This is a genomic window from Paenibacillus sp. J22P277 (assembly GCF_059383675.1).
Map to the genome: position 1 here is coordinate 403,352 of NZ_JBXENS010000005.1, position 230,686 is coordinate 634,037.

Genomic DNA, 230,686 nt, shown 5'->3' on the forward strand with positions numbered 1-230,686 from the left:
TGTTCCATCGTCCTGACCGTCATCCCGGCGGCCATCGTCATGGGAGGCTGGCTGGAAGGGAATGCGAAAATCGCGGCGTTGATGGCGGCCGGCGTCTTGCAACTGCTCGTGCAGCTCTTGTTCTTCATGCATCTGCGGGAAGAGAAGAAGCCGCGCTATAAATTGCTTGCCCTGCTGCTCGGGCTGGTGATCCTGATCGTGATCGTGGCCGGATCGATGTGGATCATGATGTACAACAAGGTGGCAATGTGAGCAAGAAGAGCCAAGGTCCCCCGGCGGGGAATCTTGGCTCTTCTTGGCATGCGGCCGTTTATTTCGCTTCCAGCAGCGTCTGGGTCAGGGTATCGATCTGGCCGAGAACGGAGACCGGATCGAAGTAGAAATACGTTTTGTAATCGAGCGGAATCAGATGGCCCTGCTTGACGGCGGGCAGGCTTTTCCATACGCTGCTTTCGGTCAGCGCTTTCAGCTGCGCTTCCGTCGTCTCGGTGTACGTGGAGAGGAAGATATAGTCCGCATTCGCGATCTCGCCAAGTTTCTCCATGGAAATCTCCTGATATTGCACGCCGTTGTCGATGACGTTCTTCTGCACCCAATCCGGCGCTTTGAATCGAAGAGCGTTGTAGATGACTTCGCCGCCGCGCCCGTAGTTGTCGCCCATGACCGCGAGCGTCTTGCCGTCGGCTTCGAGCAGCACGGCCGTCATGCCCGGCTTCACCTTGTCCTTCAGCCTTTCACGGGCCTGCTCGGCCTTGCTGCCGTACTCCGCTTCCCAGGCTTCCGCCTCCTTGGTGCGGTTCATCAGCGTCCCGAATTGCTTGACTTCGTCATGGATGTTCTTGATGGAGTCGTACGCGATGAACATCGTCGGCGCGATCTTGGCGAGATTGTCGTATTCTTCGGAGAGCGTATCGTTGATGAGGATGAGATCGGGCTTTAGCGCCAATACCTTCTCGGCGGAGGCCGGCGAGCCGATGTCGGCGATCGAAGCTTCCTGCTTCGTCAGGAAAGGGCTGCCCATCCACCATTCCTTGCTGCCGCCGACCGGCTGAATGCCGAGCGCCAGCAGCGTGCCGGAGTAGTAACCGGCGACGATCCGCTGCGGGTTGGCCGGAATCTCGATCTCGCCTTTGGCGGTCTTGACGGTGCGGGTGGCGGCAGCGTCCGCTTGGCCGGCATCGGCGCCGTCGGAACCGTTCGAAGCTTCGTTTGCCGATTTATCGGCGTCATTCGCGGGTTGCGGCGTATTGGCCGCATTCGCCGCGGAGGACGTCGGAGCATCGGTGTTCGCATTGCCGGCGCAGGCGCTGACGACGGTCATGACGGAGAGCAGCGAGACGGCAAGGATGGTGCAGCGGGCGGTGCGGTCGAATAAACGCATGAGTCAAATCCCCTTTGATATTGAGAATCATTATTGATTGAATGATAACAATTATCATTGCGGAAGTCCAGAATATCATGGTAAAGCAAAATCGCGGCATGCATCGTCTCCATGTCGTGCGGCGGGGCTGTACGTGGGCGCGAAGTCGCGATGCCGATAGACCCGAACAGGGAGGATAGTTCGATCGTGTCGCGAATATACCAAAGTAGCCGCGGCACGAAGCACGCAGCCCGGACGGCAGCGGGGAAGCTAACGGAATCGATGGAGGTATCCGAGATGGACAACATGCCGCGTTGGAAGGATTATCTGCTGAAAACGAAGATGTTCCTCGCGTTCTCCGCGGCGTCCCTGTTTATCGTCGCGCTGACATGCCTGATTTTTTACCATCGAAATGTAAGCGATTTCAGAACACAAACGGTCGCGCTGTCGGACACGATCACCCGTCAGTTCAGCCGCACCTTCGAGCTGTACGTCCAGGACATCGAGAAGCTGTCCGTCTCCATTATCGGCGATCCCGTCATCCAGCAAAGCCTCATCGACCATTACAAGTCCACCGACGACGTGGAACAAAACCGGATCGAGCTCCAGGTCAACAACCGCTTGTTCACGCATCTTCAGCCGCGTCCGCAGCTTCAGAGCATCTATATCTTCTCGCTGGACGATTTCGCGTATTACGTCTCCAAGGCGAACGGACCCAAAACGAGCTTCAACCTGCAGAACGAATCGTGGTACGCGGACCGGGACGCCGTCGTGCGGAACAAATTCCTGCTCCTGCCCGTTGCCGAGGAAGAGACGGGCGGCGGCCGCAAAGCCCAGGTGATCTCTTTCGTCCGCAATATCAACCGGATCCCTTTCCGCGAAGTATCCGCTTATATGAAGATCAACATCAACGTCAACATCCTCAAGAACATGCTCGTCAATTCCGACTCCAACGAAGTGGAGCGGAACATGCGGGTGTTCATCGCGACGGACGACGGCAGTATCGTCTACGACGGCCGAAGCGAGCTGACGGGGCGCATGGACGCGGGTCTGGCGCTGTCCGCGTTCGGTCAGCCGGGACGTTCCGGCGACCTGGTCTGGCTGGGCCGTCACTATCTGTACACGCTGGAGAAATCGGCGTACACGAAGTGGAATACGGTCATCCTCATCCCGAACGAATTCCTGCTCTCGAAGCAAAAGAAGGCGCAGTACATCCTGCTGCTCGTCGGCATGCTTGCCATGCTGCTCATCGCCGCCGTCTCGTATCTGCTGTCGCATCAGATCACGCTGCCGCTACGTTCCATGATGACGAAGATGTCGCGCGTCGAGCTCGGCGACCTGAGCCAGCGCATGACCGTCGAGGGACGGGATGAAATCGGCCGCCTGAGCCGAATCTACAACAGCATGCTGGACAGCATTACCCGGCTCATCTCCGAGGTGTACGAGTCGAAGCTGGCGGAGAAGAACGCGCAATTGTCGGCGCTGCAGGCGCAGATCAATCCGCATTTCCTCTATAATACGCTGAACATCATGAAGTCCATCAGCCGCATCCGTGGCATCGAGGAGGTCGCGGAGATGTCGGAGTCGCTGGCCGAGTTGTTCCAGTACAGCATGAAGAACCTGCAGCATCCCGTGCCGCTGCGGGACGAGCTGGACCATATCCGGAATTACATGAACATTCAACAGCATCGGTTCAGCAATCGGTTCGAGCTGTTCATCGACGTCCCGGACGAGCTGCTGGACGCGTCCGTGCTGAAGCTGACGATCCAGCCGCTCGTCGAGAATGCCGTCATCCACGGGCTCGGCAAAGTAAAGGCGGGCGGATGCATCGGGATTCGCGCGAGTCGGCGGGGGCCGGCGCTGATCGTGGAGGTATCCGACAACGGAGCCGGCATGGACGGAAACCGGCTGCACGAGCTGCGGTACGCGCTTCGGCATTCCGGCCGGCCGGGCGAACGCCGGGAGGAGACGCACGGCATCGGACTCCGGAACATCGGGCAGCGGATTCAACTGCTGTACGGAGAAGATTGCGGCATCGAGCTCGCCGGCAATCCGGGAGGGGGCTTGACGGTGCGGCTGGCCTTCCCGTACCGGCGGCATGATCATGAGGAAGGAGGGACGGACGATGAATATCTACCTCGTCGAGGATGAGCGGTGGGCGCTCGCGGAGCTGGTCGAATTGTTCAAGCGTTATCAGCCCGCGCATCGCGTGCATGCGTTCGACAACGGGGAGGACGCGCTGCATGCCGCGGCGACGGATCCTCCGCAGCTGGTGCTGACCGATATCAACATGCCGGGCATGGACGGACTGGAGCTGATCGAGGAGCTGATCGCCCGGTATTCCGACGTGAAAGGCATCGTGCTGAGCGTGCACGATCAGTTCGCGTACGCCCAGCGCGGCATGAAGCTCGGCGTGATCGACTATTTGCTGAAGCCGGTCAAGAAAGACGTGCTTTACAAGGCGATCGACAAAGCGATTCAAGGCATCGCGGACGACGGCAGGAGCAAGGACGACCGCGCCAATTGGTCGCTCATGCAGCAGCTGATCGCCGCCGAAGCGCCGGATGCAGGGGCGGCCGCGCCGCTGGCGTATCGGCGCTGCGGGCTGGCGCTGCTTCAGATCGACAACAAGCCCTGCCCGGCCGGCCCCGGCGACGACGCATGCGCGGGTAGCCGCGCAGCCGCGCTGAAGTCGCATTTCCGTCATCCCCGCCTGCGGGGACAAGAGCTTCGCTGCCTCACGATCGACGCGAAACGCAAGGTATTCCTGGCGCCCGTACCGGACGACTGTCTGGCGGAGGCTTTCCGATCCGGCCTGTCGGCGATGCACGGGAGCTTACTGCGCGAAGGGATGCAGGCGCATATCGCTTACGTCTTCAAGGAGGAACAGGAGCGTCTGAATCATAGCTACGAAGGGCTGCTTAGACGCTTCGAGGCTCAGGTGTTGTTCGGACAATCCACATGGATCGAGCCGCCGGTCCGGAACGAGAAGATCCGGCAGCCCGACCTCGCCTCCGTGTGGGAGAAGGTCCGCGTCCTGCAGACGCATCTCAAGCAGGGGGACGTGCGGAAGGGTAGGGAGACGATCCGGAAGATCGGCGACGAGCTCCGCATGAAAGCCGTGACCATGAAGCAGCTGACGCTGTTCGTGAACGATCTCTTCTACTCGCTGAAATACAACCTCGAGGCCTCGGCGCGCAGCGAGATCAACATGAGCAAGCTGCAGGAAGACATCGGCATCGTGAACGAGTTCGCGACCTACGAGCAGTTGACCGGCTGGTTGGCCGATCGGGCGTTCTCCCTCGTCGGCGAGCGCGAGCCGAACGACCAGAATCCGAAGGGTCTCGTCCCCGTGCTGATGAGTTGGATTCATGCGAATTATTCGCATGCCCTGTCGCTGCAGCAGTTCGCGTCCGACAATCACGTCAGCTTGGGCTATCTGTCGCGATTGTTCAAGTCCCAGACCGGACTCACGTTCTCCGAGTATGTAATCCGCTACCGCATCGCCAAGGCGAAGGAGCTGCTCGACGAAGGCGACGCGCGGTTGTCCGACGTATGCAGCCTGGTCGGGTACGAGGACGCGAAGCATTTCAGCGAACTGTTCAAAAAATTCGTCGGCGAGCGGCCCCATGCGTACGCGAAGCGAAAAAAGGAAAATTCACCCCCTCCTTTCTGACAAATGCGCAGGTGTTCGGTCAAGAAGGTTCCTTCTACAATGATGGTATAGGGAACCCGGGCCCTTGGCGGTAAACTCGACATGCAAGCGCATACATCCATTCGATCGCGAAGTCGTGGGGTCAAAGCGAAGCGGTTGTAGCCGTTCTTCGGCGGCACGGCGCGCTTCATTCCGGCGGGATCCAAGCCGGCGACCGCGGCGCAACGCGCGCTTGCCGGGATTTCGGGGAACGGACCGACTAAGGAGGGTGTTCAGGAATGAGAAGAACAAAACGCCATACGCTTGCCGCGGTCACGAGCATACTGCTGGTCATCGCCCTGCTTTCGGGCTGCGGCGGGAGCGGCGGCAATAACGCCGGCGCGAACGAGCCGGCAACGACGGACAACGCGGGTTCGGGCGGCACGAACGACCGGGCGGGCGCGGACGACGCGAACAAGCCTGCCGAGAAGCAGACGCTGACGCTGATGGTCGGCAATACGGGCACGACGCTGGAAGCGCTCAAGAACGTCGCCGCCGAGGCCGAGAAGAAACTGAACATCGCCATCGAATTCGATATCAAGCCGGACGGCACGGAAGGCGACAACCTCGTCAAGACGCGCCTCGCGACCGGCGACATGGACGACCTGCTCGTATACAACACGGGTTCCCTGCTGCAGGCGCTCAATCCGGCCGACAATTTCCTCGACCTGGCGAACGAACCGTTCATGACGGACGTGATGGACGCATTTAAGACCGTCGTGACCATCGACGGCAAGGTGTTCGGCGCGCCGGTCGGTTCTTCCTCGGCCGGGGCGATCCTGTACAACAAGAAGGTCTACGCGGAGCTCGGCCTGAAGGTGCCGACGACGTGGACCGAATTCATGGACAACAACGCGAAGATCAAAGCGGCGGGCAAGACCGCGGTCATCGCGTCCTACAAGGAAACGTGGACCTCGCAGCTGTTCGTGCTCGGCGACTACTACAACGTCGCGACGCAGGTGCCGAGCTTCGCGGCGGACTATACGGCGAACAAGGCGAAGTATGCGACGACGCCGGAGGCGCTGCGCGGCTTCGAGAAGACGGCCGAGGTATTCAAAGCGGGCTACATGAACAAGGATTTCCTCGCGACGACCTACGACGTGGCGCTCAAGATGCTCGCCGACGGAACCGGCGTCCATTATCCGATGCTGACGGGCGGCCTCGATACGATCATGCAGAACAGCCCGGACAAGATCGGCGACATCGGGGTGTTCCCGATACCGAGCGACAAGGCGGAGGTCAACGGCCTGACGGTCTGGATGCCGAGCGGCATGTATATCAACAAGAACAGCAAGAAGATCGAGGCTGCCAAGCAATGGGTCGCCTACTTCGTCTCCAAGGAAGGGCAGACGGCGTTCTCGTCCAAGGTGAAGGCGGCGGGTCCTTACGTCATCAAGGGCATCGATCTGCCCGCGGATTCGTACGAAGGCGTTAAGGAAATGCAGCCGTACTTCGACGCGGGCAAGACGGCGCCGGCGCTCGAATTCGTCTCGCCCGTCAAGGGGCCGAACCTGGAGAATATCACGGTCGCGGTCGGCAGCGGGATCAGCGACGCCTTGAAGGGCGCGAAGGATTACGACAAGGACATCGAGAAGCAAGCGCAGCAGCTGGATCTCCCGGGCTGGTAAACGTTCGAAGCCGCACGGGCGACGGCTTGATTCCGGGATCGGGCCCTGCGGCGTTCATGCAGGGCCTCTTTCCCTACGAAAGAGGAGAGGACCTATGACCAAAGCGTCCATGCGGACGTATTCCTATCTGTTCCTTCTGCCGGCGGGCATTATCTATTTCGTCTTCTACCTGCTGCCGACCGTCTTGTCTTTCTTCTTCAGCATGACGAGATGGACGTTGACCAAATGGGATTTTATCGGCTTCCAGAACTACGCGACCTTCTTCTCGGAGACGTCGCTCAGCATCGGCTTCAAGAACACGGTGATCTACGCCGTCGTGACCTGCGGCCTGAAGGTCGTCTTCGGTCTCCTGCTCGGCGCGTTCCTGACCTCGCGCGTCATGTTCAGGAATTATTTGCGGTCGGTCGTCTTCTTTCCGACGCTTCTCAGCACGATCGCGGTCGGCATCGCCTTCTCCACCATGATGCATCCCTCGCACGGCGTATTCAACGCGGCGCTTTCTTTCATCGGCGTGAGCGGGCCGGACTGGCTCGGCAATACGAAGCTTGCCTTGTTGTCCGTCGCGTTCGTCGACGTCTGGAAGGGCGTGGGCATCGCCACGGTTATCTTCATCGCCGGCATCACGGCCATTCCGCAGGAATATTACGAAGCGCTCAAGATTGACGGCGGCAGCAACTGGTCCGCCTTTCGCCACATCACGGTGCCGCTCAGCCGGCCGGCCATGAATTCGGTCATCATATTGGCGTTCATCGGCGGTCTCCGTTCGTTCGACCTGATATGGGCCATGACCAAGGGGGGACCGGGCTTTACCACCGACCTGATCGCCTCGATCATATACAAGCAGTACCAGGCCGGTTTCTACGGTCTTGCGACCGCCGGCAACGTGATCCTCTTCGTCTGCGTGTCGGTGCTGGCGTTCCCGCTGTATAAGTTTCTGACGAAAAGCGAGGTGGACCTATGAGCAAGGGGATAAGCAGTCCGATAAGCGGGCGTTTGGGCCGCGGCGCGGACGCCGCGGGGAGCCGGTCGACGGGCAAGGGCGGCCGGCGCCTCGCGCTGGGCGTGGTCGCGCTTTTCTTCAGCACCCTGATCTTCTGGGTCCCGTTCTACTTCGTCATCATCAATTCGCTCAAGAGCCAGACGCAGTCGGCGGATCTGTCCATGGCGTGGCCGACGAGCTTTCATCTCGTCGCGAATTACAAAGCGGTGCTGACCGCATCCGAGCATATGCTCGTGCGCGCTTTCCTGAACAGCGCTTTGCTGACGGTACTCTCGATCGGCATCCTCGTCCTCGTCGCCGCGATGGCGGGCTTCGTCCTGCAGCGCAGGGAAGGAGGGCGGGCCTCGTCCTTCATCAATTTCCTGGTGCTGGCCGGACTGATGATTCCGCCGGCGATCGTGCCGACGATCTGGGTGCTGGACGGCATCCATCTGTTCAAGACGCTCGCCGGCATCACCCTTGTCGAGGTGTCGCTGCATTTCCCGTTCGCCGCGATCCTGTACAAAGCGTTCGTTGCTTCGCTCCCGAGGGAAATCGACGAGAGCGCGATGATCGACGGCTGCGGCGGCGGTCGCTTGTTTTTCGGCATTATCTTTCCGCTGCTCAAGCCGGTGACGTCGACGATCATCGTCCTTACCTCCATTAACGTGTTCAACGACTTCGTCAATCCGCTCTACTTCTTCCCCGGCGCGGCCAACGCGACCGTGCAGCTCACGCTGTACAACTTCATGAGCCGGTTCACGACCTCTTGGAACCTGCTGTTCGCCGACATCGTCCTCATCTCGATTCCGATGCTGATCCTGTTCATCTTCTTCAACAAGAAGATCGTGGCGGGCATGACGGCAGGCGCGGTGAAGGGCTGAGCGAATCCGATGCCTGCCGGGACGGATTACTATTTTCCCATCGTAAACGGATGATCCGCATGCTATTATGGAAGCGTTAAGCATAGGATGGCCAAATCGAGAGGGACAGCTGTGGACCCGTATAGGAGTGAAGTTCATGAGGATGGGCGTTTACGAGGCACCGGGCGGTGTCGGACGATGATGACAGGCGGTAGAAAGCCATTTTCCGCCGAGGTTGAGCTGATTTTGAAAGCGGTTGCGGACCGCATGGTGCCGGGGGACGCGTGGCCGTCGGCGACCGATGCAGGCGCATTGACCTACATGGAGCGACGCGCCGGCGAGGATCCCGCGCATTGGACGACCGTCATCGAGCCTGGGCTGCTCGCGTTGAATGCGGAGGCAGCGGCCCGCCATGGCCGGTCATTCGCCGAATTGCCGGCCGGCGAGCAGGACGTTCTGCTGGACGACGTCCAGCACGAGCGCGTCCGCGACTGGCCGGTTCCGCAGAGGCCGTTTTTTGACGCGTTATTGAGCCTCGTCGTCGATGGTTATTACGGAACTCCCGAAGCAGGCGGAAATATCGGCGGCCGATCATGGGACATGATCGGTTTCCGTCCGGGACCGCTGCCCGGAATCCCGTATCCGGCCCCGGAAACCGATCTGCCGCAGCGGTCGTTCGACGAGCTGCGGGACCGGTACGACGCCGTCGTGATCGGAGCGGGGGCGGGTGGTTCGACCGCCGCGGCCGTGCTCGCCGAATCGGGCCTGCAGGTGCTGGTCGTCGAGCGCGGAAGTTGGCTGCGCTACGGCGAGGTCGGCAGCGATCACCTGCGGAACCATCGTTTGAGCAAATACGGGCACAACACCGGCCCTTCCCTGGAAGGCAATCCGCGGACGATGCTCATGCCGGACGGGGAAGAGCGGATTACGGCACCGCACGAAGGCGACTATCATAATAACGCGATGACGGCGGGCGGCGGAACGAGGGTGTACGGCGCGCAGGCATGGCGGTTTCATCCGGAGGACTTTCGCATGGCGACGCGCTACGGCATTCCGGACGGCAGCTCCTTAAGCGACTGGCCGATCGGTTATACGGATCTCGCGCCTTATTACGAGCGCGCCGAGTGGGAAGTCGGCGTCTCGGGCGACGGGGATGCGCATCCCGGACGCGGCCGGCGGGAGCGGCCTTACCCGATGCCGGCGTTGTCGGGAACGAGGGAAACGGAGGTACTCGGCAAGGCGGCGGCGAAGCTGGGCTGGACGGCCGGACCGGTGCCGCTGCTCATCAATTCCGTCGAACGCGACGGAAGGCCGGCCTGCGGGCGATGCGGCCAGTGCGTCGGGTTCGCCTGTCCGACCAACAGCAAGAACGGCGGCCATAACACGATGCTGGCGAGAGCGCTCGCCACCGGCAATTGCGACTTGATCTGCGATACCATCGTGGAACGCATCGATACGGAAGGGGGCACGCATGCCGCCGGCGTTCGCCTCGCGCGGGAAACCGAAGGCGCGATCCTTCGCCGGCAGGTCCGGGCGGGACAGGTGGTCGTCGCGGCCGGCGCCATCGAAAGCGCGCGCCTGCTGCTCAACTCGGCCAGCGACGCGGAACCGGACGGGATCGGCAACCGGTTCGGTCAAGTCGGCAGGAATCTGCAAGGCCATCTCTATGCCGGCGCCTACGGCGTGTTCGACGAACCGGTTCAGGACGGACTCGGGCCGGGCGTGAGCATCGCCACTTTCCGCTTCGACCACAGCGGCGAAGCCGGCGTGATCGGGGGCGGCTTGCTGGCGAACGATTTCACCCGGCTGCCGCTCGTTCATTGGTACCGCGCGCTTGCGCCGGATGCGGCCCGCTGGGGAAGCGCGGGCAAGGAAACGATGCGCGACAGCTTCTTGCGGACGAGCCAGATTCAAGGCCCGATTCAGGAAATCCCGACTGCCGGGTCGAGAGTTCGGCTCTCGGCCGTGAAGGACCGCTTCGGTCTTCCCGTCGTTCAGCTCTCCGGGAGCGTCCATCCGGAGTCGCTCCGGGCTTCGGCGATGCTCGCGGAGCAAGCGGAGAAGTGGCTGTGGACCGCCGGCGCGCGACAGGTATGGCGCACGCGAGCAGGCACGGGGCTAAGCGGCGGCCAGCATCAGGCGGGAACGCTGCGCATGGGCAACGACCCGGCGACGTCCGTCACCGATCCCATGGGCCGCGTGCACGGATACGACAATCTCTGGGTGAGCGACGGCTCCGTGCACGTGACCAACGGCGGCGTGAATCCGGTGCTGACCATTCTCGCCCTCGCATTCCGTACAGCGGATAACATCGTGAAAACAGGGGTGATCGCATGATCTACGTCGAGACGGCGAGATTGCGCTTGCGCGATTGGCAAGATTCCGACTTGGAGCCGTTCAGCCGACTGAATGCGGACGAAGACGTGATGGCGTATTTTCCCAAGACGCTGTCGGCCGAAGAAACGGCGGCGTTCCATCGCGCGATTCAAGCTGAGTTCGATGCGTGCGGTTACGGGTTATACGCCGTGGAAACGAAGGAAAACAATGCCTTTATCGGTTTTATAGGGTTCCATCGGGCGACGTTCGAGGCTGATTTTACGCCGTGCGTGGAGATCGGATGGCGGTTGTCCAAGAGCGCGTGGGGAAAAGGCTATGCCACCGAAGGCGCGGAAGCTTGTTTGCGTTACGGATTTAACGAATTGGGTTTCGCCGACGTATATAGCTTTACGGCCGAGGCGAATGCTCCTTCCAAGAATGTCATGCGCAAAATCGGCATGCGCTTCGTCAAGCGCTTCAATCACCCGAAAGTCGAGGCGGAGAGTCCGTTAAGCGAACACGTCTTATATCATGCCCGGCAAGTTGACGCGAACGATAGACGTTAAACAAAGAAAACCGCCCTTTTAACGGGCGGTTTTCTTTTTGCCATTCGCGCTTATTGGCTCGTCCGCCCCAGTCCGGGTCAGCTTCGTCCCATCCCGGTCGGGCGTTCATCGCGTCTGCAAGGCGATGTCCTGCAATAAACTTGCGCTGCTCATCTCCAGCTTCATGGGGAACAGCTCCGTTTTGTCGGGGAGCATTTTCTTCAGTTCCGGGAATACGGCGGCCGAGGCATATATTTTGTCGAAGGTATCGACCGCGCCGCTCAGATAGTCGCGTTCGTCCATTCCCAACGTTTCCACCCGGAGGGCGGTGATCCCCGCTTCGCGAATGCGGTTCGCCATCCATTCGCCGCCGGTTTTCCCCAGGCACACGAAAGCAACATGGCTGCCCTGCTTCAGCGATGCAATCTCAAGCAACAGCGACGCGTCGACGGTCGCCCCGATCACGACGACCTTCTTGTCGAAGCGGGAACAGAGCGCCTTGGCCTCGTCGGCATGATTCAAAGTCGTGACGATGATATCGGAACGCAGGATCGCCTCTCTCGCGGCATCCTCGTTGCCGGCAGCGTCATCGAGAAAGAACGTTTCAATCCCGCCGTGGGTGGCTTGTTCGATCTGCTGGCGATAGAAAGGATGATCATGGCCGTTGCATTCCATCAACAAAATGCGCGGCTTGCCGGCAGGGTGGGGCGGCTGAAGCAGCGTATAGGCAAGCCCCGCCAGGAAAAAGGATTTCAAATCGAATCCCGCGGCCTCGGCTTCGCGCACGGTGCTGTCGATCAGCTGCTGCATCGGTTTCCGTTCTTCCGCGAGCAGCTTGGTCTGGTTCCCGCCGGTAATCTGCGTGCCGCGGCCCTTCTGCATGATCACGAGCCCTTCGTCGCGCAATTGGCTGTATACCCAGTTGATCGTGTTGCGATTGAGCTCGAGCTCGTCAGCCAATTGACTGGTGGAAGGGAGCAGGTCGCCGGCTTCCATCTGACCGATGCCGATGAGCCATTTCAATTGTTCTTTTATCTGCGTATTCACGTTGAACGTCAAATGGGGATCGACTTGCAGGAGAAATTTTTTCTCTTCGATCATAGACACCTCATTTCATGGTTGACTAGTTCTATTATAACGCTGTTTGCCGCATATTCCAACTTGGCGAACAAATAATAAGAAAATAAAAGTTGACATTCTGAACAATAAATTATATAACTAGGTAACTAGTTCATTAATTTTATGGTGGTGGATGCGTGGATAACAAGGACGATACGCAAACGAAGTACTGGCTGAAGATGAGCGGGCGAGGAAGGAGTCCTTTGAAGGTCGTCCCAAGGAATGCGCTGATCGGCGCGATCGGCGGATTTACCGTTATCGGTCTGTTGGCACTGCTTTGCGACCTGACGCCGTGCATCTGGATGATGGCTCCGTTCGGCGCGACATGCGTGCTCGCATTCGGCGTGTGGGACGCGCCGTTGTCCCAGCCGCGCAATATCGTCGGCGGTCATCTCATCTCGACGCTCGTGGGGTTGACCTGTTGCCATCTGTTCGGTCAAAGCAATTGGGTATTGGCGGTAGCCGTCGGTCTGGCAATCGGTCTCATGATGCTGACCAAGACCACGCATCCGCCTGCCGGGGCCGATCCGTTGGTCGTGATTCTAAGCGGCAGCGGCTGGAGCTTCCTGGTCGCGCCGGTATTGATCGGGTCCGTGCTGATCGTCTTGGTTGCCGTGATTCTTAACAATCTGGACAAGAACCGCAGGTATCCGACATTCTGGTTCTGATGGGGAGGAAAACAAGATGCAGGATGTCTATCATGAAGGCGAATTGATGGTTCAGAACCGTTCCGGGGAAGGCGCGATCGCCGCTCAGCACGCGAAGATGATCAGCAGCCGCTTCTCGAACGGAATCATGAATTTTCTCAAAACGCAGCAGTTCGCGGTACTATCGTCCACGGACGGCAAAGGGAACGTATGGACGACGTTTCTGACCGGGGAGCCGGGTTTCGTCGAGGTGCTCGATGAACAACGGGCATTGATCCGGGCGGAATTGATCGCGGGTGACCCGCTTGCTTCCATGTCGAGCGAACGGAAGCAAATCGGGCTGCTCATCATCGATACGAAGCGGCGGATCAGACTGCGAATCAACGGAACGGCCGCGATGGAACAGGAAGAATTCATCGTGACCGCGCATCAGATTTACGGCAACTGTCCCAAATATATTCAGAAGCGAACGCTTCGTCCGGAGCAGGACGTCCGCAGGCTGCTGAAGTCCGAACGGCGCGGCAAGGAATTGAATCCGCTGCAGACGGAATGGGTCGCGCAGGCAGACACTTTCTATATCGGCAGCGTGAATGAGCGGGGAGAAATGGATGCCTCGCACCGGGGAGGAAATCCGGGGTTTGTTCGGGTCGAGGATGCGCATACGCTGCTGTTTCCCGATTATTTCGGCAATTCGATGTTCAACACCTTGGGAAACATTCAATCGAATCCTTTGTCGGGCCTGTTATTCATCGACTATGATCATGGACATTCGCTTCATCTGACCGGCACGGCCGAAATCATCTGGGACGAGGCGGCGATCGCGGCTTTTCCCGGCGCGGGCCGGGTCGTGCGATTCGAGATCAAGGGCGTTGTCCAGTTGGACAATGCGACTGAAATGCGGTGGGAGGATACGGAGATGTCGCCATTTAATCCGCAGGGTTGAAGGGGACGCTTTAAGGGAGGTGATGCTTACGGCCGATAGCGCGGGTTGGCGGCAAGGGTTAGGTTCAAAAGCTCGATCATCATGAAATTATTCAATGGGAGGAAATACGCATGAGCACGAATAAATATTTGATCATCATTCAAGCGAATCAGCAGGATATGGGGAAAGCCATGCACGGATTGCTTTACGGCCAAGAGCTGCACGAAGCGGGCATGGAAGTGGAAATCTATTTCGACGGCGAAGGCACGAAGTGGCCGAACGAATTCGTGAAAGCAGACCACATACTTAATCCGTTGTACAAACAAGTCATGAAGACCGGCATCTTGAAAGGCGGCTGTTCGGCATGCGCCCAAGCCTTCGACGTCGTCGAAGACGTGCAGGAAGCGGGAGTCGCGCTGGTCGGGAACGAGGCGGGCAGCGGGCATCTGGCGTTTGCGCAATTCATCAAGGACGGATTCACGCCGATCATTCTGTAAAACGGTCGCAAGCCGAGCCGCTCCTTTGGAGGTTGGCGCCATTCATCCGGGAGAGCGGCGCTTATCGCGGCAGTTGGCTTGGACCGCATCGGACGATCGCTAAGAAGGAGCTTTTATATGAATATGGCTGGTTCGAATAGGGGCAAGCTAATCTCGTATCTTGCCGCCTTTGCATTGATAATCGCGATGATCGCCACTTCGGCGTTACTATATAACTACGAAATTATTTTGCCGGAAATCGCGGCGATGGCCGTCGCCATGTGGGTGTATAAAGAGGCGGGATGGATCAGGCAACCCTCGAAGATTTTCCTTCTCCCGTCCGCCACGGCCGTGATCGGCTTCATGGTCAATCAATCAAGCGCGGCCTACTTAGAAAAAATAATGCTCGCCTTGGTGCTGGTCATGATCTTCCTGCGAATCACGCAATCGAATTTCGCGCCTGCCATCGCTACCGGGCTGCTGCCGGTGGTGGTGAACGCGGACGAATGGTCGTTTATTCTTGCGGTGGCGATCTTGACCTTCTTGTTGATGCTCGGGGTGCTCTTGCTGGAGTTGAATCAAGGACTCGCGAAAAAAACGAACATAAAGTACACCTACATGCTCGTGTTCTTAGTGCTCGTATTCGCGTGGATCGGCGTATGCCGGATCGCCGGCTACCCGCATATGGCCGTTATTCCGCCCATACTCGTCGTCGTGTACGAGTCGCTGCAGAAGCCGATGTATAACGGAAAAATGGCCGTCAAGCAGGGACTGCTGTTAACCATGTCCGCGACGGTCGGAACGATGCTATACTTTGCTATCGATTCGATGGTAGCGGCAGCGCTGCTGGATCTGGTCGCGATGTTTCTGCTGCTGAGCGCCGCGGGCATGCGGCTTCCGGCCGCGTATGCGTTCCCGCTGCTTCCGTTCGTCTTTCCTCCGGATAGCGTGGCTATGCTGCCGTTCAGTTCGCTTATCGCCTCCGTATTCCTGTTCGGATCGGTATGGGTGTATAAGAAGCTTGAGATGAAGCCGAGAGGACGCCGAACAGAGGCGCGATTGGAGTAAATCATCATCAGGTATCAGGTACAAGGAGACAACCTCGAATTCATCCATTGAATTCGAGGTTGTCTTTATTAGCGTTGGCGCCCAGTTCCTCGGAAACGTCGTGGCGGCGACGCGAAAAAGGAGAGGACGATTGTCGTCCTCTCCCGGCATGCGTTATAGGGATACGAATTCGATTATGCTTTTACGAGCTCGTGAACGCGGTTGACCATGGCCTTCGCATCCTCGCGGGTCAGTCCGTTCTTGGGATTGAAGTTGCCGTTCGCGTCCAACGCGACGATCTTCAAGGCGATCGCCGTCTGAATGGCGCCTTGGTGCACGGCATCGATCTTGTCGCCGTCCTTGATATCCGCCGGAACGAGGTTCAGCATCGGCAGTTGGCCGCTCGTTTGAAGCGTATGGATCAGCAGGTACGTGAACGATTCGCGGGTCACGCTGGCGTTCGGATCGATCTTGATTTGCAGGTTCGCTTTCGGGCCGGCGGCATCCTTGATCAACTGCACGGCTTCTACCGCCGTGATCGTCTCGTTATGCGGCGCGGACGGCGCTTGGTGAGCCTTCAGGTATTGCGTGGCTTGGTTCGCGATCGCGGTCGCATCGGCAAGGGTGATGCCGGATTTCGGATTGAAGTTGCCGGCTTGATCCAATTTCACGAAGCCGAGGGCAATCGCCGTTTGGATCGCGCCTTGGTGGTCGACAGCGATGTTATTGCCGTCTTTGATATCCGCCGGAACCAAGTTCAGCCGCGGCAGTTGGCCGCTCGTTTGAAGCGTATTGACGAGCAGGTACGTGAACGACTCGCGGGTCACGACGGCGTTCGGATCGATCTTGATTTGCAGGTTCGCTTTCGGACCGACGACTTGCTTGATCAGCTGCACGGCTTGTTCGCCCGTGATCGTCTCGTTATGCGGCGCGGACGGCGCTTGGTGAGCCTTCAGGTATTGCGTGGCTTGGTTCGCGATCGCGGTCGCATCGGCAAGCGAGATGCCGGATTTCGGATTGAAGTTGCCGGCTTGATCCAATTTCACGAAGCCGAGGGCAATCGCCGTTTGGATCGCGCCTTGGTGGTCGACGGCGATGTTATTGCCGTCTTTGATATCCGCCGGAACCAAGTTCAGCCGCGGCAGTTGGCCGCTCGTTTGAAGCGTATTGACGAGCAGGTACGTGAACGACTCGCGGGTCACGCTGGCGTTCGGATCGATCTTGATTTGCAGGTTCGCTTTCGGGCCGACGACTTGCTTGATCAGCTGCACGGCTTGTTCGCCCGTGATCGTCTCGTTATGCGGCGCGGACGGCGCTTGGTGAGCCTTCAGGTATTGCATGGCTTGGTTCGCGATCGCGGTCGCATCGGCAACGGTGAGACCGGCTTTCGGATTGAAGTTGCCGGATTGATCCAATTTCACGAAGCCGAGGGCAAGCGCCGTTTGGATCGCGCCTTGGTGGTCGACGGCGATGTTATTGCCGTCTTTGATATCCGCCGGAACCAGGTTCAGCCTTGGCAGCTGGCCGCTTGTCTGAAGCGTATTGACGAGCAGGTACGTGAACGACTCGCGGGTCACGACGGCGTTCGGATCGATCTTGATTTGCAGGTTCGCTTTCGGACCGACGACCTGCTTGATCAGCTTCACGGCTTGTTCGCCCGTGATCGTCTCGTTATGCGGCGCGGACGGGGCTGTCGGCGCATGGTGAGCCTTCAAGTAGGCCAGCGCGTTGCTGATCTCGACGGCCGCTTCGGCCCGGGAAACTTCGCGCTTGGGATTGAACTTCCCGTGGTTGTCCAGGTGCACGACGCCGTAGCTCAAAGCGCGCTGGATCGTACCGGAGTAGCTGGAGGCAATGCGGTCCTGGTCTTTGATCTTCACGACGACCGGCTTCACCGCAGGCAGTTGGCCATTGGCTTCGATTGCATGAATGAGTTGGTACGTGAATGCTTCGCGAGTCAGCTTCTTGCCTGGCAGCAGATTCTTGGGCAGGTCCATGCCGTTGACTTGCGCCACGATGAATGCGTTCGAGTACCATGCGTTATTGCTGACGTTCGTAAAGTAGTCGGAAGCTTTCGGCGGATGTGCGAAGCGCACCAGATCCAGATTCAGTCCCAGCGCATTGATGATCAGCGTAACGCCTTCGGCTTGCGTGATCGTTCTATACGGTGCAAACAGGTAAGGGCTGATGCCGTTGATCAGGCCGCTATGCTGCAGGGCAATGATTTTGTCTTTGCCCGGAACGTTGGCGATATCTTTGAACGATGCTGCGGAAGCCATCGATTGGCCTGCGAAGCTGAGCGCGATTACGGCGGCGGCGGAGAGTGCAATCATTTTGAACGGTTTCTTCATTTTCTGTCACCTCGTGGAGTAGTGTGTTTGTTCATTTCGACATCATTGACGGGTCGTCCGCGAAAAAGGTTCCACTATTTAACGAGATGTCATGAATTGGCAGAAACGAAAGGCGGTCGGCTTCCATTCGCATAAGCGGAAAATCGTGCAAATCAAGCTTCGCGCCCGAAAAATAATTTTCCAATATTTCGCAACTATTACAAGGAGTGTATCGTCTTACTTACCATTGTAGCCAGTGAAGTGCTGCCGACAGACGCGTTCCCCGCGTTGGGGGCAAATAGAGAGAGCAGAGGAGACGTAGCATGAAATTGTCAAAATGGTTGTTGGTCGTATCGTTGTTATTGATGTCTATCGGGTCCGTCGCAGCTGATCCAGCTTCGACTTCGGCCGAAGGCCTTGCGCCGCTCGAGCCGGCGGCGGCCACGGATAGGCTCGACTTGACCATGGGGAGCGCCAAGATGATCCATAACGGCGTAACTTATCAATCCGCGCAGCCCGTCGCCGCCAAAGAGGGCAGAACTTATATTCCATTCAGCTCCATCGCGGCCCGATACGGCTACAAGATCTCGTACGACGCCGTGAAGAAAGAATCCATCGCGGCAAACGACAAGCATCGGCTCGTCTTCAAGATCGGCAGCGGTTTCGCTACCCGCGACGGCGTCCAGACCAAGCTTGCGGGCGCGGCGTATATCTCGAACGGCTACCTCATGGTACCGCTTCGTTCCTGGGGGGAGATGGCGGACAGCACGATCGCGGTCGTGGGCAAACAGATCACGCTGAAATGGTCGACGGCGGTCATCCCGCCGAAGCCGACGGCGGATTTCGAAGTGCAGCCTGCCGAGATCTATGCGGGGCAAACGATGGTCACCTACGTGGACCATGCGACTAACGCGACGGGCTTGCCGTTCATGGACGAACGCTGGACCGGCCGGATGGACGTGTTTCCCGATGCCGGCATCTATATCGTCACGAGAGAAGTGGAAGACAGCAACGGCGTCTGGAGCGATCCGTACTCCGTCACCGTAACGGTCAAACCGCCAAACCTGCCGCCGGTCGCGGATTTCGCCACGGATAAGCCGCAGTACCGGATCGGCGAGACCGTGACGTACACGGATCTGAGCACCGACGACGAGAACGCCATCGTCCGCAGCGCGTTCGCGGGCAACGACAAGGCGTTCTTCGAGCCAGGGGACAAAGCCGTCACGCTGACCGTCGAAGACAAAAACGGCCTGATATCCACGGTGACGAAGACGGTCACGGTCACGAGCGAAGTGCTGTACACGAAGGACGAATACGACCGGCTGTTCACGGCGACGGGGGATATCTACGCGGTCGACGGTCAAGCGGTGCTGAACTTCCCTTCGTACAAATATACGATCGTGTCGGAACCGTCCCAAATGATTCGCAGCAACAGCCCGGAGACGCTCGTTCAAGAAGGCATCGAGTACCACGCCCAGATGACCGGGAAAGTCAGGTTCATGTTCCACAACGTCAATAAGATCGGGTACCCCGTCACGATTCATCTGCTGGCGACCAACATGGGGAATTCCTCGGTCAACTACAACAAGAGCGCCGCGGGCATGGGCGGTCCGACGGCATCGCCCGAGCTGGCAGGCAAGCTGTCCACGTCTCGCTATCTGACCTCGCTGGCCAGCAATCCCGCGCCGCAATGGTCGACGATCCGTCCCGGCGAGACGATCGAAATTCTGCCCGAGATCGCCAAGACGCCGATCAAGCCGGGCGAATCGCTCAGCTCCTACGTGGATGCGTATTCCGATAAAGAGCTGCTGTACAACATCGTCGTCACCGCCGCGGGCAAGGATCCGAAGGCAGAGCTTCTGAACCTGCCGGTGATGCCGCGGGACGGCGTCCATGTCAGAGGCACGTTCTACAACGCCGACCGCTCCATCGCTATCGAAGACGAGCTCGGCGCAACCCCGCAGCGCGTCATGTTCGGCGAAAAAGGGGGAATCGATACGATCCTGGACGGCATCGACGAGACGACGGGGCAGCTGGAGTACAATCGCGGCAATTACGGGGTGCTCTACCGCCTGCACCTGGCGCATGTCGCGCCGCGCACCATGATCTCGCTGAATGCGCGAGGCGGGTTGTACACGGGCGCGTTCCTCGTCAATAATCAGCTCGTGACGGTCGCGAACAACCAGGCGCTGCGAAGCAGCGACCAGGCGGCCGTCATGTACCGCACCGGCCTGCTCGAGGAGGACGTCGACATCGTGTTCACCATCGCATCGGGCAGCAACCTGCCGATCGCGATGACTTTCACGCCGCTGCCGCCGCTTCGCCAATAACCGAATCGCCGCGGGATACTTTCCCGGCGCAGCCTTGTCCCGCTCCTGAAGCGGGCCAAGGCTGTTTCGTTTATTGGCCAGCTTTCGGGTTAGGTTACCTGGAAGTAAGTAACTGAATTCCATTTCAGTTCTTATTGTTAGGCGCGATTTCTTTTATAATGGATATCATATCCGCCGGGAAAGCCGCGACATCCATGAGGCGCTTGATCGCAATCGCCTAGCGGCGCGCAATCGCTAAAGCGCTTTCTCGGAGTAGACAAGCACGCCGCGCATGGAAATCGATCGCCAGGGAGCTGAAGCAATGGACCCGACAGACGGAAAGGGCAACGCCGGAACGATCCGATGGGACGTATTGACGATCGGGCACCTTAGCCGCAACAAGTTTTGGGGCGAATCGTCCGATACGGCATACCGGTCGCCCCGCTGCACCTGCACCTTGATCAGACTGAACGAAAGAACGATCATCGTCGACCCGAGCTGTCCGCCCGAAGAAATGGTCCGCGTCTTGGACCAGCGGACAGGCTTGAAGCCGGAGCGCATCACCGACGTGTTCCTCACGCATTTTCACGGCGATCACCGGTACGGCATCGAAGCGTTTCCGGAAGCAAGGCGGTTCATGCCCCGTCGCGAGATCGAACACTGCCGCGGGCAGCTGCCGCCGGACAGCCCCGAAAGCCTGCTGTTGGATCAATTGATTCCGGCGGATCAAAGCTTGACGCCCGAAATTCAAATCGTGCATACGCCCGGACATTCGGAGGGACACAGCTCGCTTGTGTTCGCGAGCGAGGGCCAGACCGTGGTCGTGGCCGGCGATGCGGCGATGACCCGGGATTTCTTCCGCGCGCGCGACTATTATTTCAATACGACCGATCCGGAAGCGGCCGTACGATCCATCGACCGCATCGCGGCAATCGCGGATATCGTGATTCCCGGGCACGACAATTATTTCATGAATCAGCGCTCATAAACGAATCGGAGGCGAACTGACGGATGGAACAGCAGACGGAAACGAAAGCCGAACAAAAGTCGACGCGAACGGGAATCATCGATTGCGACGTGCATCCTTACCCTCGCAACACGGAGGAGATCCGCTCGTACATGAAGCAGCCTTGGCGCGACCGTTATAACGGAGGCGGACGCGGCTTTTTCGGGAATCCCGTGCAAGGCGACCGGGTGGACGCCAGACCGCCGCAGGGAGGGCCGTCCGGCTCCGATCCGGACCTCCTGCGCAAGCAGCTCATCGACGAGTACGGCCATGCTTACGCGATCCTGATGCCGCGCGCTTTCTGCAACCTGCATCCCGATCCCGATTTCGGGACCGCCATCGCGGCCGCCTTTAACGACTGGCTCGCGGACACGTGGCTCAGCAAATACAACGCCGACGGCGTATTCAAAGGATCCATCACGGTGAACACGCAGGATCCGCAAGCCGCCGCGCGCGAGATCGAGCGGTGGGCGGGACATCCGCACTTCGTGCAGGTCATGACCGATTCCGGCGCCCGCGCCCCGTTCGGACAGCGGCAATACTATCCCATCTACGAGGCTTGCGAGAAATTCGGACTGCCCTTCGCCATTCACCCCGGTACCGACGGGATGGGTATCAACGTGCAGCCGTCGCCGGGATTTCCGACCCATTACATCGAATGGCATACCTGCCTGTCCCTCGGCTTCCAATCTCATCTGGTAAGCTTTATCACGGAGGGCGTCTTCGAGCGCTTTCCGGGCTTCAAGATCGCCTTGGTCGAGGGCGGCGTCTCTTGGCTGGCGCCGCTGATGTGGCGGCTCGACGCGGAGTATAAAGCGCTCCGGTCCGAGGTCCCCTGGTTGAAGCGCAAACCGAGCGAATATTTGCGCGATCACGTGCGGATCACTTCGCAACCGTTGGAGAGACCGGATAACGACAACCATCTGCTGCAAATCTTCGACATGATGGACGCCGAGCATATCCTGATGTTTTCCAGCGACTATCCGCATTGGGATTTCGATTCGCCGACCCGCGCTTTCCCCAAGCTGCCGGACTCGCTGCGCCGTCGGATCTTTTACGAGAACGCGCTCGAATTTTACAAGCTATAGCTCAAGGAGGCGCTTGGCATGGGAAAGCACGTGATTGGAGCAGTCGCCGATTTTCCGGCGGGAACGAGAAAAACGCTGGTCCTGGAAGGACGGCCGATCGGCGTATTCAACGTGAACGATACGTATTACGCGCTCAAGAACAGCTGCCCGCATCAAGGCGCGCCGCTGTGCGTCGGCACCGTAACCGGCATGACCTTGCCCTCGGCGCCGGGAGAATACGCCTACGGCCGGCAAGGCGAGATCCTGATCTGCCCGTGGCATGGCTGGGAGTTCGACCTTACCACCGGCAAGTCCATCTTCGACCCGCATAAATGCTTGGTCAAGACCTACGACGTGACGGTCGAAGCCCTGGAATCCCCGGGCGTGGACACGTATCCCGTCACGGTGGAAGCCGGTTCCATCGTCGTGCACGTATAGAGGGGGACTGGAGAATGAAATACGCGGTACTGGGGAAAACAGGACTGAACGCAAGCCGTCTCGCGGTCGGCGGGTACGTGTTCGCGGGGGTCAACAAAGCGAGGGGCTGGGACCCCTACAGCGCGGAGGGCAGGCAGACGGCGATCGGCACGATCCATGCCGCGCTCGATGCGGGCATCAATTACATCGACACGGCCCCGAGCTACGGAAACGGCCATAGCGAATCGATTATCGGCGACGTCATGCGCACCCGGCGGGACGAATGCTTTTTGGCCACGAAGGTGGCCGGGCACGGTCAAGACAAGGCTGCCGTCATCCGGAGCGTCGAAGAGAGTCTGAAGCGGCTGCGGAGCGATTATGTCGACGTCATTCAGTTTCATGGCGGCACCTATTCCGGCGCGGATACGCATCATATCCTGAACGAGGGACCCCTTGAGGCGCTGTTGAGCCTTCGGGAACAAGGAAAGGTGCGCTGGCTCGGTTTGACGACGGAGGATGCTTATTCGGCGCTGGATTTGGTGGATTCGGGTCAGTTCGGTCTCGTACAGGTCAACTACAGCCTGATTCATCAGTCCGCTTCGCTGCATTTGTTGGACCGCGCCGTCCGAAAGAACGTCGGGGTCGCCGTGATGCGGCCCATGACGTCCGGAATCTTGCAGCGGCTGCTCGAACGGCTGGAGCCGAGCTGGCTCGAAGCGGCGGATCCGTATGAAGTGTGCTTGAAATTCCTATTGTCCGATTCGAGAGTGGGCGTCATCAACGTCGGCATGCGCTGGCCGAGCGAAGTGCAGCGCAACGTCGCGCTGGTCGACCGGTACGAGCCGTCCTTCGACATCGCGGAGCTCCCGCGCTTGACCGCGAAGATCTATGAAACGGACGATGCGTCGAACGGGTTCTGAACCGGATCTCCTCAGAGCCCTGGCCGGCGGATTGCGATGATGCCGGAAGCCGAGTTGCTATAGGTTCGACTGAAGAGGTACTACTTCGCGTAGTACCTCCGTTCGGCATGCGGCTATAAAAGTTGGCACTGCGCAGCGGCGGCCGCCGGGACTACAATGACGGTAGAAGAAGGAGGGATGCCGTCATGAAACGAACGAAATCCGGCACGAAAGAACGCATCGTCATCCTGATCGACGGAGATTGCCCGCTGTGTCATCGTATAGCCCGGTTCGTCTGCAAGCGCGACGCGGCGGGGAGGTTCCGGTTTGCCGCTCTTCGCTCGGCGGCCGGGAAACGGCTGCTGGCGGAAGGAAGGCGCGACGAAGGAATTGGGACCGCAGCCGGACAAGCCGGGAGCGTCCCGATAGCCGGCCGCGCGGGGATTTCCGAGCCGGAGCGGGGAGGGACGAACGGGGAGTATGCCGACAGCTTCGTCATGATCGAGGAGGGGAAGCATTACGTCAAATCCATGGCCGCGCTTCGCGTGCTGCGAAAGCTCGACGGACCATGGCCGTTGATGTATGGGGCCGTCGTACTGCCTGCCGTCCTCCGGGACGGCGTCTACGATCTGATCGCGCGCTGGCGCTACCGGCTCGCCGGCCGCGGACCAAGCTTATGCACGCTGCATGCCGACGGGGAGATGCGCGGCAGGCTGATCGAAGACGGGGAGGGTGACGGACCATGACGGCATCGGCGCTCGGGGTAGAGGGATGGATCAAGATCGCCGGCGTGCTGCAGCTCGGCGTGGCCGTCGGCAGTCTCGCGGTTCCGCGGCTGCTGCGGTGGAAGGAGCAGCTAACTTGCCTTCGTCCGCTGCTCGGGCAGATCTTCTGGACGTATGCGGCGTACATATTCGGCACCAACCTGTTCTTTGCGGGACTGTCCCTCGCGCTGGCTTCAAGCTTGGCGGACGGTTCGCGGTTGTCGACGGCGATCTGCGGCTTCATCGCGTGCTACTGGGCCGGTCGGCTGGGCATCCAGTTTTTATATTTCGACAAGCAGGGCCTGCCGACCGGCGGGATCTATCGGTACGGGGAATGGCTGCTGGTTGCGAGCTTCGCTTTAATCGCCGTCGTATACGGCGGGGTCGCGTTTGCCGGCTTCGCGGGGCTGCTGCGATGATCGCCGTTATCTTATTGCTGCTGGCGTTGTTGCCCTTGGCGGGCTTTCTGGTTGCCGGGCTGCGCTCCCTCGGGCTCAAGCGCCTGCTGGCTTGGACGGCCGCGATACTCGCCGTAGCGTTCGCGGACATGGCCGCGGCCGGTTATCCCGCAGCCGTCCGCATGCTGGCTATCATCGGCGTGCTGCTGTATGGCATGAAATCGATCGTCTACGTCGAGTGGACGAGCCGCGGCGGCCGATATTTGTCTTCGCGGCGATGGATCGCCTTTCATCTCTGGTTCGGCATGAGACCGGAGTCGTTCGCCCGCAGGGCGGCAGCGCCTTACGGCGACTCGGTCAGCTATATCGGGAGCGGAGCCAGGCGGTTTGCCGCCGGACTCGTTCTGACCGTGCTGGCCGCGCAGCCGTGGATCCCGTTGGCGGGGGGACACGGAGCCGCGTGGAACCTTGGCCTGACGGGGGCGGTGCTGCCGCTGCTTGCGGGACTAAGCCTCATGCTGCACTTCGGCCTCTTTACGATCGTGGCGGGATTATGGCGCCTGGCCGGCTTCGACTGCCGGCGGCAGTTCCGCAATCCATTCTTATCCGGCAGCCTGGGCGAGTTTTGGAGCCGCCGGTGGAACCTGGCCTTCTCGGACATGACGGCGATCGGCGCGTACCGTCCGCTATCGCTGGTATGGGGCCGAACCGCCGCCCGCATAGCGGCCTTCGTTTTCTCGGGCATCCTGCACGAGCTGGCGATCAGCCTGCCCGTTCGGCAGGGCTTCGGCGGGCCGACGGCGTATTTCCTGCTGCATGGCGCGGCCGTCTCGTTCGAAGGCCTGCTGGAACGGAGCGGGAAGCCGCTGTCGGCCGTACCGGGATTGGGCCAGGCGTGGACGCTGATATGGCTGATCCTGCCGCTGCCGCTGCTGTTCCACCCCGCCTTCCTGCAGGAAATCATCCTGCCGCTGGTTGAACGGTTCAGATAACGGGGGGAGATTCGCTTGCGCCGGAGGTTGTGCTGCCGGATTGCAGCCTTGATCTGCCGAACACCGCGGCGGTCGTCACGGCGGCTGCGGCAATGGAGGCAGCGGCTATCCAGGTGACGGCATGCAGCGAGCTATGGTCGATGACGATGCCTCCGATTCCGGCACCCGCCGCCATCGCCAACTGCAGGACGGAGGTGTTAAGGCCGAGCATGGTGCCGGACGCTTCCGGAGCCAGCGTCATGAGGTAATACTGCTGGGTCGGGGCGGACGACCAAGAGAAGAACGACCAGAGCATCAGCAGCGGAAAGACGAGGAAGAAGGCCGTGCCCGCCGCTGCCGACAACAGGATCAGCATGGCCATGTTCAGCAGCATGCCTCCGGTTAGCGTGCGTGCGACGCCCCACCGATCGGTGGCGTAACCGCCTGCCTTGGAACCGATGAGACTGGCGATGCCGTAGGCGAAGAGAGCCGAGCTTACCCACCGCTCGCTCATCCCGGCGACTTCAAGCAGATAAGGAGACAAATAAGTGAAGGCGATGGCATAGCCCAATATCCAAAAAAAAGTGATGCCCAGGGCGATCGCGATGCGAGGGCGTCTAATCATCGTCAGCTGCCGGGCCAAGGAGACCGGCGCGTCGCCGTTCATCCGCGGAATCGACCGCGCCACGGCGGGCATCGCAAGTACGGCGAGCAGCCCGATTCCGCCGAAGATCAGCTTCCAGTCGTAGGAAGCGGCGATGATCCGGCCGAGGGGCACGCCTAGGATGAGCGAAGCGCTGATTCCCATGAGGACGGCCGCGATTGCGCTGCCCTGCTTGTTCGAAGGGGCCAATCTGGCGGCTACGGTAAGCGAAGTCACGACGAAAACGCCGGTGCCGAGCGCCATGATAACCCTGGCCAGCAGCAGAAAGCCATAGCCCGGCAGCAGGACAACAAGCGCATTGCCGACTACGATCAGACCCAGCGCGTACAGCAGCAGGTCCCGGCGATTGAGCCGTGACGTGACCGCCATCAGTATTGGGGTGCCGACGGCGTAGGCAAGCGAGAAGGCCGTTATGAGCTGGCCGGCTGCGGCGAGCGTTACGCCGATATCGGCGGCGACTTTATCTAAAATGCCCGCGATCATGTATTCGGATGTCCCGACCAGAAAGCTGACCGCGGCAAGCATGTATATTTTCCAGGTTGTTCCCATGGTTGATCTCCCTCGGTTCGTAGTAGGATTGCGCAATATGCGGAAAGAGAAGGCGACGGCTATCCGGCACGCGGCATTCGTGCGCGATCCCGACGACCGTCGCCTTCGATGATGGAGTTGCGTTAGCGGACTAACATGAGGTCAGCGGTTTACCAAGGCAATTCTTCGCCCAAATGAATGAACTTTCCCGTCGGTCCGTCCGCGGGCAAAGTGGCCAATCGGACGCTTGTCCGGCCGCCTTCGCGCACGTCCGTGTCGGCGTATTTGCCGCCAAGCTCCGTTTTCACCCAACCCGGGTGCGCGGAATTGACTTTGATCGGCGTCTCCCGGAGTTCATGGGCGAGGTGAATCGTAAAGGCGTTCATGGCCGCTTTCGAAGCGTCGTAGGCCAGCAGCTTCAGACCGTAGATCGGAGAAGCGGGATCCGCTTGGAGCGTAAGCGAACCGAGTATGCTGGATAGATTGACGATCCTGGCCGCCGGCGCATTGCGCAGCAGCGGGAGCAGGAGCTGCGTCAGCTCGACCTGGCTGAAGAAGTTGGCGTCGAACGATCGGCGCAGCACTTCCGGCGACACGCTCGTCGCATTATTCATCGGCGCCAGATGCTCGACCTCGAGTTGGACGCCGGCGTTATTGACGAGCATGTCGAGTTTTCCGTAACGTTGGTCAAAATAAGCATAGGCGTCAAGGCGGTCCTCCGAGCGCGTGATATCGAGCGCAAGCACGTCCGCTTGAATGCCTTCGGAACGAAGCGCGACGGCGGCAGCTTCCCCTTTTGCTCGATCTCGCGCGCCGATGACCACCGCAGCGCCAAGCTTGCCCAATTCGCGCGCCGTCTCCAGCCCGATGCCCCGGTTGCCTCCCGTAATGAAAGCTACCTTGCCTTCCAGTTTCGTTTCGTTTTGATTCATGTCGATCTCTCCTCTCGTCTTAGGTGCATGAACATCATACGGCGCGCATTCGGATGGCGGCAGTACCGCGTTTATGGTGCAATTGCCGATGCTGCAAGTGCTGAGCCTAGTACTGGGACTACCACCTTAACCGATCCGGATGATCGCGTCGCTCGCCGGCCGACTTGCTTTTTGCCGGGAAATAAGGAGAATAGGAAGACGACGATAAATGGACATCACGCAAGAGAAGGATACTAACCAGAGCATGACGCAAGGGGGAAGCGCGATGAGCGAAGATATTCGGCGCAGGGAATTAGCGGATTTTCTGAAAAACCGCCGTCAACGATTGACGCCGGAGGAAGTTGGACTGACCGCCATGGCCGGCGTCCGCCGCCGCGCCGCGGGGCTTCGCCGCGAGGAAGTGGCGGCACTGGCCGGGATCTCGCTGCATTGGTACACGGCGATGGAGCAGGGCAGGGATATCCGCGTGTCGGACAGCGTTCTTGAAAGCTTGGCCCGAACGCTTCGGCTTCAGCCGGACGAACGGGTCCATTTGTACTGGCTGGCGAATCGCAACGTACCGCTCGAGACGGGGAGCGAAGCGCACCGACCGATGACATCCGATCCGGAGCTGGAGCTCATCGTCAACCAATTCGGCCAGATGCCCGTATACGCGATCGACGGCAATTGGAACCTGCTTTCGTGGAATCGCGCCGCTGACGAGATGTTCGGCGGATTCAAGCTATCCTGCAAGGAAGACGGCACCAAGAACCTGATGTGGCTGTTGTTTACCGATATTGCGTTCAGGTCCAGGTTCGCGGATTGGGAGACGTCGGCCGCCAAGCTGGTCGCGGCGTTTCGCACGGCCTATGCCCGCCGCATGGAAGATCCCTGCGTGAGCGAGATCGTCGAGGAGCTGGGAAAGGCAAGCGCCGAATTCGTGGCGATGTGGGAGCGCCACGATGTGCGTTGCCTGCACGAGAATCAATTTCGGATGATTCATCCGGCATCCGGCGAGATCGATCTGCGATCCAATGCCTTCTATGCCGCCGAGCGGGAGGCGATCACGCTGGTCGTGTACGCGCCGGGCAGCGCTGCCGATAGCGAGAGACTGTCTTCCATGCTGAAGGCAAGCGGCCAAGAATCGCAGACGGCGCGCGGATGAGCAGCATAACGGCGATATCCGGCATGATCGCCATGTATACGGGAGCGGCATGAATCCAAAGATAAGCAGAGCAAATGACGCCTCTGCCTGCGTTTGCGAAACTACGAACAAGGAGTTCACGCTATGACCCTTATCGCAATGGACGCGCGCGTCCTGACGTTCATCAATGTCTTCACGGTCGATCCCGCGAATCAGGATCGTCTCGTCGGGCTGCTGACGAGCGCGACGGAAGTCTCCGTCCGTCATGCGCCGGGCTTTGTGTCCTGCAGTCTTCATCGAAGCTTGGACGGAACGAAAGTAACGATGTACGCGCAGTGGAGAAGCGAGGAAGATTACCAAGCGATGAGAAGCGACCCGAAGCCGCTGCCGTACCTGCAGGAGGCCCTGACGATCGCGACGTTCGAACCGGGCATGTACGAAGTCGTCCGTACCTTCGAACCGTCGCAAGCATAGCTGGACATGGAAGAAAAGTCCGCTGCGCATCGCCTGGAAAGGCGAACGCAGCGGACTTTTCTTCAAGCCCGGAATGGACTTGCGAATGCGAAATTGACTTCGGGTTTATTTTGAGTATCCCGCAATCGATACCTGCGTCATGCCCAGAAGGTCTTCGCTGAGGTTCCAAAGCGATTCGGCCGCCGCCGGATCGATGGCCCATGAACGTACGCCCGTGAGGAGCTTGCTGTCCGCGGGAACGATCGCGGCGATGTCGCAGTTCTCGCAGTACACGCCGCCTTTGCCCTCCAGCAGCGGGCTGACCGCGCACCATACGGACGTGGCCGCGCCTTGCTCGGGGGTTTTGAAGCCCGCAGGAGCGATGAATGCGCCGTTCTCGTCGCGGCGAACGCCCCAGGCGGCCAATTCCTCGTCGCTCAGGTGGCGCGTCAAGCCGGTGAGAATCGCGCCGGGGTTGACGGCGAACGCGCGAATGCCGTGTGCTTGGCCCCGTTTATCAAGCGCGACCGCGAAGAGCGAGCAGGCGGTCTTCGATGCGCCGTAGGAAAGGTCCTTGTCGTACGGTCTCCGGGAATAATTCACGTCGTCCATGTCGATCGGCCCCAGCATGTGGCCGATGGAAGAAAGCGTGATGACGCGGGCATGGCCGGACCGGATCAAGGCTTCCCACAGCCTTGCCGTCAGTTGAAAATGACCTAAATGATTCGTCGCGAACTGGGTATCGAAGCCGCGGGCGTCCCGGATCTCCGGCGGATTCGCGACCCCGGCGTTATTGATCAACAGATCCAGCGCCCGGTGGGACGCCAGGACTTCGACGGCGAACTGGTCAATGGACCGGGGATCGGCAAGGTCGAGTCGCAGAACTTCGACGCCGTTCAAGGCCGAGAGCGCGTCCTGCGCCTTCTTGACGTCGCGCGCGCCGACGATGACGGTGGCGCCCGCGTTGGCAAGAACGCGCGTCGTTTCCAATCCGATGCCGCCGTGACCGCCTGTCACGATCGCGATCTTTCCTTGAAGGTCGCGTCCCGCAAGCGCTTCTTGCGCCGTCGTTTGCGCGCCGAACCCCGAATGTAAAGGTTGTTGTGCCGTAGTCATGGATAAGTCTCCTTTATTTCATTTAGACGCAGCGCATTTTGTTTGCCCGCAAGAATAGGATGCCACCCGTTACAACCATTTACGCAGCGGGAAGAGTTCCCGAGGCAGATGCATGCGATTAATCAGACCGACGTTGCATATAGAACGAGCGCGCAGATCCGCTGCGCCTCTACGTTGCTGCAGACGAAAAAGCCGCGTGAGGATCACGCGGCTTTTCGGCGTAGCGGAAATCGGCGGCAGGCGCTATTTCTCGGCTTTTTCTTTCGTCGTATCGTCTTGCTCGACCAGTTCCTTGGTGCCGGTGCGAAATTCCCGAATGGTGGTTCCGATCGCTTTGCCGAGCTGCGGCAGCTTGGAAGGGCCGAATAACAGCAGCGCAAGCAGGGCAATCAATACAAATCCGGTAATACCGATATTCATAGGCATTAACATGACCTCCTCGTTAGTTCACTAAGATCGCCGTCGCGTACATGATCGCCACGCCGAGCGTAAGACCCATAAAATTCGACCAGGAGACGGCGGGGGAGCCCGATTTGCCTGCTTCCCTCAGCATCATCTTGCTTATGACGTACACGACCTGCAGGATCGCGCCGGCGCCGATGCCGAAGAACAAAGCCGAAAGCGTCGGGTTAAACAGGAAGCCTCCCGTCCAAGTGCCCAGGATGGCGGGGCCGCCGGCAAGCACGGCCAAGGCGAGAAAGGTCTTCCAGCCGGGGCGGTCCTTCAGCATCGGAGCGGCGATGCCGACGCCTTCCGTGATATTGTGCAGGGTGAAGCCGATGATCAGGAAGGTGCCGAGCGCGGCATTGCCGGCCGCGAACGCGGCTCCGATCGCCAAGCCTTCTCCCAGGTTATGAAGACCGATCCCTCCCGCGATTTTGTAAGCCGCGGTCCTGCCCGATACCATGCCCTTCTTGTTGTTCGACTGATCCACGGCAAGCAGGAACAGGAAGCTCAGCAGCGCCGCGAGCCACACCAGACTCGTGCCCTGGAAGATCCCCGGAGACGCCGCCCCGAGCTCGAAGCCTTCCTGGAAGGTGTCGATCGCGAGGAAGAGCAGCAGCCCGACCGTCAGCGCCAGCACGGCTTGAATCCCACGATCGGAGAACCGCCGCATGAACGGAAACCACAGCAAACCCAGTCCGATCGGCACGACGCCGACATAGATGCCGATCAGCCCGTATTGCAGGAACCGGTTCGGGTCAAGCTCGGGCGTCATGACCGCGAGCGGGACTTCGCCCGTGAACAGCAACCCGTTGGTCGTGATCAGCGCGATGGTATAGGGATCCGCTTCCACCCAGCCGTAAGGAATCCGGATCTCGGTCTCGCCGAACCTGCCGACGGTCGGGCCCGGATGGAAATCGGCGTTCCAAAACGCATCGTTCACCACCACCTGCGCGATCGTCACGGCTTCCGGCCCCGTGTTCAGCACCTTCAACGTAAATCCTTCTTCGGTCAAGATAATGCGCTGAATGTCCAGCGCTTCGATCGGCGCCACGGCTTTATCCTTGATGCCGGTGCCCAGGTTCGAGAGAAGAGCGATGATGCCGACGAGCAGAACGAAGGGGACGATGCCCCATAACCAGACGACGGTCTTTGATTTCTTCGGCTTTGCTTGCACGGGTTCGACTTCCGCGTTCACTGTTGCCTCGCCTCCATTCCTTAAACTTTCGCCTCGAAGAATCCCATCCATCCCAGCTCGGCGAACTCGCTTTGGTGCGCGTGGAACATGTATTTGCCCGGCTCCGGGAAGACGATCTCGAGAATGCCGCGCTGTCCCTGGCACTGCATGATCGTATCCGTGATGACGGGCCGCGCGTCCGGGTCCGCGCCGACTTCGTAATACTTGAAAATATTGGCGTGCAGATGGAAGGAATTGATAAGATCGAACTCCGTCAGATTGCTTAAGTAAACCCGGACCAGCTCCCCGACTTTAACCGCGATGGGATGCGCTTGAAAGGCGAACGCGTAGCCGTTCACCGTATAGACCTCGTTCGCGCCGTCCAAGTCCAGGTCGTAGCCGTTCATCACCATGTTCAACTCCCTGGCCGGCTTCCGGGGCGTCTTCGGGTCGATGATCAGATTGCCGTAAAGCCCTTTGTGGATATGCTTCGCGAGCGGAGGGATGTGACAGTGGTATACGTGCATGCCGGCCGGCTTGGCTTCGAACTCGTAGATGAATTCCGTGCCGGATTGGACGGGCTCCAGACCGTCCATCTTCGGGGAATGGATGCCGTGGAAATGAATGGAGTGCGGATGCGTCGAACCGTTCCAGAACTTGACCCGGACGATATCGCCTTCCGTGCACCGGATCGTCGGACCGGGGATGATGCCGTTGTAAGCCCAGCCCGGGAATTTGATGCCCTTGGCGATCTCGACTTCGGTATCCATCGCGACAAGCTGATAGTCCCGCACCGTTTTTCCGTCCGCCCGCGTACTCGTCTTGCCGTAATCGAATGCCGTGAGCGCCTTGATCGCTTGCTTCAATCCGTCCGTCAGCTCGGTCCCCGGATCGTATCCGTGCGCCATCCGTTCATGTTCTTTCCCCTGTTTGCCCGAATGCGCAGCATGATCCTGCGCGGCGCTGGCGAACTTCGAAAACAACGATGCGGGGTTAAGCATGGAACTGCCGATAACGCCAAGGGCGCTGGCAGCCCCCCATTTCAAAACTTGCCGTCTGGAAACCGGACGCTTTGGATCGAACGCCATTAGTAGCACACCGCCTTCTTGTATGAGGGAAATTTAGTTGACCAAGCGCAACATTATTGACAAAAAAAAGCATGTTTGTACACGGGACAAAATGTTGCGTTCGAGCAAAACTTTTTTCAAGTTAACTATATGCTACCGACCCTTCGTTGTAAACCTAATTTTTCAATTTTCGTTTCGCGGAACCTCTAGTACCCGCAGGTCAAGCGTAATTAAATTATGGAATTTTATGGAATAACCAAACGAATGGAAAACGTTACTGCCCGCATTTGGCGAAAAGGATCTTGCCGGATCAACAAGCTTGCGCCTCCATAGGAGTCGACTCACCGATGAGAATGCGAATTAACCGCGTAATGAGTACGTTATAGGTAGACTTAGGAGTTATAGATTGGAAAAGTATGTATATGGTAAAATTTAGCTGTTTCTTCTACTTTAAGTGCGATTCATGGCGTTCTTGTCGCGCGAGAGGGCAGGGGACGTGCACGGAAAGGAGGATGATCGCGGCCGCAGGCCTTTCCCGAAGCGGATGATATGGAGCATTAAGTTCTGTAAAGATGGAAGCCGTAAGCCCGCATGCCGGAATCATGATCTCTTCACAGGGTGACGGTTAACGTTATAAGGAGGGAACAAGGGATGAAATTACGCATTGGAATGCTAACGGGCATCTTGTGTTTTCTAATCGCTTTCATCGTCGTATCGACGACGGCGTACGCCGCGGAGAGCGGGCCCGCTACAGGGGAGCAGGGGGAGAACGGCAGCCGGCAGGGCGCCGATAATCCGGCAAATCAAACGGCTTCGGCCGTCGATGAGGCTGTCGAACTGACCGGAGGGTGCATGCATAGTTTGGCGCTCAAGGGCGACGGGACCGTCTGGGCGTGGGGAGACAATTATTGGGGCGAGCTCGGCGACGGAACGACGACAAGCCATGCCGCTCCCGTTCCGGTCAAGAGCCTGAAAGGGGTCGACGGCATCGCAGCCCGTAACTGCAACAGCTTGGCGTTGTTACGCGACGGGACCGTCTGGACATGGGGAATCGTCCCGCCATTCGCAAGCGACGCGGAATCTGCTTCCGGCCCGACGCCCTACCCGATTACCGGCAGATTCGGCAATGCTTTCGACTCGGTCGAGGCCGTCTCCGCAGGGGCAAGGCATTATTTGGCGGTTAAGGGCGACGGCACCGTCTGGGCGTGGGGCGGGAATAATTCCGGGCAGCTGGGCGACGGAAGCAGCCGGGACCAATACTACTACAAGTATAATCCGGAGCAAGTGCAAATGCTCGATTCGACAGCCGCCGTCGCTGCCGGCGGAAATCACAGCTTGGCGCTGAAGCGCGACGGCACCGTCTGGGCGTGGGGGAATAATTACGAAGGCCAACTTGGCGACGGAACGACTTCGAAGCGCTTGACGCCCGTTCAAGTGCAGGGTCTCGAATCGGTGACCGCCATAGCAGCCGGCAATGACCATAACTTGGCTCTGAAGAGCGACGGGACCGTCTGGGCATGGGGAAGCAATGACGATGGTCAACTCGGCGACGGCACGACGACCGCGTGCGCCGTTCCCGTTCGGCTGAGCGGTCTGGAGAACGTGGTCGGCGTCGCTGCGGGCAACGGTCATAGCTTGGCGGTCACGAGCGACGGTACGGTCTGGGCGTGGGGCAATAACAGCCAGGGACAGCTCGGCGACGGGAGTACGTCGGATCGCCTCGCTCCCGTTCAAGTACAAGGACTCGGCGCGGTAACTCGCGTATCTGCCGGCGACTACCATAGCTTGGCCGTCACTAGCGACGGAGCCGCTTGGGGATGGGGGAGTAACGGAGGCGGACAACTCGGCGACGGGAGCATGACCGACCGGCTTGCTCCCGTACGGGTGCAAGGCCTTGACGGCCGTGCTCCCGAAACGCTCCTCGAGCGATTCAAAGGAACGATTCTCGACTTCGACGCGAGCCGCGTTTTGTGGAAGCAGCTGGAGGATTATCGGGACCCGATCACGAATTTGCCCAAACAACGCCATGTGCTCTGGCTGTACGGCCGTGCGGATCACAGCCAAACAAAAGTCGCCGAGTTCAACGGCATCTACCAGCTGCTAAGAGCCGAGTTGTCCGCCGAAGGCACGGTATATACCGCCGTAAGCAAGACGTATTATTGGCAGGACGGAGCCGTTCGGAACAGCTGGAACGGACAGCAGCTCTACGAGGCCAACGGAAATTTCGCGTTATTGAACGACAGCGTCGTGGATTTGACCACGGGCGAGTCGCGTTCGCTGCCGAATGCGCATTTTAACGAAGACTCGGTTCGCCGCTACGATCTGAGTGCGGACGGTACGGTCGTGTACACCTCCCGCTATCATCCGTCGAACCTGTACAAGTCGCTTCCCGGAAGGGCGGTGGAGACATATGAGCCGTCAGCGCCCGACTATACGTCCTTCGGGGCGTTGACGGACGGCACGAACGTTCTCTACGCCGCGCTCGTGCAGAAGGACGGGACGGCCCCCGAATGGTCGCTGCGCTTGCGCGGCGCCGACGACCGGCTGAGCGAGATTGCGAGAAACCCGTACGGTCCGTCCGATTATGCGGCTGATCCGAGAGCTTCGTACCGAATCAACAACGGATGGATCGCCTATAAGAAGTACGACGAGGAAACGAAGCGTTGGAGCGTGTACGTCCGTTCGCCGGAAGGCGCGGTCAAACAAGCTTATACGGCTCCGCAAGGGTCGTCGTGGAAAGACGTGCCTCTCTCCCTCAAGGACTTGGCGCCGGACGGCACGGCGGTCTACGCGTATAGCGGCACGACTTATCTGTATTCCGCCCGGGAAGGCCAAGTCTTGTATTCGTTCAGCGATCCGGGAGAGCCGGCGTACCGGGAGCATGTCGTGAACGGTCCGGGAGGCGCGGTATTCCGGTTGTTGGCGTGGTACCGGCTCGACGGGGGATTGCTGTACGGCGTTCGAATTTGAAGCAAGCAAAAAAACGTCCATGCTAGGACGTTTTTTTGCTTTGCGGGTCATTATCGCGCAATGACGGCAACGATTTTGCGAATCGGCACGAATATTCGAGTCCCCAGCAATGTTCGAAGAACGACGATTCTGCCGGTCACTCTGACGATCCGGCCTCCGAGCTCTTCCGAGGAAGACGTTTTAAGCACGACGAGCTTACCGCGCAAACGGTTCAGTAACGCAGTCATCCTGCTATCCCCTTTCTATCAGGTCTATCATTATTACTATGCGGCGGCAACGAGATGGTTTGGGCTTGTATGCCTTCGCGAAAGGAAGTTGCCGAGCAGCCTAATATCCGGTGTCGTCCACGGCTTGCTTCGAGGGGAGAAGCGGACGAAGAAAAGCGATATTTCCCGCGCATAGACCATGACCCATCCGGATTGGCGTTCGCCTACGTATACTGGGATTGACCGGCCATCGAGGCCCCAACGTGCCGAAAAGAGGGTATTCAAGTGACGAAAAAATTAACGACCAAGCAGGTTTTCCGCCGCATCAAGCGTGCCATGAAGCGCAAGCGGCCGCTGTCGCTGGTCAGAGTCGGAGACGGCGAAAATATCGTATTGGCGCAAAAATCCGTTTGGCCTCTCTGCACCGTCATGCGCCAAGCGTGGGCTAAAGACGCCAAAAGAGGCAAGAAGGGGATCCCATTCCCGAATACGAAGTTCCGCAACCAGGTGGCACGTTCCATCCGCCGGGCGACCATCGTCGGGATTCTGCCGCTGAACGACCGAATGATCAATGCGCCCGCGTATTTGAAAAGAGGCCTGACCAATCTCGTCTTCCCTTATTTCCGCCTGCGGCCGAAGCTGACCTGCCATGCCTGCATCAACCGGATCGCGGTGCGGAAGGCAGTCTTCAAGAAGACGTTGAAAGGAAAGCGGATCCTCGTCATCAACCGCAAGCCGTCGGCGATCAAGAAGCAGCTGGAACGCAAGCCATATCGGCTGCGGGTAACCGCGACCATCAAATTCTCGCATTACAAGCAGATCAAGCGGACCGTAAGGCGGGCCAAGAAGCTGCGGAAACGATTCGACGTCGCGCTGATCTCCTGCGGCGTGAACGCGGTCATCCTGGCGCCGAAAATCGCCGCGGCAACCGGCAGGGTAGCCATCGATTTCGGCAAAGCCCCCATGAAGATGAAGAAGTAGGTTGACATATCGAGAAACGTCGATATAATGTCGATATGAGACCAATCAATCCCATTGAAGTATTCAAGGCGTTGTCCAACGAAGCCCGTCTTCAAATCTTGGCGTGGTTGAAGGATCCCCAGGCGCATTTCGTACCCCAGGAAGGGGCTGATCTGTCCGAAGTCGGGGTATGCGTCACCCAGATTACCGCCAAATTGAACATGACCCAATCGACGGCATCGCAGTATTTGTCCGTCCTGCAGCGAGCAGGTCTCGTACATGCGACCCGATTGGGAAAATGGACCTTCTACAGACGGGACGAAGAGGCGATCAAACAAGTCGCAGCCTATCTTCAGCTCGAGCTCTAAGTCGTAAAGACTGGATTCAATCCGTTTGAATTCAGTTTTTATATCATTTCACGCATCGACAATTCGGGATTTGTATTTGAATCCTTTTTATTTTGAATTATTATATCGACATATCTCGAATTGTAATATTAAAGGTGGTGGTTGATTCACGAATAAACGATAAAGCAGGCCGCGAGCATTAGAGAGGGGAAGAGGCGGTTTTTTTTTAAGCTAAGTAGAATGATTGTTCTAGAATTTTTCGATCGACTATCATTGGTTTCCATTTTCATTCAACCCTAAGGAGATGTTCAAATGTCCGCGAATAAACAAGTGTTAACGCCATATGTACTGAACCAGTTACCCGTCAAAAATCGTCTGGTGCTGTCCCCGATGACGCGCAAATCGGCCGAGCGAGACGGAAGAGCGACCGAGCGAATGGCGCGCTATTATTCAAGCTTCGCGGAAGGCTGCTACGGGCTGCTCATTACCGAAGGCGTGTATACGGACGAAGCTTATAGTCAAGGCTATTCGAATCAGCCCGGTTTGGTTACCGACTCGCATGTGGAAGCATGGAAATCGGTTACGGCTGCCGTTCATGCGAAAGGCGGCAAAATCGTGGCTCAGTTAATGCATGCTGGCGCCCTTTCGCAAGGGAACGATTATTCGGAGGAGACGGCAGCTCCTTCCGCCGTGAAGCCCGTAGGCGAGAAGCTGGCGCTGTTCGGCAGCACCGGGGAATTCAAGATGCCGCTCGCCTTAACGACGGCAGAAATCCGGCTGATCGTCGAAGGCTTCGCCAATGCCGCTTCGAACGCCAAGCGGGCAGGATTCGACGGCGTTGAATTGCATGCGGCGAACGGGTACCTCTTGGATCAATTTTTGACCGGGCACACGAACCTTCGCGAGGATGAGTACGGAGGAACGATCGAGAACCGCATCCGCATCATCGCGGAGACGATCCGCGCCGCCCGCGAGCAGGTTGGTCCGGATTTCGTGCTCGGCATCCGGATATCGCTCTCTAAGATCAATGATTTCACGCATAAATGGCCCAACGGGGAAGAAGACGCCAAAGTCGTCTTCGGGCAACTCGGGGCGGAGCAGCTCGACTATATCCATACGACGGACTATCGGGCGCTTCAACCGGCCTTCGGCGACGGCGGCTTGTCGCTGGCCCAGCTTGCGGGCAAATACGGGCAGACGACCGTCATCGCCAATGGCGGACTTGATCAGCCCGAGGATGCCGAACAAGCGCTATCCGCGGGCGCAGATTTAATCTCGCTCGGCAAAGCCGCGCTGGCGAACCATGATTGGATCGCGAAAGCCGAATCCGGAGCGCCGATCGACAGCTTCACGGGCGACATTTTCGCGCCCGACGTCACCATCAAAGAGCAGGAACTCTAAGCCCGCAAAACGCGATCCCGGGAGCTGCCGACGAGCGGATGCTCGGAATCGAACCCGATAACGCGCATATGAAAAGCATAACCAAGGCTGCCGCGCGTCATGTTGTGGCAGCCTTTTGCATGCGGAGCAATCGGCTTACCCGTCCTCTAGCGCTGACTGAACGAGGGCGGCGAACCGCCAATCGCCCGGATGCAGCCGTCAGGATCGGCTTCGGCCAGTCCGGCAATATCGCCCGGAACCCGGCATATAGCTAGAGGATAGGGCCGATTCGGACGCGAATTAGCAAGGACTGGGGGAGGGTTCAGGATGCGTTATCAACTGATCTTTCATTGGAGCCGGCTGGAATGGTTATTTCCCGATCCGCGTAGCAAGGAAAAGTTCGAAGCGCTCGGGTATTGGCGAAGGGCCGTCCCCGCCGGCGTCAAGGTCGACCTGCAGGGACGGTATTACGTCTCGGTGCCGAGACTTGCCCCCGGCATCCCGGCAACGATGAACCGCTTGGCTATGCATGAAGGCCGACCGGTGCTCGAGGCGTTTCCCGGCTGGGGCTGGAACGAGGCCGGGAATGTCAACGCGCTGCAATCGGTGCTCGGATTCGAGATCGACGAGTTGGACCGGCTGTGGCTGCTCGACCAGGGGAAGATCAATTACGAGCCGCAGCCCGAAGGGGCGCAAAAGCTGATCGTATGGGATCTGAAGACGAACCGGATGATCGATGCGATCCCGATTCCCGAGGAGGTCGCGCCGTCAAGGACGTCCTTCCTGGATGACCTGGCGATCGACAACCGCAGCGGGTTCGTCTATATCAGCGATGCCGGCAGCGGCTGGCCCGACCATCCGGTCAAGGCCGGCATCATCGTCTACGATATGAGGCGGCGCACGTTCAGGCGCGTGCTGGATTGCCATTACAGCACGCAGGATCTGCCCGGCTTCCGATTCGAGATCGATACCAAGCCGGTGCTGAAGAACGCTCCATTGCGGATCGGGGTCGACGGCATTACGTTGTCCGCGGACCGCGCGACGCTGTATTATTGCCCGCTCACGGGGCGTAATTTGTATGCCGTCGAGACGGCGCTGCTCCGGGATTTTCAGGCGCCGGACGAACGGCTCGCCCGAGCCGTGCGGACGATCGGCAGCAAACGCACGACGTCGGGCGGCATCCATGCCGACAACATGGGGAACGTCGTGTATTCGATGTTGGAAGGCAAGGGGGTGGGCCTCTATTCTCCGTACGGCGATTCGTTCCGCGAGCTCTTATCGGACGACCGGATGCTGTGGGTGGACGGGGTCGCTTTCGATCAGCGAGGCTCCATTCTATTCAACAGTAACCGTCTCCACGACATCCTGAGCGGGGAGGACATCGACTGGACGTATCCCTTTAATTTCGTGATCTGGAAGGCGTACGCGGGGCGGGACGTGAAGTCGTATCTATACGCGAATCCACCGAAAGGCTGAAGGAAGCAGCTGAACGGACCGATTCGAAAGGGCAATGCCGGCACCTGACGGAGCCGGTTTTTTGCCGTGCGCAATGCCGTGGCGAGAACGGAAGATACGGGCGGACCGAGCGCCCCGAACCCGGTTTGGATACGATCAGAATTGATCCTATCGCACAAAACGTATCCGATGACACAAAATAGTGCGTACTGTTCAGATTCATCGGGACGCGCTACGCTAGAGACCGGAAAGCGAGGTGCAAAACAATGTCGGAATATAAGTTGACGCTGGACGATCACCGGATCTTATGGGGAGATTATCTCGATATTGAACCTTTCTTGTGCAAGAGATCCGCGGTCGATACCGTAAGGCGGCTTGAAAGCGGAAGGTTTGACTGGAATCTCCCAAGCGGCGTTTATCGGGCTAAACATATCGTGGCGGAATTGGACAAGCTGCTGGAAGCGATCCTCGTTCAACTCGGCGAAGCGGCGGATCCGGCCATATTGCTGGACAATCTGCAAGCCAATTTGGCGATCTCCGGAAGAGAGTCCGTATTGCCGCTGGGCCCGTTGGACTTCGAGGATAAGGCCGGCGCCGAGCTTACGCGGCAGGCCGAGCGCATAGGCGAACAATTAACGCGCTGGGCCAGAGAGATCAATGCGCAGAAGCGGTCGTACGGCCAATACGGGGCATCGATCTTAAGCGAATTGAAATTCAGAAGCTATTGCGAACACCATCTGGTGACGCCGCAGACGGTGGGCATGCTCTTCGGACCTGCGGGCAATCCGGAGGTGATGCTGCTGTTCAACGAATATTTGCATCAGTTCGTGCTGTTGAGAGACGCTCTTCTTCCGTTTCTTAATTGGGAGGAAGTCCCGTTCGAGATCGAGGAAATCCGGAACGCCAAGGGGCTGCGATTCCTGGAGAGGGCCCGCACGGAGTTCCTTACGGAGCTGTTCGCAAGAAGAATGTCGCATAAGGCGATCGTCAAGTACGCGCAAAGCGCGTTAAGTCCCGGGTTGACCGCAACGGGTTACGGGTTCCAATACCGCTTCGGCACGATACTGCCGGCAAGCTTGGCGCATGACATCGCGAAGGCGCCGAGATATCTGCTGCAGTGGTATCCGGTACGGACAGCGGGATCGGAGGCATCCGGCGAATGCATGCCGGTCGTATTCGATTATCAATATCACGATTATTACGCCGCGCCCCGTACGCAAATCGGCTCGCCGCTTACGGAATCTCGGCTTGAAGATTCCGGCAAGATGCAAGCGGACGTTCGCGAAGCGAGGATCGGCGTCGCGCGGAGCGATTCGGACCGGGTTCTGCTGCAATTTGCCGTGCATATGGACGATACCGAGCTTGTCGTCGATCTTGGTCAGGTCTTTAGAGGCCACAGATATATGTATCGCCCCGAGGAAAACGCCGCGGTCGATGCCGAGCCGGCGCGGGCGAACCCGTCCGGCGCTCGATTGCATGACGCCCGGCAAATCTTGCGACTGTCGGGACTCGTTATCGCGGATTCGGGCATGCAATTCATCGACACCGATGGCCATTCCTTGGTTATGCGGGCGCTCTTGGGCAAACTGTATCCTGAAAACGTCGTCGTTCTCGATCGTGCCGAACGGAAGAACTTGGACATCGCCGCCAACTCGGGCGTGGGATTCGGCGCGAAATTCGTCATCGGTTGAATACGGCTCATGCCATACCGGAACGATGCAGGACGTTAGCTTAGGTCGGCGGATCTTGTTCCGCGGGCTTGAAGTTCTTCATATAAACCTCTCCGAAATCGTAGAGCATTTGCAACACGGGAATCGATTCCTTTCCCAGCTCGGACAGGAAGTATTCGACCTTCGGCGGCGCGACCGGGTACACTTTGCGAATGATCAGCCCGTCGCGCTCGAGATCCCTTAATTGCATCGTGAGCATCCGTTGGGTGGCTTCGGGCAGCTGCCGCTGGAGTTCGTTGAATCGTAAAGTGCCGTGGGACAATAGATTCAGGATCGGCACCTTCCATTTGCCGCTGATCAAATGCAGGAATATTTCGGAGGTGCAGCGGTAATTCGTATTGTTGAAATGGATCATGTCCATGCCTCGCTTTTCTTTTAAAGCCTTATATAAGAATTGCCTGCTCTAATGAAGTATAGCAATTGACGGGAAGCAACTCAATTCGGCTTGCTGGCGTCGTTCGCGGACTGACGCGTTAACGTGTGCATCGCCAAACGATTATAGACATGGAAAGAAGGGCCAACATTGAGCGAACGATCATCCAAGAATACAAGCTCTTCCGATATGGACGCGCTCGCAATCGGCGCGCACGAACTGACGATTGAAGGCATTCGACAGACGTATCACGTTGCCGGCAGCGGACCGGTGTGCATCGTCCATCCCGGAGGTCCCGGTTTTCACTGGGAATATCTGCGCATGCCGCTCGTGGAAACGTTCATGACCGTTGTCTATCTCGAGCCCGTGGGCACGGGCCGTTCGGGGCTTTTGCCGGACGGAGATTACAGCGCATCGCGCTACGCGCGCTTTGCCAGGGAAGTGATCCGGCATATCGGGGCCAAGCGTCCATACTTCATGGGACATTCCCACGGCGCCTTCGTCGGCTTGCAGTTTGCCTTGGATTATCCCGATGAACTCGGAGGGCTGATCGTCTACGACGGCGCGCCGGTCACGGGACCCGAGCACGGCATGGAGGCTGCCCGCGGCATGGAGCAATTCGCTTGGCGCTGGCCGGATCGGCCGGAAGCCCAGGAAGCCAGGCAGGCTTGGCTGGACGTGGCGACGGGAGCCGCTTCGCTCGGGGACAAAGCTTCGTTCCTGGACGTCATGCGGCGGCTAATGCCTGCGTACTTCGGCGATTACCGGAATCTTCCCGAGGGATTCGCGGAGTGGCAAGCCGGCTTGGACGCGACCATCGATCCGAACCGGCGACCGGAGGCGTGGGATATTCGGCCCGTCATGCACGGGATCCGCGTACGGACGCTCATTCTCGTCGGCGAGTACGATTTCATCTGCGGTCCGAGATGGGCGGAGGCCATGCGGGCGGGGATTCCGGGGTCATGGCTCGTAACGTTCGAGAAGAGCGGACATATGTCGCATATCGAGAAACCGCGCGAATTTGCCGGATCGATCAGGGACTATATCGCCAGACGGTAATCATGCAAAGCTGCAAGACGAGGCTTTTAAAACTGCTCATGAAGCCGAAGGCACGTGCATGGATGCTTCATAGGGCAACGAAAGGGAGGTTCAGGCGGCCATGAAAAAAATGATCGACCACGTAGGCGTCATGGTAAACGACATGGAAAGGTCCGTCCGGTTCTATACGGAGGTTGCCGGACTCGTAGTGAAGGCGCGCACCAAGCACGACAACGGACTCGAAGTGGCTTTTCTGGGCTACGGAATCGAAGGCGAGACGGAGATCGAATTGATCCAAGGGTTTAAGGATCGCTTGCCGTCCGAAGGAAAAGTACATCATATCGCGCTGGCGGTGACCGATATTCAAGCGGAATGGGACCGGCTGGAACGGCTCGGAGACGTCGCGTTCATCGACAAGGAGATCGCGAGCATGCCGAACGGGGTACGTTACTTCTTTTTCTACGGACCGGAGAACGAATGGGTCGAATTCTTCCAGCGCGCATGATGCGGCTGGTCGACTACAAGCAAGTTGAAGAAGGCGAAGCGGATCATTCCGCCGATCGCGTAAAAAATACGGAAATCATCGGAGGAACGTTATTATGTCATCAACTCAGAATCAACCCACGCCGCAAATTCCGCTCGCAACCGGCTTCGGACCTCGGACGACCGCGCAGGAAGCGCTGGGGAACCAGGATTTGACCGGGAAAACCGCCCTCGTGACGGGCGGTTACTCCGGACTTGGCCTCGAAACGGTCAAAGTCCTCGCCGCAGCCGGCGCGACGGTTATCGTCATCGGCCGGTCGCCGGAGAAAGCGCAGGCCGCATTGAGCGCGATTCCCGGCGTGGAATTTCAGCGCGTGGATCTCATGGAACCGGAATCGATCGACGCCTTTGCCGCATGGTTCCTTGCAACGGACCGACCGCTTCACATCCTGATCAATGCTGCCGCCATCATGGCGAACCCGCTCGAGCGCGATGCCCGAGGCTACGAATCCCAGCTGTCCACGAACCACTTGGGACATTTTCAATTGACCGCGCGATTGTGGCCGGCGCTCAAGAAGGCGCGCGGGGCACGGGTTGTTGCCATCTCTTCTCGCGCGCATCAGATGAGCGACATGGAGTTCGAGGATCTTCATTATGATACTCGCCCGTATGACCGGTTTACCGCCTATGGCCAATCGAAGACGGCGAACGCCTTGTTCGCCGCCGAACTGGACAAGCGCGGACAGGCGTATGGCGTTCGGGCGTATTCCCTTCATCCGGGGACGAGCATAACCGGATTGAACCGGTATTTGTCGGATGAGGAGATGCGCTCCGTAGGCGCGCTCAACGAGAAGGGCGAGCGCGTGCTCGCCGAATACAACGACGAGAACAAGACGGTCCCGGAAGCGGCGGCCACGATCGTGTGGTGCGCGACCAGCCCGCTGTTGAACCAATTGGGCGGCGTCTATTGCGAGCGGATGGATATCGCGCCTTTGACGGATATCCGCTTTGCGCCGGGCGTGTTTGCTTTCGCAATCGACCCCGGGACAGCCGATCGCCTATGGCGGGTCAGCGAACAATTAACGAAGGTGGCGTTCGAGATCTAAACGCGCGCCGACCGAGCATGAAGCAACGCATCTCGCCAAGCAAAAAAACGCAAGAAAAGCATCAGCCGCCTGGATCGGTTTACCGATCCAGGCGGCTGATCGTTTTCTTGCGATTTATCCGTTCGCAATCTTCAAGCTCTTCAGCATCCCGATGAAATTCGCCGCGTATTTCTCGCAGGAGAAATGCGTCTTGATATGCTTCTCCGCATGCGCGATGATGCCATTGCGCAGCGGCAGGTTGGAGACGAGCGAGTGCGCTTCGGTGACCGCTTTGCCGATATCGGTACGAGGGTATAGCTTCCCGGTATGGTCATGCACGAGAAATCTTCGAATCCCGTCCGAGTCCGTCGTCAGCACGGGGCAGCGGCAGAGCATCGCTTCCGCGACCGCGTAACCGAAGCCTTCCAAAATCGAGGTCGACAAGAGAAGGCCCCCCGAATCCCCGATGATCGATAAATAATCCGCCATCTGCTCGTGCGGAATGTTCGCATGCATGACAAGCTTAGGACGAATCCGCAGCGCGTCCACCAATTGGTTGAACCGCTCGTTCTCCTTCGGTTCGCTCAAGCTCGGATCTCCGAATATCCACAGGTAACCGGCCGGATGCAGGCTGAGCAGGTTGGCGCCGATCAGCAGGTAATCGCGCCAATTTTTATTTTCCTCGATTCGCCCGATCCAACCGAAGATGGGATACGGTTTGGGCGGATAATAGGCGTAACCGAAATCCTTCGTATCGAGCGGGTCGTCGAAGCTGTAGTGGGGGATACCCGGCAGGTGCTCGACCATCAACCGCTCGAGATGACTCGTCAGCGGATACAACACGGCATCGGCCGCCTCCAGCACCCGGGCGGATATGTCCTTCAGGACGGCGCTCGCCGTACTCATCGTGCCAAGACCCTGTATTTCGAATATGAGCTGGCCCTTGTAGCCCAGTTTGCGCATCAGCATCAGCAGCTTCACGTCGGTGCACACGACGATCGCATCGTACCGTTCGCGATCGAGCAGACGCTTGATCGCCGCCTCGTCGCTCGTGACGACGGTGGGAATGTCTTTGATATTACGGCGTCCCTCGCCATCGACCGTATAGAGCAGGTGGCATTCGACCTTCGTCTGATTCAGTGCTTTGCAGCGAATCCGGTTCAGGGTTTCCATGCCGCCGCTTGGATTGAAAAACGTGAAGAGTACTTTCATCCCGGATCACTCATCGACATGAAGTTCGCTTTCATGTAGTCGGCGAGCGATTGCCTGCGGAATAGCTCGTCTTGGATGCTCGGCTTATGGCTTGGCTCGCTGGAATATCTGTAGTTGATCTGCTTATGGTCGTCCGTATAATAGTCCGACAGCACGCTGGCCGGCGCCTTTTCCATTTGATTGAACATGACGGTCAAGTCCATCGTGTCCTTGAAGGATTGCTGCCCGAGAATGTAGCTGTACGGCGATTGGACCATTTGAGCCGCATGCAGCAGAGCGGTCGTTCCGCCCGTATTCGGAAACCATTTGAAATCCGTCACCGGATGGGAGATGCGCGATAAATCCGCCGTAACCCGCATATCCGCCGAAAGATCCAGGACGTAGCATAAGTAATTGCTGAACGTTTGCTCGTATAAATTTTCGATTCGCCGTACGGCTTCTTCGCCCGACTCCTTGAGCGGGAACAGAATCGTGATCAGCGGCGCCATTCCTCTGCGCATTCTGGCATTGTGTCTGGCCAAATGGTAGGCGTACCGCCACTCCCGATGCTTCTCGTTCGAACGCAGCGTCGCCGATACGCTGAAGGCGGAGTCAACGCGGTAATCCATCAGCTCCACGGGGAGGTATTTGATCTCGCAATGCTCCGTGAGACGAAGCCAATAATCGTAATCTTCCACCGGCGCAAGACCGTACCCGTCGATCAAGCAGGCATACTTGGCTTTATACATGAACGAGACGCCGATGATGGAGGAATCCAGCAAGAGTTCTTTGGACTGCGATTGATATTGTCTCTGCGCGGCCAGCTTTTGCTCGGAGTTGATCGGGTGCCCGTCGTCGTCGATGCATTGGAACGAGCTGTACACGAGGCCAAGCTCCTGCGGTCCCTTGCTGAGCTTGCTGCGCAGCGTCTCGAGATAACTCGGATAGTAGATATTATCGCTGGACACCCAAGTCCAATATTTAATGTCGGAGAAGCGCTGCAAATGCTTGAATCCCGTATTCAACGCTCCGGCGACGCCTTGATTGAAAGCAAGGGAGACCACTTCCGCCCGGCAGTCGCCGCCAAGGAATTGTCGGACGAGCGGCTCCATCTCGGGGGCGCCGTCAATGACGATCACCAGTTTAAAGTTCCGGTATGATTGCCTCCGCACAGAATTCAGCGCTGCCTCGAGGAAGGCCGGCTTTTGCTTATAAACAGGCATGACTACCCCTACGTCGATCATTACTCTCGCTCCTTCCGCTGCAACCATCTCGTACTAGTTTATTACTGCCGATTCGGATTGCTTGTGCGGGTAACCATGGAGAAGCAGACGAAAGGAAGGGAGCCTGCGATGAAGCTCCCCGCATGTCCGTGCGCGCTGTTCCCTACGGCTCGGGCGAAGTGGACAGCGTCGAAATGACGGTCATTTCCTCTTGAAGCACGCGTTGTCCATGGACAAGGTTGCCGAACTCGTCCAATCCGAACGTGGACAGGACGACTTCCGTCAGCGGGCCGATGACGCTGAGCTGCACCTCGTACGCGATATCGCCGCCAACGAAAAACGTGCGCGTATCGCTGGATTGGCCCGGCAGAAAGTAACCGGTCAAATAGGCAAGCTGCAGCGCCTGCGTCGTTGCCGGCACGACATAAACCTCCACGAGCACCAGCGCTTGCACGTTGGTAATATTGCGGGCGTTCACGACCACGTTCGATGCGGCGTTGCCGAATGCCCGCGTATTCGTAATTAAACTCGTCGTATAAGGCATGTCCTCACTCCTTTTCTATCAGGGATAGATCATACTATTCTCGGCCGCCTGAAAGTTTCGAGACGATTCTCCTTTCACAACGCCCCTTTTTCTTTGCACTTGTCAAAAATATAGACCGTTCGGAGGCGAGTTTCATAGACTGATAGGAAGAAAAAGACTGGAGGGACATCATGACCAATTTCAACTTCCAAGTCACGCCGAGCGGCAATCCGAAGTTTGAACCGAGCGTCGCGGTCAATCTGCTCATACCGGGCATCATGGTCGCCGTAGCGGTCGATAACACGACCGGTGCGCCGCTGATCGGTCTGTACCGTTCGCTGGACGGCGGCTTCAGCTGGGCGAACAGCCTGCTGCCGCTGCCCGCGGGCTTTACGGGCGCGGAGGCGCCCGTCGTCTCTTACGGATTTCCCACTATCTTCGTCGTGACCGCGCACGTGTTCCCGGGAGCGGATTCCGGCACGACCGTCGCTTACACGTCGACGGACAACGGGGCGACGTTCGCCGCGCCCGTCATCGTCGCGCCGGGCTTCGGCTTGTATATCAACAATGACGAGACGAATGTATACGTCGACACCTCGCAATCGAGTCCCTACCTCGGCAATACGTACGCCAGCTACAACCATCAGTTCAATGTTGCCAATGGAGGGAACTCTACGGCCTTCTTCCAGCGCTTGCGAAACGGTTCCACGACTTGGGATCAGCCGATTCTGCTGTCGAGCGAGTCCGATCAGGTCGAGCGACCGGACGTCACGGTGAATTTGGTCGGCACGATCTTCGCCGCCTGGGTCACCGTCAATCCGAATTTCCGGTTCGTCGTACGGACATCGCTCGACGGCGGCACGACGTTCGAGCAGGCGACCGTCGTCTCGAACGTCGTGCCCGTGCCTTCGCCGCTGCCCGTAGTCGGTTATAACTTCCGCGTGCTCACGTTCGCCGCGATCTCGGTGGACCGGTCCGTCGGTCCCTTTACCGATACGGTATACGCGATCTGGCAGGACAATCGGCAGGGCTATGCCGATATTTTCATGTCGAAACGTTCGCCGAGCACGAACATCTGGTCGAGTCCGGTCAGCATTACGGGCGCGCCGGCGGGCACGCAGAACTTCTTCCCGGATGTCGACGTCGATCCGCTCACGGGCGTCGTGAACGTCATCTATTACAGCAACCAGATCAACGGCTTCGATCTGGACGTGTATGTCGCCCGGTCCATCAACGGCGGGGCGACCTTTACGAATACGCGAATTACGAACCAATCGTTCAACCCGAACGGCAATTCCCCGGTTCCCGTTTCGTTGATCGGCGATTATATCTCGATCGCGAGCGTGCCGCCAGGCGGGTATATCGGCGTTTGGATGTCTACGCAGCCGGTCGGTACGCAGAATATCTTCGCGGGCTATTCGGACATCGTCATTCCGTGATGCCAGGTGTCCCGGCAAGTGATCGTCTGCCGTCGGCAGCCTATCGCGCGGACACGCGAAAACGGCTCATTCGCTTTGGAATGAGCCGTTTTTCTCATGCGGTTCGAGGGGTTACTTAACCGGACTGAACGCGACGATAAAATTCAATTCTTCTTGCGCATACCGCTGACCGGCTACGAGATTTCCGAATTCGTCGATTCCGGCGATCGACATCAACGTGCTCGGCGGATCGGAGGACAAGTTGAGCTGAACTTCGTAAGCGACGTTGCCCGCAATGAAAAATTCCCTGACGTCGTAGGAATCCGCAGGCACAACGTAGGAAGTCAGGTAGGCCGTGTAAAACGTGCTGGAATCCACCGAAGCAAAGAGGTGGATCGTGATCGTCACTGAATTGGCAAGGTCTAGATTTCTCGTGCTCACGACGATATTGGAAGCTGCCGTGCCGATAGCCCGCGTATTGGTAACGGTCCCCGTTGAGAATGGCATGTCGTAACACCTCCTTCGTGCAAGACATGCTCCATTCTATGAAAGAAAAAGCGAAATGATAGAATTTCCTTGAAAATGTGCGCGCTGCGGCGCCAAAGCCGCATTCGGCAGGATAGCGGTCCAAGCTCTTTTCTATGAATCCACATATCATGGGTATTAGAAAGGAGTGTGATGATCAATATGACAACGTTTTTGGATTACAAAACAACGCAAAACGCCAGCTATGCCAACTCGATCGCGATACCGATTACGGTCATTAATACGCCGCAATTGGTCGCGCAGCAAACCTTGAATTTAACCGCGGGGGCACCCGGTTTAACCCGCGTAGGCTTCTCGGGCGTAATCGCCATCCAGTTGCCGCTGCTGCCGATTGCGACGAATGTCCTGGTCACCGTCGTGAGAGGAGCGACTCCAGCGGGCGTAATCGTTTTTTCCGCCTCGGAAAATCTTAACTTGGCCCTGCTTGGCGCGCAGCTGATCGCATTCACCGGTTCTGATTTCAACGCGCCGAATATCACCCAAACGTACTCCGTATTCGTTCAAACCTCGGCGCTCGGCACGGTCCGGGTAGGTCCGGAAAGCTACAACTTTATCGGCACGTCGGATTCCTAGCGTTAACTGCCGTACTTTCATAAACGAGCGAAACATAAAGCTGCCGGGAATCATGCCGGCGGCTTTTTCGCGCGTCCGATCGCAAACGGCCAATCTACACCCGGTGCGTTTTTCGATAGAAGGAAGGAGTCATGCCGCGCTTATGCCGAAATACGCGGCTTAAGTAAAAGCCGTTCTCGTAGCCGCAGCGGGAAGCGATCTTGTCGATGCTGAGGGTCGTCTCCTCGAGCAGCCGGCATGCCCGGGTGAGCCGCAGATCCGTCACGAATTCGGACGGCGTCACGCCGTACGCCGCGCGGAAACGCCGGGTCAGCTGAACCGGCGACAGCGCCAGCGAGTCCGCCAGATTTCGCATGCTCAGCGGAGCGTAGGCATGGGCCGTCATGAACTGATGCGCCTGCTGCAGCTCCGGCGGGATGCCGGCCGGCATAGGATCCCTGAGATAGGCTTGCTCCAGGCTCGCCAGCCGCAGCAGGTCGTTCAGCAAATGCTGCTTATGCGCCTGCGCGGCCCGGTCCCGTTCGGACGCCAGCAGCTTTAGATAGCGAAGATCGGAGGACAAGCGTTCCGTATCCGCAAGGCTGATTTTCCCCGTTAACCGCAGCTCCTCGCCGGGCCGGGGCGCTGCAGGGGATTCCGCGTCCAGACCGAAATGCAGGAAGTGGAAGCTGAGCGGACTGACCGTTCTTCGATGGAACGCGGTATGCGGCGGGCAGATCACCAAGTCGCCGAAGCCTGCTTCGCCTTCGTCGTCCGCGATGGCATAGGCGAACCTGCCGTCTTGAACGGCGAACATCGTCCAATGCGGATACAGGTCGCGTTCGAGCGAGAATTGTTCTTTGCGGTCCCAGTAGATATGCGATACGAACCTGGCGTAATCTTCGGCATTCATCCGTCTGTCCACCTTTGCAGCGATTATGAAATAAAGTATATCCGATATCGTAATTCAATGCATGTTAATCGAAAAGGGGATCTTATACTATGAAACCATAGATATTCATTCATGATCTTCGAAGGAGTGCATGGCATATGAAGCAAGAGATCGTGACCTCGGATATTACGGTCGTGGGCGGCGGACTGGCGGGGGTATGCGCGTCGATCGCCGCGGCTCGGCTGGGCAGGACGGTATCGCTCGTTCAGAACCGGCCCGTGCTCGGCGGAAACTCCAGCAGCGAGGTCAGAGTGTGGGTGTGCGGCGCGACGGCGCACGGAACGCACCGTTACGCAAGGGAAACCGGCATCATGGGCGAGCTGTTCGTCGAGAACCAATTCCGCAATCCGGACGGCAACCCTTATTTCTGGGATTTGGTCGTGATGGAGGCGGTGCGGGCGGAACCGAATATCCGCTTGTTCCTCAATACGGACGTGCATGAAGTCGACGCCGACGGCGGAGAGAACGACCGGACGATCCGTTCCGTGACCGGCTGGATGATGGGCTCCGAGCGCAAGATCAGATTTGAAAGCGCCGTCTTTCTCGACTGCTCGGGCGACGGGCTGGTCGGGTTTCTCGCCGGCGCCAAGCACCGGGTCGGCCGCGAGTCGAAGGACGAATACAACGAAGAGTGGGCGCCGGTCGTGGCCGACGATATCACGCTCGGCAGCACGCTGCTGTTCTATACGAAGGATGCGGGCCACCCGGTGCAGTTCATCCCGCCTTCCTTCGCCAAAGACATCGCGCAGACGACGATTCCGTTGAAGCGGGTCATCCGCAGCGGCGATAACGGCTGTTCCTATTGGTGGATCGAATGGGGCGGCGAGCTGGATACCGTTCACGACAACGAGCGAATTCGCGACGAGCTGTGGGCCGCCATCTACGGCATCTGGGACTACATCAAGAATTCGGGCAAATTCGATGCCGACCATATGACGCTGGAATGGGTCGGCTCGATACCCGGAAAGCGGGAGTACCGTCGGTTCGTCGGCGATTACGTGCTCAACCAGAACGACATCGTGGCGCAGCGCGAATTCGAAGACCGCGTCGCGTTCGGAGGCTGGTCCATCGACCTGCACCCGCCGCAAGGCATGTATTCTACGGAGAGCGGATCCAAGCACATGCATATGGACGGCATCTACCATATCCCTTTCCGATCGCTGTATTCCGTGAACGTCCATAATTTATTGATGGCCGGCCGCGATATCAGCGCCTCGCATGTCGCGTTCGGCACGACGCGGGTCATGGCGACCTGCGCGGTCATCGGGGAGGCTGCCGGCACCGGCGCCGCGTTAAGCGTGGAGAAAGGCATTACGCCGCGCGAGCTGCATCGCGGCCATCTGCGCGAGCTGCAGCAAACGATGCTGAAGCAGGACGCTTCGATCATCGGCCTGCGCAACGAGGATGCGGCCGACCTGGCGCTGCAGGCGACCGTCAAGGCATCCAGCGCGCTCGCGCGGCTCGCGGCGGAGACGCCGGCGGAAGTCTGGCCGCTCAAGTCCGATATGGGCCTGCTGCTGCCGGCGGACCCGGACATCGACGGCATCGAGCTGCTGCTGGACTCCGAAGACGCCGCGACGCTGACGGTCGAGCTGTGGAATACGGGACGCGGCGAGAATTACGTGCCGCATACGCTGCAGGCGACCGCGTCGGCGCAGGTCGGCAAAGGGATCAAGCAATGGGTGAAGCTGGACCTGAATTGGAAACCGGATGCGCCGCAGAACGCCTTTCTCGTGATCAAAGCCGACGCGCGGCTGTCGCTGCATCTGTCCGACCGGCCGCAAACGGGCGTCCTCGCATTCGTCAAGGGACCGGCGCCGTCCGTATCCGCGGACCTCGAAGACCATCAGCCGTCGCAGCCCGTCATGCAATGGAGCATGCGGCCGCTCGTGCGCAAGCCGTTCTGCTTCCGACTGCTCTCGCCGACGCGCGCGTTCTCTCCGGAGAAAGCCGTCGACGGCTACCAACGTCCGTTCGCGGGACCGCGCATGTGGTCATCCGCCGCGCTGCGGGAAGACGAGCCGGAGTGGCTGGAGCTGAGCTGGGCGAAGCAGGTGAAGGTCCGGTCGATTCACGTCACGTTCAATGACGACGTAAACGAGGACCTGATCAACCTTCATCACCACCGCACGCCGTTCGCCATCCTGCCGGAACTGGTTCGCAATTATGCCGTCGAGGTATACGCGAACGGAGAATGGACCGCCGTGGCGGAGGGACAAAACAATCACAAGCGCAAACTTGTCCATACGCTGGGCACGGCGGTGTCCGCCGACAAGCTCCGAATCGCGGCCTACTCGACCAACGGCAGCCCGTGCGCGGAGATCGTCGAGGTCCGGGTGTACGAATAGTCTACGAGCGCGAACAATAAGATGGTCTTGCAGCAGATCTGCAGGCCATCTTTCTTGTTGTTTTCATTTAAAAGATTGCTATAAAGTATAGTTGCTTCTACATATATTCGTTTTAAGTAGATTGCTTTCGGGAGGGGTGCCGCATGAACGACGATCGTCCGACCGTATTGGTAGTCGATGACGAACTGCCGATCCGTCAAGAGCTTCGGCTGTTTGCCTGGGAGCAGCATGGGACCGAATGGATCGGAGAGGCGGAGAACGGCGAGGAGGCGCTGCGGTTATGCCGCTGCCTGGCGCCGGATATCGTGATCACGGACATCACGATGCCGGTTATGAACGGGCTCGAACTATTCCGAAGCCTGAAGGCGGAGCTTCCGCATGTGCAGGTGATCCTGCTCACCTGCCATTCGGACTTCGCCTACGCGAAAGAAGCGGTCAAGCTCGGCGCGGTGGAGTACCTCGTGAAGGTCGCGATGGACGACCGCGATCTCGAGGCGGCGCTGCGCCTGGCGAAAGCGGCCGTGCACCGCGAGAAATCGTTGCAGCTCGGCGCGGCGGAGCGCGGGCGGCGGCTCGCTTCCGAGCGGCTGCTGGCCTTGTCCCGGCAGCCGCATGACGACGGCGAGCTGACCGCTTGGCTGCAAGCCGCCTTCCGGACCTCGCTTCCGCTGCGGCTTGCCGCGCTGCATGCGGAGACGAGAAAGGAAGGACGGCTGATCGTTCATCATGCGCTCGAAGACGAGCTGAGCTCGCTGGAGCGCATGAAGCCGTTCTCCTGGGTGCCGGCGGATAACGGGGTCTATGTGCTGGCATTCCGCGCCGAGATCGGCGATCCGCCGGCATTGCGTCGCGAGCTGGAAACGTTGATCGAAGCGTTGTACCGATCGCTCGACCGCAAGCTCTCCTTTCTCAGCGGCGCCACCAGGTTGTACGGCGTCATCGGCGAGCCGATCGGGCGATGCGAGGAGTTTGCCGATCGATACCGCGGGGCTTGCGAGAAACCGGATGCGGCGTTTTATGAAAGCGCTTGCCGATTGTTCGAGGCGCCTTTGGCCGGATCGGCACCGCTTGACGAGCCGGACGCGCATGAAATGTCGGTCAAGCTGCATAAAGCGAAGTGGAACCGGGATCAACTGGCGGAGGCGATCCGCGGAGAATTCGTCCCATGGGCGGCAGGCAGGCGCTGCGCGCCGGAAGAGCTGCGGCTGTTCGTCGCCGATTGGCTGCGGGACTGGCGCCGGGAACAAGCGGTCCAAGGCATGAAGGGGCGCAAAGCGTCGAGCAGGGTCGCGGAAGCCCTGACGCTCGATGAATTGGCGGAAGCGTTCGCGCATGCCATCGAATCGCCGGATCGGGTCCGGAAGTGCCGCAGGGAAATTACCGACGCGAAGGCGTATATCGAAGCGAACCTGGAGAAGCCGATCACGCTGAACGCCGTGTCCCGGGAGGTGGGACTGAGCCCGCATTATTTGAGCCGGCTGTTCCGGGAAGAGACGGGCGTGCCATTTAACGATTTCGTGACCGGGAAACGAATCGAGAAGGCGACCGCGCTGCTGCTGCAGACGTCGCTCAAGGTCTACGAGGTCGCGCAGCAGGTCGGCATTCCGAGCTATCGCTATTTCGCCGCCATCTTCCGCGAATGGACGGGCGCCGCGCCGACCGAGCTGAGGATGGCGGATCAACACGGCAAAGGGGGATGACCGATGAGACCTCTGTACCGTTGGTACCGGAGATGGAGCCTTGCGACCAGGCAGTTTCTGTTTTTATTCATCGTCACGTTCGCATTCTTCATCTTCCTCGCTTGGAACAACTATTACAAGGCCGCCGACCTGTTCAAGAACCAGATGGTATCGGACTCCGAAATCCTGATCGCGCGCACGAACCAGTTCCTGGATACGTATCTGGACAACGGCCGGAACGTGCTGCTGCTGCTGGCCACGGACGCCAAGACGCTGCTGGACAAGGACGGCGGCGAGCTGTCCGAATCGCTGCGGTTCATTGCCGAAAACAACAGCGCGTTCGCCAAAACGCTGTACTTCATCCGCAACGACGGCAGCGTATACGCAAGCGCCCAAGTCAATTACGACATCATGGGCAACCCCAATCTGAGCGCGATCTACGACAAATCGCAGCAGACTTACGGGGCGGCCGTCGTGAGTCAGCCCTACGTATCGCCGCTCTCCGGCGCGACGGTCGCCATCTCGCTTCCCGTCAGCGACAACGGCACCATGATCGGGGTGGCGGTCATCGAGCTCGATCTGGAAAAGCTGAACCGGAAAATCATCGAATTGACCTCCGGCACCTATCAGACGTTCGTGATCATGTCCGACAAGGACAAGGTGGTCACGTTCGACCGCGACAACGGCATGCTGCCGCAAAAGCCGGGCACGTATCACGAAGACCTGCCGGAGCCCTTCGTCAGCCGGTTGGCCGGTCTTCCGGTGACGGCAAGCGAGATGAGCGGTGCGGCGGGCAAGCTCGTAGTCGTCAAATCCGGACAAAACCGGCTCGGCTGGACGCTGTTCGTGCTGATCAAGGACCGTTATTTCTATCAGAACGTCACCCGCCTGCTCGATACGTACAAGACGGCCGCGGCCATCTGGCTCGTGATCCTCTTGTTCATGGCGTTTGTCATGTCCCGCTACTTGACCAAATCGATCCGGATGCTCGCGGCCAAGATGGACAGGGTCCATGACATGGGCGTGATCCCGAGCCTCGTCGTGAAGCGGGAGGACGAGATCGGGCGGCTCGCGCAAAGCTTCAACGCGATGATGGAGCGGATCCGCAATCTATTGAAGGAAACGAAGCAGATGGAAGAGCGGAAAAAGCAGCTCGAGCTGAAGGTGCTGCAGAGTCAGATCGCGCCGCATTTTCTGTACAATACGCTCGCCTGCATCGGAAGCTTGGCCAAGCAGCACCGGACGGAAGAGGTCAAGGAAACGATCAGGGCGCTGGTCGGCGTGCTCTCGCTCAGCTTCGACAAAACGTCGGAATTCATCGCGGTGAAGGAAGAGCTGGAAGGGCTGGACATGTACATGCAGATTCAGAAGATCCGGTACGGCGACAAATTCGCGTACGTCCGGGACATCGATCCCGAAGCGTTGTCCTGCCGCATCCTGAAGCTGACGCTGCAGCCGATCCTGGAGAACGCCGTCTTCCACGGAATCGTGCCGAGCCGCCGCGAGGACGGACTCGTCCGCGTTCGGGGCGCCGTCCGCAATGGGAAGCTGCGGTTCTATATCCGCGACAACGGGGCGGGGATGGAGCGCTCGAAGCTCCGCGGCGCACTGGAAGAGCCGCCGGCGGAACGCGCCGGAGAGCCGCCCTCCGGCATCGGAATGGCAAACGTCCACCATCGCCTGCGCCTGCGCTACGGGGATGCGTACGGACTGCGGATAAGGAGTTTTCCCCAGATTGGAACGGTCGTCCAAATCACGATCCCGGTGGAATACAGCTGATTGGTTTGAGCCGACCCCCGGTCGGCTCAGCATTCAGCTACAGCTGATTGGTTTGAGCCGACCCCCGGTCGGCTCGGCATTCAGCTACAGCTGATTGGTTTGAGCCGACCCCCGGTCGGCTCGGCATTCAGCTACAGCTGATTGGTTTGAGCCGACCCCCGGTCGGCTCAGCATTCAGCTACAGCTGATTGGTTTGAGGCGACCTCACGAAAAATTGTCGGTTTTGTACGTCATTTCGCAACATCACTGCATAGTTGAAGCCTGGCCGCCCTTGCTATACTTGGTTTACGCCATCCGATTGAATGCGTTTACACGAAAAGCGAGGTGATTCCGATGAACCGGCGGACTTCAGTCCATTCCGCGCAAGACCCCGCGGCGCAACCGGGCGTCCTGTCCGCATTCGGCAGAAACATATGGCGGTACAAGGCTTTCTACGTGATGCTGCTTCCGGGACTCCTGTATTACATCGTCTTCAAATACATCCCGATGTACGGCGTCATCATCGCGTTCAAGGATTACAACTTGATGGAAGGGATCTGGTCCAGCCCGTGGGCCAGCCCGTGGAACAAGCATTTCCTCGCATTCTTCGAATCGCCCTATTTCTCGCAGCTGCTGACCAACACGTTTCTGATCAGCGTCTACAAGCTGATCTTCGGCATGGTTCCGCCGATCGCCATGGCGCTGCTGCTGAACGAATGCCGGATCAAGTGGTTCCGGTCGTTGATTCAAACGCTGACGTACATGCCGCATTTCCTGTCGTGGGTCATCATCTACGGCATCCTGCTCGCGCTGCTGTCCCAGAGCTCCGGCTTGTTGAACCAATGGCTGGAGGACGCGGGCGGAACGGCGATTCCCTTCCTGACCTCGACGTCGTATTTCCGGTCGATCTTGGTCGGTTCGGAGATTTGGCAAAATCTCGGCTGGGGCGCGATCATTTATTTGGCGGCCATTGCCAGCATCGACCCGACGCTGTACGAGGCGGCGCGGGTGGACGGCGCCGGCAGAATGCGCATGATCTGGCATGTGACGCTGCCCGGCATCCGGACCGTCATCATCATGCTGCTGATCTTGAACCTGGGCCATATCCTGGACGCGGGCTTCGAGCAGATCTATATCATGTACAACGTGCAGGTCTATGCCGTCGCCGACATTCTCGATACGTGGGTATTCCGCACCGGCCTGCAGCAGCTGAACTTCAGCCTGGCCTCGGCGGTCGGATTATTCAAGGCCGCGATCGGACTGGTCCTGGTGCTGGGATCGAACAAACTGGCGAAGCGCTGGGGGGAAGGCATATGGTAAACGGCACGAACGACCGCGTCGTCAATATCGTCGTGTTCGTCATCCTGTTCGGATGCGGACTTGCCGCGGTGTTTCCGCTGCTGTATGTCCTGTCCGTCTCGCTGACGCCGTTCAGCGAAGTGCTGAAGAACGGCGGCTTCATTCTTATCCCGAAATCGATCACCTTCGACGCTTACCATAAGCTGCTCACGGAATCGAATATTCCGAGCGCCTTCAAGGTGACCGTGCTGGTAACCGTGATCGGCACGATTCTTAATCTGGTCGTAACCGCCTTAATGGCGTATCCCTTAAGCCGCAAGCAGCTCCCGGGCCGTAACTTTTTCCTGATGATGGTGGTGTTCACGCTGCTGTTCAGCGGCGGCATCATTCCGACGTATCTGGTCGTCAAGGCGCTCGGGCTGCTGGATTCGATCTGGGCGATGATCCTGCCCAATCTCGTATGGAGCTTCAACGTGCTGATCATGAAGAGCTTCTACGAGTCGCTCCCGGAGGAGCTGTTCGAATCCGCGAGAATCGACGGGGCCAAGGAGTTCCGGATCTTGCTGCAAATCGTCGCTCCGCTCTCCATACCGGTCACGATGACCATCGGACTGTTCTACACGGTGGGGCACTGGAACGAATTTTTTCAAGCGATCATGTACGTGACCGATCGGACGCTGTTCCCGCTTCAGGTAGTCGTCCGCGAAATATTGATTCAAACCCAGCAGCCGCTCGAAAACGTCGACAACATGACGCCGGGCGAAACGCTGCAAATGGCTTCGGTCATCATGGCCAGCCTGCCGATTATCGTCGTCTATCCATTCTTGCAAAAGCACTTCACGAAAGGCATGCTGCTCGGCTCCGTCAAAGGTTGAAGCTCGGCACGTCCGTTTACTGCAGGAACGGGCGCGGCCGGTTGAAACAATACCATGTGCATGGAAGGCCTCGCGAAGCTTGCAGCGCGGTTGCGGATAATGGATCCCGATCGCCGTCCACCTCTGAATGGACCGCACCGCCGCTTCGTCGCTTCGCCGCCTGGCCTTACAAGGGAAGGGGTTCATACAATGAGACGAATGAAAGTCGTATCCGTCATGCTCGCCGTCTTCATGCTTTCGTGCAGCGTGCTTGCGGGCTGTTCATCCGGCAATTCCTCGAACGGGGAAGCTTCGGATGCCGACAAGCCGGCCAATGCCGCAACGAACAATACCGACAAACCGGCCAACGCCGCGGATAATGCCGCACCGGCGAAGGATGCCGAAAGCTCCGGCGCTTCGGCCGGCACGGTCAAACTCGATATCATCGAGACGGGCAACAATTTGCCGACGCCGGACAAGGACTTTATCAAACAGGCGATCGACAAAGCGATTCAGACGGACTTGAATCTTACCGTCTACGCCTCGGGGGACGATTACAAGAACCAGTTGAACGTACGGATGGCATCCGGCAATTTTCCGGATTTGTTCCAAGTGCCGGACCGTGCCGCGCTGAAGCAATTCGTGGATCAAGGGCTGCTGCTCGACCTGACGCCCTACATGGATAAGCTGCAGGACGTCAAAGGATTCATCGGCGACGAGAGCTTGAAGAAGACGACGATGGACGGCGACGTCTACGCGATTCCGAAAGCGCCGAATATCCCGTACAATACGTATTGGATCCGCAAAGACTGGCTCGACAAGCTCGGCCTTCAGCCGCCTTCCACGATCGACGAGTTCCTGAACGTGACGAAGGCGTTCGCCGAGCAGGATCCGGACGGTAACGGCAAGAAGGATACGATCGGGCTGACCGGCAGCAAATTTTCCACGTTCGCTCCGATCTTCGGCGCATTCGGCGTAGGGGACCCGAACACGTTTTACGTCAAGGACGGGAAGCTGGTCAATTCCCTGTACGATCCGGCGATGAAGGACGCGCTCGCATTCATCAAGAAACTGAACGACACCGGCGCGGTCGACCCGGAGATCATGGCCAACACCGGCCTGCAGCATCAGGAGAAGGCGATCAAGGGGCAGGCGGGCATCGTCTGGATCGACTGGCCGAACCTGAGCAAGGATCAATTCACCGAGCAGATCAAGAAAGTGAACCCGAACGCCGATTGGATTCAGCTCGCGCCTCCGAAGGGACCGGGCGGCCAATACGACGGTCCGTTCGACGCGGGCGGTTCCTCCGGCATGTACGCGATCCCGAAGGCGCTGGAGAACGACAAGGAAAAGCTGCAAAAGGTATTCGATCTGCTGAACTACGTATCCGGCAAGGACGGCTCGCTGCTCGTGCAGTTCGGCATTCCGGGCATGCACTACAACCTGGAAGGCGATAAAGTCGTGCCGACGGAGCTGATGGGCAAGGAGGCGGGCTTTACCTGGCTGTACCAGTTTACCGGACGCCCGGAGATGACCTACCTGCAAACCAAGTTCGCGCCGCAATCCCCCTATATCGAGTTTGCCAACAGCCAGCCGAGAATCCAGATCCTGAGCGGATTCCTGTCCAATCCCGACGGCTATAATCCGGCGGACGCCACGCGGTTCATCGAAGAAGAATTCGTGAAATTCATTTACGGGAAAAACCCGATTACCGGATACGACGCCTTCCTCAAAACGCTGGAATCGAGCATGAACTTCAAAACGTACATGGATGCATCGACCAAGCAGCTGGAAGATCTCGGTTACGGCAAATAAGGAGGAGGAACGCCGCATGACGACCCCGAGACAGCCCGATATGCCGGAGCTTGTCAGGCAATTTCAGCGCGACGGCTACTTGATCCTGCGGGATGTCCTGACGGAAGAACGGGTGGCGCGGCTTAACCTGGCCGTCGACGAGCTGCTCGCCGGCGAACCCGAGGCGCTGTCCTATAACTGGTATAACAGCGTCGAACGGCATCCGGACTTTGCCGGACTGATCGACGAGCCGGCGCTGCTGCCGCTCATGGTGAACCTGCTCGGCTACAACATCCAGCTGCACATCTCCCACTTGACGGTGCGCAAGCCGAATCCGGACGATGTCCGGACGCCTTCCCAAAGCTTCATCAACTGGCATCAGGACGGACCGCATCCGCAGTTTCCGCGTATCCACGGGCTTGCTTCGACGTACTACGTGAAAGCGTGCTACATTCTGAGCGACATGTCGGAACCGGATCGCGGCAACACGAAGATCATCCCGGGGAGTCATTTGAAGGCCGATTTCACTCCGGTGCAAACGAGCGTGGACGTGCCCGTCGAAGGGGAGCTGCAGGTGTGCGGCAAACCGGGCGACGTGTTCATCTTCCCGCAAAACCTGTGGCATGCCGGCGCGCCGAACCGGTCCGGCTTCACCCGGCGGCAGCTGTTCATCGGCTACAGCCCGATCTGGATGCGGCCGATCGATTATCACCGAGCTTCGGAACGGATGCTGGAAGGCGCATCGACGATTCGCCGCCAGCTGCTCGGGGACATCAGCAGCAACTGCTTCCATTATTACGTGCCCGCGGATTCGATGGTGCCGCTCAAGTCGTTATGGCTGGGAGCCGGCCCCGGGCAAGATGCCTATACGACTTGAGCTAGCATCCATATTGGTATCGTTTAGCGCATTCCCTTGTCATGGGGGAATGCTTTTTTTGTGCATGCGAACGAATATCTTTCTAACAACAATAATATATTTACTATCGGTAATTATTTATTGTAAAACGATAAATAATGTGCTAAATTGTTCTTAAATTCAAAGATAAGCGAGGGCTTTGTCATGAAACGTGGAACGACACTCTTTTTGAAGGCGGCCGTCATACTGATCGGCATACCCATCCTTGCGCTGTGCATCTTCGTGGTGCCGGGGCTCGCGAATTTCGCGGTGGAATTATATCCGGACCTGCGCTATCTGAAAGCGCTGGTTTTCATCGATTTGTACGCGGCGGCGCTACCGTTTTACTTCGCCTTGCACCAAGCTTTTCGTCTATTAAATTATATTGACGCGAATCGCGCTTTCTCGGAATTATCCGTACGGGCTTTGAAGAACATCAAAGCCAGCGCGATCGCGATCGGCATCCTTTTGGCGGCCGGCTTGCCGCTCTTCTATCTCGTGGCGGAGAAAGACGATGCCCCGGGCATGATCGTCATCGGACTGGTGCTGATCTTCGCCTCCTTGGTGATCGCCGTCTTTGCCGCCGTACTTCAAATGCTCTTAAGAGAGGCGATCGCGATCAAATCGGAAAACGATTTGACGGTCTGAGGTGAATAACATGGCGATCATTATCAATATCGACGTGATGCTGGCAAAGCGGAAAATGAGCGTGACCGAACTTTCGGAGAAGGTCGGCATCACGATGGCCAATCTCTCGATCCTGAAGAACGGCAAGGCAAAAGCGATTCGATTGGCCACTTTGGAGGCGATCTGCAAAGCTTTGGATTGCCAGCCCGGAGATGTTTTGGAATATAAGACGGACGAAGAGGCCGAAGAATGATCGTGCGGAAAGCTTCGCCGCGCCCGGCCCGGCCTGGCCTGGCCGTCAGGATATCGCGGGGCGGCGGGAGAATATCATGAAGAGGGCGGCGTTGCAGCTCATTCGATTCGGCTGGGAGCAGGCATGGTCGTGCCTGTTTCCCGTCGTTATTTTCGCCTCGCTCGCGATCACCCGGCTTGTCCCGCTCCCTTGGCTTCCGAGGTACGACTGGCTGCTGCTCATTTGCCTCGCGATGCAAGCGTGGATGGTGCGTTCCGGTCTCGAAACGCGCGATGAACTGAAAGTGATTACGTTGTTTCACTTGATCGGCCTGGCACTCGAGATGTTCAAGGTGCATATGGGGTCGTGGTCGTACCCGGGGGAGGGGTATTCGAAGGTATTCGGCGTTCCGCTGTACAGCGGATTCATGTACGCGAGCGTGGCGAGCTATCTGTGCCAAGCATGGCGGCGGTTGAAGGTCGAGCTGGTGGGATGGCCGCCGTTCCCGGCGGTCGTGACGCTTGCCGCCCTGATCTATCTGAACTTTTTTACCCATCATTATTGGATCGATGTCCGTTGGTGGCTGTCGGCGCTCGTGCTGCTCGTATTCTGGCGGACATGGGTCGGGTTCGAGGTCGGAGGTATCCGTTACCGGATGCCGCTTGCGTCTTCGTTCGCGTTGATCGGGTTCTTCATCTGGATCGCGGAAAACATCGCGACGTTCTTCGGCGCATGGGAATATCCGGACCAGTCCGCCTCGTGGCGGCTCGTTCATCTCGGCAAAGTGAGCTCCTGGCTGCTGCTCGTCATTGTCAGTTTCTTGATCGTCGCGACGTTAAAGCGGGTGAAGGACCGCCAATCCGGTCCTTGATGCCGTTGCCTGCATCCGCCCGGTCATCGAATAGGCAGCGAGGGTCGGATAACCCCTCGATTGGCCTGATTTAGCTTGTTTTCGCCATAGACTAGTCCCGTTTTCTTCGTATTTTCATAGAATACGATAAACGAGAGCGAGGTGATTAGTATGGCGATTCAATTTCTCGACCAACGCTTGTCGATGCACAACAACGGCTTTGGCGGGGAAGAACCATTATCCGATTTGCCGTTGTTGATCGGCGATATCGGTCTTCAAGTCGTCGGCGCGATTCCGCTGAACACGTCCGATGTCCGCGTATTGCTGACCGGGACTGCGGGCATCGCTTTTTCCGGCCCGCCGCCGGAAGAAGGCCCGACCGTCGTCTCGCTCAGCGTGGAGCGCGGCGGCGACGGGACGGCAGGAACGGGCGTCACGATCTGGAACGAGCAGTTCGAGATCGAGCAGCCGGGCGTGCTGTTTCCGATCAGCGTCAGCGCAGCCGATTTCCCGCCGGCGCCGGATGTCCTGGCCGGCGAGATCCGGTACGTCCTCTTCATCGCGACGGACGGCTTCATCGATCTGATTCTGTCCGGGCCGGCGGTATTCAACGGCGTAGCCGTTGCAGGGACGACCTAATCTTCGCCGCGGCGGCCCGTGCGAGGCGTCTAACGGGCGCGTGAACGGGTGGTCGTAACCGGACGAGCCGATTATTACGAACGCGAAGAAGCCACGAATGCCGCGCCAATGCGGCAGTCGTGGCTTCTTTGTCATGTCTGAATGTCTGGATGGCATGTCCCCCGGCTGGCGGCATCGTCATGCATGCGACTGCGGCGTTAAACCTTGCCGCCGGCCGCGAAAAACTCGCGCGTCTCCTTGCGCGATTGCGGGGTCAGCACGCGCTCGAGCTCCTCGTTCAACCAGGTAAGCGATTTGTTGCGCAGCGCGTTGCGCATGCTCTCCTCGGCTTCGACCATGGCCATGTTGATCGTGCACGGAGTTGCCTTGGCGCATGCCGCGTATTCCGGGTCCTGGCAGAGGTAGCTGTTATCTTTAATGTTTTTGCATTGAAATATAGGGGTCTTGCCCTCGACGGCTTCGACGACGTCCCAGAAGGATATATCGTCCGGAGACTTGGCCAGCCGATAGCCGCCTTTGACACCGGGAACGGAACTCACGATGCCGGCTTTCGTCAGTTTGCCGAACACCTTCGAGAGGTACGTCTCCGACACGCCTTGGAAAGCGGAAAGCTCTTTTATTCCGATGGTAGCGTCGGGAGGAAGATCGATTAAATATACCAAGCAATGCAGTCCATATTCTACGCCAATACTATACTGCATGCGTACACCTGCTTTCTGACTATGCTATTAATCATCTTAGGTGGATTTAAAACCCTTGTCAAATGGGGGATTCGGGTCATTTCCGGCAAAAAGGCGCTTCATTTCCGGTTGACAGCCGCATTTGAAAAGGCTATATTGTGGATGAAGTTGATCGCCGATAAGTATTGTCGACGTTTAATTTCGATAGACAAAATAAAACTACCGGTTACGGAGGAGATTACGATGGAAGTAAGATTTAATTACATGCAAACCAATCCGGGCGCTTTTCAGACGATGTTGAAATTGGAAGGGTTCATCAAAACGAGCGGGTTGGATGCCAATCTGTACGAGCTCGTCAAGATCCGGGCATCGCAGATTAACGGATGCGCCTTTTGCATCAACATGCATACGCAAGAGGCGCGCAAGATGGGCGAGACGGAGCAGCGGATTTATCTGCTGAACGCGTGGCGCGAAGCCCCGTTCTATTCCGACAAAGAGCGAGCGGTGCTGGAGCTGACGGAAGCCGTCACCCGCATCTCCGAGCAAGGCGTGCCGCAGGACTTGTACGAACGCGTTCGGGCGCACGTGGACGAAGCGGAATACGTGACGATCATTATGGCGATCAATACGATCAATGCTTGGAATCGCATCGCGATCTCCACGGGAATGTTCCCCGAGCAGGCATAAGAAAGCGCAGGTCTGCAATTGTGGCAAACTGCTCCGGCAAAACGAACAGGCTTAAGCAGATATCGACGCCGTATGTATTTCCGGAGAAACGAACGGTCCGCTACGCGCCTGAAGGCATCACGGGCTTAGCATCCGACAAGAAGCAGCTTCGTATTCAAGCCTCCGGGAGCATGCTTAACGAAGGTCCATGGGCAAGCTTGGAATTCAGCCGTATGAACGGCAACCCGGCTGCTGGAATGAGGCAAAGTGGAGCAGGAGATACTCAGTTCGTATGGAACCGACTTGCCGATCCGAATTACCCATTATCCGAACAAATTCGAAGGAGTGCTACGACATATGGAATTGAGACTGAATTATATGAAGGTACAGCCGGAATCCCTGCAGACGCTACTGAAATTGGAAGGGTACGTGAAGAAGAGCGGCCTCGACCCTAAATTATGGGAGCTGATCAAGATCCGCGCATCGCAAATCAACGGCTGCGCCTACTGCTTGGATATGCATACGAAGGACGCGCGCGCCCTGGGCGAGACGGAGCAGCGGCTTTATTTGCTGAACGCATGGCGGGAAGCTCCGTTCTACACGGAATCCGAGCGGGCCGCGCTGGCGCTGACGGAAGCGGTGACGAAAATTTCGGTTGGCGGCGTGCCGCAGGAATTGTACATGCAGGTCCGCGAGCACTTCGACGAGGCGCAATTCGTCGATTTGATCATGGCGATCAACGCGATCAACTGCTGGAACCGCATGGCGATCTCGACGGGGATGGTTCCCGGCGAATATCAGCCGTCCGCAAGCAAATAAGACAAATCAAAATCGCAGGCGATATCCCCGTGCATTCACCGTGCGGGGATTGCTTGCATTTCAATACGGGAGGAACCATGGGCTACAAGCTGCTATTATTCGATTTGGATGACACCTTGCTCGATTTCGGCGCGAACGAGACGGAATCGTTGACCCGGTTGTTCGGGCAATACGGACATGCGGTTTCGGACGAATTGCTGCAGGCGTACCATGCCGTCAACAAGCAGCTATGGGCAGATTACGAGAACGGAACGATCGCATTGGATGCGGTCCTGAATTCCCGTTTCTCGGAAACGATGCTAAGGCTGGGAAAAGTCGTCGACGGCATCGAGTGGGAGAACCTGTACCGCGAGCTGCTGGGCAGCGGCAGCCAGCTGCTCATGGAAGGCGCGTTGGAGGTCTGTCAGCGCCTATCCAAGACGCACAGGCTGTTTATCGTCACGAACGGAATCACCCGGACGCAGATCAAGCGATTGCAACAATCGGGCCTGCATGACTATTTCGAAGCCATTTTCGATTCGCAAAGCATCGGTTATCAAAAACCGTCCCGGCCGTTTTTCGAATACGTTGCGGCGCATATCCGTGATTTCGCGATCGCGGATGCGCTCGTGATCGGGGATTCGTTAAACACCGACATTAAAGGCGGCCTTCGATTCGGACTCCATACCTGCTGGATCAACCGCAAAGGGCAAAGCAGCCCGCCGGAGATTCAGAGCACCTATACGATCGCCAGCTTGACCGAACTGTACGCGATCTGCGCACAATGACTTGCCTGCTTCTTCGCAATTATCACTAAACGGTGACTATATAACAAAATAGTGCGTACTTCTCATATGGTTACTTTTGATGCATACTTGGTGGCATAGGAAGTTCATCACGCTTTTTCGATGAAACAGGCGCTTGGATTTCTTAGGCAAAACTAAAATTCACCATGAAGGAGCGTCATCATATGGGTAAGTTCGAAGGCAAGGTAGCGGTAGTCACCGGGGGCACGAGCGGCATCGGTTTGACAACGGCACGGCAGTTCGCGGAAGAAGGCGCGCATGTGTTTATTACGGGTCGCAGACAAAGCGAGCTGGACGCGGCGGTGAAGCTGATCGGAAAGAACGTAACGGGCGTGCAAGGCGATATTTCCAAGTTGGAAGACCTGGACAAGCTGTTCGACACCGTGAAGCGGGAGAAGGGGCATTTGGATATCCTCTTTGCGAATGCCGGCCTCGGGTCCTTGCTTCCGCTGGGTCAGATCACGGAAGAGCATTATTACAAGACCTTCGACGTCAACGTCAAAGGAACAATGTTCACGGTGCAGAAGGCATTGCCGCTGTTTCCGAACAATAAAGGCTCGATCATTCTGACGGGATCCACGGCGGGCGCTGCGGGAATGCCGGCGTTCAGCGTATACGGCGCATCGAAAGCGGCAATCAGGCAATTGATTCGCAGTTGGATCCTGGATCTGAAAGGAACCGAAATCCGCGTCAACGTCCTCAGCCCGGGCACCGTCGTTACGCCGGCTTACGATGAATTGTTCGGCGCCGAATTAGAAAGCTTCTTGGAACAGGCCAGGCAAGAAATCCCGCTCGGAAGAGTCGGGCAAACCGAAGAAATCGCGAATGCGGTCCTGTTTCTTGCTTCGAATGAAAGCAGCTATATTAACGGCGTTGAATTATTCGTCGACGGCGGAGTGGCGCAGATCTAACCCGGCAACGGACCGCGTATTCCCGCTGATGTTACGGCTGCAAGTCGAGCCAACATGGCAAACGTATGAATCATGGACTCGAAAAAAGCCGCTGCATGCAGCGGCTTTTTTCGTTTTACGAAGAGCGAAATATCGGCGATAATGGACACGGGTTGCACGGATATGAGGCTGCGGATTCCTATGAAAATACGCGCCGAACGTCGGGCGGGAAAAATCCTGCTTCTTTTTATGTCCACTTCTATGGTATCCTTATACGTTATAACAGAAGGAACGGCGAGCGGCATGCCGCAGCGCTCGTTCAAGATAATGGGAATCCACTATGATGGATACAATAAGGAGACAAAATGAACTTTAAAGAATTGAATATTGCGCCCGCGATTTTGAAAGCTTTAGCGAAAGAGAACTATACGACGCCGACTCCGATCCAGGAGCAGGCGATCCCGGCCGCGTTGGCCGGCAAGGACTTGTTCGGCTGCGCCCAAACGGGAACGGGGAAGACGGCTTCGTTTGCCGTGCCGATCATCCAGCTGCTGAGCGAGCAGCCGAGCAGACCCGGCGCGCAGCGCCATATTCGCTCGCTGATATTGACCCCGACGAGGGAGCTTGCCATTCAGATTTACGATAACGTAAAAGCCTATGGCCAATTTACGTCCTTGCGCAGCACGGCGATCGTCGGCGGCGTCTCGCAAAAAGCGCAGGAGCGGACGCTGCAGCAGGGCGTGGATATTTTGATCGCGACGCCGGGCAGGCTGATCGATCTGATGAGCCAGAAGCTGATCGATCTGCAGCATGTACAGATCCTCGTGCTCGACGAGGCGGACAGCATGCTGGATATGGGCTTTATTCATGACGTGAAGCGAATCATCGCGAAGATGCCGAGCAAGAAGCAGACGCTGTTCTTCTCGGCGACGATGCCGCCGGAGATCGCCAAGCTCGTCCAAACGCTGTTGGTGAATCCGGTGAAGATCGAAATCACGCCCGTGTCCTCGACCGTGGATCGGATCGCGCAATCGCTGTACAAGGTGGATAAAGGAAACAAACAAAACCTGTTGAATCGCCTGCTCCAGGATAAATCCATCACGTCGGCGCTCGTATTCACCCGTACCAAGCACGGCGCCGACCGCGTGGTGCGCGAATTGAATAAAGCGAACATTGCCGCCCAAGCCATTCACGGCAACAAGTCGCAAAATGCCCGCGTAGCGGCATTGAGCAATTTCAAGAGCGGCGCGACGCGCGTATTGGTCGCAACCGACATCGCGGCACGGGGAATCGACATCGACGAGCTGTCGCATGTCATTAACTTCAATCTGCCCAACGTCCCGGAAACCTACGTTCACCGGATTGGCCGGACGGGTCGGGCGGGACTGAGCGGGACCGCGATCTCGTTCTGCGAGTTCGAAGAGCTTCCGTTTCTGAAGGATATTCAGAAATTGATCGGCAAAAACATTCCCGAAGTGACGGAGCATCCGTACCCGATGGTAATCATGACCGCGGCTCCGAAGGAGGAGACGACCGGTCGGCAGGCAGCGGGACGGCCGGCCCCCGCCAAGACCAACGCGAACACGGCGCCGAAGGCCAACCGCGGCCCGAACGGCAAGCCAAACTCCAATGCCAAGCCAAGCGCCAACGCAAAACCGAACTCTTCCCATCCCAATCCGAATGCCAAAGCGAAGCCGAAGCAGAAGCCTAAATGGGTAGCAAGAGGGAGTAACGCCGGCAGGTAACGGCAGATCGAGATCAATACCGCATCGCATGCAATGCCGCGTAATTCGCGGCATTTTTTGTTGGGAATTTTATGTAATCTTCATAAAAATGGAGTCAAAAGCAGCATGAAAATAGAACTATATATTCATGGCATACGACTACGTTATAATCTTGGCGTTACCAAAAGTTTCTATAAGGAAGGATGAAGAGGGAGTTTATGAAAAAGAAGTTGGTTTTTATGTTCATTGCCGCTACCCTTACCAGCTCTGTTGGATCCGCTTATGCAGCAACTAATTTGGAACCGATCAAGGCCTTTTTCAACAAGAGCGCAACGTTCGTATTGAATGGCGAGCTTTGGCAGCCTAAAGACGGCAACGGAAAAGCAATGTCGGCGATCGTGTACGACGGAGCGAACTATCTGCCGGTTCGCGCGTTGTCCGAAGCGCTGAAAATACCGATCAAATACGATGCCGCCAGCCAAAAAGTATACATCGGCGCGGTACCTGGAGAGAAGACGCCGATTTTCGCCATGCCGATGCAGATCGACAACGTCTATGCCGTGCTGACCAAAGACCCCGCGGAGACGAAAGTGAAGGATAAGCAGTTCAAGCAGGTATTGAAGATCGACCAGTACGGCGACATCGTCTTCACGATTGACCGCCAGTACAAGAAACTCGTATTGGATGCCGCCGTCATCGAGCCGGGCGAACACGACGTGGAATTCTCGCTCTATAATGCGGCGGAAGAAGCGGCCAATACGGCCACGACCGTTCTCGAGATGCAATCCGTGAGTCCGAAAGACGACGTCAAGCGGCTTACGTTCGACGTATCCGGTCTCGACAAAATCAAAATTCATGTCCAAAGCCATAATTTGAATCCTTATATATATGCGAGAATCTTAGATACGTCTTATTTCGAATAATCGGAACAGAATTTTGCCCAGAGGAGCCGCTTCATTGCGGCTTCTTTTTTGTCGGGAAGGTCAATGGGTTTCATGGGCAATCGGTCTTGACACTCCTCTTAGGGAAGACTTTAAACTACGGGAGAAAGGAGGGATGAGCGATGTTATACACCGTAAAGGAAGTATCCGAGATTTCCAACGTGACGATCAAGACGCTTCATCATTATCACAGGATCGGCCTTCTGTTGCCGGGCAAAGTAAGCGAAGCCGGATACCGGCTGTACGGAACGAAAGAGTTGGAACGGCTGCAAGAGATTCTTTTTTACAGGGAGTTGGATTTTCCTTTAGAAGAAATCAAGCGAATCATGGAAGAACATGCGGACCGGCATTCCATTCTTGCGCAGCAGGAAAAGCTGCTTCTGGCCCGTAAACGAAGGCTGGAAACGATCGTTCAAACCTTAAGCGATTCCATTGCATGTGAGAAGGAAGGGAAAACCATGGATAACACGGCTATGTTCAAGGGCTTCGAGAACGAAGAAGAGTGGAACGGAGCGCTGGCTGAGCAAAATCGGTATTTGAAGGAAACGTTCGGGGTGGAGCCCCTTGAAGTTGCCCTGGCGGATGTGCGGGAAATGAATGAACAGGCGCTTGAAGCCATGACGTTCATGAATGGGATGGCAGCTTCCTTAAGGGAAGGAACGAAGCATAGCGACGAGCAAGTTTTCAATAGGATTCGCCGCCACCTTGATTTTATGAATAAACACGGACATCAAACGTCGGCCAAGGAATTCGCGGCGCAGACCCGATTCTTCATGAGTGACGACTTTCATCTGAAGATGTTTGAAGATCAGCAAACCGGGTTGGCTTATTACCTCTCCGCAGCGGCAGAATCGTTCGCGGGCGCGAATCCATAAGGCAGCCGTGGCGCCGAACGATCCGCAACGAAAAAAAACCGAACCGCCGGCGGTTGGGGGGCCGCTGACGATTCGGGGGAGTCGTTGTTTGATGGGGTCTTGGGAACGGGCGTTTAGAAATGTTTCGCGGCTTCGCGGGCTCTCGCGATCGCATTGGCTTTGATTTCTTGCGCCTTGTCGGATTGCGCGGCCATGCCTTCGACGTATACGGCTTCGAAGCTAGGGACGCCAAGGAACTTCAAGACGGCGTCGAGGTGGCGGTGAGCCATCTCGAAGGACGCGTATCCGCCTTCGGACAGCACGCTGCCGCTGGCTTGGATATGGAATGCTTTTTTGCTGCCAAGCAGCCCGACAGGGCCGTCCGCCGTGTATTTGAAGGTTTTGCCCGCCACGAAGACGGAGTCGATGTAGGCCTTCAATACCGGCGGATAAGAGAAATTCCATACCGGGTTCACGAAAACGTATTTGTCGGCTTCCACGAACTGGTCAGCCAATTCGCCCAACCGGCCGACTTTGGCTTGCTCGGCGGCGGTCAGCCCATCGAATGCCGTACCGGACTGCAGTTTGTTCCAAGCGCCGAAGATTTCATTGTCCAGGTAAGGGATTTCGGCTTGGAACAAGTCGAGATGGAACACTTGATCGTTCGGATTGGCTTCGTTGTAAGCGGCCAAAAACTGTTCGCCGACCGCAAGGCTATAGGAGTTCTCGATCGTGCTCGGATGAGCCGTGATGTACAGGACCTTTTGTCCCGGCGTACCGGAAGAGCCTGCGAATAGCGTATTCAACTTGTTTAACATGTTTGTGCACGTCCTTTTGGATGATGGATTGCCGAATCAAAACCGAATAAATGCGCAAAGGCTATGATGTTCTTGCTTAGTCGCGGGATCAATCAACTCCTGTCGAAGCGCGCGTCAGATATAAAACGACACTATAGGACGATCTGTGACAAATGAGACGCGAGATGCGAAGCGCCGTGAAACGAAGCCGCATGCCAAATCCTGCCGGTCGACCCCATCGTAGTCGAGGTGCCGAAGGGGAGGCGCAGCGTGTGATCGGGCAATTGCCGCAAGGCCGGGCTGATATAAAATTGGCCAAAACGAAGCAAGAGCCGTTTGCGGAAGCGCAAACGGCTCTTGGTCGTGCCTCAATGACATAAACCATCATTATAAAGTTGCGCAGGCCGAGCGGCTGCAGCATTAACCGGTAGAGGCAGCGTCAGCCCGCTGCTCCGTGCGCGATGAGCAGCTTCCGAACGCTATCGCTTCCGGCCGCGCGATCGGGCACTCTCGCTCCCGCCGCGATAAGCATCGCCGCTGCCCCGGCATAATCCCCGGCAGCATCTTGGAGGTGCATCGATCCCCAGATGCAGCTGTTGAGCGGCGCGCCGCCGAATTCGTTCTCCGCATCGACGGATGCGCCGCGGGCAAGCAGGAACCGGACGATGTCGAGATCGCCTCGGCTGGCGGCCGCATGAAGGGCCGTCGACGAACGGGGACCGCGCCGCGCATCCACGCGGAATCCGGCCTCGAGCATGGTGCGGACCGCATCGAGCCGGTGATCGCCAGCCGCATCGACGAGCAGCGCTTCATCCTCGGGCGGCAAGGAGGCGACGAGATTCCCGTGCGCCGCCGTTATCGCGCGGACGGCTTCCGCATCCGCATTATAGCAAGCCAGCAAAAGCCGCTGCTCCGGCGAACTATGCGCGAGCATCGCGTCGACGAGCTCGCGGCGGTTCAAGCGTTGGGCGAGCATTAACGGGCGCGCGAACGGACCGATTTTGTAGACGTATATGTGGCCGCCGTCCGAATCTCCGGAGGTGAAGGGCCCTTTGCCGACCTGCGCACGCGCGGCATTCGGGTCCGCTTCGAGGATACGGCGCAGCATGGCGGCATCGTTCAGCATGCACGCGATAAAAACATCCGGCTCCGCGCCCCGCTCGACGAGATACCCGCATGTGTCCGGATCGTTCACGGCCCATTGCGCGGGCGTGCTGCCATGATCCAAATCCCGGATATCGATCTCCGCGCCGCGAGATAGCAGAAAATCGATGACCTGGCGATCCTTGGCAAAGTGCAGCGGGACTTGGCCGTCGGGACCGCGCCGATTCACGACGGCGGGATCTTCCTCCGCCGACCGCGCCAGCGTCCCGATCATCCCCAGCGCGGCGGCGGCATGGACGTCGACATGGGCGCCGCGTTCGATCAGGTAACGCGACAGCGCTTGATGGTCATGGTGCAGCACGCCGAAGCCGCCGGCCCACCATTGGCTTCTCGCATTGATGTCCGCCCCGTGCGCAAGCAAGACGTCGACCATCTCGCGATCGCCTCTCGACGCCGCAGCGACGATCGCCGGACTATCGAAGGCGAAGCAGGGAACGTCGATCAAGGCGCTCAGCCATGGATGCGTTCCGAACAGCCGTGCCGCCGATTCGGCATCCCCTCGGTCTATCGCCTGCATCATCTGCCTGGCGGTTTCTTTATCCGGATCGTTCAAGGAATCGAGTGCTTTCCGCTGTTCTGCGTCCATTGTCATTTCCTCCAATTGCCTCTATTAATCGCTTCGCAATCGCGATTCGAACTATTTCGTCAGCGGATTCCGAACTCCTTCATGCGACGATCTCTAGCTGCGTGCCGTCACTGCGGATAAGCGCATATGACGAAGATCACCATGAAAAAAGGAGCGCAAAGCCGTCTCCGGTTACGCTCCTTTTTCATGACCGCCGCACCTTGGTGATGGCGAACGTTTCAATCGAAATGGCTCTGCTTGCTATCCCAAGCCGCGCATCGGCTTCGATCGTTCGTCAAGCTCGATCGTCGGCCGAGGGACCGTACATGCCCGGAACCGGAATGTCGAGCAGCCGCAGATAGACGCCGAGCTGCGCCCGGTGGTGGATCATGTGGCTTATTCCGACGGTACGGAAAGCGGACGCCCGCGGCTGGCGGAGGATAATGCGGTCGCCGTGGCGCAGCGTCCATTCTTCGCCCAACGATTTCTCGTCGCATTCGGCCATCAGCTTTTCCAGTTTGCCGACGCTCGCGTCGAACTCCTCGAGAAACTCCGAGCGCTTCTGCAACGCCTCGCGCCGCTGCGGCACGGTCGAAAGATCGAATTCCGGGTACTGGAACATCGCGACTTGCCAGTTCACCAGGTTGATCAGATGCGTGGAGAGCCCCCCAAGCGTCATCGATTTCTCATGCGGTTTCCAGGCCATATGCTCCTCGGGCAAGCGTTCCAGAACGCGGCGAGTAGAGGCCAGCTCATGCGCGGCATCGCCGATAATCAGTTGTTTCGTCATCGATTCACTCCTCCCTTTCAAAGTAAGCATACTATAAGCCTGTCCGAACGCAAAGGATTTGATTGCCATTCCGATCATTCCGCATGGCTCCGGACATGCTCCCGGAGGTCTGCCCCGTTCGGAGAGGTTTATGTATCGCGAACGCCGGGCTCGAAGCGAGCAGGCGGGCCATGGTTATTCCGCCGGCGGCGGCTTTACCGAGTACGCGCGGAACAGGATGTCTTGATTGTAATTGCCGAAGCCTTTGCCGAACAGCGTCAAGCCGCCGATGTGCCGGGCCGCTTCGTCGACGGAAAGGCGCAGGCTCCACTTGGTGCGGTCGACGGGAATGTCGCCCAGCACGATATCGGACAGGCGTTGGCCGTCGATATAAGTGCCTCGATTATCGATGCGGATCACCTTCAACAAGCCGTACTGATTGATATCGTTCCGCCACCAGCCCGGCGCGTACTTGCCGCGTCCCTGCCCGAAGTCGCCGGGGCTCGTCCAGCAGCCGAGCTCGATGCCGTTCAGCAGGAACCGAATATCAGAGGGCCAATTGTCGTTATACCCCGGCGCCTCGGAAGCCAGCTCCAGCGAGATTTCGACGGCTTCGATCCGCTCCGAGGCCGGCGCGTAATTGGGAATGTCGTACTCCACGTAGCCCTGCCCGAACCAAAGGATGCCGGCCGTTACGTGCTCGGGGTCGTAGAAGTAGCGGGGATCGTCGAACTGGCCGATGATTTTCTCGGTCGAAGCCATGCCGCAGGTCGGACGGATCTCGAATCGCGCGTAATGGCCGACGGGGATGCTGATCTCGCTCGTCGATCCCGCCCTGGACTTGGGCTTGGGAAGGGCGATCTCGATCATGTCCTCCGCGAGCATGTTGATTTTGTGCGTGCCGCCGTCTTTGCGCGTCATCGCCGACCGGACAAGACCGGCTTCCTGAAGCTTGCGGACATGCATGGAGACGATGGCGGGGCTCAGGTTCAGCCGCTCCGCGATGCGCTTGTTATTGAGCGGCTCTTCGGCCAGCAGGCGAATGATCTCCAGCCGGACGGCGCTTGCGAGCGCCTCGAACAGCGGCAGATGGGCGGTCTCGGCGACAGCTCGAATGGTCATGGTCGTATCCTCTTCTCTCGTGAGATCAATCCGAATGCGAATTCAGGCAGCGCTGATTCGGCCGAAAAGAAACCGCTTGCAGCCCGAATACAATCATTCTATTATAAATTAAGCCATATGTGAATCCGACTCTTCAAACGTGAATTCAAAAAATGAAGAACCGCAGGAGGTATCCGATTCCTTGATCCGTACGCGCAATCTTCCGTTTCGCTCCATGGCGCGCAACACGATCATCCGCCAGGTACTGCTGTCCTATCTCGGCCTCAACATGCTGCTGCTGTGCCTGCTCGGTTATTTGACCGTCAGGGATTCCTCGGCCGCGATCACGCGCGAAGTGACCGCCTCCAGCTACAAGGTCATGGAGCAGGCCGCGCTCGGCTTCGGCTTTAATCTGAGCGAGGCCAAGCGGCCGCTCGTGCAGCTCGCCGGCAATTACTCCGTCATCTCCTTGATGAATCCGTCCCTCAAGCTGACGTATGCCCAGATCATCCAGCACGAGCGCAACCTGTCCGATCTCGCCTACGGCGTGGCGAACTACCAATCCCTGATCAGCGATATCCTCATTCTGGGCAAGAACGGCTACGTCAACAACCTGGACGGCCGCAAGACGCTGCAGTGGGATTACAGGTTCGACACGCAGCGCTGGTTCCGGGAGGCGGTAAGCGTGAAGCCCGAGAAAGGTTTCCTGACGCTCGGCGTCCACAAGATGGATTATTACCTGCCGGGCAATTATTCCAAATATAACCGCAACACGCTCTCCATCGCGATTCCGATCCGGGATTACTTCGGCGCGACGATCGGGACGGCCATCGCCAATCTGGATCTGGCCAAGATCAACCAGCAATTCGAGCTCAGCTCCTACCAGAGCGGCGAAACGATTTTCATGGTCGACGACAACCAGACGATCATCGTGCACAAGGATCAGGACAGCATCGGCCGCAAGCTGGCTTTCCCGGGGATCGACCGGATCTACCGCGCCGATTCGGGCAGCTTCGTCTCGCGGATCAACGGGGAGCAGCGGCTGGTCATCTTTCACGCGACGTCGGAAAGCAAGCTTCGCCTGATCTCGACGATACCGATGGCGGTGCTGAAGGCGCAATCCGATCCGCTGCGCGGCAATCTGATCGGCACGCTCTATCTGTGCCTGATGTTCAACGTGCTGATCGCGATTCTTATCGCGGTTCGCCTCTCTCGCCCGTTCACCCGGCTGCTGCAGACGATCGACCGCATGGCCGAAGATTCGCTGTTCGTCGTAGCCAAAAATTTTCGTTACCGGGAGCTGAACCTGATCGGCAACAAGTTCAAGGAGCTCGTCGCGCGGATCGAGCAGCTCGTCAAGCAGAATTACGTATCGGCGATCGCCATGAAGGAAGCGGAGCTGAAGAGCCTGCAGGCCCAGATCAATCCGCATTTCCTGTTCAACACGCTGCAGGCGCTGCAGACGGAGATCGTCTGCGGCAACACGGAGGACTCGAACCGGCTTGTACTGTCGCTCGGCGCTCTTCTTCGCTACTCGATGAAGCAAGCTGAAGAGCTGGTGGAGCTCGAGCGCGAGCTGCAGAATATCCAGGATTACCTGTACATCATGAACATCAAATACGACAACCGGATCGAAGTGGTATACCGGATTCCGGAGCCCGACGTGCTGCGGTGCCGGACGGTCAAGCTGACGCTCCAGCCGCTCGTCGAGAACGCGATCGTGCACGGCTTCGGCGAGAATCCGGACGGTGCCCGCATCACCGTAACGATCAAGCGCGCGCGGAAGGGCGTATGCGTCAGCGTCGAGGATACGGGCAAGGGCATGACGGGCGATGAACGGCGGACGCTGGTTTGCCGGCTGCGGGAAGGCGATCCGGAGGGGGGCATCGGCCTGCGCAACGTGCATGAGCGAATCAGGTTGAAATTCGGCGGGGATTACGGCGTTCGCGTGCGCTCGGCGGCAGGGGCGTACACCCGGATCATCATCGTGCTGCCCGAGACGACGGACGAGAGACGGGAGGGAGCGGCATGAAGCTGTTGATAGCGGACGATCAGCAATCGGTGCACCGGTTTCTGGAGAAAATGATCGATTGGCCGTCGCTCGGCATAACGGATATCCGGCATGCCTATAACGGAAGGGAAACGGCGGCGCATGCGGCGGACTTCGGGCCGGATCTGCTGATTCTCGACATTCAGATGCCGCTTGCCAGCGGGCTCGACGTCCTGCGGTCGATCAAGGAACTGCGGGCGAAGCCGAAAACGGTGATCCTGTCCGCATTCGATACGTTCGAGTACGCCCGGGAAGCGATCGGGCTGAACGTGTCCCATTATCTGCTGAAGCCGATCGACGCGGATCGGCTGAGGGCGATCATGGCCGAGCTCGCGAGCGACGCGAGAGAGGGATTGAAGGAACGGCTGGCCGACGCCGCGGCCGGAGCGGTGCTGGCGGTACCGGGCAAAGAGCCTGATTGGGCCGGGATCGAGGCCGCGCTCGCCGCGCTCGGCATGGAGCGGATCGCCGCAATCGCCGTGCATGGCGACGGGGCGGACGACCCGGCCGGCGGCGACGTTCGGACGGTGCCGCTGCCGCGGCTGAGCGCGGGCTCGGAACGGATCATGCTGGTAGGCACGTCCGGGGAGCGTAGCGAAGCGCGGATCGCTGAATGGGCGGAGAGACGGTTATCCATTATGCGGCAGGCTTGCGGACCGGCGGCTTCGCTCGGGCTGAGCGGGATCGGCGCGAAATGCCGGGACATTCCGAGCCTGGTCGAACAGAGCAGGGCCGCCTTGCGGCGCGGCTTCTACCTGCCGGGCGCGCTTCACGCGTACGGCAGTATCGTCCTGGAAGACGGGCCGGAGCATCGTCGCCGGCTGCTGGAGATGGAACGCTCGGCCGAGCGAAAGCTGCTGGAGGGCTATCCGCCTGCCGCGTTCCGTCAGGAGCTGGCGGCATTATTCCGTCTGCTCCGCGAGCATGAGGTCGAGCCGGCGCTTGCGTACCAGTCGACGTACCGCTTCCGGCTCCTGATCGGCCGGCTGGCGGCGCCGGCGGACGGCGACGACGAGACCTTCCCTTCCCTGACGGAATGGACGGATCGCCACGGCACGCTGGCGGAGATCGAACTGGTCCTCTCGGAGCTGCTCGAGAGGGATTGCCGCGCGAAGGGAGCGCGGTCCGCGGAGCCGCTTGCCGGCATCAAGCGATACATCGACGCGCACTGCAATCATGACCTGTCGCTGCAGGCCGTGACCGACCGCTTCGGCATCGACCGGTTCCAGATCAGCCGCCAGTTCAAGTCGGCGTTCGGCGAAAATTATTGGCATTACGTGACGCGCGTCCGCATGGAGAAGGCGGCGGCGCTGCTCAAGGAAACCGATTGGAAAAACGCGCGGATCGCGGAGCGGACCGGCTTCCTCGAAGAAAGCCATTTCAGCAAAGCCTTCAAGAAGCACTACGGCGTATCGCCGAAAGAATTCCGCCAGGCAGAGGCGAGCCCGTCTCGGACCGACGCGCAACGATTGCCATGAATGCGCGCAACGATATCAATTAACCCGCCCGCCGGCTTCGCTTACAATATCTATTGAAAGCACTTACATGACAAGGAAGGGGTCTTGAATATGAGAAGGTCGGTATGGTTCGCGCTGTCGGTGACGTTGTGCCTGTCGCTGCTGGTCTCGGCATGCGGCGGGAACGGTAACGCCGGCAACGGCAATGGCGCCGCAAACGGCAATGCGGCAAACGGAGGGAACACGGACGCCGAAGGCAACGGCGGCACGGACGCGGGGACGAGCGGGGAGAAGGTCAAGCTGAGCTTCCTCTCGTGGAACAACGAGCAGGAAATGAAGCCGCTGCTTGACGATTTCACGAAGAAGAACCCGAACATCTCGTTCGACTTTCAGAACACGCCGCCGGTCAAGGATTACATCGCCAAGCTGCAGACGATGCTGTTGTCCGATTCGGCGACCGATATCTTCGTCATCGCGGCCGAGAACCGCAACGAGATCATCGACGGCGGCTATGCGCTCGACCTGACCAACGAGCCGTTCATGACGGGCATGCTGGAGAGCAACAAGCCGATGCTCAGCAAGGACGGCAAGACTTACGCGTATACCCAGACCGGCTGGGTAGGCGGCATTTTCTACAACAAGGATCTGTTCGCCAAAGCCGGCATCGACTCGTTTCCGCAGACATGGGCCGAATTCTTGGACGCCTGCAAGAAGCTGAAGGAAGCGGGCATCATCCCGATCTACGACAACGTCGGCGATCTGCCTTCCATTCTCGGCGCGCTGTACGCCAGCATCACGTTGTCGAAGGATCCGCAGTTCGACCAGAAGATCTTCAGCGGCGAAGCGACCTTCGAGCAGGGCTGGACGGAGCCGCTCAAGCACTGGAACGAGCTGGTCACGAACAAGATCGTCACGCCGGACATGATCGGCTTGACGGCCGATCAGATCGTCAACGAATTCGCGACGGGCAACGTCGCCATGTTCCAAGGCGGCCCGTGGAATATCAACACGCTCAAGACCTCCAATCCGGACCTGAAGTTCGAGATGGCGCCCGTACCCGGCCTCAATGCCGGAGAAAGCTGGTATGCCGGCGCGCCGGGCGTCGGACTCGCGATCAACAGCAAGACCAAGCACAAGGAAGAAGCGATGCGGTTCCTGACGTACGTCGCGTCGCGGGAAGGCTTGCAGAAATTCGAGGAAGGCAGCGGCGCGATCATTACCGCGCAGGGCTACGAGAGCAAGGTGGACCCGTCCATCGAGACCGCCTACAAGGAAGGCTTGCTGAAGGGCAAAGTGTATCTGCCGATGGTCGCCTGGCCGCGTTATCAGGAGGCGCTCCGCAACCAGACGGTCGTCTCGCTGCAGGATCTCGTCGTCGGCAAGGGCACGCCGGGGGAGGTCGCGAAGACGCTCGACAAGAAGTTGAAGGAAATGGAGAACAAATAACGCGTACGGGGAGGAGGGCGACGGGGCTGCCCCGTTGCTCCCCGTGCTCTCCGTTGCTCGAGAGGAGGCATCCGCGCGGATGAAATGGATGAAGCAAGTCCAGTTCCAGTTGTTTCTAGTACCGATTCTGTTCTTCTATACGGTATTCAGCATCTACCCGCTTATCAAATCGTTCGTGCTCAGCTTCACCGATTTCAACGGCTACGCCAAAGGGTACAATTTCACCGGCTTGAAGAACTACGCGAAGATTTTCTACGACGACGCGATCGTGTCGGGGATCTCGTTTACCTTGATCTACGCTATCGCCACTTCGGTTCTGATCACGGTGCTCGCCATTCCGCTGGCGCTGATCCTGGACCGGAATTTCGCCACGCGAAACCTGCATCGGGCGATCTTCTTCTTCCCGTCGATTCCAAGCGGCCTGCTGCTTGCCTATATCTGGGGCTTCATCCTATCGCCGATCTCCTCGGGCGTGCTCAATAAGCTGCTGAAGACGCTGTTCGGCATCGGCGCCCAGCCGTGGCTCTCCGATCCGACGCTCGCGAAGCTGTCGACCATCCTGGTGACGGCATGGGCGGCAGCCGGTTGGCATGCCGTGCTCTATCTGGCGTTCCTGCAGGGCATATCCAAGGATTACTTCGAAGCCGCGGCGATCGACGGCGCGAACCGCCGGCAGATCATCCGCCATATCACGCTTCCGCTGCTCGCGCCGGCGATGACGGTCAGCGCGATGCTGCTGCTGACGGGCGGGCTCAAGGTATACGAGATTCCGTTCGCGCTCACGAAGGGCGGACCGGGCTTCGAGACGCATACGATCACGCAGGTCATCGTGCTGCGGGGCATCTCGGAGACGCAGTACGGATTGGCGTCGGCCATGGCGATCGTCTTCTTCCTGATCGTGCTCGCCATCACGTACTTTCAGGTCACCTGGATGCAGAGAAGGGAGTCGCGGATGTTATGAGCGATCGCTTGAAACGAAACTGGCTGCTGGATCTCGTCATGCTGCCGATCTCGGCCGTGATGTTCTTCCCCTTCTACCTGATCGTCATCAATACCGTGAAGAGCCAGCAGGAGACGGCGATGAACCCGCTCGCCCTGCCGAAGCACTGGGATTTCTCCAACTACGTCAACGTGTTTCAAGAAACGCCGCTCTTCCGCAGCTTCGGCAACAGCCTGTACCTGACGGTCGTCTCCGTGCTGCTGATGGTGCTGATCGGCGCGATGGCGGCATACCCGATCGTGTATAACGAGAACCGCATGAACCGGCTGATCATGGCGTATCTGCTGGCCGGCTTCCTCATTCCCTTCCAGACGACGCTGATTCCGCTGTTCGAGCTGATGACGGATTTCCATCTGATCAATAAGCTGTGGGGGCTGATCGTGCTGTACATGGGAGGGGCGGTATTCGTCTTCTTCCTGATGATGGGGTACATGCGGACGATTCCGCGGGAGCTGTCGGAGGCGGCCATCATCGACGGCTGCAGCGTGTGGGGGATCTTTTGGCGCATTATCTTCCCGCTGCTGAAGCCGATTACCGTGACGAGCATCGTCTATCAGACGATGTGGATCTGGAACGATTTTCTGGCGCCCATGCTGTTTCTCAATTCGAGCGACAAGGCGACGCTCGTCGTCCAGGTCTATAAGGCCAAGGGAGAATTCGCCGTGAACTGGCCGATGTTCATGACGCTGACGGTTATCGTGCTGATCCCGATCTTCATCTTCTTTATCGTGATGCAGAAGCAGATCGTCAAGGGGATCGTGGGCGGCGCGGTGAAGGGTTGACGGAAGAGGCGTTACCGCAGCGGCAATCAAATTGAAATCGAGGGAGAAAAATGGAGGGCGATCATGACAAAGGCACCGTTATTTCGCGATCCGATCCAAGACGGCGCGGCCGACCCGGTCCTGATCTGGAACCGGCAGGCTGCCGAATGGTGGATGATCTACACGAACCGAAGGGCGACGGCGGAAGGGCCGGGCTTTGCCTGGGTGCATGGCACGGACCTCGGCGTCGCGTCGTCCGCGGACGGGGGAGGCAGCTGGACGTACCGCGGCACGCTGCCAGGCTTGGATTTCGAGTGGGGGCGCAACACGTTCTGGGCGCCCGAGATCATCTGGCACGACGGGCGATACCATATGTATGTCAGCTATATTCAAGGCGTGCCGGACAATTGGCCGGGGCATAAGCGGGAGATTCTGCATTACACGAGCTCGGACCTGCTGGCTTGGACGAGGCACGGCGCGCTTTGCCTGGGCTCGGACAAGGTGATCGACGCCTGCGTGCATGCCCTGCCAGCGGGCGGATTCCGGATGTGGTACAAGGACGAAGCCAACGGCTCGTTCACGTATGCGGCCGACAGCGACGATCTCTACGCGTGGCGGGCGATCGGGCCGGTCATCGCGGAGCGGCCGCACGAGGGGCCGAACGTCTTCCGGTTCAAGGGCCATTACTGGATGATCGTGGACGAGTGGTGCGGCCAGGGCGTCTTCCGCTCGAACGATCTGACGGTATGGGAGCGAACCGGCATGATCCTGGACACGCCCGGCACGCGGGAGGAAGACGGCGCGATCGGGCAGCATGCCGACGTCGTCGTGCAAGGCGACGAAGCGTGGATTTTCTATTTCACGCATCCGGATCGCGGTGCGGCGCCGGCCGGTCAGGCGGAGCAGGTTTACCGGACGCGCCGCTCCTCCATACAGGCGGCGCGTCTCGACGTAGTTGACGGGTTGCTGACCTGCGACCGCGACGCGCCGTTCGAGCTGCATCTGCAGCCTGAAGCCTAAGCTTTTCCGGCCGTCGATTAACAGCATCGCCAATCGAACAGGGCACTCATTCAGCCCGCGCTGCGACAGCGCGGGTAGTGTTAGGCTGCCTGCAGTCGAACATTACGCCCTGCTAACCGATTTCATCGGCGAGGCGTACAAAGCGCGCCCGACGAACAGGCCTCCGACGGCAAACATAATCGACAGCCAGATTCCGATCTGATCCGTGGCTATATGCGACGGAAACATAATATTCAAGGTGACTTTCAGAGCGACAAACACGATAAGCGTTCCAACCACATAGAGGATCCGCTTGCCAGATCCGATTTTTCCTTGTTCTTTTTGAGCGATAGCCCACCCTTGAATTATCCCCGCCAAAATGCCGATTACGACGCCTACCGACAGCAAAATCCATTCAATCGTACCAATGCTGCTCATCGTAATCGCCCATGCGATCCCGGCAACTAGCAGCAACGCCCCGATGAAGAATGTTTTATCGCCTTTTTTCATTGCTCTCCCAACCTTTCCGTATGCATTGCTCAGAAATGAGTAACGAACCGCAGCGCCTTGTTCAAGAGGGATACACCTTCTTCAACAGCTCGAACACTTCATCCATGGTCAGGCCGAAGGATCTGTAGTAGGAGGTATCGATCGCCATTTGCTTCATGACCATTTCGTTGCGTATTCGCAGCATCTCCTCAGGCGAGAATTCGGCCACGAAACATCCTTTGCCGGTCACCGTATGGATCAAACCGCATCGTTCGAGCTCTTCCCACGCTTTTTTGATGGTGATGATGCTAATGCGAAGCTCTTGGGCCGCTTGGCGAATCGGCGGCAAACAGTAACCGCTCCCCAACTCGCCTTTCAGTATTTGGGCGCTGATCTGTTCGAACAGCTGCTGATAAATCGGTTTCTCGCTGCTGCTTGTAATCGCGATATTCATTAAATCTCCACTTTCTGAAATCGTACGACCGCGATTCGATAAGCAATCATTGTGAGAGCGAGGAAGATCAGGATTCCTCCGATCAGGATGGAAGTCTGCAGCGCCGCATTGTCTGCGCCGTCACCGTTGAAAATGTCGGCTATACGTGAACTCTGGATGCCCAGCCACTGCGCGACGCCGGCGAATACCATCGCAAAGCCGATGGATACGACCGCCGCTCCGCCGTATTTATACGCCGTCTTGTAATACATCGGAATAAAGATCAGGTTGAACAGCGCGAGCATGACGAAGCACAGTCCCCAGAAGCCCATGTGCGGCGCGAAGAAATAGTAGGTCAGATGCGGATACAAGCGAAGCGTTATCATGCCGAAGATCATGGCGATCACGATATGCAGCAATTCCAGGATGACGATGACGGATACTCTTGCGCGCACCATGTCTTTTTTGGTTACGGGCAACACGGCGGTGAACATCAAATCGTTCTGCGATCGAAAGCCGCCAAACATATTCGGTATCGTAATCCAGCAAAAATACAACAGCACGAGGAAATAAATCCAACCCGGAACGAACATCAAAGCGCCTGTCAAAAGCGGCATGATGAAGTACATCGGATTCACGCCTAATTTCAAGTCCTTCATCAACAAGTTATACATGCGCATCCTCCTTTTTCGCGTAATAGATCATGATTTCCTCGAGATTCGGCGTGGCCGATTTAATATCGGAGGAAGGGTCGAAGTCCTCGGCACGGATTAATCCGGTAAAGCCGAATGAATTGGTTTTGTACGATATCAAACGATCCTTCACCCGGCCCAGCTGGCTTTCGCTGCCGTTCAGCAAGCGGTAGGAGGTTACGAAGGCTTCCTTGTCCGCGCTTTTGATCATTTGTCCGTTATCGATAAAGGTGATGAAATCCGCGCATTTTTCCAGATCGGACGTGATGTGGGTCGAGAAAAGAATGCTGATCTCGCCGTCCGCCACCAGCGATTGAAAAACATCCAATAAATCGTCTCTTGCGACCGGATCGAGTCCGCTCGTAGGCTCGTCGAGGATGAGCAGCTTGGCGCCGCGGGACATGGCAAGCGCCAAATTGTACTTCACTTTCATGCCCGTGGACAATTCGGCAATCTTTTTCGTTTCGTCCAATTTGAATCGTTTCAGATAGCCGTAATAGAGTTCTTCATTCCAGTTCTTGTAAAACTTCTTGATGACGTCGGTCAAGGTTTTCACTTTGCTCCGCGTATAAAAGTCGATGCTTCCGAAAGCGAATCCGATTTCTTGTTTCAGCTCGATTTCGTGTTCGGCGATGTTCTTGCCCAGAATCCGGACCTCGCCTCCGTCGGTATGAATCAGGTTCAGGATCGATTTGATCGTGGTTGTTTTACCCGCCCCGTTGGCACCGATAAAGCCCATGATATAGCCTTGTTCCAGTTGGAACGATACGTTATCCAGTTGAAAACGCGGATAATGCTTCGTTAAATTTCGAACGTCCAATGCCAGCATGTCATGCCTCCTCCGAATATTGTGTATGTTGTGCATACACAATATAGCATTGAGGCGGTTTTGAAGTCAACCGCCTCTTCGCCTTTTTTTTCGGGCGAGAAAAGACCCCTATGTGGCCGCGATGCGCGACCTGATGGGACAGTCGGCTTGGCGAAATCGGCAAGCGGAGTAAAGCTTCGCGGGCGGGACCGGCGACGGATGCCGCGTCGATCCCGAGAAGCAGGCTCGCATGAAACGCGCCGGGAATGCTAATCCGGACAGAGGGGTACCTCGGACTTAAGCGTCATTGGGTCCGAGGTACCTTTTTCCTTTTTAGGCGAATTTTCGGATCGTATTCCTAAGGATATCCGGTGACGGGGACGATAAGGGAAGAAAGGAGGTTAGAACGGATGAAAATGCGGGTAAGGGTAATGGTTAGGACTTTGTTGGCGTTCATGACGGCATGGGCCGCCTTGGCGGCGTTTATTCCATTCGATCAAGTTCGAGGTGAAGGGACGATGCTCAAGACAGGCAATTACGTATACAGCGCCGCTCCGGACGGCGGCAATTCTCCGGACCTGCGGGCGACCGGCCTGATCGCTTCGGCGAACGGGGTATTGTACGACGGTACCGAGGCCTATGCGGGCTGGATGGGGAGAGCGAAGTCGCCGGCGACGGTGCACGTGGTCATCGATTTGCTCCGGGACTATCCCCTCGACCAATTGCGGCTGGTATTGAATTCCCCGAATAAATACTGGGGCTTCAAGGACTTGACCGTCAAATACCGTCCGGAGGCGGCGACGGGTTATTACATCGCGACGCGGCATATCAGGCAGGATACCGGATTGAACTACGCGGTCGTCGTGCCGATGGCCGGCAAGACGGCCAGGTTCATCGTGCTGGACATCACGCGCACCCAGGCTTTTCAGCATATTCCGCTGACGGAAGTCGAGATCACGCGCGGCACCGGCACGCCGGGGCAAAATCCGAAGCCCGCTTTCACGGCGGAGCAGCTGAAGGGCGAGCTGAACAAGGACGCCCTGTTGGCGGACCGGTTCGGCCAATGGATGAACGATGCCTGGCCGGGCAAGATCGCCTCCGACGCGCAGCTGCGGCAAAATTACGCGGACGAGGCCGCCGCCCTGGCGAGCGTCGCGCTGGACCCGGCGCTCTACGATCCCTACGGCGGCGTCAAGCGCATCGGGAAGTACGATAGTACCGGGTTCTTCAGGCTGCAGCGGATCGACGGCAAATGGTGGTTCGTCACGCCGGACGGCTATCCCTTCCTGCTAAAGGGGGTGGACGCCGCCAGCTTATGGGATGCCGGGTACAGGACGCCGACGCTTAAGGCGGACGGCACGCCGAGGCAAATCTTCGAGCAGCTGCCCGACAAGTCGCTCTACGGTCCGGCCTACACCAAGGACGAGAACGGCGAATACGTCAGCTTCATCGTCGCGAACGCCATCAAGAAATACGGCAGCGACTACGAGGCCAAATGGGAGGAGATCACGCGCAAGCGTCTGATCTCCTGGGGCTTCAACGCCTTCAGCAAGTGGACGAAGCCGAAGAACGTCGCGTTTCCTTACGTTCAGGTGCTTCAGGACCCGACGAACCTGAGAAGAATCCTATGGTCGTACGACGTATTCGATCCTCAGACCGCCCCGATCATCGAGAACGCGCTGAAGGCGCAGCTGCAAAACGCGCGCAACAGCAAATGGCTCATCGGCTATACGTACGATAACGAAGCCGGCTGGACGACCGACATCGTCAAGCAGCTGCTCGAGTACCGGGCGGACTCTCCGGCGAAGGTCGCCTTCGTGGATTATCTCGCCTCGCGGCACGGCGGCAATCTCGCGACCGTCAACCAGCTGCTCGGAACGAACGCCGCCTCGTTCGACGCGCTCAAGAACACGCCGATCGCGATCGCCAAAGTGCCCGCCGCGGACGTATCGGGCTATATCACCCTGGCCTCCGGCACGTATTACGCCATGATCCGCGACATCCTCAAGCGATACGACCCGAATCACTTGTTCCTCGGCTCCAATATCGTCCCTACCTGGCGAACGAGCCTGGATTGGGACCGGGGGGCCATGCCGTACGTCGACGCCTTCTCCGTGGACAGCTATACGCGGGACGGCAGCTGGATCGACGAATACGAATCGTTCGGGAAGCCGCTGCTGAACTTGGAGCATTCCTTCGGCATGTCCGACCGCGGACTGTCGTACATCAGCGCCCCGACGAAGACGGCCGGCATCGCGGAGCGGGGAGAAGCGTACCGGGCATTCGCGGAAAGCCAGGCGGAAAGCCCGCTGTTCGTCGGCTCTGGCTGGTACGCCTATTACGATCAGCCCGTCACCGGACGCGCGGACGCCGAAAGCTATAACGTAGGACTCGTCAATCAGCAGGATCAGCCTTATGCGGACATGGTCGCCATCATGAAGCAGGCGCACGCCGGGTTGGAGAACGTCCACCTGTACGGCAAGGATCTCGCCGTCAGCGGCCCGACCGCAGCCAGCTCGTCGATGATGACCTCGCTCGGGTCCGGGAACGCGGTCGACGGCAACGGCACGACGCGCTGGGGATCGAGGTATACCGACAACGAGTGGATCTATGTCGATCTCGGCGGGGTCAAGACGGTGAACCGCGTGTGGCTGAGCTGGGAAGCGGCCTATGCGAAGGCGTACAAGATTCAGGTATCGAGCGATGCCAAGACGTGGACGGACGTTTACGAGACCGCCGCGGGCGACGGCGGAATCGACAATATCGCGTTCGCGGCGAAGAGCGCAAGGTATGTGCGCATCCTCGGCTTGAAGCGGGGATCCGCGTACGGCTATTCGTTATGGCGTTTCGAGGTATATGGGCCGCCCTCTACTTGAGCGGACCGCCCCTTACGGGCGGGGATCGCCATGGGCGGGGTATCGCCATCGGGGCAACGCGAAGCTTTCCGCATCGCGCATTCCTGCCGCGGTTGCCGCGAATAGGGTTTGTCAGCTACGAATAGGATCGTCATTAGAAGGCCGCGAATTCGCGGCTTTTTTCTTTTTTGCCGTAGCCTCCAATTAATCGCCAAGAAGATGGTCTCGACCGGTATCGGTTTCGGCTGCGGCAGCCGGAAGCGTAAGCGGATCCCGGAGACGGCGGAACGCTCAAAGCGACACCGTCCGGAAACGTACGTTCACTTGCTTGCCGGGACTTTTTGCGATAAGACGCGTCGGGCAAGTATAATGGCACATACCTGCATCGACCGCAGCATGGGGATACTGTTAGCAATGCCGCCCCGGTTGCGGCGCGACCCATACAAGGAGGACGTCCAGATGACAACGCATGTCGCTGACCGCATCAAGATCCCGCCGGGATTCTGGGCGGGATTACGCGAATTGGGGCTGCCGGCGCATGAAGTCATTCGCCGTGCGGGCCTGCCGCTCGCCGTCGTGAACGAGCCGGCAGGCGTTTCCTCGGCGCACTATTTCGCGCTCTGGCAGGCATACGCCAATCTCTCCCCGGATGTCGCCCAGGCCATAATTCGGTTATCCACCGCATACGATACCGCGCAGTACCCGCCGTCCGTCTTGGCGACATACCATGCGCGCGATTATCGCGACGCGCTGTCCCGAATGGCTCGCTATAAACAAATGTGTCCTCCCGAGCGTCTGATGATCGCCGAGGAAGGCGAGAACTGCACGATCGATCTGAATTGGCAGTCAGGCGGGCAACCCGGTCCGCCGGTGCTGGCCGGAATCACGCTGGCGACGCTTCTGGAGCTCGGCCGCCGGGGGACCGGGCGACGCGTGACCGCGAAGCTTGTCGAGTTCTCCCAACCCATGGGAGACGTGCAGGCGCTGGAAGCATACTTCGGCGGTCGGGTTCTGACCGGCGCGAAGCGCAACCGGTTGACGCTGCATCGTAGAGATCTGGATCTCCCGTTCGTCTCGTACAACGAAGAGCTGCTGGAGATCCTGACTCCCGCGCTGGACCGGACGTTGGACGAACGGCAGCGCGGCCGCTCCGTGATCGAGACGGTCGACTGGATCGTGAAACGCGGCTTGGCGGGAGGACGCCTGGATATACAAGCTGTCGCCGGCGAGCTCGGACTGAGCGATCGTTCCTTGCAGCGCCGTCTTGCGGACGAGGGCACTAGCTTCAAGCGGCTGTTGACGGAAGCGCGGCACGAGCAGGCGTTGGCGTACCTGCAGGACCCCTCGCTCGAAATCAAGGAAGTTGCATTTCTGCTCGGTTACGAGGATCAGAACTCTTTCTACCGCGCCTTCCGAACATGGGAAGGGGATACGCCGGCCCATTGGCGTTCCGAACATTCGGCTCGCCACGAAGATGCGACGAATCGTTGATTTGGCGCGTGCGGCAAGAACGATGGCGCGGCAGGCTAGTTACCGAACGATCCGGACAAGGTACGATAATCCCTATGCAGCACGGCTGCAGCAGACACGCGAGGAGTGATCGAAGATGGAGATGGGATTAACGAACAAGCTTGCGCTCATAACCGGATCGACGAAAGGGATCGGCAAAGCCATTGCCATCGAGCTTGCCCGGGAAGGCGCGCATGTCCTGATCAACGGGCGCAACCATGAAGAGGCGGAACGCGCGGCGCATGAAATCAAACAACGATTTCCGGACACCGACCCCCGGAATGCGGCCGCCGACATCGCGGATTCGAAGCAAAGAGAAGCTTTATTCGAGAAGTTCCCCGACATCGATATTCTCGTGAACAATGCGGGCATCTACGAGATCATGGCGTACGAGAACGCCGACGACGACGTTTGGGAGCGGTACTTCCGCACGAACGTGCTGGCCGCGAACGGGTTGGCCCGTTATTATCTTCCCCGCATGTTGAAAAACGGCAGCGGCCGGATCCTCTTTATCGCCAGCGAGGAGGCGGTGATGCCTTCCGGTCAAATGCCGCAGTACAGCATGACCAAATCGATGCTGTTGTCCTTGTCCAAAAGCTTATCCAAGCTGACGGCCGGAACGGAAGTGACCGTCAACGCGATCATGCCGGGCCCGACGCTCTCCGAAAACGTGCATCGAATCATCGAGGGCCTGTTTACGAACGATATGTCCTTTGAGGAGAAAGAGCAGGCATTCATGAGGACCAATTTGCCTCAATCGGAGATCAGGCGGTTCATCCGGCCGAACGAGATCGGCAGATTGGCCGCGTTCGTATGCAGTCCTTATGCTGCCGCGTTCAAAGGCTCTCCGATCCGAATGGACGGGGGAATGGTCCCGACGATAAGCTAAAGCGGTCCGGCGCCATGAAGATGCAGTTGACACGACACCAAACGGTGACCTATAATTGAATAGACACTAAACGGTGTCCGATGATTAACGCGTCCATCGGAACGTTTGAATCGATCATGAAGAACCTGCATGCGAACGCGCAGTATATAGGAGACGGTGTTGTGAACGAAGACAACCAGTTGCGGGACGTGTTCGACGCGATTGCGGATCCGACCAGACGCCGGCTGATTCGTCTGCTGGCAGAGGCGGAGGAACTGCCGCTTCATGAATTGACGGCCCAGTTTCAAATGGGCCGCACGGCGGTATCCAAGCATTTGGCGATCCTGAAAGAGGCCGGAATGGTGCTCGACCGTAAAGTCGGCAGGGAAACGCGATTCAGGCTGAACGCCGCGCCGCTGCGGGAGATTCAGGATTGGGTAGCCTTCTACAGCAAGTTCTGGAGTACCAACATGCTGCGCTTGAAGCATTTATTCGAGGAGGAAGAAGAATGAGTTTAGCCTTGTCCATGGATTATCAGTACGCGACTTCGATCGAGAAGGCTTGGTCCGCATTGACCGATTCCAAGAAGCTTGCCAAGTGGATCATGGAAAATGATTTCGAGCCCGTCGTGGGACATCGGTTTCAGTTCCGCACGGAGCCGTCCGAATATTGGGACGGCATCATCAGCGGCGAAGTGCTTGTCGTAGACGAGCCGAAACGGTTGTCGTATACGTTTGCCAGCGGAGGGGAGACGCACACGGTCACCTGGACGCTGGAGGACAACGGGAACGGCAAGGTCAACCTTCATCTCGAACAGACGGGCTTCTCTACCGTGCAAGCACTCGAAGGCGCCCGGTACGGCTGGGGCAATTGGTTCGGCGGATTCGAACAAGCGCTGGAACTCTAATCGCATCGCCAGCGTAAATAGCTTCAGGCCGACGGAACGAGCACGATCGGGGAACCGGCTTGACCCCGAAACCCGCCTAAACCGGCTGCATGAAATCGTGCAGCCGGTTTAGGCGCGTCAAGACGCGCGGAGCGCATAGGGATCAGGCCGATATGCGACCGCCGAAAAAAACATGATCGGAAGGAAGCGAAGCATGAGCGAATCGAATCAGGAATTTATCGTTATCTCCGGCGCAAGGGAAAACAATCTCAAGAACGTGTCCCTGCGCATTCCCAAGCGGAAGATCACGATCTTCACCGGGGTATCCGGATCCGGCAAATCCTCGATCGTCTTCGATACGATCGCGGCGGAATCCACGCGATTGCTGAACGAGAATTTCAGCATATTCGTGCGAACTTTCCTGCCCCGCGTGCCGCAGCCGGACACGGACGCGATCGAGAACCTGAGCATGGCCGTGATCGTGGATCAGAAGCGGCTCGGCGGCGGTTCCCACTCCACGATGGGCACGATCACCGATATCTCGCCCATTCTCCGCCTGCTCTTCTCCCGCGCAGGCCAGCCTCATATCGGAGCGGCAAACCTGTTCTCGTTCAATGATCCGCAGGGCACGTGTCCCGAATGCAACGGAATCGGCCGCAGACTGGGCGTCGACATGGACAAGGCGCTGGATATGTCGAAGTCGTTGAATGAAGGGGCGATCCTGCTGCCGGATTATGCGGTGAACGGCTGGGAATGGAACATGACCGTGCAGGCGGGCTCCTACGACCTCGACAAGAAGCTGAGCGATTATGCGGAAGACGAGTTGGACCGGCTGCTGTTCGCCAAGGCGAGGAAAGTGGAGATGGATTTCGCCGGCAAGGCAATGAACGTGACCGTGGAAGGCATCATCGAGAAGTTCGCCAACAAGTACATCAAGCAGGACGTGAAGACGAAGTCCGAGCGCACGCAGAAAATCGTCGCGCCGTTCATCTCCGAAGGCCCTTGCTCCAGCTGCCGCGGCGCGAGGCTCAGCCAGGCCGCGCTTGGGTGCAGGATCGGCGGATTCAACATCGCGGAGCTGTCCTCCATGGAGGTCGGCCGGCTCATCCGCGTCGTCCGGGAGATCGACGATCCCGTTGCCGCGCCGGTCATCAAGTCGCTGACGGAGCGGCTGCGGCATCTGGTCGACATCGGGCTGGACTACTTGACGCTTGACCGCGAGACGGATACGCTCTCCGGCGGCGAGTCGCAGCGCGTCAAGATGGTGAAGCATCTGAGCGGAAGTCTGGTGGACGTCACGTACATTTTCGACGAGCCCAGCATCGGCCTGCATCCCCGCGACGTGCACCGGTTAGTCGCCCTGCTGCAGAAGCTGCGCGACAAAGGCAATACCGTGATCGTCGTCGAGCATGATCCCGACGTGATCAAGGCGGCGGACCATATCGTCGACGTCGGCCCGCATGCCGGCAGCCGCGGAGGCACCATCATGTATGAAGGAAGCTTCCCGGGCCTGCTGGAGTCGGGGACGCTCACGGGCAACCACATGAAGCGGCAGCTCCGCCTGAAGGAAGCGAGCAGACCGGCGTCCGGCCAGATGCAGATCAAGGATGCCGCGCTGCACAACCTGCAGAACGTAACCGTGGATATTCCGAACGGCGTATTGACAGTCGTTACGGGCGTCGCCGGCTCGGGCAAGAGCACGCTGATCAACGACGTTTTCCTCGCGCGGCATTCGGATGCGATCGTGATCGACCAATCGGCGGTAGGCGTATCCACTCGTTCGAATCCCGCAACCTACACGGGCATCATGGACGACGTGCGCAAGGCGTTCGCATCCGCGAACAAGGTCAATCAAGGCTTGTTCAGCTTCAACTCCAAAGGGGCTTGCGAGAACTGCCAAGGGCTGGGCGTCGTGTATACCGATCTTGCCTTCCTCGACAGCGTGAAGCTGCCGTGCGAGGTTTGCGGAGGCCGACGGTTCAAGGAAGAAGTGCTCGCGTACAAGTTGAACGGCAAGTCGATCGCGGACGTGCTGGAGATGACGGTGGAGCAGGCATTGGCGTTCTTCGAACTGAAAGAAATCTCGCGCAAGCTGCAAGCCATGAGCGACGTGGGGCTGAACTATATCACGCTCGGCCAGCCGCTCAGCACGCTCTCGGGCGGGGAATGCCAGCGCATCAAGCTCGCCAGCGAATTGCACAAGAAGGGCAGCATCTACGTGATGGACGAGCCGACGACAGGCCTGCATATGTCGGATATCGGCCATCTTCAGGAGATCATGAACCGACTCGTGGATGCCGGCAATACGGTGATCGTCATCGAGCACAACCTCGAAGTCATCAGCCAAGCGGATTGGATCATCGATATGGGTCCGGACGGGGGCAGCAAGGGCGGACAGGTGGTGTTCGAAGGCACGCCTTCGCAGATCGTCCATGCGGAGCGGTCGATCACGGGCAGATACTTGGCGCAATCATAATACGGACCGCAAGCTCTCCGTGCGATAAACAGGCGAAAGCATCATGCCTGCCAGCGCACGGGGAGTTTTTTTGTCGCGAATACGAAGCGCGTCGGAGAACGGGTTGACAAACCGATCGACTACATATATTTTTAATATGTATAGAATAAATAATTTTAGGATATATAATGACAGAGCAGACAGGAGCTACCCTTATGAACATTTCATTGACATAGCAATTCGGTTCGAGGCATCCGGTGCTTGGACAAGCCTCGCAAATTTCAAGGATAAAGGTGGGTGTCATATGACGGAACGCGGTGCCGAGGGCACGGAAATCGATTTGAGGCTGACGCGCGTATTGCGCAAAATGACCAGCGAGTTTTTCGGAAGCCTGGAGCGCGATATCGATAATTATGGGCTCAGCACGGAAACGTTCCAGATCCTGGAGTTTCTTTATCATAAAGGTCCGCATCCCATCCAGAAAATCAGCGATACCTTCTCGATTCCGAGCGGGAGCATCACGTACGTGATCGACAAGCTGGAGAAGAAGGGCTTCGTCGAACGGCTCCCCATTCCGGGCGATCGACGCAAAACGAACGTCGCCTTGACAGCGGAAGGCAATCGCTACTTCGGCGATATCTTTCCCAAGCATGCGCGGACGATCACCGACAATCTGTCCTTCGCGACGGACGAGGAGAAGCTCGAGCTGATTCGCGTGCTGAAGAAAATCGGATATGGCGTCAAAGATCGCGCAGGCGATGGCCATGATTCAGGGTCGGCTTCTTTCTAACAGACGGATTTTACTTACACTTCGAAGCTAAGGGGATATGAAAATGGAAATCGGCGTAGATACATTCATCGAAACGACGCCCGACGTGCATACGGGCAAAACGATCAGCCATGCGGAACGATTGCGCGAGGTCGTGGAAGAGATCGTCCTTGCGGACCAGGTCGGGCTGGACATTTACGGGATCGGCGAGCATCATCGCAAAGAATTCGCGGATTCCGCGACTGCCGTCGTGCTGGCGGCAGCGGCGTCCAAGACGCAAAAGATTCGCCTGACCAGTTCGGTTACCGTGCTCTCCGCCGCGGATCCGGTGCGCGTGTTTCAACAGTTCGCCACGCTCGACGGCATCTCGAACGGACGCGCCGAAATTATCGTGGGCCGGGGGTCGATGGTTGACGCGTTCCCGTTATTTGGATTCGATTTGGACGATTACGAGGAACTGTTCGAGGAGAAACTGGAGCTGTTTCTCAAATTAAGGGACTCGGAGAAGGTAACCTGGAAGGGCGGGCACCGGCCGGCGTTCACGAATCTCGGCGTTTATCCGCGCCCGGTTCAGAACCCGTTTCCCGTGTGGATCGGCAGCGGAGGGAATGCGGAATCGGCAGCGCGCGCAGGCGTGCTCGGCTTGCCGTTCGTATTGGCGATCATCGGAGGGAGCCCCTTGCAATTCGCCCCGGTCGTGCAGCATTACAAGAAGGCCGCCGCGCGTGCCGGACATGACGTATCGAAGCTGCGGGTAGCGACGCACTCGCTCGGGTTCGTAGCGGACAGCACGTCGCTTGCGGTCGAGAAGTATTTCGCTCCCACGCAGGCATCGTTCAATTATTTCGGCCAAGAACGCCGCTGGGGCCAATACACCCGTGCGCAATTCGATGCCTCGCGCGGCCTGGAAGGCGCGCTGTACGTAGGCGATCCCCAAACGGTTGCCGACAAAATCGTTTTCATGAGCAAGCAATTGGGCTTTTCGCGGTTTTTCCTGCATCTGCCGGTCGGCACCATGCCGCACGAGGATGTGATGCGGGCGATTTATTTAATGGGCACGGAAGTCGCGCCGCGGGTTCGGGAAGCGCTCGCGAAAGAAAATTAACGGGAAAAAAAAATTGACGGAATCGTCAGCGAGGAGCTTGCCGGGAGGCGGCTCCTTTTTTGTTCGGACGGTTTCCGGGAGTTGCTTGGCCCCTATCGGCAGCTTAGGGCGAGCGGCCGCGATCGGACTGGCCGTTTCCATGCCGGGTAGGTATCCGCGCAAACGTGAAAACCTCGGTTTTCATATAGTGGAATGATGGCCGCCGGATGACGGTTCATTCAGTTTGCAAGGAGGGGATCGTATGGTTTGCAACGCACAAGCTATAGGGACATGCTCCGAAGCCGAAGGCACCAACACGGTCGCGGGCGGAGATTCTTCGCACGCGGAAGGTTTGAATACGAGCGCGAGCGCCGTCGCGGCACATGCGGAGGGTTACTTGACGCAGAGCAACGCGCCGGCTGCCCATGCCGAAGGCGGAGGATCGATCGCTAGCGCGCTCTATGCGCATGCGGAAGGGCAGGAGACGCGGGCGCAAGGAGACAACGCCCATGCGGAAGGTTTCGCTACGCTGGCGAATATCTCCGCGCATGCCGAGGGCTATCTGGCCCAGGCTCTCGGGCCAGCATCCCACGCCGAAGGCGGGGCTTCAATCGCTGCGGGGCTCTACGCGCATGCCGAAGGCCGGGAAACGCGAGCCATCGGCGATCAATCGCACGCGGAGGGGTTGATCACCGTCGCCCAGGGCCTCAACGCCCATGCGGAGGGGGAGCTTACGCAGGCGACCGGGCTGGATTCGCATGCGGAAGGCTTGGAGACGCTCGCTTCCAACCAAGGCGCCCATGCCGAGGGCGAGTCCACGACGGCGAGCGGCCGAGCCTCGCATGCCGAAGGCAACCTGACCGTGGCCGGCGGCATATTCGCGCATGCGGAAGGGCAGCTGGCTACCGCCGGCGGCGACGTCTCGCACGCGGAGGGAAGCCAGACGACGGCGGGCGGACAGGCTTCCCACGCCGAAGGCGCGATCACGGCGGCGAGCGGCTTCGCTTCCCATGCGCAGGGCGTGAGTACGGCCGCGAACAGCTTCGTCGGCCATGCGGAAGGCTGGAACACGTCGACGAACAATCTGGATGGCGCGCATGTCATGGGTCAATTCGGGACGGCGAACGAGCTGGCCTATTCCTGGTATCTCGCGAACGGAACGAGCGTGGATGCCCCGGGCTTGGCCGCGAAAATATTAAGCAACGGCAACGTGAAAATCGACGGAACGGTCAGCAGTCCGGCGGCCGACTATGCGGAGATGTTCGAGACCGCGGACGGCAATCCGATTCCGCCGGGGTATTTCGTGACGCTCGAAGCGGACAAGGTCCGTATCGCGCGTCCCGGAGACCGGTTCATCGCCGGTATTACGAGCGGGAAGCCGGCGTTCCTGTCGGACAGCGGAGAACTGAGATGGCAGGACAAATACGCGACCGACGCGTGGGGCGCGACGTTGTACCGCGACGTGCAAATGCCGGATGTGATCGGCTTGGACGGCGCGATTCTCGTGCCCGCGCGCACGGAAAGGCAGCCGGTCTTGAATCCGGCCTGGGATCCGGCGCTCCCTTACGTGCCCCGCATGCAGCGGCCTGAATGGGTGGCGGTCGGCATGCTCGGCAAGCTGCTCGTGCGGGACGACGGCAGCTGCGCGGCCGGGGGATTGTGCCAGCCGGACGCTAACGGCGTCGCGACGGCATCCGAAGCCGGCTATTACGTGCTGAAACGGACCGGCGAGAATCAGGTGCTGCTGCTGATGGGCAAGACGTACGGCATCTGATATTTCTATGGGCAAGCAGAACGGGGATGGTCGGGCCGCTCAAGGAGCTTCCGGCAGCCGGGAGCGTTTCATCCCTTTCCGGGCGCTCCCGATCATCCACAGCAGTACCGGGATGCCGAACAGGAATATCGGATAGGCGACGTTTTTCCAGAAGGCGGGGAAGATCACTTGGGACTCGTCGACGTTCCGCGGGAACACGGCCACGGCGAAGACGAGACAGGCGACGATCGGCAGCACGCGGTTCCATGCCCGGATATGGAACAGTTGGGCCGTCCCGTAGCTCGTCATGAACAGGTAGAGGCCTAATTTGACGAAGACGGTGAAGCTCATGCCGACGACGAGAAAGATATCCAGGTTTTGCACGAATTCCATGACGGAGATGTACTGGCTGAGTGAATATACGGGATAGAGCAGCTTGGACGGAACGGTGTTGCCCAGCATCATGAGCGCATCCATGACGACGTTCAACAGCACGACCGCCGCGAGTCCCACCGCCCACAAGCCGGTGGCCACGGCCTTCCGTTTATTGCCGATGAAGGCGATCAGCATCACGACCATGGCCGACTCGCTCATGAAGGAAGCCGCGGGCGCGCTTCCCGACAGCACAGGCATCAAGCCCCCGGCCGGCATGAGCGGAAACAGGCGGTGCGCATGGAGATCTTTCAGCGAAAAGATGCGGAACAAAATGATGTTGAAGACGATGATGGGGCCGATGACCTCGCTGCAGCGCCCGACGATCTGGATGCCGCCCTGCACGCCGTAGACAATGACGAGCAGCATGAATGCGAGGATGACCCATATCGGCGTCTTGTCGAACAGGGCCAAGTGCACGAAGTCGGCATACTCGCGCAGGACGATGCCGGCCACTGCCGTCCACAGCAGCAGGTAGGCGAAGACGATCGCTTTGCCCAGCCAGTTGCCGATGATTTTCGGAACGTATTCGACGAACGTGTCGTTCGGATAGAGCAGGCTGAGCTTGATGGCGACATAGGTAACGAGCAGGGCGGCGAACCCGGCCAGGAGGGTGGCCAGCGGCGAGCCTTGATGCGCGGCCCGGAACGTCGGGGCGATCACGAGCATGATCGACATGCCGGTCTCCATGGAGAACAACAACCAAAACAATTGATAGTTCGTCAGCTTCATCTCGAGCTCCTTACCGTTTATTGGGAGGCGGTCCTTGAAGTCCGATCCGCTTGATCTTCACGTGCGAATGAACGGAAACCTTCGCGTCCGAAAAAGCTTGCGACCAATGCGGTTCCAACCGCGTCCACTCGTCGGGATGCTGTCGTTCGACGGTTTGACCGAAATGAAACACGTCGACCTTGAACTCCTTTTGCGCTTTCCGGATGACGGCGGTTTGCTCCTGCTCGACATGGCGGTTCAACTCGTCCTCGAAACCGCGCAGAACTCGGGGATCCCGAAGATCGACGGCCGGCTGGCTTTCCAGGATAACGCCGCTGCCTTTCAGGTCGACGTCGATTTCGACCCGTCCGGAGTTGACCGTCGTGCGAATCTTGGCATGCAGCCGGGTCGTCTCCGTATGGAAGATGCCCTGTCCGCGACTCGCTTTCGCCGTGAGCGGCATGCGATCCGTTTCGCCCGTAATCCATAGCCGATAGGCGGATTCCATCCGATCGTAATACCCGGCCAATCGCTGGTCGCGGTTCAATATCGCCCGACCGTAGATTTGCAGCGTTTTTTTGCGGAGCTTCTCGTCGTACACGACCTCCACGGCGGGGAGCGTAGGACCGCTTCCCGCGACGTTTTCCTCGATCAATACCTCCAGCAGCGAGTTGCCCGTCGTCTTGCCGATGATATGGCGGATTTTGGAAAGCGCGATCGCGGGCATATTCTCGAGCGGGTAGGAGACCTGCATGAAGTCGAGCGCGGTTCCGCCCTTCACGATCCAAATGTCCGATTTGAGCCGGCTGTCGGGATCCCGGGTCACCGAGTCCAGCACGTCGGCGATCCCCGTCTTGGCCATGGCTTCGCCGAAATAGATGTTGTTGCGATGGCCGCGGGTGATTCGCCGGGACAGCTTGAGCTGCATGTCCAGGAGGCAGTCGGACACCGTTTTGCCGGATCCCGTCTCGACTAAATAGGAACGTTGATCGCCGCCGCCTTCCCCGGATTTCGCCGGAATCATGAATTGCCCGACCACCTGGATGGAGCCGTCCTCGAGCCGGTCGACGCCCGAACCGAGCTCGAACAAGCGGTCGTTCAATTCGCGGCGGTCCCAGCACCCGGTCAGCGGGAGCAGGAGAAGGACGGACGTCAACAGGCCGAATCGTATGCGCCGCATATTACCTCCGTGCCGGCTTTCCGTTCAGGATAACCTTGCGCGATTCCTTGTCCCGCCTGGGGGCGCGGATGAGCACGTCCTTGATCTGGCCCGGTTGGAACGGCGCGATCGGGGATAGGAAGGGCACCCCGAACGACTCCAATCTGGCCATGTGGATCAGGATAATCAGCGTTCCCATGGCGATGCCGAACAAGCCGAGCGCCCCGGATACGATAAGCAGAGGAAACCGAAGGATGCGGAACGGAATGCTCATGTTGTACCGGGGGATGGCGAAGGACGCGATCCCGGTGATCGAGACGATGATGACCATCGGCGAGGATACGATTCCCGCCTTGACCGCGGCTTCGCCGATCACGAGGGCGCCGACGATGCTGACGGCGGATCCGACGGCTTTGGGCAGGCGCACGCCGGCTTCGCGCAAGCCTTCGAACAGGAATTCCATCAACAACGCTTCGATGACGCCCGGGAACGGAACGCCTTCGCGCGCGGAGGTGATGTTCAGCAAAAAATTCGTCGGCAGGAGCTGCGGATGAAACGTCGTGACCGCGACATAAAGCGAAGGCAGGTATAAAGAAGCGGTGAACAGAATAAACCGGGTCCACCTGATCAACGTGGCATACAGAAACCGTTCGTAGTAATCTTCGACGGCCTGGAAAGCCGACCAGAACGTGATCGGAACGACCAGGGCTTGAGGCGTGCCGTCGGTCAAGATCGCGACTCTCCCTTCCATCAGATTGGCTGCCACGATATCCGGACGCTCGGTATTCATGATTTGCGGAAACGGGCTGTATGTCTTGTCTTCGATGAACTCTTCGATATAGCCGGATTCCAGCACGAGCTCCATGCTCGCGTCGGTCACCCGCTGCTTGACAAGCTCGACCAGGTCCGCGCGCGCTTGCCCTTCGATGTAGGCAATAATGACGTTCGTCTTGGAATGCTTGCCGAGCACGACGGAATAAAACTTCAGGTGCGGCGTTTGGATTCTTCGGCGTACGAGGCTCGTGTTGGTTTGAAGCGTTTCGGTAAAGCTTTCCCGGGGTCCGCGAATCGACACTTCGCTGGCCGGTTCTTCGACGGTCCGATGCTCCCAACCGCAGGTTTCCAATAGGAGCGCTTCGGTCTCGCCTTGGACGAAGACGGCCAGATCGGCGCCAAGGACCGATTCCGTGATTTCTTGCAGGCTGTTTTCGGTCCGAATCGGACGAACGACGGCGAAATGCTCCTTCAAGAGCGGGAAGTCGACCGTTTGCCTGGCGCCGGGACTGGTTTTCTCCAAGACCCACGATTGAAAGAGCGACGATTGGAAGACGCTCTTGTCGACCAAGCCGTCGACGTAGACCATGAGGATCGCGCATGCTTCGGACAGCTCGACCCGCTGAAAAACGATATCGTAACAATCCGCGAACAGCTGCCGCAGCATCGCCTCGTTCTCGTCCAATTCGGCGCTGATCGTTTCCCGGGGATAAACGACGGGATTCCGTGAAGTGATCAAGATCGGACAGCTCCCTTTGATTTTCCTATATTATCCTTCGCGCGGCGGATTATATGCAGCGCCGGAAGCCGGCTCCCGTGGGGAGATGTATATTTCCGGCAGATTGAAGTCATCATAGTGGCTGTAGAATAGGAAGAGCTATCGTCGCCCGCGAAGGGATCGATCATGCGCAAAGGAGCGGGACAATGGGAAAACTGGATGGGAAAGTCGCGTTGATTACGGGGGGCAGCAGCGGAATCGGCTTGACGGCCGCGAGGCTGTTCGTCGCGGAAGGCGCGAAGGTCGTGATCACGGGCCGCAATCAAACGACGTTGCACGAGGCGGCAGCGGAGCTTGGCGCGAACGCGGCGGCGGTACAGGCCGACGCAGCCGATCCGGCAAGCATGGAGAAGGCGGTGTCGGAGACGGTCGCCGCCTTCGGCAGGCTGGACATCGTCTACGCTAATGCGGGCATTTCGTCGCCTACGCCGCTGGGCGGCACGGAGCTGTCGGTATTCGAGGAAGTGTTGCGGATCAACGTAACCGGGGTGTTCTTCACGGTGCAAGCCTCGCTTCCTCATCTGAAGGAAGGGGCTTCGATTATCTTGACCGGCTCCACGCGCGCGACGGACGGCGCGCCGGCTAGATCCGCGTACGCAGCGAGCAAAGGAGCCATCAGCAGCATGGCAAGGGTGCTCGTAACGGAATTATCGCCGCGGGGCATCCGCGTCAACACGGTAGTGCCGGGAGCGACCCGCACGCCGATCTGGAAGAAATCGACGCCCGAGGAATCCGCGAAGCTGGAAGCCGGGCAAGCGCGCACGATACCGCTAAACCGCATGGGGGATCCGGAGGAAGTCGCCTATGTGGCGTTGTTCCTGGCATCCGACGAGTCCTCGTTCGTGCAGGGAGCGGAGATAACCGTGGACGGCGGGGCGCGATCGGCCCCCATGGGCGCGCCCGTTTACCGGTAAGGAAGGGCCGCGCTGTCGTCAGCCCGGCCGAATAAGGCGTCCTATGTTATGTCCGCGCGCGAATTCGAATCGAAGTCCCTGGGTATCGCGTCCCAAGGGACTTTTTTTATTGCCTTTATTTAGCCGTGTTGTGCGCAGCAACGGGCAATCTGTCGAACCGCGCGGTCGTCACGAATAATTAACCTTATTCGACATTGACGGCGGTAGACATTCCGCGCTTCGTGCCAGTAGTATAAAAGCTACAGGAGGAATTCTGGAATCTCTTCCCTGGTACAAGGAGGATGTTTGTGGCAAATTCAGGAAACGATATCACGAATCCCCGCAGCGGGCAGCGCATGATCTTCCGCAAAACCGGGAAGGACACGAACGGAACGATGGCGGAGATCGAAAGCTTTAACCCGCCGTCGCAGGAAAGAGAGCCCGAGCATGTGCATCCCAAACAAAAAAGCTCCTGCGAAGTGATTTCCGGCATCATCCATTTTCATATGGATGGCAAGACCCATATTTTAAAGCCCGGCGACAGCCTGGAGGTTCCTGCCGGGGTACCGCATTATTTCTGGAATGAAAGCGCCGAGGAAGCGCACACGATTCAGCGGTTTTATCCGGCGCTCGAGATCGACGGCTTCTTCAAATGCTATTTCGCGTTCGCCAGAAACGGCATGCTCAACAAGAACGGACTGCCCAGCCTGCTTCGGATGTCGCGCCCGATGCTGAACTACCAAAACGAAATTCGCACGGTAAATCCGCCATGGGCGGTTCAAAAAGCCGTGTTCACCGCGCTCGCTCCGGTCGCCGGGATGCTGGGCTACAAGAAGACGTACGAATAGCAAGCGTAGCTTGCGTTCGTTATGCAGTGCATCCCATGTTTCTTCCGCTGGACGATCGAATAAGAGATAGGGACGGAAGCGAAAAAGAGCCGAAAGGCTCTTTTTTTTGTTTGGGTTTGCGATTAGGCTTGCGGCAAGTCATGGAGCGGCGGCGGTCCCGCGTATCCGAGCTTCAACGAGATGTCGTAAGCCGATTGCTTGACCTTGCCGATCAGGCGGGGCAGGCAATCTTCCCCGAACCTTCCTTCGGGCCCGGCAATGCTGAGTCCGGCGACCATCGTCCCGGTATGATCGAAGACGGGAGCGCTCAATTCCGCCGTGTAGTTCTCGAGCTCGGACCTGCTGAAGCTGTATCCCGATGCCCGGGATTGGGCGAGCGCTTCGCGCAGCAGCGTCTTGCTGACGATGGTCCCGATGCCGATCGGTTCCGGCTCGATCTCGTCCAGGTAGCCATCTTGTTCGTCCTTCGGCATGAAAGCGAGCAGGATCCGCGACGACGCGCCGGCATAGAGGGGCGCCCGCCGTCCGATCTTGGTGTACAGCCGGACGGGATGGTCGGTGTCGAGCTTCTCGACATACATGGAAGAGTCGCCGTCGCGCACGGCCAAGTGCACGGCCTCGCCGATGTCGTCCCGGAGCCGCTGCATGTCCGGCGCGGCGACATGCCGGATATCGAGCCGTTCGGCGACGAGATTTCCGAATTGAAGAAACAGCAGGCCGAGCGAATACAGGCCGTCCTGGTCCTTGCGCAGCAATTCCATGTCCGTAAGCGAGCCGATCATGCGGTGAACGGAGGATTTGGGAATGCCCGACAGGCGGATCATATCGTTCATGCTGAGCTTCGTATGGGCAAGGAAGAGATTCAAGAGATCCATGGATCGAATGACGGTTTTGTTTTTGTTTTGCAAGTGCGTTCCCCCGGTTTCCGCTCCCCGTATCGACGTCCGCATGATGGCCGGACGTCCTCAACCAGTATACTTCATTGTCGAGAGCGTTTGAATATGCGCAGCGCGATTTCCGAATGGCGACAATTTTTTTATTTTCTCTTGATTTTTGCGTAATCCCGACTATAATTATCGTATATATTGGGTTTGAATTTCGGGATTATTGTACCGAATTTCGGGATTAAATACAACAAGGCGCTGATAAACGTGGGCAGTTTGAATGGAAAGTATGAACAATACGGCGCCTTCGAGGCGAAGTTCTTGTCGCTCGGCGATGCGGCGATCGTCGTGCAATTCGGCGAAACGATCGGTCCGCGGACGCATGACCGGGTGAGGCAGCTCGCGGAATATCTGGAGCGGCATCCGTTCGCCGGCATGATCGAATACGTGCCGTCGTTCTTGTCGGTCGCCGTGTATTACGAGCCGTACGCGCTGCTCCTCGCGCATGCCGGGCATGAAGATCCGTCCGCGAAGAAAAGCGATCCCGGCGGCCTCGCCGTTCGCTTGCTAACGGAGATTCTCGCCAAGCTGGAGGATTCCTCGAAGACGCAGGCGAGAATCGTGGAAATTCCCGTCTGCTACGGCGGGGAACTGGGTCCCGACTTGCCGGAGGTCGCCGCGCATCACGGGCTCACCGAGCAGGAAGTCATCGAGATTCACGCCTCGGCCGATTATCTCGTCTATATGCTGGGCTTTGCGCCCGGATTCGCTTATCTAGGGGGATTGTCGGAACGCATTGCCACCCCGCGCAGGCAGACGCCGCGCTTGGCCATCCCCGCCGGCACGGTCGGCATCGCGGGCGATCAGACGGGCGTCTATCCGATCGTTACGCCCGGCGGCTGGCAGTTGATCGGGAAGTCGCCGGAGCCGTTGTTCCTGCCCTCCGCCATGCCGCCGACGCTGCTGAGAGCGGGCGATATCGTGCGGTTCCGACCCATTACCCGCGAGGAATACGACAGCCGGGGGGTGGAATCGCGATGAGCTTGGTTATTGTCAAGCCGGGACTGCTGACGACGGTTCAGGATTTGGGGAGATACGGCGTGCAGAAGTACGGCGTGATCGTCAGCGGCGCGATGGATGCATTCGCGCTGCGCGCGGCTAATCTGCTCGTCGGCAACGAGGAGCATGAGGCCGGGCTGGAGATCACGATGATCGGTCCCGAAATTTATTTCTCGGACGCGACGCTGATCTCCATATGCGGCGGCGATCTGTCCCCGACGTTGGACGGTCGGGAGGTGCCGCCGTGGCGGACCGTTTTCGCCCCGGAAGGAAGCCGGCTGCGGTTCGGACCGATCAAGTCCGGCTGCCGCGCCTACTTGGCGGTAGCCGGCGGACTGGACGTTTCCCCGCGGATGGACAGCCGCTCCACTTACTTGCGGGCGGGCATCGGCGGCCACGAAGGGCGCGCCCTGCAGGCGGGAGATCGCCTCGCGACAGGCGTTCCCTCGTCCGGCAGCCGCAGGCTTGCGGAGCTGCTCGCTCGCGGCGCGCAAGGATCGGCGGATGCCGCGGTCAGCGGCTGGTCCGTCGCGTCTGGCCTGCTGCCGGCTTACTCCGCGAGTCCGACGCTGCGGGCCGTCGCCGGACAGGAGTTGGAGCTGTTCGACGAAGACAGTCGGCTCCGGTTCTTCGGCGAAGCATTTACGGTGCGCACCGAGTCCGATCGCATGGGCTATCGTCTGGCCGGCGGCGCGCTGCGGTTGAAGGCGCGGCGGGAATTGATCTCGGCGGCGGTCACGTTCGGCACCGTTCAGGTTCCCCCCGACGGCCAGCCGATCGTGCTGATGGCGGATCGGCAGACGACCGGGGGCTATCCCAAGCTCGCGCAGGTTATCTCGGCGGATTTGCCGCTGCTCGCCCAGACCCATCTCGGCGGGCAGGTGCGATTCCGCGCCGTCTCCCTGGAAGAAGCGCAGGAGCAGTATTTGAACCGGGAGAAGGGGATCCGGGCTTTGCGCAGCGGACTGGAACAACTACAGACTAACAGGAACGGGAAGGTGATCGCGCATGGCGAATGACAAGCAGCCGAAGCTCTCCATCCAGGATTTGGCGGTGGCATATCAATCGAAGGGTCGCAGGACCGTCGCCCTCGAAGGGGTGAATTTGGACGTCAAGGACGGGGAGTTCGTATCGGTCGTCGGGCCGAGCGGATGCGGGAAGTCGACGCTGCTGAAAGTCGTGGCCGGCTTGCTGCAGCCGGCGGCAGGAGCGGCGTACATCGACGGCGAGCCGGTGAACGGCGTTCCGGATCAGGTAGGCATGGTGTTCCAGAACGACGCTTTGCTCCCTTGGAAGACGGTCGCCCAGAACGTTCGGCTGCCGCTTGCGATCAAAGGTTTGCCGGACAAGGCGCAGGAGCAGGAGGTCGACCGCCTGCTGAAGATGGTCGGTCTCGACGGTTTCGCGGGATTCTATCCCAAGCAGCTGTCCGGGGGGATGCGCAAGCGGGTCGCGCTCGCGCGGACCTTCGCCTACGACCCCGACATCTACTTGATGGACGAGCCGTTCGGCCCGCTGGATGCGCAGACGCGCGTCAAGATCGGCGAGGAGTTCCTGCAGATGTGGGATGCCGTCGGCAAAAGCGTGCTGTTCATCACGCACGATATCGAGGAGGCGATCGCGTTGTCCGACCGGGTGATCGTCATGTCGGCCCGGCCGGGCCGCATCAAGGCCGAGTTCGATGTCCGGCTGGCCCGGCCCCGACCGTTCTACGACATCCGGTTCGATCCGATGTTCAAGGAGCTGCAGAAGGAAATATGGGCGCAAATGTCGGACGAGCATGCGGGAGGGGTCAGCTGATGGCGGCAAAATCGAAAAACGGCGCGGCCCGCGCTTCGTCGTTCCGTGAACGCAGATATTCCAACAAGTCCGTCTGGACGGGGAGAATCGTCGTATTCGTCCTGCTGGTCGGTCTCTGGGAGCTTCTGTCCGGCAGAGCCTTCAATGCCTTCTGGCTCAGCAAGCCTTCGCTGATCGCCGGACGCATCGGGGAAATGCTGGGTGACGGGGATCTGTGGTTCCATATGAGCGCAACGCTCCAGGAAGCGATCGGCGGACTGGCGATCGGGATGATCGGAGGAACGCTGCTCGGCATCGCGCTCGCATTCAGCGGGATCTTCGAAAAGTGGATTTACCCGTACATGATGGCGCTTTACAGCCTGCCTCGCGTATCGCTTGCGCCGCTCTTCATCGTATGGTTCGGCATCGGTCAGTCCTCCAAAATCATGATGGTCGTGGCGATGGTCATCTTCGTCGCGTTCTACAATGCTTTCGAGGGCATCCGCAATATCGACAAAGACTTGATGGACATGATGGACACCTACAAAGCCAAGTGGACGCACAAGCTCCGCTGGGTGGTGCTGCCGTCGATCACGGTCTGGATCCTGACCAGCGTGCGGCTCAATATCGGCATGGCGCTGATCGGTTCGGTCATCGCGGAGCTCGTCGGCTCCAATCGGGGCCTCGGCTATTATATCTCGTATTCGTCCAACATGCTGGACACGACGGGGATCTTTACCGGGCTGGTGCTGATCATGGTGATCGCCGTCGCCCTGGAACAGCTCGTGCTGCTGCTTGAGCGCTGGCTGCTCCGGTACCGTTAAGACCAAGACAAGGATCTCGCTCCAACCCGACAACGGGAGCAGCCTGATATACAACGACTATTCCCAAAGGGAAGATCCTGAGGAGGACAATCCAATGAAAAAGACCAAACCAGTTGTGTACCTGCTACTCATGTTCATGTTTACCGTGCTTGCCGCCTGCGGCAATTCGTCGTCGGAGACGAGTGAAAATACCGGAACGAACGCCGCGAACGGCGAAACGAATGCCGGGAACGCGCAATCCGATCCGCAAACCCCGGCCGGCGGCTCCATTCGCCTCGGCCTGGTAGGCGGCGGCATGACGCCGATGGTCGCCCAGATCGGCATCAGCGACGGCTCTTACGAGAAAGCCGGCATCAAGATCGAAGAGAAAGACTTCACCGCCGGCGCGGATATGGTGCAAGCGCTGGTAGGCGGCAGCTTGGACGTCGTGCTCGGTTCCTACGAGCATGTGCTGAGACAGCAGCAGAACGGGCTCGGCGTCAAGGCATACGGAGAAATCTTCAACGGCGTCGGCTATGCGCTGATCGTCAAGAAAGACGCGCCGTATCAGTCGCTGAAGGATCTGAAAGGCAAGACGCTGGCGGTAACCAAGGTCGGCAGTCTCTCCGATACCGGCCTGCGCGAAGGACTGAAGGAAGAAGGACTCGATCCGGAGAAAGACGTTCGTCTCATCAACGGCGGCAGCGGCGCGACGATGCTTGCCGCGATCGAAGGCGGCCAGGCCGCGGGCGGCATGGTGTCGGAGCCGACGATTTCGCAGATGCTCGCGACCGGGGACTACCGGGTGCTGTACGATCCGCCGTTTGACTTCGCGGGCATCGTCATCATGGCCAAGACGGATTGGGTAGCGAAGAACCCGGACCTGATGAAGCTGTTCCTCAAGGTGAGCGGCGAAATCAACGGACGCGCCCAGCAGGATCCGGCAGGCGCCGTCGCGGCGATGCAGAAAATCTTCGATAAAATCCCGCCGGACGTGATGAAAACGGCCGTCGGCAATCAGCTGGTCAAGGTGCCCGAAGGGTTGAAGGTCACCGAAGACGGCGCCGCGTTCGTGCAGAAGACGCAATTGGATCAAGGCATCCTCAAGAAAGAAATTCCTTTCGCCGACGCGGTCGATTTGACTTATCTGCCCTAATGCAGACGATTTGACTTTGCTTCCATAACTGATGAACAGGAGTTGACAGCATGGCCCAGGATTTGAGAACGTATCTCCGTCAACTGACGGAGCTTAACCCGCGCAGCGTGCGGCTGGTGGACAAGGAGGTCGATCCGCGGTTCGGGATCACGGCGTATGCCGCGGCCTTGGCGGAGAAAGGGGATTATCCGGCGCTCATCTTCAATTCGGTAAAAGGTTCGGATTTTGCCTGCGTCTCCAATCTGCTGACGGAATACGAGCGCATCGCCCTCTATCTGGGCTGCGAGGTTTCGGACATCCCGCGCGTGTACGGGGAGAAGCTCAAGAAGCCGATCGCCCCGGTCGTCGTCGAACGCTCGCAGGCGAAGGTGAAGGAGAACGTCGTATCCGAGCAGGATGTCGATCTCGGCAAACTGCCGATTCCGGTTCACAACGAGATGGACGGCGGTCCGTACTTGTCCGCCGGCGTGATGATCATCCGCGATCCCGATTCCGGTCTGATCAACGCGGGCATCTACCGCCATCAGATCTTCAACGCGACCGATATGGGCGTCTGGTTTCTCGGCGCCCATCATGGCGGCCTGATCTACAAGAAGTACAAGAAGATGGGCAAGCCCGCGCCGATCGCCATCGCGCTCGGCCATCATCCCGGCTTCGTCATGGGTTCGGTATCCCGGGTTCAAGGCATAGGCGGCGAATACGAGGCTGCAGGCGCGCTGATGGGCGAGGCGCTGGAGCTGGTGCAGGCGGAAACCTCGGATCTGCTCGTCCCCGCGCATGCGGAGATGATCCTGGAAGGCGTGATTCTTCCCGACGAGGATCATGTGGAAGGGCCGTTCGGCGAATGGCCGGGCCACTATCTGGGCGGCGGCTCGGTGCCGAAGATTCGCATCACGCGCATTACCTACCGCAATCATGCGATTTTTCAGGATATCGTGGCTTCCAGCAGGGAGCATCTCGTGGTCGGCGGCGTTCCGCGCTCCGGCAGCATCTATCAGACGGTCAAAGAGGTCGTTCCGAGCTTGAAGACCGTGCACGTGCCGTTCTACGCCCGGATGCACTGCTACATCTCGCTGCATAAGGAGCGCGAAGCCGACGTGAAGAAAGCGGCGTTCGCCGCGCTTAACACCGAACAGGAGAATCTGCGGCACATCGTGATCGTCGACGACGACATCGACGTGTTCAACGGCGAAGAAGTAGCTTGGGCGATCGGGACGCGCTTCGATGCGGAACGGGACCTGCTCGTCATTCCGAAATGGAACGGCCCCGGCGGCCTGCTGCCGACGAACTGGGAGTACAACGCGGAAGGCAAAAATACGCCGCGGATGTCCAGCGCCGCGATCGTCGACGCCACCAAGCCGGCTCCGCCGGTCGTCTTCCCGAAACGCGCCGTCGTGCCGCGGGAATTCATCGAGCTGGCCGACCTGCGGGAGCTGCGCGAGCCGGGCGCGGAAGAACGCGGGAAGTGGCTGGATTCTTAAGCGTCGCATGCGGCGCAGCATCGTCTGGCGGCCTTCGGGGCCGCGAGGCGCGGCTGCGCCGCTTGGCATCGAAGCGAGGGCTGGATGGCGAATTAGACGCGCACAATACGCAACGGGAGGTAGATCAACATGAAAACGGTGGATTTGAACTGCGATTTGGGTGAAAGCTTCGGCGCGTACGCGCTGGGGCGGGACGAGGAAATTCTCAAGCATGTCACGTCGGCCAACATCGCCTGCGGTTTCCATGCCGGCGATCCCGCGACGATGCGCCGCACGGTCAAGTTGGCCTTGGACAACGGAGTCGCGATCGGCGCGCATCCGGGCCTGCAGGATCTGATCGGCTTCGGCCGCAGGGATATGGACATCAGCCCCGAAGAGGCCTACGATCTGGTCGTCTACCAGATCGGCGCGTTATGGGGCTTCGTCCGTGCCGAAGGAGGCGCGCTGCAGCACGTGAAGGCGCACGGCGCCTTGTACAACATGGCGGTGCGCAGCGAACGGCTGGCCAAGGCGATCGCCGAGGCGGTATACCGCGTCGATCCGTCGCTCGTGCTGTTCGGCCTTGCCGGCAGCGAGCTGATCACGGCAGGCAAACGGGTCGGGCTGCGTACGGCAAGCGAAGTGTTTTCCGATCGGACGTACCAAGCCGACGGTTCGCTCACGTCGAGGCGCCTGCCCGACTCCGTGATCACGGACGACGACCGGGCGCTCGCGCAAGTGATTCGCATGGTTGCCGAGGGCAAGGTGCGCACCCAGCAGCAGACGGACATCGACATCCTGGCCGACACGATCTGCGTGCATGGCGACGGCGTGCGCGCCGTCGAGTTTGCCGGGAAGATCCGAAGCTCGCTGAGCGAAGCCGGCCTTGCCGTGCAGCCGATCGGCGCGAAGCCGGCGTCGTCGAACTAAGCGGGCGGAAGGAGTGGCGATAATGACAGCGAATGCGATACAACTGCAAACCGATGTGCTGATTATCGGAGCCGGCGCGGCGGGCATGATGGCTGCAAGGGCAGCGGCGGACGAAGGGGCCGACGTCATCTTGTCGGACAAAAGCCTGATCGGCCGCGGAGGTGCGACGATTCTCGCCCAAATGACCGTTGCGGTCGCGCTGGGCGAGGCGGAGGAAGACAGCCCCGACGTTCATTTTGAGGACACCATGAAGGGCAGCCGCGGACTGGCCGATCCGCGCATCGTGCGCGCGATCGTCGATCGCGGACCCGAGGTGATCCTCGAAGCGGAGGGGTACGGGGTGAAGTGGGCCAGAACCGCGGACGGCAAACGCTCGCAAGCGTTCGCGCCGGGGCATTCCCGCGCCCGCTGCGTCTACGTGGACATATTGAACACGGGCGGCGCGACGGTCAACGGGCTAAAACGGGCCATCTGGAAGGACGAGCGCATCCGGCGGCTGAAGAATGTCATGATCACGAAGATCGTGGTCGACGACGGCCGGGCGGTCGGCGCCGTCGGCTTCGATATGGAGGAGCTTCGGCCCGTCGGCATCGCCGCGGACTCGGTCATTCTCGCGACCGGCGGATTGACGGAAGTTTACGAGCGCAACAGCGCTTCGACGAATATGACCGGTGACGGTTACGTGCTGGCGGCAGAGGCGGGCGCGGAGCTGCGGGACATGGAGATGGTGCAGTTCTTTCCGATCGCGCATCTGTATCCGCCGCTCGTCGGCATTGACCCGATCATGTGGGATCCGTTCCGCTACAAGCTCGGCGGACGGCTGCTGAACGGCGAAGAAGAGGAATTCATGCACCGGTACAACGGCGAAGTCGCGGGCAAGTATACCGCGGCGCGCGATCAGACGACGCTGGCGATCTTCCGGGAAGTCGAGGCGGGCCGCGGCACGCCGCACGGCGGAGCCTATCTGGATTTCCGCATGGTGCCGGAAGACAAGCTGAAGGAAGCATTCGGTCCGGTCATCGAGATCTTGCGCAATCAAGGGGTCGATCTGACCCGGGACATGGTGGAAGTGGCGCCGATGGCGCATTTCATGCTGGGCGGCGTGCGCGTGGACGAAGGAATGCGTTCCCGAGTTCCCGGGCTGTTGGCCGCCGGCGAGCTGATCTATGGCATGCACGGCGCCAACCGGCTCTCGGGGAATGCGATCACCGAGGCGCTCGTGACCGGCCGCATTGCCGGCGAAACGGCGGCTCGGGAGCGGAAGCATCCGGATGGCCGCGGGTCCGCGCAGGACAACGCGCCTATCGTGATGCGCTCGCTCGAAGCTGAATTGCCGCGCCTGGAAGCCTTCTGGCATCCTGCGGACGCGGACCGCGATACGGCTTCGCTGCAGGCGTTCAAGCGGAAGCTGCAAGCGGTCATGTGGAAGGGCGCGGGACCGCTGCGGACGGAGGAAAGCTTGACGGCCGCCTTGGCCGAGGTTCGGGCGCTTCGCGCGGAGCTGGATGCGATCGCGCTCGCCAAGCCGGGCAAATTCGCCTTGCCGCTGGTCGAGAAGCTGGAAGCCGCGAATATGCTCCAGGTCGGCGAAGCGATCGTGCTGGCCGCGATCGAACGGCGGGAATCGCGCGGCGCGCATGTTCGTCTCGATTACGAGGAGACGCTGCCGACGGCGGCCGGCTTCAGCCTGTCGCTCACGGAGCGCGGCGAATGGCGCTTGTCGCCCGTTGCGCCGGCAGCCGATGCCTAACATGAAGGAGGGAATCATCATGTCCACCGTTAAGCTGCAGGTCACCCGCGGCGAGCATGGCTCGGAGCCGGCCGTCGAGACGTACGAAGTGCCCTACCGGGAAGGAATGAGCCTGCTGGACGCGATCTTTTGGATCCGCGAGCATGAAGATCCTTCGCTTGCGGTGCGGTATTCGTGCCGTTCGGCCAACGCGTGCAAGGAATGCTCGGCCATCGTGGACGGCAAAGCCGGTTTCCTGTGCAGCATTCGCGCGCAGGCCGGCAGCGAAGTTCGCGTCGAGCCGCTGAGCGGACGGCCTTGGATCAAAGATCTGGCGACTGCGCTCGACTAGCGTGACGAAGCCGATCACTCGTGATACGGATCAACGAAAGGAGCCGATTGTAAATGACCGAACCGAAGTTGACGATGGCGATGTCGGAGAGCGACCGGACGCTGAAGCTGCTGTCCGGCGCGCGCCGCCTGCCCGGTTTTGAATTGGAAGCGAAGCAGGAAACGGTCGAGCAAATCTTCATCAACCAAATCTCGCGGGCGATGTACGACGTATCCGAGCTGTCGCTGGCCTCTTACCTGATCGCCAAAGGAGGCGGAGACGCCCGGCTTACGGCCATTCCCGTGTTTCTGTCCCGTTCCTTCCGGCATAACGCGATCTACGTGCGCGCGGACAGCCCGTGGCGCCATCCGTCCGAGCTGAAGGGACGGCGCTTCGGATTTCCGGAGTTTCAGATGACGGCCGCCGTCTGGGTCCGGGGCATGTTCCGGGAAGAATGGGGCATCGCCGAGGGCGAAATGCAGTGGTTTACGTTCCGTCCGGAGCGGGTGCCGGTGGAGATTCCGGCCACGCTGACGGAAGGCGATCTGTTCGAAGCGCTCGTCGACGGCCGGGTGGATGCCGTGATGTCGGCCCGCCGCCCGCCGGCTAATCTGTTCCCGGCTTCGGGCGAAGGCGGCGCCGTGCGCCGGCTGATTCCGGACGTGTGGGACGAGGAACGGGCCTATTACGACCGGACGGGCATTTTCCCGATCATGCATCTGGTGTCGCTGAAAGCGGAAACCGTGGAACGCTACCCGGACCTGCCCAAGCGGATGTACGAGCTGCTGCTCGGCATCAAGAACGAAGGCGTCGCCGGACTGTTGGAGACGATCAAGAACAATACCTCGGATCCGTGGCTCTGGGAATCGGTCGAACGCTCGTCGCGGTTGATGAACGACGATATCTGGCCGTACGGCGCCGAGGCGAACTGGGCGCAGATCGTCAAATTCATGGGCTATTTGCGCGCGGACGGCCTGCTCGGCCGCGAGCTCGCCCCGGAAGAAGTGTTCCATGCTTCCGTATGGAATGCCTGATCGAAAAAGGCGAACGAACCTGCTCCAAGCGGGGGAACGGCGCGCCGCCATTTTATATTTTCGGATAGGAGTAGGTACACGATGAGCGCACCGCAACAACCGGAAACGCTTCTTTGGACGACCGAGGAGCCGCAAAACCATCCGGACAGTCCGCTGTCCAAAGCCTTTGCCCAACCGCTGATGCTCGGTCTGTTTCTGCCGCTGCAAACGGGAGGGTGGTCGCAATCGACGCTGCCCCGGGGAACCGACTGGACGTTCGACTATAACGCCAAGCTGACGCGGCAAGCGGAGGACTTGGGCTTCGATATCGCCTTTGGCCTATCCCAGTGGCTGCCCAAGGGCGGCTTCGGCGGAGAGTCCCATTACCGGGAAAACTTCCTCGATCCGTTCGTGTCGGCGGTCGCGCTTGCTTCGGTCACGCGCCGGATCCTGCTGATGGGCACGATCCACGTCCTGTACGGCCCGTGGCATCCGATGCATCTCGCGCGTTTCTTGGCGACGGCCGATCATATCTCGCAAGGACGCTTTGGGGCGAATATCGTCACGGGCTACGCGGAGAACGAGCCGCGGATGTTCGGATTGTCCAGAGCGGATCACGATCAGCGCTACGCCAAATCGGCCGAATTCACCCGTATCTGCAACGCGCTGTGGTCGGGCGTCGATAATCTGACGTATAACGGGGAGTTCTATTCCCTGGAGGATGCCTACGTCTCGCCCCGTCCGCTGTACGGACGACCCGTGCTCGCGACGGCGTCCGGCTCGCCGGCCGGCTTCGACTACGCGTCGCGGTATTCGGATATCGTGTTCGTCTCCAGTCCGGCCGGAGAGAAGCTGGCCGACGCGCTGCCCAAGCTTCCCGCGCATGTCGCGCAGGTCAAGGACGCTGCGACCGCCCGCGGCCGCCAAGTGCGGGTGATCATTAATCCGACCATCATCGTGCGGCCGACCCGGGAAGAAGCGTTCGCCTATTACCAAGCGATCATGGACCATGCCGACCTCGGCTCGATCCGCAGCTTCTCCTCGCGGCATGCCGCGGGCGACAGCCAGTCCTGGCTGGAGCATTCGGCCAGGGGGCGGGCCGTCGGCGGACATCTGCACATCATCGGATCGCCCGAGGAAGTCGCGGAGCAACTGAAGCAGCTTCACGCGACGGGCATCGACGGCATTCAGATTACGTTCTACGATTACGAGCCGGAGCTTGCTTACTTCGGGGAGAGCGTCATCCCGCTGCTGGAGCAAGCCGGGCTTCGGTTGCCGCTCTCGCCGGACGATAAGTCGTAATTGCCATCGACGTTAGGACCCGTTAACTGTAGTTATGAAATGTTATATTGGCTGCAAATGCAGCCGAAGTGAACGGCCCCGCCATTGCTAGCTGAGACTAGCGATGGCGGGGCCGTTTTTTTGCGACCATCTGGAAGTGCGATAATCAGGCAATGCTCATGATTTATAAGTCATATCGACATAAGTGAGATACAATTAATTACAAGCGTTATTTGGCGTATAGTTTGGGGAGTATCGTGGCGCCGTTAAAACCCATAAGTATAAAATAACGTCCGATAGATCGATTCGCATGCTTAATCCTTCGAAGGCAGGTAATATCTTTAAGACCGGGAGAACATGAATGAAAATAATATTGATTATGTTCGTATTTGTATTCTCGCTGAACTTGCTTTCTTGTTCAAAACAAGAGGACGTACAACGTACATTTAAAGGCGAGGGTCAATATTGGAAGGCAACCGTGAGTCCGGAAATACAATTTAAAGCAGGGAAGAAACGGTTTAAGATTGCCTATCAATATTCAGGACCGATCAATGACCTGCATCGAATGAAAAACTTAACGTTTGCTCAAGGAACGCTCTTGGATACGCAGACCGTAAACGTTAATGAATTTCCGTCTAACGACGAGCAAACAAAGCAATCGGAGCGTGTAATAATTGAATATGAATTTAATGACAAGGATCGGAATTTTAATACGTTCGATGCAATGGAAAAGGACAGAATGAGTATTCAAATTCATTGGGAATTGGAAGATAAAGTATTCAAAGACGTTATCGAGATTCGAGGGAGACGGTGACATCGCTCGCACCATATTCAAGCATCGAGGCATCCAACAGGAGTAGGGCGGCTACTCGAATTAATGGACCCGACGCTACACTACCTATCGGGCATGGTCGATGTCGTAGTCCGCGCCGATCGTTCAATCACTCGCCGAATGGCGGCCGCAACCCGATCGGGCCGATCCTCTTGCACGTAATGCGAGGCGTCTTCGAGCGCCTCCGTTTCATGCAGCTTGAGGTATCCCTGCCATTTGTTCATCTCGGAGGCCGGAAATCCGGCGCTGTCTTTCAAGCCCCACAGGATCTGCGCGGGTAAATCATTCAGCGCGGGCAGCTTCGATTCGATCTCCGCGAGCCAAGGCCGCGCCTTCCGGATCGACCGGGGGAATATCCATGTCGGTTTTCGGGATTGCGGCGTAGGGAACGGGTCGGTGTAGGCTTTTCTTAATTGATCCGAAATGCGATCCGTATGATAGATCCCGTGGGGAACGATTTTGCTGGCGAAGAAGTTCCGCCTGGTCTGAAGCCAGTAGCCCAGCGGCCAGCCTCCCATGGCCAAGGAAAACATCTTCATCGCCGGCAGCGTCGCCGGCCACGCCCACGTATTCATCAGCACGAGGCCGCGCAGATTATCCCGGTCCTGCACCGCGTAATGCATTCCGATCGGTCCTCCCCAGTCCTGCACGACGAGCACGAAATCAGTCAGCGCCATGCGGCGGATAAAGTCCATGACGGCTTCCGCATGCTCCTTCGGCGTAAACCCGTACTCGGACGGAGCCTTGGACATCCCCATGCCGGGGTAATCCAGCGCGACAAGGCGGCATTCGCCGCGCAGTTCCCGAATGACATTGCGATAAAGGTACGACCACGTGGGGTTCCCATGCAGGAGAAGTACCGTCGGTCCTTGTCCTTCGTCGATGTAATGCAGGTATCCGTCGCCATAGGGCATCCAGCGGTCCTCGAAGGGATAATCCGCGGAATCTACTTCAAATGATCTTTTCATAGTTGTCGCCTCAACTTTCCTTAAGCTCCCATAATGTTCCTGTCTTGTTCACAATCGTACCGAATTGTGGTACATTTGAAAAGTAGTTACATTAATGTGCAATAGTTTCAAAAAATGAAGCATGGAGGGTTACCGATGATCAGTCCAACCTGTCCAGGGGCAATCGAACCGATCTTGACCATATTGGACGGCAAGTGGAGCCTGCTTCTCTTGCGCGAATTGTTCAATGGCACCAAGCGTTTCGGAGAATTGCGCCGCGCGCTGCATCCGATCAGCCCGAAGACGCTGACCGACCGGTTGCGCATGCTGGAGGAGAACGGAATCGTGACGCGCACGTTATATCCCGGCGTACCGCTGCATGTCGAATACGAGCTGACCGAACGCGGGATGCATCTGCAGCCGATTTTTGCCGCCATGTGGGATTGGGTTCAAGCCTATGGCTCATGTCCGCGACAAGAGACGGACGCCCAGGGGCAAGAAGCCGAACAAGCGATGTGATCGCGCGGGATGCGGCGGGCGAGGCAGAAGACGTAATACTGCGGCACAGCAAAAAACTCGCCAACCTGCGGCGAGTTTTTTGCGTCTTGCGTTTGTTTTTCGCTTTTCGTTTTTTGGTCTTTTCGTTTTTGCTTTTCGTCATTTGCTTTTCGTTTTTGCTTTTCGTCATTTGCTTTATTCGAACGCGTGGTTATTCGACGGCGCTTTTCGTCGCCTCGTAAATCTTTTGGGCATATTCGTCGATATCGTCTCGCGACATGCGCAAGCGATTCACGGAAGTGCCGTATCCGATCTCCGGTTTTCCCTCGGCAAGTCCTTCGAATATGCCGTCCGCGAAGGCGTCCAACGGTTCGCCGTGAATATGCAGCCCCGATCCGCCCAGATTCGTATTCACCGCCGGCGGAGCGACTTCGACGACTTCCACGGGCGTCCCGGAAAGTTGTAGCCGCAGGCTCATCGAGAAGGAATGCAGCGCCGCTTTCGTCGCCGAATAGATCGGGGCGATCGCAAACGGGGTAAACGCGAGCCCGGAGGTGACGTTAATGATCGCCGCCGTCGCTTTTGCCGCAAAATAAGGCGCGAACAGCATCGCAAGATGGATGGGGGCTTCGAGGTTCGTCGCGATTTCTTGGCTGAAATGCCGCCAGTCGTTCTTCGCATCCGCCTTCAGCACGTTAAAGCGTTGTTGGATTCCGGCGTTGTTCACGAGCATGTTCACGTCCGGATAGTTCGTCGTGACCCAATCGAACAATGCCGCGCGCTCGGATTCGATATTCAAATCGCTGACGCGCGTAATCAAGCCGGGGAGCCGTTCTTTCGCTTGCGCCAGTACTTCCTCGCGCCGTCCGGTTACGATGACCGTGCTTCCGGCTTTGATGAAGCGCTCCGCGAAAGCAAGTCCGATTCCTGCGCCGCCGCCCGTGATGAGTATCGTATTTCCCGTCAGTTTCATTCGCGTTCCTCTTTTCCGTGATTTGCTTCTCCCATGCTCTTTTCAACCTAGCATTCTTCGGTTCCCTGTTGAGCGCGATTGGTGTAACGCGCGATTTTTTTGTCGATGCCCTTCAGGGATTCCGTCATCAGCGCAATTTCGGCCAGCACGGCTTGCTTGTGCTTCTTCATCATGTCAAGCCGTTGCTCGACGGTGCGATCGCCTTCCGCGACCCAGTCAACGTACTGTTTGATCACGCTAATGGGCATATGCGTGTTTTTCAAGTAGACGATGATTCCGAGCAGCGTAAGATGATCCTCCGAAAATAGTCGCCTCCCCGCCTCGTCGCGCTCAAGGTGCGGGAGCAGTCCTTTTTTTTCATAATAACGCAGCGTGGATTCGGGAACGTTCAATTTGGCCGAAGCTTCGCCGATCGAGTAATACTTCATCCGGAGGCCTCCAAAAGTTAAGCTTGCATTGCCGACAGGACTAGCATACGACTTAAACCATGGTTTAAGTCAACAACAAATACGAATCAATCGCTTCTTCGCCTTCAGGTCACGGATCTGCATAGCCGGGCAGCCGGCTCATCCGGGCAAAGGCGAAGCAGGGTTAGCCCTGGAGGGTTCAATCGACGGGGGCGCGACGTCTCTTTTTTGGTCGTGCCTTTCTTTTTGTCGTCCTTGCTCGAATATTTCTCACGGGAGCCACGGCGACGATAGACGGATAGGGAATATCGATCGGACCGAAAGTTTTATCGTGGATCGTCAAAAAATCGTCATGCAACTGAATGATATGACCGCGCACGATTTTGCCGTTCGAGAGAAAAACGGTTATTTTGTGAAATAACGAAAAATAGTTTTCAAGCCGATCGGTCAATTTCATTGGAAACCTGCCTCCGATCTATCGGTTCCGCCGCTTTCAGAATTGTTCCGGCTTGGAATAGATAGTTTAATAGACTAGAACATGCGCGTTTCGAATGTAATATATTATCCTATTCACACGAACAGGAGGAACCAACATGGAATATATCAGAGAATTGTTAATCCTTCGCGCGGCTACGTTAGCGACTGTACAAGTCGTGCTCGACGGAGGCATGTTGCTGTTAGGAACCGTGGCATTCGTAAACGATAACGCGGTCGCGATATCAAGCGGGATCGGACTGAGAGTCATCGCGATCGATAAAATCGTCTCCGTAACTTAATGCGAAGTTAAACGAAGATTTTTGCAATACGAAGGGATTGGTTGCCGACGAATTCGGTGGTAATTATATTGGAGTATATGATGATACGCGCCATTATGAAGCGGCGATCTTCGAGTGCAAACAAAGGATAACGATCGGGTAATTACTTATTTCCGGAGCGCCATGAAGGCGCTTTTTTTCTGGGTTCAAAGGGTGAACTTGAAGTAGAAAACGATTATAGCCATTCTTTCTCTTGCCGGAGCATGGCTTCGCATGCGTTAATATAGATGTCGGGCCGACGAAATCTTGGCGAAAGGAGCTGATTCAGTTGATCAAGCATACGGAGGTGCTTTTCGCCTAAAGCGAAAAGCGCCATGCGGAGGGAGGCCTTGCGGCCTCCCTTTTTATAACATGGAACGGATGACGGAATGAACCGTTTTCACTTATACTGATCAAAGAAGCGCGATGCTGCGGCATGGACGCGCTTTTTCCAATTTGACGAGAGGGGGAAGGAAACGTGAACAAATCGATATCCGAAGGCGATGTTGGGGCCCAAACGATGAAGGAGGTTTGCGTTGAATTACAAAAACGGAAAAGATGTGCTTCCCCCTAGACTATTGGAGGAGCTTCAACGCTATATTCAAGGAGAACTGCTCTATATTCCGAAGCAGCAAAACGAGCGCGCCGCATGGGGCGAAAAAAGCGGTTCGCGCGTCATGATCGAGCGCCGCAACGAAGAGATCTACCGGCGTTACGAGGACGGAAGCACCGTACCCGACTTGGAACGGGACTATCATTTGTCCGGCGAAAGCATTCGGAAAATTATCGTCAAGCTGCGCAGCGCGGCGGCGTTCGCCATAGACGGGCCAGATACCGCCGACGAGGCGGCCGCATACGAACCGGTCCGGGCCGGCAAGCTTTGAAGCGAGCCCGATTGGGCGAGGAAAAGCCGAAACGCATGGTGCGTGTACACAGCGTGCGTTCGCCAGTCAGCTTAAGCGCTTCTTACGGAGAAGCGTATAACCGCATACATGCAGTATCGAATAGGCCGCTGAATGCTCAGCGGTCTATTTTCTGTTTGCAGGACGAGCGTCACGCAGCGCCTCGCGATTGACCGCGATGTCGCCGCTCACCTCGACGGGAATGTGTTGTGTCATGCCGGCTCCATTCCTTCCAATGCAATCCATTCGTGTAGCATTTGCGCAATCCGGCCGCGTTATGCGATAGGTAATCGAGCATATCGCGGGCAAACTAATGCCGCGAACCAATCCGAAAACAGCCGCTTGTTCCCTGGGAGAACAAGCGGCAGTCGATAATCCGTCTCAAGAACCGACGGAGCTGCGCGTTTTATAAGCCATCTTTAAGCGGACAAGTTAATGCGAGAGGCATCTTTTGTTAACGCTTATTCCGCTTGGGCGGCCGAAAGCTGCTTGATGTCCAGCTGACGATATAACTTGGAGCCGATGTCGGCCGAGCGAGCGGCAAGCACGATCGTGCGGCGCAGTTCGGGTTCCGCGATGGGCACGGCGTGCAAGCCCAGCAGCTCCGCCTCCGCGCGGAACAATTCCGGCATCACGGTGATGCCGGTGCCCACGGCAACGTTGAACAGAAATTCAACGCTCTCGTCGACTTCGAGCTTGACGTTGGGGCGGTACCCGTACTTCTCCGCGATCGCGCTGAACTGCGCGTGCGCCTCGCATTTCTGCGTCGCGAACACGAAATGCTCGTCCCTCAGATCATCCAGGCCGAGCGCTTCTCGTCGTCCGAGCCGGTGGCCTGCCGGTAGCACGGCGATATAGGATTCGCTGAACAGCTCCTTGCTCCACAGCCGGCCTCCGACGAAAGCCGCATCCATCAGGGCGGCGTCGAGATCGCCTTGTTGAAGCTCTTCCCGCAGCTCGGCCGACATTTGCCGAATCTTGACCGTAACCGGATAACCGGAGGCATGATAATCGCGGAGCCTTCCCGGGAGCACCAGCTTCATGACGCTCGGAAGACTGCCGAGCGTATAACCCGGTTCGGCCGCGTATTGGCGCATCTCCGCTTCGATCGCATCAAGCGATTGCACGACGGGCGCGATCCGCTCGCTAAAGCGTCTGCCGGCCTCCGTCAGCTCGACCCCCGCGGCGGTGCGGCGAAACAGCTCGACGTCGTAAGCAACCTCGAGCTGCCGGATATGCTTGCTGATCGCCGGCTGAGTCAAGCTGAGTTTCTCGGCCGCTTTGGATAAGCTCTTCCATCTTACGGCTTGCGTAAAGCTGCGGAACCATTCCACCTGCATCCTGCGACCCTCCTATAACGAATGGTAATACCCCTCCAACATAGCGGATGTTCCGTAACGGTACCAGTCGCGTTATTATCAAATGAATCGATCTTAACACAGCGTCAGCGGATCGAGAAGCCGCAAGGATTGACAGTACTGGAAAACGATACGTTTCAAAAAAGGAGCATGCGTAATGTCAGAAGTTTTGGATGTACTTGGACCGCGTCTACAGCATTTAACGGAATTGTCGGACGGCATGAGCTATTGCCTGATGAGAGGCGAGCTTGAACCCGGCGTATTCGTTCCTGTTCATAGCCATGAGGATCGGGAAACGTTCGTCGTTGTTTCCGGGGAGATCGAAGCCTGGAACGGCGATAAATGGTCGGTGCACCGGGTCGGCGATACGGTAGATATTCCGTCCAATCAAAAGCACGCTTGGCGGAACGCCTCGAGCGAGAAGGTAACCTTGCTGATCGCATCCACGGTCAAAATGGGTAAATTTTTCAATGAAATCGGCCGCCCCGCCGCTTCCGTGCCGCCGGGTCCGCCCGAGCCGGCTGCTTTGATGCATTTCGTGGAAGTGGCTATCGCGTACGGCTATTGGCTCGGTACGCCCGACGAGAACGCCTCGATCGGTCTGTCGATGGGTTAACATACGCAGCATTCCAAAAAAAGGCGGTGCCAGGGAAAATTGCCCTGGCGCCGCCTTGTTTGATTGGTACCGGTTTCGGCGCCTAGTCGATGATCCGCGCGCAGCCGCAAATCAGGAGACGGATCGAGGAGCAGGATGCGATTCCATTTGGAGTTCAATACGCATGTCTTCGGTACCTTAGCCATGATTCGAGCTTTCGCGCCGATCATTGAACACGGCCTGGCCGGCTCAAAAAGGTCAAGCGTTCCAAGAATCATAAAGACAATCGCAGCGACCGTTTCCCGGCACAATACCGGGGAGCGGTCGTTTGGTTATAGGGCACGTACTAGCGGGAAATCGTGTACGGAGGATAATTATTATTATTTAACATATTATGTTAAAATTCACTTATTACCGCCAAGAGATCAACCTCGATAGAAGAGAGAGGGAGAAGCGCATCGCATGATCAGATTAATCGGATTATTCGTCGTGTTCGTCGCAGGGGGATTCATGATAATGGGGAGAATGAACCCCCGGCGACGCGAGAAATGGGCTTTTATCGTCATTACATGCATCGGTCTCGCGCTATGGGCAAGCCTGCTGCTCCATCGGCCGCTGGATCTGAACAAGGCCATAGGCTGGATGATCGATTGCTTGCCGAACCTATGAAGTTCCCTCCATACCCATACTCGTCCCATGAAAAGTTCCGCAACCACAAGCTCCAGCTACTCCCGCAGCTCGAACATGTTCGTGGCCAAGAGATTGACTTTGACATGCACCTCAAGCCCCGGGATATCCTCGTTGACGGCGAGACCTTTGCGGTACCAGACTTCGTTCAAGGAGTAGAGGTCGACGGATCGTTTCTTTCCGACTTCGTAGGTTTGCATGATTTCCCCCTCGATGTTCTTCCGGATCAACTGATTCACGGCTTTCAATCCGAGCGGTCGTTTCTGTTCCCGAAGGGAGGCGTCCATGCTGATGTACAGGCGGACGATTCGGCTGCCGTCCTTATACGCGGCGGTTTTCTTGACCTTGTTGTTCTTAAGCGCGGCGGTGCCGACGAAGGCGCCCTGATCGTCCTTGAGAGGGAGAAGGCCGCGCACGGTTCTCTCCTTTAACCATTTCACCCCGCTTACTTCCTCGCGGTTGAATTTGCCCGTGCTCTTCCCGTCCTTCAAAGCGACCAGGCCGTTCACGATCGGCAGCGTAATCGGTTTGCCGTCTTTATCCCAGTTCTCGGAGAGCTTGATATGATCGATCAGCGCCGTCTCGAACGGCTCTCTCGAGGATCGGATGAAATGCTGGTAATTCACCGGCTCGAAGGAGGATTGCATCTGTTTATATAAGAGATTCGGCTGATAGTACAAGGTGTTGATCGAGGAGCTTCCGGTAATCGGCTTCGTGCCGAGGACCTTCGCGAGGTCTTCGTTCGTCGCGAACACCCAGGGCGTGTAGCGTTGATCGCGCGTTCGCATCAGCTCGTCATGGATATCGAAGACCCCCCTGGCAAGCATGCGGTCGCTGAAGATAAACGCCTTGTTCTGCGTCCAATCGGTTCGGATCTGGCTTTCCTTCTGCAGATCGTACATCGCCATCCCGATGCTGTCGCCCTCGCCTTTGCCGACCACGACCGGGTTCTCCGTGCTTCCGCTTCCTTCCTGTTTGGCCATGGAGGCAAGCACGTTGATCTGCGCATAGATTTTGTATTTCCCGTCGGCGTAATCGATGCCGATCAGATTGACGAAATTGAAGTATTGAATGTTTTTGACGTCCCAACATCCGCAGAGGGATATGGCAAAGCAGCCGATGACAGCCGATTTCCAGATCCGCTTCATCGTTTTCCGTCCCTCATCTTCGTCTCGTCCCGCAAATGGAGGTTTTGCGAACGTTTTTTCATTTGATTCGCCGCTTTTTTTAGGAGCGCCCCTCGGATATCTCCCCATGAAGGCGGTGAAAGCGGAGAGAGGTAAGGGACCCCGAACGATTTGAGATCCGATAAATAGGCGATGACGAAGAAGACGGATAGGAAGAACCCGAACATCCCGAGCATCGAACAAACGATCATGATGAGAATGCGGACGATCGACACGACGCCGCTGAGCGTGGGGTTTACGAGCGTGTAGCCCGCTATGACCGTGGTCGCGGCGACGACCGTGACCGTCGGGGACGTTATGCCGGCTCGTATGGCGGCATCGCCAACGATGATGCCGCCGACGACGGTTACCGTCGGTCCGACCGACTTCGGGAGCCGGAGCCCTGCTTCCTTGAACAGTTCGAACAAGATCAGCACGATTATCGCCTCTAGCGGAAGCGAGGTCGGAAGACCGATCCGATTCGTCGCGATCGTAGCTAACAGAGGCAGCGGTACCTGCTCGAAATTGAATCCGATCAGCGCGATGTAAAACCCGGGCAGGAACAATGCCAAATGCCAGCCGAATAAACGGATTAAGCGTTGAAATGAGCTGATGACGGCTCGGTAATAGCCGTCTTCCGGTGATTTAATGAGCGCCGTTAGCGTAACCGGGGCAATGATCGCTAACGGCGAACCGTTAAGCAAGATCACGAAGCGTCCGCCGATCAGGTACTCCGCGGCAAAATCGGGCCGTCCCGTATTGTCGATGAGCGGTAATACCGACCTGCTTCTATCCGATATGGCTTCTTCCAGCTGAGAGCTCGTAATGAGCGCATCGATGTGAATGTTCCGCAATCTTGTCCGCGCCTCGTCGACGGCGTCCTTATTCGCAATATCTTCGATGTAGAGCAGGCATAGCGAGGTCTGACTCCGGACGCCGATCGTGTAGGATTCCACTTTGAGCGTCGGCGTTCCCAGCCGCTTGCGGATCAGCGCTACGTTCGTCACGAGGCTTTCGGTAAATCCGTCGCGGGCGCCCTTCGTGGCCGTTTCCGTAACGGACTCTTCCGGGTTGCGCTGGGGCGGGTCCGCGACGTATTGCGCGTAAAAGCATGCCGTTGACGCATCGAAAAGGAGCAAGTTGCCATTGAACACGATTGCGGCGAGCTCGTTCTTCCATTCGTGCGTAAGGGTTACGGGGTGCTGCCGCCAAACCTCCATGTCGACGGTGCTGATTTCGTTGATCTGCTGCCGATTGGACATGCCTTCGCAGAAGATGAACAGAAAGCTGCCGTTCGGCTCGAATGACACATCGCCGCAATTCTCGAATAACGCCCGGACGTCGCTTTCGCTTCTGTTAGCCAAGGGGCTTCACCGCTTTCTTCGACTTTCCCGTCCAAATGCAGATCAAAAGCACGACGCTCATCGCGCCGCAAAGCAGACTTGATCCCGTATAGTACGTCTTCACATGATCATGGAATTTCACGTCCGACAGCTTGAGCAGATTGACCGCAAAGAGAAACAAGGCGATCAGAAGGAACAGGATCTCGGGATGCCGCCATTTTTTCACCCATAGGGTTTGGATGATGTAGATCGCCAGCGACATGCGTATGAACGCGCCGGCCAACCATTGATAGATGGACAAAAAGTCGGTTTGACTCAACATGCTGCCGATGGAAGCCATGCGCCACTGCTCGTACGCCGGGTAGCGCAGCTTCTCGGCTTCGAACGGGCCGAACATCGCGATGATGCCCGTCAACGGCCCGAGCGTCAGCTCGATCAGCATGAGAACGACCAGCAGCAGATTTTTGCGGGACAGTTTTCCCTTGACTTCGTCCTTCAGGAAGAACACGAGGAAAAGCTCCGTGATGCCCGACGTCGTGTACCAAGCGCCTTGGGCGATCGACTGTGCCGAATGTTTGAAGATCGGGAAGAGGTAGCCATATGCTTTGAATTGAAAATTCACGGTCATGATATAGAGGCCGAGCAGCACGATCCAGGGCAGCAAGATGCCGTTGGTGATCGCGATCGCGGCCAGCCCCTTCCTTGCCGTGAAATAACAGATGCCGATGAGACATAGGCCGACTACCCAAGTGGGGGTGTAGGTCAAGTAGGAGGTATTCGTCCATACGATCGTATCCCGTAAGCTGATGCTCGCCTGCGTAAAGAAATAAACGGAGAACAGGAGCGTGAAAATGAACCAGACCAGCGAATTCGTCTGTTCCTTCACCCATGTGCCGAGCGAAGAAGGAATATGTTTGTAGATGTAAGCGTACAGCAACCCTAACAGCAAGGAAGGGACGATCGCGGCCAAGACGGAAACCCATGCGTCGCGGGTCGCGGTATCCAGCAGGATGGGAATCAGGATGACATGGTTGGAGACTCCGATAAAGGTAATCAGCAGCATCGACAACTGGAAGGGGGTGATTCCGTTCAAACCGATCAGTTCCTCCTTTCGGATGCAATGTGGCTAAGATTACCAAATCAAGCGAATTCTATGCAGCAGGAATGGACGACGAACGCCAAAAGGCCGGGTAGTCACCCTGCTGGTGCAACCGGCCTATCGCATGCAGCTGGAGCTATCGGGATACGATTTCCTGAACGTTTTGGGCTACCTTTTCGTTGGCGATCAAGCCCATGTCGGACGAGAGAGGCAGGGGACATGCGCCATGCGCTCCCGTTCGTTGAACGCATGCAGCAAAATCAAGATTGCCGGCTCGAGGGCGAGGATATCCTTGAATGTCGAGACTTCCTTTCGAGGCAGACTGCGCGCGCAGGCCTGTAACGTCATGCGCTTCATTCGTTAAGTGATAATACTTTTCATTTAAGTTTGTCAATTCCGTTTGTCAGGGGGTCTCGCCGAAGTGAGCGGAACCATGCAGGATTGAGGCGCAGGATGCGGATATGAACATGAACGGCGAGTCACGAGGGGAGAACCGCCGACCAAAAGAAAAAGCGAACCCGCATCTGGGTTCGCTATGATTAACGCCTAAGGACTTCGCAATGCTCTTAGCCCCTTCTATTTACTGACCATTGGAGTCCGGCCTCGCAACCCGAAAGATGTGGAGAAGGGAATATTCAAACAGTTGCTTCGGCATATCATCCTGAATAATGTGGCGATAAATGGCCATGCCGCTTTCGAGCGAGACCAGCATCCAAACAATCCCCTCCGCGGATAACTCTCCTTCGTTCCCGTCTTCAAGCAATGGCTTCAAATCTTCCGCCAATCTCCGTACCGACCGCAGCACGATATCGGCGAAAGCTTGCCTCGTCGATTCGTCCCTCATCGCAAATAGAACAAACTCCATCTTCAAAAAATCCCAAGTGCGGTGTTCGTTCCAGCCGGACTCGAAATTTTTGGTCATGAATGCAATGAACTGATCAAGCGTAAATCGATCGCCTAGTACAGTGACGACACTCTCAACCTCGATTTGCAACTGCTCTTCAAAAAGGGACATGAACAACGCTTCCTTAGACTCGAAATGCGCATAGAATGCTCCTTTCGTATAGCCCGCTTCTTCGACAATCCTATCGATCGACGCCCCATGAAAGCCCATTCGCGCAAACACGCCAGCCCCTGCTTCTATGAGATGACGCTTTGTTTCCCGTTTTCGTTCTTCTCGCGTTAGACGTATTCTGCTCACGGTTACCTCCTCATGCTAATAAATCCGATATTCCCGTCAAAAAGTTATATTTGACAATAATACCATACAGACTTAAAATACCAAATAGTATATGAATACTGTTGAGGATATAAAAGCTGTCAATGAAGGAGCAATAGGATGATCGATTTCGTCAAAACATACGGTTTATTCAAGACCGTGCAGGGGCAACAACTCATTGCGGATGTAAGCATGACTATTAAGAGAGGGCAGATTTACGGTTTTCTAGGACCTAACGGATCCGGAAAAACGACGATCATGAAGATGATCCTGAACCTTGCGCAGCCAACTCGCGGATCTATTGAATTATTCGGAGAAACCTTGGTTCCAGGTTCTTATCGCCAGTTAGGACGAATCGGGAGCATGATTGAATACCCGATCTTCTACGAGAAGCTGACCGCTTTGGAAAATTTGCATATTCATAATGCGTATATGAACGTTTCGCATGATCGTTCAATTGAGCGTGTATTGAAGCTTGTCGGCTTATACTGGAATCGCGAACAAGCGGTCGGAAAATATTCGCTCGGCATGAAGCAGCGATTGGGGATCGCTCGCGCAATGATCGCTCAACCCGAGTTGTTGATCTTGGACGAGCCTCTGAACAGTTTGGACCAAGAAGGAGTAGAGGAAGTCCGGGATATCCTTCAACAACTAAATAGAGAACAAGGCGTTACCCTTCTCATCTCCAGTCATCAGTTAGACGAAATGGATAAACTAGCCGATGCAATTGGCGTTATCAAGAACGGGAAACTGCTCGCGGAACAAACGATGGCCGAAGTTCGCGGAAGGCATGCGGGTTATATGGAAGTCGTTACGAAAAAGGCGAAGGAAGCTGCTGTCGTATTGCAACAGAAGCTTAGGCTCTTACAAGTCGTCGCGCGAAACGATATCATACGTATTTCGGACGATGTCGAGCAAAGGGACGTATACAATACATTAATCCAGCATGATATTCAAATCGATTCGATTCGAAACGTCAGCGGCTCCCTGGAAGATTATTATTTGGAGCTGACTCAAGGAGATCATGGTCATGATTAAACTCATCCGGATCGAGTTGAAGAAACTCAAGCTAAGGGCTTTTGTCCGCACAACGATCATTTTATCGTTGGCGCTCGCATCGATTGGCGTAATTCTTCCTGTCGTAGAACGGACTGACACGGGCTCGACCGGAGAATTGTTCACCGATTACCCTTCTGCCTTTGCTTTAATCAATGTGATGAACGGAACTGTATTTATCGTATTTGCCTCCGTGCTGATAGCTAAATTGGTTGTCGAGGAGTTTGCCAACAAAACGATTCTTCAGTTATTCAGCTACCCCGTCAAACGAAAGAAGCTGATAGTGGCGAAAGCATGCATCGTTTCCGGGTGGACATTTATTGCGGTCATCGTTTCAAGTGCCATGACAACCTTCGTATTCATTATAGGGAATATGTTACTGCACTTTTTTCCAGGCTCGCTCTCTCCGGAAGCAGCTCTTCGTCAAGGGATGAATCTGGTCTATCTGGGATTGACTGCGACCGGTATAAGTCTCATCCCGTTTTATGTTGGAATGAAGACGCATTCTACACCGGCGACGATCATTTCTTCGCTTCTGATCTGCGGGGCGCTCAATTTCTCCCCCTCCGGAGTCTCGCTCTCCATGACGGTCATTGTTCCTTTTTCGCTGGCATTCGTAGGCATATGCTTGGGATTTGCATCCATTAGAAACCTGGATCATAATGATGTGCTTCAATAGGGACCGGACATACGGGTTCGTTAAGGCGGTGTTTCGTAATGTGGATTGAAAGCAATTGGCCGATCGTGAATCTAATTGGCTGCGTGATCGTAGCCATAATCGTTTACCTATATTGGAAGAAGAAACGCAAGTAAAATGAATCCTCAGCAACCGTACACTCGCCCTCGATGCCCATGGTATATTATGGTTATGGGCCAGCGGTTCGGGCCGGGAGAAAGGATCGTGATATCCAGATGAAACAGATCGGAGCTATCATTCAACAAGGGCCTCGGCATTGGGCGATCATTCAGCAAGAAAACGGGTTCGGCAACATCGCGTTATCGGGGACGTGGGCAATGCGCGAAGAAGACGAATTCAACGTCGCGCAGGTCTACGTCCGGGTCGTCGGCGAGGAGGACGGGAGAGAGGTGCTGGCCTGGCGGCCGGCCGCCATGCAGCCCGGGCGCGCATGGTCGATCACCCTGCACGCCGTTGCGCAGGGCGGACTCTATCGATTGGAAACGTGTTTGCAGCTGGACGGCAATCCGGCATTGGAATGGGCGGTTCGCGGAGACATGATCCACCACATCGGCGTCGGCGATCTGTGGGTCATCGCGGGACAGAGCAACGCCGCCGGTTACGGCAAAGGCCCATTCCAGGATGCGCCCGAGCTGGGCATCCACTTGCTGCGCAACAACGGGGAGTGGGACTTGGCGTCGCATCCCTTTAACGAATCCACGGCTTCCATTCATTTCGAGAACCGGGAATGGGCCAATCCGGGCCATTCTCCGTTTCTTGCTTTCGGCAAGCTGCTGCGCAAAGAGGTCGGCGTCCCCATCGGCCTGCTGCAAACCGCCTTGGGCGGGTCTCCGCTGAAAGCGTGGAATCCGGACGAGGACGGCGTGCTGTACCGCAATATGATGTCGGTTATTCAATCCGCCGGCGGCAAGGTGCGCGGCATCCTCTGGTATCAAGGCTGCTCGGATTGCACGCCCGCGGAATCGGCCAGCTACCTGGAACGCTTCGGGCAGGCCGTGCGGCATTGGCGCCGCGAACTGAACGATGCAAGCCTGCCGGTCCTGACGGTGCAGCTGAATCGCTGCACGGACGCGGCGACCGAGGACGCCGACCGGTCCTGGGGCCGCGTGCGCGAAGCGCAGCGCCAAGCCGCGCTCGCGATTCCCGACGTGTATGTCGTTCCGGCCCTGGATTGTCCGTTGTCCGATGGCATACATAACAGTCCCGCGGGCAATATGCTCATCGGCGAGCGAATGGGCAAGGCGGCCTTGGCGCATGTATACGGGCGTGCGGCCGTGCATGCGGAGGCGCCCTGCCTCGCTTCCGCCGCTTTCGCCGAAACGGATGGCTTGCAGGGCATTCGCCTGCGCTTCGCGAACGTATCCGGTTACCTGCTGGCGATCGGATCCGTCTCGCCGGTATTTTCGGTCGAGGATCGCAACGGCGAGCTCGCGATCGACAGCTGGCAAATTACCGCCCGCAGCGAAATCACCTTGAAGCTGGCAAGGGCGACAGAGGGGGATACGCTCGTGCACGGGGCTTACCGGATGAATCCTTCAAGCTTCCTGCCGCTGGATTCGGGAACGTATATGCCGATTCTCGCGTTCTACGGTCAGCTAGTGACGTGAATCGAGACGGGCATTCATCTTCAGGCGATTGAGCAGGCCGTGCGCTGCGCTTTCGCGTTCCGAGTAGGTTAAGCGAATATCCCCGACTGGGGATTTTCGCTTTTTTCGTTGTTTCATGCGCGAATGCAGGCCTGCGATGCAGTTGTTGTTGCATTTGGATGCTATAGCATATATAATTCATGCAAGACGGTTGCCTGTCAAAGGAGACGACGATGGAACTATTCGATTTTACGGGATTTCAGATACATCGCACGGACGTGAAGATGAACAATTATTTTACGAAGCAGCTGAAGCCGTTCGAGATCACCCCGGATCAATGGGGCATTCTCGGCGTGCTGGACGGCGATAAGGCAACGACGCAAAAAGAGCTTGCGGAAGCGATCGACCGGGATCAGACCACGGTTGTCCGCATGATTCATTCCTTGGAGAAGAAAGGAATGGTCAAACGTTTCGTCCATGATACGGATAAACGCTCGCATAACCTATACCTCACCGGCAAAGGGGCAGCGCTCAAAGCGGAGGTGCTTCCCGTCGTGATCGCGGCGCATCATCATGCCACGAGATACCTGAGCGCGGCGGAAATCAACGAGTTGAAAACGATGCTCGAGAAGCTCTACGCGAGCGTCAATGAGGAATAAGCGAGGGAGGTGAGCGAATGAAACTTGGCGTTAGCTTTAACTGGCCTATTATATGCTATAGCATATAAATGCATCGAAAAAACGAGTCAAAGGAGAATCAATCGATGATTACCATGATCTTGCAAGTGCTTGTCGGCATCTTTTTTATGTTCACGGGGGTTAGAATCATCAGCGGCAAAATGGCGCATGAATTCAAGCGCTTCGGACTGCCGCCGTTTTTTAATTTCATGACGGGATTCATCGAGATCGTTTGCTCGCTCGGCATGTTCGCGGGGCTCTGGTACGCTATGACGGCGGCAGCAGCCGGACTATTACTAGGCGCCACCATGCTGGCAGCGGCCTTCATCCTGCTGGTCGTGGCCAAGGATTCGTTTCAGAAAGCCATTCCGTCGATCGTGCTCTGCCTGCTGTCCGTCGCGATCAGCATGAGTCTCTTGCTTTAACCTGCCGATGCGATCGTGCGCGATTGCCGGCAGTCCATGCTTCATGGCTCAACCCAACGTCCCGGCACGGGCGTTGGGTTGTTTTGCATGCCGTAGGCGGTGAAAATGCAGGAACGTTCATTTTTAAAACTTTTAAATTAATTTATTATATTTTTTATGAATAATTGATTTATCCATCGATATTGCTTTTCGATAGCTTAAATTTCAACATACATGAGCGTGACAAACCTATGATACTTTAATCGTAATTTCAAAATCATAAGGAGAGTGCGTATGATTTACTCTAAAAGCATTAAAAGGAAATTAATGCCAATAATATTATCGGCCTTGTTGGCCGTCAATATCATCGGCATCCCGGCATCGGCCGCAGCCCCTGAAAATGCGACCGCCTCGACGTTCGCGGAATTGTCCGCGGCCGTGTCCAATGCCAAAAGCGAGGGCGAGCCGGTAAGCATCAAGATTGGCGGCGACATCGCGTTCAGCAGCGCGTTGACCGTATCCGGCGAGGTGGAGCTGCATGCCGATTCGGCGGTCACCCTCGACCTCGGCGCCAACAAAATCAGCGTCGCCACGGGCTCCACGTTAACGATCGGGGACAATGTCACGGTACTGCAGCCCGCCACGGGCACGGGGCATCCGGTCGAATTGAAGGACAACACCACCTTGAATATCGTAAACGCCGCGGTGAAGTCGCAGTTCTCTTCGAGCAGCGCCTATACGATCGATGCGGTCGGCGCCAATATTCGCGTCAATGCGGACCATGCCACGATTACCACGGTGAAGGGCCGCTCGATTTATACGAACACGGTCACGAATGTGATGACGCTGAAGGATTCGACGATTACCGCTTCCGATCCGGCGGGCTATGCGCTTTATCGGGGCATCTATGTACTGCAGGGCTCGACCGCGACAACCGGACTCCAGGGCGGTTCCGCGGTCGTCTATGATTTCCGGAACGTCTCGTTCGCGGTCAGTCCGGAGCCTTCGGCCTTCGTCTCCGGAGACCCCGTTACAATCGTAAAGAACGGCGATGGTGCAGGCAACGCAGCCGGTAGCGAGATCCGCTATACGACGGACGGCAGCGATCCGTCCGACTCGGATACGGCCAAGCCGTACACGGCGCCATTCAAGGTTCCGGTCAACATGGCAGTCAAGGTCGCCGCCTCCAAAGACGGCTATTATGGCATGACGCAGCAATTCGATTATAATTCCGATGCCGATTCCGCTCCCGGCGCCGTTGCCTCCGTCCGAACGCTTGCTCCGATTACCGCAGCTCCCGGCGTCACGCTGAGCGAGCTCGGTCTTCCGGACGCCGTTAATGTCACGCTCGCGGACAGCAGGGAGAAATACGTTGCCGTGACGTGGGACACGAGCCCACTGAACCTGAATCAAACCGGCGATTATACGCTTTCGGGCACGATCACGCTGCCGTCCGGTCTCTCGAATCCGTATAGCCTGAAGGCGAGTCTCGTCGTTCATTTGACCGTATCGGGTATTTCCGACTATACCTTGCAGCCGACGGCGAACTTAAAGGAAGGCAAGACCAGCGTTGAACCGAACGCGGTCGTGGGCACCTTCTCGGCCAAGGGCGGGGACGGCTCCAACTATACGTACAGTCTGGTTGAAGATGCTCAGCTAGGTCCGGATAACGGCAAATTTGTCATTACAGGCAATGCCCTCAAAGTCGCGGGCAACGTGTTGACTGCAGGAGACTACAAGGTTAACGCGGCTGTCGGCAGCGCATCGATGAATGCGACGAATTCGTTTACCATAACCGTCAGCGCCGCCGATCCCAAGTGGGACATTATCAACCCGTACGAAGGCATCGATTGGACAACCGTTCACACGGTGAAAACGGCTCTCCATAACCATACCAGCAATACGAATGCGCCGATCGGGGAATGGAATGACGGCGTGTCCGGCACGGTCGCTTCCCGAATTCCGATCTACGAATCGAAGGGATTCGGAGCTGTCGCGATCACGGACCATGACTTCGTATCCTACCCTTGGAGCGACTATGGCTTGACGAATTCGCCGCTCATTTCCATTCCGGGCAACGAAATCAGCAAGAACACGCATATCTTGGGTTATTTCTCCGATTATCGCGATAAAGCCGGCATGGGTCCGGACGTCACGAACGGCATGGATCAGAACATCATGAATGTCGGCAATTTGGGCGGCATCATCTACATTGCCCATCCGAGCAGAAGCGGCGGATCCACCGAGGACCCGAACGCCGATCTCGCCTTGCTTGCCTATCCGCAGGTAAGAGGCATCGAAGTTTTGAATTCCGGGCAGTACACCAACAATTACAGCGAACCGCTGTGGGACACGCTGTTAACCCAGACGATGCCGAACCGCAACATCTTCGGAACGGCCTCGGACGATACGCATTCCGACGGTCTATCCACGCTGGGAACCGGCTGGACCAACCTGCTGGTCAACGATCTGACCCAGGATGACGCCCGCAATGCGTTGATCAACGGCCAAACCTACTTCTCCACTTATCGCGTCGTGCTTGGTCAGGACGATAACAAGCCGGATCCGGGCGTGCCGGCTCCGACGATCGATAACATCCGCGTAGACAAAGCCGCGGGCACGATTACGCTGGACGTGAAAGGGGCGGACACGATCGAGTGGGTATCCGCGAACGGCGTTCAAGTGGCGACAGGCAGCACCGTGAACGTCAATACGACGCCGGGAGTCAGCAAGTACATCCGCGCCAGAATGTTCGGCCCGGGTGGCCAAACGATGATCCAGCCGTTCGGGCTGCAGGATTCCGCCGCGAAGGACACGGAGAAGCCCGTCATCACGTTGAACGACAACGGCACCGTACCGGCGGAGGCGTCGATCGGCGACGACGTTCAGCTTCCATCGGCAAGTGCGACGGACAACAAAACGCCGAAGGTCTATGCCTACCCGAACATCAAGGATCCGAACGGAAAACGCCTGTACGCGCTGGACAACAAATTCAAGATCGCGCTGCCCGGCGACTACACGGTGACGTATCAAGCGACGGACAGCTCCGGCAATGTCGCGCTGCAGACGTACAGCATCCATGCCGGCATCGTGAATCCGGTCGTTACCGTCGACAACGTGCCTGCCGAGGGCAAAGTCGGCAAAGCCATCACCCTGCCGGAAGGCTCCGCGATCGATGCGGCCGGACAGCACCTTGTCCCGACAATCGACGTCAAAGACCCAGCGAACGCCGCCGTTGAGCTGACGTCCAATACGTTCATCCCGCAGCAAGGCGGCGCTTATACCGTCACGTATACCGCGACGGACGCGAACGGGAAGAGCGGAACGAGCACCTTTACGATCAATGTCGTCTCGCCGCTGCTGTCCATCGGAGAGGAGCAAGCCGGAGGCGCGGGCTTTGCGAGATCGATCCGCATCGACGAGTCCGTCGATCTTGCCGGCAAATACCTCGTCGTGCAGCTCACCTCGGGCAGCGGGGCGAACGCGAAGGTGTCCGTCATGATGATGTCCGTGCAGGATCCGGAAGTAACCGTATCCTATCAAACATCCGGCACGAGAGTCGAAACGTGGCTGACAAGCGGCATGCCTGACCTTACCGGCGCCGACATGGGCGTCGACGTATTCGCGCACGCCAGTACGGATGACCTGTGAGCAAACGGGAAAGAAGGAGATCAACCATGACTAAACGAATCCTGCCGCTGGTACTTGCCATTCTCGTGTGTCTATCCCTCTTCTCCGCCATGGCTTGGGCTGCGGAGCCCGGGCCAGCCGTCTCGGCAAGCTATGACGGCGGGGTCGTGACGGTGCGCGGAACAGGCTTTGCGAACGCCGGCGCCTACACGATCAGAGTCGTCAATAAGAAGGCCGCAAGCATCGCCGCCATGGGGCAGGCGGAGGCGGACGGCAACGGAAGCCTGTCCGCTGCCATTACCACGGGTGCCTTGCCCGATATCGCCGATTACATCGTTTACGTGAACGATCAGAACGGTTCGCCGGCCGCGCAGGCGGACGCGATTGCGACCGCCAACCCCGGCAATGGAGACAGCGGCGTTGGAGGCGGCATCGGAGCAGGCGGCGGGTCTGACGCCGGCAGCGGCAAAATCAACGCGCCGGACGGCAAGGTCGACGGCGGCGCTCTCGCAGCCGCGTTTACGGCATCCGGCCAGGTGGAAGTCACCGTCGGAACCGACAGCGCGCAGCTGCCCGTTTCCGCGCTTGCGGATGCGGCGAAGAAGCCGGATGCAACCGTCAAGATCGTCAACGGAAACGGCACGTACACGCTGCCGTTGTCGCTGGTCAAGCCGGATGCGCTGAAGGCGGCGCTTGGCACCGATCTGACGAACATCACGATCACCGTCGCCATCGCCAAGGCAGACGGCGATACGTCGGAAGCCATCGTCAAAGCGGCTAAAGCGATCGGCTCGAACGTCATCTCGGACGCCGTGGCGTTCACCGTGTCCGTATCCGGCAACGGAAAGTCCGCAGACATCGATTTCGGCAGCACGTACGTCTCCCGCACCATTAACGTCAAGGGCAAGGCGGATGCGTCGAAAACGACTGGCGCAGTCTATGATGAAGCATTGGATCAGCTCGGCTTCGTCCCGTCCGCGTTCGCGCCGAACGGCGACGATACCGTCGCGACGCTGAAAAGGAACGGCAACGGCGTGTACGCCGTGTTATCGAGCAATCGCTCGTTCTCCGATATGGCGGCCCACTGGGCCGAATCGGATGTCGAGCTGCTGGCGAACAAGCTGATCGTGAACGGCGTCGCAAACGGCGAATTCCAGCCGAATCGCAACGTTACCCGCGCCGAATTCGCCGCCATGGTCGTCCGCTCCCTAGGCTTGACGCTGTCGCAGCCGCCAGCGGCCGGCTCGTTCAGCGATGTGCGCGTCTCGGATTGGTATGCCGGCGCCGTATCGGCCGCCGTCCGTTCGGGCATCATCGACGGCTACGAGGACAATTCGTTCCGGCCGGACCAACCGATCACCCGCGAGGAATTGGCGGCGATGTCCGTCCGCGCGCTCGGCTATCTGGGCGTCAAAGCCGATGCGGCCGATCCCGCTGCCGCGCTGGCCAAGTTCAAAGACAAGGACAGCATCGTCTGGGCGCAGCAGGAAATGGCGGCCGCGATCGACGAAGGCTTGATCAACGGGCTGACCGCCGACACGATCAGCCCGAAGACGTCCGCGACCCGCGCCCAATCCGCGACGATCCTGAAGCGGTTCCTCACCTTGGTTGCGTTCATCGATTCCTAAGACGACCGGATACGGCCGGACGCCAGAGCCGTAACTCCAGCGCGTAATGAAGGACAAGCCCCGCCGCAAAGGCGCGGCCGCGACAAAGCTTGCCTACGCAAGCGAAACGCGGCTGCCCGGCAGGGCTTGTTTTTTATCGTCGGATGTCGGCAACGACCGCGAAGCGCTGATCATAACGTACGGCGGCACGGCGATGGACTTTCACAGGCAGTGGCCTGTTGAAGTTTTGAAGTTTCCATGTATATATTCGGCAACAGGGCAACGGCAATGGTTTATTTGCTATACTGAGTGTAGGTTACGAACGCTCGTCCACTGGAGAGCGGTTATTGGCGCGGGGAGATGAACTTCCCTATCAAGTTGCCAATAGCGGGAAAGGAGATAGATCGCATGTCGCAGTTGTCCCATTTCAGGGATTATTCGCCGCCCGAGAGGATAACGAGCCGCAGGGGCTATCATTGGCTGGTCGTGTCGACGGTCTGCATCGGCGCGTTCATGGCCGCGCTCGACGCGAGCATCATCAATCTGGCGCTTCCGTCGTTGATGCGGCAATTCGGCATCGGCATGGCGAAAGCGGAGTGGATCAGCTTGGTTTATTTGCTGACGTTATCCGCCCTCGTGATTCCGTTCGGCCGAATAGCCGATTTGTTCGGCCGCCGATGGATGTACGCCATGGGTTTTTTCGTATTTCTCGTCAGCTCCGTCGCCTGCGGCGCGGCTCCGGGCTTTGCCGGACTGTTGATCGCGCGCGTCTTTCAAGCGGTCGGCGCGGCGATGCTGCAGGCTAACAGCGTATCGATCATTACGGCGGCCACGCCCGCGGCGCATCGGGGAAGGGCGATCGGGATTCAGGCAAGCGCGCAAGGGATCGGGCTCAGCGTCGGGCCGGTGATCGGCGGCGCTTTGCTTAGCTTGGGAGACTGGCGGTGGCTCTTCTACGTGAACGTGCCGATCGGGATCGCCGGGACCGTGTTGGCCGTGCTGCTATTGCCGCGGGATGAGGGCAGGAAGAAGCAAAGCTTCGATTATTGGGGGCTGTTGTTCCTGTTGCCTGGACTCATCATGATGGTGTACGTGCTGAACACCGGCCTGGGCCAAGGCTGGACGTCCCCGTTCATCCTGCTGTGCGTCTTTACGGCGATGCTGGCCTTAACGTCTTTCGTCAGGGAGGAGCAGCATTCCCCGGCGCCGTTAATGGACCTGTCTCTGTTCAAGAGCAAGGTGTTCCGATACGGGAATTTGACGAGCTTCCTGTCGTTTACCGTGATGTACGGGGTGCTGCTGCTCAGTCCTTTCCTGATGGAGACCGGCTTTCGATTGAAGGCGGAAACGGCGGGACTGGTACTGTCCTTGGTTCCGGTCGGCATGACGATCTTCACGCCGATCTCCGGCTACCTCTCCGACCGGTTCGGCGTTCGCGTTCCCGCCATCGGCGGTACCGTGCTGGCGCTGCTCGGAAGCGGATTGCTCGCCTCGATCCACAGCGGCGACGAGATCGGGTTATTGCTGCTGGGCTTGTTTTTGACGGGCAGCGGCATGGGCATGTTTACCCCGCCCAATAACAGCAACGTGATGGGGAACGTACCGTCCGACCGGTACGGCGTAGCCGGCGCGACCTTGAACATGAGCCGCACGCTCGGCATGGGCATCGGCATTACGCTGAGCGGCATGCTCTACGAAGCGGCCCTGCGCATCGTTCCGGCGGGGCGGATGCCGACGAATTTTCATGCGTTTCAATTCTCTTACGGGCTGATCGGGATGTTGAGCGCGATTACGTTGATCATCTGGCTTCTACGGAAGAAAGATTCCGACAAATACAACGACGCCTTCATCGAATATTATATTTGACGAGCCATGCAAGCCCGCGCTTATCCATCCGGCAAACAAGAGGAGACGGCACTTATACCGAAGCGAATATTGATTGTCGACGATGATCCGTCCATCATCAAGATTACGAAGCTGTATTTAGTCAAAAACGGTTACGATGCGGAAGAAGCTTACGACGGTCCGACCGCATTGGATAAAATCAAATCCGGGCGGATCGATCTGGCCGTGCTGGATCTGATGCTCCCGAAGCTGGACGGATGGGCCGTCTGCAGGCAGCTCCGGGACGAAGCGATTCGCACCCCGATCATCATGCTGACGGCGCGCGGGGAAGCGCATGAGCGCATCGAAGGACTCCGCATGGGAGCGGACGATTACTTGGTGAAGCCGTTCGATCCCAATGAATTGCTGGCCCGTATCGATGCCGTGCTGAGGAGGTCCGCATGGTCGCAAGCGGACGAACGCCCGGCTCGGGCGAACGAGATCGTCGTCGGGAACCTGGCTTTGCGAATGGATTCCTTTACCGTGGCGGTTAATGCGGACGCGATCGGCTTGACCAAGCGCGAATTCGATTTACTTGCTTTTCTGGTGCAACGCCCCGGAAAAGCATTCTCCCGCGAGGATCTGATCGCGCGCATATGGGGCTGGGACTTTGACGGCGAGGATCGGGTCGTGGATCTGTACATTCAGCGGATCAGGCGCAAATTGGGAACGGGAACGGGCTGGCATCTCGCGACCGTCTGGGGCGTCGGCTATAAATTCGAGGTCGCGCCGCCATGTTGAATTCCCTCTTTCGCAAATGGCTGGTTGCCATGCTTGCGATCACGTTGACGATGCTGCTCGTGCTAAGCTTGACCTTGAACTGGCTCGCGCAGCGGGATTTCTATCGGCAGGGCTTGAATCAGCTGGCTGCGCAATCGGAGGCCGTGCAGCAAACCTACGAACGCTATTCGCAAGGGAGCCTGACCCCGGCCGCGTTTCGGAAGGCGTTGAAGGGCATCGAGAAAGACCAAGAAATCTCGGTCAGCATCCTCGGGAAAAAAGTAAAGTATCTGCAGCAGGACCTGTACGCGGTCGGAGTGCGTCCCGACATCAAGAGCTGGGTCGTCTCCGTCGGCGAAGGCGCGCGCGTCGAGAGGATCGCCAAATTCCGCAAGCAGGACGACGCCAAGGTGCTGGTGGTCGGGTTTCCGCTCTATCAGAACGATGAAGTCGTCGCCTCCGCGTTCGTCTATGCGCCGGTTGCGAACGTGAAAGAACTGGCCGCGCCGATACGCAGAAGCATCTGGCTGGTCGCGCTGGCCTCGGCAGGGCCGCTGCTGCTGCTGCTCTGGTTCGCCGCGCGCCGTTTCGCGAACCCGATCCGCAAGCTGGACAAGGCCGCCCGAGCCGTGGCCAGAGGGGATTTCACGCTGCGCGTCGATGCGCGGGGACAGGATGAACTGGCTCGGCTCGGCATGTCCTTCAATACGATGGCCGAGCGGATCGAGCGGATCGAGGAACAGCGCAGACGCTTGATCGCGGAGATCGCGCATGAACTGCGAACGCCGCTGACGAGCATCCGCGCGACGCTGCAGGCTTTTTCCGACGGGATACTGTCGCCGCGGGAACAACGGGAATTCGCGGCATTGGGCCTGGAGGAATCCTTGCGGCTCGGGAAGCTGATCGATAATATTCATGAATTGTCCGCCTTCGAGGAGCATCGGATCAACTTTGATTTCAAGATGACGGATCTGACGGCACTTGCCGGGCAGACCTTGTTGCAGTTCACGCACAAGGCGGAAACGATGGGCATGGAGCTCCGATTCGAAGCGAGCGCGGAAACGTCCGTCATGATGAGCGCGGATGCCCAGCGCATAAGGCAAGTCTTGATCAATCTAATCGGCAACGCGCTCGAGCATAACGATCATGGCACGCGCGTGATCGTTCGCCTGAGGCGCGACGCGCAATTCATCCGATTGTCCGTCGAAGATAACGGCACGGGCATCGCTCCCGAACATCTGCCGCATCTGTTCGAGCGGCTGTACAAAGCGGAATCCAGCCGCTCCACGAAAGGATTCGGCCTGGGACTGACGATCTCGCGCCATATCGTTCATGCCCACGGGGGGACGATCATCGCCGCTTCGGAGCCGGGCAAAGGAACGGAAATCCGCATTGCGCTCCCGATGGACCGTGTCATGACAAACTTTTGATACAATTTCCCGTTAGAGTGGTAGATGTACCATGACTACGACAACCGGAGGAAATGAAATGAAAAACAAGAAAGCGATCGTGGCCGTATTGGGACTTGCGCTATCGATCGGAGCGGCGCAATCGGCATTCGCGGCCAAAGCGGATCCGGCAAACCCGGCTGCAGCGGCAAAGCAAGCGCAGCACGCCGAGTGGAAAGCGCAAACCGCCGCGCTCAAGGCGCAATTGGTCTCGTTAAGAGCCGAACAAAAAGCGTTGTCCGAGCAGATCAAGGCACTCCATGATGCCGACAAATCCGCACGAAACGCGCTGACGAAAGAACAGAAAGCGGTAATGAAAAAGACGCTCAAAGGCTTGGCTCGGCAAATGAAGGCGCAGCAGGATGCGATCGCGACGCTTCGCACGCAAAAGCAATCGCTATGGACCCAAGTGAAAGCCGCCAAACTGGCCGGCAACGAGACTGAAGGCGTAGCGGACTTGGAACAAATCATTGCGCTGAAAGAGCAAATCATTCAAGCGAAACAACAGGTGCTCGTCCTGCAGCAAAGCTTGCAAACCGCCTTGTCTTCGACCATCGCCTAATCCAGCGAGCCCGGCTTATTGCCGGGTTTTTTCATTGACCGGGTTCCGCATGCGGAGGAGCGTGGACTGTCATGCATGATGCGACGGCAATGAAGTGGAAGCAAGGCGGGCAAGCGGCGTAATTTACGCCGGAAGCCCACATATACCTAGAAAGAAGGTTATCGCGGACGGATAGGGGAGGCGGATGCATTGCGGTATGGAATGGCGTTTCATTGGAGCCGGTTGGATTGGGCGTTTCCCGATCCGCTCATGAAGACGGAGTTCGAAGCGCAAGGCTTTTGGAAGAAAGCCGTTCCCACCGGCGTCAAGGTCGACCGGTCAGGCTGCTATTACGTCTGCGTGCCCCGCCTCGCGCCGGGCATTCCCGCCACGATGAACCGGCTTTTCCTCCGGAACGGAAAGCCGATGCTGGAGGCTTATCCGAGCTGGGCATGGAATCAGCCGGCGTCGCCGATGACGCTGCATTCCGTCCAAGGCTTTGAGATCGACGAGCTGGACCGGATATGGCTGCTGGATCAGGGGAAAATCGCGTTCGAGCCTTCGCCTGCGGGCTCCCAAAAGCTGCTTGTCTGGGATTTGAACGCCCGGCGGATGATCGACGTCGTCCCGATCCCGGACGAAGTCGCTCCGCCGCGAACCTCGTTCCTGAACGATCTCGTCGTCGATAACCGGAACGGCTTCGTGTACATCACCGATTCCGGCCAGGGCGGGCTGGACCATCCGGTGCGCGGGGGTATTATCGTCTACGACATGAAGAAGCGAGCGTTCCGTCGGGTATTGGACCGGCAATTCAGCACGCAGGACGTTCCCGGATTTCAATTCGCGATCGATGAGAAGCCCGTGCCGCTGCGCGCAGGCGCGGACGGGATCGCTTTATCGGCGGACCGTTCCACGTTGTACTATTGCCCGCTCACTGCACGTAATCTATATGCCATGGATACGGCTTGGCTGCGGGATTTCCGGACGCCTCAAGCGCAAATCGCGGGAGCCGTGCAGACGATCGGCAGCAAACGCACCGCGACCGACGGGATGCATGCCGATGCGCTGGGAAACGTGTATTATACGATGCTCGAAGGCAAGGGAATCGGGCGGTACGCGTCAGGCAGCGATACGTTCGCGGAGCTCGTGTCCGACGACCGGATGCTGTGGGTGGACGGCGTTGCGTTCGATCAGCAGGGCTCGATACTGTTCAACAGTAACCGGCTGCACGAGATCATGGGTGGCGACGAGATAGACTGGACGTACCCGTTTAACTTCGTCGTTTGGAAAGCTTATATCGGGGCAGGCGCGAAGTCGTATTTGTACGGGGGTTGACGCGGCGAGCGTCAATTTGACATGCGAGAAGAAGCATTGTATATTGAGTATGTTCTCACTCATAATAAAACATAGGAGGTTTATCCTTGGCACGCCCCTTAAGCGAAGAGAAAAGAAAGGCCTTGCTGGCATCGGCAACGCTAGAAGTAGCGTCCGTCGGCGTTGCTGCTTCCACGGTTAAGATCGCGAAGAACGCAGGAGTCGCGGAAGGGACGTTGTTTGTCTACTTTCCGACCAAAGACGATTTGCTCAACCAATTATTTTTGGTGTTAAAGTCGGACCTGTTCGACTTCCTTGCCGCCGATTATCCGACCGACGCGGACATCCGGAAGAAAATCAAGCATCTGTGGGTGCGTTATCTTGATTGGGGATCGAATCATCCGGACAAGCGAAAGGCGCTCCGGCAGCTCGGCGTCTCGGAACGAATCACGGAACCGGTTCAGCACGAAAGCGAAGAGATGTTCTACAACCTGCAGACCGTGGTCGAGAACGGCATCCGGACAGGCGTTCTCCGGGAGCAGCCGATGCTTTTTTTGGGAGGGACCATTAACGCCATCGCCGATATGGTGTTGCAGATGGCCGCCGAGGATGGAATCAAACTCGAACAATACAAGTCTTTGGGTTGGGAGGCGTTGTGGGGCGCCATTGCACGCAAATAAGGCGTGCTTCTTTTTCGGCATTAAAATGAGTGAGAACATACTCAATATAACGAAAAGAGGTTATCTGAACATGAGCAAAGTATGGTTGGTAACGGGCACGAATCGCGGATTAGGGCGTTCAATCGCGGAAGCAATCCTTGAGAACGGAGACAGATTGGTCGCGACTGCGAGAACGACCGACAGTCTAGCCGATCTTCAAGAACGTTACGGCTCCAACATCCGGCTGGCAAAGCTTGACGTGACGGATTCGACTGCCGCCCGCGCGGCCGTGCAGCTGGCGGTGGATGCATTCGGCGGCTTGGACGTGTTGGTGAATAATGCCGGGCTGAGTCTCATGGCTCCGTTTGAACAAACAACCCCCGATCAGGTAAAAGCGGTCATCGACACGAACTTATACGGCGTCATTCATACGGTGTCTGCCGCGATCCCCGTTATGCGCGGGCAAAGATCCGGCCATATTATCAACATTTCATCTATAGCCGGTCGTGCCGCAGCGCCTGGCGGGGCGATCTATCACGCAGCGAAATTCGCGGTCAGCGGATTCACGGAATCTTTGGCGGCGGAGCTCGCTCCATTCGGCGTCAAAGCCATCGCGGTCGAGCCGGGCGGCATGCGTACGGAATTTTCACACAACACGATGAACAATATGCCCCGTTTGTTGCCGGAATATGAAGCCAGCGTCGGGGCTATGGCGGCGATGGTCAATGGTTATCGAGGCAAAGAGATCGGCGATCCCGCCAAAGTGGCCAAGGTCATCCTTGAATTGTCCCGCAAAGAAGAGCTTCCCAGCCACCTTATTCTTGGGAGCGACTCGCTCTTTGGCGTCGAGATGGCGATGAAGGCGAACGCGAAGGACGCCGCCGAGTGGGAAGATGTCAGCCGATCTACCGATTACGAAGGCAGCGACTTATCGCTGCTGGCAAACCTGCCGATCAATTAATCGCCATATAGCGCTTCGATCGTCATCCGCAACCATAGGGATGGCGATCGTCATTGCGAATCTTTGAAATATGATCGTATGGACAGGAGAAGGGACGAGGATGAAAAAGGCCGTTATTTTCGGGGCAACCGGATTCGTGGGTTCGTATCTGCTGCGCGAATTGTTGATGGATGAAGATTATGGGCAAGTTACCGCCGTTGTCCGGAGAAATCCGACTATCCATCATCCCAAATTAAAAACATTGCTGGGCGATTACGACTCCTTGCCTGGCTTAAGAGAAGAGATCGAGGCGGACGAAATATTCCTTGCCTTGGGCGAGACGCATAAGTACCCGGTGTTAGCGGGAAAAATCGCGAAAGAAAGAGGGGCAACATCCGTTTTCGCGGTCACCGCGGTCGGAGCGAAAGTCGATTCGGGCATCGCATACGTACGAGCCAAAGGCGAAATCGAACGGGATATCGCGGCGCTTGATTTTGAACATGCGCACTTCTTCCGTCCGTCGATGATCATGGGGAATCGGAAGGAAAACCGCCCGTTGGAAAAAGTCATTATGCGCATATGGAGGATCATTGATCCGTTGTTCACGGGTAAAATGAACCGCTACAAAGGAATCGAAGGAGAGACCATCGCAAAAGCGATGCTCCGTGCCGCAAAAAATCAAACGGGAAAAGTACGTATTTATAATTGGCACGAGATGAACGATTTGCTAAAACAGGAATGAGGCATCGATGACATGCGACCCGGCTCAGGATAGTTGGTATCCGAAGCCAGGTCGCGTCCATAATCGACCGACCGCCGTATTACATAATGATCGGTATTTTTCCGGACCGTTCATCCAACTCTTTACAAAGCTGAGGTGCTTACGTTATAGTTCATCATAACATACTGATCAGTATGTTATGATGTGATTCGTATTCCGCTAAGGAGGCACCCCGTTGAAGAACCAGGTTGTAGGAACGAATCCGCAAGAAACGCCGGCTGCTGCCGGGAAATTGTCCTTGCGGCCGCTGCCCCGTTACGTCGTGCCATTCATTGCCGTCGCGTGCGGCTTGTCCGTCGCGAACATTTATTACGCGCAGCCGCTGCTTGACGCGATCTCGCTCGAATTCGATATCGCGCCCGCATCCGTCGGCATCGTGATCACGGTGATGCAGGCATGTTACGCGCTCGGTCTGCTGCTGCTGGTGCCGCTCGGCGATTACTTGAACCGGCGCCGATTGATCGCCGGGCAAATGCTGGGTTCCGCCGCGGCCTTGATCGCGGTCGGGACGGCCTCCGACGAGAAGGTCCTGTTCATCGGTTTGGCGGCGGTCGGCCTGCTCGCCGTCGTGACGCAAACGCTCGTGGCGTTCGCGGCGACGATCGCATCGCCGGCAGAGCGCGGGCGCGTCGTGGGCAACGTGACGAGCGGCATCGTCATCGGCATTCTGCTGGCGCGGTCGTTCGCCGGGGCGGTGACGGATATGGGCGGCTGGCGTGTCGTATACTTGGCATCGGCCGCGTTCACGCTCGTCCTCGCCATTGTTTTGTTCCGCATGCTGCCCCGCGGCGAGCAGCAATACGAGCGGATCGCCTATTCGCAATTGCTGCGCTCCATGCTCGCCTTATTCGCGCAGGTACGGATATTGCGCACGCGGGCGGCGCTGGCGCTGCTTATCTTTACCGCCTTCAGCATCCTCTGGACCTCGATGGGGCTTATGCTCAGCGCGCCTCCGATGGCGTTGTCGCATACGGCGATCGGAGCGTTCGGTCTCGCCGGCGTCGCCGGGGCGCTGGCCGCATCGCGCGCCGGCAGGCTGGCGGATCGCGGATTCGGGCAGCGGGTAACGGGCACGGCGCTAGGCTTGCTGGCCTTATCTTGGCTGCCGATCTTATTCGCGCCGCATTCGCTAGTCGCGCTAATCTGCGGCATTATCCTGCTCGATCTGTCCGTGCAAGCCGTGCACGTGACCAACCAAAGCATGATCTTCGCGGAGTACCCGGAAGCGCGGAGCAGGCTTACGGGATTGTACATGGTGTTCTATTCGGTCGGCAGCGCAGCGGGCGCGATCGCGTCGACCGCCGTCTATGCCGGCGCGGGTTGGGCCGGGGTCTGCGTCTTGGGCGCGGCCGTCAGCGCGCTGGCGCTGCTGTTCTGGGCGTTGACCCGTCGACCTGCAAAAGGTTGAACGGGTAGGATTTTGCGCGACTGTCAGGCGGGAGTTGAATCGTTGTTTTAGATAAAAAATCGGATTCAGGGTCAAAGACTTCCACCCGGAAAAGCCTTACATTATTGATGTAAGCAATTCCACTAGGAGGGGTCCCGATTGAAAAACCGCAAAATCATGTTCGTTGCCCCGCAGCAAGTCGAGCTCGCGGAAGAGGAGTTCAGCCCGGCTGCGCTGGCTGACCACGAGGTGCTCGTCAAGCTGATCTATTCGCTCATCAGTCCGGGAACCGAGCTGGCGATGCTGTCCGGCAAGGAATGGTGGGCCGAGCTGCCGGTATGTCCGGGCTATGCGAGCGTAAGCCGGGTCGTCGACGTCGGACGGGGCGTCGAGGGCTTCATGCCCGGCGACGCCGTGTTCCATTATGGCAGCCACTCGGAATACCAAGTAGTGTCCGCGAGCCATATGTGCATCAAGGCCCCGGCCGAGCTCGATCTCAAATGGGTGCCGTTTACCCGGATGGCGACGGTCGCGTTCACGGCGGTGCGCGTCTCGGATATCGAAGTCGGCGATTACGTCAGCGTAACGGGGCTTGGGCTGGTAGGTAACCTGGCCGCGCAGCTGGCGCGCCTGCAGGGCGCATTCGTCATCGGCATCGATTTGTCGTCCGCGCGTATGGATACCGCCAAGCGATGCGGGATCGATTACGCGCTGAACGGCGGGCTTGGCGGGGTGAAGGAACAGATCCTGGCCATCACGGACGGGCATGGCGTGTCGACGCAGATCGAGGCGACGGGCGTACCGCAGGTCGGCGTCGAGAGCCTCGGCTGGATCGGGAGCTTGGGGGAGATCGTTTTCCTGGGCAGCCCTCGCGGGGAGTTCAACGCGGACGTGACGGACGTATTGAATTATTGCCATCTGTACAATCGCGGCTGCATTACGTTCAAGGGCGCTCATGAATGGCGCTACCCGACGGAGCCGAACGCGTTCGTGAAGCATTCATTGGTCCGGAACTCCAAGATCGTGTTCGAATTGATGAAGCAGAACCGTCTGCGCATCGAGCCGCTGCTCAGCCACGTGATCAAGCCGGGACAAGCGCAAGAAGCTTACGACGGACTCCGGCACAACAAGGACGCTTACAACGGCGTGTTGTTCGACTGGTCCTAGACGAATTACGGCGTAGCCGATATAGACAATTCGGCTGCCGCGCTGGTAAGATACGAGAAATGAGCCGTTAGTTGGCCTTCGGGGCCGGGATCGCGATCAGGATAGTCGGTCGGATGCGATCAAGCCGCAGGCTGTTGTCAGGGCAGGGTGCTGCCTTTGCTCGGTTGGAAGCTTCGGCATGCGCAAAGTCGGGAGGGCAATTCGATGGACGAGTCGTGGATGAACGGCATCTCTCCTTTTGTCAGGGCCGTCAAAATCATGAAGTCCGGCTCGTTGACCGGGGAGTGGCTGGATCACGACCATGTCTTTACGTATATCGAGCAGGGGGAAGCGGAGTTTTTCCTGAGCGGCGTAAAGTATGTGGCTAGGGAGGGCGACTTGCTGCTCATGCATCCTTTCATGCCGCATCTCATCAAATCCGCCTCGACCGTCCCCTTGATTCAATATATTTTTCACTTTGATCTGCATTACGACGAAGAACGCAGCTTGCTGAAGCATACGAACGCAACGGAGCGGATGCGGAAGAAGGTCGACGACCGGGAGATGAGGATGGCCTCGATCGTCCCGATCTCTCGTTTGCAGCTGGCGGACCGGATCGAATTGAAAAAGCGGTTTTTGCGGCTGCACAAGGCATTCACGAGCAATTCCGGCAGCATATTGCTTACGAAGTCGATCTGCCTGGAATTGCTGCACCTCTTCTTGAGCAACCAAGCGGAGCGCAAGAACGGCGAAGGCAAAATGACGAAAGGCTGGCCCTTTATCGAAAGGGCCGTTCATCATATTCACGAATGTTTCTCCGACCCGCATCTGGATAACTCGTCGATCAGCAGGCGGGCCGGCGTCTCGACGAACCATTTATCGCATCTGTTCAAGCAGCAGCTGGGCATCACGATTCAGAAGTACGTGACCCATATTCGGATCGAGGAAGCGAAAAAAAGAATCGCCGACGGCAAGCTTACATTGACGGAAATCGCCGACGAGGTGGGGTATTCCAGCATTCATTTGTTCAGCCGGTCGTTCAAAACGGCGGTCGGGATCATGCCCAGCAAGTATTCGCCCGTGCATGCGAGAATCGAAGATGAAGGCTGATCGAAGCCGCGTAAAAAAAACCGCTTCAATAAAACATCCCCTCATGGATGACGGAGACGGCAAGTCCGCTGGAATAACGGACTTGCCATCCGGCAACCGGAGGGGATTTTTTGCGGACGATCGGTATTGACAGGACACCAAATAGTGTCATATAATCAAAACGTCACCAAATGGTGTCCTATTGAATCCTCAAGTCGAATAATAAAAGGGAAGGGGGAGTTCAGATGCATATCTTATTCGTAATCATACAAAGTTTTTTGCTCGTTTCCATGACCTTCGGCGGCGTGAATAAGCTTGCCGGCACGAAGAATTTCGTCGGAATGTTCGATTCGCTTCAATTGCCGCAATGGTTTCGCGTCGTTACGGGGTTCGTTCAACTCGCCGGGGCAGCCGGTCTCGTGATCGGATACTGGAGTCCGGCCGTGGCCGTATGGGCAGGCATCTTGATCGGCGTCACGATGCTGATCGCATGCCTCTCGCACTTCCGGGTGAAGCACCCAAGCGCTCAAGCGGTACCGGCTTTCATCATTACGTTGATCGCGGCCGCTCTGATCGTCGTGCACCAGAGCGTTTAAAAGAACGGGTAACGGTAAACATGATCGCATGAAAAAAGCCTGAATGCTCAGGCTTTTTTTCATGCGATCACTCGTGATTCAAGTCCATGACTTGCCCAAAACGCTTTCCAACAACTCGCCCGACGAGCTTTTTTGCAGCGGTTTTATATCTTGATACGGCGGCAGTCCGAACAACCGCCGGTATTCCCGGTTGAGCTGGGACGGGCTTTCATAACCGACCTCCAATGCGGCATTCGTCGCATCCATCGATCCCATTTGCCGTTTTTGGCAATCTTCAAGCGGAAATGGAGAAGTGTTCGGCATCGGATTGCTGGCGCGCATTACTTTCCTGACATATGCATTCCGTTCGCGATCATGGGCATCGGCGTAGGGATGATCTTCCTGCCGTTGACCGCGCTCGGTCTGTCGGGCGGGATACCCGCGATTCCGGCGCGGCGTCCCGGTCTGATCAATGTCGCGCAGCAAAAGGGATGCTCCATGGGCATCGCGATTCTCATCACCGTCTTTGAAGCCGCGAAGCGATCGGCCCCGGCTTCCGAACAACCAATCGCGCACGCGACTTCTCTCGCGATCCTCGGCTCGGCCGCATTCGTCGCGCTGGCGCTGGCCGTCGTGCTGCTCTGGTTGCTTCCGGCGCGCAAAAAATCCGGGAGCCCGCCCGCAAAGCCGCTTGAATTATGCGCGAGGCTTCATAAATTGGCATGCCGGACATGTATATTTCAACCAGAATGAAGTCATTCTAGATGCTAGCGAAATGGGGCCATTCGTCCCATCCACCCAACCAAAGGAGTGACGAGAAATGATCAAAATGGAAAAGGAATTGTATACGGCGAACGTGAACGTGGAAGGCGGAAGGGAGGGGCACGCGGTGTCCAGCGACGGCATTCTGAACGTGAACATGCGGGTGCCGAAGGAGCTGGGAGGCCCCGGCGGAGACGGAACCAATCCGGAGCAGCTGTTCGCTGCCGGATTCGCCGCGTGCTTCGAAGGCGCGATCGGGGTCGCGCTGCGGAAAAAATCAGTCAAAGCGGAAGCGATCAAGATCGCGTCCAAGGTCACCCTCGGCAAAGACAAGGACGACGGCTTCGTGCTGGCCGTCAATCTGGATATTACCCTTAAAGGCGTCGAGTCCGGCATCGCGAAGCAAGTCGTCGAAGAGGCCCATGCGATATGCCCGTACTATAGAGCCGTGAACGGCAACATCGCGGTCGAAACGAACCTCGTGGGTTAGTGTGCCGCGCCGCCTAGAAAAGGAGTACCGTGCATGACGATTACCATGCCTTACGATCTGATCTTGGCGCGCTCTCCCAAGCAACCCAGTAACCGACAAGGACGGCACCTCCATGAATGACAAAATCGTCATGCCGATATGGACGTTCGGACTGTTCATCGTCTTGATGAACACGACGATGTTCAACGTCTCCATCCCGAGCATCATCCGGGATATCGGCGTGTCGGCGGCACTCGGATCCTGGATAATCTCAAGCTACTCGATCGGTTATGCGCTATCGACAGTCATCTACAGCAGACTGTCCGACGTGCTTCCGATCCGCAAATTGCTGTCGGTCGGATTGGCGATCCTGGGGTTATCCTCCGTCTTCGGCATCTTCGCGACGAGCTTTCAATCGCTGTTGTTCGCCAGAATCGCGCAATCCGCCGGCGCCGGCGCGATGGCGGGACTGGGGCTCATACTCGCCAGCCGGTACATCCCCGTCGAGCGGCGGGGCAGGGCGATATCGATGATCTCATCCGGCTCGGCCCTGGCTTTCGGACTCGGGCCGATCATCGGCGGCTTGATCAGCGAGTATATCGGCTGGAACGGATTGTTCGCCGTCACTTGCCTGGTGCTGGTGCTTCTCCCGCTATTGCTGCGCCTGATCCCCCCGGAACAGCCGAAGCCGTTCCGTTTCGATCTCCTCGGCGCCATGCTTACCGTGGTGAATGCCGTGACGATTCTGACCGCCGTGACGAAGAGCTCGCTCATTTGGCTCGCGATCGGCCTGCTGTCGATCGCCGTCCACGCCTGGCATCTCAGGCGAGGTAAAGAATCGTTCGTCAATTCGGAGATTTTCGCAAAGCCGGTCTACCTGAAATTGCTGATCGTCGGTTTCTGCATCTTGCTCGTAAACCTCGGCAATTTGTTCCTCATGCCGCTCGCGCTTGCGAATCTGTTCGGCAAATCGCCGCTGGCCATCGGGTTTACGATCGCTCCGGGCGCCGTGTTGTCCGCCTTTTTCACGCGCTTCGTCGGACGGTGGATTGACCGGTACGGCAATCTGCGGTTCCTGATACTCGGTCAATGCGTCATCGCTTGCGTGCTGATCGCATTTCGGGCAGAGCTCGGCGCGTCGCCATACGTGATCCTGATCGGGTACCTGTTCTTCTCGCCGGCGAATTCGGCGGCAATGGCCTCGTTGAACAACGAAACGTCGCGAATCCTGCCGGTCGGCCTGATCGGCTCGGGCATGGGCTTCATGCAGCTCATCCAGTTTTTCGGGGGCTCGGTATCCGTCGCGGTATGCGGGATGCTGCTCGCGCACGAAAAGATGAAGTCGCTGGTGCACGCTTACGAATCGGCTTACAGCATATTGATCGCGGTATGCCTGTGCTCGTTGGGCATCCTTCTCTGGTATGCAGTAACCCGGCCCAAAAAGGCGCTGGCCTCCTGAACGGGCAATCGAAGATCGGGCTCGAACGATTGCGCGAAGCAACATGTTCAACGCGATCGCGACTAAAAGGAACCCGTCCGCCAATTGGCGAGACGGGTTCCTTTTTTTGCTGATGTATCAGCTGCTGGCCCGAATGATGGATTTCATCGAGGCGCGGACCGGCATCGATGCGAATAAGAACTTCAATGAACGAAAGTCCGGCATCCTTCACTCGCAGCTGAAGTCAAATAAAGGTACACTAGCATGAGGGGATGCACGTCCCCGATGCGCGATGAAGCAAACAGCCACATCAAACGGAGAAGGGAAGAAGGACAAATGGGAGATATGTTGGTTAAATTATACCAATTGCCGGAATCCGAATCGGCAAAACAATATGCGGCGCGTACGGGGATCACGGTACGCAGGGCGATCGGCCCCGAGCTGGTGACGGTAGCCGAATGGGTGGAGCAGCGCTTCGGCAAAGGCTGGCGCAGCGAATGCGAGATCGCTTTTGCCCGGCAGCCGATTTCCTGCTTGATCGCGGTCAAGGACGGCGAGCTGCTCGGATTCGCCTGCTACGACGCGACCTGCAGAGGCTTCTTCGGCCCGACGGGCGTCGACGAGCAGACGCGCGGTCTCGGAATCGGGAAGCAGCTGTTGGTCGAAACGCTCCTGGCGATGCGGGATTACGGTTACGCGTACGCCATTATCGGCGGCGCAGGTCCGATCGACTTCTACAAGCATACCGTCGGCGCCATCGAGATCGAACAGCCGGAGCCCGGCATTTACACGGGCATGCTGAAGCTTGTCTAGCCTTCGAGGTTTCAGGAATATATCGGAGGAATGAATTCCGCAAGCACGAACGATTGCTGTCGTAATTGAATCGCCGAGGCGGAAGAGGCCGGACTTTGCTGATCAAAGTCCGGCTTCTTTGCTGATCAAAATCCGCCTCTTTGCTCGACGGCGGCATAAAATCCTGCCAAGAGGTTCAAATTAACTCGGATGGAATACGGCACTTATCGTGCGCAAGGACGGAAATGGAGAAATGAATAACCAGCCAATCAGCAGCGCGATCGATTTCGACGAGGCCTCCGTCATTCAGGGCTTCGATATCGAGCTCAGCGAAAAAAACGCGCAGCGCATCGACAGATTAGTGGACGATTTCGAAAAAAGCATCTTGAATCGGGTCGACGAAGAATACTCGGTCAACACGACCTTTTCCGATCGGCTCGCGGACAATATCGCCAGGTTCGGCGGCAGCTGGACGTTCATCGGCTTCTTCGGCGCGTTGCTTGTGGTCTGGATGATATGGAATTCGCTTCCGTTCATCAAGCCGCTTCACTATGACGAACCGCCGTTTATTCTGCTGAATCTATGCCTGTCTTTTCTTGCGGCTTTCCAGGCACCGATCATCATGATGAGCCAAAATCGGCAAAATGCCAGGGATAAACATGAGTCGGTGATCGATTTTGCCATCAATTATAAGGCAGAGCAAGAGATCGATGATATTCAAAGCCACCTGCACCGCATTGAAGCGGAGGGCGTGCGCAACAAGGAACAGTTCAGCGGCGAATTGATGGAGATCAAACGGCTTCTGGCATCGATCGAGTCCAAGCTGGCGACGAAGAAAGAGGAGTGAACGGGAACCGCAACAATAAGGACATCCGGCAGGATGCCCTTATTTCGTTGTCCAGTTGGAATGGAGCGGTCCTTCACGGCCGAAAACCGGGTCCTCATCGGGCAGCGGAACGCGCTGAATGTCTTCCAGATCCCGGGGCCGTTCTCCGGCGTTGCCGGTTCTCGTCGTATAACTCATCCCGCCGGGATAGGCACCGGTCACCGAGAAGCCTGCGCCCGCGCGCAGCAATTTATGCCCCGTGCCGGCCGGAAGAACGAGCACGTCGCCTGCTTGCACCTCGATTTCTTTTCCGTTCTCCCCGCCGATCATCAGCAACGCCGATCCGCCGAGCACGGCCAGCGCTTCGTGCGAATTGCTGTGATAGTGATGATACGCGTAAACGCCGTTCACCCAGCTGTTTCGCCAGTTGTTCCGGTTAAAGATTGCTTCAGCCTGATGGGGGTCGGTTCGAAAGGCTCCGGCGTATACGAGCACGGGCAGGCCGGGATTATTCGGGATACGTCCGTCATCTTCGAAGAAATACGTCGACAAGTACATGTGCATCATCGCCTTTCTTCCTAGCTACTATTTCGTTTATCGGGCTCAATCAGGCATAGAGAAGGCAAAAGAATCGCCGAGCATCCGCTCGATGACGTGCTGGAACGCCAACCTTTCGTGCTTCAAGGTATCCTCGGGCTCTCGTCACGGTTACCATCCTTCCCGTCGGAGCGGTAGTAGTACGTATTGTATTGACTGACCGATTACAAGTCAATAAAACAAATCGCTTTAGCGTTTAGTATACATCTTTCACGTTCAGCCATGCACGGTCGTTCCGTTCGGACTCACGGCGCAGCTGTCTTTGCGCGGTTATTGGACCGCAAACGGTTTGAATATCACTTCAAGGGCGCTGAGTTGCGGAAAATGCCAATGCGGTACCAATCTCGCACTATTTATTCTTTTTGAAAATCGCCATATGCTGGAGGACCTAGGCCCTGACCATAGAATCCTTAACCGAAAGAGCCCGGAATCGATACCAAGAAACGTGCCATCGGCATCATTCAGCCATACATCTCGGATTCGGTAGGCGCCCAGGCTGAAGCGGCATCGCTTGGTTGCCGGCTTACCGTAATCTTCGACATGGAGGCGAGTCAATTGAACGGTACCAAAGAACGAAAACAAGCGGATAGGGAAATCGTCGTCGGCGAAACGTTGGTTCATCCAGACGGCCGGACGGTCGGTTTTTTGTCCAAAGGAACGGATGAGCAGGGGGAATTCCTGATTATCGAACATAAGGTGACGCGGAAAGGCCCGATGAACGGTCCACATTGGCACCCGGTTCTCACGGAATCGTTCGAGGTGTCGGAGGGCTGCATGCGATTCGTCGTGGACGGGAAGGAAATCATACTCGGCGCAGGCGAGCAACTGACGATTCTGCCGAACCAGGTACATCAATTCTGGAATGCCGGCGATCAACAGCTGGTGGCGAAGCATGAGATTCGCCCGCCGGGCATGCACGGGAATATGTTCAGCCTGCTGCACAAGCTGGAATGCGAAGGCAAATTGACATCGAAAGGGATCCCGCGTAATCCGCTGTGGTTGGGACTCGCTTGGGAGTGCATCGACGGGTACCTCGTCGGGCCTCCGCCATGGGTGCAGCGTGCTTTGTTGAGAAATCTGGCGAGGTTGGCGCGAGCGGCCGGGTACCAATAAACCGGGTCATATCTTGGCTCGCGGCGAGCGTGAACCGGAAAAACCGCCCTTTAAGGGCGGTTTTTTTGGCGAAAAAGAAACATTCCCCGCATATAAAACCATCGGATGCGAGTGCTGACCATCATTACGATAGTTTTCATCTATGGTTTCCATAGAAACAATGATATTGATCTATCTATCCGAATTACATACAATCGAACGACAGGTAGCGTAAAGCCTCCTTTTGTCCCTAGCGGCCGACTTCTCGCCGCATGCGGGTCGGAAGGAGTTTTTAAGTCATTTTCTTTGGAAACGGGTGAAGAAAATCATGATAAACGTAGAGGAGCAACACGCGACACGCGAACGGATTGCCGGACTCATGAAGAACGACACGGTAACGGGATCGGAAGCGCTTCTCCGCAGCTTGCTGCTCGAAGGCGTGGAATGCGTGTTCGGGATCCCGGGCGGAAGCATCATCAATGTTTACGACGCGATTCATGACATGCCGGAGTTTACGCACATTTTAGCGCGTCACGAGCAGGGGGCGATTCATGCGGCCGACGGCTACGCGCGCGCGACGGGAAAAGTCGGGGTCTGCTTTGCGACATCGGGTCCCGGGGCGACCAATCTCGTGACGGGTATCGCCACCGCCAATATGGATTCGGTTCCGCTAGTCGTAATCACCGGGAATGTCTCGACGGCACTCATCGGCACGGATGCGTTTCAGGAAGCGGATATTACCGGCATCACCATGCCGATCTCGAAACACAGCTACCTCGTTCGGGATGCGAAGGACCTGCCGAAGATCATCCATGAAGCCTTCTATATTGCTTCTACGGGCCGAAAAGGACCGGTATTAATTGATATTCCGAAGGACGTGTCGAGTCAAACGACGATTTTCCGGTATCCGGCGGAGAAACCCGAGATTCGGGGATACCGCCCGGACGTCGATCCGAATGCCGCGCAAATCGAAAAATTGCTCAAAGCGGTAGAAGAAGCCGAGCGTCCGGTCATTCTGGCCGGCGCGGGCGTTATCTATTCCGACGCTGCCCAGGAACTGCTCGCATTCGCCGAGAAAACGCGGATACCGGTTACGACGACCTTGCTCGGATTGGGCGGATTTCCGAGCGCGCACGAATTATGGATGGGCATGCCCGGGATGCACGGAACCTACACCGCGAATAAAGCCTTGCAAAGCTGCGATCTGCTCATCGGTATCGGAGCCCGCTTCGACGACCGGGTAACGATGAAAACGAGCGGATTCGCGCCTAACGCGACCACGATCGCGCATATCGATATCGATCCGGCCGAAATCGGCAAAATCGTTCAAACGGCGATTCCGATCCTCGGCGACGTGAGATCCGTGCTGCGGCAGGCGAACGCGAAGGCCAAAGCGGCAAAATCGGAAGCCTGGCTGACGCTCATTCAAGCAAACAAGTTCGAGCAACCGCTTCGTTACACGGATTCGGATATCACGTTAAAACCGCAATTCGTGGTCGACATGATCAGCGACACGACGAACGGGGAAGCGATCGTCACGACGGACGTCGGCCAGCATCAGATGTGGGCCGCTCAATTTTATAAGTTCAAGCATCCGCGCTCGATTATTACTTCCGGGGGACTTGGCACGATGGGCTTTGGCTTGCCCTCGGCGATCGGGGCGCAGGTAGGCAACCCGGACCGCCTCGTGGTGTCGTTCAATGGCGACGGCGGGATTCAGATGTGCGCGCAGGAGCTTGCGATTTGCGCCCTTCATAACCTTCCCGTGAAGATCGTGATTCTGAATAACCAGGTCCTCGGCATGATTCGGCAATGGCAGGAGCTTATTTATGATAGCCGCTTCAGCCACATGGAACTCTCCGGCAGTCCGGATTTCGTGAAATTGGCCGAAGCCTATGGGGTTAAAGGGCTTCGGGCAACGAATAAAGAAGAAGCCCGCAGCGCGTGGAAGCAAGCCATGGACTTCCCGGGCCCCGTGCTGATCGATTTCGTCGTCAATCAGGAAGAGAACGTGTATCCGATGGTTACCCCGGGCTCCACGATCGACGACATGATATTGGGGGATGAACGATGAAACGCCACACGATTTCCGTGCTCGTCAACAATCATCCGGGCGTGCTGCAGCGAGTTGCCGGCTTATTCGGACGCCGCGGCTTCAACATCGACAGCATCACGGTCGGGCAGTCCGAAGAACCCGAATTCTCCCGCATGATCATCGCGACCTCCGGCGACGACAAGCTGCTCGAACAAGTGCAGAAGCAGCTCTACAAGCTGATCGACGTCGTTCGAATCGATGAATTGACCGCTTATCCGTTGGTCGAGCGCGAGCTAGCGTTCGTCAAAGTGAGCGCCGTATCCGAAGTGAAGGCGATGATCCTCGGGATCGTCGATCCTTTCCGGGCTTCGATCATCGATATCGGGAAACATCATCTGATCGTGCAAGGCGTCGGAGAGCAAGAAAAAATCGATGCGTTGATCGAGCTGCTGCGCCCGTACGGCATCATGGAAATCACGCGTACGGGCTTGACGGCGATGTCGCGCGGAGAGATCGCGGAGACTGCTGCGCCGGATGCGGCCTTAACGCGTTGAAGCAAGGCATTTGCCGAACCTTCTATTATTCGTCGACCAGCAAATAATAGGATGCAGGGAGCCGCGTTTTACGCGGCTTTTTGGTTTTAAGTCAGCTCGTCGACGCGAACGCGATCAGACACTCGAAAGCGATTCCGCGTCTCCGAGAAACACCGAAAAGGAAGGAGCCGATCGACATGGAGTTAAGACAATTGGATTATTTTATCGCGACCTGCGAGGAACTGCATTTTACGAGGGCTTCCGTCAAGCTGGGGATTACCCAGCCTTCGCTCAGCCATCAGATCAAAGCGCTTGAAGACGAGCTGGGCGTACCGTTATTCGACCGCATCGGGAAAAAAATCGCGATAACCGAGGCCGGCTTGATTTTGTACAAAAAGAGCAAATCGGCCTTTGGTCATTTGGCGAGCGCCAAAGAGCAAATTCAAGAGCTGCAGCAAATCGAACGCGGCACGATAGCGATCGGCGCGCTTCCGGGCGAGCTCAACCAGCTGGTCTCCTCCTTGCTGCTTGATTTCCATCGCGATTTTCCCAAAGTTCGCATCAAGATTTTCGGCGCCGAGGATATCGTGAGCCGCATCTTGCAGAACGAATTGGATTTGGCCATTACGATCTTGCCGGTCGAGGATGAACGAATCCACATGATTCCGCTGTATCAAGAAAGGTTTTATTTCGTGGCGACGGCGGAGCATCCGTTCGCGGGACGCGCGGCCATCGATTTCGAAGAGGTCCTGAACGTGCCGATCATCATGTTCCCCGAAACCCACCGCTGCCGCCAATTGGTCGATGCGACATGTTCCAAGGCCGGCCACACGCTGGTTCCCTTGATCGAAACCTCGACGATCGATTCGTTATTCGGATTCGTTCGTTCGGGCGGAGGCGGCACGATATTATCGAAGACGCTGATCGACATGTACGACTACGACGACTTGGTTCACATTCCGGTGCAGAATCCTACGCTCTGCAGGGAAGTGGGCATCGTGTATCACCGCGACAAATATATGGGCAAGGCATCGCGAGGCTTTATCGATACGCTGACGGCGCATGTAAGGTCGCTCAAGCAAAACGCGCCGCTGGAGTACTGCGACAGCGAAGGCGCCTAATCGCATGATTCATTGGTTTGATCTATCGTTCTGATAGAAACAATGACATTGATCTATTATTTCAAATTGCATAGAATAAGTGAATCGGAAGCGCCGCGGGGCTCGCGAGCGAGCATACGATTAAAAATTACAGAGAGAGAGTGGTGAACGTTCATGCAGACCATAGCTGCCGTACCCAAACAAAGAAGCATCGGTTCTGTTCAATTCTTGCCCGTCAACCTGTTCGCGTCGGTTATGGGAATGTCGGGTCTATCCTTGGCTTGGAGACAAGCGAGCAAGCTATACGGCACTTCCACGGTCATCGCGGATGTCATCGGCATCGTGGCGATCTTGATGTTTCTAGCGGTGAGCGCAGGCTACATTTCAAAATGGGTGCGCTATCCGCACAAAGTCAAAGCGGAATTCACGCATCCCATCTTGGGCAATTTCTTCGGTACGATCACGATAGCGATCCTGCTGCTTTCCACTGTAATCGGCGTTCATAGTCAATCAACGGGGCAGGTGATTTGGATCGTCGGAACCGTTCTGACGCTCTTGTTCAGTTGCATCATGCTTGGACGCTTGTTGAACGGAAATCACGATCACGTGAACGTGGTTCCGCCTTGGCTGATTCCCGGCGTAGGAACGTTGGACATCGCCGTGGCCGGCGGAACGATGCCCTTTCCTTGGGCGCATGAGATCAATCTGATGTCGCTTGCCATCGGCGGAATCATCGCGTTGGTGTTCCTCACGATGATTTTAACCCGATTGATTCATCATGATCCGCTGCCTGCGGGACTCACGCCTTCGATGATGATCATGATCGCGCCGTTCGAGGTCGGGTTTCTGGGCTATGCGAATTTCGAACATCGCATTGATCCTTTCGCGTCGATCCTGTTTTATTTCGGTTTGTTTTTGTTCATTGTCTTGTTCTTCAAAGTGTTCAAAAAGTCGATCCCGTTCGGCGCTTCCTGGTGGGCGGTAAGCTTTCCGTTGGCGGCGCTCAGCAATGCGGCGTTGGAGTATGCGTTGTACGTGGATTCTTGGCTGTTGATCGCCATTTCCACCGTCATCCTGGCCTTTCTAAGCATCGCGTTGCTCGTTCTGTTCGTGCGTACGTTGAATATCCTATTCAACGGGAACCTGCTCAAAGGATAATGCTTCCAATGGCCGGGGAAAATAAAACCGGCGGATTGCGACAAACATTCAACTGCGGAAAGGGCGGATCTTGATGTACGGCACAATGGAGCTTCAACATGACGTCGATTTTGAGAATGCCATCTTCTTCGGTCAATACGTGATGGTGTTGAAGGACGAGAAAGTATCGGGCGCAGGGTTATTGGAAAGCTTTGACGAGAAACACGTCTGGATCAACGGCAAGCAGCACTCGCGCCAGCAGTCCTCTTTCATTCAAATGCCTCCACCCGACATGTATTTCGATATTCCGAATTAATCGGCGCGCATACGAAGGACTTGGCAGATGGATAATAAAAGACTGGTACATGCGTCGTTAAGCAACGAACCGGTCTCGGAAAGGAGACAATGGGAATGGTTTGGGATTTCTTGAAGTCCAGGCATTTTTACTTCGCATATGGGTTAGTCATTCTCATGCTGGTCGGTGCCGTTGTCCTCGGACAACGGGATGTCCTATTCCCGGAAATCGCCGGCATGGCGATGGGGGTGCTGGTATTTCCGGTCCCGCATTGGATCAGGAAGCCCGTTCATTTATGGCTTTCGCCGACATTGGCCGCATTCATCGGTACGGCGATGAATAATTTGGATATAACGCCTTTAATGAAATTATGGATCGGTCTGGTGGTCATTATCATTTTGATGCATGTCTTTCGGGTCAATTTCGGGCCGACGATTCCTGCCGCATTGCTGCCGATCTTTTTGAATTTGCACGACTATGTCTTCGCGGTCTCGACGGCCGTGTTTACGTTCGTGATCATGTTGGCCGCCTTTACGATGAGGAAAGCGGACAACATGCCTGCAGGGCGGTTCCGAAAGAAGACGGATACGGTCATCATCACGGTTATTTTGGGCCTTTGGATTGGACTGGCTTTCATATTGGATCTGGATGTCATCGTCGTTCCGCCTGTATTCGCCCTGATTTTCGAGGTGTTCCATGCCGAGAAATTCCCGTGGAAGACGATTCCTCGCCGGTTGGCGATCCTAACGATCACGGCCATTCTTTCCGTCGGCGTGCTTCACTTGTTGGACGGTTCGATCATCTGGGTCGGGGTCATAAACGTATTGATCACGATTATCCTGTGCAAATGGATCAAAGTTCCCGTTCCGGTCGCGTTCGGCGTATCATTGATGCCGCTTGTCGTACCGGCTTGGGGAACATGGGGTTTTCCGATCGGCGTCTTCGTCACGACGGGCGTATTGATGAGCATCTCCGCCGCTCACCGCCAGTTCAGAAACAGACAAGCCGTAGCGGTACAAGACAAGGCTGCGTAATCCTAAAGCAGGCCATAACGCTATGATTATTGCCGGATGAATGGAAGATATCGGGCTGCTCGCAGCAGGCTCCGACTATCCCCGGGGTATAAACGTTTCTTAAAGCATGACTAAACCGCCGCCGTCGGGCGGTGGTTTTTTCAATAGGCGTGTGTCGCTATATTCGAGCCGGGCATAGATTATCGCAAAGACATCCAGAATACGGAGGGAACGGCATATGACGTTGGAGTATTTGCATCCGCAAGCGTACGTTTGGCCGCAGCGCGGCCTCCTGGGCGGCGGTTTTCCAGGCGGCATGTTGGGAGGCGCATTGGGCAGCATGTTGGGCGGAGGCTCCATCGGCAGCATGCTGGGCGGAGGATACCCCAAAGGCGGCTTATTCGGCAGCTTAATGGGAGGCGGTTTTCCCAAAGGCGGCATGTTGGGCAGCATGCTGGGAGGCGGAAGCCTAGGAGGCGGATTTCCGGGCGGGGGATTCCCTGGCGGAGGTTTCATGGGCGGAGGATTTCCAGGAGGAGGTTTCCCGGGTGGAGGTTCTCCTGGCGGAGGCTTCATGGGCGGTGGATTTCCAGGTGGTGGCTTCCCGGGAGGAGGATTCCCAGGTGGAGGTTCTCCTGGCGGAGGCTTCATGGGCGGTGGATTTCCGGGTGGTGGCTTCCCGGGAGGAGGATTCCCGGGAGGCGGATTTCCGGGCGGAGGCTTCCCAGGAGGAGGATTCCCGGGTGGAGGATTTCCGGGCGGGGGATTTCCAGGCGGAGGCTTCATGGGCGGCGGATTTCCCGGAGGAGGATTCCCAGGCGGGGGCTTCATGGGCGGATTTCCCGGAGGCGGCTTTCCAAGCAGGGGATTCCACGGAGCAGTTCTCCCCTTCGGCGGTTTTGCGCGAAGATGAACAACAGGGAGAGTCTAGCATGACTTTGCCGGTCCTCCCAAAGGATGCATCGCATCTCAATTTGAGGCCCGGCGAGGTTGGCTGAAGCGAACGGCCATCGATTGAGAGGCAACATCATCGTTTTCAATAACCGTAGAACGTTGATCTCGTTACGATAAGAAAGCGGACACGCGCCTAGACGTTGCGTCGTATAGCCTGGCAGCACGTCGCCTTGGCAATCCGGTCTATTGCTAGGCGCGCGGAGGCAGTTTTACTTCTAGCTCGATTTGATGAATAAGCTCGGTCAAGCTGTCGAAGTCGAATACGACCGATGATGCATACTCCGAGCCGCCATTCCTTACGCGAATCAGCATCTGCACCGGCTCTTGTCCGGCCGGCTTATAGACCGCGGCGGCAGTATACCTTCCGATCGGTACGTCCGCGATGCCGAAGCCGCCCGGAAACGGAGCTCCGCGTTCCGTAAGGGTCTTGCCCGCGCTGCCGTCGATGAGCTTGCCGACGGGCGCGAGCGTAAGCTCGACATCGGCCGTATCAGGCGGAGGAAGCATATCGTCGTAAGGATTAACGTAATCCCCGGCGTATAGATAGAGCTCCCCCGTGAAGTCGTCCCAGGTGAAGTTTCGAATGGCGCCCGTATTCCCGGCAAACGGCCGGTCGGTATCGGAACTAATGCGAAATCCGTAGGCGCGGCCATTGAATTCCCGGGTCAGCAAGGCGCTGGCATTCCAGGTAACGGCAAGGCGCTCCAGGCCGATCCGATAATTCCCGTTCGCGTCGGTCACGCCGAACAGGTTGCTGTTGTAGAACAGCTGATTGTCCGCGTACACTTGAACCCCCTCGATCGGCATCCCTTCCGCATTCACGACGCGGCCTTTGACGACGTAAGGCTCCGCGCTCATCGCGTCAATTCCCTTGTCTCCGTCAGACGTTTTTCCGCCCTCCGCACCTTTGCCGATTCGGATTTCCGTCACGCCGTTCTTGCTCGATAGCGCGAGCGGATAACCGCTGTTCTCCGCTACGAAGCGAAGCGGCACCATCGTGCTTTCGCGGATGATCTGGGCCGGCACGTCCAACGAAACGGTTTTCCCGTTGACTTCGGCTTTCGTGCTGTCGATCGTCAATGCGATGGAGAGTCCGTTCTTCGTTCCGACGGCTCGCCGGACGGTACCCGTATCGGTCCATTTCACGTTCATGCCGAACGTCTCGAACAGCTTGCGGAACGGGACGAGCGTCCGTCCGTCGAGAATGACGGGTTGACCGCCGCCGTCAAATCGAATCGGCTCCCCGTTAAAATAGACCGTCACGCGCTCGCCGTCCGAATAAGCGGTCGGCATCCGCCAGCCCAGCAAGAGCATGAAGCAGGAACAAAGCAGCAGCAGCCGCTTCGGTAATCGGTTTGCATGGATTCCCAGGCTGAACGCATTCAATTTCCGATCTCTCCCTCGCGATTTTTGATATCAGTGTAAGGAAGGAACACTCTCACCGGCAATATCACCGGACTCTCAAAATCCCGCGCTCGCCGAAAGAGACTTCGGCTATAATAAAGGAAAACGGTTGACATAGGCGGTGTCGCGGCGGTGCTGGACGAGAAGTCATGGTATGAGGATCGGGTTCGATTCGTAGGGCGGACCAGGGAGCTTCAGCAGATAGACGATCACGCCCGCGGTCGTTCGACGTCGTTATGGCTGCACTTTTACGGGCAGGGAGGCATAGGCAAATCCTCGCTTCTGCAGCAATTCCGGTCGGAGACGAAGCTGGCGAACTGCTTTTATTTGGACGGCGGAAGCGGCTTACGGCAGAAGGCGGATATCGTGGACCGGCTTGCGGAGCAGCTCCGCAGCGCAGGCGAACCGGGCTTGGAAAGGGCCGGCGAGGAGGATATCGTCCTGCGAATGAACCTGCGCGCCAGCCGCGCGGGAACCCCGGTCGTGGTCATCATCGATACCTTCGAAAATTTGCGGCCCGTCGAGGACTGGCTCGCGATGTGGCTGCACCGGTTCAAGGAAACGGCGAGGATCGTAACGGCGGGCCGCAATCCGCTCACGGGAGGCTGGCTGCGGGCCGGGTGGGCGAGCTATATCCAAGCGGTGCCGCTTCCCGTGCTGGCTCCGACGGAGGTCCGGCGTTACGCGGGTATCCGAGGCTTGACCGGCGAAGACGCGCAGTTCGAGCTGTCGCGATTCTCCGGGGGCGTGCCGCTCGCGATGGCGCTCGCGGCGGAGATCATGTTGAGAAAGGCCGGATCCGTCCCGTTCGAGCGGGGAGAACGCAGCAGGCTCATATCGGTTCTGATGGATGAATTGCTGCGCGGCTTGCCCGCCGCCGTTCAGCGGTTGTTCGATGCTGCCGCGGTGTATTGGCGATTCAACGAGGAACGGCTCGCGGCCGTTACGAACGGGGAGTCCGGCACGGAAGCGTTCAGGGCGCTCGTACGGCTGCCGTTCGTCGCGATGATCCGGGAGGAATGGATGCTGCACGATGCGGTTCGGGCATGGGCGTTGGAAGACCTGATTCGGCGCAAGCCGAATGCGTATGAACGCATGCGCGGCAATGCGCTGGACTTTATTCGCGCGGAAGAACGCGCGAATCCGGACTTACGGCACAGGCTGCACTTGGATAAACTGAACCTGCATGAGCATCCGCTCGTACGGGGCATGTTTTTCTCGGGCAATCTGGACGATTTCGAGCTGCGGGAATGCCGGGCATGCGATTTGCCGGCCGCAGAATCGCTCTACATGCGCTACATGCGGCACGCGACGGGTTCAGCCGCGGAAGAACCGCATATGCAGGGGCTCCTGCGCCCGGCCTGGGAGATCGATCCTTCTTCCTTCATCGCCATATGGAAGGGCGACGAACTGATCGCCTTTTACGCGTTCCTGCCGATGCATGGCGATATGCTGCGTTTGCTCGGGCGCGAACCGCTGCTGGAGAAGCTCGTTCGCGGATGGAAGCCGGCTTCGCGTTCTTATTTGTTGGCGTTGATCGGCATCGCTCCCGAGCATGAGAACGGCGCGCGCGGCTTCATCCTGAATACGCTCATCAATCATTTCTCTTCGGCGGAGCGGGTGGTGGACGTGTCCTGTCTGAAGGACTGGTTCCCCGTGTTCGAATACTGCGGCTTCGAGCGAGCGGTTTGGGCGGATACCGTTACCGCGCCGGGCACGGAGTACCGCGTGTTCATGCTCGATCTGTCGCGGGAGGACTTCGTTGCCAAGCTGGACGGTTTGTTGACGAAGCGCGTGGAATCCGCGGCCGATGCCGATCCGGCGCCCGGCCATATCCAAACCTTGAAGAAAGTATTGAAGGGTTGGCATCGCCTGCCCCGCGATCCCGCATTGGTCGACGCGTACGTCCGGTTGTTCCCGCATCGCCCTGCGAACGGCGATCCATCGGCGGCAACCGGACTTGAGATTCAGCGGGAGCTTCTGTCTGCCGTTCATAGCCTGGTGGCGGGAGAAGCGAGCGAAGGGATATTGGGCAAAGTGTTGAAATACGCCTACATGCAAGACATCCGCACGAACGAGCGCGCCGCCGAACGGCTTCATCTGTCCATGGCGACGTATTATCGTTACCTGAGCAAAGCGCTTGCCCGGCTATACCGCATGCTGGCGAGCGGACAGGAAAGCAATCGCATGCGATGAGTGCATCGATCACGGGGCGCTCATCGGGCATGAATAAAATTACAACTTGTTTACAATTTGGAGATAGGTTGCTGTGCCTGTTTGCTCTATCATAAAGAGATAGAAAACGAAGAGCTGCGAGGTATCGGAATGGAAAACATCATCATCATCGAAGACGACCCGGCGATTTCCGATCTGATCAAACTCAATCTTGAATTGGCGGGCTACGAATGCCGACAGGCCTACAGCGGGCAAGACGCGCAGAGCGCGCTTGCGGATTGCGCGCCGGATTTGGCATTGTTGGATATCTCGCTTCCCGATATGGAAGGGTACGAGCTGTTGGAGCGGTTCAAGAGCGGCGGCGTGCCGGTGATCTTCCTGACGGCCCGCAACGCCCTTGTCGATAAGGTGAAGGGACTGAAGATGGGGGCAGACGACTATATCGTCAAGCCTTTCGAAGCGATGGAGCTGCTGGCCAGAATCGAAGCGGTGCTTCGCCGTTCCGGCAGGAAAAGCGACCGGATGGCCTTCGGCGGCCTCGAGATACACCTGGAGGAACGCGCGGTCAAGCGGGACGGCGTCGCCGTCGAACTGACGATGAAGGAATACGAATTGCTCTTGCTGCTCATCAACAACCGTAATAAAGCCTTGTCCCGGGAAAAAATACTGGAGCTCGTCTGGGACTTCGATTACAGCGGCGAGACGAGAACCGTCGATATTCATATCCAAAAAATCCGCAAAAAACTCGGCTGGGAGGACAGGATCAAGACCGTCTACAAATTCGGTTACCGGCTCGAGGTCGCCCCATGAAGCTCTGGCAGAAAGTGTTCTGGTGCACCTTCCTCTTGTTCGAGATCGTGTTCAATGCCTCGTCCTTGTACCTGATCCAGCATAATTTCAATCAAAATCTGGTACGGGAAGTCGATCGGGGCTTGGCGGATCAGCATATCCTCGCCGTTCAAATCGAGACGGACTGGTCGTACATCAACAATTTGAATGCGCTTCTGCATACAGACAAAGAAAAGGCCGACGACTTTTTGCGGCGCAACGCGGCGAAGTACCTGAAATCCTTCGATCCGGACAACGTTTCCGTCGAAATCGCGGACGAGCGCGGCGAGCCGGTATTCAGCAATTTCACAGCGGTAATCGCCGGCCCGAGACCGGAGACCGACATCCAAGATCCCGCCGAGCGAAAATACGTCATTCGCGACATCGGCCGCAAGAGCATGCTGCTCGTCGAGGGCGCGCTTGCCTTGAGCGGGCGCGACTTCAAGCTCGCGTACATCGTGGATTTGACCGGCATTTACGAGGATCGGAACGCGCAGATCCGTAATTTTATCCAGATCAATATCGTCATCGCCGTCGTTCTGGCTGCCGGGCTCTACGGCTTGATCTGGTATCTCACGCGGTCCGTCCGCTTGCTCACCGGCTCCGCGCGGACGATCGCTTCGGGCCGTTATTCGCATCGGGTCAACGTGTTTTCGAAGGACGAGATCGGGCTGCTCTCGGAACAGTTCAACCTCATGGCCGAGGCGATCGAGGATAAAGTAGGCGCACTGGAAGCGGCCGCCGGGAACAGGCAGCGTTTTATTCATTATCTGACGCATGAAATAAAGACGCCGCTGACTTCGATGATCGGTTACGCCGATCTGCTGAGAGCGACGACCTATAACGAAGACGTGTTTTATAAATCCCTCGATTATATTTACAGCGAAGGAAAAAGGCTGGAAAGCCTTGCCTTGAAGCTCATGGACCTCATTCTCGTCGAAAATAACCAACCCTGCTTGACCGACGGGGAGATGCAAGCGGTGTTCGAAGATACGGCGCAATCGATGAAGCCGCAGCTGGAGAAGGCGCAGGTGAACCTGACCGTGTCCGCGGAAGCCGCGAGACTGCCGATGGAGAAAGACTTGATCAAAATCTTGTGCACCAATTTGATCGACAATGCGATCAAAGCCTCGAAAGCTGGAGACAGCATCGGCTTCCGCGGGTATCGGACGGCGGACGACCGCTATGTCATCGAAGTCCAAGACGAGGGAATCGGCATCCCCGAACACGAGATTCCGAACGTGCTGGAGCCGTTCTATAAAGTCGATGGGGCCCCTTCGCGGACGAATCGAGGGGCGGGCTTGGGACTTGCGATATGCGCCGAGATCGTCCGGCTTCACGAGGGAGAGCTGAGCATTCGCAGCCGTCCGAACGAAGGCACCGTCGTCCGGATCGGCTTTCCCGCAGCATACAACTAATTTACAACTTGCCGATCGTGATGAGACAGGACGCCGATATACTGAAATTGCGAGCAGGAACGGCGCACTCCCGCACGCAAATCGCATATCCGGAGGGAACAACCATGAAATTATTCGAAGCAGTCAAACGCAAAAAAATGGCCGGAACTGTCCTGGCATCGGCGCTCGTCATCGGAAGCTTGGGCGCCATTACCGCATTCGCGGCGAACGGAAGCGACGCGATTCCGAAAAACACGGTCATGACGGCGTCAGCGCCGACCGACGCGTCGATCGCGTCGCAAGACGTGCAAGGAACGGTCGAATACAGCAAGGACACGTACGCGAGAACCGACGGCAGCCAGAACTTTACGATAGAGCATTGGTTCAATCCGCAAACGAAGGATTTGAGGACGGACGTCACGGAGTATTCCTCCGATCATCGATTGCTGCGCTACCAGAGCACCTATTACGTGAACGGCGGCAACGACATGGTCGTAATTCAAAGGGACAGGAACGGCGCTCCCGTCAGCGGAAAAACGCTCAAGCGGACGGACGATTCGAAGTCGTTCGATATCATCAAACAAAAAAATCCCGGGTTCAACACGGAAAAGGAAAATTACAAGGCCGCCTATTGGACTTCCGTCGGCACCGAGCAGACGCCTGACGGCAAGACGCTGAATAAGCTCATGGACAGCTATCAGTCGTATATTAACGACGACACGCAAGCCAACATGCAGTACATCGCGTATGTCGATCAAGCATCGGGCTTTCCGGTCAAGGAAGAGCTTTACGAAGATTCTACCGGTTCGTTCAAGCTCTTCAGCACCGATACGGAGGAATTCCGGTACGTCTCGGATGACGGATCCATCTTCGGGACGGACGGGGTTACCCTAACGCCGGTCAAGACGTCCGCCGATGCATTCGCAAAGTAATAAATCTTCGGATTAAGCCCGAAATCGGTGCCGATCCAAGAGCAGCCCGCATCTAGACGGGGGCTCGAGCTGTCGCGAACGTCATCGTTATGCAGATATTCGACACATAGAAGAGCAGGCTGCGATTGGAGCCTGCTCTTTTCGATATTATTTTCTTCCTCGCATTCGGAGAATCGATAGATTTTCGGCGCCGGTAACCGATGCGCTCGGTGTGAAGTTCCGCCCGCTCCTTGCATGTTTGCCCACACTTTCCCGGATACTCGGCATATCTTGAGATTAAATTGCGCGGGCAAATGTCGGGGCGGAAGTGGGATCCATTTTTTGAGAGCCTGAATTTTAATGCGAGGTGAAACAAAATGGCAAATAGAGTGACGACTTCAACGAGCTCATCCGTTAACCGGGGAGATGTATGGGACCAGAAAACCTTGAAGCACTTGCTGCAAAGAAAGCCTAAAATCATCTATAAGGGTAAAAGCCGTTATCAAAACATTGTCCTGCTGGAAGCGAAAGACGTACGGATGTACCTGGATAAGCAGCTGCAATTCAGTTCATTGGATGAGCGGTTCTATCACGAGGCGCTCGTTCACCCGGCGATGGTCATGTCGCGGAGCCGTCGCAATGTCTTGATACTCGGCGGGGGCGACGGATTCGCTGTACGCGAAGTGCTTAAATACAGGGATGTTAAATCGGTGGATCTCATCGAGCTGGACCCCAAAATCATCAAGATCGCGAAAAGCAAGCCCGTCTCTGTATTAAATCAACGCTCCTTGTTCGATAAGCGAGTGAAGATACATCAGAAGGACGCCAGACGCTTATTTTCGAAAACGCCGAAACCGAATGCAAAAACATATCACGTGATCATCCTCGATTTTCCCGATCCATACGATAAACAGTTAAGCAAGCTGTATACGAAAGAATTTTTTAGAGATATCGCCAAATCGCTCGCTCCAGGCGGCATGATCGTCATTCAATCCAATTCGACGGAAGACTTTCCGCGCGTGTATTGGAGTATTTATCATACGTTGAAGAGCGTCGGGCTGCATACGAAAAGCTACAACGTCTACGTTCCATCGTTCGGAGACTGGGGATTCCAGATCGCTTCGCATAAAAAGTTCGTGCCCGGCAGGCAAAAAGTAACGGTCGCGAACCAAACGCTCCCCAAAAATCTCTCGACGCTGTTTAAATTGCCCAAGGACCTTCTTCGCGATAAAAAGGGTGCCTTGCCAAACAGCTTGAAAAATCTGAGAATCTTCAACTATTACCTATTGGACCAAAAAGAAGCGCTGTTGTAGGAATAGCTTGTTCATCCATCGGCTTTTTTTCATAAATCAAGCATTTGCTTCCCTATCAACAACCGATCTCATGGGCGGTTGTTTTTTTTTGTATGTTCATAGACACCAATTCTCCTTCTCGGCTTATTAATATAGGGTAGGTCGATTTTTTTTGCAGAGGAGGAAGGTTAATGCGCCAGTATCAGATCTTGAATGAATATCGAGCTTTCATGTATGCCCGCAAGTTGAAAGGGTTGTTTTCCGAAAACGCGGAGCTGGCCTGCAGCGAGATCGGGGATGGGAATTTGAATCTCGTCTTTCATGTAACGGACAAGGTGTCGGGAAAAAGCATCATTTTGAAGCAGGCGCTGACTTATGCCCGGGTGGTCGGGGAATCTTGGCCATTAACGCTCGATCGGGCGCGGATCGAGAGCCAGGCATTGATGCTTCAGCATTCCCTATGCCCAGGCAGCGTACCTCAAGTACATCATTACGATCCGGTTATGGCCGTGACCGTTATGGAAGACCTGTCGAATTATCAGATAATGCGAAAAGGACTGGCCGTCCGTGCGCATTATCCGCATTTTGCGCGTCAGATAGGGAACTTTCTCGCGCGCACCTTATACTTGACGTCCGATTTTGCTCTGCCTGCGCAAGAGAAAAAGCAAAAAGCGGTTCAATTTACGAATCCGGAGCTGTGCAAAATCTCGGAAGATCTCATCTTTACGGCCCCCTATTACGATTCCGATACGAATCATTTCAATCCCTTGCTGACCGAATGCGTAAATGAACTATGGAGCGATAACTCGTTGAAGCTGGAGATCGCCATATTGAAACACGGCTTCCTTACCCGTGCCGAAGCGCTTATCCATGGCGATCTTCATACCGGCAGCATCATGGCGACGGCGGAGGATACCAAAGTGATTGATCCGGAATTCGCCTTTTACGGACCTGCCGGATTCGATATCGGGGTTATAGCGGCTAATCTGCTGCTGAGCATCGCCTCCCATGAAGGCCATACTGCGGACGCGCATGAACGGGCGAATTATCAAGCGTATCTGCTTGCGACGATCGAACAGCTATGGTCTTATTTCGAACAAGCATTCCGCGATTTATGGGCCGAAGAGTCGAAAGAACGAATGACGAAAATCCCGAGATTCATAGACGCCTATTTGCTCCAACTATTGCAGGATGCCGCAGGGTATGCAGGATGCGAGATGATGCGCCGAATCATAGGTCTCGCGCACGTTTCGGATCTGGAAAGCATCGCGGATCCTTATCTGCGGGCAAAAGGGGAATATCTGGCCCTCGCGATCGGACAAGAACTGGTGATGGATAGAAGGCAAATGCTAAGCATCGAAGACATGACTTCCCGCGTACAGCGATTGACGGGTTTGAGGATGAACCGTGAATGAGCGTCAACCCAATCGCTGAGATGGGACAAGAATAACCGGAGGTGAGTATTATGGCGATGAAAAAAAGACGGCATCTGTTTACGTCCGAGTCCGTGACCGAAGGCCATCCCGATAAAATATGCGATCAGATTTCCGACGGCTTGTTGGACGCGATCTATGCGAAAGACCCTTTTGCGCGCGTGGCTTGCGAATGCTGCGTGGGGTTGGGTTTCGTGCTCGTTACCGGAGAAATCACCGCAAACGCATCTATCGATTATCAAACCGAGGTCAGGGAAATCATTCGCGGCATTGGCTATACGCGAGCCGAGCTCGGCTTCGATGCCGATTCATGCGCGGTCTTCATCGCGATCCATGAACAATCCCCCGATATCGCGATGGGGGTCGACAACGCGCTGGAGATTCGCGAGGGAAAAGTGAACGAAGATGAGATGGAGGGCACCGGAGCCGGCGATCAAGGCTTGATGTTCGGTTACGCATGTACGGAAACGGAGGAATTGATGCCGCTTCCGATATCCCTGTCTCATAAACTCGCGTACCAATTGGCGCGCGTCCGAAAAAACGGCACTTTGCCTTATTTGCGTCCTGACGGCAAAGTGCAGGTCAGCGTCGAATACGAAGGCGCGCGGCCGAAGCGCATCGATACGATCGTCATCTCGGCTCAACATGACCCCGACGTATCCCGGGAGCAAATCATGGCGGACATGCATGCGTTTGTTATATCGCCCGTCATTCCCGCCGGGTATCGGGATGAATCCACCAAGTACTTCATTAATCCGACCGGACGGTTCGTCATCGGCGGTCCGGCGGGCGATGCGGGATTGACGGGCCGCAAAATCATAGCCGATACCTATGGCGGTTACGCCCGTCATGGCGGCGGGGCGTTCTCGGGCAAGGATCCCACCAAGGTCGACCGTTCAGCCGCGTATGCTGCGCGTTATGTAGCGAAAAACATCGTTGCCGCGGGTCTTGCCGACCAATGCGAGGTTCAGCTGGCTTATGCGATCGGAGTCGCTCATCCCGTAAGCATCGCGATCCATACTTTTCGTACGGGCAGCGTTAGCGACGAGCTGCTCGGCCAATTGGTGCGGAAGCACTTTGACCTACGCCCGGCAGGCATCATAAACATGCTGAATCTTCGCAGCCCGATTTATCGAAATACGGCTGCTTACGGTCATTTCGGACGAGCGGATCATGAGTTTCCTTGGGAACGGACGGATAAGGCAGCTTCATTGAACATGGAAGCGAAGCAGCTCGCGAAAACGAAGGTCAAACGCGGAACTACGTAAGTCATCCCAATAACAAACAAAGCCTCTTCATAAGCGAGAGGCTTTGTTGATTGTTAATCCATAACGTCGATTTCATCCGTACCGCGAATCAATGATTTTGAATAGATCCGGATCGGATTCAAGCATGCGACGAGATAATCGATCGCGATTCGGGGATCTACGTTTTCCCCGCAAGTGTAGCAATCTATCGCCCCAAACTCCTTCTCAGGGTAGGTGTGAATGGAGAGATGACTTTCCGATAAAAGCACTAAAACGGTACAGCCGTTCGGCGTGAACTTCTTATCGGACACCGAGATGACCTTCGCGCCGCACTTTGCGGCGGCATCGATCATGATCGTCCGTAAAAAATCAACGTTGTTCAAACGCGCAAAATCAACGCCCCAAACGTCTACGATAATATGCCTTCCATAGGTGGAGTAATTCAATTCGGATCACCTCTTTACATAAGATCAAGCTGAAAAAGCAAGGCTGAAGTCGGGAAAGACAACCTCACTCCATAAAATATGAAAAAGAATGAAAAACGATCCGGTAGATTGACTATTCTTGTGGACAAACCGTACGAGACAGCTAAGTTCAAACGATAGGAGTGGGTGAATCCGGACATGCGTTTGTGTTGACAGGACTCCATAAAGTGTCCTATAATCGAGACACCAAATGGTGTCTGTTCTGAACGAACAAATGCGTGATAAGAGGAGAGATGGAAATGTCCTATATCGTCGATTTTAAAAACGTGTCCACGGTCGGTCTGGAGTCTTCGCCCGCAGCGGAAGCGCTTGCCGGTTTGCGCGCGAACGAAGCCCGCTACTTCATGAACAAATACGAGCATGAATTTACGGTCGTGCCCGCCAGCGAAAGCGGGGAGACCTTGGATTACGTGAACCGGGTCTTGAAAGAACGCGATATCGCGTTCGCCGCCAAGCCGCTGGAGACGTCGCGCTTTCAAGTCGAAAATATCAAATTCGCTTACGTCTTTTACGAGGACGGCCTCAGCATCAACGTCATGTATACGGTGGATGATCCCAAGAAGCGGGCCGTCGGCTTCAAGCTCTCCGAGGGGATGGAGGTACCGGATGAGCTGGAGGGGAAGTTCAAGTTCGCTCGGCAGAAGTCCAAGCTCGCCGGCACGATCCGGGGCTCCTTCTTCGTCGTCAAAGGCGAGTATTAAAATTAGCTAAGGTCGATCGAATCGAATATGATCCCGCTAAAGCCGCGTGCATCGCGGCTTTTTTGCGTGTCCGGACAGGCATTGGGGAAGACGACTCTCATGCTCCAAGGCTTGGGGACGCCGATTTCGAAGGATCTATAAGTCTTAGGATGCATACGCAGCCGCATCCATTCGGGGACGAAGGTCGGTCACCGTGGCGGTGTATAAAAATCTTAATGTAAACATTGTTTTTCATAAATTTATTTATAATAAATGGTATAATTATAAAAATTTACATAGGTAAATAGCCATATTGCTAAATATTTATACATTATTCATAATTATTTCTTGATAAGAAAATTATTTTTCAAGAGATAAAGTTCTGTCAGCTGCGCTAAGATCAGCGTTTAGCAATTCGAAGCAAAGGAGCAAGCCAATGCAAGCCAGAACGGCAACGAATCTAAAGGTCATCGACGTATCGCATCATCAGAACGACCGCGGAAAGATCGATTGGACAAAGGCGAAGGCGGACGGCGTCGCCGGCGTATTCATCAAGGCAACGGAGGGCGGATCGGGCCATGACCCGCGATTTTTCGCGAATGTCCAAGGCGCTTCGGCGGCAGGATTACGGATCGGTTTCTATCATTACGCCCATCCGGAGCTGAACGACGCTGCCAAAGAGGCGGCCAACTTCGTGGATTCGGCAGCGGGATACAAGGCCGACTTCCCGCACGTGCTGGATGTCGAGGGAGAAGCGGGGAACGTTCCCGACGAGAAGTTGACGGCATGGTGCGTCGAATGGCTGGAAACGGTCGAGAAGCTTACGGGCCATCCGGCGATGCTCTATACAGGCGCGAGCTTTGCGAAAACGAATCTGCGGAAACCGCTCGGCAAATGGCCGCTGTGGATTGCGCACTACAATACCGACCGGCCGATGGCCAACGGCACCTGGTCGGAATGGGCGGTGTTTCAGTATACGAGCGAGGGAGCGGTTGCCGGCATCAGCGGGAACGTCGACGTCAACGCGATGGAGCAAGCGTTCTTCGACAAATGCGCCGGCATGCCGGCCGAGACCGATCAGACGGTCGAAGACGCCGTGAAGATCGTCGTCAACGATAAGCTTGCCGCTCACGGGCGGTTGATCGACGGCCATGGGTATCTGCCGCTGCGTCAACTGGCCGAGGCGCTCGGCGTGTCCGTGGAATGGAACGCGGCGGAGGCCAAGCCGTATGTGGCGGGGAAAGCGGTCACGGCGTTCAAGGTGATCGACGGCAGCACCTATATCGGCGTCCGGGCGGCTGCCGAATTGCTTGGCGGCCAAGCGTCGTTCGACGGTCAAACGGAAAAAATCTATTACTATCGTTAACGAAACCAAGTCCGTCAAAGAAACGAATTCGAATTCATGGAGGTGCCCATGACACAGCGGCCGATTGTCTTGATTCATGGCTACTCCGATAAGGGAGAATCCTTTCGCGCATGGGTCGATAAGTTAACCGAGCGGGGCTGCGACCGTCGGAACATCCATGTCTGTTCCTATGAGACGCTGACCAACGAGGTGACCGTCCCGGACATTGCCGAAGGGTTCGACCGTGCCCTCCGGGAACGAATCGGCCTGAAGGACGACGAGCCGTTCGACGCGATCGTGCATTCCACCGGGATGCTGGTCCTCCGTTCCTGGCTTGCCGTCTATTCGAAGCGGCGGGACCGGTTGAAGCATCTGATCGGCCTGGCGCCGGCAACGTTCGGGTCGCCGCTGGCGCACAAGGGCCGGAGCTGGTTCGGCGGCGTTTTCAAGGGGCGAAAAGAGCTCGGACCCGATTTTCTCGAAGCGGGCGACCGCGTGTTGGACGCGCTGGAGTTGGGAAGCCGGTTTACGTGGGACCTTGCCGAGAAGGATCTGTTCGGCGCGCTGCCGTATTACGGCTCTCACGGCGATACGCCGTATGTGTATATTTTCTGCGGGACCGAGGGATATGGCGGCATCCGGAAGCTGATCACCGATCCCGGCACGGACGGGACGGTGAGAATGGCGGGCTGCGGATTGAACGTCCGGAAGATCAAAGTCGATCTGACGAACAATAAGGTCGATAACCGCATCTCGTTTTCGAATTGGAGCAATATCGACGTTCCGATGTTTCCGATTCGGGGCGCGGACCACGGTTCGATCATTGGGCAGCCATCCGAAGCGTTGGTCGATATGGTCCGCGCCGCATTGGGGGTGGAAGACGCGCAAGCGCACCGGAATTGGTTGAAAGACGCCGAGGGGCGCACGCGCGACGTCATCTCGGAACTTACCAAATGGCAGCAGTTTCTGATCCGGGCCACGGACGAACGGGGGGATCCGATCCGGGACTATTACATCCAGCTGGAAGGCAAGCGAAACGACGGCGTACACGAGGAGCTCGAGTGCTTCGATGTCGACGTGCACACGTATAGCGGGGACTCCAGCCTGCGGAACTTCCACGTCAACCTGGACGAGCTGGATCCCGGGTCCCTGGAGAGCCTGTCGTTGACCGTCATCGCGTCCTCCGGGTCGTCGCTCGTCACGTATCACGGATTCACCAACGCGGCGACGGCGGATGCGGATGTATACGGCGACAAAGGAACGTGGCATGCCAAGCTGGACCTTACCGGCCTCCTTGGCGAAAGCGAAGTCAAATTCTTTTACCCGTTCACGACGACGCTGATCGAGCTGCGGCTCAACCGGGAACCGCTCCCGTTGACGGGAATCAACTACGTCTGCCGGTTTATCGAATAGCAATGCCGCGCCGTGCTTGCAATAGGCAAAATGCAATAGGCAAAAAGCCCGCAGCGAACTGATCAACGCCGCGGGCGCAACCGCGGGCGGGACGATGACCGTCGTCGTAAGCTAACGGACACGGGGTTCGTCTCTGGATCTGCCGCGTTCTGTGTCGTTTTGAATGGATGAAGCGATATCGCTTTTGCAGTGGAAGACGGGGATATTCAATGCTGATTATGGTAATATGGGGTTGCATTTTGAAATGAGTAGTGAAGACATCGATTATTGGCTATCTGGCTTTTAAGAAACGGTTTGGCTGGAGGAGGTATCGTTATGGCCGATAAAATCTTTGAAGAACCGCGGCTTGCAGACGTTTATGATTGGTTTGATTCGTCGGAACGTCCGGATCTGGACCCCTATATCGCAATGACGGAGGAGTTCGGCGCGCAAGCCGTCATCGACCTCGGGTGCGGTACGGGCAATCTTGCCTGCCGGCTCGCGGCTCGCCGCAAGGACGTCGTCGGGATCGATCCCGCGCTTGCCTCGCTCGACGTCGCGAGAAGGAAACCGTACGCCGAGCGGGTTAGATGGCTGCATGGAACGACGGCCATGCTTGCCGGCTTGCAAGCGGATCTCATCGCGATGACCGGCAACGTCGCGCAAGTCTTCGTTACCGACGAAGAGTGGCTGTCGACGCTGCATGCATGCAGCGAGGCTCTCCAGCCAGGGGGACGGCTTGTATTCGAGGTCCGGGATCCTTCGATGGAAGCATGGAAGAATTGGAATCGCGAGCAAACCTATCAGATGATCGACGTTCCCGATATCGGAAGGATAGAGTCGTGGACGGAACTCCTTGACGTGCGGCTGCCGCTGGTGACGTTTCGGCATACATTCGTTTTTCACGGCGACGGGGCGGTGCTGACTTCGGATTCCACGCTAAGGTTCCGCAGCCCGTCCGAGATCATGGATTCTTTGTTCGCCGCGAACTTCGCTGTCGAAGCCATTCGCGATGCTCCGGATCGCCCGGGTCTGGAATTCGTTTTTATCGCCCGCCGAGCGGCGGGAGAAGACTTGGAATAAATAATTTAATGAGGTTAACAATTAACACCGCGAAACGTTGGACTTTCGCGGTGTTATTGGCGTATTGCCGCAATGACCAGCGGCATAGCCTTGCAAGCGCATAAGCGAGTTTGACGCCGTTCACGCAGGGCATATACTATGAACAAGGATGACGGCTCGAAAGATCTGATAGGGAAACACGGCTCGGAAAATAGTGAAGCGAACAGAAAGCGTGGCGATCGGTGATGAAAAAGATCGGAATCGATGCGGGAGGCACCTTGATCAAGATCGCCTGCATGGGACCGGAAGGAGGGCCCGAGCTCCGCAAAGCGCCGGTGCAAGAGCTGGACGCGATCTCGGCATGGGTCGGCGGACTCCGGGACGCGCGCGTATGCGTGACGGGCGGCAAAAGCGCGCAGCTGAAGGCAATGACGGACAAGCCGGTGACGGACATCGCGGAATTCGCGGCGACGATGAAAGGCGCGGATTATTTGCTCGGCGAGGTTGTCGATACGCATGCTTACGTACTGACGAACGTCGGGACCGGCACCTCGATCCACCGCGTGCATCCAGGCGGGCACGCGCGAATCGGGGGTACCGGCGTCGGCGGCGGAACGTTGATGGGACTGTCCCGGTTGTTGACGGGATTGACGGACTTCGAGGAAATCGTCGCGTTGGCGCAGGCCGGGACGCGCAGCGGCGTCGACTTGAAGGTGAGCGATATTTACGCCGGCGCGGAGCCTCCGATTCCGGGAGACTTGACGGCGAGCAATTTCGCGAAGCTGTTCCTGCGCGAAAACGTGGACGATATCGCGAAAGCGGATCTGCTCGCTTCGGTAGTCGGCCTCGTCGGGGAAACGGTCGCGACGACCAGCGTCCTGGCAGCCGGTCAAGGCGGGATGTCGTCCATTGTTTACATCGGATCGTCGTTCTTCCGCAACGAGCCGTTGAAGGACGTCGTGCGGGCGTACACCGTTTTGCGCGGAGGCACGCCGCTGTTTCCCGACAACGGGGAGTATTGCGGGGCGATCGGAGCCGCGCTGAGCGTGATGTAAGAGGTCGTGTCGGCGCCGGCTCGCCGTTCCATCGTGATTCCGTATCAGATGAACATTTGTGTTAAAATGAGTTCGAAAGGGATTGAAGTACCGACCTTCGCGCGTCGAGGGTGATCGAGCTGCTTGAAGCGGAATCGACGACGCTTGCATTCGCGTCGAAGCTATTCATAAGGACGGTGCATCGATGAAAAATGCCGGGATTAAAGTCTTTGCGGGGAGTTCCGGGAAACCCTTCGCCAAGAAAGTTTGCGACTATCTGGACATTGAATTGGGGCAATCCGAGGCGATGACCTTCTCGGAAGGGAACACCTTCGTGCGGATCAACGAGACCGTCCGCGGCAAGGATATTTACCTTGTCCAATCGATCGGCTTGAACCCCAACAACGAATTCGTCGAAATTCTCTTTTGGGTCGATGCCTTCAAGCGGGCGAGCGCCAACTCCGTGACCGTGATCATGCCTTACTTCAGCTATGCCAAGGGCGACAAAAAGGACGAGCCCCGCGTGTCCATCCGAGCGCGAGTGTGCGCCGAAGCCATCGAGCTGGCCGGAGCCGATCGCGTCGTGACGATGGATTTGCACAGCCATCAAATTCAAGGTTTTTTCAAGAAGCCCGTGGATCATCTCTTTGCCTTGCCCGTCCTGTCGGAGGCTATCCTGCAGATGAATCTATCCGATCCCGTAGTCGTCTCGCCGGATGCCGGGTTTGCCAAGCAAGCGAGAAAATACGCGGATTACCTGGGCACGTCGATTGCCATCGGGGATAAAACCAGAAAGCACCACAACGAACGAGCGGAAATCTTGGAGATCATCGGAGACGTACAGGGGAAAACCGCGGTCATCATCGACGACTTCTCGCTCACGGGCGGCTCGATCGTGGAATTATCGAAATGCTTGATCGAGCGGGGGGCAACACGCATTATCGCCTGTTTGTCGCATCTGTTGATCAATGAAGCGGCCGTGAAAAAAATCGAAGCGAGCGCGATCGAAATGGTGATCGGAACGGACTCCGTGGAGAATCCCCATCTGATTCATTCGCCGAAAATCAAACTCGTCTCCGTGGCGCCGTTATTTGGCGAGGCCATCAGTCAAATTCATAAGCAGGAGTCGGTAAGCCCGTTATTCGAACGGGTGCCGAACAAAGTAATCGCAAGCTCGACGGCATCGTTATTCTCGGAAGAATAATTCGCGGCACACCGGCACAACGCCGATGGCAAGCGTATGTCCAACGACTTGAATATCATATAAAAAAGAGCCGGCCCGATTGATCGGGCCGGCTCTTTGCGTTTGTGCGCCATGCAGCGCATCCGAGTATAGACGTTATACGCCTTGATTATACCGTTAAATCGGTATAGAACGGGGGAACCGCGCCAAGCATGCGGGCATAGACGAACAGTTGGCCTTTGTGATGCGCCTCGTGTCCGATCAAGCGATGCAGAATTTCCTCGATCGGTTCCGTGACGCGAAAGGATGGAATGGTCGCTTCCCTGCGCAGATCGGCTTCCGTATAAGAGGCCAGCTTCCGTTCATGTTCCTCGGTCAGCCGATTCAGCAGCTCGCGAGCTTCGGTCAGCGTCGACGGAACCGGCGGGACGATCATATCGCGTTCTTCGATGGCGGAAAAAAAGAAGTCCGGCGTCATGGCCAAGTGGTGCACCAGCTCGACGGTCGTCATCGCGCCGTCCCAAGGGCGCCACGATCCGCCTGATTCGGGCAATACCGCGACCAGTTCGAGCAAAGCATTGCGGTGCATTTTCCAGCGTTTCATCACGTGTTGTACGCTTGCGAGTTCGGTTGTCATTGTTTTGGCCTCCTGTGGTTATCTCGAGAGTGTGTTCAGACGGAATACTTCCCGGCTGTCGATCCATTTTTCGATGGCTTTGCGGTACGTCAGGTAATGGGGCGAAGCGAGATGCTGCTCAAGGGCGGCCTCGTTCTTCCACGTTTCGTATAATACGAACTGCTCCGGATAGGCATGGCTTTCATGCACCGCATAATCCAAAGAGCCATCTTCGGCGCGCGAAGCCGCCGCGACTTGGAGCAATTCGTCCCGGAGCTGCTTCGCGTTCCCTGCGCGGCCCTTCAGGACGGCAACGATCGTGATAATTTCCACGGCAATATTCCTTCCATCTAGCGTGATTTCAGCCGAAATTCGAAATGAATAGGCCGAACATTCAAGGGAAATCTAAGGGCAGTTACGATAATTGGCGAATGACTTCCCGGGCGGCGCTTTCCGTGGATTGCGGATTTTGGCCCGTAATGAGATTCCCGTCGACTTGGACGTTATTCGTCCAGTTCGGTGCCGTTACGAGACGGGCGCCCAATTCGCGAAGCCGCGTTTCCAGCAGGAATGGCATAAATCTGTCTAATGTCGTTTCCAGCTCTTCCTCGTCCGTGAACGCGGCGATCGTTTTGCCGGTTACCAACGAACGACCGTCGGACAATTTCACGCCGACGAAGGCAGCCGGACCGTGGCATACGGCAGCGACCGTTTTGCCGACTTCGTACAGCGTGCGGATCATCGATTGCAGCAGGGCGTTGTCAGGCATGTCGAACATAGTTCCATGCCCGCCCGGGAGGAAGATGGCCGCATAGGCATGAATGTCGTTTACGGCATCCAGCGGAATCGTGTCCGTCAGATAATCGGCGGTATCCAGCATTTCTTGAGACGCGCCTTCCAAGCTTCTATGATCGATCGGCGCTTGCCCGCCTAAGGGGCTTGCGACCGTAACTTCATAACCTTGATTGCGGAAAGCGATGTACGCCTCTCCGAATTCCGACAACCATAAGCCGGTTCGTTCATCGGCATTCATTTTGTCGGCCGTCGTTACGACCATTAAAATACGCGTTGTCACTGTAAGTCCCTCCAAACGGAAAATTTACGTGAACAGCCCGATAGCGCCAAAATCGTTCGTTGCGTCCCGCAACGCAGCATTTTGACGCGTACTTGCTGTAGGCATACTGTAACACGCGGCAAACGCGGATTGTACTTCCGCTAAGTTTGGTGGGGAATAACCAAAAGTAATGGGGGATGAAAATGAGGATAGATTGGTTGGAGGCCTTTCGGCAAACGGCGGAAACGAAGAGCTTGACGAAAGCGAGCGAAGCCTTGCATATCAGTCAGCCTGCATTAAGCAAGCAGATCCGCAACCTGGAGGTCGAACTGGGCGCCCAGTTATTGATGCGTTCGTCCATCGGCGTGACGCTGACGCCGGCCGGTCAAATCTTGCTTGATAAAAGCAAGAACATCCTGAACGAAGTGAACGCGATGCGACGGGAAATCGCGTTTAACCAGGACGAGGGAAAAGCCGACCTGACGATCGGCTCTTGGCCCAGCATCGCGACGATCTTTCTCCCCGGCCGAATGGCGGTCAATCAGCAGGCAATGGCCAAACTAGAGATTAAGGTGCGCGTCTTTAATTGTTTTTTCGACCTGCTGACCAATATGGAAGACGGCACGATCGATGCCGCCTTGTTCGACGATAGCGGCGTGAAGCATGCCTTTTATTCGACCCCCGTATTTACGGAGATGTTCTATCTGTTCGTTAACGTCGACCATCCCGTATTCGGGAATAAATCGGAGGTGTCGTTCGACGAGATCAAGAACGAGACCTTCGTGATGCTGCCCGAAGGCTGCGACATACGCAAGCTGGTTCAAGAGGAGTTTGCCGCCAGAGGCGAAGAGCTGAATATCGCCTTGGAAATCGAGCTGGGACAGAGCATCCTTGGGTTCATCCATGCCAATTTGGGCATATCGATCCTGCCCGAAATCTTTATCATCCAGAAGAAGGACACGACCAAAGCCATTCCCATATCGGATTTCGGCGCGAGCCGTCAGATCTCGATCATCACGCGCGATGAAACCGTCAGCAAACAGCTGCTGCACTTAATTGATTAACCGGCCAAAATCCCCGCTTGTCCGAATGTCGGCCTCCATCATCCCGGAAAAAGACCGATCGTAACGTCCTCCCGGAATCCGAGCGCGCGGTATCGCGCTGTCCCATCTCGCTCGGATACGGATGATACTAGACTTCACGATGTAATTGTAGACCGTATCCGCCCGATGATAACAAATTACGAAAATGCGGCCCCTTCATAATAATTTCATAGCCGAACCGTTCGCAGCCCCAGCTGGAACGCCGACGTGAAGCGAAGATCATGATAAGCGATAAATAAATTTATGGGTAATCTTGTATTTCGTGATTTGTTGTCTGCTCGACGGGAACTTAGACTTAGCATGTGCGGAGCTTGCATCCGGCAAATCGAAATGGAACGGAGAGAGACGCAATGAATGCTGCCTTAGAGAATCATGTCCGTCTTGCGATCGAAAAGGTAGAGCGCGAGGCTTGGTTCGATATGTACGCCGCCGCACCGGACAACTATATTCAAAGTTCGAAGCTTTCTTCTGCGCGCTTGGGAACGAGCATCGCCCTTGCCGATCACGGCACGCCGATCGCGGAATTCAATCGCGTTCTCGGAATCGGGGTCGACGAGCCCGCCAGCGAGGCGGGATTGGATCAAGCGATTGCATGGCTGAACGAACATGCTTCTCCTTCAAATGCGCTGCAGGTGGCGCCGACCGCGTCCCCCGAGACGATAGGGGCGTGGATCGAAGCAAGAGGCCTGAAGCGCGCCGGCAACGGTTGGGCCAAGCATTACCGCGATGCATCGCCTGCGGAGGAGCATCCCAAGGCAACCACGCTCGAGGTAAGGCGACTTGAGCCGCATCATGCGACGGACTTCGGTTATGTCGCGCAAGCCGGATTCGGATTGCCGGTGCCGATCATCGGATGGCTTTCCGCGCTGGTCGGACGGCCGAAATGGCATGTGTACGTGGCCTACGAGGGTCATATCCCCGTAGCATGCGGAGCAATGTTCGCCGATCATAACTGGGCTTGGCTCGGAGTAGACGCGACACTATCCGATTATCGCGGCAGGGGCGCTCAAAATGCGTTAATCAAACAACGGCTGGCCGATGGCATCGCTGCAGGCGTGACCGGGTTCACCGCGGAAACCGGACAACCGCCCGAAGGACAAGAGGAACAGAACAAGTCTTATTGCAACTACATCCGCGCCGGCTTCATGCGAGCCTACGTGCGTCCTAACTACGTGACCAACGCGTAAAGGAAAAGCGGACGGATTCGCTTGCGATTAAAGCAGCATCGTCTATTCATGACGATAATCCGGGTTATCTAATGAGTGATAAGCGTTGCCGAGGCAAACAATAGTCTTCGTATACTTGTTTTGAAGGAGGAGAGCGCTTGAAGCATTTATTCCATCCGTTTCAAATTAAAAACCTTGCTTTGAAAAACCGCGTCGTCATGCCGCCGATGTGTCAATACGCAGTCATAAATAAAGACGGCATCGCGACGGACTGGCATTACGTTCACTATGTCAGCCGCGCTGTCGGCGGAGCGGGGCTCATCATGATCGAGATGTCCGATATCGAGCCGGACGGCCGCATCACGGACAACGATCTCGGACTGTGGTGCGACGATCAGATCTCGCCGCTGAAGCGCATCGTCGATGCCTGCCATCGTTACGGCGCGAAAGTAGGCGTCCAAATCGCCCATGCGGGACGCAAAGCCCAGGATGCCGACGTTCCGGTCGCGCCGTCCGCGATCCCGTTCGACAAGAACTCCAAAACGCCAAGAGAGCTGACGACGGACGAAGCGAAGGCAATGGTGGACAAATTCCGCGTGGCTGCCGAACGCGCCGTCAAAGCAGGAGTGGATACGGTCGAGATCCATGCCGCGCACGGTTACCTGATCCATCAGTTTCAATCGGCTTACACGAATAAACGCACGGATGCGTACGGCAAGGATTTGACTTTGTTCGGCGTCGAAGTCGTGCGCGCCGTCAAGCGCGCGCTGCCGGACGGCATGCCATTGCTCATGCGCGTCTCGGCCCGGGAATACGTAGAAGGCGGGTATGGCATCGAAGAGAGCGTTGCCTTCTCGAAAGCCTATCGCGAGGCCGGCGTGGACATGTTCCACGTAAGCTCCGGCGGCGAAGGACCTATCCTTGCGCACGGCAGGCCGGGTACGCATGTCGCGTATCAAGTGCCGATGGCAAGGGCGATCAAGCAGGAGCTGGACGTTCCGGTTATCGCGGTCGGGCGTTTGGACGAGCCATCGCTCGCCAACGCCGTGATCGGCAACGAAGACGCCGATCTCGTCGCCGTGGGGAGAGGGATGCTTCGCAATCCGTACTGGACGTTGGAAGCGGCAACGAAGCTCGGCAAAGAAACGGAGATTCCGGGCGTGTACGGCATTGGCTTCAAAGATCTGAATCGATGATCGCGCCTCGGAACCTCGGCATGAACTGAATGCACCGGGATTTGCATGCGGCGGGCAGCACGGCCTGGCGCATGCACGGCAGCAGAACCTTGGAGGATACGCCTTCAAGGTTCTTTGTTATGCCGTTTCCGCAGTTGAATCGCATCGCATTATTCGAATGGCACAGCCTCCCCCATAACGGTTGGTTATTCCCCCCCTAACATAACGGTACTTCAATCCGCCGGTTCGCAATGGTACTGTATGGCTACGGACCGGTTCCCGATCAACGGTCGCCTCGGACCGAACTTGCAATAAATTATTTTATACGCGGTTCGTTATTTCATAATTTGTTGTATTTGTGTGAAAACCTTACAATAATTTCATACCCGTTGATGGATCGTAAAGCGCGTTTGTCTGACTATTTCTGAAAATGAATAGCGTCTCTTTCATGAAGAAGCAATGATGCATTATTAAAGAAGAAGGAGCAGCCATGGTCGATTTTGAATGGTACAGAAGCTTTATCGCCATTTATAAACACAATTCCGTATCGGAGGCCGCCAAGACCCGGATCATGACCCAGCCGGCAATGAGCCAGCATCTCGCATCCCTCGAAGCCGAAGTCGGCGAACAATTGTTCACGCGAACCTCGCGAAAGCTCGTCCCCACAGAACGCGGGAAGCAGCTGTATTCCCATCTTGCGCCGCATATCGAGTCCTTGGAAGAAAAGACGATGGGATTGAAGCTGCATCTGTCTCCAACCATGAAGACGATCCGAATCGGCACGACGCAGGAGCTGTTTACGGAGAAAGTCATGGCTCATCTATCCTGCATGGAATGGAATACCATCACGTATTTCGGTGATGCGGATCACTTGCTGGAGCTTCTCAAGGCGGATCGCGTGGATATCATCTTAACGACCAGGAAGTATATGACGCCCGGCATCGAATACGTGCGGTTAATGGAAGAAAACTTCGTCATCGTGGCGCCGGCCGATACGGTCGTGCCGGAATTCAAGCTGCTGAAGGATATGGAGAGCTGGCTTTCGGAGCAGCGATGGATCAGCTACGGTCTCGAACTTCCCATCATTCGAAGATATTGGAGAGAGTTTTTCAAGAAAGGGCCGCTCATTAATCCGGTTCATGTCATTCCAAGCTTGAACTTGATTTTAAAAGCGGTCGCGGAAGGCGCGGGGGTGAGTCTGCTGCCGACTTATATGCTGGAGTGCCGCCAGTCGGCTGCGTCGGGTTGGAAGCGGATATTCGAACATATGACGGTGCGCAACGATTTATTGATCGGCTTCAAATCCAAGCATAAACATGCGCTGGTGATCAATGAGTTCATAAAATGCGTATGCGAGCATAACGAAGGCTGAGCGGAGATGAACCGTTCTTCGCGAGACCGATGGGACTTATGGGTCCGGAGGAGCTGAGCTCGCCAAATTAGGATCAACATAGCACGGGCTAACGAGCATAGGGGCGGCTGTCTTATACGACAGTCGCCCCTATGCTTTTCGTGCGCGAGCTGCGATCAAGCAGCCGGCCAATCACAACGTACGCTTCTCGAGCGCCGTTGCGGTAGCGGCGGATCCACCGGCCGAAGCGAAACCTTCGGCCATCCTGCGCGCCAACCGCGCATCCCATTACTGCTTGGCTTCCGACAATGTCGAGGAAGCGTTGCGAATCCTCCTCGACCATTACGAAGACGTAGGCGACGATAGTGGGATTAATTTCTTGGAACATTCATTCCGAAAGTTATTGACTGGACGGCAGGGAGAAGCTACAATGGCTATGGAACAAACATTCCAATTGAATCGAGGTGATTAGCCAAACTCACTAGGAATGATGGAATAATCACTGCGAACACCACTTAATTACTGTCATTAAATATTAGAATATGTATTCCAATTTCATAAAACAAGAGGAGACTAAAACATGAAAATTTACGACAAACTATTTATCGGCGGTCAATGGAAAGCTCCTGTTCACGGAGAACGACTTGAGATTCGTTCCCCTCATGACCAATCCGTCGTCGGGCGCGCGGCACAAGCTTCCCCGGCAGACATCGATCTGGCCGTCGCAGCCGCCCGAAATGCCTTCGATAACGGTCCTTGGCCGAAAATGAAGCCAAGCGAGCGACAAACCGTCATTGCGCGATTCAACGAGCTGCATGCAGCCCGCGCCGATGAGATCGCCGCCCTGATTACGTCCGAGAACGGCACGCCTTATTGGTTTACGAACGGGGTGCAGCATTCATTGGCCGAACAGACGAACGCTTACCTTCGCGCCGCGGAAACGTACGGTTGGGAGGAAAACTTGAACGGCGGCAAAGGTCCGATTATTCGCCGAGAAGCCGTCGGCGTCGTCGCCGCGATCATTCCCTGGAACGCGCCGCATCAATCGGCGCTCGCGAAAATGATTCCCGCGCTGCTGGCCGGCTCGGCGGTCATCCTCAAAGCATCGCCCGAAACGTCGATCGACGCGCTGCTGCTCGGGGAGATCTTCGCCGAGGCCGGAGTGCCGGATGGCGTCGTCAGCATCGTTCCGGCCGGCCGCGAAACCAGCGAATATTTGGTCTCTCATCCCGGCGTCGACAAAATCGCGTTTACCGGCTCGACCGGTGCCGGTCGCCGGATCGCGTCGATCGCGGGCGAACAGCTCAAGCGCGTGAGCTTGGAACTGGGCGGCAAATCCGCGACGATCATATTGGACGACGCGGACTTGGCAGCCGCGATTCAAGGTTTGAAGTATACTTCATTCGTCAACAACGGGGAAAGCTGCATCGCGCATACCCGCGTCCTCGTCTCCAAGAAACGTTATGAAGAGGCCGTTGAGCTGCTGAAGGTCATGACGGAAAGTCTTGCGGTGGGGGATCCTGCGGATTCCGCGACGTTCATCGGACCGATGGTCAGAGCCGATCAGCAGAAACGCGTTCAATCCTACATCGAACTGGGCATTCAAGAAGGCGCGCGCCTGGTTACCGGCGGAGCTGACGTTCCTGCGGGTTTGGAGGGCGGTTATTACGTCAAGCCTACGGTGTTCGCGGACGTGAACAACGGCATGCGCATTGCCCGGGAAGAAATTTTCGGGCCGGTCCTGGTCGTCATTCCTTACGAGGATGAAGCCGACGCCGTGCGCATCGCGAACGATTCGCCGCTCGGCCTGTCGGGCGGAGTATGGTCCGGCACGCTCGAGCATGGTCTCGACATCGCCCGCCAAATCCGGACGGGCTACTTCATCGTCAACGGCGCACCGGCATCCTACGAAGCACCGTTCGGAGGCTTCAAAGCGAGCGGCATCGGCCGCGAGTTCGGCGTCGTCGGGCTGGGCGCGTACGTCGAGCATAAAGCGATCAACATTTAATCCCGTTAATAATCATCGTGAACCGGACCCCGCGAGATGGACGAAGGCAGCCGCGGCGTCACTTGCGGGTCTTCCATGCTTGCTTCGCCGAACTTGACATGGGCTGCTTTATGATACTAAAGTTAAGCTCAAGAGGTGGGGCGGATGAGCAAGAAAAAAGACATTATGGATGCGACGCTTGCATTGATTCACGAGGAAGGGCTGCAATCGGTTACGTTCTCCAAGTTGTTCAAACGGGCCAACGTAGGGTCCGGCACGATATACAATTATTTCGCGAATAAGGAAGAGCTCGTGAATGCCGTCTATAAAGATGCCCGCATGCTCATGGGGGAATACCTGCTGCGGGATTTTGATCCGCAAGCCGGCTTATACGAGCGATTCAAGCGTCTTCAGCTCAATCGGCTGAAATTCGGCATCGATTTTCCCAAGGAATTTCTGTTCATCGACAGCTATTCCTTTTCGCCGTATATCTCGTCGGAGCTGCGGAACATGGACGATGCGCACAATTCGGGAGAAGTGATCTTATCCCTGATCGTCGAGGGCCAGAAGCAGGGGATTATCAAGGAAATGGATTCGCATCTCTGCCATCAGTTGATTCACGGCATCATTTCTTCGATCCTGAAGGGGCTCTACATTGAGAAATACCCCATGAACGAGACGCAGGTTCAACAGGTGTTGGAAGCATCTTGGAAAGCGATACTCGTGTAAAAAGCAGCCTTCGGGCTGTTTTTTATTATCCGCCTCGTAGCCGGCGACATGCATGCCGAAAGATCAATAAAATTGATGACAAAATTAACTTGTGCAAAATTTAATGAAAAATTATATAATAGAACGACGATATCCGAATACGAGCGAAGGAGGTATCCCGTCCAATGGAAATGGAACTCGATGACATGCTTTGCTTCTCCATATACGCAGCCTCCCGTGAACTCACGCGGCTGTATCGACCGATCCTGGATCAATTCGGCCTGACCTATCCGCAATATTTGGTCATGGTCGTGCTATGGAAGCACGGGAATACGACGGTCACGGCCCTAGGGGACAAGCTGCTGCTCGATACCGGCACGTTGACGCCATTGTTGAAAAGGCTGCAGGAAGCAAAGCTGATCGACCGCAAACGCTCGATCGAGGACGAACGGAAAGTCGAGATCGGCTTGACGGAGAAGGGCGCGGCGCTGGAAGCGCAGCTGAAGGACGTATCGCGGAACCTGTTCGTCGAGCTCTGCAAGACGGAAGAGAATTACGTGCAGACGCTGGCGGCCGTTCAGAAGCTGCTGAAGGATGCCCAGGTGTTAACGGGACGCGAATGAAGGCGCAGATGAAGGCGGAATGGGCAATTAAACGGAAAGAGAGGCGATCCGACGCCTCTCTTTTTTATTTCGGCATGAGGTCGAGAAAGACGAAGCTGCGGGAAGCGAGAATTCAAGTGGATATGCGTCGGAACGTAACGCGACCGCAACGCCAAAAGGGAGCCATCGGCAGAAGGGATCTGCGCGATTGCTCCTTTGTTTGGCGAGCGGCCGGTTTACAGCAGGCCGGCTACGTCTTTTTCCAGCTCCGACGGCTTCTCGGTGGAACCGAACCGTTTCAGCACCTTGCCGCTGCGGTCGACGAGGAACTTGGTGAAGTTCCATTTGATCGATTTGGAGCCGAGCACGCCCGGAGCGGATTTTTTCAGATGTTGGAACAAGGGGTGGGCATTGTCGCCGTTCACTTCGGTTTTCTCGAAGAGCGGGAAGGAGACGCCGAAATTGATTTCGCAGAAGCTGTGAATGTCTTCGTTGGAGCGTTTCTCGCCGCTGCCGAACTGGTTCGTAGGGAAGCCCAGAATTTCGAAGCCTTCGTCCTTGTGCTTGGCATACAACTCTTGAAGCTCCTTGTATTGCGACGTGAACATGCAATTGCTGGCCGTGTTGACGATCAGCAATACTTTGCCTTCGTATTCGCGGAGCGATTTGGCTTCGCCTTTGACCGTTCTGACTTCAAAATCGTAAATGGACATGATACCTCATCCTCTCGTTTTATATTGCCTAAAATTAAGTTGTGTACTTTGTATCTCTCAGGTTTGAGTATACCTCCAAAATAAGCATTGGTCAATTATATTTTAAACAATATAATATTAGAAAATTATATATGGCGCTATCTGCCGTTTAACCTTTGAACGGCGGCAATGATCCGCGATTTATCTGTCACGGGCACCTGGAACGGTGTCCTTTTTGTCTTGCAGCAGCAAACGAACATTTCGGTTCGGCTGGTGGAATGACCTGATCGTTCTTCCTGCCGTCTGTATACGTTAGTAAGGATGGAGACGAGAAGTTTCCGTCTGGAAGAGGAGGATGGAAGAGCGATGAAGATTATCGTAAACGAGAGAGAGCTGAAAGAATATTTCGACGGGCTTGCTCGTCTGCTGCCGCCGCCGAACGGAGCGCGGCCGCCGGCATCGGACTCGCTTGACGCATCGGCGCTGATCGCAGAGCTGCGTCAGTCGATACGAGAGGAATTGGCATCGATCGGACTGGCGGCGCAGCGCGATGCCGGTGCGTACGCCTTGCATAAACTGGGGCAAATCTTCGAGCCGCACGCAGGCAAACCGGCCGAGCTGTTAACCCCGGCCGGGATCGTGGAAGGGACGATCGCGAAGGTTGGCGCCGATTATTTGGCCGTGCGCGAGCATGGGGGGACAAGCGTCTTGGTGCCGCTGGAACAGCTGGTCGCCTTTCAACTAACGGGAAAGCAGGTGGAGCGATGATCGAAGAGCTGCAATCGCTCGTCAATAAAGAAGTTCAGATCGCGAGCGCCCTGGAAACGATTCAAGGCACGCTCGTGTCGGTAGACGGGGCATCGGTGACGCTCCGCACGTCGGAGATTTTCGGTTATGAGAGCGGCAGCTATGCGATCATTCAGCTGCGCTTCATTTCTTATATTCGCTTGCTGTAACGATGATGGAAGATAAGGGAGGAGAGGCAACATGTCGTATCAACGCGTGCCGGGACTGGTCAGCGTGGTCATTACGGTCTATAACAAGCTTCCTTATCTGAAGGAATGCTTGACGAGCCTGCTCGATCAAACCTACGCGAGCTGGGAGCTCATTCTCGTCGACGATGCATCCACGGACGGGTCCTACGAACATGTCGTGAATTGGCTTAACGTCAACGAACCGCTGCTTCGGGAGGGCAATGGCATCAATTTGCTGCGGCTGCCGCGCAATACGGGCTATGCCGGCGCCATTACGGCGGGGATGTATCTGGCCAAAGGCGAGTATATCGCCATCCAGGATGCCGATGACCTGTCGCATCCGGAGCGGCTGGCAAGGCAGGTTCGTCATCTGAACCACAATCCGCAGATCGAGCTGCTCGGCACGAACTACGAAGTGTTCGAGGACGGGCAGCCGGAACGAAGGATGCCGGTGTATTGGCTCAAATACGGCGAGCAGATCGGGAAGGTATACGCCGACGGCGGGCACTGCATCTGTCACGGAACCGTGATGTTCCGCGGATCGGTGTTCGATCGCATCGGCGGACATACGCGTCGCATCGAAGGCGCGGAGGATTACGAATTCATCGCGAAAGTGATCCACTCGGGCGCGAGGAACGTGGACAATCTGCGGGAGGTGCTGTATTACTACCGCAAGCATCAGAAGCAGCGTTCGCGCAACTATTTCGGCAAATCGAAGAAGGAGCACGGCCATGACGCGTAACCGGATCCGGCTGCTGATGGTGATGGACAGCTTGGCCGTCGGCGGCACGGAAACGTATGTGCTGAGCCTGGTGAAAGCTTTCCCGTCGCTCGGCGTCATGCCGGTCTACGCGGGCGGAACCGGCGCGATGTATGATGCCTTTGCCCGCGCGGGCTGTCCGATCCACCGCGTGGAGCTGTCGGCGGAGCAGCTGCTGCAGCCGGCGCGCCAGGAGCAGGCGGAGCGCGCGCTTGCGCAGATCATGCGCAGCCGCAAAATCGATCTGGTGCACGTCCACCAAACGCCGTCCGGCCTGCATGCGGCGAAAGCGGCAAGGAAACTGGGCATTCCCGTCGTGTTTACGGTGCATGGCGCCTACTATCCGCCGGATCAGCTGCAGCTGATGCAGGCTGCCGGTTGCGCCTTCATCAGCGTGAGCCTTCCGGTACAGGCTTATTTGGACTGTCAGGGCATTCCGTCGCGGGTGATCGCGAACGGCATCGATTTTGAGCAATACCGCGCCGACTCGTCCGCGGCGCTGCGGGCCGGCCTTCGCATCCCGGGCGGGGAGAAGGTGGTGGTCTATGCGTCGCGTCTCGCTTGGGACAAGGCAACGGTATGCGCGATGCTCGTGCGGGCCGCGCGGACGATTCGGTTAGACGGCACGATTCCGCTCCATGTGGTGATCGCGGGTTCGGGCAGCCAAGCTGCCGCCATAGCCGAGCTGGCCGAGACGGCGAACCGCGAATGCGGCGCGCCCTTCGTCCATCTGGTAGGCAGTCAGATGCAAATGCGCGATTACTACAATTTGGGCGATCTCGTCGTCGGGACCGGACGGGTAGCGCTGGAGGCGATGGCATGCGGCAAGCCCGTGCTGGCCATCGGCAATCACGGTTATTTCGGCCTCGTAGACCAGGCCGCGCATGACGAGGCGTGGCGGTATTATTTCGGCGACCATGACTCCAAGGAGCGTCCCTCCGAACAGTTGATCGGCGAGGCGATCCGCGAAGCGCTCGCTTCCGACGACCGATTGGAGGAGACGGGCCGGCAAGCGCAGGCATGGGCGCGGGCGAATTTTCATATCCGCGACAAAGCGCTTCAGATGAAGCAGTTGTACAATGACTGCTTCCGATGACTTGACAGGAATGGAGTGAACGCGACGAATGCGAAAGGTGTTGTATCTAGGATGGATCGGCTTCAACAACCTGGGGGATGAATGGATGTGGGAGATGTTTCGGGCGATGGCGGACGCTCACCTGAAGGATGAAGAGTATCTCGTCATCCCCTCGCTGCCGCAAGTGGAGTGGAAGAAAGTAGGCGAGTACGATACGATCGTGCTCGGCGGCGGATCGCTGATCATCCCGGGCTATGTCGATCTGGTGCATGATGCGCTGGAGCTCGGCAAGACCGTCATGATCTGGGGCAGCGGGCATGACCGGCTTCACCGATGGGCGCCGTCGCCGGACGGGCGGCTCGCGCCGGAAACGGCCGATGAAAGCGAGGCGTATCGCTCTAAGCTGAAGGCCGTGATGGAGCACAGCGTCTATTGCGGAATTCGAGGGCCATGGACGAAGGCGTATATCGCCTCGCTAGGCGCCTTGCCGAAGCATCTGGCCATCAGCGGAGATTCCGCGATGCTGATGAACGCGCTGCATGCCGGATATGCGCCGCAGCCGGCCGGACGCGCCGACGGACAGTCTCCGACGATCGGCATCAATTGGGGCACCACCTATAACCGGCTTTACGGCGGCAGCGAGGAGCGGGTGGAGGACCTGCTCGCGGAGACGGGCCGCTCGCTGCTTGCGCTCGGGTACAGGCTCCATCTGTATTCGCTCTGGGGGCCGGACCGGGAGGCGCTGGCGAGGCTGTACGGCAAGCTTGGCCGCGACGATCGCGTGACGTTCGATCCCAAGGTTTATCCTGCCGCGGATTACGTGCGGCTGCTGGCCGGATTCGCCGCGACGATCAATTTCAAGCTCCATGCCAACCTGCTGTCCGCGGCGGCGAAAGTTCCGTTCGTCTGCATCGGTTACCGGTTCAAGAGCTTCGATCTGATGCATGGCTTGGACCTCGCGGATTGGATCGTCGCCTCGGACGACCCGCAATTGGCCGAGAGGCTGACGGAGAAAGTCCAAGCCGCGGCCGCTTGGCGGGAGGGGTATATCGGCAAGCTGGAAGAGGGGCGGCAGGCTGCGTACCAATCGCTCGTTACGCCGTTTCGCGAGGGATTATTCTAAGGTTCCAACGCGCCGCGGAAGAGATCGTCCCGGGATTGAAGGGGCGATCTCTTTTTTGCGTTCACACTGCCGTATCGCGCCGAGTAACCGAGACGGCTTCAGGGTAAATTAACGGAGAAGCGTTTGAACCATTCCATGAATCGCACGCAGGAGGACATGACGATGAATAAATTACGTAAAGCAGCAATGGCCGTAACGCTCTCCGGCTTTGTACTTACCTTCGGGTTAGCGGCCCGGGCAGACGCCGGCGAGGCGGCGATCAAGGTGCGGCAAGCGAACGCCCAAGACGCGGCGATGGCCTCGAAGACGCTGAACAGCTTCTATAAACCGGCGCTGAATGGCCGATTTCCCGGTTCGGTAAACAAGCTGAAGGTAGGCGTAAGCACCCGTCAGAACGTCATCGGCTTGATCGGCAAGCCGGACAAGCCGAGAACGAACGCGGATGGCTTCGACTCGTATTCGGCGGAGATGGGACATCCCGGCTACGCCATCGCCTACAAGCTGAACAAGATTCGGGAAATGCGGTATTTCGGGACCAATGTCGAACGCCAGACGAATATCGGGGGCATCACGAAGCGAATGCTCTTCAAGCAGTGGGGCGCGCCTTCGCGCTCGAGCATCATCCGGAACGGATCCTTGGTTCAGCAGAAAATCACCTATAACCGCGGCAAATACAAACTCGCGTTTATTTTCAACAGCAGCACGAATCTCGATCATATCAACCTGCTTAAGCGCTGAAGCGGAACCGATTCCGGTGTCGGGCGACAAGAGCAGCGCAAGGCCAAAAACCGCGATCTCGCGGTTTTTTGTTATTCACGCGGGAGATCATTCGGTGTTGCCGTCGTCAACGGCGCCGTACGCCCGTCCGGGCAGCAGTGCATACGATCGTCATCCGGCCGCAGATCCGCAAGATAAAGCCATGCCGTCGACGAGCCCTGAAACGGAAAAGCAGCAGCCCCGGACGAGGAAAAACGTCCGGGACTGCTGCTTCGAGACGGCCGATGTCGTAAAGCCCGCTTGCTAATGTAGCTCCGTTAATAGGATCGAACGGGATTATTGCTGGCTTGCCAGGTAAGCATCCAGCTGAGCAAACGTGCCGCCGAAGCCTTGCTGTACCATCGGACGCATCTTTTCGAATGCCGCAAGCTCTTCTTCCGTGGCGTTCACGGGGCCGCCTTGCAGCGTAAGCAAAGTCTTGCCGTTCTCTTCCGCGAGGGTCAGGATATTGATGATCTCGAGCGGCCAGTTCGGATCGAACGGAGCCCGGATCGTGTTGCCTTCCTCATCGGAGAACGACTGGATAAAGACGAGTTTTTCCGGCGGCGCGACTTCCTGATACGCAAACTTGCCCCACATGACGAAGCCTTCGGGAGATTTCTGGCTGCCCAGAAACATGCCGCCCTGGCGAACGTCCATTTTGGCCACGTGCAAGGAGAAGCCTTGCGGCCCCCACCATTTCGCGAAATGCTCCGGGTCCGTCCATACCTTGAATACGAGTTCTCGTGGAGCGTCGAACGTGCGGGTAAGCTCAAGTCCGTTGGCAAAATGTGCCGTCATATAATTGCCTCCTTATTTTTTCCCTTGGTAATCCGTGATTTCGCGTCAATTCGTGCCTATATGATCGGATGGGATCCGCGAGTGCCCAGCGTCGCCGGTTTCATAGTCTGCCGATCTGATTCGATCCTCTAAAGCGTGCCGGATGCTTGTGCAAGCAGTCGGGATAACAGGCCGTAGTCAGGGGATTCCCCTTCGCGAATCTTCAGCCATTTTCGTTCTGCCGGACCTTCGAAGCCTTTCGGGACGTCCAGTTCGTTCGCATTCATGATCATGAACGCCACAGCGTCCTTGGAAGGCGATATAACCGCCGCGTATTTCCCGTTTTTCAGGAAATGCGGCTTTTTGTATTGAATCCGTTCTTCGAAGTCCGGTATGGTCTCGTGGACCATTTGACGAAGCCGGTTGCAAAGTTCGACCTGCCACGACGGCTGGAGATTTTGGATAAACGTAGAGACCTCTTGGTTCATGAGTCGGTTCCTCCTTTCCGAAAAATTGCGCTGCAGCGAAGAAAGATGATCGGCTAATTATTTCCAATTCGAATATACCCGATCGGGAATATTCCTGTCAAGGAATTTTACTGAACCACGCATTGCTTAACGTCCAACCGACGGATTGCAACTTCGCATAGGCGATACGACGAAGGCCATTTTCGAAAAAACGTTCGCTATGCCACTATTAAATGACGGAAACGGCAACTTCCGACGAATTTCCCGCGTTGATAAAGGTGATGTTTGCGATTGGCCGTAACGCCATCGAATTACACGACGCGGGAGTTGGCCCTATGATCCATAAAACCAAAATGATCCTACTGCTTACGCTGCTGCTGGGACTTACCGCACAATGCTGCGTGCTGACCATTCAGGCTTACCATGGCCGCATGCCCTATGTCGGTCGGCTGTTCTACGGCGTCGGGAGCGCGGCAGGCGCCGGCGACCCGGAAGGCGCAGCACCCTTGTACCACGGGCTAAGCCCCGGCGCCGATGCACCGCATGGCGTCTACTACAAAGGGCGCGTGCTCGTGCTGATGTATCACGAAGTCGAGCAAAGGCCGCATGATGCCGGCTCGTTGTCGACCGCCAAGTTCGAACGCCAGCTTGCGTTGATGAAGCGCAACAATTTTCACTGGATCACGATGAACCAATATCGCGATTTCATCCTGCGGGGAAGCCCGGTTCCGGATAACGCGGTGCTGCTCACGTTCGACGACGGCTATGAATCTTTCTACCGGTACGCCTATCCGATCTTGCGCAAGCAGGGGGCGCCCGCGACGAGCTTCCTGATCGTCGGCACGGTCGGCAACCCGCATCACGCCGGGGTTTCCAAGCTGAACTGGGATCAGGTCAAGGAAATGGCGCGGCATGGAATATCGTTTTACAGCCATTCCTATGACGCTCATAAGTACGAGCCCACGGATGCGAAGGAAGCGCATTCGATCGCCGCGCTGACCGGACCCGTGTATCTGAAAGACAAAGGCAGACGGGAGACGATGAAGGAGTACAAGCTGCGGGTGAAAGCCGACCTGACGCAAGCGAATGCCGTTCTGGACCGGGAGCTCGGCGCCCCGAACCATGTGCTGGCTTTTCCGTACGGCGCGTTCTCCAAGCCGCTGCTCGATATATGCGCGCAGCTCGGGATCGACGTGACGCTGACCGTCAAGGACGGCCTCGACGGCCCCGGCCAAAGCAACGGCTTCCGTCTCAATGCCGGCGGCGCGCATAACGATCCCGACCTGCAGCTCGCCCTCATGAAGCAGGCGCGGCAGCGGTTGGGACACGCGCACTTCGACCGTGCGCCCGAGCGGAAACGCGAGGCATTGTGGACGTTGGCGGCCATGGCGATCGTCGCGGCGCTGCTGACGGACTCGGCATACAAGGGCCTGCGCGAGAAGCGGCGTCTGGGACCGCCGTCGGGACCGTTCGGTTATTTGAACCGCTGATCGGCTTTCCCCGAATAGGAGTCAACTTTACTTTTGCCGCAGCGGCCAGCTGCGGTTTATTTGCGTTTAGGGGTGCTTGGTTTACAATTTTTTAAAAATAAATGGATAGCATAAATTTTAATTATGATATATTCTGGCGTAATGTCGATTTTCGGGTTGATCCTCAATCGACAATTTACTGGGAGAAAATGCAAGCGAAATCGCGAATATTTACAATCGTTTAACATGAAACCGATTGACTCGAAAGGATACTCTGAATTATTCTGGTGTATCGTCGACTTGCAGCCGTGTACATGTCGACAAAAAATAGTAAACGATAGGTTATAAGGAATTATTTTTCAATTATTCATGTGAATGGCGGCAACGGAGGAATTGGAATCGAATATGGAATCGTTTATCGCAATTGACTTTGATGCGCGCATCGTAGCCGAGCTGAGCCAAATCGCCGGCTGTCTTAAAACGCATGCGCACGGGGGCCGCTTCGAGCCGCCGGAGAATTATCACTTGACGCTGCTGTACGTGAACGAGCTCGAAGATACCGAAGCAGCCATTGAAAGGCTGGATAACATCTGCTTGGACAGCTTTGAACTAAGCCTTAACCGACTGGGCTCTTTCGCGAATGCCGACGATCATGTCTTGTGGGTAGACGTCAAGCATGAGCTGACGAAGCTGCACGGGCTGCAGCACGCAATCGATCAGGCTATGGCCGGCCTATACGAGCCTTATGATCAAGAGCCGTTTTGCCCCCATATCACGTTGGCGTACGGCAATGCTTTCGATAAGGAATGGGATCGAATCGTGTCGGCTTGTCCCGTGCATGCTTCATCCTTTACGGTTACGAGCTTTCATCTCTATGAAGTTATGCAGACGCCCATGGGCAGGCGGTTTAGGAAGCGGAAGACATTTCTACTGGATCGGGGGCGTTCGCATGGCGAATGAAGAGAAGCGCATTTCAATCCTATGCGTGAACGATTTTCATGCGGAGATCCTGCCGACGAACCGGACGCTCGGCAGTGCGCGGCTGGCAGGCGCGATCAATCGATTCAAGCAGGACAATCCCGGCACGATCGTCGTGTTCGGCGGAGATAACTTTAAAGGCGACCCGATTGCCGAATACTTCCGCGGCGAGCCGGTAACGGATCTGATGCGAACGGTCGGAACGGTCGCTTCGGCGGTCGGCAATCATGATTTCGATTGCGGCATCGATACGATGAAAGCTTGGCAGCGAAGGGGAGCGTTCACCTTTCTGGCCGCGAACGTGGTGGACGCAACGACATTATCGATGCCGGATTTCGTGAAGCCTTATCTCATGGTCGAACGGAACGGGTTGAGAATTGCCTTCATCGGCCTGTCTACGAGAGAACCGATGGATAACGTCGATCGGCCTCGGGATATTCATGCGCTGGAAATTGCGGACGGCGTGGAAACAGCCAAAAAATGGGTAGAATATCTTCTGGCCGGGAACGATCCGCTCGGTAAGCCGGACGCGATCATTGCGCTCACCCATTACGGATTGAAGTACGGCGTCGACAACGAAACGCCGGTAGGGGAGGAAGCGATATCGCTTTGCCGGCAAGTCCCGGGGTTAGCCGGCGTCTTTACCGCCCACTGGCATCAATTCATGAGCCTCGATATCCATGATGTCGCCGTGGCGCAGGGAGGATCGCATGGAAAAGGGTTTGCCGTGCTCACGCTTCGATTCACGCACGATCATCGCTTGCTGCGGGTAACGCCAAGCTTCATCGATTACAGCGATGCATTGATTCCCATAGAGCCGGATGAACAAATTCAAGCCCAAGTCGATCATTATCATCGCTCGGCCATGGAAGAGCTTGGCGCAGTCATCGGCATCGCGAAATCGGATATTGTCCATCGGACATCCGCTGGAAACGAAGTGCTCCCGGAGGGAACGGCTTTATCGAAGCTGGCGATTCGTGTAATGCAGGAGGCGACGGGCAACGCGATTGCCATGATGTACGCGGGGAGAATGGGGAGCGGCATCAAGCAAGGAAACATCACGCTGTATCTGTTGAACAAAGTCTTATTCTTCGCCAATCGCATCGTTACGATGAAGCTGCGGGGCCGCGATATCATCCGAAACATCGAGAACGGCATCTGCACGCTCAAGCGGGAGGGAGCTTCGCCGCTCGCATTCGGCGGCGTACGGGTAACGGCGGATTACGCCAAACCATTCGGGCAACGGATCGAGACGATCACGCTCGAAGACGGTGCGCCCTTGATGCCGGAGACGTACTACGATATTGCCGTCGACGAATTCCTTGCTTCCGATGAGATGGGGTATGATTTCTCGAATGGCGTGGATCGCATTGTTACGGACGCAACCGTCAGGAATGGCATGATTCAAAGCATACGGGCGAACGGCGGTTTGGACGAGGAATTGCCCGCGAATTATACATTGAAGAACCAACCGCGGATCGGAGGGGAAACGTAATGCAGGTGAGACTCGAGCAGGTGACGAAGACGTTTGCCGGCAGCAAGAAAACGCCGGCCACTGCCGTGAAAGAGCTGGATTTCACCGTCGCGTCCGGCAAATTGGTCGGGCTTCTGGGTCCGTCGGGCTGCGGCAAATCCACGACGCTGTTTATGATCGCCGGCATTCATGACGTAACCGACGGGCATATCTACTTCGGAGATCGCGACGTGACCGCGCTCCCTTCGGATAAGCGGGGGGTAGGCATCGTCTTTCAGAACTATGCGCTCTATCCGCATCTCACCGTATGGGACAATATTGCCTTTCCGCTCTTGAACGCAAAGGAAATGAAGAAGCGGTTAAAGCAGCGTTTTGCCGAGTTGTCTCCGCCCATGGCGAATTTTAAAGCGTATATCAACAGTTTGGTGGAAGAAGCGGCCAAGCTCGTTGAACTGACGGCGTACCTGGACCGCAAACCGGCCGAGCTTTCCGGCGGACAGCAGCAGCGGGTAGCCATCGCGAGGGCGATCGTCAAAAATCCGTCGATCCTCCTATTGGACGAGCCGCTCTCCAATCTCGACGCGCGCCTTCGCGTGCAAACCCGGGACGAGATCAAACGAATTCAGAAGCAAACGGGCATCACGACGGTGTTCGTGACGCATGATCAGGACGAAGCGTTGTCGATCTGCGACGAAGTAATCATTCTGAAGGATGGCGTACTGCAGCAGCAGGGCCCGCCTCAAGAAGTGTATGACAACCCGGCTAATCAATTCGTAGCGGAATTTCTGGGAAGTCCGCAGATCAATCTCGTCGATGGCAGCATCGAAGCCAACAAGCTGTATCTGGGGAAAGACGAGTGGTTTGCGTTACCGGAATCCGTGCCCGATCAGCCCGTGAAAGTCGGCGTCCGCCATGAAAGCATACGGCTGGATAAAGAAAATCGGAAGCATGCCTTCGAGGCAACCGTAGTTTCGATCGCAAGAACGGGCGGAACGTCGACCGTGCAGGTCCGGCTCGCCGATGGACAGCCTTTGCAAATGCACCGCGATTCGGATGACGTGCTTCGCGAAGGGGATCGCGTTCGGTTACGCGCAAGGCCGCGGACCGTATTTATCTTTAATTCGGAAGGGGAGAAGATCCTGCAATGCTGAAGCCGAAGAAAGCCGCAAGGAAAGCGCGTTATGATCGCTCGGCCTATCTCTACTTGCTTCCGGCGCTGGTGCTGCTTGCCGTCTTCCTTCTGTATCCCATACTGGGTACGTTTCTGACGTCGTTCAAAAACGAATATCGGTTTCTCACCGGGGAATTCGCGGGATTCGGCCTGGAAAATTACGCGGACATATTCAAAGACGCCACCTTCGGCCGGGCGATTATCAATACGCTGTTTATCGCCTTCGTCTGCATCCCGGCTTCGATGGTCGCCGCGCTGACGATTTCGCTTCTATTAAACGCCATTGAACGTTGGCAGGGCTTCTATATGACCTTGTTCTATCTGCCGCAGGTAACGAACGTCATTGCCGCCGGCCTCGTCTTTGCCTTCATGTTCAATTCGAACTTCGGGCTCGTCAATACGGTATTAGGCTGGTTCGGCATCGATCCGGTTGCTTGGATCAAGGGAGAAGGCATCGCTTCCTCGCCAAAGCTCTATTACGAGGCGTATGCCCGCTGTCTGATTATCCTGTTCGTCTATACCGTGTGGCAGGGGATATCGCTTAAGATCATCCTGTTCATGGGCGGATTGCAGAACATCAACAAACAGTATTACTTGGCGGCGAAGGTCGACGGGACGAGCAATTGGCGCATCATACGCAAAATCACGCTGCCGCTCTTATCCCCGACTACCGTCTACGTCTTCATCACGTCGGTCATCACGGCGTTCAAGGCGTATGCGCAGGTTATCGCGCTGTTCGGCAGCCATTACGGTCCGCCGGGAGACAACTCCAAGATGATGATTACGCTGGTGGGCTACATGATGGACGCGATGGGCGATTATTTGACCCCGGGTTCGATCGGCAAGGCAAGCGCGGCGGCGATGATTCTCGTCTTGCTGGTCATGCTCGTCACGGTCGTGCAATTCAAATTAACCAAAAAGCGGGTCCATTACAATTGAAAACTCAACTTGCGAGAAAATTTGCCGTCTATCTCTTGCTCACGATTGCGGTATCCCTCATGCTCGTGCCGTTCTACTGGATGATCAACACGTCCTTGAAATCGAGCGTGGAATTGCTGAGGACGCCGCCGACGATGATTCCTGCCGAGCTTCGCTTTCAGAATTTTCTGGATGCTTTGATCAAAGCGCCTTTTCTAAGGTACCTGTCCAACACGGTCTTCGTCGCGATCGCCGTAGTGGCCATCAGTACGGCGGTTACGGTATTGGCGGCCTTCGCGTTCGCGAGATTACGCTTCCGGGGGAAGACGCTGTTATTTTTCGCGGTGCTCGGCACGATGATGGTTCCGCAGGAGATGCTGATCATTACGAATTTCATGACCGTGTCGAAGCTGGAGTGGATGAACAGCTGGCAGGCGTTAATCGTTCCGTATTGCATCAACCCTTTTAATATTTACTTGCTGAGGCAGACCTTCAAGCAGGTACCCGACGAGCTGTACCTCGTGTCGCGGGTGGACGGCGTGAGCCATTTTCAATATCTGAAGAAAGTCGTGCTGCCCTTGTCCAAGTCGTCCGTCGTGACGACGATGATATTGTCGACGATCTGGATCTGGGACGCTTATGCATGGCCGAATTTGATCACGACGGACGACAGCAAGCGGCTTGTATCGAACGGCTTGCAAAATGCCTTTACCAGCGATACCGGACGAATCCAGTACGAGCTGCAGATGGCCGCCGCAACCATGGTCATCATTCCGCTGGTGCTGCTCTTCTTGCTTCTTAAGAAATATATCCTTTCGGGAATGGACAAAGGCGGCCTCAAGGGCTGAATCGTGCTTCATATACGGCGTATCGGCGATCTGCCGGCAGATCGTCCGGACCCTTCACATAGCGCAGCAGGCGATAAAAAGCGATAGGAAAACAGGATGGAAAACGGGAGGCGCTACGATGAGAAAGTTAGTCACGACAAGTTCGGTTTTGACGATAGCAATGGCATTGACGGCATGCGGCAGCGGAAACGGCGCGAATGGCGAAGCAGGCGCGACCGGCGGATTGGAGAAAGCCGTTCAGGCCGTCGTGACGGATAAGAAGGACGTCTCGATTTCCTTCTGGACGAGTACGGGAGCCAGCAATCTTCCGTTTTTGGAACAAATGGTCGATGACTTCCGGACCCGATATCCCAATATAAAAGTTGATTTTTCCGCGCAAGGCAGAGTGGACGAATTGGCGAAAAAGCTGACGCAAAACATTGTTTCGAAGAGCACGCCGACCTTATCCAATTTAGATGCCGGCACCTTCCCGGAATATATCGACAGCGGCGCCATCGTGGATCTCCTGCCCTATTACGCTGACGGCGAGATCGGATTCTCGAGCGAGGAGCAGGCGGATTTCTACCCGATCTATCTCGACGAGGCCAAAAGCTTCGGTCCCGAGGGGACGCTGTACGGATTTCCGACCAACAAGAAAACGACGGACGTATTGGTGTACAACAAGACGTATTTTGACGCGAAGGGCTGGGCGGCGCCGCAGACTTGGGATGATATCGTGGAAGACAGTCAAACCATCAAGGACGATACGGGCAAACCCGGCTTCAGCTTCGACAATTCCTACGGGGATGCCGCATTCAAGCTGATGTCCCAGCAATGGGGAAGCCCTTACGTTGCCGCCGACGGCACGGCGGACATCGACAATGACGCGACGAAAAGCGCATTGGAGTTCTACAAAGGCAATATGACGAAAGGTTACTTTACCATGCCTGCGCTTATGCCGAGCGCGGGCGGCAAAACGAGCAGCAACGGGTTCGTCATGGAAGAAACCTACATGTATGTCGGGGCGGCCGCGGGCGTGCCGTTCGCGATTCCCAATCCGGAAGCTGGCCAGAAGAAGTTCGAGCTCGCAGTAGCGCCGGTTCCGCAAAAGGATCCCGCAACGCCGGTGGCGTTGTCCAAAGGAGAAGACTACGCGATCTTCGCGAATGCGACCGACGAGCAGCGCGTCGCCGCCTGGCTGCTGATCAAATTTCTGTCCGGCGCCGAGGAAAACGCGGACTGGCTGATCAATTCGGGGAATCTGCCGATTCGAAAATCGATGTTGGAGGTTCCGGCGTACAAGCAGTTCCTGGCGTCCGATAAATCGGATCCGAAGAAGTATTACATGGCTGCCGCAGTTAACGCGGCGCTCTCCACTCCCATGACGTACAACAAGGTAACCGCCAAATCCGGCGACATCGCGACGGAAACGGGCAACCTGTGGGAGTCGGTCATGATTGGCGGCGGCGATATCGCTTCCTTATTGTCGCAGGCAGCCGAGAAGGTAAAATAATCATCCCGGAACGAACGGGCGCCAGGCACGAATCTTGTGTCTGGCGTCTGCTTTCAACCTATTCAGAATGGAGTGCCGGCAGCTATGGAGAGAAAGATGTTCTTTTTTGATTTCGACGGCACGTTATTCAGCCATACGACGAAGGAAGTACCGGAAGGGAATATTCGAGCGCTGCGGATGCTGCAAGAACAAGGACATACCGTTATGGTCGTAACCGGACGAGGAGCCGAATCGCTGCGGTTCATCCAAGAAGCCATTCCGCTGTCGTTCGATGCGATCAGCGTGCTGAACGGTCAACTGATCTACGAAGCAGGAGAGATCGTGTACGAGAATCAAATTCTGCTCGCTTCGATGGGTCATATTATACGGATCGCGAAAACAAACCGTTTATCTTACGGCGGTTATGATAAGAACGGCGTTATCGTGAACGGGATCGATGATCGCGTCACGACGGTTTGGCGTAACTTCAACGCGTCGTTGCCGGCGGCGAGGGACGAATTCGAACAAGACACGCCGCTCTACCAAGGGCATTTATATATCACGCAGGACGAAGCGGCGCTATTCGAACCCTATCTCGACGATTACATCACGAATTGGTCCGATCCCTATTTAGTCAACTTGATACCCAAAGAGGCCGGAAAGTCGCAAGCGGTTCGTTGGTGCATGGCGCGGTACGGATTTGCCAGGGAGGATACCTTTGCATTCGGAGACGCGTTCAATGACAAGGACATGCTGTTGTCCGTTGGCCATGGGATTGCGATGGGCAATGGCGATCAGAGCATCAAGGATCTAGCGGAATTCGTTACGGGATCGGTAGACGAGAACGGCATTGCATGGGCTTTGAGGCACTATAAGCTACTGGAAGATGACGAGGAGATGATGACAGGGGGCGGAGATGATGTCCGCCGCTAAGACTCCCGTAACCTGCGTGATCCTCGCGACGAGCGATCTTCACGGATATATTCGCGAGACGGACTATCGGACGGGGCAGGAAAGGCAGGACGGGCTGGCCAAGCTGGCGACGCTGATCCGCAAGGAACGCGCGCTCGAGCCGGAGCTGATCTTGATCGACAACGGGGATCTGCTGCAGGGCTCGCCGCTGGCGGCTTATGCCGCGGGAAGGTCGCGGGAGGACGAGGCTCATCCGTTCATCCCGGTCTTGAACGAGCTGGGCTATGACGCCATCGTTCCAGGCAATCACGAGTTCAATTACGGCTTGCCCCTGCTGCGCCATGCGATGGGGGATTCCGACTTCCCGTGGCTGTCCGCGAACATTGCGGATGCGCGAACCGGAGAGCCGGCATTCGGAAAGCCGTATATCGTGAAATGGCTTGCCTGCGGAGCGAAGGTCGTGATCCTCGGGGCGACGACCTCCCATATTCCGAATTGGGAACATCCGCAACACATCGTTGGCTTGACATTTCTGGACGCCGTGGAGACAGTGCGAAGCTTGGTGGCCAGCATTCATGCGGAGGAAGCGCCGGATCTGCTTGTCGTCAGCTATCATGGCGGCTTCGAGCGGGAGCTTGAGCTTGCGGGCGAATTCGCCGAGGAGCTCACCGGCGAGAATCAGGCTTATGCCCTGTGTACGGAAATCGCGGGCATCGACGTGCTCGTTACCGGTCATCAGCATCGCTTGATCGCGAGGGAAATCAACGGCGTCGCCGTCGTGCAGCCGGGCTGCAACGGACAAGCGGTTGGGAAAATTTCGGTGTCGTTGGTTCATGAGGAGGGACGTTACCGGATCGCGGATAAGCGGACGGAGCTTCTGATGCCGGACGCATCGACGATGCCGGATGAACGGGTCCTGCAGTTGACAGAGTCATGCGAATCGGAAACGCAAGCGTGGCTGGATCAGCCGATCGGCAAGCTTGAGGGGGATATGCGGATAGCGAGCCCGTTCTCCTGCCGAGCGGCTCCGCATCCGTTCATTTCCTTCATTCATCGCGTTCAGATGGAGGCGGCGGGAGCCGATGTCTCCGCGGCTTCCCTGCTCGCCGAAGACACCCAAGGATTCGGTCCGAACATTACGATGCGCGATGTCCTGACCACCTTCGTTTATCCGAATACGCTGACCGTATTGCGGCTGACCGGACAAGCCATCCGCGAGGCGCTGGAGCGTTCGGCCAGTTATTTCGCCATTGGAACGGATGGTCGATTGACCGTCAGCCGGCAATTTATGGAGCCGAAGGCACAGCATTACAATTACGACATGTGGGCGGGGATCGAATACGAGCTGAACATCGCCGAGCCGGTCGGCAAACGGGTCGTGAAGCTGAACCGGCATGGAGCGCCTATTGCGCCGGACGAGGAGCTGGGCGTCGTGATGAACAACTATCGGGCAGCGGGAGGCGGCGACTACGACATGTTCCGGAATCGGCCGGTTATCCGGGAGGTTGCGTCGGATATGTCGGAACTGGCGGTCGATTATATCCGAAAGCAAGGCACGATCCGCTCGAGCACCGACGACAACTGGCGAGTCGTACTGGCGGAGAGCGACGGATACGTCGACCGCGAATGCGAGTGAATGCGTCGTACGAACGACATTCGTCGATTACGCACCGGAATCCGCATAAACGGCGCCATAAATAAAACACTAAGGCGTCACCCGATACATGCATGCACGTCCGGCAAACAGGCTTAGCTTAGGAGGAATAGATTCGTGATTCGAGACCGATTGAAAGGGAAATTGGGCTTTGGTACCGCTCCGCTCGGCAACATGTTCCGCGCCATTCCGGAGGAAGAAGCGATGGCGACCGTGCAGGCGGCCTGGGAGCAGGGCATTCGTTACTTCGATACCGCGCCATTCTACGGCGCCGGGCTGGCGGAATCCCGGCTCGGGGAGGGATTAGCTTCCTATAAGCGGGACGAGTACGTGCTCAGCACGAAAGTAGGCCGTTATATCTCGGAGGAACTCGAAGACCCTGCCGCGCGCGACTTGGGCGAGAAGGGAGGCGTGTTCCAGTATGGCAACAAGAACAAGCTGATCGTCGATTACAGCGAAGACGGCACCTTGCGTTCGATCGAGCAAAGCTTGGTCCGGCTGAAAACCGATCGCCTGGATATAGTCTACGTCCACGATATCGCGCAGGACTTCTACGGAGACGAGTGGCTGGTGCATTTCGAGGCGTCCCGCAAGGGAGCATTCCGGGCATTGACCCGGCTCCGCGACGAAGGCGTCATCGCGTCCTGGGGCCTCGGGGTCAATCGCGTAGAACCGATCGAGATCGCGATGGAGCTGGAAGAGGCGCAGCCGGACGTCAGCCTGCTGGCCGGACGCTATACGCTGCTCGACCACGGGAGAGCGCTCCAACGGTTGATGCCCGCGGCGGCAGCGCATAACATCGCTATCATCGTCGGCGGTCCGTACAGCTCGGGCATTCTGGCGGGAGGCACGCACTTCGAGTATCAGAAGGCGAGTCCGGAGATCATCGCCAAAGTCGAGCGAATCAAAAGCGTCGCGCAGCGCTACGGCATCAGTTTGAAGGCGGCGGCGATCCAGTTTTCGCTCGCGCATCCGGCCGTTGCGGCCGTGATTCCCGGCGCCAGCCGCCCGGAGCGAATCGCGGAAGATCAGGCTGCGTTGCAGGAGGCCATCCCGGCTGAATTTTGGCGGGACATGCGAGAGATGCAGCTGGTGTCGCCCGAAGCGCCGCTGCCGATCTAAACATAAGCTCCGCCGACCGGTTCGAATCGGCCGTCATTCGCCGGCATGAACGAAAAGAAGCGTGCATGAGCTGCAGGCTTCTTTTCGTTGCCTTCGGTAATAATGGCTCCATTTACGAAAAAAATCGTTACGGTCCGCGGTAAGCCTGCTTCCGAGCGAATAGATGGTTCATGAATCCGTTGACGGCGCAGTCCTTTAATAATATCGTGAAGCAGTAAGCGACAGCCGCCAAGCTCATGCTTGTCGCTAGAGAGGATGAGAAGCGATGGATGACGCCGTCATTGCGCAAGCCGAACGAATCGCCGGCGATTTTCTTCAGGAACGCGTAATAGCTTCGTTTCGAATTCTGGGGAAAGGCTTCGTAAATCAGGTGTGCGTGGTTGAATCCGAGCGCCGTAAAGTCGTTGTTCGCATGAACGAAGCAAGCGCTTTCCCCAGCTACGCGAAAGAAAAATGGTGCACCGAACAAGCAGCAAAAGTCGGTATACCCGGACCTGAGGTGTTGGCCATCGGGATCGTCGACGAAACGGCCTACATGATTCAAGCCTATATCGACGGCGACAACGGCGTGGACAGCAAGGCGCCAAAGGCCGATATATGGAGGCGGCTGGGCGAATATGCCAAACGTGTTCATGCGATTCAAGTAAAAGGGTTCGGGGAGAAGCTGATCGATCCCGTCCATGGCGAGTTTCAATCGCCGCCCCATCCCGGATCGGACGGCAGTTGGCTAGGGTATGTGCAGTATAATATCGCTAGTTTGACGGAGCAGGACCCGCTGATCGCGCTTGGCGTACTCACTCCGATGACATCGCGAATCGTGCGTCAACGGTTTGAGCGTTTGAAGAAGGAAACGTTCCGCTTCGGATTGATCCACGGCGATCTCTCCTTGAAGAATACGATCGTGAGCGAGGCAGGACGAGTCAGCCTATTGGATTGGGGCAATGCGGAAGTAAGAACCGTGCCGCATGGCGATGTGATGTGGGTAATGCAATGCCGATTCCAAGATGGCGATCCGAATCCGGAAGAATTCAAAGCCTTTCTGGAGGGGTACGGCATCGGCGAGGAAGACCTTTCGGCTGCGCGAGAGCTGCTGTTATTGAGAACGTTCGATAATCTCAGGTGGGCGATCGATCGCAGTCCCGATCGGATCGAAGCCTATGCCGCGATCGCGAAAGATGCCCTTGGCCTCGTGATGGATCTCGACCCTATTGGCTGAATTCTGCTGTCGCCATGCATAACGATGGATACTGTCAGCTTCTGAAGAGGCACGCCGACGCCGGGCGTGCCTCTTTGCATTGCGCGCTTTCGGGCGTTTGCGAAGATAAAGAACCGCGCGTCTGGGCAGCCGAGCCATGACGGCTAACGGGCTGGATAGCTTTATGAAAAGCGGGCATAATACCTCCTAAAAATTGGGATCGGCAATTCATGCGCGGCAAGCGACGGTTCGAACCGCGCTTCGACGTCGCAAGCTGCGGAAGGGGTAGATAGGATGAAAGGCAAAAGGATTCGGCGTTGCTGCCTGATTGCAGCCGGCTTAATGATGTCGTTTTGCGAACCGACGAACGGTTTGGCGGCAAAACCGGCGCGGCCTTCGGTCCAGCTCATCGTCAAATCCTCGGCGGAAGCGGCGTTGGCATCCGCGTCGATGCTCGATTCGAAAGAATGGCTCGCCGAGATAGCGGCGGGCGCTGCGCAGCCGGAGGAATTCGCGCCCGTTTCCGACGTTTATTTAACGGTCAAGGACAAAACCTATACGATCGATCCGTCCTACCGGCTGTACGATCCGGCGAATGCCATGGCGATACAGCTTCGCGGCGAGGCGAAGCGACAGCTGATCTCCCGCACCACGGCGCTGAAGTCGAAGCATTACGGGAAATTGTTAGCGTGGCCGGAAGCCAAAGAAATCATCACGATGAAAGCGACCTTCTCCGTCGTCGATCTGGAGACCGGTCTGCGGTTCGAGGTGCAGCGGAGAGCGGGGAGCACGCATGCCGACGTTCAGCCGTTAACAAAGCGCGACACGGACATCATGAAGCGAATCTATGAAGGAAAATGGAGCTGGAGAAGAAGGGCGATCCTTGTCGAGAAGGACGGCCAGACGATCGCCGCTTCGATGCACGGCATGCCGCACGGGGGAGACGGCATTCCGGACAACGACTTCCATGGGCATTTTTGCATCCATTTTCTGGGTAGCAGCACGCACAAGACCGGGAGCGTCGACCCGGATCACCAGACGATGGTGCATAAGGCGGCCGGCAAGCTGCCGCAATACGTGCAGCAGGCTTCGCCCGAGCGCGTCGCGGAGTTGTTCTTTATCGCGATCAACCAGCGTGATCCCGAGATCATGACCGCGTTATTCCCGTATCGCAACCATGATCAATTAACGCGCCTGAAGCAGGAGGCTTCGAGCATCGTCGCCATCCGCCGGACGTCGGATTACGCGGAGGCCGCCTCTTCCGATCTGCTTGCCATCGATTTGCCGGCCAGAGTGGTCATTTACCGCGACGGTTTCCGGAAGGCGGAGAAGACGTTCGTCTTTCATTTGCGCAGGAGCTCGATCGGAGAAGTTTGGAAAATCGATTACGTGGAGAATGCCTTATGAATTGGTTCTGGTTAACGGGTATCTTATGGCTGCTGCATCAAGGCGACGGCAGCGAGCAAGCAAATGAGCAATTATCCGTGACGCTGCGGGGGCAGGCCGCCGTCGTGATTAACCGCGCCGATTATGCATCGCCCGGCTTCACGATGGTAGATCTGAACAAATTCGACCGGCTCGTCACGAACTTGGAACGGCAAAGCTACGAAGCCCCTCGCAACGCGTACATCGGCGACCATGGGGGAATCGTGCCCGAAGCGTTAGGGCACAGGCTCGATCAGGAGGGTTTCACCGAACGTTTTTTTGAGTTTTTTTACGGTACGGGCTCTGCGGCGATCGATGCGCCGCTCTTGAACGTCTATCCGCGGGTCGACCGCGAGCTGCTGGCGGAGATCAAGGAAAAGCCGATCGGCCACTACGTCACCTACTACAATGCCCGGAACCGCAACCGTTCGCACAACATCCGGCTGGCGGCGGGCGCGATCAACAACACGGTTCTTTTCCCCGGGGAGACGTTCTCGTTCAACGCGGTCGTCGGCAAGCGGACGAAGGAGAAAGGCTACCTGCAGGCGCCGATCATCGTCAGAGGGGAATTGTCGGAAGGGATCGGCGGCGGGATATGCCAGGTATCCTCGACGCTGTTCAATGCGACCGACCGCGCGGGATTGTACATCGTGAAACGCTATTCGCACAGCCGAAACGTACCGTACGTGAGACCGGGACGCGACGCGACCGTCAGCTGGGACGGTCCCGATTTCGTCTTCCAGAACCGCTACAATCAACCGATCCTGATCCGCGCGCAAGCGGTCCCGGGCAAATTGTTCGTGGCCATCTATTCCTCCGACGTCATCGAATACAAGCCGCGCGCGGTGCCGAACATGTCATTCGGCCAGCTGCCGGTGGAGATCCTGGCCCCCCATGACCCCGACAGCCGAGATTCAAGCGGCCGGTAATCAGGTTACGTTTATATCGCCCGAATTTGCGGCAAGCGTCCAAACGCTGCATGCGCCGCGCACCCATTCCGCTTCGCGAAAGGAGTACTCGCATGACCCAGGTTAATGCTGCCGCCGCCGGTTCCAAGCGCGCGTTGCGCAAAGTGTTTTGGGCCGCCGGCTTCGGCTGGATGTTCGATGCCATGGACGTCGGTTTGCTGTCCTTCATCCTGGTCGCGCTTCGCAAGGATTGGGGGCTGACGGCGCAGGAGGCGGGCTTGCTCGGCACGGTCAATTTGGTCGGCATGGCCATCGGGGCGGTATTGGGCGGCTATCTCGCCGACCGACTCGGCCGGCGTCCTGTTTTTCTGTTCACGCTGGTCATTTTCGGCGCGTTCAGCTTCGGCAGCGCCTTCGCCGGCGGGCTCGGCGTCATGCTGGCGCTGCGGTTTCTGATGGGCGTCGGACTCGGAGCCGAGCTGCCGGTCGCTTCGACCCTTGTCAATGAATTCGCGCCGCCCGAGACCAGAGGCCGGATGGTCGTTCTGTTGGAAAGCTTCTGGGCCGCCGGCTGGATCTTGGCCGCCGTACTCGCCTATTTCGTGATTCCGCCGTTCGGCTGGCGCGTCGCGGTTGCGGTCGGCGCGCTCCCGATCCTGCTGGCGCTCTGGATTCGACGGGAGGTGCCGGAGTCGCCGCAATTCCGGCCGAAGCAGGAGCGGCCCACCCGAATCCGCGAGCTGTTCACGACGTATAAGCGCGAAACGATCGCGCTGTGGGCGGTATGGTTCGCCATCGCGTTCTCGTATTACGGCATGTTCCTATGGCTGCCTTCCGTTTTGGTCGACAAAGGCTTCTCGATGATTCAAAGCTTTCGCTACGTGCTGCTCATGACGCTCGCCCAGCTGCCCGGCTACTTCGCCGCCTCGTATCTCGTGGAGAAATGGGGGCGCAAGGCGACGCTCGCCGCGTTCCTGATCCTCTCCGGCGCAATGGCGCTCTGCTTCGGCTTCAGTCAGAGCACGGGGGCTTTGCTGCTCACGGGCGCGCTGCTTTCCTTTTTCAACTTGGGCGCTTGGGGTGCGCTGTACGCGTATACGCCAGAAAATTATCCGACCGCCATCCGGGCGGCGGGAGCCGGCTTTGCGGCCGGCTTCGGCCGGATCGGCAGCGTGGCCGCGCCATACCTCGTCGGCGTCCTGGTTCAGGCGAAGATCGGTTATGCCTCGATCTTCGGCGTATTTGCCGCGGTACTGTTGATCGGGACGCTCATGCTGCTCGGATTCGGCATCGAGACGAAGGCTCGAAGAGAATCGTGACCGGGCGATTCGGGTTCGGGATGCGGTTGTCGGCGTGCCACACTAACGCAAGAAGGAGAGGAAGGGCGGCCTCCCGGCATGTCCGACGGTCAGGTCGGCAGATCCAGATGCCTGAACCCGGTCGGGGTCATGCCCGTTTTTTGCTTGAACAGGTTCGAGAAATAATGCGGATCGACGTAACCGAGGCGGAAAGCGATCTCGCTGACGGTCATGTCCGTATCCTTGAGCATCGATTCGGCCTGCCGGATTCTTCTCGACAGCAGGTAATGGTAGATGGTGAAGCCGGTTTCTTTCTTGAACAAACGGTTGAGCTGCTTGTAGGACATCGTCATCTGCTTGCTGAAGCGGTCCGAATCGAACGGGCCGACCAGTTGGTCCATGTAGGACTTAATGTGCTGCACCTGATCGGAGAGCAGCAGGTTCCGGCTCTTCAATAATCTGGTAAGCGCTATCATAATCTCCGTGCACACGAGCACGATCGCGGCTTGCACCTGCTCGAGGGGCTGCTGCTGTTGCTGCTTCATTAAAGCCATCCCTTTGCGGAACAAGTCTTCCAACGGCGCATTCGCGACGAGCGCCCGTTCCTTGAGCTGGTACGCGGACAGCAGATCGTCGCTGTTCCCCCCGATATTGAACCACAGATACGTCCAATACCCGTCCTGATCGGGCATGGCCGTCACTTCATGGTAGCTGCCCTTGCGCAGGATGAACACGTCGCCTTCCTTCGGATGATGCGTGAACGAATCGACGCGAATCGTGCCTTGGCCGCGCAGCACGTAAGCCAGCACCGTAATGTCGGAACGGTTGCGAACGTTCCGGTAATTGTCGTGGCAGTAATTGATCCCCAAGTACGGAACGTAGACGCCGATGTCCCCGTCCGACGGAATTCTGTACACATCCCCATGCTTCATGTCCACAAACCTCACTTGAGCGTTGGTTTCCTGCTTTTACCGCATTATACCACATGTCCGTCGATCCCACTTTTTATTCCTTTTTCCATATGTTGCGCGGCGGTTCCGGGAGTTAAAATAGACGGGTACGGCCGGTATGCGCAAGATGGGAACCCGGACTTTCAAGGAGGTCCGCGGGAGGATGAAATAGCGGCGGATGGCATCATTGCGATTCCTGTTTTGTATAAATAGATACAGGCTGTTTTGCAACCCCTTACAATATGATCCCTATGGAGGTAATGAAATGGAAAAAGTTCGTTTCTTGGTCATCGGCGTCGGCGGCATGGGAAGAGAGCATGTGAGAAGGCTGCTTCAAGTGCCCGAAGCCGAGATCGTCGGGTTGGCGGATCCTTCGGAGGCGTCGATCGATCAAGTGAAGCAGCGCTTCCCCGAGCTGGTCAACGTGGCGGTGTACACGGACTATCGGGAGGCGATCGCGCAGGCGAACGCCGACGCGGCCATCATCGTATCGCCGCACAGCATGCACTTCGAGCAAGGGATCGCCTGCTTGGACGGCGGCCTGCACGTATTGATGGAGAAGCCGTTCGTCGACGGCTCCGAGAACGCGGAGCGCCTCATCGCGCATGCGGCTGGCGTGAACAAGCATCTCGCCGTTGCCTACCAGCGCCACCTGATCGGGCCGTATATTTATATCCATGACTTGATCCAAAGCGGCGAGCTGGGCACGATTAATTACATCTGTGCCTATCAGGCGCAAAGCTGGTTGAAGGGAACGACGGGGACGTGGAGACAAAATCCCGCGTTGTCCTGCGGCGGGCAGCTGAACGATTCCGGCAGCCACTTGCTGGACGTCGTACTGTGGGTGACCGGCCTCGAACCGGAAAGCGTCACCGCCGTCATCGATAACCGCGGATCGCAGGTCGATATCGACTCGGCCGTGACGATACGCTTCGTCGGCGGCGCGATCGCGACGTTCAACGTCGTCGGCAGCTCCAGCATCGGCTGGCATGAGGACGTGTCGATCCACGGCGACAAGGGCACCGTGCTGTTCCGCAACAATCAAATCTTCGTCGCCAAGGAAGGACAACGGGAAATCGTCGAAGTGACGGACGAGCTGCCGGTCTCGAGCGATCCGAATCGCGATTTCGTCGATCTCGTGCTGGGCAAGGTCAGCGAAGCGGCGGCTCCGTCGAGCTGCGGCTTGCGAATCGCCCGCGTGACGGAAGCGGCTTGGAAAAGCGCTGCGAACGGCAGTCAGTTAATTCGTCTGTAATTCAAGGCTTGATTGTACGATCTATACGCTCGCTCCATGTCATCAAGGCTGCCGGACGGCAGTCTTTTTGGCAGCCATGCGAAGCTGGCGCGGTGCCGATGCAGCCGGGTTGGACATGTCCCCGCGCAGGGAATTTGCGCATGAGTTTATCATGACTGACGATTCGGCATAAGGAGTGAGGATTGTGAAAGCGATCGCGATCAGCGGCGAAGAGAACGTAACCGTGTCGTTAACGGAGATCCCGAAGCCGGAATCGAACGGTCCGGCGGATGTCTTGATTCGGGTGCTCTGCGTCGGCCTTGACGGCACGGACCGCGAGATCATCGCAGATAACTTTGCCAGATACCCCGAAGGCAGATCGGAGATGGTCATCGGCCACGAGCTGCTCGGCGTCGTCGAGCAAGCCGGGCCCGCGTCCGGCTTCGCCCGCGGCGACTTCGTCACGGCGCTCGTCAGGAGACCGTGCGGCGATTGCGTCAATTGCCGCAACGGGCAGCAGGATTTCTGCCAAACCGGACGTTACACGGAGCGGGGCATCAAAGGCGCGGACGGGTACCTGTGCGAGTATGTAGCGGAGCATTCGGCATTCGTAATCGAAGTTCCCGCAGCCTGCTTGCCGCATGGGGTGCTCGTCGAACCCCAAAGCATCGTGGAAAAGGTTTGGGCGCAAACGCTGAAGATTCAGCAGCGTATGATCTGGCGGCCCGGGACCGTGCTTATCTTGGGATCGGGTCCTCTGGGCATATTGGCGGCGATGACATGCCGGGTTCTCGGCTTTGACACGCATGTGTGGTCCAAATCGGACGACGCGAGCGCGAACGCGGACATCATCCGCGGCATCGGCGCGCATTACCGCGAAGCGGATTCCTCCGCCGAAGATGCGTTCAAGTCCGGACTAACCGCATACGCGGAACGGTTGGAGACAGGCTTCGACATGATCTGGGAATGCACCGGTCACGCGCCGCTCGGCTTCGAGGCGATTCCTTTGGTCAGCAATAACGGCATCCTCGCGCTGCTCGGCGTCACGCCCGGGAACGGCCGTCTGGATTTGCCCAGCGATACGACGTATCGGGAAATGGTCGTCAAAAACAAATGCGTCATCGGTTCCGTCAATGCGTCGCACGACGATTTCAAGTCCGCCATCCATCGTCTTCGCGAGATCGAGCGCCATTATCCCGGCATGCTGGACAGGCTTCAAACCGACCGGTTGTCCATCGAGGACGTACCGGCGATCGATTTCGGACGCATCGCGATAAAAGCGGTCGTCGACGTGGTTCCCCAAGCGCAGTGGGCTTCGCTAAGCACGCGATACAAGGAGGACAGAGGACGATGAGCAAAAAACAAATCCGAATCGGCATGATCGGCTATAAATTTATGGGTAAAGCTCACTCCCACGCTTACAGGGACGTGCCGTTCTTTTTTGACGGCGGCGGCGTGCCGGTCATGCAGGCGATTTGCGGACGCGACGAGGAAGGCGTGAAGGCGGCCGCCCAAAAGTTCGGCTGGGCCTCGTACGAGACCGATTGGCGCAAGCTGATCGAACGGGACGATATCGATCTGATCGATATCGGCGCCCCGAATAACGCCCATGCGGAGATCGCCATCGCCGCCGCTCGCGCCGGCAAGCATATCCTCTGCGAGAAGCCGCTCGCCATGAGCGTGGAGGAAGCCCGTCGGATGCTGGAGGCGGTCAACGAAGCCGGCGTGATTCACATGATCTGCCACAACTACCGGTTCGTGCCTGCCATTCAATACGCGAAGAAGCTGATCGAAGCCGGGAAGCTCGGCAGCATCTATCACATCCGGGCGAATTACCTGCAGGACTGGATCATCGACCCGAACTTTCCGCTCGTGTGGCGGTTGAAAAAAGAAGTGTGCGGTTCCGGCGCGCTCGGGGATCTTGCCGCGCATTCGATCGATCTTGCCCGTTATCTGGTAGGCGAGTTCAAAGAAGTGAACGGCATGCTGGAAACGTTCGTCAAGGAACGTCCGATCGGCGAGATGAGCGGCGGCTTGAGCGCCAGCGCGACGGGGACGGGAGGCGCGCTCGGGACGGTCGACGTCGACGATGCATCGATCTTCATGGCCCGTTTCGAGAGCGGAGCCGTCGGCGTATTCGAAGCGACGCGTTTTGCCGGCGGCAACCGCAACGGCAACCGCTTCGAGATCAACGGCACGAAGGGTTCGATCCGCTGGGACATGGAGCAGATGAACACGCTGCACTATTATTCCGCTGACGACGAGGCCGGACAGCAGGGGTTCCGCGCCATCAATTGCCAGGAGGAAGTCCATCCATTCGCCGGCGCGTATTGGCCGCCCGCCCATATCATCGGCTACGAGCATACGTTCATCAACCTGTTCGCCGAGCTGATGGACGGCATCGCGCGCGGCATCAACCCGACGCCCGATTTCGAGGACGGCCTCCGTAATCAAATGGTGCTGGAAGCGGTGCAGCGATCGGCAGGGACGGGCCGGTGGGCGTCCGTATCGGAAGTCGGCTGACAGCGGATGATCCAAGGACGGCAAGCGCAAGGGAATGACCAAGAGCATGAAAGCAGCGGGAGGCGGGATCGGCATGGGAAACCGGCTTAACGGCAAGGTTGTCGTCATTACGGGCGGGACGAAGGGCATCGGCAAAGGCATCGCGCTGATGTGCGCCCAAGAGGGCGCGTCGGTCGTGGTTGGAGGAAGAAACGAACGGGACGGCGCGAGCATCGTTCAGGAGATTCGGGACGTCCATCGCGCGGAGGCGATATTCGTGCAAGGAGACATCAGCCGGGAAGCGGCGTGCAAGCAGCTGATCGACGCCGCGGCGGACAGGTTCGGCAGAGTCGACGGGCTTGTCAACAACGCCGGCATTTTCCCGAGAGGCTCGATGGTGGATACGCCGGAGGAAATGTTCGATTCGATATTTGCCGTCAATATGAAAGGCTCCTTCTTCAGCTCCGCGTATGCGATTCAGTCGATGCAGAAGAACGGAGGCGGCTCTATCGTCCATATCGGCTCGACAAACGGCTACAAGGGCGGCAAGGAATTGGCCGCTTACGCCTGTTCCAAAGGTGCCATGCGCACGTTAAACCGCCACATCGCGGCCCATTACGCCAGCGATCGCATTCGCTCGAACTGGGTTACCGTCGGCTGGGTAGCCTCCGAGGGGGAGGTCGAGCTGCACCAGAACAACGGCGTAAGCCCGGAAGAGCTGCAGAGGAAGGCCGCGGCGCATATCCCTTCCGGCCGCATGCAAACCCCCGACGACATCGGCTACGGCGCGGTCTACCTGTTGTCCGACGAATCGAGCCAAGTGACCGGCACCGAGCTGCATATCAACGGCGGGATCGGATTATGACGGACTAACCCATCATGAATCATGGAGGATGCTTTGAACGATGACTACTTTGAATTTGGACGGCAAAGTTGCGCTGGTTACCGGCGGAAGCCAAGGGCTGGGGCTTGAGTTCGCCCGCGCGCTCGCGAACGCCGGCGCGAAAGTCGCCGTCACCAGCCGCGACCCGCGGAAGGCGAGGGAATGCGCGGATTTGATCCGCGAGCAAACGGGGCAAGACACGCTGGGGATCGCGGTCGACGTGACCGATTCCGCGCAAGTCGAAGCGATGAAGGAGCAGGCGGTCGGAGCCTTCGGGCGCGTGGATATCTTGATTAACAGTGCCGGCATCAACGTTCGCAAGCCGATTCTCGAGTACGACGAAGCGAGCTGGGATCTGGTGCAGACCACGAACCTGAAGGCGCCGTTCTTGTGCGCCAAGGCAATCGTGCCGCATATGATCAAGCAGCGGTTCGGCCGCATCATTAATATTTCCTCGATGCTTGGCCAAGTCGCGCTCGCCGAACGTTCGGCGTACTGCTCCAGCAAAGGCGGATTAATACAGCTGACGAAGGTCATGGCGCTCGAATGGGCCGAACATAACATTACCGCGAACGCCGTCTGTCCGGGACCGTTCGCGACGGAGATGAACCAGGTCGTCATCAACAATCCCGAAGCGAACCGGTTCTTCTTGGATCATCTGCCGGTCAAGCGGTGGGGGAAGCCGGAGGAGCTGACCGGCCTCGTCGTTTATTTGGCATCGGAGCTGTCCAGCTTCATGACCGGGTCGGCGGTCGTCATCGACGGAGGATGGACGGCGGAATAAGACTCATGAGGAGAGGTGCGTGTTCGTATGAGGTTCGGACTAACGGTAAGCGGAACCGTGTACGCGATGGGGATGACGAAAGCAGCCGGGAGGCCGCGCATTACGGCCAAGAAGCTGCTGCAAACGGCCGAAGCTTACGGGCTGCAGGGCGGCGAAATCCCGCTCGACGTGCTGAAGCAGAGCGATGCCGACGAGGCGGCCGATTACGCGCGCGACCGGGGCTTGTTTATCAACGTGGCGGCAGGCGGCTTCGATCCGGCGGCTCTGAAGGAAGCGCTCGCGCTGGCCGACCGGATCGGGGCGTTGACGGTGCGAACGGTCGTCGGCGGAGCGAAGTACGGCGGCGATCGCCGGCATATGGCCGGCGACTGGCAGCGATTCCTCCAATCGATCCTTGATTCGTTCCGCGACGTCATGGAGACGGCTGACCCGGCCGGCGCGAATCTGGCCGTGGAGAACCATCAGGACCTCGCGTCCGAGGAGCTGCTCTGGCTGTGCGAAACGATCGGTTCCGAGAAGTTCGGGATTACGCTCGACACGGGCAACCCGTTGGCTACGGCCGAAGAGCCGATCGGCTTTTTCCGGCAGGTAGCCCCATGGGTGAAAAACGTGCATCTCAAGGAATATGCCGTTTATCCGTCCGAGGAAGGGTACCGTCTCGCGCGGAAGGCTCTCGGACATGGGGTAATCGATTTCCCGTCACTGCTGCGGATCTTTCAAGAAACGAATCCGCAGGTGACGATGTCGATCGAGCACGGCGCTTTGGAAGCGCGGCATGTCCGCGTGCTGATGGAGGACTTCTGGACGGAATACCCGCCCAGGACAGCGCTTCAATTAACGCGCTTGCTGCGGTTCGTCGAGGATCATGCGACGACGAGAGGGGACTGGCGCACGCCGTACGAGAAGGGCGCGCCGGCGGAGGAGATCGCCGCTTACGAGCTGGAAGAGCTTGATGCGGCCTTGGCTTATCTATCGAATTTGCGAAAGCGGTATTCCGTATAGCCGGCAATTCAATCTACCCACGAGGTGAATCCGATGGCGACAATGGAGTTAAGCGGTAAAAACGCGCTAGTAACCGGTTCCGGCAGAGGTCTCGGCAAACAGTACGCGATCGATTTGGCCCGCGCGGGCGCGAACGTCATTATCCATGACGTCAATGAAGAAGCCGCCGCCCGTTTTAACGAGGCGGAATCGGGCAGCGCCGTGGCTGCGGAGATCGCCGCGCAATACGGCGTCAAGAGTCTCTTCCTCGCGGCGGAGCTGTCGGACCCGGAGCAGGTGAAGACGCTGATCGAACGATCGATCGCGGAGCTTGGCTCGCTCGATATTTTGGTCAATAACGCCGGCGGCGACATGGGCCTGCATACGCCGCGTCCCGATCCGAACGACGCGCTCGACATCGCCGTCGAAGACATCCGCTCGGTCGTGGAGCGGAATTTGCTGTCGACGATGTATGCCTGCAAATTCGCCGGCCTGCATATGCGCGAGCGGCGTTCCGGCAAGATCGTCAACGTCGGTTCGATCGCCGGGCATGTCCCCGTGAGGGAGGGCCTGATCTATGCCGCGGCCAAGATGGGCGTATCCCAATACACCCGCAGCTTGGCGGAGCAGCTTCGCCCGTTCGACGTCAACGTCAATTGCATTTCCCCGGCTCCGACTTATACGGCTCGCTTCCTTGCGACCCGCACCGTGACCGGCCAAGAGGACCGCTCGCGCTTGCAGCGGATCGCCCAGCCCGAGGATATGTCCAGCATCGTCATGTTTCTGTGCGGTCCGCAATCGGACGCGCTATCCGGCGAAACCATCGTGTGCTGGAAATAACGCGGGCGCGCGTGCATGAGGAGGGGAGGGTAAGCGATGAGTGACGCGTTAACGTATATCATGGGGCAGGAAGATCCGGCGAGTTACGATTTGCAAACCCATGCGGCGGGTCCGGAAGGCTCGCTTCCGCTGACGAGCGACATGCTGCTCCAATGGCCGAGCGGCGATCTGTTCGGTTTGAGCCAGAACGTCGGCATGGGCTGGAAGCCGGACCGGTTGAACGGCAAGCAGGTGCTCATCCTGAGCACCCAAGGCGGGCTGCGGGCCGAGGACGGCACGCCGATCGCGCTTGGGTATCATACCGGCCACTGGGAGGTCGGCCTGCTGACGAAGGAAGCGGCGCTGGAAATCACCCGGCTTGGCGGCGTTCCGTTCGCGGGCTACGTCAGCGATCCCTGCGACGGCCGTTCTCAAGGGACGACCGGCATGTTCGATTCGCTGCCGTACCGCAACGACGCCGCCATCGTGTACCGGCGGCTCGTGCGCTCCTTGCCGACGCGCAGCGGCGTGATCGGCATCGCGACATGCGACAAGGGACTTCCCGCGACGATGATCGCGCTGGCGGGCATTCGCGATCTGCCGGGCATCATCGTCCCCGGAGGCGTGACGCTGCCTCCGACGAACGGCGAGGACGCGGCCAAGATCCAGACGATCGGCGCCCGCTACGCGCAGGGCCAGATCTCGCTGCAAGAAGCGGCGGACATGGGCTGCCGCACATGCGCGACGCCGGGCGGCGGCTGCCAATTTCTCGGGACGGCGGCGACCGCGCAGGTCGTTGCCGAAGCGCTCGGCATGTCGCTGCCGCATTCCGCGCTCGCCCCCTCCGGGCAGGAGCTGTGGAAAAATATCGCCAGGCAATCCGCCAGGGCGATTTACTGGATGCAGTCGAACGGCATTCGGATGCGCGATATATTGACGGACGCGGCGATCCAGAACGCGATGGTCGTGCACGCGGCATTCGGCGGCTCGACGAACCTGCTGCTGCACATCCCGGCGATCGCCCATGCGGCGAAATGCCGCGTGCCCGACGTGGCGGACTGGAACCGGATCAACCGCGCCGTTCCGCGCCTCGTCAGCGTGCTGCCGAACGGACCGGAATACCATCCGACGGTGCGCGTATTCATGGCCGGCGGCGTGCCCGAGGTCATGCTGCACCTGCGGAAGCTCGGATTGCTCGACGAGTCGGTCAAGACCGTCGCGGGCGAGAACCTCGGCGTGCTGCTCGATTGGTGGGAGTCGTCGGAGCGCCGAAGCGAGATTCGCCGGCATCTCCGGGAAACGGACGGGATCGATGCCGACGACGTGATCATGAGTCCCGCCAAGGCGAAGAGCCGGGGGCTAACGTCGACGGTGACTTTTCCGGTGGGCAATATCGCGCCGGAAGGCGCCGTCATCAAGTCGACGGCGATCGACCCCGAAGTCGTCGGCGACGACGGCGTATACCGCCATACCGGACGGGCGAAAGTGTTCACGACGGAGAAATCGGCGGTCAAAGCGATCAAGGACGGCGCTATCGTAGAAGGCGACATCCTCGTGCTCATCGGCCGAGGACCGTCCGGCACCGGCATGGAAGAGACGTACCAGCTGACTTCCTCGTTGAAGCATCTGCCGTTCGGGAAATACGTCACGCTGCTGACGGACGCGCGGTTTTCCGGCGTTTCCACGGGTGCCAGCATCGGACATATCGGTCCGGAAGCGCTCGCGGGCGGACCGGTCGGCAAGCTCCGCGACGGCGATTTGCTCGAAGTGAAGGTCGATCTTAACCGGTTGGAGGGAAGCCTGAACTTTATCGGGCAAGACGAGGAACGCTTCTCGCCGGAGGAGGGAGCGGCCATTCTAGCCGCGCGGGCATCCCATCCGGAGCTGAAGCCGGACCCCGATCTGCCGGACGACACGCGGCTCTGGGCGGCGCTGCAGGCGGCCAGCGGCGGTACGTGGCGCGGCAGCGTGTATGACGTCGACCGCATCATCGAGGTGCTGAACGCGGGACATAAGTATCTGCAGCAAGCCGAACGCGAGGACGGGCAGCGAATCTGAAGGCTGGCATCGGTTCTGTTGGATGCGAGCAAGAGGCGTCATCGGAACCTATGAGCCATGAGTGGACAAGAACAGGAAAGCATGTCAAGCCGCGATTCGTTGCGGCTTTTTTTATTGGGGATCGAAGCCTCTCGGAAAGGGGCTGTATTCCATGCTATGATTGGTGATATCATATAAAAAACGAATTTAATTCGCCGGAGGTATACCAAAAAAGATATGAATAAGTCATTATTGCAGCTTATCGTTAAAATTGCCGATCTAGGCAGTTTCACCAAAGCCGGTCAAGAGCTCAATATGACGCAGCCGGCCGTAAGCCGCGCGGTCAACGCATTGGAAACGGAATTAGGCGTCGGCTTATGGATCCGCAATCGTCGCAAGGGCGTCGTGCTGACGGATATCGGCGAGCGCATCGTGTATCTGTTCCGGGGCATTTTGGACGGCTACGAGAAAGTAGGCCAAGAGGTCGCTCGCGAGAAGGGACTGGAAACGGGTGTCGTCCGCATCGGGGCGTTTCCCGTCGCATCCACGTATTTCGTGCCCAAAATGATTGGCGATATCTCAAGAACCTATCCCAATATCAGGTTTGATATCTTGGAAGGCACAATCGCGGAAATCAAAGCATGGCTGGATTCGCGCCGGATCGACGTCGGATTCATCATTCCCCCGGTCGACGAATATGAAGCCTTCCACTTGCACCGCGAGGAACTCTACGCCGTGTTACGGGAGGATCACCCGTTGTCGGCCAAGCCTGTCATCGAAGCAACCGATCTCATGGATCAGTCGTTGATCCTTTGCAAAGCCGGTTACGAATCGCCTGTCATCGATTGGTTCGATAAATCCGGGGAAACGATCCAAGCGAAGTACAGCCTTTATAACAACATGACCACGCTTCAATTCATACAAGAGGGGATGGGCGTCGCCGTCATGGCTGAATTATCGCTGCTGAGCGTGCCGGACGGCGTCGTCACGCGCCGACTCTCTCCAACGGGGCATCGGGATATTCATATGGCCGTGACGTCTTTCGAGGATTGCTCGATCGCGGTCAAATTGTTTATTGAAACCGCCCTGCGATTGTTCCGGAACGGACAATAACCGATGGCGCAAAAAAACCCCATTGTTAGCCGCGAGCTAACAATGGGGCTGCCTTACTTTGTTGACCCGGGCTGGAAAGCCGCATTTGTTTTCGGTGCGCGTTCCCGGCCTTTTGCCGAAGTCAACGCCATGCCGGCTATCGTGAGGAGACCCCCGATGATCTGCGATATCGCCAAGCCTTGACCCAGGATCACCGAAATAATGGCCGTGAAGATAGGAACCAGATTCATGGTGATCCCCGTTTTGCTCGCACCCAATACCTTAATGCCATGATTCCAAAAAATTTGCGAGCCGATGGACGGGAATATCCCTAAATAAACAATGCCGACGATGCCGAGCGACGTCACTTTCTCTGCCTGGATCGGCTGCAGGAATAACACGGGAATCATCACGATCGTCCCGACCATCGCCATCATGGCTACGAAAGCGAAGGCAGGAATCCCCTTTGTTCTCCTTACGAGCAACGAATAAGCCGCAAAGCATAACACGCCCAGAAACATAAGCAAATCGCCTTTGTTATAGGGAGTATGAAATAGCTGCAGCAGATGTCCCTTGGTCAACACGGTCAGGACGCCGATAAAGGACGTTATTAACCCGGCGAGCTGAAAGAAGCTCCCCTTTTCCTTAAGCAGCAGGAACGAGAACAGCATGATCAGGGCAGGGGTAAGCGTATTGATGAGTGCGCCGTTCGTTGCGGACGTGAACTGCAGGGATGCATAGGATAAATAACAATACACGACAATGTTCAACGTCCCTAACAATACGATCATCCGCCAATTTTTCTTCCACAGCCGAAGCCATGAAGGCTTTTCCACGATTTGAGCAATGGGAATAAGAAAAACCAGCGCCACGCCCCATCTTAAAAAAGCGACCCATATCGCAGGGAATTCGGACGAGCTGAACTTCCCGAAAATCATATTTCCTGCCCAAAATAAATTGGCGAGCAGCAGAAGAAGCCATGCTTTCTTTTTCATATCTATTTTCCCCTTTGACGTAAGTCGAATTGATGTTGAATGCCTCTCTTCCGCCCCAATTCGATGATACATCAGCACGTATCATAAATAAAATGAGTGTTTTTAATGATGGTCATAGCATTTTTGGTATGATGATGCTTTATGGATTCAAAATGTTTGCTATTAAGGCTTCCCAATCGGCTCTGAAGCGATCCAGTCATTTCCCAGCGCGATCAAAAAGGATAAACAGGCTGGGCAGCGAATATTATTGCGTACTTGTTCGCAAGAAGGCGGAGGTGCGTGGGAGTCCAATGACGAATGCTGCCAAAACGGTTCAGAGGAAGATGGGGTTCTTGCATAGGTTGCGCAATCGGTTTGGTTTCTCTTCGCTTCGCAAACGGATTATGGTGTTTCTGACGATCGGGCTCGTGGGATGCGCCATTCTCATGTCGTCCGTATCCTACAATGCGATCTACACGATGCAGCGGGATAAGATCAAGACCTCCATGGCGTTCGATCTGTACCAGCAGACGTCGAAACTGAATCAGGTGTACGACAATTTGCTTCAGGTCACGCAGCAGATGACGCCGGTCGGCACGGTGGGCAATCTGATGGAGACGTATCTCGCCGCCAGGGACACGTACAGCCAGCGGCTGCTCTCGCGCGATGTTTCGTACAATATCGGATTGATCACGTTCTCGAACCCGGCGATGGAACTGGTGATGTATTACGATCCCGCGAGCGGGAACCCCGCATTTTCGAACTTGCCGCTGCGCGGCGACTTTACGCTGCAGACGCTGCCGAACGTTGCCGGGATGGGGGAGCTGAAGTACCAGTCTCCGCATAAATCCCTCTGCCGGTTCAGCGACGATCAGGTGGTGTCCGTGACGCGGGAGGTGCGGTTCTCGGACGGCAGGCAGCTCATCGTATACGTCGAATCCAAGTCCGATATCTCGACAGATATGAATTCGCTTACACAGAGCTTGAACATGCCTTATGCGCTTGTTTTCACGGATTCGGCGGGCACCGTGACCTATAGCAGCGATTCGGCCGCGTATGCGGCAGGGCAGCGTCTCAGGTTAAGCGGGCAATCGGGCGTGACGGGCGATTATGTATGGAACCGCATGCAAGGGGATTACGGCTATGACATCACGCTGCTTCTTCCCGTCTCCAGCTACAACCACGAGCTCTATACGTGGAAAAATCATATGTATTGGATTCTCGCCATAGCGCTGCTGATGATGTTCCTGCTCACCTTGTTGCTGCGGCGGCTCATTAACCGGCCGTTCCAATTGATCGAGAGGGAGATGCGGACGTTCGGGAAGGGCTACATGGGCACCAGCCAATATCGCACGGGGATCGATGAATTCGACCGGATCTTCGATCAGTTCAATATCATGAAGCGCCAGATTCAGCAGCTGATCCTGGACGTCGAGCACAAGGAGAAGCGCCGGCATCAGCTGGAGATCGAGAAGCTCGCTTACCAGATCAACCCGCATTTTCTTATGAATACGCTTAACTCGGTGCGCTGGCTGGCGGTGCTGCACAAGCAGGCGGAGATCGAGAAATTCGTCTCGTCGTTGATTATTTTACTGAACTATAACTTGGGCAAGTCGAAGGAATCGGCGACCTTCAAGTCGGAAATCGAGGTCATGCGCACGTATCTGGAGCTGCAGCAGATGCGGCATGATTTCGAGGTGAAGCTGGACATTCGGGAAGGAGCCTACCTGGATAGCCCGGTCGCGAGATTCATCCTGCAGCCGATCGTGGAGAATGCCGTCTGTCACGGGCTTGACGATAACGGCAAGCTCGAGATCTCCGTATCGGCCGACGATACGGCGCAGATGGTGCGCATCGTCATCCGCGACGACGGCAAAGGACTCAGCCAAGAAACGCTGGCCTTGCTGCAGCGCGACACGCCGGATCAGCAGCAGACGGGATGGGGAATCGGGCTTCGTTACGTGCGGTCCATGCTCGAATCATTTTATGGCCATCAGGCTCGTATGGGTATAGAGAGCACCCCGAATCAAGGCACGACGGTAACGTTGGACCTGCCTTTTCTTCAGCAACGAAAGGAGAGAGCGATATGATACGCGTATTGATCGTTGACGACGATAAACTGGCGCGCAAAGGCTTGATTTCGATCATGCCCTGGTCCGATCACGATATGGTGGTCGTGGGGGAAGCGGCGAACGGCGCGAAGGCGTTGGAGTTCATGGAGGGGCAGCAAGTGGATCTCATGTTCGTGGATCTCTCGATGCCCGTCATGTCGGGCATGGAGCTGCTTCAAGTCGCCAGGCAGCGGTTCCCGGGGCTGAGATCCGTCATTTTGTCGTTTCACGAAGAATTCGAAAGCGTGCAATCGGCTTATCGCATGGGCGTGCTCGACTATATCTCCAAGGTGCGCTTGGAATCGGAGGACGATGAACTGATCTTGAAACGCATCCAGCAGCAATTGACGGGCGAAACGCCGCACCTGCCTGCCAAACCAGCCGAGGTCGCCGCGCCTGCTCCTGCCCGCGAGCAAATTGTCCGCTTGCAGGAGGAAGAAGCGTGGTGCGGACTGGAG

216 protein-coding genes and 1 pseudogene (2 of these 217 cut by a window edge) are annotated in these 230,686 nt (G+C 57.4%); 167 read left to right on the forward strand and 50 right to left on the reverse strand.

The annotated features are described in order from the left end of the window. Positions 1-252: the 3' portion of a cytochrome o ubiquinol oxidase subunit IV gene (gene cyoD / locus AC50YL_RS18895; protein WP_494833860.1), read on the forward strand. It extends 75 nt beyond the left edge of the window; only the last 252 of its 327 coding nucleotides appear in the window; the start codon falls outside the window, past its left edge; the stop codon is at positions 250-252. 58 nt (positions 253-310) lie between these two features. Here cyoD and AC50YL_RS18900 read toward each other — a convergent pair whose 3' ends face one another. Then, the gene (locus AC50YL_RS18900; protein WP_494833861.1) at positions 311-1,381 is read right to left on the reverse strand and encodes an ABC transporter substrate-binding protein; all 1,071 of its coding nucleotides are present in this window, start codon (positions 1,379-1,381) and stop codon (positions 311-313) included. A gap of 186 nt (positions 1,382-1,567) precedes the next feature. Here AC50YL_RS18900 and AC50YL_RS18905 point away from each other — a divergent pair, with 186 nt between their 5' ends. From AC50YL_RS18905 to AC50YL_RS18935, 7 genes are all read left to right on the forward strand, one after another. Then, on the forward strand, positions 1,568-3,511 hold the full coding sequence (locus AC50YL_RS18905) for a sensor histidine kinase (RefSeq protein ID WP_494833863.1): 1,944 nt from the start codon (positions 1,568-1,570) through the stop codon (positions 3,509-3,511). Then, positions 3,486-5,036 carry a response regulator transcription factor gene (locus AC50YL_RS18910; protein WP_494833864.1) on the forward strand — a complete coding sequence of 517 codons (1,551 nt, stop codon included), beginning with the start codon at positions 3,486-3,488 and terminating at the stop codon, positions 5,034-5,036. The genes AC50YL_RS18905 and AC50YL_RS18910 overlap by 26 nt, the downstream gene beginning before the upstream one ends. Before the next feature lie 257 nt (positions 5,037-5,293). After that, a complete protein-coding gene (locus tag AC50YL_RS18915; RefSeq protein ID WP_494833865.1) occupies positions 5,294-6,682 on the forward strand; it encodes an ABC transporter substrate-binding protein in 1,389 nt (462 codons plus the stop codon). A 94-nt stretch (positions 6,683-6,776) separates the two neighbouring features. Further along, positions 6,777-7,643, forward strand: a complete 867-nt coding sequence (locus AC50YL_RS18920; RefSeq protein WP_494833866.1) for a carbohydrate ABC transporter permease — start codon at positions 6,777-6,779, stop codon at positions 7,641-7,643. Then, positions 7,640-8,545 carry a carbohydrate ABC transporter permease gene (locus AC50YL_RS18925; RefSeq protein ID WP_494833867.1) on the forward strand — a complete coding sequence of 302 codons (906 nt, stop codon included), beginning with the start codon at positions 7,640-7,642 and terminating at the stop codon, positions 8,543-8,545. Before AC50YL_RS18920 ends, AC50YL_RS18925 begins: the two co-directional genes overlap by 4 nt. Positions 8,546-8,770: 225 nt before the next feature. Further along, positions 8,771-10,861: a GMC family oxidoreductase gene (locus tag AC50YL_RS18930; protein ID WP_494833868.1), complete on the forward strand. Its 2,091-nt coding sequence runs from the start codon at positions 8,771-8,773 to the stop codon at positions 10,859-10,861. Next, the gene (locus AC50YL_RS18935; RefSeq protein WP_494833869.1) at positions 10,858-11,406 is read left to right on the forward strand and encodes a GNAT family N-acetyltransferase; all 549 of its coding nucleotides are present in this window, start codon (positions 10,858-10,860) and stop codon (positions 11,404-11,406) included. Before AC50YL_RS18930 ends, AC50YL_RS18935 begins: the two co-directional genes overlap by 4 nt. A gap of 105 nt (positions 11,407-11,511) precedes the next feature. On the opposite strand, the gene AC50YL_RS18940 is transcribed toward AC50YL_RS18935, so the two are convergent. Continuing rightward, a complete protein-coding gene (locus tag AC50YL_RS18940; protein WP_494833870.1) occupies positions 11,512-12,486 on the reverse strand; it encodes a GntR family transcriptional regulator in 975 nt (324 codons plus the stop codon). Positions 12,487-12,683: 197 nt separating this feature from the next. Here AC50YL_RS18940 and AC50YL_RS18945 point away from each other — a divergent pair, with 197 nt between their 5' ends. The 4 genes from AC50YL_RS18945 (at position 12,684) to AC50YL_RS18960 (ending at position 15,617) form a co-directional block, all read left to right on the forward strand. Next, positions 12,684-13,172 (forward strand): HPP family protein, encoded by a 489-nt coding sequence (locus AC50YL_RS18945; RefSeq protein ID WP_494834447.1) that lies wholly within the window; start codon positions 12,684-12,686, stop codon positions 13,170-13,172. A gap of 16 nt (positions 13,173-13,188) precedes the next feature. Continuing rightward, positions 13,189-14,094: a pyridoxamine 5'-phosphate oxidase family protein gene (locus AC50YL_RS18950; protein WP_494833871.1), complete on the forward strand. Its 906-nt coding sequence runs from the start codon at positions 13,189-13,191 to the stop codon at positions 14,092-14,094. Positions 14,095-14,204: 110 nt separating this feature from the next. Beyond that, complete coding sequence (locus AC50YL_RS18955; RefSeq protein WP_494833872.1) at positions 14,205-14,570, forward strand: DsrE family protein; 366 nt, start codon at positions 14,205-14,207, stop codon at positions 14,568-14,570. Positions 14,571-14,687: 117 nt separating this feature from the next. Next, positions 14,688-15,617 (forward strand): hypothetical protein, encoded by a 930-nt coding sequence (locus AC50YL_RS18960; RefSeq protein WP_494833873.1) that lies wholly within the window; start codon positions 14,688-14,690, stop codon positions 15,615-15,617. A gap of 173 nt (positions 15,618-15,790) precedes the next feature. Here AC50YL_RS18960 and AC50YL_RS18965 read toward each other — a convergent pair whose 3' ends face one another. Next, positions 15,791-17,947 carry an S-layer homology domain-containing protein gene (locus AC50YL_RS18965; RefSeq protein ID WP_494833874.1) on the reverse strand — a complete coding sequence of 719 codons (2,157 nt, stop codon included), beginning with the start codon at positions 17,945-17,947 and terminating at the stop codon, positions 15,791-15,793. Between the two features lie 302 nt (positions 17,948-18,249). Between AC50YL_RS18965 and AC50YL_RS18970 the strand changes: the two genes are divergently transcribed. The 8 genes from AC50YL_RS18970 to AC50YL_RS19005 all read left to right on the forward strand — a co-directional run bounded on the left by AC50YL_RS18970 (position 18,250) and on the right by AC50YL_RS19005 (position 25,778). Then, positions 18,250-20,256, forward strand: a complete 2,007-nt coding sequence (locus AC50YL_RS18970; protein ID WP_494833875.1) for a copper amine oxidase N-terminal domain-containing protein — start codon at positions 18,250-18,252, stop codon at positions 20,254-20,256. 301 nt (positions 20,257-20,557) lie between these two features. Next, the gene (locus AC50YL_RS18975) at positions 20,558-21,223 is read left to right on the forward strand and encodes an MBL fold metallo-hydrolase (protein ID WP_494833876.1); all 666 of its coding nucleotides are present in this window, start codon (positions 20,558-20,560) and stop codon (positions 21,221-21,223) included. Positions 21,224-21,246: 23 nt separating this feature from the next. Then, positions 21,247-22,329, forward strand: a complete 1,083-nt coding sequence (locus AC50YL_RS18980) for an amidohydrolase family protein (RefSeq protein ID WP_494833878.1) — start codon at positions 21,247-21,249, stop codon at positions 22,327-22,329. Positions 22,330-22,347: 18 nt separating this feature from the next. After that, entirely contained in the window at positions 22,348-22,746 is a 399-nt protein-coding gene (locus AC50YL_RS18985) for a Rieske (2Fe-2S) protein (RefSeq protein WP_494833880.1), read from the forward strand. A 14-nt stretch (positions 22,747-22,760) separates the two neighbouring features. Continuing rightward, on the forward strand, positions 22,761-23,645 hold the full coding sequence (locus AC50YL_RS18990) for an aldo/keto reductase (RefSeq protein ID WP_494833882.1): 885 nt from the start codon (positions 22,761-22,763) through the stop codon (positions 23,643-23,645). Positions 23,646-23,830: 185 nt separating this feature from the next. After that, on the forward strand, positions 23,831-24,370 hold the full coding sequence (locus AC50YL_RS18995; RefSeq protein WP_494833884.1) for a thiol-disulfide oxidoreductase DCC family protein: 540 nt from the start codon (positions 23,831-23,833) through the stop codon (positions 24,368-24,370). Beyond that, positions 24,367-24,807, forward strand: coding sequence for a hypothetical protein (locus AC50YL_RS19000; protein WP_494833886.1), 441 nt, complete (start codon positions 24,367-24,369; stop codon positions 24,805-24,807). Before AC50YL_RS18995 ends, AC50YL_RS19000 begins: the two co-directional genes overlap by 4 nt. Further along, positions 24,804-25,778, forward strand: coding sequence for an MBOAT family protein (locus tag AC50YL_RS19005; protein ID WP_494833888.1), 975 nt, complete (start codon positions 24,804-24,806; stop codon positions 25,776-25,778). The genes AC50YL_RS19000 and AC50YL_RS19005 overlap by 4 nt, the downstream gene beginning before the upstream one ends. Here AC50YL_RS19005 and AC50YL_RS19010 read toward each other — a convergent pair. Beyond that, the gene (locus AC50YL_RS19010; RefSeq protein ID WP_494833890.1) at positions 25,771-26,970 is read right to left on the reverse strand and encodes an MFS transporter; all 1,200 of its coding nucleotides are present in this window, start codon (positions 26,968-26,970) and stop codon (positions 25,771-25,773) included. The genes AC50YL_RS19005 and AC50YL_RS19010 overlap by 8 nt on opposite strands. A gap of 149 nt (positions 26,971-27,119) precedes the next feature. Further along, entirely contained in the window at positions 27,120-27,881 is a 762-nt protein-coding gene (locus AC50YL_RS19015) for an SDR family oxidoreductase (protein ID WP_494833892.1), read from the reverse strand. A gap of 208 nt (positions 27,882-28,089) precedes the next feature. Between AC50YL_RS19015 and AC50YL_RS19020 the strand changes: the two genes are divergently transcribed. Continuing rightward, positions 28,090-29,025, forward strand: a complete 936-nt coding sequence (locus AC50YL_RS19020) for a helix-turn-helix transcriptional regulator (RefSeq protein ID WP_494833894.1) — start codon at positions 28,090-28,092, stop codon at positions 29,023-29,025. 123 nt (positions 29,026-29,148) lie between these two features. Then, positions 29,149-29,478, forward strand: a complete 330-nt coding sequence (locus AC50YL_RS19025) for an antibiotic biosynthesis monooxygenase family protein (protein ID WP_494833896.1) — start codon at positions 29,149-29,151, stop codon at positions 29,476-29,478. Positions 29,479-29,583: 105 nt separating this feature from the next. Here AC50YL_RS19025 and AC50YL_RS19030 read toward each other — a convergent pair whose 3' ends face one another. From AC50YL_RS19030 to AC50YL_RS19045, 4 genes are all read right to left on the reverse strand, one after another. Then, a complete protein-coding gene (locus AC50YL_RS19030; RefSeq protein WP_494833898.1) occupies positions 29,584-30,573 on the reverse strand; it encodes an oxidoreductase in 990 nt (329 codons plus the stop codon). 243 nt (positions 30,574-30,816) lie between these two features. Beyond that, positions 30,817-30,999 (reverse strand): twin-arginine translocase TatA/TatE family subunit, encoded by a 183-nt coding sequence (tatA, locus tag AC50YL_RS19035; protein WP_494833900.1) that lies wholly within the window; start codon positions 30,997-30,999, stop codon positions 30,817-30,819. Between the two features lie 16 nt (positions 31,000-31,015). Next, positions 31,016-32,215: a ZIP family metal transporter gene (locus AC50YL_RS19040; protein WP_494833902.1), complete on the reverse strand. Its 1,200-nt coding sequence runs from the start codon at positions 32,213-32,215 to the stop codon at positions 31,016-31,018. A 20-nt stretch (positions 32,216-32,235) separates the two neighbouring features. Further along, positions 32,236-33,282, reverse strand: coding sequence for a multicopper oxidase domain-containing protein (locus AC50YL_RS19045; protein ID WP_494833904.1), 1,047 nt, complete (start codon positions 33,280-33,282; stop codon positions 32,236-32,238). Positions 33,283-33,912: 630 nt separating this feature from the next. Here AC50YL_RS19045 and AC50YL_RS19050 point away from each other — a divergent pair. Then, positions 33,913-36,231 carry an RCC1 domain-containing protein gene (locus AC50YL_RS19050; RefSeq protein ID WP_494833906.1) on the forward strand — a complete coding sequence of 773 codons (2,319 nt, stop codon included), beginning with the start codon at positions 33,913-33,915 and terminating at the stop codon, positions 36,229-36,231. 50 nt (positions 36,232-36,281) lie between these two features. Here AC50YL_RS19050 and AC50YL_RS19055 read toward each other — a convergent pair whose 3' ends face one another. After that, positions 36,282-36,458 carry a hypothetical protein gene (locus AC50YL_RS19055; protein ID WP_494833908.1) on the reverse strand — a complete coding sequence of 59 codons (177 nt, stop codon included), beginning with the start codon at positions 36,456-36,458 and terminating at the stop codon, positions 36,282-36,284. A 264-nt stretch (positions 36,459-36,722) separates the two neighbouring features. Here AC50YL_RS19055 and AC50YL_RS19060 point away from each other — a divergent pair, with 264 nt between their 5' ends. The 5 genes from AC50YL_RS19060 (at position 36,723) to AC50YL_RS19080 (ending at position 42,270) form a co-directional block, all read left to right on the forward strand. Then, positions 36,723-37,418, forward strand: a complete 696-nt coding sequence (locus AC50YL_RS19060) for a GT-D fold domain-containing glycosyltransferase (RefSeq protein WP_494833910.1) — start codon at positions 36,723-36,725, stop codon at positions 37,416-37,418. Positions 37,419-37,462: 44 nt separating this feature from the next. After that, complete coding sequence (locus tag AC50YL_RS19065; RefSeq protein ID WP_494834448.1) at positions 37,463-37,765, forward strand: ArsR/SmtB family transcription factor; 303 nt, start codon at positions 37,463-37,465, stop codon at positions 37,763-37,765. 291 nt (positions 37,766-38,056) lie between these two features. After that, positions 38,057-39,145 (forward strand): oxidoreductase, encoded by a 1,089-nt coding sequence (locus tag AC50YL_RS19070; RefSeq protein ID WP_494833912.1) that lies wholly within the window; start codon positions 38,057-38,059, stop codon positions 39,143-39,145. A 306-nt stretch (positions 39,146-39,451) separates the two neighbouring features. Continuing rightward, positions 39,452-40,600: an L-dopachrome tautomerase-related protein gene (locus tag AC50YL_RS19075; RefSeq protein ID WP_494833914.1), complete on the forward strand. Its 1,149-nt coding sequence runs from the start codon at positions 39,452-39,454 to the stop codon at positions 40,598-40,600. A 245-nt stretch (positions 40,601-40,845) separates the two neighbouring features. Continuing rightward, entirely contained in the window at positions 40,846-42,270 is a 1,425-nt protein-coding gene (locus AC50YL_RS19080) for a hypothetical protein (protein ID WP_494833916.1), read from the forward strand. 40 nt (positions 42,271-42,310) lie between these two features. On the opposite strand, the gene AC50YL_RS19085 is transcribed toward AC50YL_RS19080, so the two are convergent. After that, a complete protein-coding gene (locus tag AC50YL_RS19085) occupies positions 42,311-42,664 on the reverse strand; it encodes a winged helix-turn-helix transcriptional regulator (protein ID WP_494833918.1) in 354 nt (117 codons plus the stop codon). 168 nt (positions 42,665-42,832) lie between these two features. Here AC50YL_RS19085 and AC50YL_RS19090 point away from each other — a divergent pair, with 168 nt between their 5' ends. The 3 genes from AC50YL_RS19090 to AC50YL_RS19100 all read left to right on the forward strand — a co-directional run bounded on the left by AC50YL_RS19090 (position 42,833) and on the right by AC50YL_RS19100 (position 45,309). Further along, complete coding sequence (locus AC50YL_RS19090) at positions 42,833-43,741, forward strand: alpha/beta fold hydrolase (RefSeq protein WP_494833920.1); 909 nt, start codon at positions 42,833-42,835, stop codon at positions 43,739-43,741. A 100-nt stretch (positions 43,742-43,841) separates the two neighbouring features. After that, the gene (locus AC50YL_RS19095) at positions 43,842-44,225 is read left to right on the forward strand and encodes a VOC family protein (RefSeq protein ID WP_494833922.1); all 384 of its coding nucleotides are present in this window, start codon (positions 43,842-43,844) and stop codon (positions 44,223-44,225) included. 94 nt (positions 44,226-44,319) lie between these two features. Then, the gene (locus AC50YL_RS19100; RefSeq protein ID WP_494833924.1) at positions 44,320-45,309 is read left to right on the forward strand and encodes an SDR family NAD(P)-dependent oxidoreductase; all 990 of its coding nucleotides are present in this window, start codon (positions 44,320-44,322) and stop codon (positions 45,307-45,309) included. Positions 45,310-45,423: 114 nt separating this feature from the next. Here the strand turns inward: AC50YL_RS19100 and AC50YL_RS19105 are convergent, their stop codons facing one another. The 3 genes from AC50YL_RS19105 to AC50YL_RS19115 form a co-directional block, all read right to left on the reverse strand. Continuing rightward, on the reverse strand, positions 45,424-46,500 hold the full coding sequence (locus tag AC50YL_RS19105) for a glycosyltransferase family 4 protein (RefSeq protein WP_494833926.1): 1,077 nt from the start codon (positions 46,498-46,500) through the stop codon (positions 45,424-45,426). Then, the gene (locus tag AC50YL_RS19110) at positions 46,497-47,723 is read right to left on the reverse strand and encodes a glycosyltransferase (RefSeq protein WP_494833928.1); all 1,227 of its coding nucleotides are present in this window, start codon (positions 47,721-47,723) and stop codon (positions 46,497-46,499) included. Before AC50YL_RS19110 ends, AC50YL_RS19105 begins: the two co-directional genes overlap by 4 nt. A 142-nt stretch (positions 47,724-47,865) precedes the next feature. Continuing rightward, positions 47,866-48,246 carry a hypothetical protein gene (locus tag AC50YL_RS19115; RefSeq protein ID WP_494833929.1) on the reverse strand — a complete coding sequence of 127 codons (381 nt, stop codon included), beginning with the start codon at positions 48,244-48,246 and terminating at the stop codon, positions 47,866-47,868. 170 nt (positions 48,247-48,416) lie between these two features. Here AC50YL_RS19115 and AC50YL_RS19120 point away from each other — a divergent pair, with 170 nt between their 5' ends. Beyond that, positions 48,417-49,664 (forward strand): sialidase family protein, encoded by a 1,248-nt coding sequence (locus AC50YL_RS19120; protein ID WP_494833930.1) that lies wholly within the window; start codon positions 48,417-48,419, stop codon positions 49,662-49,664. A 111-nt stretch (positions 49,665-49,775) separates the two neighbouring features. Here AC50YL_RS19120 and AC50YL_RS19125 read toward each other — a convergent pair whose 3' ends face one another. Beyond that, positions 49,776-50,150, reverse strand: a complete 375-nt coding sequence (locus AC50YL_RS19125) for a hypothetical protein (protein WP_494833931.1) — start codon at positions 50,148-50,150, stop codon at positions 49,776-49,778. A gap of 180 nt (positions 50,151-50,330) precedes the next feature. Between AC50YL_RS19125 and AC50YL_RS19130 the strand changes: the two genes are divergently transcribed. Next, complete coding sequence (locus AC50YL_RS19130; protein ID WP_494833932.1) at positions 50,331-50,762, forward strand: hypothetical protein; 432 nt, start codon at positions 50,331-50,333, stop codon at positions 50,760-50,762. Between the two features lie 94 nt (positions 50,763-50,856). Here AC50YL_RS19130 and AC50YL_RS19135 read toward each other — a convergent pair whose 3' ends face one another. Continuing rightward, a complete protein-coding gene (locus AC50YL_RS19135) occupies positions 50,857-51,654 on the reverse strand; it encodes a helix-turn-helix domain-containing protein (protein WP_494833934.1) in 798 nt (265 codons plus the stop codon). 137 nt (positions 51,655-51,791) lie between these two features. On the opposite strand from AC50YL_RS19135, the gene AC50YL_RS19140 reads away from it, so the two are divergent. The 11 genes from AC50YL_RS19140 (at position 51,792) to AC50YL_RS19190 (ending at position 64,668) form a co-directional block, all read left to right on the forward strand. Then, positions 51,792-54,041, forward strand: a complete 2,250-nt coding sequence (locus tag AC50YL_RS19140) for an FAD-dependent oxidoreductase (RefSeq protein ID WP_494833936.1) — start codon at positions 51,792-51,794, stop codon at positions 54,039-54,041. A 143-nt stretch (positions 54,042-54,184) separates the two neighbouring features. Further along, positions 54,185-55,741, forward strand: a complete 1,557-nt coding sequence (locus AC50YL_RS19145; RefSeq protein ID WP_494833937.1) for a response regulator — start codon at positions 54,185-54,187, stop codon at positions 55,739-55,741. 3 nt (positions 55,742-55,744) lie between these two features. Continuing rightward, the gene (locus tag AC50YL_RS19150) at positions 55,745-57,499 is read left to right on the forward strand and encodes a histidine kinase (protein ID WP_494833939.1); all 1,755 of its coding nucleotides are present in this window, start codon (positions 55,745-55,747) and stop codon (positions 57,497-57,499) included. Between the two features lie 438 nt (positions 57,500-57,937). After that, positions 57,938-58,798: an ABC transporter permease gene (locus AC50YL_RS19155; RefSeq protein WP_494834449.1), complete on the forward strand. Its 861-nt coding sequence runs from the start codon at positions 57,938-57,940 to the stop codon at positions 58,796-58,798. Then, on the forward strand, positions 58,792-59,652 hold the full coding sequence (locus AC50YL_RS19160; RefSeq protein ID WP_494833941.1) for a carbohydrate ABC transporter permease: 861 nt from the start codon (positions 58,792-58,794) through the stop codon (positions 59,650-59,652). The genes AC50YL_RS19155 and AC50YL_RS19160 overlap by 7 nt, the downstream gene beginning before the upstream one ends. A gap of 189 nt (positions 59,653-59,841) precedes the next feature. Then, complete coding sequence (locus tag AC50YL_RS19165) at positions 59,842-61,446, forward strand: extracellular solute-binding protein (protein ID WP_494833943.1); 1,605 nt, start codon at positions 59,842-59,844, stop codon at positions 61,444-61,446. A 16-nt stretch (positions 61,447-61,462) separates the two neighbouring features. Continuing rightward, positions 61,463-62,302, forward strand: a complete 840-nt coding sequence (locus tag AC50YL_RS19170) for a phytanoyl-CoA dioxygenase family protein (RefSeq protein WP_494833945.1) — start codon at positions 61,463-61,465, stop codon at positions 62,300-62,302. Positions 62,303-62,485: 183 nt separating this feature from the next. Continuing rightward, positions 62,486-62,968, forward strand: a complete 483-nt coding sequence (locus tag AC50YL_RS19175) for a DUF2975 domain-containing protein (protein WP_494833947.1) — start codon at positions 62,486-62,488, stop codon at positions 62,966-62,968. A 10-nt stretch (positions 62,969-62,978) separates the two neighbouring features. After that, positions 62,979-63,200: a helix-turn-helix domain-containing protein gene (locus AC50YL_RS19180; protein WP_494833949.1), complete on the forward strand. Its 222-nt coding sequence runs from the start codon at positions 62,979-62,981 to the stop codon at positions 63,198-63,200. A 76-nt stretch (positions 63,201-63,276) separates the two neighbouring features. Further along, positions 63,277-64,050: a DUF817 domain-containing protein gene (locus AC50YL_RS19185; RefSeq protein WP_494833951.1), complete on the forward strand. Its 774-nt coding sequence runs from the start codon at positions 63,277-63,279 to the stop codon at positions 64,048-64,050. A 150-nt stretch (positions 64,051-64,200) separates the two neighbouring features. Continuing rightward, positions 64,201-64,668 carry a hypothetical protein gene (locus AC50YL_RS19190; protein WP_494833952.1) on the forward strand — a complete coding sequence of 156 codons (468 nt, stop codon included), beginning with the start codon at positions 64,201-64,203 and terminating at the stop codon, positions 64,666-64,668. A gap of 197 nt (positions 64,669-64,865) precedes the next feature. Here the strand turns inward: AC50YL_RS19190 and AC50YL_RS19195 are convergent, their stop codons facing one another. Beyond that, the gene (locus AC50YL_RS19195) at positions 64,866-65,369 is read right to left on the reverse strand and encodes an Rrf2 family transcriptional regulator (RefSeq protein WP_494833954.1); all 504 of its coding nucleotides are present in this window, start codon (positions 65,367-65,369) and stop codon (positions 64,866-64,868) included. A 222-nt stretch (positions 65,370-65,591) separates the two neighbouring features. Here AC50YL_RS19195 and AC50YL_RS19200 point away from each other — a divergent pair, with 222 nt between their 5' ends. From AC50YL_RS19200 to AC50YL_RS19230, 7 genes are all read left to right on the forward strand, one after another. Then, positions 65,592-66,035, forward strand: coding sequence for a carboxymuconolactone decarboxylase family protein (locus AC50YL_RS19200; RefSeq protein ID WP_494833955.1), 444 nt, complete (start codon positions 65,592-65,594; stop codon positions 66,033-66,035). Positions 66,036-66,371: 336 nt separating this feature from the next. Next, a complete protein-coding gene (locus AC50YL_RS19205) occupies positions 66,372-66,833 on the forward strand; it encodes a carboxymuconolactone decarboxylase family protein (RefSeq protein ID WP_494833957.1) in 462 nt (153 codons plus the stop codon). 77 nt (positions 66,834-66,910) lie between these two features. Continuing rightward, positions 66,911-67,600 (forward strand): YjjG family noncanonical pyrimidine nucleotidase, encoded by a 690-nt coding sequence (locus AC50YL_RS19210; protein ID WP_494833958.1) that lies wholly within the window; start codon positions 66,911-66,913, stop codon positions 67,598-67,600. Positions 67,601-67,782: 182 nt separating this feature from the next. After that, complete coding sequence (locus AC50YL_RS19215) at positions 67,783-68,529, forward strand: SDR family NAD(P)-dependent oxidoreductase (protein WP_494833960.1); 747 nt, start codon at positions 67,783-67,785, stop codon at positions 68,527-68,529. Between the two features lie 344 nt (positions 68,530-68,873). Continuing rightward, entirely contained in the window at positions 68,874-70,253 is a 1,380-nt protein-coding gene (locus tag AC50YL_RS19220; RefSeq protein WP_494833961.1) for a DEAD/DEAH box helicase, read from the forward strand. Between the two features lie 275 nt (positions 70,254-70,528). Then, the gene (locus AC50YL_RS19225) at positions 70,529-71,155 is read left to right on the forward strand and encodes a stalk domain-containing protein (protein ID WP_494833963.1); all 627 of its coding nucleotides are present in this window, start codon (positions 70,529-70,531) and stop codon (positions 71,153-71,155) included. Between the two features lie 140 nt (positions 71,156-71,295). After that, positions 71,296-72,048 carry a MerR family transcriptional regulator gene (locus tag AC50YL_RS19230; RefSeq protein ID WP_494833965.1) on the forward strand — a complete coding sequence of 251 codons (753 nt, stop codon included), beginning with the start codon at positions 71,296-71,298 and terminating at the stop codon, positions 72,046-72,048. A 113-nt stretch (positions 72,049-72,161) separates the two neighbouring features. On the opposite strand, the gene AC50YL_RS19235 is transcribed toward AC50YL_RS19230, so the two are convergent. From AC50YL_RS19235 to AC50YL_RS19250, 4 genes are all read right to left on the reverse strand, one after another. Beyond that, complete coding sequence (locus AC50YL_RS19235) at positions 72,162-72,845, reverse strand: NAD(P)H-dependent oxidoreductase (protein WP_494833967.1); 684 nt, start codon at positions 72,843-72,845, stop codon at positions 72,162-72,164. A gap of 418 nt (positions 72,846-73,263) precedes the next feature. Continuing rightward, positions 73,264-74,574: an ankyrin repeat domain-containing protein gene (locus AC50YL_RS19240; RefSeq protein ID WP_494833969.1), complete on the reverse strand. Its 1,311-nt coding sequence runs from the start codon at positions 74,572-74,574 to the stop codon at positions 73,264-73,266. Between the two features lie 274 nt (positions 74,575-74,848). Then, positions 74,849-75,343, reverse strand: a complete 495-nt coding sequence (locus tag AC50YL_RS19245; protein WP_494833971.1) for a DinB family protein — start codon at positions 75,341-75,343, stop codon at positions 74,849-74,851. Positions 75,344-75,517: 174 nt separating this feature from the next. Next, complete coding sequence (locus AC50YL_RS19250; RefSeq protein ID WP_494833972.1) at positions 75,518-76,444, reverse strand: ArsR/SmtB family transcription factor; 927 nt, start codon at positions 76,442-76,444, stop codon at positions 75,518-75,520. Positions 76,445-76,625: 181 nt separating this feature from the next. On the opposite strand from AC50YL_RS19250, the gene AC50YL_RS19255 reads away from it, so the two are divergent. The 6 genes from AC50YL_RS19255 (at position 76,626) to AC50YL_RS19280 (ending at position 84,157) form a co-directional block, all read left to right on the forward strand. Beyond that, positions 76,626-78,455: a cache domain-containing sensor histidine kinase gene (locus AC50YL_RS19255; protein WP_494833974.1), complete on the forward strand. Its 1,830-nt coding sequence runs from the start codon at positions 76,626-76,628 to the stop codon at positions 78,453-78,455. Beyond that, positions 78,452-79,951, forward strand: coding sequence for a helix-turn-helix domain-containing protein (locus tag AC50YL_RS19260; protein WP_494833975.1), 1,500 nt, complete (start codon positions 78,452-78,454; stop codon positions 79,949-79,951). Before AC50YL_RS19255 ends, AC50YL_RS19260 begins: the two co-directional genes overlap by 4 nt. 90 nt (positions 79,952-80,041) lie before the next feature. After that, positions 80,042-81,376 carry an ABC transporter substrate-binding protein gene (locus AC50YL_RS19265; protein ID WP_494833976.1) on the forward strand — a complete coding sequence of 445 codons (1,335 nt, stop codon included), beginning with the start codon at positions 80,042-80,044 and terminating at the stop codon, positions 81,374-81,376. Between the two features lie 79 nt (positions 81,377-81,455). Next, on the forward strand, positions 81,456-82,337 hold the full coding sequence (locus AC50YL_RS19270; RefSeq protein WP_494833977.1) for a carbohydrate ABC transporter permease: 882 nt from the start codon (positions 81,456-81,458) through the stop codon (positions 82,335-82,337). After that, positions 82,334-83,158, forward strand: a complete 825-nt coding sequence (locus tag AC50YL_RS19275; protein ID WP_494833978.1) for a carbohydrate ABC transporter permease — start codon at positions 82,334-82,336, stop codon at positions 83,156-83,158. Before AC50YL_RS19270 ends, AC50YL_RS19275 begins: the two co-directional genes overlap by 4 nt. 36 nt (positions 83,159-83,194) lie before the next feature. Next, positions 83,195-84,157 carry a glycosyl hydrolase gene (locus tag AC50YL_RS19280; RefSeq protein WP_494834450.1) on the forward strand — a complete coding sequence of 321 codons (963 nt, stop codon included), beginning with the start codon at positions 83,195-83,197 and terminating at the stop codon, positions 84,155-84,157. Between the two features lie 102 nt (positions 84,158-84,259). Here the strand turns inward: AC50YL_RS19280 and AC50YL_RS19285 are convergent, their stop codons facing one another. The 4 genes from AC50YL_RS19285 to AC50YL_RS19300 form a co-directional block, all read right to left on the reverse strand. Beyond that, complete coding sequence (locus tag AC50YL_RS19285) at positions 84,260-84,646, reverse strand: hypothetical protein (RefSeq protein WP_494833980.1); 387 nt, start codon at positions 84,644-84,646, stop codon at positions 84,260-84,262. Between the two features lie 61 nt (positions 84,647-84,707). Beyond that, complete coding sequence (locus AC50YL_RS19290; protein ID WP_494833981.1) at positions 84,708-85,079, reverse strand: GntR family transcriptional regulator; 372 nt, start codon at positions 85,077-85,079, stop codon at positions 84,708-84,710. Beyond that, positions 85,079-85,732, reverse strand: coding sequence for an ABC-2 transporter permease (locus AC50YL_RS19295; protein ID WP_494833983.1), 654 nt, complete (start codon positions 85,730-85,732; stop codon positions 85,079-85,081). Before AC50YL_RS19295 ends, AC50YL_RS19290 begins: the two co-directional genes overlap by 1 nt. Continuing rightward, positions 85,725-86,579 carry an ABC transporter ATP-binding protein gene (locus AC50YL_RS19300; RefSeq protein ID WP_494833985.1) on the reverse strand — a complete coding sequence of 285 codons (855 nt, stop codon included), beginning with the start codon at positions 86,577-86,579 and terminating at the stop codon, positions 85,725-85,727. The genes AC50YL_RS19295 and AC50YL_RS19300 overlap by 8 nt, the downstream gene beginning before the upstream one ends. A gap of 389 nt (positions 86,580-86,968) precedes the next feature. Here AC50YL_RS19300 and AC50YL_RS19305 point away from each other — a divergent pair, with 389 nt between their 5' ends. From AC50YL_RS19305 to AC50YL_RS19345, 9 genes are all read left to right on the forward strand, one after another. Continuing rightward, positions 86,969-89,434 carry a galactose-binding domain-containing protein gene (locus tag AC50YL_RS19305; RefSeq protein ID WP_494833987.1) on the forward strand — a complete coding sequence of 822 codons (2,466 nt, stop codon included), beginning with the start codon at positions 86,969-86,971 and terminating at the stop codon, positions 89,432-89,434. 438 nt (positions 89,435-89,872) lie between these two features. Continuing rightward, positions 89,873-90,904: a helix-turn-helix transcriptional regulator gene (locus AC50YL_RS19310; protein ID WP_494833989.1), complete on the forward strand. Its 1,032-nt coding sequence runs from the start codon at positions 89,873-89,875 to the stop codon at positions 90,902-90,904. A gap of 115 nt (positions 90,905-91,019) precedes the next feature. Beyond that, complete coding sequence (locus AC50YL_RS19315; RefSeq protein ID WP_494833991.1) at positions 91,020-91,811, forward strand: SDR family NAD(P)-dependent oxidoreductase; 792 nt, start codon at positions 91,020-91,022, stop codon at positions 91,809-91,811. A 161-nt stretch (positions 91,812-91,972) separates the two neighbouring features. Further along, positions 91,973-92,302 (forward strand): ArsR/SmtB family transcription factor, encoded by a 330-nt coding sequence (locus tag AC50YL_RS19320; protein WP_494833993.1) that lies wholly within the window; start codon positions 91,973-91,975, stop codon positions 92,300-92,302. Then, positions 92,299-92,697 carry an SRPBCC family protein gene (locus AC50YL_RS19325; protein ID WP_494833995.1) on the forward strand — a complete coding sequence of 133 codons (399 nt, stop codon included), beginning with the start codon at positions 92,299-92,301 and terminating at the stop codon, positions 92,695-92,697. The genes AC50YL_RS19320 and AC50YL_RS19325 overlap by 4 nt, the downstream gene beginning before the upstream one ends. Positions 92,698-92,890: 193 nt before the next feature. Further along, positions 92,891-95,152: an ATP-binding cassette domain-containing protein gene (locus tag AC50YL_RS19330; protein WP_494833997.1), complete on the forward strand. Its 2,262-nt coding sequence runs from the start codon at positions 92,891-92,893 to the stop codon at positions 95,150-95,152. A 283-nt stretch (positions 95,153-95,435) separates the two neighbouring features. Further along, positions 95,436-95,921, forward strand: coding sequence for a MarR family winged helix-turn-helix transcriptional regulator (locus AC50YL_RS19335; RefSeq protein WP_494833999.1), 486 nt, complete (start codon positions 95,436-95,438; stop codon positions 95,919-95,921). Positions 95,922-95,964: 43 nt separating this feature from the next. Then, on the forward strand, positions 95,965-97,005 hold the full coding sequence (locus AC50YL_RS19340) for an Atu2307/SP_0267 family LLM class monooxygenase (RefSeq protein ID WP_494834001.1): 1,041 nt from the start codon (positions 95,965-95,967) through the stop codon (positions 97,003-97,005). A gap of 241 nt (positions 97,006-97,246) precedes the next feature. Next, complete coding sequence (locus tag AC50YL_RS19345; protein ID WP_494834003.1) at positions 97,247-98,758, forward strand: peptidase G2 autoproteolytic cleavage domain-containing protein; 1,512 nt, start codon at positions 97,247-97,249, stop codon at positions 98,756-98,758. A 39-nt stretch (positions 98,759-98,797) separates the two neighbouring features. Here AC50YL_RS19345 and AC50YL_RS19350 read toward each other — a convergent pair whose 3' ends face one another. The 3 genes from AC50YL_RS19350 to AC50YL_RS19360 are packed head-to-tail and all read right to left on the reverse strand — an operon-like array spanning position 98,798 to position 102,552. Further along, positions 98,798-99,901, reverse strand: coding sequence for a GerAB/ArcD/ProY family transporter (locus AC50YL_RS19350; RefSeq protein WP_494834005.1), 1,104 nt, complete (start codon positions 99,899-99,901; stop codon positions 98,798-98,800). A 10-nt stretch (positions 99,902-99,911) separates the two neighbouring features. Beyond that, the gene (locus AC50YL_RS19355; RefSeq protein ID WP_494834006.1) at positions 99,912-101,060 is read right to left on the reverse strand and encodes a Ger(x)C family spore germination protein; all 1,149 of its coding nucleotides are present in this window, start codon (positions 101,058-101,060) and stop codon (positions 99,912-99,914) included. A gap of 1 nt (position 101,061) precedes the next feature. Beyond that, positions 101,062-102,552, reverse strand: a complete 1,491-nt coding sequence (locus tag AC50YL_RS19360) for a spore germination protein (RefSeq protein WP_494834007.1) — start codon at positions 102,550-102,552, stop codon at positions 101,062-101,064. Between the two features lie 185 nt (positions 102,553-102,737). On the opposite strand from AC50YL_RS19360, the gene AC50YL_RS19365 reads away from it, so the two are divergent. Together AC50YL_RS19365 and AC50YL_RS19370 are read left to right on the forward strand one after the other, a co-directional pair. Beyond that, on the forward strand, positions 102,738-103,505 hold the full coding sequence (locus tag AC50YL_RS19365) for an SDR family NAD(P)-dependent oxidoreductase (RefSeq protein ID WP_494834008.1): 768 nt from the start codon (positions 102,738-102,740) through the stop codon (positions 103,503-103,505). A gap of 287 nt (positions 103,506-103,792) precedes the next feature. Then, positions 103,793-104,332 carry a cupin domain-containing protein gene (locus AC50YL_RS19370; RefSeq protein WP_494834010.1) on the forward strand — a complete coding sequence of 180 codons (540 nt, stop codon included), beginning with the start codon at positions 103,793-103,795 and terminating at the stop codon, positions 104,330-104,332. 122 nt (positions 104,333-104,454) lie between these two features. Here the strand turns inward: AC50YL_RS19370 and AC50YL_RS19375 are convergent, their stop codons facing one another. Then, complete coding sequence (locus AC50YL_RS19375; protein ID WP_494834451.1) at positions 104,455-105,240, reverse strand: IclR family transcriptional regulator; 786 nt, start codon at positions 105,238-105,240, stop codon at positions 104,455-104,457. Positions 105,241-105,483: 243 nt separating this feature from the next. On the opposite strand from AC50YL_RS19375, the gene pxpB reads away from it, so the two are divergent. The 12 genes from pxpB (at position 105,484) to AC50YL_RS19435 (ending at position 117,571) form a co-directional block, all read left to right on the forward strand. Then, positions 105,484-106,257, forward strand: coding sequence for a 5-oxoprolinase subunit PxpB (gene pxpB, locus AC50YL_RS19380; protein WP_494834011.1), 774 nt, complete (start codon positions 105,484-105,486; stop codon positions 106,255-106,257). Beyond that, positions 106,254-107,294 (forward strand): 5-oxoprolinase subunit C family protein, encoded by a 1,041-nt coding sequence (locus AC50YL_RS19385; RefSeq protein WP_494834012.1) that lies wholly within the window; start codon positions 106,254-106,256, stop codon positions 107,292-107,294. The genes pxpB and AC50YL_RS19385 overlap by 4 nt, the downstream gene beginning before the upstream one ends. Continuing rightward, positions 107,284-108,075 carry an ABC transporter ATP-binding protein gene (locus tag AC50YL_RS19390; RefSeq protein ID WP_494834014.1) on the forward strand — a complete coding sequence of 264 codons (792 nt, stop codon included), beginning with the start codon at positions 107,284-107,286 and terminating at the stop codon, positions 108,073-108,075. The genes AC50YL_RS19385 and AC50YL_RS19390 overlap by 11 nt, the downstream gene beginning before the upstream one ends. Continuing rightward, positions 108,075-108,878 carry an ABC transporter permease gene (locus tag AC50YL_RS19395; protein WP_494834016.1) on the forward strand — a complete coding sequence of 268 codons (804 nt, stop codon included), beginning with the start codon at positions 108,075-108,077 and terminating at the stop codon, positions 108,876-108,878. Before AC50YL_RS19390 ends, AC50YL_RS19395 begins: the two co-directional genes overlap by 1 nt. A 94-nt stretch (positions 108,879-108,972) precedes the next feature. Then, entirely contained in the window at positions 108,973-110,013 is a 1,041-nt protein-coding gene (locus tag AC50YL_RS19400; RefSeq protein WP_494834018.1) for an ABC transporter substrate-binding protein, read from the forward strand. 50 nt (positions 110,014-110,063) lie between these two features. Further along, positions 110,064-111,494 (forward strand): UbiD family decarboxylase, encoded by a 1,431-nt coding sequence (locus tag AC50YL_RS19405; protein WP_494834020.1) that lies wholly within the window; start codon positions 110,064-110,066, stop codon positions 111,492-111,494. A 129-nt stretch (positions 111,495-111,623) separates the two neighbouring features. Beyond that, positions 111,624-112,403 (forward strand): LamB/YcsF family protein, encoded by a 780-nt coding sequence (locus AC50YL_RS19410; RefSeq protein WP_494834022.1) that lies wholly within the window; start codon positions 111,624-111,626, stop codon positions 112,401-112,403. Between the two features lie 22 nt (positions 112,404-112,425). After that, complete coding sequence (locus tag AC50YL_RS19415; RefSeq protein ID WP_494834024.1) at positions 112,426-114,153, forward strand: FAD-binding protein; 1,728 nt, start codon at positions 112,426-112,428, stop codon at positions 114,151-114,153. Positions 114,154-114,172: 19 nt separating this feature from the next. Next, a complete protein-coding gene (locus AC50YL_RS19420; protein WP_494834026.1) occupies positions 114,173-114,484 on the forward strand; it encodes a 2Fe-2S iron-sulfur cluster-binding protein in 312 nt (103 codons plus the stop codon). Positions 114,485-114,537: 53 nt separating this feature from the next. Then, positions 114,538-115,497, forward strand: a complete 960-nt coding sequence (locus AC50YL_RS19425; RefSeq protein ID WP_494834028.1) for a substrate-binding domain-containing protein — start codon at positions 114,538-114,540, stop codon at positions 115,495-115,497. A gap of 81 nt (positions 115,498-115,578) precedes the next feature. Beyond that, a complete protein-coding gene (locus AC50YL_RS19430; protein ID WP_494834030.1) occupies positions 115,579-116,778 on the forward strand; it encodes an LLM class flavin-dependent oxidoreductase in 1,200 nt (399 codons plus the stop codon). A 340-nt stretch (positions 116,779-117,118) separates the two neighbouring features. Continuing rightward, the gene (locus AC50YL_RS19435) at positions 117,119-117,571 is read left to right on the forward strand and encodes a hypothetical protein (RefSeq protein WP_494834032.1); all 453 of its coding nucleotides are present in this window, start codon (positions 117,119-117,121) and stop codon (positions 117,569-117,571) included. Positions 117,572-117,651: 80 nt separating this feature from the next. Here the strand turns inward: AC50YL_RS19435 and AC50YL_RS19440 are convergent, their stop codons facing one another. After that, positions 117,652-118,557 (reverse strand): alpha/beta fold hydrolase, encoded by a 906-nt coding sequence (locus tag AC50YL_RS19440; protein WP_494834033.1) that lies wholly within the window; start codon positions 118,555-118,557, stop codon positions 117,652-117,654. Between the two features lie 135 nt (positions 118,558-118,692). Here AC50YL_RS19440 and AC50YL_RS19445 point away from each other — a divergent pair, with 135 nt between their 5' ends. After that, entirely contained in the window at positions 118,693-119,055 is a 363-nt protein-coding gene (locus tag AC50YL_RS19445; RefSeq protein ID WP_494834035.1) for a winged helix-turn-helix transcriptional regulator, read from the forward strand. 190 nt (positions 119,056-119,245) lie between these two features. Here AC50YL_RS19445 and AC50YL_RS19450 read toward each other — a convergent pair whose 3' ends face one another. The 3 genes from AC50YL_RS19450 to AC50YL_RS19460 form a co-directional block, all read right to left on the reverse strand. Beyond that, positions 119,246-120,007, reverse strand: a complete 762-nt coding sequence (locus AC50YL_RS19450; protein WP_494834037.1) for an SDR family oxidoreductase — start codon at positions 120,005-120,007, stop codon at positions 119,246-119,248. 47 nt (positions 120,008-120,054) lie between these two features. Then, positions 120,055-120,435, reverse strand: coding sequence for a MerR family transcriptional regulator (locus AC50YL_RS19455; protein ID WP_494834039.1), 381 nt, complete (start codon positions 120,433-120,435; stop codon positions 120,055-120,057). Between the two features lie 178 nt (positions 120,436-120,613). Next, positions 120,614-120,871, reverse strand: a complete 258-nt coding sequence (locus tag AC50YL_RS19460; RefSeq protein ID WP_494834040.1) for a hypothetical protein — start codon at positions 120,869-120,871, stop codon at positions 120,614-120,616. Between the two features lie 136 nt (positions 120,872-121,007). On the opposite strand from AC50YL_RS19460, the gene AC50YL_RS19465 reads away from it, so the two are divergent. Together AC50YL_RS19465 and AC50YL_RS19470 are read left to right on the forward strand one after the other, a co-directional pair. Further along, positions 121,008-121,190 (forward strand): hypothetical protein, encoded by a 183-nt coding sequence (locus AC50YL_RS19465; RefSeq protein WP_494834042.1) that lies wholly within the window; start codon positions 121,008-121,010, stop codon positions 121,188-121,190. A gap of 554 nt (positions 121,191-121,744) precedes the next feature. Further along, positions 121,745-122,092 (forward strand): CD3324 family protein, encoded by a 348-nt coding sequence (locus AC50YL_RS19470; RefSeq protein WP_494834043.1) that lies wholly within the window; start codon positions 121,745-121,747, stop codon positions 122,090-122,092. Between the two features lie 479 nt (positions 122,093-122,571). Here the strand turns inward: AC50YL_RS19470 and AC50YL_RS19475 are convergent, their stop codons facing one another. Further along, a complete protein-coding gene (locus AC50YL_RS19475; protein ID WP_494834045.1) occupies positions 122,572-123,450 on the reverse strand; it encodes a LysR family transcriptional regulator in 879 nt (292 codons plus the stop codon). A gap of 175 nt (positions 123,451-123,625) precedes the next feature. On the opposite strand from AC50YL_RS19475, the gene AC50YL_RS19480 reads away from it, so the two are divergent. Together AC50YL_RS19480 and AC50YL_RS19485 are read left to right on the forward strand one after the other, a co-directional pair. Then, the gene (locus tag AC50YL_RS19480; protein ID WP_494834046.1) at positions 123,626-124,084 is read left to right on the forward strand and encodes a cupin domain-containing protein; all 459 of its coding nucleotides are present in this window, start codon (positions 123,626-123,628) and stop codon (positions 124,082-124,084) included. Between the two features lie 441 nt (positions 124,085-124,525). Beyond that, complete coding sequence (locus tag AC50YL_RS19485; RefSeq protein ID WP_494834048.1) at positions 124,526-124,732, forward strand: hypothetical protein; 207 nt, start codon at positions 124,526-124,528, stop codon at positions 124,730-124,732. 56 nt (positions 124,733-124,788) lie between these two features. On the opposite strand, the gene AC50YL_RS19490 is transcribed toward AC50YL_RS19485, so the two are convergent. The 4 genes from AC50YL_RS19490 to AC50YL_RS19505 all read right to left on the reverse strand — a co-directional run bounded on the left by AC50YL_RS19490 (position 124,789) and on the right by AC50YL_RS19505 (position 129,559). Continuing rightward, entirely contained in the window at positions 124,789-125,898 is a 1,110-nt protein-coding gene (locus AC50YL_RS19490; RefSeq protein WP_494834050.1) for a Ger(x)C family spore germination protein, read from the reverse strand. Further along, positions 125,895-127,280, reverse strand: coding sequence for a spore germination protein (locus AC50YL_RS19495; protein ID WP_494834052.1), 1,386 nt, complete (start codon positions 127,278-127,280; stop codon positions 125,895-125,897). The genes AC50YL_RS19490 and AC50YL_RS19495 overlap by 4 nt, the downstream gene beginning before the upstream one ends. Further along, on the reverse strand, positions 127,273-128,352 hold the full coding sequence (locus AC50YL_RS19500; protein WP_494834054.1) for a GerAB/ArcD/ProY family transporter: 1,080 nt from the start codon (positions 128,350-128,352) through the stop codon (positions 127,273-127,275). The genes AC50YL_RS19495 and AC50YL_RS19500 overlap by 8 nt, the downstream gene beginning before the upstream one ends. A gap of 586 nt (positions 128,353-128,938) precedes the next feature. Further along, on the reverse strand, positions 128,939-129,559 hold the full coding sequence (locus tag AC50YL_RS19505; protein ID WP_494834056.1) for a TetR family transcriptional regulator: 621 nt from the start codon (positions 129,557-129,559) through the stop codon (positions 128,939-128,941). A gap of 138 nt (positions 129,560-129,697) precedes the next feature. On the opposite strand from AC50YL_RS19505, the gene AC50YL_RS19510 reads away from it, so the two are divergent. The 19 genes from AC50YL_RS19510 (at position 129,698) to AC50YL_RS19600 (ending at position 151,739) form a co-directional block, all read left to right on the forward strand. Beyond that, positions 129,698-130,615, forward strand: coding sequence for an ABC transporter ATP-binding protein (locus tag AC50YL_RS19510; RefSeq protein WP_494834058.1), 918 nt, complete (start codon positions 129,698-129,700; stop codon positions 130,613-130,615). After that, positions 130,608-131,312: a DUF2705 family protein gene (locus AC50YL_RS19515; protein WP_494834060.1), complete on the forward strand. Its 705-nt coding sequence runs from the start codon at positions 130,608-130,610 to the stop codon at positions 131,310-131,312. The genes AC50YL_RS19510 and AC50YL_RS19515 overlap by 8 nt, the downstream gene beginning before the upstream one ends. A gap of 233 nt (positions 131,313-131,545) precedes the next feature. Beyond that, positions 131,546-132,937, forward strand: a complete 1,392-nt coding sequence (locus tag AC50YL_RS19520; protein WP_494834061.1) for a sialate O-acetylesterase — start codon at positions 131,546-131,548, stop codon at positions 132,935-132,937. 212 nt (positions 132,938-133,149) lie between these two features. After that, positions 133,150-133,575 (forward strand): MarR family winged helix-turn-helix transcriptional regulator, encoded by a 426-nt coding sequence (locus AC50YL_RS19525; RefSeq protein ID WP_494834062.1) that lies wholly within the window; start codon positions 133,150-133,152, stop codon positions 133,573-133,575. 104 nt (positions 133,576-133,679) lie between these two features. Beyond that, positions 133,680-134,018, forward strand: coding sequence for a DoxX family protein (locus tag AC50YL_RS19530; RefSeq protein ID WP_494834064.1), 339 nt, complete (start codon positions 133,680-133,682; stop codon positions 134,016-134,018). A 306-nt stretch (positions 134,019-134,324) separates the two neighbouring features. Continuing rightward, on the forward strand, positions 134,325-137,648 hold the full coding sequence (locus tag AC50YL_RS19535; RefSeq protein ID WP_494834065.1) for an FN3 associated domain-containing protein: 3,324 nt from the start codon (positions 134,325-134,327) through the stop codon (positions 137,646-137,648). Between the two features lie 26 nt (positions 137,649-137,674). Further along, positions 137,675-139,255, forward strand: a complete 1,581-nt coding sequence (locus tag AC50YL_RS19540; RefSeq protein ID WP_494834067.1) for an S-layer homology domain-containing protein — start codon at positions 137,675-137,677, stop codon at positions 139,253-139,255. 387 nt (positions 139,256-139,642) lie between these two features. Then, positions 139,643-141,100 (forward strand): MFS transporter, encoded by a 1,458-nt coding sequence (locus AC50YL_RS19545; protein ID WP_494834069.1) that lies wholly within the window; start codon positions 139,643-139,645, stop codon positions 141,098-141,100. 69 nt (positions 141,101-141,169) lie between these two features. Beyond that, the gene (locus AC50YL_RS19550; RefSeq protein WP_494834071.1) at positions 141,170-141,859 is read left to right on the forward strand and encodes a response regulator transcription factor; all 690 of its coding nucleotides are present in this window, start codon (positions 141,170-141,172) and stop codon (positions 141,857-141,859) included. Further along, positions 141,853-143,268 carry a sensor histidine kinase gene (locus AC50YL_RS19555; RefSeq protein ID WP_494834073.1) on the forward strand — a complete coding sequence of 472 codons (1,416 nt, stop codon included), beginning with the start codon at positions 141,853-141,855 and terminating at the stop codon, positions 143,266-143,268. Before AC50YL_RS19550 ends, AC50YL_RS19555 begins: the two co-directional genes overlap by 7 nt. 58 nt (positions 143,269-143,326) lie before the next feature. Continuing rightward, positions 143,327-143,848 (forward strand): hypothetical protein, encoded by a 522-nt coding sequence (locus tag AC50YL_RS19560; RefSeq protein WP_494834075.1) that lies wholly within the window; start codon positions 143,327-143,329, stop codon positions 143,846-143,848. 201 nt (positions 143,849-144,049) lie between these two features. Continuing rightward, entirely contained in the window at positions 144,050-145,162 is a 1,113-nt protein-coding gene (locus tag AC50YL_RS19565; RefSeq protein WP_494834453.1) for an L-dopachrome tautomerase-related protein, read from the forward strand. Positions 145,163-145,248: 86 nt separating this feature from the next. Further along, entirely contained in the window at positions 145,249-145,821 is a 573-nt protein-coding gene (locus AC50YL_RS19570; RefSeq protein WP_494834076.1) for a TetR/AcrR family transcriptional regulator, read from the forward strand. Positions 145,822-145,891: 70 nt separating this feature from the next. Then, positions 145,892-146,761, forward strand: coding sequence for an SDR family NAD(P)-dependent oxidoreductase (locus AC50YL_RS19575; RefSeq protein WP_494834078.1), 870 nt, complete (start codon positions 145,892-145,894; stop codon positions 146,759-146,761). A 100-nt stretch (positions 146,762-146,861) separates the two neighbouring features. Then, positions 146,862-147,482, forward strand: coding sequence for an SDR family oxidoreductase (locus AC50YL_RS19580; RefSeq protein WP_494834080.1), 621 nt, complete (start codon positions 146,862-146,864; stop codon positions 147,480-147,482). A gap of 271 nt (positions 147,483-147,753) precedes the next feature. Then, the gene (locus tag AC50YL_RS19585) at positions 147,754-148,929 is read left to right on the forward strand and encodes an MFS transporter (protein ID WP_494834454.1); all 1,176 of its coding nucleotides are present in this window, start codon (positions 147,754-147,756) and stop codon (positions 148,927-148,929) included. A 138-nt stretch (positions 148,930-149,067) separates the two neighbouring features. Then, the gene (locus tag AC50YL_RS19590) at positions 149,068-150,075 is read left to right on the forward strand and encodes a zinc-dependent alcohol dehydrogenase (protein WP_494834081.1); all 1,008 of its coding nucleotides are present in this window, start codon (positions 149,068-149,070) and stop codon (positions 150,073-150,075) included. Between the two features lie 204 nt (positions 150,076-150,279). Next, complete coding sequence (locus tag AC50YL_RS19595; RefSeq protein WP_494834083.1) at positions 150,280-151,164, forward strand: AraC family transcriptional regulator; 885 nt, start codon at positions 150,280-150,282, stop codon at positions 151,162-151,164. A 224-nt stretch (positions 151,165-151,388) separates the two neighbouring features. After that, positions 151,389-151,739 carry a DoxX family protein gene (locus tag AC50YL_RS19600; protein WP_494834084.1) on the forward strand — a complete coding sequence of 117 codons (351 nt, stop codon included), beginning with the start codon at positions 151,389-151,391 and terminating at the stop codon, positions 151,737-151,739. Between the two features lie 78 nt (positions 151,740-151,817). Here AC50YL_RS19600 and AC50YL_RS19605 read toward each other — a convergent pair. Continuing rightward, positions 151,818-151,985, reverse strand: a pseudogene (locus AC50YL_RS19605) (helix-turn-helix domain-containing protein); the annotation flags it as partial. A 562-nt stretch (positions 151,986-152,547) separates the two neighbouring features. On the opposite strand from AC50YL_RS19605, the gene AC50YL_RS19610 reads away from it, so the two are divergent. The 4 genes from AC50YL_RS19610 to AC50YL_RS19625 all read left to right on the forward strand — a co-directional run bounded on the left by AC50YL_RS19610 (position 152,548) and on the right by AC50YL_RS19625 (position 156,026). Beyond that, positions 152,548-152,970 carry an organic hydroperoxide resistance protein gene (locus AC50YL_RS19610; protein ID WP_494834456.1) on the forward strand — a complete coding sequence of 141 codons (423 nt, stop codon included), beginning with the start codon at positions 152,548-152,550 and terminating at the stop codon, positions 152,968-152,970. 112 nt (positions 152,971-153,082) lie between these two features. After that, positions 153,083-154,408, forward strand: coding sequence for an MFS transporter (locus AC50YL_RS19615; RefSeq protein ID WP_494834086.1), 1,326 nt, complete (start codon positions 153,083-153,085; stop codon positions 154,406-154,408). Positions 154,409-154,723: 315 nt separating this feature from the next. Then, positions 154,724-155,200, forward strand: a complete 477-nt coding sequence (locus tag AC50YL_RS19620) for a GNAT family N-acetyltransferase (protein ID WP_494834088.1) — start codon at positions 154,724-154,726, stop codon at positions 155,198-155,200. Between the two features lie 232 nt (positions 155,201-155,432). Next, a complete protein-coding gene (locus AC50YL_RS19625; RefSeq protein WP_494834089.1) occupies positions 155,433-156,026 on the forward strand; it encodes a DUF1003 domain-containing protein in 594 nt (197 codons plus the stop codon). A 39-nt stretch (positions 156,027-156,065) separates the two neighbouring features. On the opposite strand, the gene AC50YL_RS19630 is transcribed toward AC50YL_RS19625, so the two are convergent. Next, entirely contained in the window at positions 156,066-156,572 is a 507-nt protein-coding gene (locus AC50YL_RS19630; RefSeq protein WP_494834090.1) for a cupin domain-containing protein, read from the reverse strand. 585 nt (positions 156,573-157,157) lie between these two features. Here AC50YL_RS19630 and AC50YL_RS19635 point away from each other — a divergent pair. The 8 genes from AC50YL_RS19635 to AC50YL_RS19670 all read left to right on the forward strand — a co-directional run bounded on the left by AC50YL_RS19635 (position 157,158) and on the right by AC50YL_RS19670 (position 164,805). After that, positions 157,158-157,715, forward strand: coding sequence for a cupin domain-containing protein (locus AC50YL_RS19635; RefSeq protein WP_494834092.1), 558 nt, complete (start codon positions 157,158-157,160; stop codon positions 157,713-157,715). Positions 157,716-158,022: 307 nt separating this feature from the next. Next, on the forward strand, positions 158,023-159,768 hold the full coding sequence (ilvB, locus tag AC50YL_RS19640) for a biosynthetic-type acetolactate synthase large subunit (RefSeq protein ID WP_494834093.1): 1,746 nt from the start codon (positions 158,023-158,025) through the stop codon (positions 159,766-159,768). Further along, positions 159,765-160,283: an acetolactate synthase small subunit gene (ilvN, locus tag AC50YL_RS19645; protein WP_494834095.1), complete on the forward strand. Its 519-nt coding sequence runs from the start codon at positions 159,765-159,767 to the stop codon at positions 160,281-160,283. The genes ilvB and ilvN overlap by 4 nt, the downstream gene beginning before the upstream one ends. Positions 160,284-160,459: 176 nt before the next feature. Further along, entirely contained in the window at positions 160,460-161,383 is a 924-nt protein-coding gene (locus AC50YL_RS19650) for a LysR family transcriptional regulator (RefSeq protein WP_494834096.1), read from the forward strand. A gap of 153 nt (positions 161,384-161,536) precedes the next feature. Next, a complete protein-coding gene (locus AC50YL_RS19655; RefSeq protein ID WP_494834097.1) occupies positions 161,537-162,520 on the forward strand; it encodes an SLAC1 anion channel family protein in 984 nt (327 codons plus the stop codon). A 73-nt stretch (positions 162,521-162,593) separates the two neighbouring features. Further along, entirely contained in the window at positions 162,594-162,815 is a 222-nt protein-coding gene (locus AC50YL_RS19660) for a hypothetical protein (protein ID WP_494834099.1), read from the forward strand. 95 nt (positions 162,816-162,910) lie between these two features. Further along, positions 162,911-163,828 (forward strand): hypothetical protein, encoded by a 918-nt coding sequence (locus AC50YL_RS19665; protein WP_494834100.1) that lies wholly within the window; start codon positions 162,911-162,913, stop codon positions 163,826-163,828. 527 nt (positions 163,829-164,355) lie between these two features. After that, on the forward strand, positions 164,356-164,805 hold the full coding sequence (locus AC50YL_RS19670) for a hypothetical protein (RefSeq protein WP_494834102.1): 450 nt from the start codon (positions 164,356-164,358) through the stop codon (positions 164,803-164,805). A 145-nt stretch (positions 164,806-164,950) separates the two neighbouring features. Here AC50YL_RS19670 and AC50YL_RS19675 read toward each other — a convergent pair whose 3' ends face one another. Beyond that, positions 164,951-166,147 carry a stalk domain-containing protein gene (locus AC50YL_RS19675; RefSeq protein WP_494834103.1) on the reverse strand — a complete coding sequence of 399 codons (1,197 nt, stop codon included), beginning with the start codon at positions 166,145-166,147 and terminating at the stop codon, positions 164,951-164,953. Between the two features lie 150 nt (positions 166,148-166,297). Here AC50YL_RS19675 and AC50YL_RS19680 point away from each other — a divergent pair, with 150 nt between their 5' ends. The 7 genes from AC50YL_RS19680 to metK all read left to right on the forward strand — a co-directional run bounded on the left by AC50YL_RS19680 (position 166,298) and on the right by metK (position 175,469). Further along, on the forward strand, positions 166,298-168,361 hold the full coding sequence (locus AC50YL_RS19680) for a hypothetical protein (protein WP_494834104.1): 2,064 nt from the start codon (positions 166,298-166,300) through the stop codon (positions 168,359-168,361). A 129-nt stretch (positions 168,362-168,490) separates the two neighbouring features. Continuing rightward, a complete protein-coding gene (locus AC50YL_RS19685; protein ID WP_494834105.1) occupies positions 168,491-169,150 on the forward strand; it encodes a response regulator transcription factor in 660 nt (219 codons plus the stop codon). Further along, positions 169,147-170,586 carry a sensor histidine kinase gene (locus AC50YL_RS19690; protein WP_494834106.1) on the forward strand — a complete coding sequence of 480 codons (1,440 nt, stop codon included), beginning with the start codon at positions 169,147-169,149 and terminating at the stop codon, positions 170,584-170,586. Before AC50YL_RS19685 ends, AC50YL_RS19690 begins: the two co-directional genes overlap by 4 nt. A gap of 104 nt (positions 170,587-170,690) precedes the next feature. Continuing rightward, the gene (locus tag AC50YL_RS19695) at positions 170,691-171,497 is read left to right on the forward strand and encodes a hypothetical protein (RefSeq protein WP_494834107.1); all 807 of its coding nucleotides are present in this window, start codon (positions 170,691-170,693) and stop codon (positions 171,495-171,497) included. Positions 171,498-171,853: 356 nt separating this feature from the next. After that, positions 171,854-172,789 carry a fused MFS/spermidine synthase gene (locus AC50YL_RS19700; RefSeq protein WP_494834108.1) on the forward strand — a complete coding sequence of 312 codons (936 nt, stop codon included), beginning with the start codon at positions 171,854-171,856 and terminating at the stop codon, positions 172,787-172,789. A 170-nt stretch (positions 172,790-172,959) separates the two neighbouring features. Next, positions 172,960-174,183, forward strand: a complete 1,224-nt coding sequence (mtnK, locus tag AC50YL_RS19705; RefSeq protein ID WP_494834109.1) for an S-methyl-5-thioribose kinase — start codon at positions 172,960-172,962, stop codon at positions 174,181-174,183. 56 nt (positions 174,184-174,239) lie between these two features. Then, a complete protein-coding gene (gene metK / locus AC50YL_RS19710; protein WP_494834457.1) occupies positions 174,240-175,469 on the forward strand; it encodes a methionine adenosyltransferase in 1,230 nt (409 codons plus the stop codon). Positions 175,470-175,522: 53 nt separating this feature from the next. On the opposite strand, the gene speD is transcribed toward metK, so the two are convergent. Beyond that, on the reverse strand, positions 175,523-175,894 hold the full coding sequence (speD, locus tag AC50YL_RS19715; protein WP_494834110.1) for an adenosylmethionine decarboxylase: 372 nt from the start codon (positions 175,892-175,894) through the stop codon (positions 175,523-175,525). A gap of 278 nt (positions 175,895-176,172) precedes the next feature. On the opposite strand from speD, the gene AC50YL_RS19720 reads away from it, so the two are divergent. The 6 genes from AC50YL_RS19720 (at position 176,173) to AC50YL_RS19745 (ending at position 182,650) form a co-directional block, all read left to right on the forward strand. After that, positions 176,173-176,634 carry a DUF8821 family protein gene (locus AC50YL_RS19720; protein ID WP_494834111.1) on the forward strand — a complete coding sequence of 154 codons (462 nt, stop codon included), beginning with the start codon at positions 176,173-176,175 and terminating at the stop codon, positions 176,632-176,634. A 415-nt stretch (positions 176,635-177,049) separates the two neighbouring features. Then, positions 177,050-177,979 carry a GH25 family lysozyme gene (locus AC50YL_RS19725; RefSeq protein ID WP_494834112.1) on the forward strand — a complete coding sequence of 310 codons (930 nt, stop codon included), beginning with the start codon at positions 177,050-177,052 and terminating at the stop codon, positions 177,977-177,979. Between the two features lie 48 nt (positions 177,980-178,027). After that, positions 178,028-179,371: an esterase/lipase family protein gene (locus AC50YL_RS19730; protein WP_494834113.1), complete on the forward strand. Its 1,344-nt coding sequence runs from the start codon at positions 178,028-178,030 to the stop codon at positions 179,369-179,371. A gap of 315 nt (positions 179,372-179,686) precedes the next feature. Then, positions 179,687-180,433 carry a class I SAM-dependent methyltransferase gene (locus tag AC50YL_RS19735; RefSeq protein WP_494834114.1) on the forward strand — a complete coding sequence of 249 codons (747 nt, stop codon included), beginning with the start codon at positions 179,687-179,689 and terminating at the stop codon, positions 180,431-180,433. A 224-nt stretch (positions 180,434-180,657) separates the two neighbouring features. Further along, positions 180,658-181,467, forward strand: coding sequence for a type II pantothenate kinase (coaW, locus tag AC50YL_RS19740; RefSeq protein ID WP_494834115.1), 810 nt, complete (start codon positions 180,658-180,660; stop codon positions 181,465-181,467). A 184-nt stretch (positions 181,468-181,651) separates the two neighbouring features. Further along, positions 181,652-182,650, forward strand: a complete 999-nt coding sequence (locus tag AC50YL_RS19745; RefSeq protein ID WP_494834116.1) for a ribose-phosphate diphosphokinase — start codon at positions 181,652-181,654, stop codon at positions 182,648-182,650. A gap of 148 nt (positions 182,651-182,798) precedes the next feature. Here the strand turns inward: AC50YL_RS19745 and AC50YL_RS19750 are convergent, their stop codons facing one another. The 3 genes from AC50YL_RS19750 to AC50YL_RS19760 all read right to left on the reverse strand — a co-directional run bounded on the left by AC50YL_RS19750 (position 182,799) and on the right by AC50YL_RS19760 (position 184,320). Continuing rightward, positions 182,799-183,266 carry a DinB family protein gene (locus AC50YL_RS19750; protein WP_494834117.1) on the reverse strand — a complete coding sequence of 156 codons (468 nt, stop codon included), beginning with the start codon at positions 183,264-183,266 and terminating at the stop codon, positions 182,799-182,801. An 18-nt stretch (positions 183,267-183,284) separates the two neighbouring features. Continuing rightward, positions 183,285-183,578 (reverse strand): putative quinol monooxygenase, encoded by a 294-nt coding sequence (locus AC50YL_RS19755; protein WP_494834119.1) that lies wholly within the window; start codon positions 183,576-183,578, stop codon positions 183,285-183,287. Positions 183,579-183,660: 82 nt separating this feature from the next. Beyond that, complete coding sequence (locus AC50YL_RS19760; protein ID WP_494834120.1) at positions 183,661-184,320, reverse strand: type 1 glutamine amidotransferase domain-containing protein; 660 nt, start codon at positions 184,318-184,320, stop codon at positions 183,661-183,663. A gap of 182 nt (positions 184,321-184,502) precedes the next feature. On the opposite strand from AC50YL_RS19760, the gene AC50YL_RS19765 reads away from it, so the two are divergent. The 7 genes from AC50YL_RS19765 (at position 184,503) to AC50YL_RS19795 (ending at position 192,412) form a co-directional block, all read left to right on the forward strand. Next, a complete protein-coding gene (locus AC50YL_RS19765; protein ID WP_494834121.1) occupies positions 184,503-185,363 on the forward strand; it encodes a LysR family transcriptional regulator in 861 nt (286 codons plus the stop codon). Positions 185,364-185,752: 389 nt separating this feature from the next. Beyond that, positions 185,753-186,589, forward strand: a complete 837-nt coding sequence (locus AC50YL_RS19770) for a GNAT family N-acetyltransferase (RefSeq protein WP_494834122.1) — start codon at positions 185,753-185,755, stop codon at positions 186,587-186,589. Positions 186,590-186,726: 137 nt separating this feature from the next. Then, entirely contained in the window at positions 186,727-187,764 is a 1,038-nt protein-coding gene (locus AC50YL_RS19775; protein WP_494834123.1) for an NADH:flavin oxidoreductase/NADH oxidase, read from the forward strand. 469 nt (positions 187,765-188,233) lie between these two features. Next, a complete protein-coding gene (locus AC50YL_RS19780) occupies positions 188,234-189,115 on the forward strand; it encodes a LysR family transcriptional regulator (protein WP_494834124.1) in 882 nt (293 codons plus the stop codon). Between the two features lie 559 nt (positions 189,116-189,674). Further along, on the forward strand, positions 189,675-191,102 hold the full coding sequence (locus AC50YL_RS19785; RefSeq protein ID WP_494834125.1) for an aldehyde dehydrogenase: 1,428 nt from the start codon (positions 189,675-189,677) through the stop codon (positions 191,100-191,102). A gap of 144 nt (positions 191,103-191,246) precedes the next feature. After that, positions 191,247-191,810 carry a TetR/AcrR family transcriptional regulator gene (locus tag AC50YL_RS19790; protein WP_494834126.1) on the forward strand — a complete coding sequence of 188 codons (564 nt, stop codon included), beginning with the start codon at positions 191,247-191,249 and terminating at the stop codon, positions 191,808-191,810. 164 nt (positions 191,811-191,974) lie between these two features. Next, positions 191,975-192,412, forward strand: coding sequence for a MarR family winged helix-turn-helix transcriptional regulator (locus tag AC50YL_RS19795; protein WP_494834127.1), 438 nt, complete (start codon positions 191,975-191,977; stop codon positions 192,410-192,412). Between the two features lie 215 nt (positions 192,413-192,627). Here AC50YL_RS19795 and AC50YL_RS19800 read toward each other — a convergent pair whose 3' ends face one another. Next, the gene (locus AC50YL_RS19800; RefSeq protein ID WP_494834129.1) at positions 192,628-193,104 is read right to left on the reverse strand and encodes a glutathione peroxidase; all 477 of its coding nucleotides are present in this window, start codon (positions 193,102-193,104) and stop codon (positions 192,628-192,630) included. Positions 193,105-193,449: 345 nt separating this feature from the next. Between AC50YL_RS19800 and AC50YL_RS19805 the strand changes: the two genes are divergently transcribed. The 6 genes from AC50YL_RS19805 to AC50YL_RS19830 all read left to right on the forward strand — a co-directional run bounded on the left by AC50YL_RS19805 (position 193,450) and on the right by AC50YL_RS19830 (position 197,753). After that, a complete protein-coding gene (locus AC50YL_RS19805; RefSeq protein ID WP_494834130.1) occupies positions 193,450-193,851 on the forward strand; it encodes a hypothetical protein in 402 nt (133 codons plus the stop codon). Further along, positions 193,848-194,039 (forward strand): hypothetical protein, encoded by a 192-nt coding sequence (locus tag AC50YL_RS19810; RefSeq protein WP_494834132.1) that lies wholly within the window; start codon positions 193,848-193,850, stop codon positions 194,037-194,039. The genes AC50YL_RS19805 and AC50YL_RS19810 overlap by 4 nt, the downstream gene beginning before the upstream one ends. 31 nt (positions 194,040-194,070) lie before the next feature. Continuing rightward, complete coding sequence (locus AC50YL_RS19815; protein WP_494834133.1) at positions 194,071-194,799, forward strand: glycosyltransferase family 2 protein; 729 nt, start codon at positions 194,071-194,073, stop codon at positions 194,797-194,799. Beyond that, on the forward strand, positions 194,789-195,913 hold the full coding sequence (locus AC50YL_RS19820; protein ID WP_494834134.1) for a glycosyltransferase: 1,125 nt from the start codon (positions 194,789-194,791) through the stop codon (positions 195,911-195,913). Before AC50YL_RS19815 ends, AC50YL_RS19820 begins: the two co-directional genes overlap by 11 nt. A 28-nt stretch (positions 195,914-195,941) precedes the next feature. Beyond that, positions 195,942-197,015 carry a polysaccharide pyruvyl transferase family protein gene (locus tag AC50YL_RS19825; RefSeq protein ID WP_494834136.1) on the forward strand — a complete coding sequence of 358 codons (1,074 nt, stop codon included), beginning with the start codon at positions 195,942-195,944 and terminating at the stop codon, positions 197,013-197,015. 162 nt (positions 197,016-197,177) lie between these two features. Further along, positions 197,178-197,753, forward strand: coding sequence for a YjgB family protein (locus AC50YL_RS19830; RefSeq protein WP_494834137.1), 576 nt, complete (start codon positions 197,178-197,180; stop codon positions 197,751-197,753). A 315-nt stretch (positions 197,754-198,068) separates the two neighbouring features. On the opposite strand, the gene AC50YL_RS19835 is transcribed toward AC50YL_RS19830, so the two are convergent. Then, entirely contained in the window at positions 198,069-198,572 is a 504-nt protein-coding gene (locus AC50YL_RS19835; RefSeq protein WP_494834138.1) for an SRPBCC family protein, read from the reverse strand. A gap of 128 nt (positions 198,573-198,700) precedes the next feature. Next, entirely contained in the window at positions 198,701-199,039 is a 339-nt protein-coding gene (locus AC50YL_RS19840; protein ID WP_494834139.1) for a DUF1801 domain-containing protein, read from the reverse strand. A 314-nt stretch (positions 199,040-199,353) separates the two neighbouring features. Here AC50YL_RS19840 and AC50YL_RS19845 point away from each other — a divergent pair, with 314 nt between their 5' ends. From AC50YL_RS19845 to AC50YL_RS19910, 14 genes are all read left to right on the forward strand, one after another. Next, positions 199,354-200,508 (forward strand): polysaccharide deacetylase family protein, encoded by a 1,155-nt coding sequence (locus tag AC50YL_RS19845; protein WP_494834140.1) that lies wholly within the window; start codon positions 199,354-199,356, stop codon positions 200,506-200,508. A gap of 384 nt (positions 200,509-200,892) precedes the next feature. After that, entirely contained in the window at positions 200,893-201,447 is a 555-nt protein-coding gene (gene thpR / locus AC50YL_RS19850; RefSeq protein WP_494834142.1) for an RNA 2',3'-cyclic phosphodiesterase, read from the forward strand. Then, on the forward strand, positions 201,437-202,960 hold the full coding sequence (locus tag AC50YL_RS19855; protein ID WP_494834143.1) for a bifunctional metallophosphatase/5'-nucleotidase: 1,524 nt from the start codon (positions 201,437-201,439) through the stop codon (positions 202,958-202,960). The genes thpR and AC50YL_RS19855 overlap by 11 nt, the downstream gene beginning before the upstream one ends. Next, positions 202,960-204,090, forward strand: coding sequence for an ABC transporter ATP-binding protein (locus AC50YL_RS19860; protein WP_494834145.1), 1,131 nt, complete (start codon positions 202,960-202,962; stop codon positions 204,088-204,090). Before AC50YL_RS19855 ends, AC50YL_RS19860 begins: the two co-directional genes overlap by 1 nt. After that, complete coding sequence (locus AC50YL_RS19865) at positions 204,084-205,049, forward strand: carbohydrate ABC transporter permease (RefSeq protein ID WP_494834146.1); 966 nt, start codon at positions 204,084-204,086, stop codon at positions 205,047-205,049. The genes AC50YL_RS19860 and AC50YL_RS19865 overlap by 7 nt, the downstream gene beginning before the upstream one ends. Then, positions 205,046-205,876, forward strand: a complete 831-nt coding sequence (locus tag AC50YL_RS19870) for a carbohydrate ABC transporter permease (RefSeq protein WP_494834148.1) — start codon at positions 205,046-205,048, stop codon at positions 205,874-205,876. The genes AC50YL_RS19865 and AC50YL_RS19870 overlap by 4 nt, the downstream gene beginning before the upstream one ends. A 118-nt stretch (positions 205,877-205,994) precedes the next feature. Continuing rightward, positions 205,995-207,368: an extracellular solute-binding protein gene (locus tag AC50YL_RS19875; RefSeq protein WP_494834150.1), complete on the forward strand. Its 1,374-nt coding sequence runs from the start codon at positions 205,995-205,997 to the stop codon at positions 207,366-207,368. Positions 207,369-207,452: 84 nt separating this feature from the next. Continuing rightward, positions 207,453-208,280, forward strand: coding sequence for an HAD family hydrolase (locus AC50YL_RS19880; RefSeq protein ID WP_494834152.1), 828 nt, complete (start codon positions 207,453-207,455; stop codon positions 208,278-208,280). Continuing rightward, positions 208,264-209,895 carry a bifunctional metallophosphatase/5'-nucleotidase gene (locus AC50YL_RS19885; RefSeq protein WP_494834154.1) on the forward strand — a complete coding sequence of 544 codons (1,632 nt, stop codon included), beginning with the start codon at positions 208,264-208,266 and terminating at the stop codon, positions 209,893-209,895. The genes AC50YL_RS19880 and AC50YL_RS19885 overlap by 17 nt, the downstream gene beginning before the upstream one ends. A gap of 138 nt (positions 209,896-210,033) precedes the next feature. Further along, positions 210,034-211,035 (forward strand): aldo/keto reductase, encoded by a 1,002-nt coding sequence (locus AC50YL_RS19890; RefSeq protein WP_494834459.1) that lies wholly within the window; start codon positions 210,034-210,036, stop codon positions 211,033-211,035. A 265-nt stretch (positions 211,036-211,300) separates the two neighbouring features. Continuing rightward, the gene (locus AC50YL_RS19895) at positions 211,301-212,251 is read left to right on the forward strand and encodes a phosphotransferase family protein (RefSeq protein ID WP_494834156.1); all 951 of its coding nucleotides are present in this window, start codon (positions 211,301-211,303) and stop codon (positions 212,249-212,251) included. A gap of 273 nt (positions 212,252-212,524) precedes the next feature. After that, positions 212,525-213,637, forward strand: a complete 1,113-nt coding sequence (locus AC50YL_RS19900; protein WP_494834158.1) for a hypothetical protein — start codon at positions 212,525-212,527, stop codon at positions 213,635-213,637. Continuing rightward, positions 213,634-214,584, forward strand: coding sequence for a VanW family protein (locus AC50YL_RS19905; RefSeq protein WP_494834160.1), 951 nt, complete (start codon positions 213,634-213,636; stop codon positions 214,582-214,584). Before AC50YL_RS19900 ends, AC50YL_RS19905 begins: the two co-directional genes overlap by 4 nt. A 92-nt stretch (positions 214,585-214,676) precedes the next feature. After that, complete coding sequence (locus tag AC50YL_RS19910) at positions 214,677-215,882, forward strand: MFS transporter (protein ID WP_494834161.1); 1,206 nt, start codon at positions 214,677-214,679, stop codon at positions 215,880-215,882. 89 nt (positions 215,883-215,971) lie between these two features. Here the strand turns inward: AC50YL_RS19910 and AC50YL_RS19915 are convergent, their stop codons facing one another. Continuing rightward, positions 215,972-216,793: a helix-turn-helix domain-containing protein gene (locus tag AC50YL_RS19915; protein ID WP_494834162.1), complete on the reverse strand. Its 822-nt coding sequence runs from the start codon at positions 216,791-216,793 to the stop codon at positions 215,972-215,974. 283 nt (positions 216,794-217,076) lie between these two features. Between AC50YL_RS19915 and AC50YL_RS19920 the strand changes: the two genes are divergently transcribed. From AC50YL_RS19920 to AC50YL_RS19960, 9 genes are all read left to right on the forward strand, one after another. Then, positions 217,077-218,066, forward strand: a complete 990-nt coding sequence (locus AC50YL_RS19920; protein WP_494834163.1) for a Gfo/Idh/MocA family protein — start codon at positions 217,077-217,079, stop codon at positions 218,064-218,066. A 184-nt stretch (positions 218,067-218,250) separates the two neighbouring features. Continuing rightward, a complete protein-coding gene (locus AC50YL_RS19925; RefSeq protein ID WP_494834165.1) occupies positions 218,251-219,399 on the forward strand; it encodes a glucose 1-dehydrogenase in 1,149 nt (382 codons plus the stop codon). Continuing rightward, positions 219,396-220,568 carry a Gfo/Idh/MocA family protein gene (locus AC50YL_RS19930; protein ID WP_494834166.1) on the forward strand — a complete coding sequence of 391 codons (1,173 nt, stop codon included), beginning with the start codon at positions 219,396-219,398 and terminating at the stop codon, positions 220,566-220,568. Before AC50YL_RS19925 ends, AC50YL_RS19930 begins: the two co-directional genes overlap by 4 nt. Positions 220,569-220,641: 73 nt before the next feature. Next, complete coding sequence (locus AC50YL_RS19935; RefSeq protein WP_494834167.1) at positions 220,642-221,412, forward strand: SDR family NAD(P)-dependent oxidoreductase; 771 nt, start codon at positions 220,642-220,644, stop codon at positions 221,410-221,412. Positions 221,413-221,452: 40 nt separating this feature from the next. Next, a complete protein-coding gene (locus AC50YL_RS19940; RefSeq protein WP_494834169.1) occupies positions 221,453-222,214 on the forward strand; it encodes an SDR family NAD(P)-dependent oxidoreductase in 762 nt (253 codons plus the stop codon). Between the two features lie 27 nt (positions 222,215-222,241). Continuing rightward, positions 222,242-223,216 carry a sugar phosphate isomerase/epimerase family protein gene (locus AC50YL_RS19945; RefSeq protein WP_494834171.1) on the forward strand — a complete coding sequence of 325 codons (975 nt, stop codon included), beginning with the start codon at positions 222,242-222,244 and terminating at the stop codon, positions 223,214-223,216. A 33-nt stretch (positions 223,217-223,249) separates the two neighbouring features. Next, positions 223,250-224,035, forward strand: coding sequence for an SDR family NAD(P)-dependent oxidoreductase (locus AC50YL_RS19950; protein WP_494834173.1), 786 nt, complete (start codon positions 223,250-223,252; stop codon positions 224,033-224,035). A 36-nt stretch (positions 224,036-224,071) separates the two neighbouring features. Continuing rightward, positions 224,072-226,072: a YjhG/YagF family D-xylonate dehydratase gene (locus AC50YL_RS19955; protein ID WP_494834175.1), complete on the forward strand. Its 2,001-nt coding sequence runs from the start codon at positions 224,072-224,074 to the stop codon at positions 226,070-226,072. Between the two features lie 216 nt (positions 226,073-226,288). After that, positions 226,289-227,164, forward strand: a complete 876-nt coding sequence (locus AC50YL_RS19960) for a LysR family transcriptional regulator (protein WP_494834177.1) — start codon at positions 226,289-226,291, stop codon at positions 227,162-227,164. A 53-nt stretch (positions 227,165-227,217) separates the two neighbouring features. Here AC50YL_RS19960 and AC50YL_RS19965 read toward each other — a convergent pair whose 3' ends face one another. After that, positions 227,218-228,210 (reverse strand): DMT family transporter, encoded by a 993-nt coding sequence (locus tag AC50YL_RS19965; RefSeq protein WP_494834179.1) that lies wholly within the window; start codon positions 228,208-228,210, stop codon positions 227,218-227,220. A gap of 260 nt (positions 228,211-228,470) precedes the next feature. Between AC50YL_RS19965 and AC50YL_RS19970 the strand changes: the two genes are divergently transcribed. Both AC50YL_RS19970 and AC50YL_RS19975 read left to right on the forward strand, forming a co-directional pair. Then, complete coding sequence (locus AC50YL_RS19970) at positions 228,471-230,207, forward strand: sensor histidine kinase (RefSeq protein ID WP_494834181.1); 1,737 nt, start codon at positions 228,471-228,473, stop codon at positions 230,205-230,207. Beyond that, positions 230,204-230,686 carry the start of a helix-turn-helix domain-containing protein gene (locus AC50YL_RS19975; RefSeq protein WP_494834183.1) on the forward strand. 612 nt of this gene lie beyond the right edge of the window, so the window shows 483 of its 1,095 coding nt (coding positions 1-483); its start codon is at positions 230,204-230,206; the stop codon falls past the right edge of the window. Before AC50YL_RS19970 ends, AC50YL_RS19975 begins: the two co-directional genes overlap by 4 nt.

Excerpts from the sequence above, each read along its gene's own strand:
- AC50YL_RS19145 (WP_494833937.1), top strand. The coding sequence starts at position 54,185 with ATGAACGACGATCGTCCGACCGTATTGGTAGTCGATGACGAACTGCCG.
- AC50YL_RS19400 (WP_494834018.1), top strand. The coding sequence starts at position 108,973 with ATGAAAAAGACCAAACCAGTTGTGTACCTGCTACTCATGTTCATGTTT.
- AC50YL_RS19825 (WP_494834136.1), top strand. The coding sequence starts at position 195,942 with ATGCGAAAGGTGTTGTATCTAGGATGGATCGGCTTCAACAACCTGGGG.
- AC50YL_RS19905 (WP_494834160.1), top strand. The coding sequence starts at position 213,634 with ATGAATTGGTTCTGGTTAACGGGTATCTTATGGCTGCTGCATCAAGGC.
- AC50YL_RS19055 (WP_494833908.1), bottom strand. The coding sequence starts at position 36,458 with ATGACTGCGTTACTGAACCGTTTGCGCGGTAAGCTCGTCGTGCTTAAA.
- AC50YL_RS19100 (WP_494833924.1), top strand. The coding sequence starts at position 44,320 with ATGTCATCAACTCAGAATCAACCCACGCCGCAAATTCCGCTCGCAACC.
- AC50YL_RS19895 (WP_494834156.1), top strand. The coding sequence starts at position 211,301 with ATGGATGACGCCGTCATTGCGCAAGCCGAACGAATCGCCGGCGATTTT.
- ilvB (WP_494834093.1), top strand. The coding sequence starts at position 158,023 with ATGATAAACGTAGAGGAGCAACACGCGACACGCGAACGGATTGCCGGA.
- AC50YL_RS19005 (WP_494833888.1), top strand. The coding sequence starts at position 24,804 with ATGATCGCCGTTATCTTATTGCTGCTGGCGTTGTTGCCCTTGGCGGGC.
- AC50YL_RS19120 (WP_494833930.1), top strand. The coding sequence starts at position 48,417 with ATGACCAATTTCAACTTCCAAGTCACGCCGAGCGGCAATCCGAAGTTT.
- AC50YL_RS18900 (WP_494833861.1), bottom strand. The coding sequence starts at position 1,381 with ATGCGTTTATTCGACCGCACCGCCCGCTGCACCATCCTTGCCGTCTCG.
- AC50YL_RS19780 (WP_494834124.1), top strand. The coding sequence starts at position 188,234 with ATGGTCGATTTTGAATGGTACAGAAGCTTTATCGCCATTTATAAACAC.
- AC50YL_RS19610 (WP_494834456.1), top strand. The coding sequence starts at position 152,548 with ATGGAAAAGGAATTGTATACGGCGAACGTGAACGTGGAAGGCGGAAGG.
- AC50YL_RS18925 (WP_494833867.1), top strand. The coding sequence starts at position 7,640 with ATGAGCAAGGGGATAAGCAGTCCGATAAGCGGGCGTTTGGGCCGCGGC.
- AC50YL_RS19390 (WP_494834014.1), top strand. The coding sequence starts at position 107,284 with ATGGCGAATGACAAGCAGCCGAAGCTCTCCATCCAGGATTTGGCGGTG.
- AC50YL_RS19885 (WP_494834154.1), top strand. The coding sequence starts at position 208,264 with ATGATGTCCGCCGCTAAGACTCCCGTAACCTGCGTGATCCTCGCGACG.
- AC50YL_RS19155 (WP_494834449.1), top strand. The coding sequence starts at position 57,938 with ATGCTGCTTCCGGGACTCCTGTATTACATCGTCTTCAAATACATCCCG.
- AC50YL_RS19195 (WP_494833954.1), bottom strand. The coding sequence starts at position 65,369 with ATGCAGTATAGTATTGGCGTAGAATATGGACTGCATTGCTTGGTATAT.
- AC50YL_RS19085 (WP_494833918.1), bottom strand. The coding sequence starts at position 42,664 with ATGATCCATTTCAACAATACGAATTACCGCTGCACCTCCGAAATATTC.
- AC50YL_RS19340 (WP_494834001.1), top strand. The coding sequence starts at position 95,965 with ATGGAAATCGGCGTAGATACATTCATCGAAACGACGCCCGACGTGCAT.
- AC50YL_RS19310 (WP_494833989.1), top strand. The coding sequence starts at position 89,873 with ATGACAACGCATGTCGCTGACCGCATCAAGATCCCGCCGGGATTCTGG.
- AC50YL_RS19235 (WP_494833967.1), bottom strand. The coding sequence starts at position 72,845 with ATGTTAAACAAGTTGAATACGCTATTCGCAGGCTCTTCCGGTACGCCG.
- AC50YL_RS19955 (WP_494834175.1), top strand. The coding sequence starts at position 224,072 with ATGAGTGACGCGTTAACGTATATCATGGGGCAGGAAGATCCGGCGAGT.
- AC50YL_RS19525 (WP_494834062.1), top strand. The coding sequence starts at position 133,150 with ATGGAACTATTCGATTTTACGGGATTTCAGATACATCGCACGGACGTG.
- AC50YL_RS18910 (WP_494833864.1), top strand. The coding sequence starts at position 3,486 with ATGAATATCTACCTCGTCGAGGATGAGCGGTGGGCGCTCGCGGAGCTG.
- AC50YL_RS19960 (WP_494834177.1), top strand. The coding sequence starts at position 226,289 with ATGAATAAGTCATTATTGCAGCTTATCGTTAAAATTGCCGATCTAGGC.
- AC50YL_RS19795 (WP_494834127.1), top strand. The coding sequence starts at position 191,975 with ATGGAAATGGAACTCGATGACATGCTTTGCTTCTCCATATACGCAGCC.
- AC50YL_RS19425 (WP_494834028.1), top strand. The coding sequence starts at position 114,538 with ATGACCGAACCGAAGTTGACGATGGCGATGTCGGAGAGCGACCGGACG.
- AC50YL_RS19190 (WP_494833952.1), top strand. The coding sequence starts at position 64,201 with ATGGCGATTCAATTTCTCGACCAACGCTTGTCGATGCACAACAACGGC.
- AC50YL_RS19650 (WP_494834096.1), top strand. The coding sequence starts at position 160,460 with ATGGAGTTAAGACAATTGGATTATTTTATCGCGACCTGCGAGGAACTG.
- AC50YL_RS19830 (WP_494834137.1), top strand. The coding sequence starts at position 197,178 with ATGAATAAATTACGTAAAGCAGCAATGGCCGTAACGCTCTCCGGCTTT.
- AC50YL_RS19820 (WP_494834134.1), top strand. The coding sequence starts at position 194,789 with ATGACGCGTAACCGGATCCGGCTGCTGATGGTGATGGACAGCTTGGCC.
- AC50YL_RS19580 (WP_494834080.1), top strand. The coding sequence starts at position 146,862 with ATGAAAAAGGCCGTTATTTTCGGGGCAACCGGATTCGTGGGTTCGTAT.
- AC50YL_RS19750 (WP_494834117.1), bottom strand. The coding sequence starts at position 183,266 with ATGACAACCGAACTCGCAAGCGTACAACACGTGATGAAACGCTGGAAA.
- AC50YL_RS19770 (WP_494834122.1), top strand. The coding sequence starts at position 185,753 with ATGAATGCTGCCTTAGAGAATCATGTCCGTCTTGCGATCGAAAAGGTA.
- AC50YL_RS19835 (WP_494834138.1), bottom strand. The coding sequence starts at position 198,572 with ATGACGGCACATTTTGCCAACGGACTTGAGCTTACCCGCACGTTCGAC.
- AC50YL_RS19385 (WP_494834012.1), top strand. The coding sequence starts at position 106,254 with ATGAGCTTGGTTATTGTCAAGCCGGGACTGCTGACGACGGTTCAGGAT.
- AC50YL_RS19950 (WP_494834173.1), top strand. The coding sequence starts at position 223,250 with ATGGCGACAATGGAGTTAAGCGGTAAAAACGCGCTAGTAACCGGTTCC.
- AC50YL_RS19105 (WP_494833926.1), bottom strand. The coding sequence starts at position 46,500 with ATGAAAGTACTCTTCACGTTTTTCAATCCAAGCGGCGGCATGGAAACC.
- AC50YL_RS19490 (WP_494834050.1), bottom strand. The coding sequence starts at position 125,898 with ATGAAGCGGATCTGGAAATCGGCTGTCATCGGCTGCTTTGCCATATCC.
- AC50YL_RS19170 (WP_494833945.1), top strand. The coding sequence starts at position 61,463 with ATGACGACCCCGAGACAGCCCGATATGCCGGAGCTTGTCAGGCAATTT.
- AC50YL_RS19300 (WP_494833985.1), bottom strand. The coding sequence starts at position 86,579 with ATGCTGGCATTGGACGTTCGAAATTTAACGAAGCATTATCCGCGTTTT.
- AC50YL_RS19365 (WP_494834008.1), top strand. The coding sequence starts at position 102,738 with ATGGGAAAACTGGATGGGAAAGTCGCGTTGATTACGGGGGGCAGCAGC.
- AC50YL_RS19435 (WP_494834032.1), top strand. The coding sequence starts at position 117,119 with ATGAAAATAATATTGATTATGTTCGTATTTGTATTCTCGCTGAACTTG.
- AC50YL_RS19290 (WP_494833981.1), bottom strand. The coding sequence starts at position 85,079 with ATGAATATCGCGATTACAAGCAGCAGCGAGAAACCGATTTATCAGCAG.
- AC50YL_RS19000 (WP_494833886.1), top strand. The coding sequence starts at position 24,367 with ATGACGGCATCGGCGCTCGGGGTAGAGGGATGGATCAAGATCGCCGGC.
- AC50YL_RS19845 (WP_494834140.1), top strand. The coding sequence starts at position 199,354 with ATGATCCATAAAACCAAAATGATCCTACTGCTTACGCTGCTGCTGGGA.
- AC50YL_RS19865 (WP_494834146.1), top strand. The coding sequence starts at position 204,084 with ATGCTGAAGCCGAAGAAAGCCGCAAGGAAAGCGCGTTATGATCGCTCG.
- AC50YL_RS19175 (WP_494833947.1), top strand. The coding sequence starts at position 62,486 with ATGAAACGTGGAACGACACTCTTTTTGAAGGCGGCCGTCATACTGATC.
- AC50YL_RS19350 (WP_494834005.1), bottom strand. The coding sequence starts at position 99,901 with ATGAAGCTGACGAACTATCAATTGTTTTGGTTGTTGTTCTCCATGGAG.
- AC50YL_RS19900 (WP_494834158.1), top strand. The coding sequence starts at position 212,525 with ATGAAAGGCAAAAGGATTCGGCGTTGCTGCCTGATTGCAGCCGGCTTA.
- AC50YL_RS18955 (WP_494833872.1), top strand. The coding sequence starts at position 14,205 with ATGAGCACGAATAAATATTTGATCATCATTCAAGCGAATCAGCAGGAT.
- AC50YL_RS19515 (WP_494834060.1), top strand. The coding sequence starts at position 130,608 with ATGATTAAACTCATCCGGATCGAGTTGAAGAAACTCAAGCTAAGGGCT.
- AC50YL_RS19690 (WP_494834106.1), top strand. The coding sequence starts at position 169,147 with ATGAAGCTCTGGCAGAAAGTGTTCTGGTGCACCTTCCTCTTGTTCGAG.
- ilvN (WP_494834095.1), top strand. The coding sequence starts at position 159,765 with ATGAAACGCCACACGATTTCCGTGCTCGTCAACAATCATCCGGGCGTG.
- AC50YL_RS19330 (WP_494833997.1), top strand. The coding sequence starts at position 92,891 with ATGAGCGAATCGAATCAGGAATTTATCGTTATCTCCGGCGCAAGGGAA.
- AC50YL_RS19210 (WP_494833958.1), top strand. The coding sequence starts at position 66,911 with ATGGGCTACAAGCTGCTATTATTCGATTTGGATGACACCTTGCTCGAT.
- AC50YL_RS19135 (WP_494833934.1), bottom strand. The coding sequence starts at position 51,654 with ATGAATGCCGAAGATTACGCCAGGTTCGTATCGCATATCTACTGGGAC.
- AC50YL_RS19095 (WP_494833922.1), top strand. The coding sequence starts at position 43,842 with ATGAAAAAAATGATCGACCACGTAGGCGTCATGGTAAACGACATGGAA.
- AC50YL_RS19410 (WP_494834022.1), top strand. The coding sequence starts at position 111,624 with ATGAAAACGGTGGATTTGAACTGCGATTTGGGTGAAAGCTTCGGCGCG.
- AC50YL_RS19575 (WP_494834078.1), top strand. The coding sequence starts at position 145,892 with ATGAGCAAAGTATGGTTGGTAACGGGCACGAATCGCGGATTAGGGCGT.
- AC50YL_RS19205 (WP_494833957.1), top strand. The coding sequence starts at position 66,372 with ATGGAATTGAGACTGAATTATATGAAGGTACAGCCGGAATCCCTGCAG.
- thpR (WP_494834142.1), top strand. The coding sequence starts at position 200,893 with ATGGAATCGTTTATCGCAATTGACTTTGATGCGCGCATCGTAGCCGAG.
- AC50YL_RS19520 (WP_494834061.1), top strand. The coding sequence starts at position 131,546 with ATGAAACAGATCGGAGCTATCATTCAACAAGGGCCTCGGCATTGGGCG.
- AC50YL_RS19475 (WP_494834045.1), bottom strand. The coding sequence starts at position 123,450 with ATGCAGGTGGAATGGTTCCGCAGCTTTACGCAAGCCGTAAGATGGAAG.
- AC50YL_RS19265 (WP_494833976.1), top strand. The coding sequence starts at position 80,042 with ATGAGAAGGTCGGTATGGTTCGCGCTGTCGGTGACGTTGTGCCTGTCG.
- AC50YL_RS18935 (WP_494833869.1), top strand. The coding sequence starts at position 10,858 with ATGATCTACGTCGAGACGGCGAGATTGCGCTTGCGCGATTGGCAAGAT.
- AC50YL_RS19295 (WP_494833983.1), bottom strand. The coding sequence starts at position 85,732 with ATGTATAACTTGTTGATGAAGGACTTGAAATTAGGCGTGAATCCGATG.
- tatA (WP_494833900.1), bottom strand. The coding sequence starts at position 30,999 with ATGCCTATGAATATCGGTATTACCGGATTTGTATTGATTGCCCTGCTT.
- AC50YL_RS19545 (WP_494834069.1), top strand. The coding sequence starts at position 139,643 with ATGTCGCAGTTGTCCCATTTCAGGGATTATTCGCCGCCCGAGAGGATA.
- AC50YL_RS19355 (WP_494834006.1), bottom strand. The coding sequence starts at position 101,060 with ATGCGGCGCATACGATTCGGCCTGTTGACGTCCGTCCTTCTCCTGCTC.
- AC50YL_RS19840 (WP_494834139.1), bottom strand. The coding sequence starts at position 199,039 with ATGAACCAAGAGGTCTCTACGTTTATCCAAAATCTCCAGCCGTCGTGG.
- AC50YL_RS19250 (WP_494833972.1), bottom strand. The coding sequence starts at position 76,444 with ATGACCATTCGAGCTGTCGCCGAGACCGCCCATCTGCCGCTGTTCGAG.
- AC50YL_RS19160 (WP_494833941.1), top strand. The coding sequence starts at position 58,792 with ATGGTAAACGGCACGAACGACCGCGTCGTCAATATCGTCGTGTTCGTC.
- AC50YL_RS18990 (WP_494833882.1), top strand. The coding sequence starts at position 22,761 with ATGAAATACGCGGTACTGGGGAAAACAGGACTGAACGCAAGCCGTCTC.
- AC50YL_RS19790 (WP_494834126.1), top strand. The coding sequence starts at position 191,247 with ATGAGCAAGAAAAAAGACATTATGGATGCGACGCTTGCATTGATTCAC.
- AC50YL_RS19620 (WP_494834088.1), top strand. The coding sequence starts at position 154,724 with ATGGGAGATATGTTGGTTAAATTATACCAATTGCCGGAATCCGAATCG.
- AC50YL_RS19325 (WP_494833995.1), top strand. The coding sequence starts at position 92,299 with ATGAGTTTAGCCTTGTCCATGGATTATCAGTACGCGACTTCGATCGAG.
- AC50YL_RS19315 (WP_494833991.1), top strand. The coding sequence starts at position 91,020 with ATGGAGATGGGATTAACGAACAAGCTTGCGCTCATAACCGGATCGACG.
- AC50YL_RS19420 (WP_494834026.1), top strand. The coding sequence starts at position 114,173 with ATGTCCACCGTTAAGCTGCAGGTCACCCGCGGCGAGCATGGCTCGGAG.
- AC50YL_RS19945 (WP_494834171.1), top strand. The coding sequence starts at position 222,242 with ATGAGGTTCGGACTAACGGTAAGCGGAACCGTGTACGCGATGGGGATG.
- AC50YL_RS18965 (WP_494833874.1), bottom strand. The coding sequence starts at position 17,947 with ATGAAGAAACCGTTCAAAATGATTGCACTCTCCGCCGCCGCCGTAATC.
- AC50YL_RS19130 (WP_494833932.1), top strand. The coding sequence starts at position 50,331 with ATGACAACGTTTTTGGATTACAAAACAACGCAAAACGCCAGCTATGCC.
- AC50YL_RS19765 (WP_494834121.1), top strand. The coding sequence starts at position 184,503 with ATGAGGATAGATTGGTTGGAGGCCTTTCGGCAAACGGCGGAAACGAAG.
- AC50YL_RS19025 (WP_494833896.1), top strand. The coding sequence starts at position 29,149 with ATGACCCTTATCGCAATGGACGCGCGCGTCCTGACGTTCATCAATGTC.
- AC50YL_RS19030 (WP_494833898.1), bottom strand. The coding sequence starts at position 30,573 with ATGACTACGGCACAACAACCTTTACATTCGGGGTTCGGCGCGCAAACG.
- AC50YL_RS19655 (WP_494834097.1), top strand. The coding sequence starts at position 161,537 with ATGCAGACCATAGCTGCCGTACCCAAACAAAGAAGCATCGGTTCTGTT.
- AC50YL_RS19405 (WP_494834020.1), top strand. The coding sequence starts at position 110,064 with ATGGCCCAGGATTTGAGAACGTATCTCCGTCAACTGACGGAGCTTAAC.
- AC50YL_RS19810 (WP_494834132.1), top strand. The coding sequence starts at position 193,848 with ATGATCGAAGAGCTGCAATCGCTCGTCAATAAAGAAGTTCAGATCGCG.
- AC50YL_RS19395 (WP_494834016.1), top strand. The coding sequence starts at position 108,075 with ATGGCGGCAAAATCGAAAAACGGCGCGGCCCGCGCTTCGTCGTTCCGT.
- AC50YL_RS19785 (WP_494834125.1), top strand. The coding sequence starts at position 189,675 with ATGAAAATTTACGACAAACTATTTATCGGCGGTCAATGGAAAGCTCCT.
- AC50YL_RS19935 (WP_494834167.1), top strand. The coding sequence starts at position 220,642 with ATGGGAAACCGGCTTAACGGCAAGGTTGTCGTCATTACGGGCGGGACG.
- AC50YL_RS19660 (WP_494834099.1), top strand. The coding sequence starts at position 162,594 with ATGTACGGCACAATGGAGCTTCAACATGACGTCGATTTTGAGAATGCC.
- AC50YL_RS19110 (WP_494833928.1), bottom strand. The coding sequence starts at position 47,723 with ATGATCGACGTAGGGGTAGTCATGCCTGTTTATAAGCAAAAGCCGGCC.
- AC50YL_RS19725 (WP_494834112.1), top strand. The coding sequence starts at position 177,050 with ATGCAAGCCAGAACGGCAACGAATCTAAAGGTCATCGACGTATCGCAT.
- AC50YL_RS19240 (WP_494833969.1), bottom strand. The coding sequence starts at position 74,574 with ATGGACGCAGAACAGCGGAAAGCACTCGATTCCTTGAACGATCCGGAT.
- coaW (WP_494834115.1), top strand. The coding sequence starts at position 180,658 with ATGAAAAAGATCGGAATCGATGCGGGAGGCACCTTGATCAAGATCGCC.
- AC50YL_RS19345 (WP_494834003.1), top strand. The coding sequence starts at position 97,247 with ATGGTTTGCAACGCACAAGCTATAGGGACATGCTCCGAAGCCGAAGGC.
- AC50YL_RS19150 (WP_494833939.1), top strand. The coding sequence starts at position 55,745 with ATGAGACCTCTGTACCGTTGGTACCGGAGATGGAGCCTTGCGACCAGG.
- AC50YL_RS19855 (WP_494834143.1), top strand. The coding sequence starts at position 201,437 with ATGGCGAATGAAGAGAAGCGCATTTCAATCCTATGCGTGAACGATTTT.
- AC50YL_RS19450 (WP_494834037.1), bottom strand. The coding sequence starts at position 120,007 with ATGAAACTGACGGGAAATACGATACTCATCACGGGCGGCGGCGCAGGA.
- AC50YL_RS19535 (WP_494834065.1), top strand. The coding sequence starts at position 134,325 with ATGCCAATAATATTATCGGCCTTGTTGGCCGTCAATATCATCGGCATC.
- AC50YL_RS18940 (WP_494833870.1), bottom strand. The coding sequence starts at position 12,486 with ATGATCGAAGAGAAAAAATTTCTCCTGCAAGTCGATCCCCATTTGACG.
- AC50YL_RS19530 (WP_494834064.1), top strand. The coding sequence starts at position 133,680 with ATGATTACCATGATCTTGCAAGTGCTTGTCGGCATCTTTTTTATGTTC.
- AC50YL_RS18995 (WP_494833884.1), top strand. The coding sequence starts at position 23,831 with ATGAAACGAACGAAATCCGGCACGAAAGAACGCATCGTCATCCTGATC.
- AC50YL_RS18945 (WP_494834447.1), top strand. The coding sequence starts at position 12,684 with ATGAGCGGGCGAGGAAGGAGTCCTTTGAAGGTCGTCCCAAGGAATGCG.
- AC50YL_RS19630 (WP_494834090.1), bottom strand. The coding sequence starts at position 156,572 with ATGATGCACATGTACTTGTCGACGTATTTCTTCGAAGATGACGGACGT.
- AC50YL_RS19730 (WP_494834113.1), top strand. The coding sequence starts at position 178,028 with ATGACACAGCGGCCGATTGTCTTGATTCATGGCTACTCCGATAAGGGA.
- mtnK (WP_494834109.1), top strand. The coding sequence starts at position 172,960 with ATGCGCCAGTATCAGATCTTGAATGAATATCGAGCTTTCATGTATGCC.
- AC50YL_RS19485 (WP_494834048.1), top strand. The coding sequence starts at position 124,526 with ATGATCAGATTAATCGGATTATTCGTCGTGTTCGTCGCAGGGGGATTC.
- AC50YL_RS18970 (WP_494833875.1), top strand. The coding sequence starts at position 18,250 with ATGAAATTGTCAAAATGGTTGTTGGTCGTATCGTTGTTATTGATGTCT.
- AC50YL_RS19560 (WP_494834075.1), top strand. The coding sequence starts at position 143,327 with ATGAAAAACAAGAAAGCGATCGTGGCCGTATTGGGACTTGCGCTATCG.
- AC50YL_RS19540 (WP_494834067.1), top strand. The coding sequence starts at position 137,675 with ATGACTAAACGAATCCTGCCGCTGGTACTTGCCATTCTCGTGTGTCTA.
- AC50YL_RS19140 (WP_494833936.1), top strand. The coding sequence starts at position 51,792 with ATGAAGCAAGAGATCGTGACCTCGGATATTACGGTCGTGGGCGGCGGA.
- AC50YL_RS19270 (WP_494833977.1), top strand. The coding sequence starts at position 81,456 with ATGAAATGGATGAAGCAAGTCCAGTTCCAGTTGTTTCTAGTACCGATT.
- AC50YL_RS19805 (WP_494834130.1), top strand. The coding sequence starts at position 193,450 with ATGAAGATTATCGTAAACGAGAGAGAGCTGAAAGAATATTTCGACGGG.
- AC50YL_RS19480 (WP_494834046.1), top strand. The coding sequence starts at position 123,626 with ATGTCAGAAGTTTTGGATGTACTTGGACCGCGTCTACAGCATTTAACG.
- AC50YL_RS19465 (WP_494834042.1), top strand. The coding sequence starts at position 121,008 with ATGGAATATATCAGAGAATTGTTAATCCTTCGCGCGGCTACGTTAGCG.
- AC50YL_RS19615 (WP_494834086.1), top strand. The coding sequence starts at position 153,083 with ATGAATGACAAAATCGTCATGCCGATATGGACGTTCGGACTGTTCATC.
- AC50YL_RS19920 (WP_494834163.1), top strand. The coding sequence starts at position 217,077 with ATGGAAAAAGTTCGTTTCTTGGTCATCGGCGTCGGCGGCATGGGAAGA.
- AC50YL_RS18985 (WP_494833880.1), top strand. The coding sequence starts at position 22,348 with ATGGGAAAGCACGTGATTGGAGCAGTCGCCGATTTTCCGGCGGGAACG.
- AC50YL_RS19185 (WP_494833951.1), top strand. The coding sequence starts at position 63,277 with ATGAAGAGGGCGGCGTTGCAGCTCATTCGATTCGGCTGGGAGCAGGCA.
- AC50YL_RS19880 (WP_494834152.1), top strand. The coding sequence starts at position 207,453 with ATGGAGAGAAAGATGTTCTTTTTTGATTTCGACGGCACGTTATTCAGC.
- AC50YL_RS18920 (WP_494833866.1), top strand. The coding sequence starts at position 6,777 with ATGACCAAAGCGTCCATGCGGACGTATTCCTATCTGTTCCTTCTGCCG.
- AC50YL_RS19010 (WP_494833890.1), bottom strand. The coding sequence starts at position 26,970 with ATGGGAACAACCTGGAAAATATACATGCTTGCCGCGGTCAGCTTTCTG.
- AC50YL_RS19125 (WP_494833931.1), bottom strand. The coding sequence starts at position 50,150 with ATGCCATTCTCAACGGGGACCGTTACCAATACGCGGGCTATCGGCACG.
- AC50YL_RS18980 (WP_494833878.1), top strand. The coding sequence starts at position 21,247 with ATGGAACAGCAGACGGAAACGAAAGCCGAACAAAAGTCGACGCGAACG.
- AC50YL_RS19555 (WP_494834073.1), top strand. The coding sequence starts at position 141,853 with ATGTTGAATTCCCTCTTTCGCAAATGGCTGGTTGCCATGCTTGCGATC.
- AC50YL_RS19695 (WP_494834107.1), top strand. The coding sequence starts at position 170,691 with ATGAAATTATTCGAAGCAGTCAAACGCAAAAAAATGGCCGGAACTGTC.
- AC50YL_RS19455 (WP_494834039.1), bottom strand. The coding sequence starts at position 120,435 with ATGAAGTATTACTCGATCGGCGAAGCTTCGGCCAAATTGAACGTTCCC.
- AC50YL_RS19665 (WP_494834100.1), top strand. The coding sequence starts at position 162,911 with ATGGTTTGGGATTTCTTGAAGTCCAGGCATTTTTACTTCGCATATGGG.
- AC50YL_RS19015 (WP_494833892.1), bottom strand. The coding sequence starts at position 27,881 with ATGAATCAAAACGAAACGAAACTGGAAGGCAAGGTAGCTTTCATTACG.
- AC50YL_RS19445 (WP_494834035.1), top strand. The coding sequence starts at position 118,693 with ATGATCAGTCCAACCTGTCCAGGGGCAATCGAACCGATCTTGACCATA.
- AC50YL_RS19215 (WP_494833960.1), top strand. The coding sequence starts at position 67,783 with ATGGGTAAGTTCGAAGGCAAGGTAGCGGTAGTCACCGGGGGCACGAGC.
- AC50YL_RS19275 (WP_494833978.1), top strand. The coding sequence starts at position 82,334 with ATGAGCGATCGCTTGAAACGAAACTGGCTGCTGGATCTCGTCATGCTG.
- AC50YL_RS19440 (WP_494834033.1), bottom strand. The coding sequence starts at position 118,557 with ATGAAAAGATCATTTGAAGTAGATTCCGCGGATTATCCCTTCGAGGAC.
- AC50YL_RS19200 (WP_494833955.1), top strand. The coding sequence starts at position 65,592 with ATGGAAGTAAGATTTAATTACATGCAAACCAATCCGGGCGCTTTTCAG.
- AC50YL_RS19045 (WP_494833904.1), bottom strand. The coding sequence starts at position 33,282 with ATGGCGTTCGATCCAAAGCGTCCGGTTTCCAGACGGCAAGTTTTGAAA.
- AC50YL_RS19595 (WP_494834083.1), top strand. The coding sequence starts at position 150,280 with ATGGACGAGTCGTGGATGAACGGCATCTCTCCTTTTGTCAGGGCCGTC.
- AC50YL_RS19305 (WP_494833987.1), top strand. The coding sequence starts at position 86,969 with ATGAAAATGCGGGTAAGGGTAATGGTTAGGACTTTGTTGGCGTTCATG.
- AC50YL_RS19860 (WP_494834145.1), top strand. The coding sequence starts at position 202,960 with ATGCAGGTGAGACTCGAGCAGGTGACGAAGACGTTTGCCGGCAGCAAG.
- AC50YL_RS19020 (WP_494833894.1), top strand. The coding sequence starts at position 28,090 with ATGGACATCACGCAAGAGAAGGATACTAACCAGAGCATGACGCAAGGG.
- AC50YL_RS19075 (WP_494833914.1), top strand. The coding sequence starts at position 39,452 with ATGCGTTATCAACTGATCTTTCATTGGAGCCGGCTGGAATGGTTATTT.
- AC50YL_RS19875 (WP_494834150.1), top strand. The coding sequence starts at position 205,995 with ATGAGAAAGTTAGTCACGACAAGTTCGGTTTTGACGATAGCAATGGCA.
- AC50YL_RS19115 (WP_494833929.1), bottom strand. The coding sequence starts at position 48,246 with ATGCCTTATACGACGAGTTTAATTACGAATACGCGGGCATTCGGCAAC.
- AC50YL_RS18915 (WP_494833865.1), top strand. The coding sequence starts at position 5,294 with ATGAGAAGAACAAAACGCCATACGCTTGCCGCGGTCACGAGCATACTG.
- AC50YL_RS19230 (WP_494833965.1), top strand. The coding sequence starts at position 71,296 with ATGTTATACACCGTAAAGGAAGTATCCGAGATTTCCAACGTGACGATC.
- AC50YL_RS19460 (WP_494834040.1), bottom strand. The coding sequence starts at position 120,871 with ATGAAATTGACCGATCGGCTTGAAAACTATTTTTCGTTATTTCACAAA.
- AC50YL_RS19815 (WP_494834133.1), top strand. The coding sequence starts at position 194,071 with ATGTCGTATCAACGCGTGCCGGGACTGGTCAGCGTGGTCATTACGGTC.
- AC50YL_RS19220 (WP_494833961.1), top strand. The coding sequence starts at position 68,874 with ATGAACTTTAAAGAATTGAATATTGCGCCCGCGATTTTGAAAGCTTTA.
- AC50YL_RS19285 (WP_494833980.1), bottom strand. The coding sequence starts at position 84,646 with ATGAAAAAAGGCGATAAAACATTCTTCATCGGGGCGTTGCTGCTAGTT.
- AC50YL_RS19180 (WP_494833949.1), top strand. The coding sequence starts at position 62,979 with ATGGCGATCATTATCAATATCGACGTGATGCTGGCAAAGCGGAAAATG.
- AC50YL_RS19915 (WP_494834162.1), bottom strand. The coding sequence starts at position 216,793 with ATGAAGCATGGGGATGTGTACAGAATTCCGTCGGACGGGGACATCGGC.
- AC50YL_RS19685 (WP_494834105.1), top strand. The coding sequence starts at position 168,491 with ATGGAAAACATCATCATCATCGAAGACGACCCGGCGATTTCCGATCTG.
- AC50YL_RS19415 (WP_494834024.1), top strand. The coding sequence starts at position 112,426 with ATGACAGCGAATGCGATACAACTGCAAACCGATGTGCTGATTATCGGA.
- AC50YL_RS19335 (WP_494833999.1), top strand. The coding sequence starts at position 95,436 with ATGACGGAACGCGGTGCCGAGGGCACGGAAATCGATTTGAGGCTGACG.
- AC50YL_RS19965 (WP_494834179.1), bottom strand. The coding sequence starts at position 228,210 with ATGTATCATCGAATTGGGGCGGAAGAGAGGCATTCAACATCAATTCGA.
- AC50YL_RS19625 (WP_494834089.1), top strand. The coding sequence starts at position 155,433 with ATGAATAACCAGCCAATCAGCAGCGCGATCGATTTCGACGAGGCCTCC.
- AC50YL_RS19930 (WP_494834166.1), top strand. The coding sequence starts at position 219,396 with ATGAGCAAAAAACAAATCCGAATCGGCATGATCGGCTATAAATTTATG.
- AC50YL_RS19735 (WP_494834114.1), top strand. The coding sequence starts at position 179,687 with ATGGCCGATAAAATCTTTGAAGAACCGCGGCTTGCAGACGTTTATGAT.
- AC50YL_RS19910 (WP_494834161.1), top strand. The coding sequence starts at position 214,677 with ATGACCCAGGTTAATGCTGCCGCCGCCGGTTCCAAGCGCGCGTTGCGC.
- AC50YL_RS19050 (WP_494833906.1), top strand. The coding sequence starts at position 33,913 with ATGAAATTACGCATTGGAATGCTAACGGGCATCTTGTGTTTTCTAATC.
- AC50YL_RS19080 (WP_494833916.1), top strand. The coding sequence starts at position 40,846 with ATGTCGGAATATAAGTTGACGCTGGACGATCACCGGATCTTATGGGGA.
- AC50YL_RS19745 (WP_494834116.1), top strand. The coding sequence starts at position 181,652 with ATGAAAAATGCCGGGATTAAAGTCTTTGCGGGGAGTTCCGGGAAACCC.
- AC50YL_RS19940 (WP_494834169.1), top strand. The coding sequence starts at position 221,453 with ATGACTACTTTGAATTTGGACGGCAAAGTTGCGCTGGTTACCGGCGGA.
- AC50YL_RS19800 (WP_494834129.1), bottom strand. The coding sequence starts at position 193,104 with ATGTCCATTTACGATTTTGAAGTCAGAACGGTCAAAGGCGAAGCCAAA.
- AC50YL_RS19165 (WP_494833943.1), top strand. The coding sequence starts at position 59,842 with ATGAGACGAATGAAAGTCGTATCCGTCATGCTCGCCGTCTTCATGCTT.
- AC50YL_RS19245 (WP_494833971.1), bottom strand. The coding sequence starts at position 75,343 with ATGACGAAACAACTGATTATCGGCGATGCCGCGCATGAGCTGGCCTCT.
- AC50YL_RS19700 (WP_494834108.1), top strand. The coding sequence starts at position 171,854 with ATGGCAAATAGAGTGACGACTTCAACGAGCTCATCCGTTAACCGGGGA.
- AC50YL_RS19720 (WP_494834111.1), top strand. The coding sequence starts at position 176,173 with ATGTCCTATATCGTCGATTTTAAAAACGTGTCCACGGTCGGTCTGGAG.
- AC50YL_RS18960 (WP_494833873.1), top strand. The coding sequence starts at position 14,688 with ATGAATATGGCTGGTTCGAATAGGGGCAAGCTAATCTCGTATCTTGCC.
- AC50YL_RS19510 (WP_494834058.1), top strand. The coding sequence starts at position 129,698 with ATGATCGATTTCGTCAAAACATACGGTTTATTCAAGACCGTGCAGGGG.
- AC50YL_RS18950 (WP_494833871.1), top strand. The coding sequence starts at position 13,189 with ATGCAGGATGTCTATCATGAAGGCGAATTGATGGTTCAGAACCGTTCC.
- AC50YL_RS19600 (WP_494834084.1), top strand. The coding sequence starts at position 151,389 with ATGCATATCTTATTCGTAATCATACAAAGTTTTTTGCTCGTTTCCATG.
- AC50YL_RS19430 (WP_494834030.1), top strand. The coding sequence starts at position 115,579 with ATGAGCGCACCGCAACAACCGGAAACGCTTCTTTGGACGACCGAGGAG.
- AC50YL_RS19565 (WP_494834453.1), top strand. The coding sequence starts at position 144,050 with ATGGCGTTTCATTGGAGCCGGTTGGATTGGGCGTTTCCCGATCCGCTC.
- AC50YL_RS18975 (WP_494833876.1), top strand. The coding sequence starts at position 20,558 with ATGGACCCGACAGACGGAAAGGGCAACGCCGGAACGATCCGATGGGAC.
- metK (WP_494834457.1), top strand. The coding sequence starts at position 174,240 with ATGAAAAAAAGACGGCATCTGTTTACGTCCGAGTCCGTGACCGAAGGC.
- AC50YL_RS19070 (WP_494833912.1), top strand. The coding sequence starts at position 38,057 with ATGTCCGCGAATAAACAAGTGTTAACGCCATATGTACTGAACCAGTTA.
- AC50YL_RS19260 (WP_494833975.1), top strand. The coding sequence starts at position 78,452 with ATGAAGCTGTTGATAGCGGACGATCAGCAATCGGTGCACCGGTTTCTG.